Raw genomic sequence first — 224,909 nt, 5'->3', positions numbered from 1 at the left:
AAACATTTGTTGCTGTCGCTTCGCTTTCGCACAGTTAAAACATTTGTTGCTGTCGCTTCGCTTTCGCACAGTTAAAACATTTGTTGCTGTCGCTTTGCTTTCGCACAGAGCAGAGCTTCTTGGGGGCGTCCGATGAGCCGCTTCACTCGCGATGCTCGCTCCAGGGTCTCGGGCCAATAGGATGTTGGTCACGAAGGCGTTATCACAGGACGTGATGCATTTAGCCTTCGTTCCTCTATCGCTAATCCCCAAGGAGTCGCCCAGTCGTAACGAAGATCAACCACTTCACATGTCATGTATCTTATTGGTGTCATTCTACTTTATTTTAAGAAATTACCCTATCTCAAGTACAGCATTAACAAAGATTTCCTTGACCCTTCAGACTGTAAATAAACTCGGAAAAATATTGAATCTGTAGCCAGTCTTTTTTATGACGCAATAGTTTTTCAACAAATGAAAGGGTGGTATGAATTTTTTCATACCACCCTTTTTTATAATCAATTATGCCTCGGCATAATTGCGTCCGGAATCAGCTTTGTGCCTGCACAAAGAATTAAAGCTCGCCTGCTTTTAACTTTCCATGCCAGTCTTTTAAGAATGGAATGTCTCCTTCTTGAATAGCACCTGATTCATTTGCTGCTTCAATTAAATAATCGAAATTTGTTAGCGATACATATTGAATGCCTGCCTCTTCAAATGCTTGTTCAGCACGTGGAAGATTGTATGTGTAGACACATACAACGCCTAGTACTTCACAGCCTGCTGTGCGTAAGGCTTCTACAGCTGTAATCGATGAGCCGCCTGTAGAAACGATATCTTCTACTACTACTACTTTTTGACCTGCTGCGTATTTTCCTTCGATTTGGTTACCACGGCCATGCTCTTTTGCTTTAGAGCGTACATAAACCATCGGTAAATCTAAAATATCACTTACCCAAGCGGCATGTGGAATACCTGCTGTTGCTGTACCTGCTACGATTTCTGTTGGTCCAAAGTTTTCTTTAATAAGAGATGCTAGACCGTTTGCTAATTGCTTACGAATTACAGGGTCAGAAATTGTAAGGCGTGTATCACAGTAGATGGGGGATTTAATGCCTGATGCCCATGTGAATAGTTCTGTTGGATTTAATTCGACTGCGCCTACTTTTAACATAGCGTGTGCGATTTCATTTTGTAATGTCATGTTTATGCCTCCCATAATTCACTTACGATTTTATATGCTGCTACTGGATCTTGTGCACCTGTAACGGCACGTCCAACGACGATTAACGAAGAACCGTCACGTTTTGCGCCGTCTGGTGTTGCGATGCGCTTTTGGTCGTGTGCGTCGCCACCTGCTAATCGGATACCAGGTGTTACACGTAAGAAATCTTCACCGCACACTTCAGCAATCGCTTTTGCTTCATGTACAGAGCAGACAACACCATTTAAACCAGCTTGTTTTGTTAAGCTTGCGTAATGTAATACAGATTCCTGTAGAGATAAAGCAATTTTTTGCTCTGCTTGCATTTGCTCTTCTGTTGTAGAAGTCAGCTGTGTTACGGCAATTAACGCCGCACGTTCACGCCCCGCAGTAGTACCGGCTTCTAGCCCTTCAAGTGCTGCCTCCATCATCGGACGCCCGCCTGCCGCGTGAACGTTGACTAAATCTACACCTAATTTTGCTAGACCTTTCATAGCAGAGCCAACTGTATTAGGAATATCGTGTAGCTTTAAATCAAGGAAAATATCATGACCTAGATCTTTTACCTTTCGAACAATATCTGGACCTTCCTGCATATATAATTCCATACCAATTTTCACGAAAAGAGGCTCATTAAAATGCTTTAGAAAGTTGACTACTTCTGTTTCTCCAGGGAAATCTAGTGCAAGTATTGGTTTTGTATTCATGAGCGGTGGCTCCTTCCAATAATTTCTGAAATATGCTCTACTCCTAATTGATCGAGCTTTGCTGGTAGTTCATCAATTATAGTTGGACAAACGAAGTGATCCACAAAGTTTGCTGTTCCTACAGCAACTGCAGATGCGCCGGCCGACATAAAGTCTATAACATCCTGCGCTTCTGACACGCCACCCATTCCGATTATCGGAATATTGACAGCCTTATACACCTCATAGACCATACGAATCGCCACTGGCTTTACGGCAGGGCCTGATAAACCGCCTGTACCATTGGCAATCACTGGCTTACCTGTACGCTCGTCTAAACGCATACCGATTAGTGTATTAATCATTGTAATGCCATCTGCACCACCCGCTTCAACAGCTTGTGCAATTTCTACGATATTCGTTACGTTAGGAGACAATTTCACGTATACAGGCACTTCAGAAACAGCTTTGACAGCTGCCACTAGTTCACGTGCAGTTGCAGGGTCTGTACCAAATTGAATACCACCACATTTAACGTTCGGGCAAGAAATGTTAAGCTCCAATGCTTTCACATTTGGTGCAGCAGAAATGCGTTGCGCTACTTCTACGTAGTCAGCTGTCTCTGTACCAGCAACATTTGCAATAATAGGCACATCATACGCTTCTAGAAACTTTAATTCTTCGTTCATTACTTTTTCGATTCCGGGATTTTGTAGACCGATGGCATTCAACATCCCTGCCGCTGTTTCTGCGACACGTGGAGTTGGATTGCCAAGACGTGTTTCCACAGTCGTAGCTTTAATCATAATAGCGCCAAGCTTTGATAAATCATAAAGCTGTGCATATTCACGTCCAAAGCCAAAGCAGCCGGAAGCTGGCATTATTGGATTTTTTAAATCTAAACCTGGTAATTGAATGTTTAAACGACTCATAATGCCACCGTACCTTTCGTGAAAACTGGACCGTCAGAGCATACTTTGACATAGTCTTTTGCTACCTGATCTGTTGTTTTACATACACATGCAAAACAAGCACCGATACCGCAGCCCATTCGCTCTTCAAATGATAAATAACCTTCTTTTTCTGGATAGAAACCTTCAAGTGCTTTTAACATCGGTAGAGGACCGCAAGAATAAAAGACATCGAACTCCGGTGCTCGAGACTCTAAAACATTTGTTACAAAGCCTTTAGTTCCTTTAGAGCCGTCAACCGTTACATAATGCGTTTCTCCAAGGGCACTGAATTCTTCCTCGTAGAAGCATACATCTTCCGTTTGAAAGCCAAGGACATGAATTGTTTTTACACCACGTGCATTCAATTGCTTGGAAAGCTCGTGTAATGGAGGTACTCCGATTCCTCCACCAACTAGTAGGGCTGTGCCTCCCCCTTTTACTGCTTCTACCGGGAACCCATTACCGATTGGACCAAGGACATTGACAAGTTGCCCTTCACGATTTGTCGCTAACACTTTTGTTCCGCGACCTTCCGCGCGATAAATCATTGTAAATTCGTTGTTGTCTTTATCTATGTTTGCAATACTAATTGGTCGACGTAAAAGCGGCTCCATTGAATCTGACACCTTTACATGGACAAACTGGCCAGGTGTCATATCCTGAACCAGTTCTCCACGAAGTGTCAATTCGAAAATGTTTGTCGCGATTTGCTTTTGAGAGACGACCGTCATTTTCTCTTGACGAATCATATTAATGTACTACCTCCGCTTTTGGCATTTGTTCTGCTGTGAATGTCATTGATTCAATAACACGGACCATCGCTTCTGCTGTGTCCAATGAAGTTAAGCAAGGTACACCGTTTTCTACAGACTCACGGCGAATTCGGAAGCCATCACGTGCCGGTTGCTTCCCTTTCGTTAATGTGTTAACAACAAGCTGTGCCTCACCGTTTTGAATTAAATCGATTAATGTTTCACCTTTTGCACCGATTTTGCCAACTACATCTGTGCGTACACCAGCCACTTCGAACGCTTGGGCTGTACCTTCAGTAGCGACAATACGATAGCCTACTGTTGAGAAGCGTTTTGCAAGTTCAATTGCTTCCTCTTTATCTTTATCGGACACAGTGAATAATACTGTGCCTTCTGTACGAATTTCCATACCTGCTGCAACTAAGCCTTTGTAAAGTGCTTTTTCTAATGTTGCATCTTTACCCATTACTTCACCTGTTGATTTCATTTCAGGTCCTAGTGTAATGTCAACACGACGTAATTTAGCGAAGGAGAATACTGGTACTTTAACGAAGACACCTTTTTGCTCTGGCGCTAAGCCTGTTGGATAGCCTTGTTCTACGATTGATTTGCCAAGAATCGCTTTCGTTGCAATATTCGCCATCGGAATGTTTGTGATTTTACTTAAGAACGGTACTGTACGTGATGAACGTGGGTTAACCTCGATCACGTATACTTCGCCCTGTGAAATAACATATTGAATGTTCATTAATCCTACGATGCCAAGACCTTTTGCAAGGCGAGTTGTATAATCCACAAGCGTATCTTTTTGCGCTTGTGTTAATTTTTGTGGAGGGTATACAGAGATAGAGTCACCAGAGTGAACCCCAGCACGTTCGATATGCTCCATAATACCTGGAATTAATACATTTTCACCGTCACAAATGGCATCTACTTCAATTTCTTGACCAGTTAAGTAGCGGTCTACTAATACTGGATGATCCGGAGATGCTTCTACTGCATTTTCCATGTAGTGTTTTAATTCCTCTTGGTTGTAGACAATTTCCATCGCACGACCACCTAGTACGTATGAAGGACGAACTAGCACAGGGAAGCCTAAACGTTCACTAATAGCAAGTGCTTCTTCCGTAGATACAGCTGTTTGACCTAGTGGTTGTGGAATGTCCAAGTCGCGTAATGCTTGCTCGAATTTGTCTCGGTTTTCTGCACGGTCGATATCTTCAAGTGTTGTACCTAGGATTTTTATGCCATTTGCCACTAATTTATCAGCAAGATTAATAGCTGTTTGACCACCGAATTGTACAACTACACCGATTGGTTGCTCAAGATCGATAATATGCATAACATCTTCGATTGTTAATGGCTCAAAGTATAACTTATCTGAAATCGAGAAGTCAGTTGATACTGTCTCTGGATTTGAGTTAATAATAATCGCTTCGTAACCTGCTTCTTGAATTGCCCATACTGAGTGTACTGTTGCGTAGTCGAACTCTACCCCTTGACCAATACGGATTGGACCAGAACCAAGTACAACAACTGACGGCTTGTCTGATTTAATCGATTCGTTTTCTTCTTCATATGTGCCATAGAAGTATGGTGTTTCAGATTCAAACTCCGCTGCACATGTATCAACCATTTTATATACTGGGATAATGCCATTTTCTTTACGATATGCATATACTTCTTCCGGTGTTGTTTCCCAAAGCTCAGCAACTTTTTTATCTGCAAATCCTAGACGTTTTGCTGTACGTAATACATCTTTATCGTTTTTATTGTCAGCAAGTGTTTGCTCCATATCTACGATGTTTTTGAATTTATTTAAGAAGAATAAGTCAATGGCAGACCATTCATGGATTTGCTCAATTGTTACACCACGACGAAGTGCTTCACCGATGAAGAATAGACGCTCGTCACCTGCTTTGCGAATACGTTTTTCAATCCAAGAATCCGTGTTTTCTTCTGCATGTTTCAGCTCTAAGTGAACTTGACCTGTTTCAAGAGAGCGCACTGCTTTTAGCATAGCTTCTTCAAATGTACGACCAAGTGCCATTACTTCACCAGTCGCTTTCATTTGTGTACCAAGATTACGCTTTGCTGATTCGAATTTATCGAACGGCCAGCGTGGAATTTTCGCCACGATGTAGTCTAGAGCTGGCTCGAAACAAGCATACGTTGAACCTGTTACAGGGTTTTTGATTTCATCTAATGTTAAACCAACTGCGATTTTTGCTGCTAGCTTAGCAATTGGATAGCCTGTTGCTTTTGACGCTAATGCTGATGAACGTGATACACGAGGGTTTACTTCGATCACATAGTAATTAAAGCTATATGGATCAAGTGCTAATTGTACGTTACAACCACCTTCAATTTTTAGTGCACGGATAATATCTAAAGAGATATTACGTAGCATTTGGTTTTCACGATCTGAAAGTGTTTGTGTAGGTGCTACTACAATTGAGTCACCTGTATGAATTCCAACTGGGTCAACGTTTTCCATGTTACATACAACGATGGCGTTGTCAGCAGCATCACGCATTACTTCATATTCGATCTCTTTATAACCAGCAATCGATTTTTCTAGTAAACATTGTGTTACTGGGGAATATTTTAGACCAGATGTAACGATTTCTTCTAGATCTTGGTCGTTGTAGCAAATACCGCCGCCTGTACCACCAAGCGTGAAGGCAGGACGAACAATTACTGGGTAGCCAATTCTCGCTACAAAGTTTTTCGCTTCGTCTAAGTTATGGATAATATCTGATTCAGGTACTGGAGCACCTAGCTCATACATTAAATTACGGAATAGATCACGGTCTTCCGCTTTATGGATCGCCTCTAATTTTGTACCAAGAATTTCAATATTAAGCTCATCTAGAATTCCTGATTTATCTAATTCAATAGCCATGTTTAAACCAGTTTGACCACCAAGTGTTGGTAGGATAGCATCTGGGCGCTCTTTACGTAAAATACGTGATACAAACTCCAGTGTAATTGGCTCAATATATACTTTGTCGGCAATTTCTGTATCTGTCATAATTGTCGCAGGGTTTGAGTTTATTAAAATAACGCGGTAACCTTCTTCTTTTAAAGAAAGACAAGCTTGTGTTCCTGCGTAGTCAAATTCTGCTGCTTGTCCGATCACGATTGGACCTGATCCGATTACTAAAATAGTTTTAATATCTGTACGTTTAGGCATGTTGTTTCCCCTTCCCTGCTTCTACTTCCATCATTTCGATAAATTCATCAAATAAGTGATTTGAATCCTCTGGACCTGGTGATGCTTCTGGGTGATATTGCACTGTAAAGACTGGATATTTCTTGTGTCGTACACCTTCACAAGTACCATCGTTTAATGCGATATGTGTTAATTCTAAATCTGTATCTTTTAACGAATCGATGTCGATTGCATAGCCATGATTTTGAGATGTTAAATCAGTACGGCCAGTGCGTAAATCTTTTACTGGGTGGTTACCACCACGGTGACCGAATGGTAATTTAAAGCTTCGTGCACCACATGCTAGCGAGAAGATTTGGTGACCTAAGCAAATACCGAACATTGGCACTTTTCCAATTAAATTGCGTACTGTCTCTATACCCTCTTGCACATCTTCAGGGTTACCTGGGCCATTCGAAAGCATGATACCATCTGGATGCCAAGCTAAAATTTCTGCTGCTGAAGTATTGTAAGGGACAACTAGCACATCACAATCACGTTTATTTAGCTCACGAAGAATACCATGTTTCATACCAAAGTCTATTAATACTACGCGTTTGCCACGACCTGGTGATGGGTAGGCCGCTTTCGGTGATACTTCATGTACATGGTTTGTAATCGCTGGTGTTGCCTGTAACTTCGTTACGATTTCATCCACATTCACTTCTTCATCAGCCGCTGTTAAAATAGCCTTTACTGAACCTTTACTGCGAATAATGCGTGTTAATTTTCGTGTATCGATTCCTTCAATCCCTGGGATATCCTTGGATGTTAAGTACTCATCTACTGTTAAGTCACAGCGGAAGTTTGAAGGTGTTTTTGCTAATTCACGGACTACAAATCCACGAATAGCTGGTGAGATTGATTCAAAATCATCACGGTTAATACCGTAATTACCGATTAAAGGGTAAGTTAACGTTACAATTTGTCCGTAGAATGAAGGATCTGAAATTGTTTCCTGATAACCTGTCATCCCTGTTGTGAATACAACCTCACCTTGTGAAGCGCGCTCACTACCGAACGCTGTACCTGTAAATACTGTGCCATCTTCTAAAATAAGTAAACGTTTTTTCATTACTCTACCTCCTGGTATACGATATTGCCTTCAAAAATTGTAAGGATCGGCCATCCTTTTGCAGTCCAACCATTGAATGGTGTATTGCGTCCTTTTGATACAAAGCCTTCTGCATCAATTGTTTGCTCTTTATTTAAATCTATTAAAATCATATCTGCTGAAGCTCCAACTTCTAATGTGCCGTATGGTAGATCAAAAATTTGAGCTGCCTTTACAGACATCCAGTCTATCAACTGTTTTAACGTCCATTTTCCTGTTTCTACAAACTGCGTGTAAAGCAGTGGAAATGCTGTTTCAAAGCCTACAATGCCAAATGGTGCACCAACCATACCACAGCATTTTTCTTCTACTGTGTGTGGAGCATGGTCTGTAGCGATACAATCGATCGTGCCGTCTAACAGCGCCGCGTGAAGTGAGTCTTTATCATCTATTCCACGTAATGGAGGATTCATTTTCCAGTTTGCATCATCTGCTGGAATATCCATTTCTTCAAGTAATAAATGGTGTGGGCAAACTTCTGCTGTGACACGAATTCCTGCTGCTTTCGCATCTCGTACTGCACGTACAGATTCCTTCGTTGATACGTGACATACGTGGTAGCGTGCTCCAGCTGCTTCTGCCAGTAGAACATCTCGTGCAATTTGAACGGATTCACAAATCGATGGAATTCCTGGTAAACCAAGCTCTTTATTACGTTTCCCTTCATGCATTACGCCGTCGTAAATTAATGAGTTATCTTCACAGTGTGCGACAACAACCACATCGTGCTGTGCTGCATCCTTCATTTGCTCATACATTGTTGATGCTAGCTGGATCCCAACACCATCATCTGAAAATGCGACAGCTCCATGTGCTTTTAATTCTTCAATATTTGTACGAACCTCACCTGAGATGTCCCTTGTTAATGAGCCGTATGGAAGTACTCGAATAGCTGCACTTTCTTTAATAAGGCCGTTAATTAGTTGCATGTTTTCTACTGAATCTGGTACTGGTTTTGTATTTGGCATCGCGCAAATTGTTGTGAAACCTCCTTTTGCTGCTGATGCTGAACCTGTAGCAATTGTTTCTTTATGTTCAAAGCCCGGCTCACGTAAATGTGTGTGAACATCGACAAAGCCTGGTGCAACAACTAAACCATTTCCTTCGATTACTTCTGCGCCTGCTACAGTTACATTTTGACCTATTTCAGTAATTTTGCCGTCTACCATAGCGATATTTACTGTTTGTAGCTCACCTTGTTCATTTACCATTTGTACATTTTGAAGAACTTTTGTCATGTTACTCTCTCCCCTTTAAAATTGTTTCTACAATAGCCATTCGTGTATAAACACCATTTCGAACTTGCTCGAAAATTCTAGAACGCTCGCATTCTACTAGCTCTGAAGCAATTTCTACATCACGATTGACCGGTGCTGGATGCATGATAATTGCCTTTTCTTTCATTTGTTTCTCACGTTCAACTGTTAAACCGTACTCTTCATGATAGCCCTCTTTTGAGAAGCTTTTATTTACTTTATGACGTTCATGCTGCACACGAAGTAACATAATCACATCGCTTATTTCGATTAAATCATCCCAAGAATGATGCGCTTCGAAACTACCTTGCCACTCTTCTGGACAAAGGAAATGAACATTTGCCCCTAATCGTTGTAACGCTAACGCATTCGATTTCGCTACACGGCTATGGCATATATCTCCAGCGATTGTCACATTTAACCCTTCAAAAGAACCAAACTCTTTTTTGATTGTATAAAGATCTAATAGTGATTGAGACGGATGCTGACCAGTGCCGTCACCTCCGTTAATAATTGACACATCGATGCCTTCAAGTAGTTCATTGTAATACGTATCTTCCTTCGCGCGAATGACTACTGCGTCTATACCAATCATTTCTAACGTCTTTACTGTATCGTACAGTGTCTCTCCTTTAGAGACGCTCGAAAAGCTGCCATCAAAAGGGATAACTGTACAGCCGACTTTTCGTTCCGCCATTTCAAAACTCGTTTTCGTACGTGTACTCGGCTCAAAAAATAAGTTTGCTACGTTGTATTCTCGAGATAATGATGATGTCTCACCATTTTCAAAAGCTTGCGCACGATCTAGAATGTGGTTAATTTCTTCTATTGTTAAATGCTCCATCGATAATAAGTTCTTCATTGTAACCTCCGTAGGGTGTGTCTCATGAACGTTTATGTATAACGTTCTGTAAAATAAAAGCCTCGTTGATGTTATCAACGAGGCATAAGGAGGCGCGACAAACTACAGCAGGATACACTCCTACATTTAGACTGTCTACAACTTCCCTTTTTTTGCCTCTCTGGACAATTCATTAAAAGGTACTTTTATGAATTTTCATTTTGATTGTGCGGTATTGGTATGTCCGCTTCTTTTTTACCTGGTAGGATGACATTTAAAAGAACACCGATAATCGCTGCTAATGCCATACCTTCGATACTTAGTGATTCTGAAACAACGAACTTCGCACCACCGATACCGATGACTAAAATAACTGAGGCGATGACCAAGTTACGACTATTACCAAAGTCGATATGGTTATCCACTAACATTCGTAATCCACTTGCTGCAATTATACCGAAGAGTAAGATGGAAACCCCACCAAGTACAGCTGTTGGAATTGTTGCAATAACTGCCATTGCTTTCCCGAAGAATGACAGTAAAATGGCTACGACTGCTGCACCTGCAATGACATACACACTGTAAACTCGAGTGATTGCAAGGACACCGATATTTTCACCGTAAGTTGTTTTCGGCGGACCGCCGATTAGTGCACTAATAAATGTACCAAGTCCGTCCCCTAATAACGAACGATGTAAGCCTGGCTCTTTAATATAATCCCGATTGACCACTTTACCTAATACTAACTGGTGACCAATATGCTCGGAAATCGTTACGATAACGATTGGCACCATCGTTAGGAGCAGCGTTGTTGTGATTTCAAACTCATAGTGAACACCTGGAATTAAGAAGTCAGGTAGTGCAAAGAAATCAGCTTTCGCAATTGGTGAGTAATCAACTATGCCGATTATCATTGAGTAAACATATCCTACGATTAAGCCAATTAAGATTGGCATTGTGCTTAAAATGCCTTTAAAGGCAATCGTGAAAATAATGGCTGTAAATAAAGTCACTAGCGCTGCTGAGAAGTGTAAAAAGTTATATTCACCATCTACATTCATCGCCATATTGACCGCTGTCCCTGATAGTCCAAGACCAATTACCATAATGACAGGGCCTACCACAATCGGAGGTAAAATTTTCATAATCCACTTATAGCCGCTTTTCCAGATGATAAGGGATACGATGCCATATGTAATCCCTACTGCCATAGCACCAATCATTGCATGACCTGGATTTACACTAGAACCATCTTTATTTAAACCACCTGCCACTAGTAAAATCGGCGCAATAAAGGCAAATGATGATCCTAAATAAGCAGGTACTTGAAATTTCGTAATCAATAGGAAGAACAATGTAGCAATCCCACTTGTTAAAAGGGCAATCGCTGGACTAAGACCAACCAACTGAGGAACTAAGATCGTTGACCCAAACATGGCGAACATGTGCTGGAAACTTAATGTCACTAGTTGGACTGGGGTCGGTTTATCTTTAACATCTAATACTGCATTTGACATAATGTTTCCTCACTTTAAGTTAGTCTTCTTTATAAATAATGACGCAATCTTCTCCGTCTACTTCTTGTAAATTTACGACTATACGTTCAGCTCCAGATGTCGGAACATTTTTACCAACATAATCAGCTCTTATTGGTAGCTCTCTATGTCCTCTGTCGATCAGGACTGCAAGTTGAATTTGGCCTGGTCGCCCTAGATCCATCACTGCATCTAGCGCTGCGCGTACTGTTCGTCCCGTATAGAGTACATCATCGACTAAAATAATTTTTTGATTGACGATCACATAATCGATATCGACTTGCTCAACATGTGCCTGTTCATTATCATGCTTTGTCGTTAAATCATCTCGATAGAGAGTGATGTCAAGCTCCCCCGTACGAATTGGTTTGCCTTCAATTTTTTCAATTCGTTCTGCTAGGCGTCTTGCAAGAAAGGCACCTCGCGTTTTAATTCCGACTAAAATACATTCGTCGATCCCTTTATTGCGTTCAATAATTTCGTGTGCAATGCGTGTTAACGCTCTTGCCATAGATGGTCCATCTAATAACTCATTTTGTGCCATGTAAGTTTCCTCCTCTCTTCTATCTATTATTGGGTCATGTGTCCATAAAAAAACCTCTCGAGGCGAATAGCCTGAGAGGGTTATATACGTGTTTAAATAGCATGTTGAAAAAATTTGCAGCACAAATTTTTCGCAACACTTTCACATGTACCTTCTCAGCCTCTCTGGACTGCCATTAAAGGTGAATATTTAGTTAAGTTGTTTCATTCACTTTCGTTAGTATAGACCTTCTTTATCTATACGTCAATCCTTATTTCTTAAATCTAGCAATAATTGCTCATAATCAGCAGGAATTTGCGCTTCAAACTGCAAATATTCACCTGATGTAGGGTGTTCAAAGCCTAAAACTCCCGCGTGTAATACTTGTCCACCAAAGTCGATTGTCTTCTTTGGTCCATATTTTGGGTCACCAACAAGTGGGAATCCAATATAATTCATATGGACACGAATTTGGTGCGTGCGTCCTGTTTCTAAACGGCACTCTACTAGCGTATAGTCGCCAAAGCGGTCGATAACTTGGAAATGGGTTACTGCATGCTTACCTTTGTCAACAACAGCTTGTTTTTGACGATCTTTTTGGTCTCGACCAATAGGTGCATCAATTGTTCCTTTATCATGTGCAATATGCCCGTGAACGAGCGCAGTATATTTACGTGTCACTGTTTTATTGACTAACTGATTCACTAACGATTCATGAGCTGCATCATTTTTAGCCACCATCAATAATCCTGATGTATCTTTATCAATACGATGCACAATTCCCGGACGCATAATGCCATTGATACCCGATAAATCCTTACAATGATACATTAAACCATTAACGAGTGTACCCATCATATGTCCAGGCGCTGGATGAACAACCATGCCCTTTGGTTTATTTACAACAAGGACATCCGCATCCTCATAAACAATATCAAGATCTAAGTTTTCAGCAATGACATCTAACGGCTCTGCTTCAGGTACATCGATTTCTACAATATCCCCTACTTTTACCTTATACTTCGCCTTTACAGTCTCTCCATTTACTTTAATAATACCATCAGTAATCCAATTACCAATTTGTGTACGCGACCACTCTGATTGCACACTCGAAAGCGCCTTATCAATGCGCTCTCCCTTTTGTTGTTCTTCCATTGTATATGATACTTGCGTCATTATTTCACCTGTTTCTTTCCTTTTTTATCTTCCATAATTATGCCAATCATTAATATTACTACCGCCATTGTTAAAGCTGCATCCGCAATATTGAAGATCGGGAAATCATAATTAATTACTGGAATTAATACACTTACAAAATCGACCACTTCACCTCTAAATATACGGTCAATAAAATTCCCTATAGCTCCGCCTAATAAAAGCATTAAACCAACTTGAAAAATAGGTTTCCCTTTAGCCTCTTTATGATAAAAGTATAGAACGGCACAAATAACACCTATCGTGATAATGCTAAATAACCACATTTGGCCTTCTAACATTCCCCATGCTGCTCCTCTATTTCGATGAGACAATATCCCAAACCACGGATCCCATACTGAAATTCGTTCGCCAAACTCCATATTTTTCACAATTAGCCACTTTGTCCATTGATCTAAAAGAATCACGAATGCGGCCAATCCATAATATTTATACACAGACACTCCTCCGTTCGCTCAACATCTAACCTATTCTACCATAACAGCCCATCTCAGAATAACTAATATAGCATGAAAATATGGATCATCACCATATTGGAGGATTGATTTTTGCTTCGATTTGGGTGTGCTTTCCGTAGTTTCGACTGTTCTTTCCGTCGCTCTAGCTGTTTTATCCGTCGCTCTAGCTGTTTTATCCGTCGCTTCGGCTTTTCTTTCCGTCATTTCGGCTTTTCCTTCCATCACTCTGACTGCTCTATCCGCCGGCCGCTCTTTTTCCCGCCGTCAACTTCCCTTCAGTAAAAAAAGCTATTGCCATCACTTCATAAGTAATGGCAATAGCTTATCAATTTTTATTCAATATTATACCGTTTTAAGCTGTTTCAGACTCTTTTGAATGCACACGCTTCATGAAATCATTAACATCAGCCGGTACTTTTCGATCTAATAATGACACAATAATAACGGATAAGAATCCTACAGGCACTGTGATAATGCCTGGGATTTTAAATTGTAAGAAGCTTGGTAATGTTCCTGGAAGAAAAATCATCCACATCGATACACCAAGACCAATGAGTAAACCCGCAATTGCTCCTTTTTCTGTCATTCCTCTCCACCAAATACCTAAAATAAATATTGGTGTAAATGTACTCGCCGCAACAGTAAAAGCAAGTGCCACTAAATGGCCAATGGATGCATCCTTAACTAATAAACCCAATGCTCCATATAAAATACCTAATAAAACGATGGCTACTTTCCCCGCAACTACTCGTTGTTTTTCTGTAATATCCTTTTTCATAACGCTTGCATATAAATCGTGGGCTAATGCACCTGAGCTTGTAATAAATAACCCTGATAAATTTGAGAATATGGCCGCAAACGCACCTGCTATGACTAGTCCAAGCAGCCACTTACCTCCTAGCGCAAGTGCTGTTGTAGGAATCACCATATTGTTCCCACCAAGCACTAGATCACGCATGACTTCCTCACTTGCTGTACCCGAGATAAAAATAGAACGACCTACAACACCTAAATATACTGCTAATAAGAAAAACGTACTAGCAATCCCAATAGCCATCAATGCTGATTTACGAGCCGCCTTCGCACTTGGATTCGTATAAAATCTAAGTAGAATATGTGGCAGACCAATTGTACCTAGCGCTAAACCAATTGTCATACTGATAGTTTGCCAAAATGTTGGGAAGTAGAAACCTGTTCCCGTCCAAGCGGCACCATCAAAATTGACATTATTTCCATCTAAAGCATATGGTGATGTTCCTGTAATAGGACCGCTGAATGAATTAATAGCAGCTAAAATCTTATCGTAATGCAAACCACTGTAAATTGCTGCAATCAACATAACAACAAACGCTCCAAGGCGAATCCAAAGCTCTAAAGCTTGGTTGATTGTTGTTCCTTTCATACCGCCTATTCCTACATAGAAAACCATTACAATACATGTAAAGATAATGCCGAATTCATATGAAGTCCCGAAAAACATACTTAAAATTTGTGCCGCCCCTAATAATTGGGGCGCTGCATAAAAACCAGAAATCGCCAAAACCACAGCTACCGCTACTAGCCGAGCTCGTCTACTATGAAAACGATAAGCTAAAAAATCGGCAACGGTAAATGCTCCAAATCGTCTTAACGGGCCTGCCACAAAAATAGCTAGCAACGTCAATCCAATGGAGAAGCAAAATGCATAGTAAGCACCGTCATACCCTAATTGGAAAGTCAAACCGGCTATCCCGAGAAATGTAGCAGCGCTTAAATAGTCTCCCCCAATTGCCGAACCGTTTGTAAACCACCCAAAACTTCGTCCCCCAACAAAGAAATCGGATGCCGTTGCATTTCTTTTCGTTAAGTACGTAATGTATACAATTGTCCCCATTAAAGCAATAGTCATTAACATCTTCGGTTCTAATAGAGCTTTCATCATTCTACATATCCCCCTTAGCTAAAACTACTTATTGAGTATTTCGTATTTCTTAAGGCGCTTCTCGTACAACGTTGTATGCACATATGCAATAATAAAAGCCATTACCATCATCACGACGGTTGTCACAAACCACGTTACTGTCATACCGCCCAAAATTTTCTTGAAAGCGAGCTCTGGAGCGAACCAGTTCATTACCGGAATACTAAAAATTAAAATGAAATAAAATACCGTTAAGCTAAATCCTGTAGTAAACTCATCTTTCATAATTTTGTTAGTAGTTGCATCTAGTGGTGGAAGATCCTTTACATCGATAGTTCCAGCTTCCACGTATTCATAATCATGACTCCCTACTTCTGCCATATTTCAGCTCTCCCTTCCTGTTTCAGCGAATAATTGTCTGAAATTTCAAATTATTATTCACTACAATTATTCTATTCTATTTAATCTATAAAATAGTTACAAAATATTGCTGTATTAGTACAAAAAAATGCTATTTTAAGTTAAAATATTTTTATTATTCCCCATTTATAATAGAAGGGTGATGTTAGCATTTTAAATATTGTTTGGTACATTGAAAATTCACATGAACAACAACAAATGAGCTACTGGCTAGAGGAATTCCTACCTAATACTTTTATTAATTGCGAAGAACCTAAAACAGAGATTTCCGCTATCATTGTCTATGAAATTAACCGTTTATTTGACTGGGTAAAGATAAACCGGTTAAAAAGAAATTATCCTAATAGTATAATCGTCCCTATTGTTGCAGAACACCTTACCTACTCAACTGGTATAGCCATTGAGCTTAACTTGACTGCACTTCTCATTAAACCGTTACAGAAAGCAAAATTTCTACGAATTGTTAAAAAGCTTTATACGGCCTATCAAGCAAAACAAGCAAGTACTCTTACAATGCTTGAGTTATCACAGCAAATTTCGCAAGACCATACTTCGCCATTCCGAGAAGCTTTTTTAAAACGACTTATACGTGGAGAGGTTGAAAGTGAGCAGGAAATAATCCAGTCTTCCTCTTTTTTATCGAGGCATTGTATCCCAAATATCGTGTTTTTAATCCAGGGTTATATAGATGTGAATGAAGATCGACCTTACCCTCATGATGCAAGCAGTGTGATCACCAATGTGTTCCACCAAAACTTTGCTAATAAAGTACCTATATCTTTTTTACATTTTGAACGTTATTTACTATTGCTTATGCGCATTCCTAATGAATACACATCATTTAAACATTGGTCGGAGGGGGTAGCTTGTTTACTTGAGGTTATTGAAACGTTAAAAAAAGATTATTGCATCCATCTTTTTATGGGGATTGGTGGCGTTTTTCAGGACGCCATGCACGTCAAGGAATCCTATAGCCAAGCTCGAAAGGCTCGAAGGAAACCTCCTGTTCAAAGCGTTCATGTACGATTTTATGAGGATTTAACAAAGCAAGAACAGCTCCAAAAAGCTATCCAATATATCGAGGAGCACTATGATGAACAACTTGCAATCAGTGACGTTGCCAAATATAGCAATTTTAGCGCTACTCATTTTAGCAGATTGTTTAAAAAAGAGATTGGCCGTAATTTTGTTGATTATGTAGCTTTTACACGTATCATAAAGTCACTACCGTATTTGCGAAAATACGATTACACCATTGAAAAGATCTCCTTCCTCTGTGGCTTCAACACACCTAATTATTTCAGCCTTACGTTTAAGAAATATGTCGGTATATCCCCAACTGACTACCGCAATACACAAGAAATATTATTTAAATAGTGCTTCAAACTTCTAAGAAATCACTCCATGACAAAAAAGAATCTGCTAGACCTCAGGTGATAAAATAAAAAACGCAAGCCCCCCATCATCAAGGAGACTTGCGTTATTAATTACATAGAATGCAGATTCTTATTTTTAAATTAAGCGTAATACGTTTCTACAACTTCTGCACAACGCGCGCACACTGTTGAATGTGCTTCATTCGAACCGACTGTTTCAGAAATTGACCAGCAACGCTCACATTTTTCACCTGTTGCTTTTTCTACAACGATCGAAGCATGTTCTAAAGCTAATGCATCTGCTGGTGCAGCTTCTATTGATGCTACTTCAAAGGCAGAAACGATTGAAAGCTGTGCAAAATTAATGCTTGCATCATTTAATAATGCTGCCACATCTTCTTTCGCATAAACTGTCACTTTCGCTTCAAGTGATTTACCGATTGTTTTTGCATTACGAGCTTCCTCTAATGCTTTTAAAACATCATCACGAACATCAATAATTTTTACCCATTTTTCGCGTAGACTTCCGAAGTTTTCATGTTCTTCTACCTCTGGGAAGTCTGTTAATTGTACAGATACCGCTTCTACAACACCTTGAGCATGTAAGTAAGACCACATTTCGTCACTTGTGTGAGGGATAATAGGTGACATTACTTTTACTAATGTCATTAATGTGTCATAAATAACCGTTTGCATTGCACGGCGGTCTTTGTTGTCATGACCTTCGATGTACACAACATCTTTTGCAATATCTAAATAGAATGAAGATAATTCTACAGCAACAAAGTTATTCACTGCATGATACACAGCCGCGAAATCATAGCGATCATATGCAGCACGAACAGTTTTTAAAACATCTTGTAAACGCATATAAACGTATTGATCCATTTCACGAAGGTCTGCATATGCTACACGATCTTTCGTCGCATCAAAATCAGCTACATTTCCGTGTAAGAAACGGAATGTGTTACGAATTTTTCGATAAACCTCAGAAACTTGCTTCAACATATCCATTGAGATACGAACGTCTGCTGTATAATCTACAGATGCAACCCATAAACGAAGAATATCTGCCCCGTATTGGTCCATCACTTTTTTCGGGATAATAACATTCCCTAAAGACTTACTCATCTTACGACCTTCACCATCTAGTACGAAACCATGTGTTAATAGTCCCTTATATGGTGCATAGCCATTAATAGCTACAGAAGTAATTAATGATGAGTTAAACCATCCACGGTGTTGGTCAGAACCTTCTAAATATAGATCAGCTGGATACTTCATACCACGTTCTACTAGCACACCTTGGTGAGAAGAACCTGAGTCAAACCAAACGTCCATAATATCGTTTTCTTTTGTAAATTCACCGTTCGGGCTACCAGAGTGTGTGAAGCCTTCAGGTAATAATTCTTTAGCTGTTTTTTGGAACCAAATATTTGACCCATGTTCACGGAATAAAGCTGAGATATGAGCAATTGTTTCTGGTGTAATAATTGGTTCTCCATTTTCAGCATAGAAAATTGGAATTGGCACGCCCCATGCACGCTGACGTGAAATTACCCAATCTCCACGGTCACGAATCATATTATAAAGACGAGTTTCACCCCAAGCAGGTGTAAATGCTGTTGATTTTACAGCCCCTAGTAACTCATCACGGAATGCATCAATCGACGCAAACCATTGTGGTGTAGCACGATAAATAACTGGTTTTTTCGTACGCCAGTCATGTGGATATGAGTGTGTAAAGAAGTTAAGTTTTTCTAAAGCGCCTACTTCTTTTAATTTTTCAGTGACTAATTTGTTAGCATCATTATAGAATACACCTTCAAAACCAGGTGCTTCATCTGTATAGCAGCCGCTATTATCAACTGGGCTAAGAATTGGTAGACCATATTGTTTACTAATATGATAGTCATCTTCACCGTGCCCTGGTGCTGTATGAACACAGCCAGTACCCGCTTCAGCAGTTACGTGCTCTCCAACCATTACAAGAGATTCACGGTCATAGAATGGATGCTGTGCAACAACTCTGTCTAACGCTTCACCTTTAATTTCTTGAACAACTTCATATGCTTCCCATTCAAGTTCGTTAGCAACTTTTTCTAATAATTCTTTTGCAATGATGAATTTTTTATCTGCAACTGCCACAACAACATAAATAAATTCAGGGTTTACAGAAATCCCTAAGTTCGCAGGAATTGTCCAAGGCGTTGTTGTCCAAATAATCATTTTAGCATCTGCTGGAACTACACCTTTAGCATCTTTAAGCGCAAAGCTTACATAAATAGAAGGCGATTTAACATCTTGATATTCAATCTCTGCTTCTGCCAGTGCAGATTCAGATGATGGAGACCAGTAAACTGGTTTTAAACCTTTATAAATATAGCCCTTTTCAGCCATTTTACCGAATACTTCGATTTGACGTGCTTCAAATTCAGGCTTTAATGTAATATATGGATTTTCCCAATCACCACGAACACCTAAACGGCGGAATTGTGTACGTTGGTTGTCAATTTGCTCGTAAGCATACTCTTCACATAATTTACGGAATTCAGCAACAGACATTTCTTTACGTTTTACACCTTTGTTCGTAAGTGCTTGCTCAATTGGTAAACCATGAGTATCCCAACCTGGAATATAGTTTACATGGTAACCATTCATAGAGCGATGACGCGTAATCATATCTTTCAGCACTTTATTTAAAGCGTGACCGATATGGATATCACCATTTGCATACGGAGGTCCATCGTGTAACACATATTCAGGACGTCCTTCTGTACGCTCCATCTGCAATTTATTAATGTCCATTTCGTCCCATTTTTCTTGCATCTTCGGTTCATTTGCCGGTAAGTTTCCACGCATTGGGAAATCTGTTTTTGGCATTAATAAAGTATCTTTGTATTCAACCATTGTTCAATTCCTCCTTTATGTTTACAAACAAAAACAAATGCACATAGGCGCTCAATCACATACGACAGTTATTAGGCTTATTATTATAACGTGTGGTTGATTTCCGTTCCGACTGGGCAGCTACATAGATACATTTCGGGAAATGCCCTCAAGTTCTAGTTATCGGCAAAATCAACACGTTTTAACAATGGATGTATAAGTTCAAACATAGGATTTAGCCATTTCATACTAATAGAAATGAAGCCAACCGTCATTTGAACATAAAAAAGCCTCTCAATCCCTGAAAGGGACGAGAAGCTTATACTCGCGGTACCACCCTAATTGTAGCAAAAAATTTCACTACCACTTAAAGCACATTAACGTCGTGCACTACGAAATAACTTACTACATTCAGTTATTTAGCTCCGAAGTGATGTTCATTGTTATTTGCTTGTTTGGGCTCACACTATCCCCAAATCGCTTAACTACGCCTAACAAATACTGTCTTCGTCTTTGCCTGTTTGCATATGTGTTCAAAATAATTACTATTACCATAGTATATGAAAATCATACATTCACGTCAAGTTTCACTTATTGCTTCCCAATGTCTACAATTAAATAGATTAAACTTGATCGGCTTCTTGTGCTTCTTCGACAGATGTTTGAATTTCAGTAAGGTCAATATCATATTGTAGCAAATGATCCCAGTCATCTGCATTTAGTAAATCAAGCTGTGCCTCTACAAGCATTTTAAAACGATTACGGAATACTTTTGATTGCTTTTTCAGCTCATCAATTTCAATTGTTACTTTACGAGCCTTCGTTAAAGCCTCATTGATAATACGATCGGCATTTTTTTCTGCTTCTTTTACAATGAGTTTAGCTTCTTTTTGAGAATTTCTTCGTACTTCGTCAGCTGCCTCTTGCGCAACAACAATTGACTTTTGTAACGTTTCCTCTAAAGAATTAAAATGTCTCGCTTGTTCTAAGGAAATTTCCAGTTGTCTGTCTACTTCCTTCTTTTCCCGTAACAAAATCTCATAGTCTTTAATAATTTGATCTAAAAATTCATTTACTTCATCTTCAGCATAACCTCTGAAGGATTTAGTAAACTCCTTATTATGTATATCAATAGGTGATAACGGCATACGATCCTTCTCTCCTTTACATGTACATTCATACTTTCTATTATACAATTGTTCCAACAACTTAGCAGTAAAAATTAATGAAATTTACTTGATTTTCAGCTTTTTTGGGTCAATCGACCGATTTGTAATCGAATTTTATCTTTTTTTGTACGGCCTTCCGTCATCATAATTTTTATTCGACCGCTTCCACGTACAGATAAAATATCTCCTTCTTGTAATTCAAAGGCAACTGTATCCCGTTCAGCCCAATTGACACGAACCTTTTTACCTGTAATTAATGCTTGTGCCTTCTGGCGAGAAGTTTTTAAAATCGTTGAAATAATAACATCTAAACGCATTGAGGAAACAGTATGAGATTCTTCTAACCACTCTTCCTCGTTTTGTAGCAGCGTCTCTGTCTCTTTAATCGATTCTACATGTACCTTTACTTTGCCGATGCCTGTTAAATGTAAGCGTACATATTCCGCTACCTCATTCGCTACTACAAATTGTACTAGCTGTTCATTCACTCGAATATCACCGAATTTGCCACGATTCAGTCCTAAAGATAATAAAGCTCCAAGAACATCAGGATGTCGTAGTTGGACAAATTTCACAGGATATTGAATCGTAAATACGGTAAGCTGAAAATCTTCTTCCACAGGCTCATAATAAGTAGGATAAATCAACATGCGTTGTCTTTCTGCATTATCAAAGAGCCCAGCATTAGCTGTTTTCAATGTGTCATATTGTCCAATAATCGATGTAACAATAAAACGTTGACGAGGATCTAGAAAATCAGTAAGCTTTGGAGCGTATCGATCCTCTACCTCATGTTGCCAGCTCACAACCTGTTCAATAAATGGCTGTTCATCTTTTCTAAAATGCTGTATTAAATGCTCCATATAACCTCACCTCTATTATCACTCTTATACTTGTACAATTTCATTGGTATTTTAAGGATTTTATAAAATGCTCATAATCATAACGTGAGGTTGATTTTCGTTCCAGCTGGGCGCTTTGTTGTTGCTGTCGCTACGCTTTCGCACAGATAAAACATTTGCTGCCGCTTCGCTTTCGCACAGAGCAAAGCTTCCTGGGGGCGTTCGATGATCCCCAAGGAGTCGCCCAGTCGAAACGAAGATCAACTTATATACATAGATACGTTTCAACAAACGTTATCCAGGCTTTTGATATTTCATAAAAATATGTACTTGATTGCACATTATACGCTAGTAGGACGCTTTCTGCAGGGATAGTTCATACCTCGATCCCTACTTATTCTTATGCATTCTAGGAATCACCACTAAATATGCAACTATTTTTGTTAAATGTAGTATTCCCCATAAATAAAAAATCCCCACCGTTCGTGAGGATTTTTTTTAAATAAACATTTCGTAAATTTTTAAAATAACAATAAACAGCCCTTTTTGAATATAGTTAAGGAGAAATATTGCTACGATAGGTGAAATATCAATCATGCCGATTGGCGGAATAAACTTTCTGAAAATTCCAAGATAAGGTTCACATAATTTTGTTAAAATACGTCCAACAGATGTGTTTTGAACAGCAGGCACCCAGGACATTAACACATATGCGACTAGCATTAGTGAATATACATAAAATGCTATAGACACATACTTCAAGATTAAATAAAATGTCATATAAACTACAATCCTCGCTATTAATTATCGTCTAAAATAAAATTCGAAATTTCGCCAGATACTTCTACATTTTCAGGTGTGCATAGGAAAATGTCTTTGCCGATTCTTTGAATATCACCGCCGAGTGCATACACTGTGCCACTTAAAAAATCAATAATCCGTACACCTTGTTCTCGCTCAATTCGTTGTAAATTGACGATCGTTGCACGCCTATTTTTTAAATGTTCTGCAATGTCCTGCGCTTCTGCATAAACTCTAGGTTCAACTAATACAACTTTTGAACCTTTAGAATTCATTGCTGACTGCAAACTGACAATATTGTTTGTAGATGTGGTACTTTGCGGAAAAATTTCCTGAACCGGTGCCTTACGCTCCTTCATAACTTTTTTAGGCTTCACCGATTGGATCTGTTGCTGTTGTTGTTGTACGGGTTGTTGCTGTTGAATAGGAGCTTGAGTGATTTCTTCTTCTATTTCTTCCTCAAGATAAAAGAAATTTTTAATTTTATTTTTCATGCTCATCCTGTTCCCCTCTTTCATTTCCAACAAGAGCCGTTCCAACTCGTACAAAAGTAGCCCCTTCTTCTACCGCAATTTCAAAGTCATTAGACATGCCCATTGATAACTCGGTACAAGGTGCATGTGCGAATCCTTGCTCGGCTATTTGCTGTTGACATTGTTTTAATTGCTTAAAAACAGAGCGAATAATTGTATCCTCAGCTGTATTCGGTGCCATTGTCATTAAACCAACGACTTGAACTTTCGTAAAACTTTTTAATGATTCAATAAAAGGTAGGACTTCTTCAATCGATAAACCATGTTTTGACTCTTCGCCCGATACATTAACTTGTACAAAGCATTTAACAGGTTTGTCTGCTCTTTTTTCAATTTCTTGCGCTAAACTCAAACGATCTAGTGAATGTAAATAATCAAAACTGTTAATGACCTGTTTGACCTTACGTGTTTGTAAAGAACCAATATAATGCCAATGTACATCGGCTTGAATAGCTTCAGTTTTACGATTTAAGCCTTCAGGACGGTTCTCTCCTAAATGAATAAGGCCTGCATCAATTGCTTCTTGTGTTCTTTCTACAGAAACTTCTTTTGTCACTGCAATAATTTGAACTTTCTCTGCTTCACGATTTGCACGTTTTTTTGCTGCTTGTATAAGATCATTAATTTTCTTCAAATTTGTTAAGATTTTTGTCAATGTTTTTCCCAACTTTACAACAATAGTTTCTTATATTGTAACAAGCAATGCTTGAATTATCAATGAATAGCCTGACCTATGTGAAAGTACATTTTACCCTGGCAATGCTTTAAAATGCTTAGATTTTTAATATGCATAATAATTTTGTCTTTTAGGATATCGCTTTTACTAAAATGACATCCTTTCCAACTACAAGTACATCTTTCATATACACTTTCCTAACCGATTCTTCCCCGCGAAAAAGGCCTAAATATTTTCGGGGCTCTGCAATCATAAAAGCCGTTACATAGCCTGTTTCTTTGGATACCTCTGCATCTACCACAAATCCTAAAAAGCGTCCGTTCCCTGCTTCAATTACTTCTTTTTGCTGTAACATCGAGAAACGCATTTTATCCCTCCTAAATCAATTACTCTCAACATCGTTTTTATCTCAACAAACTATGTTTTCTCTTTATATTTATGTGTTTATTGTTGTTTAAATGAAAATGAAATGATTAAGTGAATGTTGTAAAACTGTCATAGTTAAATTAATTTGGCTCTTTGACAAAACGATATCTCAACTTTTTAATTTTATCGAAACACTTTCAAAGATTATCGCCCAACTTTTACTTTTTATCGATTAACTTTCACGTTTTATCACCCTACTTTTACTTTTTATCGACATCCACCTAATATGACATTTTAATTTCATTGTGACATAAATTAAAATGCGCACCGAGATTCGGGTGCGCATTGTGTTTTTACTTATAATCTTTCTGCATTGTTTCAATAGCATTTTTTTCTAGACGTGAAATTTGCGCTTGAGAAATCCCCAATTCTTTTGCAATTTCAGTTTGTGTCTCACCGTAATAAAAACGCTTTGCAACAATCATTTGTTGACGATCATCTAACTTTTGTAAACTTTCCTTTACCGACACGTAGGCAACCCATTGATCTTCTGATACATCATCATCACGTAATTGATCCATCATATAAACAGCGTCTCCGCCGTCTGAATAAATAGGCTCCTGTAAGGAAACTGGGTCTTGAATGGCATCTAAAGCAAATAAAACATCTTCCTTTTTCATGTCAATCATTTCAGCAATTTCTTCAATCGTTGGTTCTCGTAAATTATCGGTTATCCATTGCTCTTTTGCCTGCATCGCCTTATATGCAATATCTCTTAGAGATCGAGAAACGCGCAATGCATGATGATCACGCAGATGGCGACGAATTTCACCTATGATCATTGGCACAGCATATGTTGAAAATCGTACATTATGCTTCAAATCAAAATGATCAATGGCTTTCATGAGGCCAATACAGCCTACCTGAAATAAATCATCTGCCTGTTCACCCCTATAGGCAAATCTACCGACAATACTGAGCACTAACCTTAAATTGCACATTACAAGCTCTTCCCTAATCTCAGTTTCTCCAGCTTGTAAACGAATAAATAGTTCCTTCATTTCCTCGTGCTTTAAAATTGGCAAAGTCGATGTATCTAAGCCGCAAAGATCTACTTTAGTTCGCATATATTCGATTCCTCCGGATGTTATTCTCTGACTAAACCGTTACATCAGTTTGTCCGAGAGAAACGAGAATATGCACAAAAGCTATGACCAATTTTAGGTAGGGTAAATTTCCCTCTCTAAGATATTGGCTGATTCAGATTTTCACGTAAATCTTGAATAATTTTCTTCTCTAATCGGGAAATATATGATTGCGAAATACCTAAATGATCAGCAACTTCTTTTTGAGTCATTTCAATTTTTCCATTGAGGCCGAAACGACATTCCATAATATATCTTTCACGCGCGCCTAGTAAATTGATCGCATGAAACATATGTTGACGCTCAATTTTCTTCTCTACATTGTCTAAAATAATATGCTCTTCCGTTCCTAAAATATCAGACAATAACAATTCATTTCCATCAGCATCTGAGTTTAATGGTTCATCTAATGAAACTTCACCCTTCATGCGACTTGTTTTACGTAAATGCATCAAAATTTCATTTTCAATACAACGTGATGCGTATGTGGCAAGCTTAATATTTTTATCAGTATTGAACGTTTCAATCGCCTTAATTAAACCGATCGAGCCAATACTTATTAAATCCTCAATCGGTGTTCCCGTATTATCAAAACGTCTAGCAATATAAACAACAAGACGCAAATTACGTTCAATTAGTGTATCTCTAGCTCTTAAATCACCATTCATAAAGGATGCAATGACTGTAACTTCTTCTTCTCGACTTAATGGCACTGGCAATGAATCATTTCCCCCTATATAGTACGTTTCACGACTCCGAAACTTACTCCAAAATTTTTTCAAGCTAGCAAGTAGCCTAAGAAGCAATAGTTCTCCCCCTCTATGAGTTATTTGAAAGCGCTGAAAAATGTAAAATTGCTGCTGTGCTGTGCGGAAAATTTTTAGCCTTTCTTGTTAATACGATATATTCATTCGTTTTCACTTGTGAGTGCTCCCCTTTTATATGCCACTCATCAAAGCGGAAACCTAGTACAACTGACTGCTGTTGCACTGTATTAACATGAATAAATCGAATATAACGCTGATAATCTTCTGAAAACATGGATACATTATACGGATCAGTTTCTTGCCATTCTATTAATGATTTGCAAAATGCTGCAGGTAAATGTGAGCGTAATGCTGCATAAGAGACAAAGTGAACAGGTTTTCCTGATAGTGGCTCAATTGCTTGATTCCCTGTATCTACAAATGCAGAAAGCGGTATCGTGATATCAAAAATTTTTAAATTCGTATCAAACACAAACTGACCACTTAACCGCTCAAGCTTTACAAATCCCCATTGCTTATAAAAAGCAACAAGGTTACCAACTGCTAATAGTAGGCAAATAATTATAAAATGGACAGCAGAAAGATTTTTTAAATACGGTTGTAACGCTGTTAATAATCCACCAATAATGATTGTTGCTGTTAAAACAATCGGTCCTTGCTTTTGAAAACTTCGAATCTTAAAGCGAAAAGCTATGCCGATTAGTAAGATAAAGCTCAGTATCGTCATTAACAGCATTTGACCACCTATTACAGCTACAAAACTACTACAAATAGAACTCATTAATAATCTCGTGTTCTTTACAAAAACCCCTGTTACTCTCGCTGTAAACGTAAGTATCGCTAGATTAAAAAGTGTATTAATGAGCACCAGCCATTCTCCATACATAACAGCCGCCTCCTACTTACAAAGTTAGCATGTTACACCCACAAATATTGTCAAACAATCGCATCATTTCATAAAAATGTTTTGACAAAATACATCCTTTCCCTACACATTTGAACATAATTAATTTTTATGTCACTGAAAATATCAAGGGAATTTTTATAATGTAGTAACACTTTAAATGAGGATGATTTCTGTTCCAGGCTACTCGTTTTCCTAGAGGGTGAGCATCAATCCGCTTCGTTAACACTTCGCTTTTGCACTAGAAACATTTGTTACTTTAGTTTTTTTATCACTTATCACACTTTAAATTAGAGTGATATACAAATAGACACATTCTATGTAAAATGGTTGATTGGAGTGGAGACTGGGCGACTCCTCTGGGATCAGCAATAGAGGAACGAAGGCTAAAAACCATCACATCCTGTGATAACGCCTTCGTGACCAACGTCGTGCTGCTGTCGCTACGTTGCACTCACGCTTTCGCGCAAAAGACATCTGTTGGCCCGAGACCCTGCAGCGAAGCGGATGTTTTCTGTGCGAAAGCGTAGCGACAGCAACAACAAATATTTTCTGTAGCGAAAGCAAAGCGGCAGCTACAAATGTTTTATCTGCGCGAAAGCGTAGCGTCAGCGGCAAAGCGTCCAGTCGGAATGGAAATCACCCCTTCGTTTTGCAGAAGCGCCAAAATTAATAGTTTTTCAACAACACAAAAAAGCTCGTATTTCACATAATGTAAAATACGAGCTTTTTAAAGTTCGGATGCTGACTTATCCGCGATTTTTACGATTGCGTAAAAATGCCGGTACTTCAAGCGTGTCATCCTGTACATAATTTTGTTGATTTTGACGTGGTTGTTCTTGATGCACATGCACTTCTTGACGTTGCTCACGAATCGGAGCTTGCTGTTGTTGTGTAGCTTGTCTGTTTGCATTTAACGTCGGTCGTGGAGTATTACGCTGTTGCTGTAAAGCTTCCTCTGAGAAACCAGTTGCAATTACTGTCACAATAATTTCATCTTTTAGATTTTCGTTAATAACCGAACCGAAAATCATATTTACTTCTTCATCTGATGCTGATGCTACAATATCAGCAGCCTCTTGTACTTCAAATAGGCTAAGATTTGAGCCACCAGTAATGTTCATAAGGACACCTTTAGCGCCATCAATTGATGATTCAAGTAATGGACTTGAAATAGCTTTCTTAGCCGCTTCTGCAGCACGGTTTTCACCTGTAGCAATACCAATACCCATTAACGCTGAACCTTTGTTAGACATAATAGTTTTTACGTCTGCAAAGTCTAAGTTAATAAGACCTGGCGTTGCAATTAAATCTGAAATACCTTGTACACCTTGTCGTAAAACATTATCTGCTTCACGGAATGCTTCTAGCATTGGTGTAGATTTATCAACAATTTGTAATAACTTGTCGTTCGGAATAACGATTAAAGTATCAACAGACTCTTTCATGCCACCGATACCACCGATAGCTTGTGTTTGTCGTTTGCGACCTTCAAACGTAAATGGACGCGTTACAACACCGACTGTAAGAGCTCCTAAATCGCGAGCAATTTGTGCGATTACTGGCGCGGCACCAGTACCAGTTCCTCCGCCCATTCCAGCTGTAACGAATACCATATCAGCACCACGAAGAACTTCCTCTAATTGTTCACGGCTCTCTTCTGCTGCTTTTTTCCCTACTTCAGGATTAGCACCTGCACCTAATCCACGTGTAAGTTTTGTACCAATTTGTAGCTTTATTTCTGCCTTCGATAAATTTAAGGCCTGTGCATCTGTGTTTACTGCGATAAAGTCAACACCTTGTACACCATGTTCTATCATTCGATTGACAGCGTTGTTACCGCCGCCACCAACACCAATGACTTTTATTACTGCAAGTTGATCAACACTTGTATCAAATTCTAACATTTCTTTTTCCTCCCACGGTAACTCGACTCTGTATCATTCATTACGCATTCAAGATCAATTATGCCTCGGTATAATTGCGTCCGGAATCGGCTTTGTGCTTAGGCCTGCTGAGGGCCGACACGATGTCGGTCATTTCGGTAATGCCACAGGACGTGGCGTTTTTACCGATGCAGGTCAGTTAGCCGTTATCGCATGGATGCGATGTTTTAGGCTAACATCCTATGTAGAACTCCTTTCCGATTCCGTGACATCCGCCGTAGGCTTTAACTTCTTTCAGCGGGTGTTTGGACACCTGCTGAAAGAAGTTAATCAAAAAACTTATCAAATAATTTTTTTGCTCTTCCGATTACGCTTCCTTTTGGCTCTGAAGGTGTAGCATATTCTTGCTTCTTAGATGTGGCTGCAGGAGATCCTACAACTGCATATTCAATAGGTTGCGTATTAGCACTTTTTCCATAAAAATCATCTTCTAAATAGGCGTAACGAATAAGTCCAACTGCCGTCGAAAATGAAGGCTCTCTAACGCCAATATAATCAGGTGTATATATTCTAACACGAGTTTGCAGAATTTGACGTGCCAGTTGAGCAATACCGTCAAGCTTTGCAACGCCTCCAGTCAAAACAACACCACCTGGTAAATCTCTAACACCTAGACGGGCTAACTCGTCAATGACTAATTCAAATAATTCTTCCAAACGAGCGCCAATTATTTCCGAAATATAGCGCTGGCTGTACTGATCTGTTGAATCTGTCCCTACAACCGGTACTTCGAATAGTTCTTCATCAGATGCATCATCATAATAGGCATGTCCAAATTGATGTTTAATTTGCTCTGCCTGTTCCGTTGGTGTTTTTAAGACGATTGAAATATCTTTTGTAATATGATCGCCACCAATTGGAATGACACCTGTATGTGTTAATAATCCCTCTTCAAATACTGCGATAGTAGTTGAACCGCCTCCTAGATCAACAAACGCGGTTCCTTGGTTTTTTTCATCCTCCGATAATGCAAAAAAACCTGCTGCTAATGGTTGCAAATATATTTCTCGAATGCTTAGACCTGCACGTTCTACACAACGTAGAACATTGTGTAAAAGTGTTTTTGAAGTAGTAATCATTGTGGCATCCATTTCTAAACGGATACCAATCATGCCTCGTGGATCTTTAATCTCATCTAAATTATCCACAATAAACTGTCTTGGAATAATATTCACTAATTCACGTTCAGGAGGTATTGACATGACTTGTGCAGATTCTACTACTCTATCTAAATCATCATCTGTAATTTCTCTATTTTCACTATTTACAGCGACTACACCTTTAACCAGCTGTAACATCGTCTGGTTAGCTGGAACACCTAAAACGACTTCATTAATTTGATATCCTGTCATTCGTTCAGCTTGATCTATTGCTTTTCGAATTGATTGAACTGTTGCATCAATATCAACAATCGCACCTTTTCGAACTCCATTCGATTTTACATTTCCGACCCCAATTACATGTAACTGACCATCGCTCATTTCACCTATTAATACCTTGATAGAGGATGATCCTATATCAAGAGAAATATATAAATCTTGCTGATTCAATTCGCTGCACCTCCTCGAAAAAATGCTCTTATTCTCATTCTATTGTAAATTCGGCATAATGTCTAAGCAAATCGAGCATTTAGCTCAACTTTTCTCTCATTCTATGGAATTTTTGTTCCTTTTGTGACGTTTCTCATCTATCTTGGTTAGTAAAATACGCCTAATAATTGCTATATTCTGGAACAAACGTACTCCGAAAGCGAAAATGGCCGCTAAATATAAATCTATTCCTAAATACACACCTAAAAAGGCTAATCCCGCTGCCAGAATTATATTAAAAAAGAATCCTGATACAAATACTTTATCGTCATATACTTGCTGTAATTGAGCACGAATACCGCCAAATAATGTATCTAAGGCTGCTAAAACAGCTATTGACAGATAATTTTCATAAATAGAGGGTATTTGCATATTTGTTAACAAGCCAAGGGCAAGTCCAAATATCAAACCTAAAAATGGTAGCCACATATATTATTCTCCTTTTTTCACCTCTGTTAAATAATCATTTGTCAATGGCTGATCAAATGCTGGGATTATTAAATGCTCTGTTGGTTCCTCTATTATTAAGTTAAAGTTGTCCAAATAAAAGGAATCAATAAATGTGGAAGCCTGTAATGAATTGTACATTTTTTGTGCTTCCTTAAATGAGCTTGTCCCAACATAAATTTCAAAAGGTGGTGCGGACAGTGGTACACTGTTCACTGTTGTCTTTCCATTTATGTCTCGAATGGCTGTAGTCTGGACAACTCGATTTCCATCTATCGAGACACTCGCTGCATTGTTTTTAAACAGAGCATTTAGTAATTGGGTTAGTAAATCAGGCGAAATTTCTTTGATTTCATACCCCATTTCTACTAATTCGGGCGCTGGTTCAACACGAAGTACAACTCCGGGCCCTGTCACTTCCGTTAACCCGGCCTGTTGCTTTAAACGATCCAGCGTTTGATATAATGCCGACTGTAAATTTGCTTTCTCAGATTGCTCATAGCGACCCACTACTTCATTAAGTGAACGAATTTCTGCTAATAATGTGGAATGCCTTTGCTTTTCTTCTGCTAATTCCTCTCTTATGGCCCAAATATCTCGTGTATCTCGCTCAGCTGGTTGCTTTATGGTATTGTATTGTACCGCTATCATCAAACCGATAATAAATAGCACGATCGTTATTCGGGTATACATATTTTTTTTCAAAATAGCCCCTCCTAGACGTATCGTAACCCCTAACAGATTTACGCCTTAGATCTTAAATTAGAAAAATCGTTTAACTTTCTACTTTTGCTTTTGGCATCGTTAGCTTTTGCTCTTCTTCAAATGATACAACAATATTGTCATTTAATAATTGATCCACAACGCCACCTTTTAAGTTTAAGGAAGCTTTGAATGTTGCTGAATCTCCTACAGCCTCGATGACGAATGGAGCTGGATGTTGCTTGCCATCAATCGTAATGACTGGTCCATTACAGCGTATATAAGAATTCGCCAAAACACGTTGACCATTAATAGCAATTGCTTGAGCGCCCGAAATTTTAAGCTCATTGAGCAATTTAAAAATATGGCTTTCATGCACGATATAATCATTAGGATTAGCAGATTTTGGATCGTAATCACCATCTTGAAGAGTTATACGTATCCCTTTTCCTTCTGAATTTAAATCGCCTAACAACAAACGTAAATCCTCTGCTTCTTCAACAAGCTTTGTATAATCCTTTTTGCTAGCGACGAATGATTTTTCATACTTACGAATTTTTTCCTGCAAAGCATTCGCTTCTTCTGATAATTCTTTATTGCGCTCTTGCTGTGCAATTAACTCCTCACGATATGAATCCTCTTGCTCCAAAAGCTTTGGATTGGTCGAACCTGCATCTCGATTATCTTTTGCCTGGTTGTAGGAATAGCCAATGATAAACCCCATAGTCACACAAACAATAAGCAACTGAAATTGTTTTCTTGAAAAGAAATTTTCTTTGCTATTCTTTTTCTTGTTCATCTTTTTCCACTTCCTGGTCGGCCGCATCGGTATCTATATCAATAGCTGTTTGGTTGTACTCATTATTGAAAGGACGATAATACGAGCCTACCTCTAAATCGATAACTCCCTTCTCCAAATTTGAAATTTGTGCCACAAGTGAAGGGTAATGATTTAGCTTTTCTGCTAATGTTTGAATAACAGCTCGAACTTCATAGCCATCGTTCATATAGAGCTTGACTGCATTAGGGTTTGAGTTATTGCTGTTAGTATTGACTTGAGAAATGAGAGTTAATACTTCTGGATTTAATTGTGCTAACTGCTTTACAAGTTTCTTAATTGTCTTTTCGCCAGATATGCCGATAAATACAGGTGCATCAATCGGGATTTCATCTCCAGCTTGATCAAAGCGCTTGCCATTTTCAAGTAATGGATAATAAGTACCGTCACCAGCTAAGTACGCAACCTTTTTCCATTCTTTAATTTCTATTGCCACGCCTTGAGGCCAATTACGTTTAACATGTGCTTCTTTCACCCATTTATCCTTTAGTAATAATTTCTCTACCTCTTCTTCTTTAAATCCCCACATTGACTTCCCAGTTGCAAGAGTACTTGACTTCAAATAATATTGTTCTTCTACTAATCGAGCGCCATTGACTGTAATTTTGTTGATTTTACTGTAAGGAGATTGAAAATAAAGGAGTACTGCTAACACGATAAAGAAAAGTAATATTAGCACTATAAATTTCCGATTTGTACGCTTTTTTCGTCGCTTTTTTAGCGTAGGTATGCGATCTTCTATGTCAATTACTTTCTCCAAAAAGTACTCCTCCTTTATATTTATTTCGCTAATTGATAAATAATACCTATTATTAGCCACATTGTTACTAAAGATGTTCCTCCATAGCTGATAAAAGGTAATGTGACACCTGTTACAGGCACTAAACCAATCACTACTGCTATATTTAGAAATGCTTGTACGGCTAACATTGTTACAAGTCCAATGATCGCGTAATAAGATGTTCTTGTTTTAGCCCGCACTGCAAATTTATAGCCTGCATAAATCGTCAGTACGAAAAGTGCTATAATAACAAGTCCACCAAATAATCCGACCTCTTCAAGGATTATTGCGTAAATAAAGTCATTTTGTGGTTCGGGTAAATATAAAAACTTTTGCCTACTTTGTCCAAAGCCATGCCCGAAAATCCCAGCCGGACCTATAGCCATTAACGACTGCACAGCCTGAAACCCACTTCCTAAAGGATCGACCCACGGATCAATAAATGCCTCAATTCGCTTTAGTCGGTATGGCGCCGTGACAATCAAGCCTACTAATCCAGCAATCCCAGCAATCATAAACATTGCATAAAGCTTTAAAGGATACCCTGCCACAAAAAACAATAAAAACACAGAAACAACGAGAATAAAAACTGAACCAAAATCGGGCTGTAGCATAATAAGTACAACGGGCAATAATAAGATCAATCCATGCCGCCAATTAATAATCGACTTACCCGTTTTATGCTGCGCTAAAATATGGCTCATGTATACAATGACGGTAATTTTCGCTAGTTCAGCTGGCTGAATTGTTAGAGGACCTACGCCAATCCAGCTTTGAGAGCCATTTCGTACAAGTCCAATTCCCGGTATAAGTACAAGGACTAGTAAAACTAACGAAAATATATAGGCCATTTTCCAAAAGGACTGCTCTTTCAAAATATTTAATCGAACAGTGATTAAAAACACTACAATAGCTACGGCAAAGTATAGACTTTGCTTCATATAAAACGGCATTTTTCCACTATAATGAACGGCACTCCAATAGGTACCTGCAGAATAGACGAAAATAATGCCGATTATTGAAAGCATCAATGTTGTGACGAGCAATAAATAGCTTTCTTTCCCTCTCAGTAATGCCATCCTTCCAAGTCAAGTATATTCTAAAATAGTTACAGGCTCATTACAGCTTCATTACAGCATCAATAAAAACATCGCCTCTTATTTCAAAGCTGTCATATTGATCCCAGCTTGCGCAAGCCGGAGATAGTAAAATAACATCGCCTTCTGCCGACATCGGCGCAGCATAGTGTACTGCATCCTCAACATTTTGGGCAATGACAGTTTGCTGTACACCACATGATTTGGCAAATTCTACAAAACGTAATCCTGTTTCTCCAAAGGCAACAACACCTTTTACATGGCTCATACATGGACGCAATTCTTCAAACGAATGTCCTCGATCTAATCCACCTGCAAGTAAAATAACAGGTGCTCGGAATGCATCTAAAGCACTTTTTGTAGCTAAGCAATTTGTTGCCTTGGAATCGTTGTAAATTTTGCGTCCGTTCCATTCACACACAAATTGAGTACGGTGACGAACGCCCCCAAACTTCGCTAGCACTTCTTCCATTTTAGCTTTGTCACAGCCGACTAAAATACAAGCTGCGACAGCTGCTAAAATGTTTTCTAAGTTATGCTTACCAGGCAAAGCGATATTCGCTCGATCTAAATACGGCTCACCTTGCCAATAAATTGTTGTGTCATCCGCACTAATTCCTGCATCCGTGCATCCCTTAGAACTAAATGGTACCTTTTGAGCTTTTGATTTTGTTGCATAGCCAACAACAACTGGCTGATCAGCATTATAAATAAAATAATCGCTTTCATCTTGATTACGTGTAACACCAAATTTTGCCTCAGCATAGTCATCAAATGTCCCATGATAATCAAGATGTGCATCATAAAGATTTGTTAATATAGCAATCTTCGGCTTAAACGTTTTAGTCCCCATTAATTGGAAGGATGATAACTCTGTCACAATTACATTATCCTTTTGTGCTTCTCTTGCAACACCACATGCAACTGTTCCTATATTCCCTGCAATTAACGGTTTTAAACTACCGTTATTCAGCATGTCGAAAATTAACGTTGTCGTAGTTGTTTTACCGTTTGACCCTGTAATCCCGACAAATGGCGCTTCACTAATTAAATAAGCAAGCTCAATTTCTGTCCAAACAGGGATTTCACGGCTTATTGCATCTGCTACTATTTTATTGCTATAAGGAATTCCTGGATTTTTCACAACTATTTCAAAGCCTTCATCTAGTAAATCTTCTGGATGACGCCCACAAATAACTGTAATCCCCTTTTGCAATAGACCTTGCGCATCTGGGCTTTCGTCAAATGGTTTTGAATCATTCACCGTCACAAAGGCGCCAAGCTCATGTAAAATCTCAGCTGCAGCCACACCACTTTTAGCTAGACCTAAAACAAGGACTTTTTTATGTTGTAAATCTGTAAAATTTCTCATAAGAACGCCTCCGATAAAACTCCAATCAATGCTACTGCTAAAGCTGTTGACCAAAAGACAAGTACTACCTTCCATTCTGACCAACCTGATAATTCAAAATGATGATGAATAGGACTCATTTTAAAAATACGTTTTTTACGAAGTTTGAAGCTGCCTACCTGTAAAATAACGGATAATGTTTCAATAACAAACACTAATCCAATTAATAACAGTAAGAATTCTGCTTTTTCTAAAACAGAGACCATAGCTAATGCTCCACCTAATGCTAGAGAACCTGTATCTCCCATAAATACTTTTGCAGGATTCGCATTAAAAAGTAAAAAACCTAATAATGCACCTGTTACTGCGAATGAAAATAAGGCGATATCAGCTTGCTCTTGGAACAGAGCAATAACACCAAATGCTGCAAAGGCAATGGATGCAGTACCTGCTACAAGGCCATCTATGCCATCTGTTAGATTCACTGCATTTGAGAAGCCAACTAACCAGAAAATTAAAAAGGCTACATAGAAAATACCAAGATCGATCGTCCAATCTGTAAATGGTATTGCAATTGATGTATCAAACGATCCATGTAGTAAGAAATAGGCCAAGACTGCAATGACAATTTGACCAATAAGCTTTTGAAGTGATGTTAGTCCTAAATTACGTTTAAAAACAACCTTTAAGCTATCATCTAACAAGCCGATTAACCCAAACCCTACTAATACTAGTAGCAGTACGATGGTTTGTGTTGTAAATAAATCTAAATAGCTACCTACTCCAACAGTAGTGAGGATAATGGCAATTAAGAAAATAATGCCTCCCATTGTTGGAGTACCAGCTTTCTTCATATGGGATTTTGGCCCCTCTTCACGAATACTTTGACCGAACTTTAATCGGCGAAGAAGTGGAATAATAATTGGTGCCAGGATAACTGTTACTATAAAAGCAAGAGCTAAAATGGTAAGCGTTGTTGCGAGTTTCATTGAAAAATCTCCTTTAAATCTTGTTTCACTTTCTTCTTGAAGAAAAAAGCACAAACTTTCATGTATTTATTACTACCCTTCATAATAATAGTGGTTCTTTCCCATTTTTTAAAGGTAAAGTTAATTAGTTTTCTAAATAAAGATGAATGGTGCCATCTTGTTTGATAACACTATCCACTTCAGGCAGCTGATTGCCAATTTTAGTCCCTTCCCCATGCCATACAATGCGGAATGGATAATGTTGCTTGGCAATATCGTCCTTCGTTTGACCAATAAAACTTGGTACCTTCACAGTGATTGGGTCACCCCATCGATAATCTTTTTCGAGCTGTTCCTTCGATTTTTCAATGCCAACAAAAGGTGCAATATCTTCAATAATTTGACCAACGATTGGAGCTGCTATCACACCGCCAAACTGTGTTCCCTTTTTCGGGTTATCTACTGCTACATAAACGACAATTTCCGGATTATCCGCAGGTGCGAAGCCAATAAACGATACGATGTATTCGCCGTCTTTATAACGGCCATTCTCTACCTTTTGTGCCGTACCTGTTTTACCACCGATTCGTAATCCATCTCGGTAAGCTTGCCGTCCTGAGCCCTTTGCGACAACAGATTCTAATGCACCTCGAACCTTTGCAGACGTCTCCTCACGAATAACTTGTTTTTTAACTTCTGGTTTAGTCTCTTTTATAACGTCCCCAGTATTAGGGTTAAAAATCTTTTTCACAACATATGGCGTATACAGCTTGCCCCCATTTATTGCTGCGGCTACTGCTTGCACTTGTTGAATTGGTGTAACGGCGACCCCTTGGCCAAATGAAGTTGTAGCCTGCTCAACAGGTCCAAAAGCGTCCTTGGAAAATAAAATCCCTGAAGACTCACCAGCAATGTTAGAACCTGTTTTTGTACCAAAACCAAAATCTTTAACATATTGTAGTAGTTTTTCATTACCTATTCGCTGACCTAATTCAATAAAGCCTGGGTTACAAGAATTTTCTACCACTTCAAGGAAGGTTTCAGATCCATGACCTTCTCGCTTCCAACAACGCAATCGTGCTCCTGCAACCATTGAATAGCCTGGATCATAAAAAGTATCCTTCTCTAAATCCACTACATTTTCTTCTAAAGCAGCACTAAGAGTTATAATTTTGAACGTTGACCCCGGCTCATATGTCATCCAAACAGGTAAATTTCGATTGTAGATTGCTGGCTCTACCGTTTGATATTCTGCTGGATTGAAAGTAGGGTATGAGGCTAATGCTAAAATTTCGCCATTGTTTGGATTCATGGCAATGGCCATTGCTTGGTCAGCATCATAACGCTTCATCGCCTGTGATAATTCACGTTCAACGACCTGTTGTACATCTACATCTATCGTTAGCTCGACCGTTGCGCCATCTTCACCAGCCTTCCAGGCACTCTTTACATTCGGTAAATTATTCCCTTTCGCGTCTGTAAAGATTCGTATAGCCGAAGAATTAGCCTGTAACAGCTTATCGTATTCATATTCAATTCCCGCTAAACCTTGTGCATCATAGCCTGTGAAACCTAAAAAACGAGATAATAGGGTACCGTATGGATAATCCCTTGAATAATCGACACCACTATATAATCCTTCAATCTGCATAGCTTGTAACTCCACTGCTTTTTCATAAGGAATATTTTTTCCTTCAGGTGCCAGCTTTACTAAGTACACTTTCTTCTTCATTTTTTCCAAAAGCTTTTGTTCATCTACACCTAAAACTTGTGCAATTTTTGCCGCTGCACCTTCAATATCCTTACTTTGAGAAGGCATGAAATATAAAGTTGGTGCAAGCTTATTTGTGACAATATTTTTCCCCTTACGGTCAGTAATATGCCCTCGCTCATTGGCAAAAGGAATTTCACGGTCCCAATTCTCTTCGGCTTTCTTTGTCAGTTCTTTTTGATCTAATACTTGCAAGAAGAAAAGCCTAATAATAATCGCAGCGACTACAAACATAAACAATACATATAAAACACGCAAACGCTTTTTGGAATGGATAGAAATCCACTTCATTCGACATCACACCTTGTTTTTTACAACGTATGAAATAAAGTGGGCTTCTATTCAGTCTTTATTCCGTTTCACCCTCAGTTGGGGCCTCTACATCTTTGATAAAGCTTTCAGCTGGCGTTTTCAGCTTCACGACAATCGGTGAACGATCTGAAATTACAGTACCTGCCGAAATGCTCTGACTAGCTACAAAGCCCTCCCCAACGACTTCAAGTTCTAACTCTGCCAATGCCTTAAAAGCAAGTACATTACGCAACGACCAGTTAGTGAAGTCCGGAAGTACTACATCGCCTGCTGTCTTTAAAAACACAAAATTACCTTTCACAAGTTTCTGTGGACCTTTAGGATATTGGTCAATAATTTTACCGCCACCACCAACAATAATTGGCTGCAGACCATCATTCTGAAGCTCTACTTGTATAGCTTCAGCACTTTGACCTGTGTAATCTTGTATCTTAGTATCATCAACTTGCTTTACATCTTCCGGGTTAACATTTAAATACTTTAAACTATTTAACATAACAGGATTAAATACTTTCGAAACTGGTATAGAACCAGCTTCACCTTTTAACTTTGGCCTTTTTATGGAGACATACATAATGAGCTGAGGGTCATCTACAGGAGCCATCCCTAAGAAAGAATATAGAAATTCATTTGATCCCCATGAATACCTACCATTTCCTAAAGGAATTTGGGCAGTACCTGTTTTCCCTGCAACTTCATATTCATCAAGAACAAAATCCGTCGCCGAACCTTTCTCAGCTGTTAACGTAGAGGCAAGGATTTCTTTTACTTGTTTCGCTGTGTCGGCTGAAACTGGTTTTCCCTTTACAACCGGCTCATGCTTTTTAATCGTTTTTCCTGTCGAAGGGTCAACAATACGATCAATCACATACGGTTGCATCATTTTCCCGTCATTCGCAATCGCTGTCAATGCTTGAATTAATTGAATCGGCGTTACCGTAGAACCTTGACCGAACGTTGTTGTCACTCGTTCCACTGGGTAATTCGATAAAAGTTTTCCTGATGCTTCATTCGGTAAATCAATACCTGTTTTTTTACCAAAACCAAATCGATCTAAATATTCAAAAAATTCTTCCTCACCAATTAGCTTTAATAAGTGTGCCATTGCAGTATTGGATGAACGTTGGAAGCCTTGTAAATAAGTAATATACCCCCAACCAACTTTATTGTAGTCTTTAATTACACGATCATGGACTCTGTATTGACCTGATGGATAGTAAGCATTTGGATCCCAAGCCCCTGTATCAATAGCAGAAGCGAGTGTGAACGTTTTCATCGTCGAGCCTGGTTCTATAGTCTCTTCAATAGCCTCGTTCAGCCACTTCATATTATCGCCTTCACGTGTATCAGGATTAAACGTAGGTCGCTGTGACATCGCTAAGATTTCCCCGGTTTTTGGACGCGCAATAATAGCTGTCATCGCTTCAGGGTTATATTCCTTTTCAACCTCTGTCATCTTTTCCTCTAAAAAGCTTTGAATTGTTTTATCAAGTGTTAAATAAATGTCATCACCATTTTCGGCAGGCGTCACCATTTTTTCGCTATTCGGTAATAAATAACTGAAAGCATCTGTCTCATATTCTACCTTACCGTCTTTTCCAGTTAGTTCTTTGTTGTAGGTAAGCTCCAAACCCATTTTCCCTTTTGTTGTAAGCGTACCATCCTTATTTTCCTCTTTTAGTGCGAAACCAATTAAGTGTGAGGCAAAGATACCATTTGGATAATAACGTTTTAAATCATTTACAAATAAAATCCCTGGTAAATTTTCTTCTTTAATTTTACTCATCGTCTCATGACTTAATCCACGTCCCGCACCGCCAAATTCAACTTGATAAGGCTTTTCGCCATCATCTTTTACTCTAGTAAGCTGTTGATAGATTTTTTTTTCGTCCATAGGGATATATTCTGCTAATATTTTTGCAGTTTTATCTGGATCTACTACATGTCGAGGTTTTTTTGAATTCGTCGTGGCCTCTTTATTGACAATTGCGATTAGTCGATAACTAAGTGTATCCTCCGCAATAATTTGTCCTTTTGCATCAAAAATTTTTCCCCGATTTGCTGTTATTACACTTTCTTTGCTATATTTTGCAGCTGCCTTTGCCGCAAGCTCTTGACCTTTCACTTCACCTGTCGCTTGTAACGTCACCATTCTCGTGAACAATAGAAAAAAGAGCCCTCCATAAAAAATAAATAATAGAAAGGCTCCCCATTGGAATCGAAATCTCTTTTTTTTCATTCTCCCGGCACTACCTTTACATTTTTCTCATTTTGAGTTAAACCGAGTTCTTTAGCTTTGTTCCATATGTTGTCGAATGTAGACAGCTCACTTACATGAACTGTCAAGTCAACATTCTGTTTAGTAATCTCTTCTGCTTCAGTTTCGATTTTTTGAATGTCCATGCTGGTTGTCTGAATGGCTGCTTGCTTATTTAACACTAGTACTGACATTACAGCGATAATGCTAACTAAAGCAATTAGCATTGTTTTTTCAAACTTCTGGTTCGATTTTTTACGACGTTTGATAGTGGGTTGTGGGCTAGGGGGTGTTATTGGTTGTTGCACTTGCTGTTGCTGGTGCTGCCTTACACGAACTGCTGCCATTTACTCACTCCCTTTGTCGTTAATTTTCTCTACCACTCTAAGCTTTGCTGAGCGGGCGCGATTGTTTACAGCTAGTTCTTCATCAGAAGGAACGATCGGCTTTCTCGAGATAAGCTTTAAAGTTGGCTTCATGTTATCAGGAATTACTGGTAAATTCGGTGGTAATTCCGGTAATGATGACGCTTCCTTAAAAATAGTCTTGCATAGGCGGTCCTCCAATGAATGGAACGTAATGACACTAATGCGTCCACCTACGTTTATCATATCAATCGCATCGACTAATGAATCCTCTGCTGCGCCTAGCTCATCGTTAACAGCAATTCGTATTGCCTGGAATATGCGCTTCGCTGGATGTCCACCTTTACGGCGTGCCGCTGCTGGAATACCCTCTTTAATAAGTTCTACAAGTTGGCCAGTTGATTCAATCGGTGCTGCCTTACGTGCCTCTTCGATTTTACGAGCAACTTGTTTTGAAAATTTCTCTTCCCCATAACGGAAAAATATACGTACTAAATCTTCATATGCCCATTCATTTACGACGTGAAATGCTGTAAGGGATGCCGTTTGATCCATGCGCATATCTAAAGGTGCATCGTGGTGATAACTAAAGCCTCGTTCTGGTGTATCAAGCTGTGGCGAAGATACGCCTAAATCATATAAAACACCATCAACTTGCTCAATACCAATCGCCAATAGCTCTTCTTTTAAATAGCGGAAATTCGAATGAACAAATGTCACACGTTCAATATATGGCGCCAATCGAATTTTTGCATTGTTAATAGCTGTCATATCTTGATCAAAGCAAATTAAACGACCTTTTTCAGATAATTGTTGTACTAAATATTCACTGTGTCCTGCTCCACCTAACGTACAGTCCACATACACACCATCAGGATCGATGTTCAACCCATCAACTGTTTCTCTTAATAACACGGTTGTATGATCGAACATACCACTCGCTCCCTTCAGGCCTTAACTTCATCTAGCTGACACTTAAGTGTCTAAAAAAGTTAAAAATCAAAGCCAATCATATTTTCTGCAATTTCATTAAAGGATTGCTCCGACTCACTAAAGTAAGTCTCCCAAGCATCTTTCGCCCATACTTCAATCCGATTCGAAACTCCTAACACGACACATTCTTTCACAAGATGTGCATGCTGCATTAGAGTTGAAGGAATGTTAATGCGCCCCTGCTTGTCTATCTCTACTTCCGTTGCTCCAGAAAAGAAAAACCTTGCAAATGCACGTGTATCTTTTTTGGTCATCGGTAAGCCCTTTAATTTTTCTTCGAGTTTTCGCCATTCATCCATAGGATAGCCAAATAAACAATTATCAAGTCCGCGTGTTACAACAAACGTTTCACCTAAGGCTTCACGAAATTTTGCGGGCACGATTAATCGTCCTTTTGCATCAACAGAGTGTTGATATTCTCCCATGAACATGCTATTCACCCCACTTTATTAAATAATGTACCACATCCCCCCACTTTCCTCCACTTTTTTTAAAAAAAACTTGACATTTTAACAATTAATGTGTGATTAGGCCTTTAACAAATTATTGAAACTATGCTAAATGACTCAAAAAAAGAGCTACCCTTAGTAGGATAGCTCTCTATTTACTATTTATATCGACATTATCCATCAAATTCACATTGTATCAAATTGTTAATTAGGTATATAGATACAAATATTGGATTATAAATAAATTATATAGTGGTGATTGCCAACGCTATAATTTTGTTTCAACATTTCAGTAATTAACATAGGTCCAAACTCATTAAAATATTGATACGGACTATAAGTTCTTTCCTGGAATCCCTCATTTGGATACAGCTCATTTTGTAACGTCATAAATTTTCGGATCGTCGTTTCATGCTTGTTAAGAACAGTTTGTTCAACCTTTTGCTGTAAATACTCAAATTGCTTTAGGTGATTCTCTTTATTTTTCTCAAGTATTTTATCTAATAATAGCTGTTGTTCTTCTAAATAAAGTTGAAGTGCATCATATTTTTCTAAAAGGTCTCGTTGCATCGTTTGAATTTGACGCTTCGCTTCAGTGTCCTGTACGTCAGCAATATACTGCTCTTTAAGTTGCAATACTTTACCATCCCAAACTTCAGCAACAGTTAAACGATATTCACGTAAAAGTTGTTCTACGTGACGTGTAACAAGTGTAATATGAAGGCGTGGAGCAAAAATCGGCATTTGTAAGCCTAATACAGAAAATGCATCCTTCAATGTCGCCCAGTAGGCAAGCTCCCCTGGTCCACCAACAAATGCTAGCACAGGCAATGTCATTTCCTGCATTAACGGACGCGTCACAACGTTATTACTTAACTGCTCAGGGTGTTCTTCAGCAATTTTTAAAACTTCTTCACGAGATAGTTTGATATTTGCAGCTAGATTGACAAAATGCTGATTTTTTCTTTCTAAAAGAAGACGCTCTTCATCTTCTACATAAAATAAATTGGCCGCTTCGTTTGTTGCCAAAATAGGCTGGCCATAACCTGCACGTTCAAGCTCCGCTTCCCTCTCCGTTACCACTCTAGCAATTTCTTCATTTTTATGAATGATACGGGTAAAATTCCCACTCTCATATTGACGGAATTTAAAGTCCGCTGCATCTATCATCAATAAACCTTCATCTTTAAACAAGTGGTTCATAAGTTGCGCAAAGAAGTCCGTAAACGTTTCACTCTTATTTAGAGTATCTACTAATTGTTTAATAAGCATTTCAGTGAATTCTGTTTCACCCATATCCTTCACAATAGTATTTATTAATTGTGTCATGGATTCTTTGTTTATTCTTGTTTCAGAAGCCATTGTTTTACGTCTTGAGCGTTCACTGTATGCACGTTTTTTAATATCTACACCATGCACTGTATACGTATGGTTAATTTCCTCTAAATCATGATCTTCTCCAGCTATCCAAAAAACAGGAACAACTGGTCGCTGTAGCTTTACACTTTGCTCTTTCGCTAATGCTATAACCGAAATCGCCTTATGCACCGAGTAAAGAGGGCCTGTTAAGATACCTGCTTGTTGCCCACCAACAACCGTAACAGCTCCTTGCTCTAGTTGTTGCAAATGTTCATTCGCTTTCTTCGAAATACCAAGAGGCTCCATAAATTGACGTATGATGGTTGTTAATTCTTTTTGATCATACGCCTGCTGATCTAGATATTGCGCACGTTTCTCAAAAGATTTATCGTTATATTCGTATTCAAAAAACTCATGGATGGCAGTATTCGGTGACCAATAATCTGCTAGCAAACGATTTTTTATGGGTACTTGGATTGACTCCAGTTTCATTTAACACAAACTCCTCTACCTAAATCATCTTCTTACTCTTTAATAAGCAAAATAAAATAAACTCCCAGAAAAAAGTTAAGGTACAATTTTCAACAAACCTCAAACGTTTAAGTACTTTGGAATTTCACTTCATTTTTGCACATCTAGAGTTATTACTTAAAAAAACAATTTATAATGCTATTATTTTAACGCTTATGGCTTCAACATGAAAAGAAAATGCTTAGACTGCCTGTAAATATTCTATAACAGATCGTATAACACCTACTAAACAAATAACAATATACGCCGTACTTAGTACTAAAAATTGAAAGCGCCAAATTTTCCTAAGTAGCGGTTTTACTTCAATTTCCTTTTTTGTTCGCCAATCAATATATGTAAAAATTATTGCCATCACTACCGTCAATGTAACTAATAGTGCGCTAACATCGACATTCCACAGCACACTAATTGCTAGCGGTACTGAAAAATACAAACACAATGTTGTCACGTCCGATGCTACTCCAAAAGCATGAGTGCCTCGAATTTTAACCTTTCGACCAAATAAATAGACAATCATAAAAAGGAGGAATGGACAAAAAATAATGACACTTATCATAATATGTAAAAAATCTTTCAACGTCTTTCACCGCTCTCCTCTATCGCAAGTACTTGGTGATATAAAGTACGTAAAGTTGGCAAATCGTGACCATTCGCTAGAGCTTTTTCTAGTATTACTCCTGCAATCGTGTCAATTTCGCTTTTCCTTCCTTGCACCCGATCCGCTAGCATAGAGGATGTATTACTTGCTGTTTGTTCACATAAGTCTATCACCTTGAAAAAAGGTATAGTTTGTTCTATGCCTTCAAAAGCTCCCGTAAATTCTCGATAAAGAGTTTGCATTAATAGAAACGCTTGCTTATTCGTAACTAACTCTCCATTCTTCAGTTGCAGTATAGCCGTTAATGGATTAATTAAGCAGTTGAATACAGCTTTCTCAAATAACATTTGTTCCGCATTAGCAACTAGTTCAACTGGATATAAGGAATTTCTTAGCTGTAACAAATCGGCAAACGCATTACTATCCCCTCGCTCTATTGCAATTTTACAAGCACCTACACCTCTATGTTGCACAGTTGTCTGATTGATCAATTGAGCACCAAATGTTACAGAACAAAAAGCAATATTCTTTTGCGGCAAACGTAGTGCCTCGTTAAAGTGCGCCAATCCATTTTGCATAAACAACAACGGTACCGTACTCGGTAATGCAGATAATTGTTTGTATAGCTCTTGTAATTGACCGTATTTAACAGCAATTACAATTAAATCTTGTCGCGGTAGTTCCTCTAATTTCGTAGTTGAAGCAACTTTTTGTACAGTTTTCGTTCCATCAACATTCACTCGTGTTAAATACTTTGCATGAAGTTCATCTACCTGTTCCTGCCTTCTCGCAACCAACGTTACAGATATACCAGACTCAGCTATAAAACTTGCCGTTAATTGCCCTACTGCCCCGGCACCAATAATCGTTACACCCACAATACATCACACCTCCTACATTTACAACGAACGATCAAACATAAGAGAACGCCCTCTCTCAGCATAATTGCGTCCGAAATCGACTTTGCGCTCAGGCCTACTTGAGAGCCAACACGATATCGGTCATTTAGGTAATGCCACAGGATGTGGCGTTTTTACCGATGCAGGTCAGTCAGCCGTTTCGCATGGATGCGATACTAACATCCCCTAATAACTCCATTTCGATTCCGTGACATCCACCGATGCTTCACCTTATTTCAGCGAATGTTTGGCAGACACTACCATCCATCATTATACAATCCATTTTACCCCACTCTACAGAAGGAGGTGCCTTAGAATGATTCCTAAGGCACCTCCCATGCAGGTTCTTTTATTATACAAGATTGGCTAAGTGTTTACGACAATATATAAAGCGAAACTTTAATCAGCGGGTTTTTCCCACTAATCATTAGCCTTCACCAATCGGACTTTTACAGGCAGTTACTCTCACACCTAACTTCATAACTTTCGTTACATTTCAAGGTGTGTGATTTGTACCTGGCGCTTCGCATTCGGTACAGATAAATTATTACCTATAAATTCACTTAGCGCAGCATTATGTTTTAATCTAACTTATATTCTTTCTAAGTAACTTACTCTACCGCACTTGTAACCCTCATCTGCTTCCTTATTTTAATCTTTCATTAAAGAATATCCTTGCTGTAACCATTTCACTAGTTTTTCATGATCATTTTGTAATTCACGGTGTCTTATTTCGAGACTTTGATAGGCCTCTGTTAATTCATCGAAACTTGTTAATGCCAATTTCAAATGACTTCGCATAGATTGTTGCGGCTGATTTCGCACAGCTAGTAGCGACTGACTATATTGACTACGTAATGTTTTATTCCAACGGAAACCACATGCCTGTTTTGTACGACCTAGTTCATTAGCAGCCATTTCAAAAGCCTCTAGCTGTGTTTTGCCATTTTGCACATTATGCAACACGATTTCTGCTAATCTTTCATCGTCTTCCTTTGTCCATTGATCTTTTCTTTTTTTCAATTCCATAATCTATCACCCTCGCATTTTTTACTACTATATGCATGGGCGAGCAAAATAGAATCATCGAAATAAAAAAGACAATGATTATGTTTTATTATAATCACTGCCGTTATACATTATTTATTGTTTTTCTTTGCTAGGAAATTAGCAACTGCCTCGTGGTGAGCTTCGCTTTCCCACAATTTCGCACATGTACGAACTTCCTCCATAACACGTTCATACATATTACGCTCACGCCACTTTCGAAGCTCAATTTCTTTATAAGCCTTATGAACAGAAGGGTGAATTTTACGCATATGTTCGATAAAATCATTCAACGCCTCTTCTTTCGAACCCTCGAAAACGCGCATTGCCCAACCAATTTCATATAGTAATTCTGCTGGATAAGGCTTCGCATCGACTAGCATCTTCATTGCACGGTCATGGCGTAATCCACGTTCGAATAAGTATGTACCGCCTCCCCAGCCGCTCGTAATTGCTAATGTCCCCTGTATAAAACCACATTTCGCATGACTTGCCACTAGACGAAAATCGCAAGCTGTTGCAATCTCACAACCTCCACCAACCGCTGTTCCATTAATTAACGCAATCGTCGGCACAGGCAAAGTCGCAAGGTCGTATAATATTTTGCCCATCTTACTCAACATCCCGAACGCCTCATCCTCCGTTTCAAGCGAATGAAATTCAGATAAATCGCCCCCTGAGCAAAATGATTTATCTCCCGCACCCGTCACGACTAAAAAACGGACATCATCATGATGTCGAATATATGTAATAACTTCTTGAAGCCCATCCATAACCTCATCATTAACCGCATTCCTTTTTTCTTCCCGATTAATCGTAAACGTCATAATACCATCTTTGTTATCAATTATATATGCCATACCATTTCCCCCTTTGTCCCGATGGATAAATTGTATCATACAATTATTATAGTACTATATATCTTTTCATTATTGCCGAAAGATTCCGTCTTTTCTAGTCAACAAAAAGGCTAGTAAAGAGCCATGGTCTCTTTACTAGCCTTTGACGTGAGCAAACACTGAATTATTTGCTTACTACTTCTTTACCTTTGTATTGTCCGCAAGCTTTGCAAACACGGTGTGATAATTTTGCTTCACCACAGTTTGGGCAAGCTACCATACCAGGTACAGATAGTTTGAAATGCGTACGACGCTTTCTTTTTGCAGTTTTAGAAGTTCTTCTAAATGGTACAGCCATTGATGGCACCTCCTTACAGATCGTCTATTCGTCTGTTTGATCAAAATACTTAGCTAAATCAGCCAGTCTTGGATCCACTTTTTTTTCGTCAGCTTTTTTGTGTAGCTGAACGTCTTCATCTGTTGCGTAAGACCAGTTTTTACCACTATGCACTTGCCCTTCGGTATTCTCCTTGAACACTTGCATAGGTACTTCAAGAAGCACTAACTCCTCAAGAACCGGCTTCATGTCGATTACTTCACCAACTATGTAGTGAATATCTCCGCCATCTTCCCCACGATTTTCTTCGTCAACCCAGCTGAAAATTTCAACTGTATCAACTTCGATAGGAAACTCAACATCTTCCCACGTGCGTGCACATGGAAGTGTTAACGTCGCTGTCACTGTTAGCTGACATGTCATTTGCGATGCACCGAAAGTACATAGCCCTTTTACATGAACGGGCGAAATTGCTCGAATATCCTGGTTTCGCTCCATCACCTCGTCCAACTGGACATAGGCATCGATTGGCATCCCGTTTTGGCGGTATTTAGATAATTGATGAATTGACCATTTCATTCGTTTAATCACCTCGAGACAACACTGTTGATTATATAATGTGTAAAAATAGATGTCAAGATAATTTCTTGTCACCACAATAAAACCCACCTATAATTATATATTATTAAATGTGTATTTGCTCCAAACCGTTCTTTATAAGCAAAAATGCTCCTTAGAACGAGAAGCAAATGATATAGATAAAGGGGGCTTACATTTGCAAGCAGTTGGAATAGTTGTTGAATACAATCCTTTTCACAATGGACATGCCTATCATTTGGAACAGGCGAAGAAAGTAGCACAGGCGGATATTGTCATCGCTGTCATGAGCGGGGATTTTTTGCAACGTGGTGAACCAGCCATGGTCGATAAATGGACACGCACAAAAATGGCTCTCGCAGGTGGTGTCGATATTGTCATTGAACTACCTTACGTATATAGTACCGCACCTGCAACTGATTTCGCAAAAGGAGCCATTTCCTTACTTTCTGGAATTGGTTGCGATTCTTTTGCTTTCGGAAGCGAAGATGGCTCCATACAACCCTTTATGAATACGTTTCAGCTCATTAATAATCACCGCACTGAATATAACGCTCTTATTAAAGAAAGCCTTAAAACGGGTGCAAGCTATCCTAAAAGTCTACATTACGCCTATGAACAGCTTTCTCAAAAGTTCCCTGCTGCATACATTGATTTAGGTCAACCGAACAATATACTCGGTTTTCACTACATTGAGGCTGCCAAAACTTTAGGTAGTAACATTAAACCTTTAACGATCCCTCGCATCGTTGCAGGTTATCATGACGCTATACAAGAAGGTGCATCCATTGCTAGCGCCACAGGAATACGCAAGGCACTAGCAACAACAAGCGCTCTACAAAATGTGCAAGAGTTTCTACCTAAAGCATCATTCGTTCATTTAGCGGATTGGCAAGAAAAATATGGTGAATTTGCAAGTTGGGAAACTTTTTGGCCATTATTACAGTTTACACTTATTCGGCACACACCTAGTGAACTGACGCGCTATGCCGAGGTAACAGAAGGCATTGAGAATGCACTTATTAAAGCAGCGAAAACGAGTCATTCTTTCGGTAGCTTTATGGAGAAAATTAAATCTAAACGCTATACTTGGACACGACTTCAACGTATGCTCACGCATATTTATACTGGATTTACAAAGGAACAATTGCAAAGCTTTGATGCGCCTTCTAGTATACGTTTACTTGGTATGAGTAAGCAGGGACAAGCGTATTTGGGCATGCATAAAAAAGACATACCTTTACCATTAATCAGTCGTGTTGCAGCTATAGATGATGCTATGCTCGCTGTAGATATCCATGCAGCAGAGGTATACAATTTAAGTATAGAGCAAAGATCAAAAGGGGAAAGTTTACCTAAAGATTATCAAACACCACCCATTCGTTTTTAAGTAATACGAGATCACAATAAAAAGATGCCAGAAATTCCTCTAGCATCTTTTTATGTTGTTAAAAAAATTGTTCAGGAATGTCGCACCGCTTTAAATGAGGGTGATTTCCATTCCTGGCTACTCGCTTTGGTGAAGAGCCATAAATAAATATTTTCTGTACGAAAGTAAAATATTTTATCTACGTGCAGCGGTTTACTTTTATTTACAAAGATTTTCAACACAATAAAAAGATGCCAGAGATTCTTCTAGCACCTTTTTTGTTTCTTATTTCGGCTGTAACTGTTTTAAATATTCGATTGCATCATCCACAGTTTTAACCGGAACTATTTTCATTTTTGTTTTTATTTCTTTTGCTACCTTTACTGCTGTTGCATAATTAGATTCTAGTTCAGGATATTTGGCTTTCATTTCTGGAGTAATTTCATCATCTGGCGCGAAAAAGATATCCATACCATCACGATCAGCAGCAATGACTTTATAGTCTATCCCACCAATTCTTCCAACAGTGCCGTCAACCAGCATCTCCCCTGTCCCAGCTATAGCATAGCCCTTCGTTAAATCTTCTTCGAGAAGTTGGTCTAAAATTTCTAAAGTAAACATTAGTCCAGCAGAAGGACCTCCAATATCCTCAGTTTTCATAGACACATTTGGATTTGTTTCAATAGATTTACTTTCAGCATAAGTAATACCTAAACCAGCCCTTGTTTCTTCTGATCTAGGGATTTCCTTTAATGTTATCGTTACCTCTTGTTCTTTTTTATTACGTATAAATTGAATTGTCACTTTCCCTCCAAGCTGCTTCGGCTTTAAAAGATCTACAAGCATTTGTTGATTTCTAATTTTTTGTCCATCAACTTCAATAATCTCATCACCAGCTTTTAATAAATTTTCCGAAGCACCGCCCTCAAGGACATTTAATACAAAAACACCGTTAAAAAGAATTTTTGTTTGAAGGCCAGCTCTTTGAAAAGCTACATATTTTGCATTAAATTGAGAATCAGTCATTAATTTAAGCTGTCGAACATTATATTCTTCTTCATCCTCTAACGGATTTCGAACTTGGGTAATATCCATTAATTTTTGGTATTTTTGAGTTTTTGCCCAAAGATACGAAAAAGGCGTAGCTTGCTGCATAGCCACCGTCATTAAACTCATGGAACCTTTATCATTCGTGTGGCTATTTTCAACGTTAACAAATTCACTGACATCATAAGCACTTCCAGGCTTCATAATATAAGCGTCTAATCGGTATAACATTAAAAAACAAATCACGACTAATAACATTGCATAAATACTAATTTTTTTCTTCATAAGAAAAAACCTCCTAGGACGCTTGCAAAACCTTACGTTCATTTTTTTGCCTTTTTTACATATATTGATTTTAGCATTTGCCTATGTGAATGACAAAAAGTTGAAACGAGATGATAACATGTACGCGACAATTCAAATAGCGATTTGCATAGTTCTTATTCTATTACTCTTGTTATTCCCACAAACAGCTCATACAGGTACTGATTTAGGTTTAAACCTTTTTATGGATGCTCTATTCCCGTATTTATTACCTTATCTTATTTTAACGCAATGGCTTCTCCGTTTAACGGCTCCTATGCGCACAAAAACAAAAAGAGCTTCTTTATACGTACAAGCCTACATTATTAGTGCACTTGGAGGATATCCGTCTGGAGCAACAACCATTGTTTACTTAAAAAACAGTGGGCAATTACACGCTAAAGAAGCAAATTTTTTATTAGCCGTATGTCATGCACCAAGCCCTCTTTTTGTGCTAGGCTTTGTAAGCCTTGATTTACTACACAGTAATACGTTCGGATGGTTGTTTTTATGTTTACTACATAGTTTTAATATTTGCTGCTTACTAACTGGTTACTTTTTATTTCGTAAAACAGATCCTCCTAGCATCTCAATACACAATACAGCTTTGAATACAGCACCATTCTCTGAAAGCATAAAAGAAACAGCCCCGACAATACTATTAGTTGGAACGACGATAATTTTTTTCACTACCATCCAGACGATTGTCCAACAAGGCTTAGATTCACTGCTACCTAAACTTCCCTATGCAGCGGAGCTTTCCATAGCCGCAATTCTTGAAGTTACAAACGGTCTTAAAATGACCGTCTCAGCTTTTCCAAATCTTTCGTATTTGCCATTACTTGTTGTTATGTTGTTGACCATGCAAAGTATAAGCATTCACTTACAAATTTTCGTCATTGCAAAATCAGCCAAGCTGTCTGTTCGACCCTATATAAAATTCCGCCTACTTAGCATAATCATTGTACCTACTATTTATGCTCTTTTTTTCTTAAAATAAATAATCATCTGCATGGTTCAACATTATACGTAGGAAACAAATTGCTCCTCAAACTAAAATAAGGATGTCTTAAAAATAAGACATCCTCTTTGTTTCTTTTATTTATTAAAACCATACTTTTCTTTCAAAGCTTCTACAACACAAGCAGGAACAAGCTCGGTTACATCACTACCGTATTTCGCAACCTCTTTGACAATGCTTGAGCTCAAGAATGAATATTGATTTTTTGTCATGATGAAAAACGTTTCAATGTTTTTATCAAGAAAACGGTTCATCGAAGTAATTTGCATTTCGTATTCAAAATCCGAAACAGCTCGTAAACCACGGACAATCGCTTTTGCTTTTTTTTCCTTGGCATAGTCTATTAATAGTCCAGATGAACTTTCAATACGTACATTAGGCAATGTTTTAGTCACTTCAGCCATTAATGCCATACGCTCTTCTACTGAAAATAATGGCTGCTTGGATGAATTATTTAATACAGCAACATAAACTGTGTCAAATACATCTGCCGCTCGTTTAATAATATCTAAGTGACCATATGTCACCGGATCAAAACTCCCAGGAACTACAGCAATTTTCTCTGACAATCTATTCCCCTCTTTCTTTTGCATAACGATCCATTTCACCTTGGCTGCATGACGTGGCCACTCTTGCGTTTTCACAGGATGAAGTTCTTAGCCCGAGTTCCTCTATTCAGCAGGTATTGGGATACCCTACGAATGAAGATAAACGGATATAATCGTTCCGCCATATATTTCTTGTCTTTTTAATACAAAATCACCAAACCTCTGTGGTAATTCTACTTCTTTTGCATGCTCACATAAAATTACGCCATCAGGTTGGATTTTATCATTGTCGACAAGAATCTGCACTAAGTCATAATATTCTTTGTGGTGATATGGAGGGTCTAAAAATGCTAATTTAAACGAAATATCACGTTTTAATAGCGCTTTCACAGCACGCTTCGCATCTATACGAAATAGCTCAGAACAATCCTCGTAACGACATTTCTTTATATTTTCCTGTAGCACTTGGAACGCCTTTGCATCCTTTTCAATAAAAACGGCGTGCTCAACTCCTCTACTTAAAGATTCGATCCCTAAGCCACCGCTCCCTGCAAATAAATCAAGCGCTATACCTCCATCAAAGAATGGACCAATAATATTAAAGATGGATTCCTTAACTTTATCAGTTGTAGGTCTCGTCGTGTTCCCTACAATCGCCTTTAACGGCATTCCTTTACGTTCTCCTGCTACAACTCTCATAGGCAAATCACCGTACTTTCTTATTCCATATAACAATTTCACCTTGGCGTAATTGTTATTACTTATTGTTGCTGTCGCTTTGCTTTCGCACAGTCAAAATATTGTTGCTGTCGCTTCGCTTTCGCACAGTCAAAACATTGTTGCTGTCGCTTCGCTTTCGATTCAGCGAGTGTTTGGCACCCACTTTAAAGAAGTTAAAAGTATTTTTGCAGCGAAAGACGAACCTCCGCTGCAAAAATTTATTCTTCCTCTTGTGTTAACATCTTAATATTAATACGACCATCACTTTTTTGTAATTCTACTAAAAATAATCGCTGTAGCCAAGCTTCTTCAACATAATAATGATTGGCAATTTGTATAATTGGTTCTGAAATTGTAGAATATCTACGTTGATTAAATACATAAAATCCAGGCTCTTTCGGAAATCGGAAGGTGCGATTATCACTATTGATATAATATCCATTTTTCCCTTCACCAACCGTATATCCTAGATACGGTAACAATGTATCAGCAGTATACAATACTTGTCCTTCAGAAAGAATCACATGAACATCTTTTCTCAAAACATCATTCACGTAAACATTTCGATCATCCTCAAATAAAAGAGGATATGTCCCGTTTACTTGGGCTGCATTCAACTTAAAATAAGACGTTTTTGCATTTAATACCTTTGATAAAAGATCGTCCATTAATGCAGGAGAAATCGGTTCTTCCCCAAGCTTATCCAAAGATTCTTGCCATGCTGACTCTTGATCTGCTGTCATATATTCTTTTAACGTCTTCACAATTTTCTTTGCTTTATCGGAACCAATCGTATCCTTCACTAAATAGGATGCCACAACTTCTGGCAACCATGTTGGTGAATCTTTAAACTTATATTGTGACTTTATTTGTGACAGTATAACTTCCTGTGCAACTGCTTGTTCAGTTAGCTCAGGCATAAATAAAAGTCGGTCATCATGAACTTTCACCGGATTTTTTTCTTGAATAATAGCAATGTGTTGATCATTCAAAAACTTAATGTTTTCCAGTGACTTCAAGAGATCCTTCGAAATAGTTCCTCGTGCATAAATAGATAACACAGAATTTTGCTCTTGTGCTTTTAAATTACCTGTTTGCCAATAAATATCACGAACTGTACCATCTCCACTAAACATTGTATAGTTAACAAGTGATAGCTTTTGCTGACCTACTAAAGGCAATCCCGTGATCCACTGACCAACAATTTTACTATCGGTTGAAATATGTACTACGGAATAAGATGCTTCACCATTCGTTAATGTGGCAAAAGCATTTTGGATGAGCATTTTATCTTTTAAGCCACCCTCAATCGGAATTATGTATGAAACAGATTGTGATTTAGTCTCTCCTTTTTTAAAATAAGAGACTTCTTCTGATAAACGCTCACAGCTTTTTTCGTTATCGATAAAGCAACTAGGGTTCACTGCATTTTCCGGCCACTTTATTTTCACATTTTGGTTTGGTAAGTTTTTAAAATGTTGACGAATATCCAAGCTATTTTCTCGATAGACAATTTCTATCTCCTGTGAATAACGGAATTCGCCATTGCCTGCTTCTAAATCAGATGAATAGGCATGGTACTGAAAAAATAATGTTCCGGTAATGATTAGTGCTAGAATGGAAAAAAAACTCATTGCAAATTTCATGTGCTTGACCTCCCGCAGCATGATACTATGTGTATTGGAAAGGATGTGCAATTTTTATGCCACAACAATTTATAGAATTAGGTGAAGGCTATGGTGATGTTTATGAGCTACTTGAAATAGTAAAAACCAATCAAGATCGCTTCCACCAAGCTTTTATACTAACATCCACTAAAGAACAAAAAAAGTTTGCTTCTTTAGCAATCGCTTTAAAACCAGTCGGTGAAAGTAAATTCATGCCGATTTATATTTGTCGAGAAGGCATCCCTTATAATGAAGAGCAGCCTTCACAGCGACAAAAAATGTTTGAAGAAAGTATTAAACGACTAGATAGAAAAGCGGTTGTTGTAGAAATAAAGCACTCTTCTATATTTTCGGAATCAAAACTATTTTATCAATACTTAATCGGAATAATGAGACTTCATCACTATATACCGGCTTTAACATAGTATTATAGACCCGCTTTATAGTCATATTCTTTCGCTTTATCTGGTTTCGCATTTTCAAATTCAGTTTTAACAAATGGACGATAAGACTTTACAACGTCTTTCACAAATGGAAGGCGTTGTAGTTTTGTTGACATTGATTCAATTTCCTCTCGCTCGCAATAAAGAACTACATATTTTTGCCTCCGAGAAATATAAAGAACATGACCATATTTTCGAAGAGACTTCGCATGTTTTAATTGATGGACGTAAACGATTAGTCCTTGGCGTTCGTTCATAGTATTCCCCTCATTTCTTACATAAAAGAATACCATAGACCGGAAAATGATAGCAACAGAGTTTAGCTGACAGAACGCTTGATTTTCCGTTATAATGGAAAAGCATACAACGTTGACTAAGATTTTTACATTCACTTATGCAAGTTAATAGAGCACTAGTTTAAGTTATAATTTTTTGTTTGCTCACTGAAAATTTAAAAGTGAAATTGTCAGTACTATTTATATTAATTTAATTGTTAAGGAGGACGAATATGGGTAAGAAAACAAAGATTGCGCTTGCAATCGCAGCGGCAAGTGCAGCGGCTTGGGCAGGTAGTAAAGCTATTTCTAAACCTCAACAACGAGAAGGTAAACAAGCATTACAATTTGATCACCCAATTATTCTCGCACATCGTGGCGGTGCTCATTTAGCACCTGAGCATACAATACCTGCTTTTGAAAAAGCCATGCAGTTAGGTGTTCAGGGCTTTGAAATAGATATTCGCTTAACTAAAGATGAGGAAATTATCGTTTTCCATGATGATACTGTTGATCGTACGACAGATGGCTATGGACTTGTTGCAGACATGACTTTAGCAGAAATAAATGCATTAAACCACGGTTATCAATTTGAAGATTTGGATGGGGAATTTCCTTATCGAGATGAAAAAATAGACGTTGTAACTTTACGCGAACTTCTAGAATCTTATCCAAACGTGTTAGTAAATATTGATATTAAAGATGCGCCAGATACGTATGAAGGAAGTTTAATGCCATCTAAACTATGGCGTTTAATTGAAGAGCTTGGTGCTGAGAATCGAGTAGTTGTTACAAGCTTCTACGGCGAACAGATCGATCGCTTTAATTTATATGCTCAAAATCAAGTAGCACTAGGTGCAGGCGAATCAGATGTTCGTAAAGCATTCGCTTCTTTCTCAAGCCAGTTCGGACATTTATATCATCCAAAGGTAGATGTATTCCAAATACCACCTAAATCAGGAGTAATTAACTTAGATTCTCCGAAGTTTATCCAGTTTTTAAGCAATTTAAATATCCCTGTTCATTATTGGACGATCAATGACGCTCCAACAATGAATAAATTAATTCACAATGGTGCAAAAGGTATTGTTACAGATCGACCTGATATTGCTGTGGAATTACTACAAAAATAAGAACCATGGAATGGAGCTTAAGTTCCATTAGGTTAACACATTGATGGGTAAGGGCTACTTGTTATAGCCCTTACCTTTTAATATTTTCTTCTTATAAAATTAGCAGGTACCGGGGATAAATTTAATTGTCTCGCCCACACAGAAAGCTGCCCTATATGATGAATTTCATGTGCAATAGTATGGTGTAAAATATCATTTTTTGTATAAGTATTTGTATCCCAAGAAACCTTTACGATTTCATCGCTTAAATTTTCATTATGCTTCAAAAATTCAATAATTTCTTCTTGTAATTCAATTGAGAGATTTTTTACTTTTTCAAGCGTTCTATATTCATCAAAATCGAATATTATGTCTCTTTCTCCCATAATGCCGCGAATCCAGCTATATTCAACTTCAATAATATGAAATAGTGTATATAGAATACTACCTACTCCACCACTTCGCTTTTTCAATAATTCCTCTATACTTAGCTGATTACACCACTCGAACCATTCGTCTCTTACTTGCCAGTTATACTGAAAAAACTTGATCATGTGACCCTACACCCCTTAGATTTTTTAGTAAGTTTTAGCAAAGATCAATAAACAGTCGAACTGATGAAAACCCCACTGTTTAAAGTTCTATCATTACCATAACGTGTGGTTAATCTCCGTTCCGACTGGGCGCTTTGTTGCTGTCGCTTCGCTTTCGCACAGATAAAACATTTGTTGTTGCTGTCGCCTCGCTTTCGCACAGAAAACATTCGTTGTTGCTGTCGTTTCGCTTTCGCGCAGAGCAGAGCTTCCTGGGGGCGTCCGATGAGCCGCTTGGGCCAACAGATGTTTTTTGCGCGAAAGCGTAGTGCTAGCGTAGCGGCAGCAGCAGGATGTTGGTCACGAAGGCGTTATCACAGGATGTGATGCTTTTAGCCTTTGTTCCTCTATTGCTAATCCCCGAGGAGCCGCCCAGTCGTAACGGAGATCAACTTATCCCCCCTCAAAAGTAAGAGTTTTTACGGAATGAGGATGAATGGCATACGTTTTAACAAATGTCCCCCACTACTTTTGGTCATGACTTTTTAAATTTCACTTCATTGTAAATGATGTAATACCGCATCCGTTACATCACGTAATGTTGCTTTTCCTCCCAAATCACCTGTTTTAACACCTTGCGCTAATGTTGCTTCCATCGCATTCAGCACTTTTGTACCAACCTCATGATAGCCTAAGAAATCAAGCATCATTTTTCCTGTCCAAATTTGTCCAAGCGGATTTGCGATTCCTAGTCCTGCAATATCAGGAGCTGAGCCATGAACTGGTTCAAACATGGATGGATATTGTCGTTCTATATTTAAATTTGCAGCTGGCGCAATTCCGATGCTGCCCATAATTGCACCACCTAAGTCGGTTAAAATATCCCCAAATAAATTCGATGCAACAATTACATCAAAGTTTTCTGGCTTCATCACTAAAAAAGCAGCTAAAGCATCAATATGATTAGATACTTGGCCTATGTCCTCATAATCTTTACCTACTTCTGCAAATACTTCATCCCAAAAAGGCATACTATACGTAATTCCGTTAGATTTTGTGGCACTTGTAACATGCTGGCGTCGAGTTTTCGCCATTTCAAATGCATATCGCATTGCCCGCTCTGTTCCCTTCCTCGTGAAAATAGCATTTTGGATAGCAACTTCATCTTGTCCACTATGTATTCTGCCACCACTCTCAGCATACTCTCCTTCTGAGTTTTCACGTACAACTACAAAATCAAAGCCATTTGGGTTACGTAAAGGTGAAGGCAAACCTTGAAGTAGCTTTGCCGGACGCACATTAATAGATTGTTTCATCTCACGGCGGATTTTAATAAGTAGTCCCCATAATGAAATGTGATCTGGTACTAAATCGGGCATACCTACGGCACCTAAAAAGATTTGATCATAACCTTTTAAAATTTCAATACCATTATCAGGCATCATTTTACCTGTCTCTAAATAATAATCACACCCCCATGGGAATGTTGTCCATTCAAACTGAAAGCTGCCATCTAGTTGAGCAGCTTTATTAAGCACTTCTATCGCCGCAGGTACAACCTCTTTACCAATCCCATCTCCTGGTATAACGGCAATTCGATAAGTCTTCATCCATTTATCCTCCTTTACTTTCTCTATCACCTATTCAATTACTATACAATTTTTATTTTTATTCAGCAATTTCATCCTGATGTATGTTGCTGTCGCTACAACATAATATAGTAATAAAAAAACTATATACAAACTCAATCGAGTTTTGTATATAGTCTATTAAAAAGCATTACCTTGTGTTAAGCAGAGCATGAGCATGAACCGCCTGAGCCACATCCTCCACCACATGAAGAACCTGATGCAAAGAACGGATTACTTACAGGAACTTTTACCGCTTCAGAAACAGTTTTTCCTATAAGTAAGCTTATTTGGTCAAGCAAATCTTGAAAATCGTTCTCAGCAAGTTTCAATGCCGAAACCTTTTCATTTAAATCGAGTGCGCGCTTTTGCTGACGAATCGATTTCATAATTGTATGATAATCCGGATGATATTTTCCGAAACGTTGTACATCTTCGTACTGCTCTTTCATGCGATTGAAAGCGTAAATAGCTTCCACTATTTGGACGTCGCTATACACATCATCATAAGCTTGTTGCAGCGCTTTCGCAGGCTCAGAGGAAAGAATCATCTCACAAAGCGCATCGGCCTCATCCAAAATGATTGCCCAGTCAGAGGTCATCATCATTTTTAATTCCCCCAATCTCTTTTCCATCATAACAGATTTTATGGTAATTTTACATTATTGATATTTTTAAATGGAGGAGTTTTTAAATTGGTACCATCATCTAAAGAACAAATAGAACAATTACTTGCAGAGATTTTACAACATAGCACGCCTGAAGATGAGGAAGTCTTACTACATTTATTGTCTGGACTTCGCGATAAACAACAAGGTATTCATCGACGTTATATTAATGCTGCCTTACATATGGTAGGCAAATTTGAATCCGAAGTTAGTGAAGTTCGTATTCCCATTACACCTGTTATCCATAATACTATTAAGGTACCACACGGTGGGATTATTGCAACAATTGCAGATGCAGCAATGGGCGGACTTGCTTCGCGTTCAGTGCCAGAAGGCTTTAATGTTGTCACAACAAATATGAATATCTCTTATATTGCTACAACAACGAACAAGGAACTAATCGCTCGTGGGCGTTTCGTCCATAAAGGGCGCCAGACACTTGTGATGGAATGCGATATCGAGGATGAGACTGGACGAAGACTTGCTATTGCGACTGGATCTTTCTTTGTTATTCAACGCCGTCCTTAGACATAAGATTTAAAAAGTAATCTCGAATACATTGTTGATCGGAAAAAGGGAATTTTTGATTTTTTATTTGTTGGGTTTGTTCATGCCCTTTTCCGGCAACAAGTACAATATCGCCTTTTTCTGCCTTTGCTAGCGCTTGATGAATAGCAACTTTTCGATCTAAATAGATTTCATAATATTGCTGCTCAGTAAAACCAGCAATAATACTTTCATTAATTAAAATAGGGTCCTCATCACGTGGATTATCCGTTGTTAAAAAAATGACATCCGCATACTTACTAGCTACCGCTCCCATCGCAAAACGTTTCGCCTTATCTCGATTCCCCCCACAGCTAAATACAAGGTAAAGGTTTTTAGAACGATCCAAAGTTTGCAAAACAGCCTGTAATGCCTCGGCCGTATGAGCATAATCTACATACACGTCAACCCCAAATGGATTGTCTATTTTCTCAAGCCTTCCTTCTGGTAGCCTTAACAACCACATATGCTCCGCTAGATCTTCAATTGAAAAACCTAGCCGCCATAAAGTCATTAACGCAGCTACAGCATTTTGCACATGATATTTTCCGTTAAAAGGAATTTCCACGATATGTTCGCTCGAGGACGTTTGTAAACAAAGCACCGTTTTTCCAATTGATTCACTAACAATTTGGATATGTAAATCATTATGATTATCAAACCCGAATGAGCAGGATTTTTTCTTATCATAAATACCAACGGAACGGCAAAAATTATCATCCCCATTTAGCACAAGCTTTTTTGACAAATCTGCCAACCTTTTTTTCGCCCGCTTATACGCTTCAAGTCCTCCATGATCTTCTAAATGGTCCTCCGTTAAATTTAAAAAAACACCACAATCGATATCACAATGATCAAGCCTATGTTGCTGTAACCCCATTGACGAAGCTTCTAAAACAACATGTGTAACACCATTTCGTACACATTGCTTTAAAATCGGATGCAACTCTTTTGCCTGTAATGTAGTTAATTGCTCATGCACTGTTTGTTGTTTCTGTTCATTGATGAAAAATCCTACAGTTCCAATAACCGCGACGTTTTTATGTAGAGCTCTTAGCAATTGGCTCACAAAATGACTCACTGTTGTTTTACCATTCGTACCCGTAACCGCAATGACTGTTAATGCTTCCGCTGGAAAGGCTGAAAGCTTTGCACTCGCATACGATAAAAATAAGGATGTATTCGGAACCCAAACAAAAGGAATACTTTGATCAGTAATAGGTATTGAAATACTTTCCTCTGATACTATAGCGGCAGCTCCCCGAGCTAATGCTTCTTTTACAAAACGACTTCCCGATGTTTTCTTACCTTTACGTACAATGAAAATATCCCCAGGTTTTACTGCCTGAGCATAATCCTCAACGCCTGTAATATTTGTACGAATAGATCCTCCAGTTACACTACACGGCCAGTCTTTTAATAGCTCAGCTAATTGCAAGCTTCATTCCCCCTTTCGGTTCTCTAGCATATGACGGCGTATATAATGGTGTGACGAAAATTGTAGTTGGTTATTGTGCTTCTCTTTTTCGTCTAACTGAAAAGACTGAAGATACACTTGATTTTGCCAAGTGTATTTTCAGTCTTTGATTTCTATATATTCCAGCATTTTAGATGTACCGAAAGCGGAACAAGATTCACTTCCCGTAAACGCTTGATTATTGAAAACTACTAATCAGTGAGGTGAAGAAAAACTCCACAGGTTAAGTTTCTCTTCAAGGTGATGATTCATCAATATTTTCTACTGGTTCCTCAGAGTCTTTATTCTCACTATCCAGCTCCTGTGAAGAAGATTCTAACAATATTTGCGTATAATAGTTTAAAAAGACTCCAGATCCCACTGTAGTATATAAATCATTTAAAATGATTTTTCGGTGCTCAGATGAATTAAGCCAGCCATGCATTGCTTCGATAGCATCAAAATAATCAGTCGCAAGATTTTCATTTGCCTCACTATATTCGATACCCTGTGTTTCTAATCTCTTTTTTAAATCTCCATTTGTTGGTGATTCATGACCAACGAAATTTTGAACCTTCATATCTTCACTATGCATATTTGCAACTTCTTCTATTGATTCATCAATATTTAATGGAGATAAATCATGTTGAACTCTTGCTACATTTATTAAATCGTCAAGTTGCGCAGCACTTGCTTCATTAATTTCCTTCTGTAAAAAGGAAGAAGGTGGTGTTGGTATAACTAGCTCGCCTTGATAAGTCATTTCATAAGGTTGATGAAGAACAAGAGTTTTACTATTAGTAAAGCGTATGCCTTGTAGCTCACTCGTTTCTCTATCGAGATAGAGTTGTGCAAACAGCCCATCGAATTTTACAAGCAACCGTGTCTGCATATCTTCTTCACTCATCGAGAAAGAGAAAATATTTTTACCAACATTCGCGGTTACTTCGTAATCAATGATAGTCATTCGGTATATATCATCACGCTTCTGACCAACCTTAAAAGGAGAAGCATCTAAATCTTCACCAGCTAGATAAACTTGTGTCACCACATTATTTTCAACGCCTACCATAAAAAATTTGGAAGGACTTGCATTGTAGATCCACCAATCATAGCCAAAGGACGATGGTTCCTTTCGCACTGGTTCACCATATTTATCTGAAACTGCCTTTATTTCTTTCCCGATTAATGTCGACATCCCGCTTTCCGGACGTGGCATTGCCCCCATTTCAGGTTGCGTTAACTCGGTTTTGGGAATGATATTTGAATTGGCATTCGGGCCTTTTAGCGGCTCGTTTTCACGTGGTGTATTAAAAAACATAAAGCCAATCAACGCAATTGCAGCACATGCCATAAAAATGCGAAATAAAGCTTTCATACATGACTCCTTCTTATCACGATTATTCTAAAACTATTATATCAATTGTAGTTGTGTTGACACAATGTTGTCATTGCAACAATGTCGAATATGCTCTATTATAAAAATGAGCGTATACTTTGTACGAGAACCTAAAGGAGGATTAGAGATGTATTTTGAAAATACTAACCTTGAAAATTTAACAGCTGATCAAGAACTTATTGTAAGCGTCATGAAAAAAAACGGTTTAGAATGTGATGGCGGCTGGGACTACGAACGTATGACATTTGATAAGCGTTTCGATACTCGTGAGGGACGTTATTACCTACGTGTATTCTCATATGCTAAATCAGGTGATGTTGGTGCACACGATGCAATCTTAACATTAATGAAACCAGTACTTGGTAAGTACTACTATCCACACGGTGTTGAGTATGGTGATGATGAAGTTTATCCAGCTCATCTTGTAAAAAAATGTGAAGAAATCTTAAAAAAGGTTAAATTAGACTTACAAGCTTTTGAAATTCGTGCGTAATTTTAGATAGTTATTTCACGGTGCATATATGTCGATTAAACATCGAAATCATTTTATTTTTTATCAGGTAACAGTAACGGCAATAGCATGCAGTGCAATAGCTAAACTGAAAAGACTGGTGGTCCAGTCTTTTTTATTTTGAGTAAAAAATTTTTTTCTTCTCATACTAACTATATCTTTTACATGATGTAGGTGAGATAAATGTTACAATTTTTAAAAAGCCCTTTTTTTCGCCATCCGATAATCGTTATAGCGGCTGGAATTGCAATTCTCTGGTTTATATCCCTGTCATTACCTATACTGCTTGCCTACGTAACTGCATTATTATTGGAACCTGTCATCATACGAATTAGTAAACGGTTCCGAAAAAAACGAAAAATAGTCGCATCCATTTTTTTTATGATCTTTTCAATTGTGACATTATTATTATGTATTCTCATCATATTTATAAGCTGGAAACAATTTTCAATATTTATCATTGATATTCCAGAGTACCTCAATCAGCTCTCAGCAATATGGATTCAAATGCAATCCAAGCTCTCCAACTACACGCATCGTTTGCCCTTAGATCTTGTTATACAAATTCAACTTATGATAACACAAGTTCTTTCTTCAATTGAGAAATATGCTCTTTCTTTAACAAATGTGAATGTTTGGTCATCTTTACTTACGTATATTACTTCTCGTTTGTTTGATATTTTTGTTTATTGGATTGTGTTATATATGTTTCTTTTAGAACTACCGAATATTAACCGGAAAATATTAGCACCTATTTCGTTTCACTATCAACAAAAAATTCTATTTATTGGACAGCGTGTGAAACTTGCTTTATTTGGTTTTATGAAAGCACAATTTTTTGTTGGTATTTGTATTTTAGCTATATCTTTTGGGACTTTTTATTTTCTTAAAACTCCATTTCCACTCGTTTTATCACTCTTGCTAGTCATTTTAGACTTCGTTCCTTTTTTAGACTCATTCATTTTGCTTCTTCCTTGGGCACTATACAAAGCCTTTACAGGTGATTATATTTTTGCTGTTATGCTAGTCGTATTAACAATCGCACTATTTTTAGTTCGACGTATGATTGAACCTAGAGTGATTGGAAATAAAGTTGGACTCTCCTCACTCACAACCTTTATTGCAATGTATATCGGTTTTGAAATGTTTGGATTTGTTGGTATTTTAATCGGCCCTTTACTCTTTGTTGTTGTCATATCCCTATTTAATCAAACATCCATAAAAAATCTCCCTCCTTCTCAAAAATAAAAAGGAGGGAGATCTTTTTGATCAATTATGCTTCAGCACAATGACACCAGCTGAAAGAAGTTAAAAGCCTAAAATAGCTTTAATGACAGATGTTGTTTCACCTGGCTCAAATAAAATATAAAGTAACAGGTAAACGAGAACTCCGGTAATAGCTACGAAGAACCAAATAATACTTGTAATCGGTCCAATACGACGGTGAAGCTTAAGATTCGTTTTCAAACCAGAGATGATACTAACAATCCCAAATACTGCTCCAGTTGTTGCAAGCGTAATGTGGAAAATTAAGAAGAACGTATAATATGGTTTTAAATCTTCTCCGCCACCAAACGCTGTGTTACCAATAAAGATTGTACGTGAAGCATAAATAATAAAGAAGATAAGTGCTGCGACACCTGCTGCAAGCATTACTTTTTTATGTGCCTCAACTTTTCTTTTTATAATTAAGCCCCAACCAATAGCTACAAGTACAGCACTAATAACAATGAATGATGTACTTATAGTAGGCAAAATTTGCAATTCCATTGACAAAACCCCTTATACTTTAAAATCAATTATGCCCCGGCATAATTACGTCCGGAATCGGCTTTGTGCTTAGGCCTGCATGAGGGCCGACACGATGTCGATCATTTCGGTAATGCCACAGGACGTGGCGTTTTTACCGATGCAGGTCAGTTAGCCGTTATTGCATGGATGCGATGTTTTTAGGCTAACATCCCCTAAGAACTCCTTTCCGATTCCGTGGCATCCGCCGGAGGCTCTAGGCCAACACGATGTTGGTCATTCAGTCGTTGCCACAGGATGTGGCGCTCTTAGACTGAGTTCCTCTATTTCAGCAAGTATCTTTTGTACCGAAAGCGTAGCGACAGGTACAGGTATTTGGACACCTGTTGAAAGAAGTTAAATTTCTTTATTTTACAATTAATGTTGCTGCTGGCTTTCCCATTTCTTTTGATGCTCTTTTAAAGCATCGGCAGTAATTTTATCCGGATCCTTTTGTTCTGCACGATACCAATTAAGGAAAATCGCCCCTAGTAATACCCCAAAAATAATCTCTTGTAAAATCTTCATTAAAACGCCGCCTAGTTGCTGATCAGCAACAGGTGTCATATTTGTAAAGAGCTCTGGCCCTGAAAGAGATAAGCTAGAAAGTGTGGCCACTGGTACACAAAGTTCCATTGCTTTTAGCCATGCTTCACCATTTGTATATGTTTCATACATAGCGTTTGGCGCAAAAATAATTAACGCACACGCAGGTGTAATTAATACCGCATTCGCAATGATATAGGCTAATTTATGCAAAGGCTTCATTTGTGGTTGATTTGGCATCTTTTGAATCAAAGGCCAGTACATTAAGACAGCAGAAACAAATAATACAAATGTATATGTACCATGTAGAGTTTCGTTTAATTTAATGTAGTCTAGCACTGCAGGTAAGTGATAGAAAGAAAATAGACCAATAAACACAAATACTGCAGCGACGGGAAATGTAAATACTTTAAATAAAGATCTAACAACTGGTGCTTCAATCGCAACTTTCCATACCCACCAAGGAATCCCCTTAATTAAGAAAATCGGTACAAGTAACAATAAAATAGCCATTTGCACCATATGCATTGTAAACATAATGTGCGCCATTAAATCTATTGGAGATCCTTTAATAATATATATCGTTACCATCGCCAGTACAAAATAAATAGCCTCTCCTTTTTTCAAAGGCTCACTTACTTTAAAATCCTTGCGCCACTTTGTTGTGACTAGAAAATAGATGACTGTTATAAATACAAGAACCCCTATTAAGTATGGGCTCCATAAAGCTTGGAAACCAAATATACTAAGTGGCATACAAAACGCACTCCTTTAACTTCAGTATCCCTATTATAGAACGCTTACAAACATTCTGCAATGAACGAAAGGTGAACAAATTACTAACCACAATATATTACTCATACAAGCTAGTTCATCTATTGAAAAAATGTTAAAAACTATAAATCATCCTGAAGAATATCTTATTTCTCGTGGCTATCAACATAGCGCAGGGTTGATTTCCGTTCCGACTGGGCGCTTTGCTTTCGCGCAGAGCAGAGCTTCCTGGGGGCGCCCGATGAGCCGCTTCGCTTCTCTGCAGGGTCTCGGGCCAACAGATGTCTTTTGCGCGAAAGCGTGAGTGCAACGTAGCGACAGCAGCACGATGTTGGTCACGAAGGCGTTATCACAGGACGTGATGTTTTTAGCCTTCGTTCCTCTATATCGCTGATCCCCAAGGAGTCGCCCAGTCTCCACTCCAATCAACTTGTATAAAATGAAAACTTTAATTAAAGTATAAATGTCCGCACAGAAATGTACATTTTTATTTGCTTGTCGTCTTTTTATATAAGGTAAGGTGCCTCTGCTCAAAATAATAAAGTGCTTAACCCCATACAAAAGAAATCAAGGTGTACATGTTTAGCATTTTTAAACAACGTTTTAAGCTCATATGAAAGCAGTGTTAGGTTTTTCTATCTACCACTAATTATTACTCTTCATCCATTTAACTTTTTAGCAGAACCCAAAAAGAAAAGCACGTTCCTACAGTAAGTAGAGAACGTGCTTTTTTTGATGATTACCACCAAATGATTGTTAAAAATGCTAAGAAGAATGTAAATGCGATTAAAATACCCATCCACATGAAGAAGCCAATTACACCACCGAAGTGTGTTTTTTTGTCTTCTAAGTGCATGAAAGAGTAAAGTTGAAGAACAACTTGAACTCCAGCAAGCAATAAAATAAGCGGTAATATTAAGTATTTAGAAAAATCAGCTGCAACTACTGCGAATGCGATAAACGTAAAGAAAATCATCATCGCAAAATTAATTACTTGTTTACGCATATGAACGGCATTATGATGACGATCATACTCGTATTGTGCCTGTGACTTAGCAACTATAGGTGTATCGTGTGATGACATATTATCCGATCACTCCCATCAAGTAAACTACTGTAAAGATGAATACCCAAACTACGTCGATAAAGTGCCAGTATAATGCAGCCACGAAGAATTTAGGTGCATTGTATAAGTTAAGACCACGTTTAGCATTACGAAGCATTAACGTAGCAATCCACACAAGACCTAATGTTACGTGGAAACCATGTGTACCAACTAATGAATAAAACGCAGTTGAGAATGCAGATTGGTCAAATGTAAAACCAAGACCTACATAATGATTGAATTCATAAATTTCAAGACCTAAGAATCCAAGACCTAAAAGTAATGTTATACCAAGCCAAGTTTGCATAGCCTTAAAGTTAAAGTTACGCATATGGTAAATGGCATAAACAGACGTTAGTGAAGATGTTAATAATAACATCGTCATAGCGAAAGCTAAAGGTAATTCAAATAAATCTTGTGTTGTGAACTCCATGCCAGCTGGCCCTTTGTTCTTAAGCGCTAGGTAAGTAGCGAATAAACTTGCGAAAAGTACAACTTCACAGGCAAGGAAAATCCAGAAACCAACAACTTTATTTTTCCCTTCCATCGTCGCTTGTTCAGGATGATCTGGCCAAGTATGAGGAGTAAATTTAGTATTGAAATCCATTATTTATTTCCTCCTTTGCCGTAAAGATGTTCTTCAATTTCAAGAATTTCTTCTTTGTGTAAGTGGAAGCCGTGATCGTCCTTAACAGAACGGAAAATCATAGCACCAAATGTAATTGCAAGACCAGCAATTAAAATATAAATTGACCATGGTTTATCTGCATCTGGGTTGTAAAGAGCACCGAATGCCGCGATAAACAAACCCATAGAAATAACAAATGGGATAGCTGAGTTGTTCGGCATATGAATATCACCGATTGGCTCAGCAAATGTAACTTCTTTATTACCTTCTTGCTTTTCAATCCACCAAGGATCTAAACCACGAACAAGAGGTGTTTGACGGAAGTTATAGAATGGGATTGGTTGTGGAATTGACCATTCTAAAGTACGTCCATCGCCCCATGGATCGCGACCTGCTGGTTTGCCTTTGATTGACATTAAGCAGTTGATTACCATTAAGATAACCCCTACACCCATCATTAATGCACCGATTGTAGAGATATAGTTAAACTGATCCCAACCTTGACCTTCCATGTAAGTGAATACGCGACGTGGCATACCCATTAAACCTAAGAAGTGTTGAACGAAGAACGTTAAATGGAATCCGATAAAGAATACCCAGAAAGTAATTTTACCAAGTGTTTCGTTTAACATACGGTTGAAGAAAATTGGCCAGTAGAAGTGCGCTGAACCAAATAACGCTGTTACGATACCACCAACGATTACGTAGTGGAAGTGAGCAACGATAAAGTAAGAATCGTGTAATTGGTAGTCAAGAGGTGCAGATGCTTGCATTACCCCTGTAACACCACCCGCAACGAATGACGGGATGAAACCAAGTGCATAAAGCATTGGTGTTGTAACTTTAATAGATCCGCCCCAAATAGTTAAGATCCAGTTGAATACTTTCATACCTGTCGGAACCGCAATCGCCATTGTTGCAACAGCAAAGATTGCGTTAGCTGTTGGCCCAAGACCAACTGTAAACATGTGGTGAGCCCAAACCATGAACCCTAAGAAACCGATTAAAATTGTTGCGAATACCATTGAAGAGTATCCGAATAAACGTTTACGAGAGAACGCTGGAATAATCTCAGAGAATAAACCGAACGCTGGTAATACTAAGATATAAACTTCTGGGTGTCCGAAGATCCAGAATAGGTGTTCCCAAATAATTGTGTTACCACCCATTAAGTGGTCAAAGAAGTTACCACCGAACATACGGTCAAATAACATCATTAATAAACCAATTGTTAATGGAGGGAATGCGAATAGGATTAATGCACTTGATACTAGAGAAGTCCAAGTGAATAATGGCATACGCATAAATGTCATACCTGGAGCACGCATTGTAATAATCGTAACGATAAAGTTAAGACCTGAAATTAACGTACCTGCACCTGATATTTGTAAACCGAGAACATAGAAGTCAATACCATGTCCAGGAGAATATAAAGATAATGATGCATAAGATGTCCAGCCCGCATCAGGAGCGCCACCCATAAAGAATGATAGGTGAAGGAATACTGCACCTAGGAAGAATAACCAGAACCCTAAAGAGTTAAGGAACGGGAATGCTACGTCACGCGCACCAATTTGTAATGGTACAAGCATGTTCATAAATGCGAATAGTAATGGAGTCGCAGCTAGGAATAACATCGTTGTTCCGTGCATTGTTAATAATTCATTGAAAAAACCAGCTGATACGAAGTCGTTATTTGGTTTCATTAATTGAATACGCATTAATAACGCTTCAAAACCAGCGATAGCAAAGAACAGTGTACCGGCTAATAAATACATTACTGCTAACTTTTTATGGTCAACAGTTGTAATGTAGTCCCAGACAGTTGCTCCAAAGCCCTTTTTCTGTGTGTATGAGCTCACAACTTTTACCTCCCTCAAGTTTGTTACATAAAACTAAAATTATTTCTCAACAGATAAGCCCATGATATACGTTGCAAGAGCTTGAATTTCTTCGTCAGTTAAGTCGCCATAAATTGGCGCAGTGCCGTCTGGATTCATCATTAAGTTACCTGGTTTGAATTTCCCAGGATCTTGAATCCAATCTTTTAAGTTTTCTTCAGTATGTTCTAAGAAACCAGCAACACGGTTACGGTCACCAAAAGTAGCTAAGTTAGGACCTGGTGTGCCTGCACCACTTGTACCTGATATAGCATGACAACCCATACAGCTCTGAGCAAATGTTGCTTCCCCTAAATCTGTTGAAGCTTTGTCAGCCTTTTTACCATCTGTTGCTTTCATTGAAGCTACCCATGTATCGAATGCATCTGGGCTTAATGCTTTAACTTTGAAGTCCATTAATGCATGTGAAGGACCACATAACTCAGCACATTTACCATAGAATACGCCGTCTTTAAGGTCTTTTGATTCTTTATCGAATTCTAGATAGAACTTGTTCAAGTTATCTACGTTCGTATCCATTTTACCGCCTATAGCAGGAATCCAGAATGAGTGCTTAACATCGGCAGCTTTTAAGTTAAAGTAAACTTTTTGACCTGTTGGTACTACTAATTCTTGTGCCGTTACAATACCTTGGTTAGGGTATTCAAACTCCCACCAATATAATTTTGCAGTTACATTTACTGTAAGTGCTGTTTTGTCACCGTTTTCATCTACTTCGTCCATCGCAGCAACATCTGCAAATTTGTAAGTAGCCGTAACAACTGGTACAGCTAAGATTAATAATAAAATAATTGGAATAACTGTCCAAATCACTTCAAGAGTGTGACTTCCTTCTACTTGCTTAGGAATAACATTTTCGCCAACTTTTGCACGGCGGAATTTTAAGAATGCAAGTAAATAGACAACGGATACTACTACTACAACTAACGTCATAATTCCAGTAGCTAGCATTAATAGATTAAATTGTTCTTTACCTACTTGACCAGATGGTTTCAGTGCAGAAATATAATCTTCACCACAACCAGAAAGGAAAACCATCATCACTGCTAGTAGTGAAAAAAGACGCCACTTTTTAAGCCCTTTCATCATAGCTTAATTAAACCCCTCTTTCTTTGTTGTATTTTCATGTGTACCTAGGACATCAGTTCTGTCTATATGAATTCTTTAAGAAAAGAAAGAATTCCTACATTTAGCTAAACAACGCAAAAATTATGATGGATACAAATAGTATGGTCATATGATTCAAAGAATAGATAAACATTTTATTTGCCCATTTCATATCATCTTTTGTCGTAAAGCCTTTAAAAGCTAGAATCAACCAGCCCAAGTTCAATGCAGTCGCAAGAATTAAGAAGCCAATCCCAAGCTCCGGTAAAAGGAAAGGTAACGGTAATAATAAAAGAATCCAGAATAACATTGAGTACTTAGTTCGTTTAAATCCCTTTACTACTGGTAGCATTGGTATATTAGCTGCACGATATTCCTCAGTACGTTTCATAGCAAGTGCATAAAAATGCGGTGGTTGCCATGCAAACATGATCAGGAATAAGGCAAGTGCTCCAGCACCTAATGTAGGCTCAACAGCTGCAAACCCAATAACTGGTGGGATTGCCCCCGAAATACTTCCTACAACCGTGTTACTAACATGCTTCCTCTTTGACCACATTGAGTACAGAACAACATAAGCAAATATTCCTACAAGTCCCCACATGCCGGCCGCAAACGATGCCGCAAATAACAAAATTTCACCTACAATTAAAAATGAGAGGGCAATGGTCAGTACAAAATTCGGCTTAAATCTACCCGTTACTGTCGGTCTTGCCTTCGTTCTTTTCATGATTGGGTCAATATCCTGATCAATAAAGTTATTCATTGCGCCCGAGCCACCTATAATCAATGCTGCACCCAGCATGGTGAACAATATGACATCAAGCTCTTGCAAGAAGTGTCTACTAGTAAATTGAAATGCCAGCCACATCCCTGTAAACGTTGTGACAAGATTCGAGTTAACAATTCCAATTTTTATCAGTGCTAAGAAATCTTTCACAACAGATGTTGATGCTGGTCCACCATTTCTAGTAGCCGTCAGTGCACGACCGTTTGACATGATACCTCTCCTTTCATTTTTGTAAGCATATTCCGCTACCAATTACTATAGCGAAATTTGCGATTGATTTCTAGACATTAAGTGAAATTTAGATGAAGTTGTAAAAATTAGCTTTGTCTAGAAATATAATAAAAACAACATATCTATAGTAAATCATTTTCCAAAATGAATTGTGAAGGTTAGAGTACGAAATTATGAACAATTTGTGAAATGGAATCGACATCTAATACTCCCTACTCTTTACAAGTTGTTTTTTACCTGTATTTTCGATATCATCTATTAGCAGAAACATTACTTTCATGTAATGTTCATAGATAAAGTAGGTGACTCATTTTATGCAACACAACAAGTATATGAAATGGTTTGCTGTTGCCGCTACAGTTGGAATGCTTCTTATTTTATTAGGTGGAGCACTCGTTACCAAAACAGATAGTGGCTTAGGCTGTGGTCGAAATTGGCCTGATTGTAATGGTTCTCTTATTCCAAAAGAAATAACACCAGAAGTCTTAATTGAATTTTCTCATCGTCTTGTAACTGGAGTTGTATCTATTTCAATTCTTGCGTTAACAGTTTGGACATGGCGTAAACTCGGTCATATTCGAGAAGTAAAATTATTAGGTTTCTTAGCGATGTTTTTCTTAATCGCACAAGCTCTTATTGGAGCAGCTCAAGTGTTGTGGGGACAAGGCGATTTCATATTAGCCCTCCACTTTGGGATTTCTCTTATTTCCTTTGCTGCTGTGCTCCTTCTTTCTATGATTGTATTTGAAGTCGATCGGAAATTTGATGCCGATAACGTATTTATTGGTAAAAAGTTACGTTGGCATACAATTGCTGTCACAATTTATTCTTATTTAGTCGTTTATACAGGGGCGCTTGTTCGCCATACAGATTCTAGCTTAATATGCCCTGACTGGCCATTTTGCTATAATGAAACACCATTCGCACCTTTTAATAATATGTACGAATGGGTGCAAATGGGACATCGCCTAGCAGTTCTTATCTTTTTCATTTGGATTGCATACATAACTTGGCACGTTGTAAAAGAATATAAAAATCAACGCGTTATTTACTATGGCTGGATTATTGCTTTTACTATAGTAATTTTACAAATGATCGCAGGTATGTTAGTAGTCCTAACTAAATTGAATTTAACAGTCGCATTACTTCATTCATTATTCATTTCAATTCTATTTGGTCTACTTTGTTACATGATAATGCTAGTTGCACGTAGCAATTATAATGAAAAAAGCAAATAATAGTAGAAAAAGATTCGCTACATTTTTAAGTAGTGAATCTTTTTTATTTCGGCAAACACTTCTACCATTTATGTCTATAAAAATCAACAAGTTTATTATTACAATATAGCAAAATTAGTTGTTGCCTCGGTGTGCTTTCGCTACAAAAATATTTTCTGAATGAAGATAAAAAAGGCTCATAAGCAAAAAGCTTAAAAATATATGCTCTATATATTAGTTGATTGGAGTGAAGGATGGCGACTCCTTGAGGATTAGCGCGATATAGAGGAACGAAGGCTAAAGGCATCACGTCCTGTGATAACGCCTTCGTGACCAACATCCTGCCGCTACGCTAGCACTACGCTTTCACGCAAAAAACATCTGTTGGCCCAAGCGGCTCATCGGACGCCCCCAGGAAGCTCTGCTCTGTGCGAAAGCGAAGCGGCAGCAACAAATGTTTTAACTGTGCGAAAGCGAAGCGACAGCAACAACAAATGTTTTAACTGTGCGAAAGCGAAGCGACAGCAACAACAAATGTTTTAACTGTGCGAAAGCGAAGCGACAGCAACAACAAATGTTTTAACTGTGCGAAAGCGAAGCGACAGCAACAAAGCGCCCAGCCGTAACGGAAATCAACCACACATTATGGTGATGAGCCATAAAAAAAGGTTATTAGTATGCTGTAAAAGCCCTCTAATAACCTTCTTTATTATCAATTATTCAATTTCAATTAACAAATCACCTGTTGAAATAGCATCGCCCGCATGAGCGTATACTTCTTTCACGATACCGTCTTTCGCCGCTTGGACGGTTGTTTCCATTTTCATCGCTTCGGTAATTAATAAGTGATCCCCACGTTTTACATGGCTTCCTTTCGATACGACTACTTTTAAGACCGTTCCAGGCATCGTTGCGCCAATTTGATTTGGATTGTTTGGGTCTGCTTTTAATGCCAGACTGCCATCTACTTCGACAGTCATATCTTGAATCACTAATTCACGAGATTGACCGTTTAGCTCAAAATATATAACACGCGTACCATCGTGCTGCGGTTCACCAATAGAAACAAGTTTAATGATTAGTGTTTTTCCTTTTTCGATCTCGACTTCGATTTCTTCGCCTAGTTTTAACCCGTAAAGGAATGTTGGCGTATCTAATACCGAAATATTGCCGAAGGAATTCACTGTTTTTGCATACTCTTCAAACACTTTAGGATACAAAGCAAACGCTAGCACATCCTGCTTTGTCACAGGACGATTTAATTTTCCCTCTAGTATCGCCTCTAATTGCTCAAAATTCACAGGCTCTAGTAGTTCGCCAGGGCGTACCGTAATTGCTTCACGATCCTTTAACACAACCTTTTGAAGTGCCTCTGGGAAGCCACCATGTGGTTGTCCTAAATAGCCTTGGAAGAATTCAATCACAGAATCTGGGAAATCGATTGTTTGCCCTCTTGTCAGGACAGAGTTTTCATCTAAATCATTTTGCACCATAAATAACGCCATATCACCGACTACTTTCGAAGATGGGGTTACTTTGACAATATCGCCAAATAGAAGGTTTACGCGGGAATACATACGCTTCACTTCTTCCCATCGATCTCCAAGGCCAACTGCTTTGGCTTGCTGTTGCAAGTTACTGTACTGACCACCTGGCATTTCATGGACATAAATTTCTGAATGCGGGCTAATCATGCCGCTTTCAAAATCCTTATAGTATTTACGCACATCTTCCCAGTAGTACGATAACTTTTCAAGCGCATCGATATCGGCACGAACCTCGCGCTTACCGCCTTTCATTGCATAATACAAGGAGTTTGCACTTGGCTGTGATGTTAAACCTGCCATTGAACCGAGCGCCGTATCAATGATATCTACCCCTGCTTCGATCGCCTTGGCATATAAATAAATACCATTGCCACTTGTATCATGCGTATGCAGATGGATTGGCAGACTTGTCGTCTCTTTCAACTCTGAAATTAAACGATAAGCTGCTTCTGGCTTCAATAATCCAGCCATATCTTTTATCGCTAAAATATGGGCACCTGCTGCCTCTAGCTCTTTTGCCATTTCCTTGTAGTATTGAACTGAATATTTCGCTCTTGATTCATCAAAAATATCTCCTGTGTAACAAATCGCAGCTTCAGCAATTTTACCTGATTGACGTGCTGCATCAATGGCTACTTCCATTCCTTTAATCCAGTTCAAGCTATCGAAAATACGGAATACGTCAATGCCTGATGCCGCTGATTCAGCGATAAACTCACGAATTAAATTGTCTGGGTAATTTGTGTAGCCAACTGCATTCGCACCACGCAATAACATTTGGAATAGTACATTCGGTACTTGTTCTCGTAGCTTAGCAAGACGCTCCCATGGGTCTTCTTTTAAGAAACGGTACGCCACATCAAACGTCGCGCCCCCCCACATTTCTAGTGAGAAGAAATTATGCATCATGCGCGCTGTTGCATCTGCAACTTCGAACATATCCTGTGAACGCACACGTGTTGCAAGAAGTGATTGGTGTGCATCTCGGAAAGTTGTATCCGTTAATAGCACATCCTCTTGCTCCAAAATCCATTTCACAAGCCCATCTGCTCCTTGGGCATCTAAAATTTGCTTTGTCCCTGCCGGAGGAACGATTAATTTATCGACTTTTGGGATGCTCGGCTGCACAAAAATTGGTTTCGACTTCTTCTCTACACCAGGGAAGCCATTTAGTGTCACATTGCCAATATAGCTTAAGAGCTTTGTCCCACGGTCTTTGCGCTCAGGGAAATTAAATAATTCAGGTGTTGAATCGATAAAGCTTGTATCAAATGCACCCGTTAAAAATTTATCGTGCGTTACAACATTATTTAAAAATGGAATATTCGTTTTCACCCCACGAATACGGAACTCTTTTAAGTTTCGGTCCATTTTTGCTGCCGCTTCTTTAAACGTCATCCCTGTCGTTGAAATTTTAACTAGTAGCGAATCATAGTACGGCGTTACAACAGCTCCTTGGAAGCCATTGCCGGCATCCAATCGAACGCCAAAACCACCGCTTGAACGGTACACCATAAGCTTCCCTGTATCAGGCATAAAATCATTAGCTGGGTCTTCCGTTGTGACACGCGCTTGAATCGCATAGCCGATCATTGGAATATCTGCCTGTTGTGGAATATGAATTTCCTCACTATGGAGACCGTACCCTGCTGCCACTTTAATTTGGGCGTGCACAATATCAACACCCGTAATCATTTCAGTAATCGTATGCTCTACTTGAATACGAGGGTTGACCTCGATGAAATAAAACTCATCGCCTGCAACTAAAAATTCTACTGTCCCTGCATTTATGTATGAGACATTTTTCATTAATTGAACCGCAGCATCGCAAATTCGGCTTCTTAAATCCTCCGAAATTGAATTAGATGGTGCGATTTCTACAACCTTTTGATGTCGACGTTGAATCGAGCAATCACGTTCATATAAATGAATGATATTGCCCTGTTGATCGCCAATAATTTGGACTTCAATATGCTTTGGCTTAATAATCGCCTTTTCTACATACACCTCATCAGAGCCAAATGCTGCTTTCGCCTCTGATTTTGCACGTTCATAGGAGGACGCTAGCTCCTCTTTTGTATGAACAAGGCGCATCCCTCGACCACCGCCGCCTAGTGCTGCCTTAATCATAATTGGATAATCATATGCGCTAGCAAAAGCTTCTACCTCCGCTAAATTAGCTACTGGACCATCTGTACCTGGAATAACAGGAATACCTGCAGCAATTGCTTGTTCACGCGCCTTCACCTTATCCCCAAACATATCTAAATGCTGAGAAGTAGGTCCAATGAAAACAATCCCCTCTTCTTCACATCGACGTGCAAATTCTACGTTTTCTGATAAAAAGCCATAACCTGGATGAATCGCATCAACATTAGCATCTTTCGCGATCGTAATAATGCCCTCAATATCTAAATAAGCATCAATTGGTTTCTTGCCAGCTCCTACTAAATAGGCTTCATCTGCTTTAAAACGATGGAATGCCCCACTGTCCTCCCGCGAATAAATGGCTACAGTTTGGATATTCAACTCCGTACATGCACGGAAAATACGAATTGCAATTTCTCCTCGATTGGCTACGAGAATTTTGTTGATTGATTCCATTGATATCCCCCTTTATGATTGTGTCTTTCTCCTTTCTACCTTTTCAAACATAGAAATATTGATTAATATTCCCATCGCTAAAGATAGAATAATTATAGATGTCCCGCCATAGCTAATAAAAGGTAGCGTGACACCGGTTAACGGGATTAACCCAGTTACACCCCCAAGATTGATAAACGTTTGCCAGCCAATCCAGCTCGCAATACCAGCCGTAATCATACGTGCTAGTGGATCTTTCGTGCGCAACGCAATCGAAAACCCTTTATATACAATAAACCCTAAACCACCTAAAACGATAAGAACTCCCCAAATTCCTAGTTCCTCCATAATAATTGCCATAATAAAATCGGTTTGTGGTTCAGGTAAATACCCCAATTTTTGAATTGATTGACCGAGACCTCTTCCTTCTAAACCGCCTCCGCCAATGGCATAATAACTATTGACAACTTGGTGACCACTACCAGTCTCATACTCAAACGGGTTAATGAATGATTTAAGACGTCCTAAACGGTTTGTCGTTAACATATTTCCTTTAAACAGCATTAGTATACCAAAAATGACTCCTCCAAACGCGCCCAACACTCCAAAAAACTTCCAAAATGTTTTAAATGGGATACCACTCGCTGCTACAACACTAACCGCAATTCCACATAGAATAATACTTGCTCCCAAGTCGGTTTCAAATGCTACACCCGCAACAACAAGAATCCAGAGGAATATAGGATAAAATATTTCATTTGGTTGTAGCTTTTCAAGCGTATACTTCTGTCCTTTCCGATAAAAAGCTGCAGCAAAATATAAAATTATAAATAGCTTCGCATATTCAGAAGGTTGAAAATTACCAAAACCCGGAACATGTATCCAACTTTTAGAACCTATCCCTGCCGTATCACCGTTACCAGCAACTTTTACCCAAGTAAATAGAACAACTAACACAGCCGTCAGTAACAACATTACATTTTTATTCGCATAATGTTTATACGGGAAAAATGCTGCTACTAATAAACCAAAAAAAGCTACAATTAAATTGATTACTTGCTTGTGATAATAGAAATCTGGAGCTTCTCCTTTTTGTGCAATCGCCACCATCATACTGGAGCTATAAATCATTACTAAACCAAATAAGCTTAATAATAGAACAGTAAAAAACAACGGGTAATCAAAATTTTGTGCATAACGTTTTAAATATTGTTTCATCGGAAAACCTCATTCTAGAAAAAAAACTCAAATCGCAAATGCGTTTGAGTTTTTTCTTTTTATTTGTCTGTATACGCGTCATGTAGTACAGAAAGTTCTTTCTCGAGTGAATCGAGAATTTCTTTGCCTTTTTCGCGTTCAATGAGTCCAAGCTTAACAGCAAATTCAATTTCACGTGAAAGGCCGAACATTTGTGTATCTAATACTTCTTCATATAGAGGGCATTGTGGCATTGTTAAATGATCCATTTGTACTCGAATGAGGCGAGCAATTTTATCTGCATCAGCAACTAAAAGCTCCAAAGCCTTCTCTTGAAAAGAAGTTTGTGATTTAGTATCCATGAGGACGCCCCCATTATCTGATATTTCTTCGATTCTATCTTAATAAAGTTTATCTTTTAGTCGTTAAAAATGCAAGTGTATACATTGGAAAATAGAGAAATCGAATTATATTTCTTTATTATCTCTAGTCATTAGCGTTATACTATTTCATGGATATACAAGATTTAAGGAGGATTTCTATAATGGAAACAATAATTCCTATTAAGGGCGCAGTTACATTCCAATTAACATTAGATCCCACTGTTTGGATTTTCGATGATCGTAAATTAGATTTAAAAACGTATTTCGACACAAAAGAAGTTGAAGAAGATTCGGATATTAAATATATGCGTGAGGTAGGTGCTCACTGGTCACGTGAGATTATGGAAGGAGCTACTTTCCCACCAACATTGAAATCAGAACGAAAATTCGACCGCAAAGGGATGGAAACAGGCACTTTCGGAATCGAATTAAGTCACTTCTTAAAAAATGCTGATATTAAACCTGAAGCAACAACAATCGTCATTGAATGTGAAGATAACAAAGAATATCCATTTACAATCGAAGAAGCTTATACATTAATTTTAAAATATAGCCAAGATGGTAAGCCATTAATGGAAGATGGTCCTGTTCATGTGCTATTTAGAGACGGTTCAAATGTAGACAACCCTATCAAAAATGTATTAGCTATTCGTGCTGAGTAGGAGGGAATGCAATGCGCGTAAAGTGCGTTATTTGCGATACTATTAACAATTTAGATGATAATTTACCGTTAGCAAAAAAATTACGCAATCGACCAATTCATACGTATATGTGTGAAACATGTCATGACCGTATTGAAGATAATACCGTCGCACGCATTGAAACAGGAAATTTCCGTTTTTATCGTACTTCACCACAGATGGATAAAGAATTTTAACTGATCAGCCGAAGGAGGTGACCCATTATTTGCGTCACCTCCTTTATCATATTGAAAAAAAGGTGATTTCCGTTTCAGGCTACTCACCAAGATTTATCGGAACAAAATCTCATTTTATCGGAACAATTTTAACTTTTATCGGAATATTATCTCGTTTTATCGGAACAATTTCTGTTTTTATCGGAATATTATCAACACGAAGGAGGCGACTCATTATTTGAGACACCTCCTTTAACATTTAACCATTATTTTTTATAATCGCCTTCTCAATCAATTCGACAACCTGATACATAATCGTCGCAAAAAAGGCGATGATGAGAAGTGACATAAGCACAAGATTAAAATTAAACACCTGAAAACCATAAATAATTAAATAACCAAGCCCTTTTGAGGCAACTAAAAATTCACCAACTATGACACCTACCCAAGAAAGTCCTACATTTACTTTCAAAGTAGAAATAATCGTTGGGAAGGAAGCAGGTAAAATAACTTCTTTAAATATTTGCCATCTGGTTGCCCCAAAAGTTTGTAATACTTTGCTGTAGTTAGGATCAACCCCTTTAAAAGCCGTATAAACCACGATGGTTGTAATAATGATTGAAATCAAAGCGCCCATCGCTATAATAGAAAAATAACCAGGACCAAGGGCGACTATTAAAATGGGTCCTAAAGCAACTTTCGGCATAGCGTTTAAAATAACTAAATATGGATCTAGTACCTTTGACAGCATCGATGACCACCACAATACTGTTGCTATTAATGTACCCAGTAGTGTTCCAGCAATAAAGCCAATAATCGTTTCCATTAAAGTAACGCCAACGTGAAGTGTTAACGTACCATCGCCCACTTTTTCTACCAATGTTTGCCACACGCGCGTTGGAGAACTAAAAATTAAACGGTCAACCCACCCAACTCTTGATAGAAGCTCCCACCCACCGAAAAATACGAGTAAGATAATAAGCTGATATAATCGAACATAGCGCTTTTCTTTTTTTAACATTTGCTGATACTGTTTAAACATTGTATTATCCAAGACTCTCCAGCTCCTTCCAAATAATTTGGAATATGTCTGAATACGCTGGATGCTGTCGAACATCAAAAGGTGACAGCTCTTGTAACTCTGAAGGTATTTCAAATACTTTATGCACTGTACCCGGATTGGCAGAAAACAGAAATACCCGTTCACTCATCGCAATTGCTTCACCAATATCATGTGTCACAAGAATTGCAGTTTTTTGATAGGCCTTTAACGTTTCAACAACCAAATCCTCCAGTTTTAATTTAGACTGATAATCAAGTGCCGAAAATGGTTCATCTAGCAATAAAATTTTAGGGTCCACTGCTAAAGTTCTTGCAAGTGCTACACGTTGACGCATGCCACCAGATAACTCTCTCGGATAGTTGTTCCCTACATGCGGCAAACCAATTTCTTGCAAAAGTGCATTTGCAGTTACTTTATGAGTTTTATTACTTCGTTCCATGATTTTCAACCCAATAGTGACATTTTCTTCAATGGTCTTCCAAGGAAATAAATAATCTTGCTGGAGCATGTAGCCAATGAGAGACTGATTGTGTGTTGAAATTTCCTCACCATCAATGTATACCTTGCCCTCTGTAGACGAAAATAAGCCCGCAATAATTGATAATAACGTTGTTTTCCCACATCCGCTCGGTCCTATAAAAGAAACAAACTCACCCTCACGAATATCTAAATTGATATCACGTAAAACTTCTTTTGCCTGCGTTTTCGAAAAATAGCTATGGTGAATATTTTTTACTTTTAAAAATTCCATATTACTCAGCTGCCTTTTTAGCAAAGGTTGTATTTACAAGCTTTTCATAATCCACTTTTTGAGGAAGTTCACCCGCTTCTCCCATGATCGTTTGCAAGTTATCCCATTCCCCTTTATCCAAAATAGGATCTGTAGCATAGGAACCCTGTGATTTATAACGCTCTACCACTGTTTCGATTAATTCAATATCTACATTTTCAAAGTATGGCTGAATAATTTTCGCTATTTCTGCTGCACTCGATTTTTGCACAAAATCCTGTGCTCGCTTCAAGGCATTTGTGAAACCTTGAACTGTCTTCGCTTTGTCCTTTAAATAGCTGCTTTTCGCCATAAACGATGTATACGGCAATTGCCCAGATTCAGTACCAAACGAAGCGACAATATAGCCTTTACCTTCTTTCTCAAACATACTTGCTGTCGGCTCAAATAGTTGTACATAGTCCCCTGTTCCAGAAGCAAAGGCTAATGTTAACAAAAAACACTACTAAAAACGATAACTAACCGAAGTAATTTGCATTATTTGAGGAAAATACGTAATCACTTATAAACTTAACAAAAATGATTTGCTAATCAGTATGTTATAAATGTATTGAATTCGATTAGACTTTCTTCCTATTTAATAAAATGACTATTGATTTGTATTTTAATCAACAGCCCTAAATTTCGTTTTTACAGAAAAGTTTGAATGATTTCTCCCTATGTTGCTCCATAATCGCGCCCGTTTGTGGTATATACTTTTTGAGAAAAATTTCACCCATTTAATCTCACCATTTTTAATATCATAATTTAACTTTACAGTAAATTCGTGTTTCTTATAGAAATGTTCTAGTCTATTAATGTGATCCCAATCTCTGAAGACAATTTTAGATATGTGTAAAATTTTGTATCACAATCTCTTTCTGCAGATATTTCATTAAGAATGAACCATATCCATTATTCTTCTCACTGCCTTGAATATCTCCAATATGAACATATTTAAATTTTTTTCCAGACTTATAATGAAAATCTGAATAAACACTTGATAATATCCCAAAATTCCAATCTGGTCTAAACTTTTCTAGTTTGTTAAACATAATATACAATGATGATCCAGTATCCAGCTTATATAGTAAAATCCATTCATCTTTAATCTTTTCTAAACCAATTACCTTGCAACTCTTACCTCTAAAATAATCAATAAATTCTTTTAATACCAAAAAGTGTCCTTTAAGTTATCAACTTTCTCTTTAAGATTATCAATACTGTTAATATAATACTCATCTATTTTCTTTCTTCTAGTAAACATTCTCCACTAGCTTTCGTATTTTTCACAATATACTCACTAGTGGTATTAGATTATGAGTACTATCCTTATTAAAAGGTTTCTCCACAATCTGGCCCGATTGTGGCATAAGAAAAAATCCTGCATATCAACACAGGATTTTAATCAAAATCACAGAAGTACATTTGTTCCATAAAACCAAAATAATTATAAATCTAGATACTCTAATTAAACTTCCCTTCAAAATAATCGGACAACCATATATTCAGTTCAATTTCTATTTCATTTTTCCCTAAATAAACCTTATTAATTATTCTTGAGAGCATTGCTTTTTTTAGATCATCGTCTGCTTCATTAAATTTTCGCTCCCAATCTTCTAATTCATTTGCCAAGTAATTCACATCAGAATAGTTCTCTCTTTCTTTTTCTAATTCTGCTTTCAAAGAATTTAATTGTGATGACTTTTCTTCTATTTGCTTTTCAACTGCGTTAATCGCTCCTGATAACTGCTCAGCAGTAAAAGAACTTTCTCCGATTAAAGTTTTCCCAATTTCAAGGTTTAATTTTTCATGTTGCTTTGTTAAAGCTAAATACTCTTTTTCTAAGTTATGAACATTCCGTTCCTTTAGCTTTAGCAAATCCACTTTCATACTTTTGCTTGTATCAAGGAAAGAACTCATTTCAAATTGTGATAAGATAACTTTTATCTTATCAATAATTAGAGTATCGAATTTCTTTCCGCCCCAGATATTTTGTTGATGGTCACAATGTAATTTCCCTTTATTTAAAGGACATTTATATCGGTAAATTGTATTTTTATAATATCCCTCTTTATTGTTATATTTTGTTTTTCTATATAGATAATTAGGGGTTAATTTTGAACTACAATATTTGCAATATGCTAAACCAGAGAATAGTAATTTTCCTGTTCTCGGTATATTTGATTTGTCTTGTTCGGTAATTTTGCTATTCCTATTATTTCTTATTTGCTCAGCCTGACTAAATAACTCATCTGAAATAATTCTTAATTTTTCGTTATATGGTTGCGTACCACCAACAGCATTTTTATATCGCTTTAATCCAATGTAAATTGAATTTGATAATATTTTCTGTATAGTACTCACCGTAAAAACTTTACCTTCTCTATTTCGATATCCATTTTCATTTAAATAATCAACAATTTTTCGATAACCCATATGTTTGTTTACATATAACGTATATATCAACTTAATCATTTCAGATTCAGATTCATCTGGCACTAGTTCTTTAACTCGACGTTCTCTATTTTTCCAATGCTGCTCATCTGTTTCAACTATTTTGTAGCCAATCGGAGCAGAACCACCTTGAAAATAGCCTTGTTCACTTAGCTGCTTCTTTGCTTCCTTTACCCTAATTGAAGTCTTTTGACTTTCTCCATCCGATTGCCAAAAGCTTATATAGTTTAGAAGCTTATCAATATGAGACTCAATTTTTCTTTGGCCCTCTTTTACAGACCAAACCTCAATACCGTTCTGAATTAAAAAATTTACCATTACTGGTGTTTCATCTTCTCTACGACCTAAACGATCGAACATGAAAACCAATAAAACGTCAAATTCTTTATTTAATGCGCCTTCTTTTAGTATTGCCATTTCATCTCGTTCATTTACCGTTTTTCTCCAACCAGATACTCCTTTTTCATATAACTCATTTGTTATTATCCAATTTGGTTTATTTTTTACGAATTGATGACAAGAATTTTTTTGCATCGGTATATCATCATCTGTACTGACTTGTTGTTTCTTCGATACTCGAAAAAGACACCAAACTCGTTTCATTTTTACACACCCGTTTCTTTCGCCTTAATAAGAGATATTTATAATATCTCTAAAAAAAACGTTTTTAATGCATTTTTTGCTTCTTTTCTTTTTTCTTTATCTTTAGTAAATTTTAGATGTATTTTTACTTCGTTACCTGAAATATCCTTTAGGAAATCAAATTTATCGTCTGGTTTGTGTAAATACTTTACGCCACCTATGTTAATTTCACCCAACGTTTGGTGCTGACTTACTTCCTTCATAATAAATCACTCCGATGTTATGGGTTGTTAAAGTGTATTCGCTTTGAATTGATAATATTAGTTACTTATTATCAAAATCTTCTTATAACAACACCTAATTCCACACCTTTTTAGTTCTCTTTAAAAAGAAAAACCCCACAGAGAGATCTACACATTTGTGTAAACCTTCCATGGGGTTATCCCTTTGCGTTTATTCATTTTTTATACCTTTATATTTTAAGTCATTTAAGGAAATGTATTTTCTCAGGTTTAAATTTTCGGTTTTTTGACCATAAATAAATTTAAGGGTTCGGTTTTTTAACCATCGAGGAATTCCAAGATGGTTGAGAAACCGAATGATTATGCTCTAAACCGCTTGATATTAAGCGATTTAAGGAAAGCAGTTTTTGTAAGAATGTAATTACTACATTTCCTTTCGGTTTCCTAAGTAGCACCTGATAATGACTTTTTGATTCGTAATGCCCTGAATAAAAAGGATTTGTTAAGATTTTAATTATCTTGTCTGGATCTTTTAATCCTTTTCTTTTAATCATTAAATAATCAAGGAACTGTTCTTCATTTGTAACCTTACTGAAATCCGTGACTAATGATTCAATCAAACATTTCTGATCCTCATTAACAATGTAACGTGGTTTACTTGTCTCATAAGTAATTCGTTTATATCCAAAAATATTTGATGGATATTGCTTTCTCGCATCCGCAGTACGTATACTGATATTCTGGCCTTCCATCTGTGCAAACATCCCGTAAAAAGCTTCCAAAGCTAACTTTTTCTTAAATGGTGGCTCATTACTAGCTGTATAAATGACTTCGACATCATATTCAATAAAAATTTTTGTTATATCGACGAATTCGTAAAAATTTCTTGCCAACCTATCCCGTTTATAAGCAACTATTGTTTTAACTTTACCTTCTTTAATTAAACGAATTAGTTGCATTAAACTTGGTCTTTGAGCCATTTTTAATTTCGTAGCTGAAACATCGTGATCATCTAGTCTAATAATAAAATTTTCTTCTCCACTATATCCCATTGACTCAAGATACCGATTTGCAGCCGCTTCTTGTAATTCAAGATTTTGAGCAGCGGAACTCACTCGGCTATAAACAATAATCAAATTTTTTTCCTTCATGTAATAATCCTTTCGTAAATTTATTTTCTACTAATCAGTAAAGCTCGGAGTCTATAATCATTTTTGGCAACATGATCAAGAAGTCTTTTTTCAATAAATCTTCTAAACCATAATTCAGATTCGGATGATAATTCTTCAGAGTAACTTACTTTTACAACACGATATTGGTCGTTTATATAGTTCCCTCCAGTCTTATTTTTATAATCAATCTTGACTGGAAAGGAATTTTTTATACTTTATTTCTCATTCTTAATATTAATAGAATTTATTTCTTCAAAATGAAGTGATAATTGAACATCTTTTATTTCTTTCAATTTGTAGTTCAATCTTGGTTTAATAATGGTGCTTTTTTCATAACCTTTGATTTTTAACTTCTTCATTATTTTGTTCATGTTTTTGTTCCTGAAGGTGGATGAACAATTTGATAGTTGTTTTTGATATACCTAAGACTTCACAATGTACAAGACATTGCTGATACCAATTGGGGATATTGTGATAATGTTTGTCCTCCACTAAGAGGTACCTCCTTTCTAGTAAAGATAGGTGTTTATATAAATTAGTTGCTATTGACCTCAAGCGTTAATCATAATACTCAAAATCCTTAAAATAGCAATAGTTCAAAAGTACCTTTTTTACACGAACCTAGTTAAACATTTATTGTATAATTTAATGGGATATATTTACTTTTCGGATTTTAATTAACCAGGAGTGTTTAAAAATCTAAAATATAAGGAGCATGCATAAATTGAAGAGAAATCTACTACATAGTGAAGAAAAAAATGAATTTGAATATGAGTAATCTAAAAAAGGTTTCAATCCTCAATGGGGGAAGTATTCACAGAAATTAGGTACACAGCCGATATCTTATGACATTGAAATTGGAGGAAGCGTGTATATCAAGAAAAAAATCTACTGAACAAAAAAAGATGATAAAGATTGTTTATTTTGATGAAATACAAAATGACTAATGGTAAAGAAATGAAGTTGTATTTTATCGGCTTTGTATTGGACCATTCTAGGCAAAAATATATGATTTGGCAACATCGCCCTTTTACTACGAAAGATACAATTCATTGTCATGAAAAAGCGTTTCAAATATTATGATGGTATTACGGAAGAGATTGTATATGATCAGGATAATTTAATCGCTGTTAGTGAAAATGCCGGAGACCTTATATTAACAAAGGAATTTCATCAGTATGTAAAGGAACGTAGATTCAACATCTATCTCTATCGTAAAGCAGACCCTGAGTCTAAAGGAAAAATTGAAAATGTCGTAAAGTACGTAAAAAATAACTTTGCGAAAAATCATGTCTATTCATCGCATGAGGATTGGAACGAAAAAGCTTGGAAATGGCTCGAACGGACAGGCAATTATAAAATACATAACACGACAAAAAAGAGACCTTTCGAAGTGTTTCTCCTCGAAAAGCAACACTTAAGAAAAGTCTCATCACCGCTTTCTATTATAGAAAGCAACCATACTGAAATTATAACAAGGAATGTGAACAAGGACAATACGGTTCGATATGCGTCCAATCGATACTCTATTCCTTTAGGTAATTATACGAAATATCCAGAAGTAAATCTATTGCTCCATGGGCAAATACTAAAGATTTTAGCGCCGTATACAGGAGAAATTCTTGCGGAGCATTCGATTAGCTTAGAAAAAGGAAAGCTAATTAAAAATGTAAATCATGGACGCGATCGCTCTACATCGCTCGATCAATTACAACGAAATGTGCTCATTTTATTTCCTTATGAAGGCGCAGAGCAATATATTCAAGATGTTTGTCATACATACGGTCGTTATCGACGTGACCGGCTGTTACTTTTTAAAAAAGTCGCAACAGAAAGTCCAGAATGGATTTCTAGAGCAGTAGAAAAATGTATTCAAGAAAAATTGTATAGTGCTAATGAATTTCGTGATGTTGTCGCTTATTTTAAGCGTACGAAAACAGAACCCGGAATTGAAGCAGCTGTAGAGGTAGAACCTAAAACAGCCTGTAACAATAGCAGTACAAACAAGGGACTTACAAGAGTACATTCACCGTATGGGAGGCAAATAAATGAGTAAAAGTGTAGTAGATATTCAAAAAGCATTTAAACAATTACGATTAGTTGAAACAGCGGAGGGGCTTCCAGAGCTTCTTCGCGAAGCAGAACAAGTACCTTGGACTTATTTAGAGTTTTTAGAGGAGCTCACTACGTTAGAGTTAAGAAGACGTGAAGAAAAGAGTATTGAAAAACGCTTACATAGGCATGTTTTCCATATCATAAACCGTTGCATATGTTTCAGTTAGATGAGCAGACAGCGATTACAGTGGGTCAAATGAAGCAATTACAAGAATTTCAGTGGTTAGAGCAGAGCTATAACTTAATTCTCTTAGGACCACCTGGAGCCGGTAAAACTTTATTGGCAGTAGGCTTAGGTATTGAAGCAATTCAGAAAGGATTTCAAGTCTATTTCGTAACAATGGGAGAACTAATCCAGTTATTAAAAACAGAAGAATTTACGCATCGTTCGCAAATTCAGTTAAAATGTTTGCGGGCTTCGGATTTGGGCATTATAGATGATGTCATGTACATGGCTTTAAATCAACGTTAGGCGACGTTATTCTTTCAATTGATACATAAGATATACGAGCAAAGCTTGCTCATTTCAACATCAAACCGAGTCCTGAAGAATAGACGGAATTAGTAGGAAATCAAGGAATGATGACAGCGATTTTAGATCGACTGTTACACTGAGTAGAAGTTATTCATATGAACAATGAAAATCATCGATTAAAGCATCAGCAAAAGATATTTAACGAGTAAAAAGTGTTCATCGTTAATGGGCAAAAAATGTTCAATTTTGGTTGACGGTTACATTGGCTCAAACGTATTCACTTGTTTCAGAGATGTTGGAAAAGGCTTTAGGGAAGTTACCAGCGGAACATCAGCTACTGATGCATTCAGATCAAGGCTGGCATTTTCAGATGAAACAATATCGCCATGCCCTAAAAGAAAGAGGTATTGTACAAAGTATGTCACGCAACGGAAATTGTCACGATAATTCGGTGATGGAGAATTTTTTGGGGATTATGAAGTCTGAATTCCTTTAAAGAATTCGAAAGTGTCGAGCAGTTTAAAGAGGAACTAGAAAAATATATGAATTATTACAACACGAAACGTATCAAGGCAAAATTAATACTGAGTCCGGTACAATACCGAACTCAGTTTACCAAGCTGCCTAAAAGAAATAACCGTGTCTAACTTTTTGGGGTCACTTCAAAAAAGTGGGTGATTTCATTTTCCTCAGAATATTTCTTTATATTTAAATGACTTTGGAAGTTTTTCATCTCCATACGTTAATAAAAAAGCATAAACCCATCTTTCAATACCAAATGCATTGCATCCAGAAAAAGCAAGATTATCTAAAAGTTTTATGTTATATTTCGATGTAAAGAATTTTTCATGAATATTAAATGAAGCTACCGAAAAATCTTCCCCTTTTAATTCATAGATTAATTCATATTTAATTTCATTGTCTAACTGGTATTTTTTTTTGTTGTCTGAATTAAAAAATGGATCAGATGCTGTTTCAATCCTTCCTCTTAAACCAAGCAAGTTAAATAAATTCCAAACTCTATCCATTATACATTTTCTGGTTTCCTCTACTTCAAAAAAAGTACCGAAAGTCACAATTTCTGACATCGTAAAATAAGTTAGTCTATACTCTGAAATCAACTTTTTTTCTTCATTTCTGAGACACTTACCTAATGTTCCAACTAGTTTTTTGGATTTTAAATTAATATTTTCCAAATTTTTATAAGTATGGAAACAGGCAGCAGGCAAAACGGAATATTCAATAGTTTCTGAATGAGATGTATTTTTTATTTCCGTATAGTTATCAGGAAATTGTTGATTATACTTTATTTTTCTCAACTCTTTACTCCCTATAACATAAGGAATCTCAAGCAATTCTGCATTATAACATTTTTTAAGTTCCTCAAAAATATCTTTAAATTCATTATAAACATTTAAAGCATGACCTTTTAAGTAAACAACTCCATCTTCACTAAGATTGTACCCATAAAGTGAAACATCTCTTTTCACCATTTTATTAAAATCATTTTTATCAATCATCTTAATTTTTTGACTAGATATTATAGTATTCTCAACAATTGCGTCAACTTCACTGTCATTTAATGTCGGACTTGTAATCCATAAATTAAATCTTTCATCTATTTGAGCAACCATACCTTGCTTTTCTATTTCATTCTTAATTTTATCAGCAGTTTTTTTATCAATTGGATAGTTTATTGGGAATTTCTTATTCATCAGGCACATCTCCTTATCAAAAATTCAACTTTATGATATCTGGAATTTCAGGACTCTCTGCACATATACAAGCAATATAATTTCTTTCTGGGTAGAAAATATGTAAATAATTAGATTTATACATATAGACTTGCTCATTAATCTTAATAAATTCAGTCTCAAATAGATTTTCAGTTAATAATCCTTTTCCTACCTTCTTGCCATAGCTTTCTTTCAACACCCAGTTTAAGAAAAAATTAATTATTGGATTTTCTGAAAATTGTTGAGTGTTAAATTTATTTATTAAAGAATCTTCTTTTATTAGCTCAACATCTACTCCTACGTTTGTATCACATATTGAAACCATGATAATATTTCCAGAATGGCTTATATTAAAATTCTTCTCTTTTTTATTACCAATAATAATATAAGGCTTTTTCTTTCCATCCCTAATTAATTCTATTGATGAGTTCTTTCTATTATAAAGGTTTTTAACTATATAGGTTCCTAATAATGCTCTATTACGATCCTCAATTCTTTTATATTTATTTATGTATAAGCATTCTAATTTGCTCATATCGTCAATTAAATATTTGAATTTTTCAGATCTAAGTTCCTGGTCAGATAAATATAAATAATATATATTTTTCATTTTATTTATTCCTTTTTATAAAAATTCAATTCATAGACACTACTTTCTGGATATAAATTAATATATTCACCGTTAATCCACTTTTTAAAGTGATCACGGTAGTTTTTGGATAGTGGATGTGAAGACTGCCCTCCCGGGATAGATATTAGTCCTACCTTCTCACCTGGTATGGAAATAAAACGAACAGATGCTCCAAATCCTGGCCATGAAACATTAACAGTATTTTGACAACCTTCTAGTTCCCTAACTGGCATGTTAAAAACAGACCAGAATTCTTGATAATAAAAGCTTAAAATATTAAAAATAAAAGTTTTATTAGTCTTTCCCCATCTTAACGCCTTTTTACCATTCCACTTAAAATTACTTCTAAGTTGTTCATATGCTTCTTTACAAGTATCTATAATAAAGTCATCGAAGTCTTCTTTTTCTGTATAAATAAGTTCACAATTTTTCTCACTAAGTATTGCTCTTAGTGGGGTTTCAATGTTGTTCCATGCAAAAAGGAAATCTGGCTGAATTTCTTTAGCTTCACTTACCAGTGGCTCGATTACCTTTTTAACTAAATTTTCGTGAAATACAACGAGCATTGAAAAATATTGACTATTCTTTTGAACATTATTGTCCCACTTATCAAGCATGTGTAATATTTTTTTAGAGAAATCATCATTTTTCTTTGTCATACTTTCAAAAATTAAATCTCTATAATAAAAATAAAATTCACCATACGTATCATTTTGAATATTTTCCATGCTTTCACATTTTAGATTAGCCGATAATGGTTGCTCATTCCTTAGTAAGTTAGTAATTCGGTAAAAACGGTAACCATTAAAATAATTATTTCCTAATATATTCTTACTTTCACTTCCTATAATTCGATTATTTGCGGAAACTACATAATTTACAGTCGGATTAATAATTTCTGGTTTTTCTGAATCATGCAAATATACATTTCTTGATTTATATTCATCCCAATTGACCATTCCCAACAAATCTTTGTTAGTATTTTTCAGTATTTTCCCACATACAGTCCATCCAATATTTCCTTTATCGTCCCCTATTATTACATTCATTGGGGGACCCCCAAACTCTTTCATAACTTGAATACCTTCATCTACATCTTTAACTAGCATCATTTTATATATGGAAAAATTAATTGCTTTATAGTCTAATAAACTACCGAATTGTAATACATTTTTATCTAAAACTTTGTTGGCATTTACATTTCCGTATATTGTCTTTTTTATATTAATTTCAATAGTTTCACTATTTTTAACTTTAATAAGCTGTTTTTCATATTCAAATGGTTTCCACCCGTCTTCAGTCAGATAGCTATCTTCATTTTCATTAGACTCTAATTTTAAATATTCCATATTATCTCCGCAAAATCTGGTAAAACCCCAACTAAGATGATCAGACGAGCCGGCAATTATAGCTGGTAAGCCAGGCAAAATAATTCCACTCCCGCCTCCTTCAGGTAATTTTAAGTGAGCGCGATACCAAGTAATTGGAACTGAGAGAGGTAAATGCATGTCATTTGCAATTTTTGAAATATATTTCCCTTGCTTTGTTTTGTACCTTTTCCCCCAAGCGTTCGAACCAATAGGTAATATAAATTCCGGCATTGATTCTTTTATAGAAGGCTTATTTTTTAACCGTTTAATTAATGAAATAATTTGTTCTTTTGGAATCCCGTTAAATGCTCTATTAGCATTATTTAAATATTTATTATTAAAGCAATCGTCATCTTGAAGTAGAAAGTCAACAATATCCTTAGGAAGTATATTATTCATAACTTCTACCATTTTTTTGTCTTCTGGATCTAGCGTTAATTTTTTGAAAAAACCCAAAAAAACCGCTATGCTGTCAATAATCGTCCATCTTTCGGGGGTATAATCAAGTAATATAAACTCAAAACTATTTTTAATACTAACAGTTTCTAAATAATTATTAACACCATCGGTATAACTTTTTAACAGACTTAATTCCTCTTTATTAAGATGTTCAACTACTTTTGTTGCAATTTTTTTTAAATCTAATAATCTCATTTCTTTATCTTTGTCTATGAAGACTTTTCCTAAGATCTCTGCCAGTTCCCCATAACTTTCACGCCGTTGATAATCCATTTGAAATAAACGATCCCTCGCAGTTAAATAACCCAGAACAAAGGAACTATCCTCTAAACTTTCAGCTTTTATAGTAGGAACTCCATAAGAATCAAATTGGACATGAACATTTTCGAATAATCCATCTATTTCCATATTTTTAGTATTCTTTTTTGGCAAAGTTTTAATTAAAGTATATAAAACAAACAACACTTTTTTCTTCTGTAAAAAATAAATCAGAAGACTAAATTCAATAATAAGAGTTATAAAAAACAAGTTTGCAGATATTTTAAATATAATAGAGTTAGATATTAGTATAAGCAGCACTATTAGATACTTCATAATAAAAGACACCTCAATTTAGTTTAAATTCACTATATCTTCAGCAATTTCATTAAGAGTCAAATTAATATTGGTGCTGAATTTCGACAATAGTAATTCATACATTCGGATTAACTCATAAATATAGTTTTCGTCAAAATATTTCATTTGATAATCTAGACGAAATATAATTTTATTCTGATTATAATCAATATTCATCATTAATTTCATACCATTCGGAGAAATATAAGTGTTATTAAAAATTTTCTCATTTTCACTTTGAACTTCGAATTTAAAATCTTTAAACAAGAATCTTTTTTGATATGAAAAGTAAACATTACTATTATTAGGATTTTCTTTATAATTCCTTTCAGTAGCCCACTTGAATTTAATATCCGTCTGTTTAATTTGCTTTCCAATATCGTCAATTAAATCTCTTAATTTTGTATTTTCATCTAGCACAACGTTTACAGTACTCACACTAGAAATATTGCCCATTGTTCCTATTTCTACTGAACTATTTCTATTCAGTATTGGGAGAGATACTTGAAAGTTGTTAGTTTTAGTTTTTAAGGCTAAAAGCAAAGCAAATTGGCTAAATAAAATCTGGAAAAGCGTAGTACCTTTCATTTCTGGAGTATTTTGTAAAATCTTTAATTCCTCGATATTTAGTTCTCTAATTAATATTTTCCTCTGGAATTGATTGATGTGTTCTTTAATATTTTGAGGAAACTTTATTGGTTGACTCACCAAAGCAGCACTTGTAAGGGGAAGATTTTTCAAGGACTTGATTACATAGCTCTTATATTTAGGTGGGTCAATATCTATTTGAGGCAGTTCCGCATTTAAATACGCTTTATAAAACATAAATATTTCTTTTTCTAGCATTTGCAATGAATATCCATCAATAATAAGATGGTGAGCAACAATATTTAAGTAATACTCACTTTTATTTACACAAATTAAGTGAAAACGTATAAAAAATGCATTTGATTCTAAATTAAAAGGTTGATGTAAATCTGATTCTACCTGTTTTTTTAATTCTGTCATATCCTTCACTTCGGTGATTCTTAGAGGTAAATATTTAAATTCATTAATTATTTGGGTTCTTGATTTAAAATTAAATGATGCTCTTAATGCATCATGGCGTTTCAACACATTATTAATACTTTTTTCAAGAAACTCTGATTCTATTATCCCTTTTATCCCTAAAACATCAAAAAGGTGATTAAAATGCATTTTAGGCACCATATCTTCAAAATCCATAAGCGCTTCTTGAGTAGGAAGAAGAGGGATATTTTTAGAGTTTAAATTATCTTCGTCATTCTCTTGGTAATTTAAACTACTCTTATTGGACTTAATTAAATTTAATAAATTTCTTGGGGTAGTGTTTTCAAGAAAATCCCCTAAAGATATTTCAGTATCAAAGTGAGAATTTATATAATGTATTAATTCTACTGCTAACATTGAATCTCCACCGATTTCATAAAAATCAGTGTCAGGAGTAAGTTTTAAATCCTTTTGGTTTAAAATTCTACATATTATTTCATAAATATTGATATAGTTATCCATTTTTAATCTTCTCCCTATAACTGACGTATTAATTTAATTATATTAGCCATTAAATTTTGAACTTCTTCTTCTTCGTAATAATTTTTATAATTTATATTTAAAGAGAACTCATTTTTACTAAAGTGATAATAAATAGCCATCTCTTCATCTAAATCATTTGAATTGATTTTAAAATATTCACATTCTAAATCTCCTAGGCAAAATCTATGGGGTGGAGTATTATCTTCAAAAACTAAAATTTTGTATCCTTTACTATTTGAAGAATCTCTACTGGCTTTTATGATTTGTTCGTAGGGGACACTTTGATTTTTTAAAGCTTTTGTTATATTAGGCTTATTTTTTATAATGAATTCTTCAATTGAAGTCTTTTGATTTGAAAATAAAGTTCTTATTATTATTGTATTAATGAAGCACCCGATTACATCATTAGAAGGTCCTCCCTCTCTTCTGGATACAGGTGTCCCGATACTTAATTCATGTAGGTGAGGGCTTTTCAGATAAAATGCATATTGGATAACACTAACCATAAATTGAAAAAGAGTTAATTTATTTTTTTGACAAAAATTTAATATGGTTTCCCTTTCTCTTATAGTAAAAAAATATGTTTCAACTGAACTTCCAAGTGGAGTTTCATTACTATGTTTTAAAGGGAGTTTTAAATTCTGTTGATCTTTTAAATAATTGTTCCAAAAAATTAATTTCTGAGTAAATAACTCACTTTTAAATTTCTGCTGTTCGTTAAACGCATATTCATAATACTGGTATTTCAAATGAGGTAATTGCTTAATATCAATGTTTAAAGTATTCTGCTCGTAAAAGTGTTTCAGCTCATTAAAAAAAACTTGAAAAGACCAACCATCGGAAATGTAGTGATGGAGTGATAAAAGAAGTATATGAGAATTTTCACCTTTCTTAATAAGCAATATATTAGCTAAGGGGCTATCTTCAAATTTAAGATTACTCCTGAAATCATTAATAACATTATTTAAATTATCATCCTTTGATAGGTCTACTGTATTTATAATGAATTTTTTATATGGTTTAATTATTTGCTCGGGTCTTCCTTTAACTGTCTTTACTGAGGTCCTTAGCATGTCTTGTCTTTTAAAAATAATATTAATACTTTGATTTAGAGCATTAAAATCTAAAATTCCGTTTAACTTAACCAAGCAAGTATTAAAATTCAAATTTTTCTTATTATTATTGAGCAAGTTAATAAACCAAAATCTCTTTTGTGAAGGTGAAATAAATTTTTTCTTCTCTTCTACTAATAACTTTTTTACTAGTTCTTCTCGTTGGTTCATTTAAAACACCTCAATCTGGATTATAAAATTATTAATTAACTTAGCCAATATAGAGAAATTTTATTTAATATCTCCATTTCATCATTATCTAATTCCCATACGGCTAACTGTTTATAACTATTTATATGCTCACTTTTTTTTGTTCCAACAATAGGAACAATTCCTTTTTGCATAATCCATTTTAGTGCGACTTGTTCAATTGATTTAACATTATGTTTTTTCCTTATGTTTTCCATTAAATCAAGTAGTGGTTCAACTTGCGTGATATGCTTCAAGGAAATATTCTTTCGACTTTTTTCTAGTGGACGACTATTTCTATAACCACTTAGCAATCCCCTTGCTAAAGGGCTATAGGCATATAATTTTATTCCATTAATATTTGCTGCTTCTCTCATTCCTTCTGCATCAGCATGGGGATTGACTAAATTGAATTGAATTTGATTGGAATAAAGTTCCAATCCGTGATCTTTAAGTTTCTCATGTGCTCTCAACATTTCTTCTGTATTACAATTAGAGATACCGATATGTTCGATTAAACCTTCTTCTTTTAAACACACACACTTTTCCACCCAATTCTCAATAGGGAATGGTGGTAATGGACGATGTATTTGTAATAAAAAAATTTTATTCAATCCTAAATCAAATATGTGCCTTTTAACAACCGATTCAAATATCTTTGGATTATATCTCCATGGATAAGGCATGATCTTGCTTGCTATTTTAACTTCGTTTTGAACATTATGTCTTTCTATTAATTCTCCTAAAATACGCTTTCCATCTCTATAACCAATTGCAGTATCAAAAGATAGAAATCCTTGTTGAATTGCCTTTAGAAACATTTCATCTAAATTTTCTTTATTGAAATTTATTCCATAATTCCACTTCTTGTTCCCCCATGCCCATGTGCCAATCATAATTTCAGAATTCATTATTTACCTCTTGTTTCAATTCATTCAATATTTCTAATGAGTCTAACACTTTATTATTTGGCATTCCAAAATCTATCAAACTAGCTATTTCTGTTACTCCAATTCCTCTAAGTTCTTCAAGTAGTGGTAAACATTTTTCTTTTGATCCTAAAAGAGTTCGATCATTAAAATATCGCTCAAAAGCAAAAATTGCCAAAGAATCCTCATCATGATCAGAAAATCCAAGTGTGTCTACTTTAATTTCTTTTCCCAATAACTCATGTCTATATTGTTCCATGTGTACCTTTAAATATTTGATAAACGAATCTCTAATTTCAGTTTTCACAACTTCGTTACTTCTTCCTAAATAGGTGTGAATCATAACGGTAATTTCTTTATTATCATCATGTCCATATTCTAAAAGCTTACTTTTATATGCCTTAATGTTATTAGCTAATTCTTCTATTGTTTGTTGCCCTAAAAGAGCGGTAAGTACATTTTTCCCAAGCTCACCTGCCCTTTCCCAAGTCTTAATATTATTTGAACTTGTAATCCAAATCGGAAGTTCTTTTTGTATAGGTTCTGGATAGATTTTTAAATTTTCCGTTGTATTATTTACCCCCGTTATTTTCAGTCTATTTCCAGACCACAAACCTTCAAGAGTTTCTAAGCGTTCAAATAATACCTCTCTTCTATTTACATATGTAGAGGGGCTATAGACAAAATCACTTGGGTGCCAACCTGGTGCCACACCCAATCCGATTCTTCCATTTGAAATATTATCAACCATTGACCAACTTTCAGCAGTTTCAAGTGGATTGTGAATAGGCAATACGGTGCTTCCCGTTCTTATATTAATGTTATCTGTTATTGCTGCAATAGAAGCAGCAATAACAGCAGGGTTTGGATATAAACCTCCAAATTTATCAAAATGTCTTTCTGGTGTCCAAATCGAACTAAAACCATTTTGATCAGCATATTTAACACTTTCAAATAATAAATCATAGCTCTCTTGTTTACTTTTTATTCCTACAGCTGAAAAAGAGAAAAGACCAAATTTCAGAGTCTTAGTTTTTTTATTTTTCAAATTATTTTCAAGATACTTTTCGTATAATTTTTGACGTTCTTCACTCAATTTAATAACTTCATTATCTATTTGTGATTTCATCATTCTACCTCAATTCCTGTAAAATTTTATTAACTTCTTCATCTGATAATGAGTTTATTCTCTCAAGAACTTCCGATTTCATTTTTTCTTCTGGATCATCCTCAGATATTTCTTCTAAAGAATTTAATTCTTGGTAAACTAAATCAGAGATATATTCTACTGATGCATCTTCCAACATATCGTCGATAGAAATAGAGACAGAAAATTTCTCTCGAATTGAAGAAACAATCTGAGTAGCCATTAGAGAATGCCCCCCCAAGTCAAACAAATCATCTTTTACATTTATCTCCTCAAAACCTGTGGCTTTTTTCCATATAGAAAGCAACTCTTCTTTAATTTGCTCTCTGTCATAATATTTGTTTTCTTTAGGAGAATCCTCTCGGTCTTTTTTTTCTTCTTTCTTTTCTACTTCTACGGAAGAAGGTAAAGGAATTTCAACATGCTTTTGTTTCACCCCAGCTTTTTCATCAATCCAATAAACAGTTTTACTGAAAGGATAAGTTGGTGCAGGAATTCTCATTACCTGTTGGTTTTTCCAAAACTCTTTCCAATTTATATCAATGTTATTGCTCCATAAGCAACCCAATGTTGTTAAAAATGTTGAATAATCAAGTATTGCATTTCCATTTAATATACTTAGAACATTTTTAAAATTATACTGTTTTAATGCTGTTTCTATAAGCTCATCATGACCTATTATTACAATAAAATCTTCCTCATTAATATCTTCTTTTAGGCTACTTAAAGCACTATTATATTTAGTTTGAATTTCATTCGTAGAATAAGAGGTATACCCTATTTCATTAATTAAAGGAATTGCTTCATCTTTTTCACAATAAACCTTTTGATTTTCAGTAATATAATTATTAATTTCTAAATCATTAAGAGTCGAATAGTTAAATAATTTTTCACATTTAATATTTACTTTTGATAATTCTCTTTCAATATCATTAATGCTATTAATATCTCCCTTTAAAATATGAAGAGAATCCGAATAAGAGGTTAGAATTTTTACCGAGTCATCTATATATTCAGATATTAATTCGAGTGTTGAATTAACTTTTAATACAATTTTATTAGGATCTTGTTCAATAAAGTTTGATCTTAATTTAATTAATTCAACTGCTTTCTTAAATTCAATTCTACCTGATACAGTGCCAGCGACATATTCACCTATACCAAAACCTAATACAGATTTAGGTAGTATATTTAGATTAATTAAAAATTCGGCTAAACTAAACTCGATTAAAAATAAACATAATTCAGAATTCTTGTTATCATTAATTTTTTGTTTTACTTGCAGACTTGTATCTTCGAATTTTATAACATCGTTTAGTAAATCTAATTCAATAATTTCGTTTATTTTATTATTATTATTTTCTAAAATATTTTTAAAATGTGAGTTATTTTGATACAACTTTTTAGCCATATCAATATACTGGGAACCATTCCCACCAAAAATAAAAGTCAATTCCGAATTTTTATTTGTATTTTGTTTCTCAATCTTATTAGTAGATAATTGTTGAATCAAGTTATTGTAATCACTAAAAACGCAAGTAAATCTTTTATCAAATTGATTACGACCAACTTGTAAAGTATAAGTTAAATCAGTCAAAGGAGTATCTGGTTTGTCAATCAAGAATTGCAACAGATTCTTTTTATATCGATTTAATGCTTCTTCATTTTTGGAAGATAGAATTAAAAGATTATTTTCCTTTGTTAGTGATTCAATAGGTTGGGCAGGAGCCTCTTCTAAAATCATAAAAGCATCATTTCCTCCCATTCCTATGGAATTAATTGCAGCTCTTCTTGGCTGGTCATTTTCAATTTCCCAGTCAAGTATTTCTTTATTAATATAAAAAGGGCTTTCTTCTAAATTAATCTTTTCGTTTGGACTCTCGAAATTGGAATTTGCCGGTATTTTTTTATTTTTTAAAGCCATTACAATTTTAATAAGTCCAGCAACCCCTGCTGCTGCATCAAGATGCCCAATATTTGTTTTTACAGAACCTAAAGAACAATAGTTCTTTTCATTGGAAGATTTATTAAATCCATTAGTTAGTGCTGAAAACTCTATAGGATCGCCTAGTTGTGTTGCTGTTCCATGAGCTTCAACATATTGAATGCTTTCTGGACTAATTCCTGTCAACGAGAATGTATCATTAATAACTCTAGCCTGTCCTTGTATACTAGGAGCACTAAAACCAGGTTTATCAGATCCATCATTTCCAACATTTGATCCTTTAATTACTGCATGAATAGTATCATTATCTTTAATAGCATCTTCAAGTCTTTTTAATACAACTACTCCAGTACCGCTTCCAACTACACTACCGTTTGCTCTTTTATCAAATGCATAACAGTGACCATTCTTTGAAGAAGTACCCCCAGGTGTATATTTATAACCTTTTTCTAATGGCATACGAATAGAGGATCCTCCGGCCAATGCCATATCACAATCACCAATTAATAGGTGCTGACATGCTAAATGAATAGCAAATAATGAACTAGAACAAGCAGTTTGAACAACTATACTTGGGCCTTTAAAATTCAATTTATAAGAAACTCGAGAAGTTAAGTAATCTTTATCGTTTCCAATCATCACTTGTTGTTCACCCAAGAAATTTAATAAATCTCGTTCTTTTATTAAATTTTGTAGGATATAGGTATTCATTGTACTGCCACCAAAAACTCCAATTCTATTAATAGTATTAGATTCAGTTGAATACCCGGCGTTTTCAAATGCTCCCCATGCAACTTCTAAAAATTTTCGCTGTTGTGGATCCATAATTTCTGCTTCCCTAGGCGTATATCCGAAAAATTCAGCATCAAATTCTTTTGCACCTTCTAGCATCGTTCCCGCTTTAACATAATTAGGATCTTTTAAGGATTTTTCATTAACTCCTTGACTGATTAAATATTCATCCGAAAATTCTCTAATACTCTCTTTTTTATTAGAAATATTTTCCCAATATTGCGCTACATCAATTGCATCTGGAAAAATACCAGCTAAACCTATAATTGCGATATCATTATTACTCATAATTGTTTCCTCCGCTCTCTAATTTCTTGCATAATATTATGCTTATCTTTTAAGCTTTTATCTTTAATAATTGGTCGCTCTCCATTTTCAAGAAAATTGCGAAATTTTAGTATACTAAAATACTCAAAAATATCCATTATTTTAAATTTACGATTAAATTCTTGCTCTAATACTTCTAATAATTTATATGCATTCAACGAATGTCCACCAACTTCAAAAAAATTAGTGTCTATGGATTCCACTTTTCCTTCTCCAATTATCGCCTCCCAACATTGTAGAATACGCTTTTCTGTCTTATTTTTAGTTATAGAAGAAGAAATTAATAATATTTTTTCTTCTTCCGAATAACTCTGTAATTTCTTTTTATCTGTTTTACCGTTTATATTTTTTGGAATTTCCGGAATTTGTACTAAAAATCCGGGAATCATATAACTAGGTAATTGATTATTTAATTCTTTAAATATTACATTTCTTACCGAATGGATCTCTTTCTCTAAAACTAAATAGGCCACCAATTTATGTTCATAAATAACTACACTTTGTTTCACAAAAGAAAGTTGATTTAATATACTCTCAATTTCTTTCAGTTCCACTCTATATCCCCTGATTTTAACCTGCTCATCTTTCCTTCCTATAAATACTAGTTCTCTTTTTTCATTATAAATAGCTAAATCTCCAGTTCTATAGTAAACTGATTTATTCCCCTCAAAGTTAAGCGTTATAAAACTTTTTCTAGTTAAATCAGGTTCGTTTATATATCCATTAGTGACACCGGGTCCCCCAATATATATTTCTCCTTCTACTCCTTCAGGTAATAAGTTTAAATTTTCATCTAACAAAATAACGTTGTTATTACCCGATGGCGTACCAATTGGCACGGGAGCTTTAATATCATTTCTATTAACTGTTTTCCAATCAACTTTGTACATTAAAGCGTTAATACTAGTTTCAGATGGTCCATATCCATTAAATATTGATACATCATCTCTTAAAAATTTTTTAGCTTTCTGTACTAAGGAATAATCAAGAGCTTCACCACCCAAACAAATTAAACGAAGTGATGGTAAATTTACTTCCTGATTTAAAAGTTCTCGAAACATTGTTGGAGTTGTATATAGCATATTTACATTTTCCAAATTAATTTTAGAAACAGCATTGAAAGGATTATATTTTTCCTCATTTGTACTTAGTATTAATTTCCCTCCGTTTAATAAGACATTAAATAACTCTTTTAACCCAAAATCAAAGTTTAAAGATAGATGTTGAAAACTAATAGTCTTATCAGATAGTTCAAAAAATTTATCTAACCATTTAAATAGGTGCATTAAGTTATAGTTACTAACTCGAATTCCCTTTGGACTACCAGTGCTACCAGAAGTATAGACTGCATAGACAAAATTATCTTGGGTATCCTCAACGTCTCTTATGGTAGTATCTAACAGCTCTGTTTTCTCTAATCCAATTGGTATTATTGTTTTATCTATACTTTGTGTAATCATTTCATTGTCTTTATCTATTAAAACTATATTTTTAATTAGACTAATATCTACAAATTTTTTTAGGAATTTTTCTTCTGTAAGGATTGTATCGATCTCACAATCCTTAATAATTTTGATAATATTCCTATTACTATATTCTATATTTAAAGGAACTATAATATCTCCTGACAAAATAATCCCACACAAACATTCTAAAAAATGTAGCTTATTCTCTACAAAAACACCAATATGCTTTTGATTTCCTTCCAAAACATTTCCCTCCTCTCTTATAGTTTTTTCAATATTGATGCTAATTTTTTTGCCCTTTCATATAAGAATTCATATGATATTTCTTTTGTATTAAAACTAGCAGCTATATTGTTGGCGTTTTTTTCGAATTGATTAATTAGCTCTTTTTTAATAGTAGTATTACTTTCAAAACTATCCTTCTTTAAAAGAATCTCTGAGTTATCTTCCAATAAACTAAAGTTAGATATACTTTTTTCTTCATTATGAATTAATTTATTAAACAATATCAAAAAGTGATTAATAAATTTTTTTATTTTATCAGTCTCATATAAACAATTATTATATTTTAGCCAAATAAAATAGTGATCTGTATCTTGTTCAATTAGAAAATCAATATTGTAGATTGATTCCTTTTCCAATTCTTCTCTTCTTATTAACTTAAGTTGAGTATTTCCTATTTCAAATGTATTATTTAAATTCAATCGATTTAAATTTTTTAATTTCGGTAAATCTCTGTAAGTAAATAAGATGTTTGTCTCAAAAGCTTTATTATTGTTAATTAAATAGTTATTATATGCACTGCCTTGATTAGCACTGAATTCACTAATCATTCTTAAATATTCATTATTTACTCCAGCAATAATATCTAAAAAATTCATTTCATTTTTTAATTCAAAATTTATAGGGATAGTTTTTACAAAATTGCCTTGGCTTCTATAACTTTTTGGGCTAACTCTTCCATGATAAGGAATAGCTAAACTGATGTCTTTTTGGTGAGTATAACGATTTAAAAGAATAATAAATACACTTAAAAAAACAATATTCTCTGATACATTATTTTGAAGGCAAAAATTTTTGATTCGTTTACTCATATTGGAATCAAGAATATTTTTCTCCAACATAAAGTTAAAAGTATTTTCATTATTATTACGTTCAATGTCTAATTTTAAAGGCTTTATCTTATTAAAATAATTCCTGAAGAATTTTTCTTTATCGGAATCAATATGATCAATACCTTTACTTTCATTTACATAAAATTCATCTATACCAAAATCTAAACTTTCTTCTTTTCGTTCATAGATTTCTTTTATTTCGCTATATAATAGAGACAATGACCAAAAATCTGTGATTATATGATGTATTCTAAATAATAAATAATTATTTTTATCAGTCTTGATATAAATAACCTTTAGTAAAGGTGGTTTATTTAAATCAATGCGAGTATTAACTTCTTTTTTTAGGAATTTTTCAAATTCTATTTCATTATTAACATTTACGTCTACAATTTGAAAATTTATTTTTTCTTTTATATATCCATGTATATTAGATTGTCCGCTATGATAGCCTGATCTTAACATAGGGTGTCTCATTATTAATCTATTAATTGCATCTTCAAGAGCTAATTTGTTTAAATTCTTTACAATAAATAATGAATTTAATGAGTAATAAGAGTTCTTTTTAACTTCACTTTGAAACCATATACTTTCTAAATTCTTTGCTAACCTAAATTTCTCTGGAACTTTATAAAAATTAGAATTTTCTCCTTTCAGGTCAAGTAAATCATTCAGAGTAATATTTAAGATTTTTGTAGAATCTAGTTCTTTGGACCAGTTCATATAAATATATTCTGCCAATTGTGCAAGTTTAATTGAATTAAGGCCGTAAGACACTAAAGGTTCTGATAAATCTATTTTTTCAATAGGATAATCCAACAGTTCCGAAACAAAATCATTCAGATTTTGTTTAATATTATGAGATGCGTGAATAATGCCCTCGTATAAATAGTTAATTTTGTCTTCCTCAAACAACTGTTTAATAGCTTTTCTTTTTATTTTTCCACTTGAAGTTTTTAATAATGAATTTTTCCTTACTAATAAAATTTTATTTATATCTATTCCGTATTTATTATTAATGGTTTCTCTAATTTTATTAGTAAATTCATCGAAATTTTCTTTGTCTTTCTTTAAAACCTCTTGAATGAAAACTACTTTTTCTTCTCCATGAGAAGTAATAGAAAAACAAACATTTCTATAATTCTTCAACTCTGTTATAGTTTGAGTAACTTGTTTTTCTATGTCTTCTGGATAATAATTAACCCCATGAAGAATAATCATATCCTTTTTTCTACCAGTGATATATAACTGTTTTTTGTAAAAAAAGCCCATATCCCCCGTTTTGAAAAATCCATCAATCCACATATCTTTATCTTTATAATTAATATAACCATTAAATACATTGTTACCTTTAATAACAATTTCACCTAATTCAAGTTCTTCCAAAAAGTCATTATTAGGATTAATTATCTTGGTTTCTATTTTTGGTATCCCTGCTGAAACAAATTTTGTATTTTGGATTGTGTTGGAGCTAGATATCTTTAGTGATTCATTTTTTAAAGACGAGGTTAACACATTAATAATATTCGGGTTTTCCTTTGGTTCTATCCCACTAATGAATAGAGTTGCTTCTGCCATACCATAGCATGGCATCCAAGAATTATAAGTAAATCCCGTCTCTTTAAACTTCTCATTAAACTCTTTAATAACCAAATCATCAATTGGTTCTGAGCCATTTATCGCTATTTTCCAAGAAGATAAATTTACATTTTTTAAATCCTCTTGACTGATCTTTTCGATACACCATTTATAACCAAAGTTAGGAGACGCACTAATTACTCCCTTATATGTACTTATTGCATTTAACCATCTTATAGGCTTTCTGAGGAAATGAGATGGGGTCATTACAACACATTTTTCACCACAATACATAGCAAAAAATAAACTTCCCATTAATCCCATATCATGATGGATCGGTAGCCAAGTTACAATCGTTCCAATATTACCCTTAAGATGTTCTTCTAAATTAATATTATTAAAGTTAATGTTTTCGTTGCTAATTATTACCCCCTTAGGTCGGGAAGTGGAGCCTGAAGTATATTGGATTACAGCAGTAGTTGAACTATCTTCATTTATAAATAAATCACTAGTATTTTCTATTTTCAAATCATTAAAAACGATGATTTCTTTTTCGAATTCCATACTAATCTGTTGTGAATCAGAATGAGAATTGACAACTATTAAACTAATTTCCGTGTCTTGTAAAATAGAGTTTATTTTCTCGTTAAAAGTTATTTCACCTGGGGTATTGCAAGGTATTACAATCATTTCGGCTATTAAAATTCCATAAATTAATTCTATTGTTTCTATACTTGAAGGCATAGCTATTAATATTTTATCGCCCTTTTTGTATTTAGTTTGTAAATATCTAGCTATATCTTTAGCTTTAGTATAAAGTTCTGAATATGTAATAATATTTTCTTTACTCTCTCCATCTTCTAAAAAAATATATGCAACATGATCTGCCTGAGTTTCAGCTCTTTTTTTTAAAATTTGAACTAATTTCAAACCATTCTCCTCCTATGTAAAGAATATGCCAACTAAATTAACAGTTGGCATATTGATACAATTTACTTCTCATTTTGCTCAGCAAAAGCTTTTTTTAATTCTTTTACTGTATCTTCTGATAATAACCCAACGATCGGAGAAATCATTTGTCTCACCTCCTTTCAAAAGACTCTTTTAATTTACATTTCTTTCAATAGACATTTCATCAGGTATTTTATTTATTTCAGTATTTTCTGAACTTAAAGTTTTCATTATAAAAAGACATGCAAGTGTAGCAGCAACAATAGGTAAGAATAATGTAATTTCAAACCACTCTTTAGCAAAATAACCTGCAATAAGTGATCCCACAGGCATTCCTAAACCTATAGCCGTACCGTTAATAGCAAAAGCACGACCATACCATATAGGATCAGTAACCCGTTGTCTAAGAGAATTTAAACTTACATCTACTAACCCTTGAGTTCCTCCAATAAACATAAGGCTCAATATTAATAGATATATATTTGCAGAGAAAGCTAAAAGTAGAAAACCAATTAAACTAATTCCCATACCAGTTAATAGATATCTTTTTTCTTTCCCTTTTGTATTTACTTTTCCAAAAAAATAATTGGAAAGAAGAGCTGCCACTCCCTCTATTGCCCAAAGTAATCCTATATAGAACTCATTTCCATCTAAATGGTTATACACAATTAAGGGTAGTAAAATTGTTAAACTTCCAAAAGTTATTACATAAATAGGAACATTTAAAGATAGAGACTTTAATGTTTTATTATGTTTAAACACATAAGTAATACCTTGTAATGTTTCATCAAAGATTGTTTTGATGTTCGAAGCTGTATCTTTACTTGAATTAGTGCTTGGTATATCTTTCTTAACAAAAATAATTGCAAAGAAATAAAACATTGCAACAATACCCATGGCCACTTCTGGTAATAAAGAAGCAAAAAGAGTTCCGACTAAAAGTTGTCCAAAAACTACAGACACTTCTTGATTGACCCCATCTAAACCATTCGCTTTATCCCAATACTTTTCTGGAATTAAAATTGGAAAAAGAGTAGCTACAGCAGTTAAAGCAACTGGTCTAGTTAGACCTGTGAATATTATCAATCCAATAAAGAGAAATTTAGGCAAAACATCAAAGTTGTTAAGGATAGGAATCAATAAAATTCCTATTCCTGTCAAAAATAGTGATAGTTTAATAATGAAAGATTTATTATATCTGTCAATAATTGTTCCAGTAAAAGGACCCATTAATATACTAAAAATACCACTGAAAAACACAGCTGTCCCAGCTAAAGCGGAGGAACCAAATACCTTTAGAGTAAATACAACTATTGCTGTACTAAACATCCAAGCTCCTGCCCTCAGCAAAAAGTTAATTATAAATAAGCTAGAAATACCTTTAACTTTAAATACATCCATATATGTTGTTTTCACTAGTAACACTCTCCAATAAGTTTAGCTGCCAATCGTAAATTTTCTTTTGTATCAAGTAAGGAAATTCTCACATATCTTTCTCCTTGAGAACCAAATCCACCACCCGGAAATACACCTATTTTCTTCTCATATAGTAAGTGTCTAAAAAATTGATACGAGTCAGTAAAATTCTTGGGAATCTCAATCCAACAATAAAAAGTTGATTTAGGGGCAAGAACCTCTTTGTTGCAAAAATTATCTAGAAAAATATTCCTTCTCTCTTCATAACATTTTGCAATTTTCTTTTTGTATTCTTCTCCCTCTTGAATCCCTATTATTGCAGCTTCTTGAATAGCGCCATATACACCTGTATAAAAGTTACACAATATTTTTTCAATACCAGAAATAATTTCTTTATTTCCTACTACAGCGGCAATTCTCATTCCAGCCATGTTATAGGATTTAGAAAAAGTATAGAGTTCAACCCCCACATTTTTACTACTGTTATAACTAAGAAAACTACGTGGAGTTATTTCATCAAAACCTATTTCTCCATAAGCAAAATCATGTAATATATAAAAATTATTTTTTAGGGCAAGACTAATAATTTCCTCAAAGACATAATCATTTGCAACTGCTCCAGTTGGATTGTTTGGATAGTTTAAATAAATCATTCTGGCTGACTCATAAATTTCAATTGGCAAATCAGAATAGCGCGGTAGGAAGAAATTTTCTTTCTTTAAAGGAAGAAAATCAATACTAACTTTTAAAGAATTAAGAACAGGTAATATATCGGGATAGTACGGATCCGGAATTATAACCCTATCGTGGTAATTTAAAATCGTAGTCGCAATCATCGAAAGAGCCGTTTTCCCTCCAGGAACAATTACAACTTCATCCATATCTAAATGAACATTAAACTTACTCTTATATAAATTAATTAATTCAAGTTTTAAGGCCTCACTTCCGGTAAAAGAAGGATATCCAGAATAAACTCCGGATTCAATAGTTCGGCTCATATGGTTTGTAATAAATGATGGAGTTTTCATATCAGGATTACCTTGTCCTAAATTAATACAGTTCTCTATATTATTAATTTCTTTCATAATCTTGGATATGTAATGTTCAGGTAATTCTTCAACAAATTTAGACAGCATTCTTTGCCCTCCTCTCTTTTTGAAAATGTATTCTTTATTAAGTAACAGTAATTTAAATTATTTTTATGTATCTTTCTAACTTAATTAGATTTTTTTATTACACAAAGCCCCAAAATTTCGGTCAACTTTTAGAAAATTTATCCTTTTTTAAAAATTACCAATATTTTAATTATTTGTCAATTATTTTTTAACTAGATTTTTTATTACATAAAACCCTAAAATTTTAGTCAACTTTTTAGAAAATTTATCTTTTTAAAAATTACCAATATTTTAATTATTTGTCAATTATTCTTTAACTATATTTTTTTATTACACAAAACCTTAAAATTTCGGTCAACTTTTTAGAAAATTTATCCTTTTTTAAAAATTACCAATATTTTAATTATTTGTCAATTATTTTTTAAGTGATTTTTGACTTTTTCAGATTCCTTAATACCCCTTTATTTTACATGTAATAATTTAGGAAAATTTACGTTTTTTAATAAATATCAATATTCTGATTATTTGTCAATGGTAGATTTAAGTTTTCGAATATTCAAATATATCATTGACTTTTACTTTATATAAGTATTATTGTTAATATAAATATACAAATTTTGTAATTATTTTTATTAATTGAGGGGAGGACTCTATATGCTACTCGATTGCACTCTTAGAGATGGTGGTTATTATACTGACTGGGAATTTTCAGAAGAATTGGTAGATGATTATCTTAATACTATTTCTAGTTTACCGCTTATAAATTATATAGAAATTGGTTATCTCAGAAATTTACCTGATAAGGATTATGGGGACTTTTATTATTTACCATTAGAAACCATTCGTAAAATACGGAATAATTTAAATAAAAGCAAAAAAATAGCAGTTATGATTAATGCTAAAGAATATAAAAATATTAATCATATAAATGACTTATTATATAGCTGTAAAAATTATGTCGATTTAATACGGATTGCAGTATCGCCACAAAATATAAATCATGGAATAGAATTAGCAAGAAAAATTAAAGATATTGGATTTGAAGTTGCTTTGAATATAATGTACTTGTCACAAATAACCCTTTACGAATTAGAAAATATAATTTGTGAAGTAGCTAATGATTCTGCTAACGTTGATTTTATTTATTTAGTCGATTCATTTGGCTCCTGTTATCCTGATGAAGTTACTGAAAAAATCAATAAGGTTAAAAGTTATTGCAATATACCAATAGGTTTTCATGGTCATGATAATCTATCTTTGGCCTTTAGTAATTCAATTTCAGCTTGTAAAAGCGGAGCAGATATTATTGATTCTACTATTACTGGAATTGGACGTGGAGCTGGAAATCTTGCAACTGAACTTTATTGTACTTATGAGATACATAAAAGAGATTTAGCATATGACTTCTCAAAAATTGAAGATCTTGTAGAAAAATTTATAGAGTTAAAAAAAATTTATGACTGGGGAACCTCATTACCTTATATTATTTCTGGTTTAAACAATATCCCTCAATCAAAAATCATGGACCTATCTCATAAAGAATATAAAATTAATGATTTATTAAGTTATTTACAAAACAAAGTATCTGATTGATCTTAAGGATAATTTTTAAGACTTATTATAAAACGACGTATATTTGCCATAGTAAATAATTATCCAATACCTATATATCTATTGATAACAAAACTTAGTACTGCTGATATTAAATCAGCAGTTTTTTTTATGCCTGCTTTAACAGAAAAACCCCATACATTTTGAACAGAATTAATCAAAATGCATGAGATAAGGTTTTCGTGTTTTAAAAATGTTTCTTATAAAGGGCGTACTACACCTTGTGAAAGGCCCTCGTCCAAGATACTTGTTCTGCTTCGCGAAGAAGCTCTGGAAGCCCCTCCGCTGTTTCAACTAATCGTAATTGTTTAAATGCTTTTTGAATATCTACTACACTTTTACTCATTTATTTGCCTCCCATACGGTGAATGTACTCTTGTAAGTCCCTTGTTTGTACTGCTATTGTTACAGGCTGTTTTAGGTTCTACCTCTACAGCTGCTTCAATTCCGGGTTCTGTTTTCGTACGCTTAAAATAAGCGACAACGTCCGAAATTCATTAGCACTATACAATTTTTCTTGAATACATTTTTCTACTGCTCTAGAAATCCATTCTGGACTTTCTGTTGCGATTTTTTTGAAAAGTAACAGCTGGTCACGTCGATAGCGACCGTATGTATAACAAACATCTTGAATATATTGCTCTGCGCCTTCATATGGAAATAAAATGAGCAATGGCTGGTCATCCACTGCTTCATATTCTCGTGGCTCATCTATCTTTTCAATTTGATAAAGTTCGCGCATTTTATTTACATATCGCCGAACAGTACTTTCTCCGACTTTAATGTTAGAAAAATTCTCTAGCAGCCAATCGTAGATTTGGGCACCACTTAAGCTTGGATATTCACGTAACCAATTAATCAATCCTGATAAGAATCTAACTTCTTTTTCCGTCCTGTATGACTAAACCCATCCATAGCTTTGTCAAATGACATATCTAAATATTTGTACACAGTATTGCGTGAAATTTTAAGTCTGGGCAATTCTAAATTTCCGTTCACGTAATTGATGTATTTCAATATATAACATAAGCTTTGCCTCCATTAGTACACCCTCCTATAAACTGATATTTCCAGTTCACAAAAACCTATTAATGTGGTGAAAAAGTGATTAAATGGAAACCGATGCTCTCTTAAATGAGGAATACAGATGGTTCTTCCAAAGTAAATTTCTTTTTTTCGTCATCCTGTTTGACATTAAATCCTCTACCATATGTTGTGATGCGTTATGAAATAGGTTCTACTCAATTCTGTAACATCGCCACTCAATATATAGTAGTGTTTTTTGCACCCTTAAGCAAACGCTGTAGAAATATTTGCAAAATCAATGTTTTGAATGAGTTTTAAATCATAGGTAGGGTCAATGCCATGCTTTTTCAGTACGAACTCACCAGCCATCTGTGGCATTCCACCTTTACGCTGCCCTAAAAATGTAGATCCCTTCAATTGATCCCATGAAAAATTATCCATCTTTTCGCGTGCAACTAAAAATGTACCATCTGTTTGTGTTAACTGCGCAAAGTTTTGAATCGGGTCATTAGAGCCTTGGAGCGTTACATATATAGAAGTTTCCGATCCAACTAAGGCGATATCAATCCCATCAGATAGTAACGCCGTCATTGTCTTATCGCCACCCGCAATTGTTTGTAGCTCAACGGAAAGCCCTTCATCCTTGAAGAAGCCTTTTTCAAGTGCTACATACTGCGGCGCATAGAAAATTGAGCGCGTCACTTCTCCAACTTTGACTTTTTCTAGCTCCGTTTTATTACACGCTGTTAAAGAAAGGAGTAATAAAGCAATAACACTAAATAGTAAACTTTTTTTAAGCCAACGCATTCCATTTCCTCCTTAATTGATGAAATAAGCCTATCGACATTAACTTATTCACACTAGAAGATTTCGGTGCCAATCAATTTAGGTTTGAGAGACACAATCGATAGAAATTGGGTTCCGTAGCCAAACGTTTATATGTAGATGGCTTAAAACGATAAAATAAAACAGCCTTAGCAAATTAATGCTAAGGCTGTTTTATTACTTAAAAACTCAATACAAGTTTCACGGTATAGGAGCCAAGCTACTCTCATTGATTGGCAGCTTGTTGCTCTTCTCTTTTTTCACGCCACATACGTGTTTTATATACAATTAAAATTAACGCCGCTACGATGAGACCCTCAATCATAGGTAGGAATAACGCGAAAAATGTCAACATAATACATCCCAGGAATAGGAACGCATAAATGACAATATTTTGAGATAGCTTTAACTTCTTTGCAAAGCCTAATTTATAGACAATTGCAGAAAGTACAAATACAAGAAGAAATACAACGAAGCCTGCAATGTCATAGCTCGGTAAATTTTCATATAAAAATCTTGTTATACCTGCCATTCTCTCATAAACCTTTGTTGTTTCCTCTGAATTTGTTGATGCAGCAACTTGAATAACATTTAGTTCACCCAATAAAGCGGACTTTATATCCAAGACTCCTCTTCCTTTCATGTCAGCGGAAAATTATTGTTCTGCGTTACGTAATTTTTTCGCTGCTTTCTCACGTTCGTTTTTATCTAGAATTTGTTTACGAAGGCGAATAGATTCTGGTGTGATTTCTAAGTACTCGTCATCACCTAAGTATTCAAGCGCTTCTTCTAGTGATAAAATACGTGGCTTTTTAATAACATTCGTTTGGTCTTTGTTTGCTGAACGGATGTTTGTTTTTTGTTTCATTTTTGTGATGTTTACAGTGATATCAGCGTCACGAGTATTTTCTCCAACGATCATACCTTCGTAAATATCTGTACCTGGCTCCAAGAACAGTGTACCACGGTCTTCAATTTGCATCATACCATAAGTTGTTGATTTACCAGTTTCCATTGAAACTAGTACACCTTGGTGACGGCCACCAATTTTTCCTGGTACTAATGGTTGATAGCAATCGAACGTATGGTTGATAATACCGAAACCTTTTGTCATCGACATGAATTCAGTTGTATAACCGATTAATCCACGAGCTGGTACTAAGAACGTTAAACGAACTTGACCACTGCCGTTGTTCACCATATCAAGCATTTCACCTTTACGTGTACCAATTGATTCGATAATTGAACCAACATTTTCTTCAGGCACATCGATTTGAACGCGTTCGAAAGGTTCACATTTCACGCCGTCGATTTCACGCACGATTACTTGTGGTTTTGACACTTGTAATTCGAAGCCTTCACGACGCATGTTTTCGATAAGGATAGATAAGTGAAGCTCCCCACGACCTGAAACTGTCCAAGCATCTGGAGAATCAGTATCTTCAACACGTAAAGATACGTCTGTTTGTAATTGAGCACGTAAACGCTCTTCTACTTTACGAGAAGTAACCCATTTCCCTTCACGACCTGCGAATGGAGAATTGTTTACTAAGAAAGTCATTTGTAAAGTTGGCTCATCAATACGTAATGGCGTTAGCGCGTCTGGATGCTCAACAGGGCAAACTGTTTCACCAACGTTGATGTCTTCCATACCTGAAACGGCGATTAAGTCACCAGCTTTTGCTGTCTCAACTTCTTCACGTTTTAAGCCGAAGAAACCAAAGATTTTCGTTACACGGAAGTTTTTCACTGTTCCGTCTAACTTCATAAGAGATACTTGTTGACCTACAGAAATTGTTCCGCGGAATACGCGACCAATACCGATACGTCCAACGAAGTCATTATAGTCAAGTAAAGCTACTTGGAATTGTAATGGCTCTTCTGAATTATCAATTGGTGCTGGGATAGCTTCGATAATTTTCTCAAATAGACATTTCATATCCGCTTCTTGCTTAGATGGATCAGCATCTAAAGAAGCTGTACCATTTACACCTGAAGCATAGACAACAGGGAATTCTAATTGATCTTCATCTGCACCTAGTTCAATGAATAATTCAAGTACTTCATCTACTACTTCTAGTGGACGAGCTGAATCTTTGTCTACTTTATTAACAACAACGATTGGTGTTAAACGTTGTTCTAATGCTTTTTTCAACACAAAACGTGTTTGTGGCATACAACCCTCATACGCATCGACAACTAGTACAACGCCATCTACCATTTTTAAAATACGTTCTACCTCACCACCGAAGTCAGCGTGTCCAGGCGTATCAAGGATGTTGATACGAGTTCCTTCATAGTTTACTGCTGTATTTTTAGCTAAAATCGTAATACCACGTTCGCGTTCAATATCGTTAGAGTCCATTGCACGTTCTTCAACACGTTCGTTTGAACGGAATGTACCTGATTGTTTTAGTAATTGGTCGACTAAAGTAGTTTTACCATGGTCAACGTGTGCGATAATTGCGATATTGCGAAGATCTTGACGTAAGTTTGTCATTATTCCACTCCATATTCTTTTTTCGAATGTTTAACTGTGATATTATAGCACAAGAAGGATAGAAATGTCCTTATTAGAATTTTCCTCATTCTAAAAAATATATTTGATTTACAAATTTTTAATATAGGAGGCTCGGCTATGAATCGTGCAAAATTCGTAATGGCCATTTACGCATTAGCTGCTGTTTTAGCAATGTGTTCTATCGGGTATTCAGTAGCAATTAGCAGTGTATTAGGTATAATAGCAGGCATTGTGGCTACTTGTGTCATTTTCATGACAGCCTTTAAAATGAAACGTAAACTACGTGAGCAAGGTTTACTATAATAAATGTTGATTGCTTAAGTAAGAAGGAGCCTGTCTAAAAAATAGACGGCTCCTTTTTTATTCATAAGGCACAATATAATTTTCTAATAGCTCTTTGTGTATAGAAGGATTGGCAATGATAAAAGTATCCTGATGTAAAAAGTCAAAGCCCTCTCCATGTAAATTAGTGGTGATGGCACCAACTTCCTTAGCGATAATAGTCCCCCCAGCAATATCCCATGGTGATAGTCGCATCGATACATAAGCATCTAATTTACCACTGACAACAAACGCTATTTCCATTGCCGCTGAACCATATGACCGCGTACCACGTACTTTCCGAACCATTTCAATGACTTTTTCATGGTGAATATGTCGATTGGGTGCTACCCAATGAGCGTTTATACCAATGACCGATTCCTCCATTTTGACTGACTGCAACTTACGTAATGGAGAGTCATTGTACCATGCCCCTTGACCTGCAATAGCATAAAATAAATCTTCACGCATGACATCGAATATGTAACCTAGCTTGCCTACCCCATTAACAAAAATACCGATAGAAATCATAAAATGACGATGTTGTTTCACAAAATTCATCGTGCCATCGATCGGATCAATAATCCATACGACACCTTCTAACGACTCTACTTTCTCTCCCATTCCCTCTTCCCCTAAAATTTTGTGGGTTGGATCGAAACTTCGTATTTTTTCGATAAAAAATAATTCTGTTTCACGGTCAATATTTGTAACAAGGTCATTGGCACCTGATTTTGTCTCAATAATTAGATTGTACGAAAAGGCCTCCCGAATACGTCTCCCCGCTTCAACTATAATACTTTTCGCAAACTGATCAATTTGTTGTAAATCCATAAAAACCCACCCTTCGATTATAAGAAAAGGCCTCACACATTTTTTAACTTTCTCACTACTTAAGGCTTGATTTCTCATGACGTTTTGTTAATACGTAGCACCTAGTACTTCTTTGAAATTAAAACTTCCTATTATGATATACTGTCTATTTTACCCTTTATAGCAATAAAAATCACCTGCTGTCGGAATATTCAGCAAGTGATTTTTCAAATCGGTATAAAATTTTGACTACGCATAGACGTGCAAGCTCTCAAGTTCAAGCTGAATTTCAGCCAGACGTTTTTTACTTTTTTCAATTTCAAACTCATTTTTTTCATTCATTGCCGAAAAGAGTGAGGCTAATTCATAATCTAATTCTAATTGTAAAATGTGTTCATATTGCTTTTCAATGTCGACTTTACGTATAATTTTTACGATAGGTTTCATAAAAATCACTTCCTTTTTTTATTTTTTCACAATAACAACTTCGAGAAAGTTCTTGTTATAAGATTTTTTCCCATTTTCGTAATAAAATAAACCTTATAAATCGAAAGGAGTAAATAAAAAATGACGAAAATAAAATGGACGAATAAAGACTTCAATGTTTTTCAAATAGACGGATTAGAACAGAGAATGGATGCCTTAAATGAATGTGTAAGACCAAAATTCCAAACTCTTGGAGAGGATTTCTCTTCCTTCTTTTCGAGTCATCTTGGAGAGGAATTTTATCCTCATGTTGCGAAGCATGCACGTAGAACAGTAAATCCTCCGAATGATAGCTGGGTTGCCTTCGCTCCGTACAAAAGAGGTTATAAATCATTACCTCACTTTCAGATTGGTCTTTGGAGCACACATTTATTCATCGTCTTAGCTATTATTTATGAAGCTCCACAAAAAAATGTGATGGCAGAACGTTTAATCGCCAACAGAGCAATGCTGCAGCAACTTCCTGATGACTTCATTGTCTCTGGGGATCATATGTCACCAGCAGCAATCTCCATGCAAGATGCAAAGGAAGACAAGCTAGATGCATTACTTATTCGTTTACGCGATGTAAAAAAAGGTGAGTTTTTAGTAGGTCGACATATTCCAAAAGATCAAGCGGTCAAGCTGTCAGCTAGTGAACTTCATCAATTAGCAGAAGATACCTTTAACCGTTTACTCCCTATTTATACCATCATTGTTGGAAAATAAAGTTTGAAGGATTGTGCTTTAAGATTTATGGCATAATAACTAAAAAACAATGTTCCATGATAAATATTTATATATTGTGGAAAATTTACGTCATTATCCCTAGCAAATAAAAATTTGTTTGAGGAATACTTTTATGGATTTGAGTTGAGAAAGTTATTATTTTTTCTCTATTTTTCAAGAAATTTAAAAAAGTTTGATTTTGTTTAAGTAGTATATGAAACACGCTTATTTTTACCACTGGGATGGTGTAAAGGGATCGGATAAAAACAAGAACTGAAATTGTTCCGATAAACTATGATGAGTAGCCTGAAACGAAAATCACCCTCTTTTAAAAGCAAATTTTAAAAATTTCACATTATAAAAGCGCAAGAAATCAACGTTTTTAAAATTGATTTCTCGCGCTTTTTAAGGTTTTGACCAGTTTTATTTATCTACGCTGCTTCGGGGCAACTTTAATAATTGTGCCATCCGTTGCGTCTTTTGTTTGTTTCACAACAGGATAACTGACATAGCCACTCGCTTCTTCAAATTCACGGAAAATTGTTTTTTCCTCGGCCTGTGAAGGAACAATTTCTTTAAAACGACGATATTTCGCCATCATCACTTCACGCTTAATTCCTTTTTCATAAGCTTGTTCAATTCCTTCAAAAAATTGGACAACATCAACAATTTCCTCAGTTGACCAATCCGTCGAAAACGGATAAGAGTATTCCATTGGACATAACCACCTTTATGTTATTGACCCGATACAAAAAACATATACATTTCTTAAAAAATGTAGACATCTCTACAGTGACACAACTTATATCTTTTGACTTTCGCTTTTGTGTCTTCCTTATTCTCCGAGCCTAGTTTCGCCTAAGCTACTGCCAATTAGTATGGCTCTCCAAAGGCGATTACAATACGAGATGGCTTGGTTTTCACAATCTCATTAGAACACTGATGTAAATGATTTGTTCGTATGTCGTTAAGCCCATTTTACCCGGATACTCTCTGCTTCTGCAACCATTCGAGTGATCAGCTCCTCGACAGTTGGAATATCATGGATCATTCCTGTAACTTGTCCAGCCCAGCCAATGCCTTCTTCTTTTTCACCCTCATAAATAAAACGTTTATTTGCTTTCCCGCTAATATAATCTTTTAATGCCTCATACGTAGGTGTAGTGCGCTCAATTTCTAAAATCTTTTCCGTAAATTCACTGCGTAACGCTCTTGCTGGTGCACCTATAGAGCGTTTTATAACAGTCGTATCTGCCTCGGTGCTTGCGAGTAATGCTTCTTTATATGCCTCAGAGGCATCAACACATTCCTTTGTCGCAATAAAACGTGTACCCATTTCAATTCCCTCTGCTCCCAGTGCATGAGCTGCTATCCAGCCACGGCCATCACCAATACCACCAGAGGCAATAACAGGTATTTTCACACTATCTACAACTTGTGGCACGAGCACCATTGTCCCTATATCATCGCGTCCAAGATGACCTCCACCCTCTTGTCCAACAACCATAACAGCATCTGCGCCTAGTTCTTCCGCCTTTTGAGCTTGTCTACGTGCAGCAACAAGAACTAATTTTTTAATATCCGTTCCTTCCAAAATATCAAAAATTGGTGCAGGATTCCCGCCAGTCATTGTAACAACGGGTACTTTTTCTTCCACCGCAACGCGCACCATTTCCTCATAACCAGTGCCATACATACCAATTGCAAAATTTACGCCAAACGGTTTATCCGTTAATGTTCGTACTTTATGAATCTCTGCGCGCAATAAGTCAGGATCCCGTAAACTCATCGCTGTTATTTGCCCTAGCCCCCCAGCATTCGACACCGCTGCTGCTAAATCAGCATAGGCTAAATAGGCTAATCCCCCTTGTATTATTGGATATTTAATATTTAAAAGCTCCGTCACACGCGTATTCCAATTCATAGTACCTCCCCTTTCCTACGATAACTAATTTCTCTAAATTATCAAAAAAACCTTTATTTTTTATTTTTTTCTGTAAAGTCTATTTTTTCGTGCAATTAGGTGCTATAATTCTTTTGTTTTGTTAGATATTAAAAAGTGAGGTGGTACCTGCGTTGTCACAACTAGAGACTCCATTGTTCGACGTATTATTAAAACATCGGAACAGACACCCAATTCAATTCCATATTCCAGGCCATAAGAAAGGTCAAGGTATGGATCCTGCGTTTCGGGAATTCGTCGGCGACAACGTTTTATCAATCGATTTAATTAATATTGCTCCACTAGACGATTTACATTCACCAAAGGGCGCCATTAAAGAAGCGCAAGCACTTGCTGCACAAGCCTTTGGTGCTGATCATACATTCTTTTCCGTTCAAGGTACTAGTGGCGCCATTATGGCGATGATTCTGACCGTCGTCGGTCCAGGTGATAAAATTCTAGTACCACGGAATGTTCATAAATCCATTATGTCGGCGATTGTTTTCGCTGGAGCAATCCCGATTTTTATTCATCCTGAAGTAGATAGTGAATACGGTATTTCTCATGGAATATCGCCTGAAGCTGTTGAAAAAGCTTTAAATGCTTATCCAGATACAAAAGCAGTACTTGTAATTAATCCAACGTACTTCGGCTTCTCCGCAGACTTAAAGCGTATTGTAGAAATAGTCCATACACGTAATATTCCGGTAATTGTCGATGAAGCACATGGTGTACACATTAAATTTCATGATGACCTCCCTTACTCCGCAATGGAAGCCGGGGCTGATATGGCTGCAACAAGCGTACACAAACTTGGTGGCTCTATGACTCAAACGTCTATTTTAAATGTTCGTGAAGGTCTTGTTTCTGCCAAACGTGTACAAGCTGTTCTGTCGATGCTAACAACGACATCGACATCTTACCCATTACTTGCTTCTCTTGACACAGCACGACGTCAGCTGGCAATCCATGGTTATGATTTAATTGGTGATGCACTTCGCTTGGCAAAGGATGCGCGTAAACGCATTAACCAAATTCCACATATAAAATGTGCTGGTAAAGAAAAATTAAATTCATCAGCAACTTATGATATGGACCCTTTAAAGCTACTAATAAGTGTTAAAGATTTAGGCATCTCTGGTCATCAAGCTGAAGAATGGCTTCGTCACAACGCAAATATTGAAGTAGAATTATCGGACCTATACAATATTTTATGTTTAGTGACACTAGGTGATACGAAAAAGGAAATTAATCTCCTCATCAATGCTCTTAGTCGTATGTCAAAAGCATTCAATTCAGAAGCTACTATTACTGAGGCAATGGTTAATGTACCGGATATTCCTGCACTTGCCATGTCACCACGCGATGCATTTTATGCAGATACTGAAGTTGTTCCTCTTGAAGAGGCAGATAATTGTATTTGTGCAGAATTCGTTATGGTATATCCCCCAGGTATTCCGATTTTTATTCCCGGGGAAATAATTACACAAGAGAATATTCGTTATATACAAATGAATATTGAAGCTGGTTTACCTGTACAAGGACCAGAAGATACAACATTAAAAACGATTCGCGTCATAAAAGAACGCAAACCTATTATTTAATAGCAAAGCTACCTCTTTCTGAGGTAGCTTTTTGTTTCGAATCAATACTGATAATAGAACCAAGAAGAGAGCATAGCGAATACAGGGAAAATAAGCCACCAATACTTCCATAAAAAATCACCAACAGTTTTATGATCGGATTGATTTGAATCAGAAACTACAGGTGTTTGATATTTTTCTTCACCTGTAATAAGTTGGTCTAAAGAAATTTCATATAAATCACTTAACCTTCTCAAATTATCAATATCCGGATAACCTTTTCCTAACTCCCATTTTGAAACGGATTGCCTTGAAATATTTAAAAAGCCTGCGACATCATCCTGTGTATACTTATGTTGTTCTCTCAATTCTTTTAAACGGTTTTCTAAATTCATTGAATTTCACCTCCAATTTATTGGATTTGAACAAATATTACTGGATTAATACACTTTATTCTAGAAGTTGTTATTTGCTAATTCGCAACGCATAGTTGCTCTCATGAACGAAGCAAAAAATTCGATTGTAGCGCTTGCTTCGCTTACAATATATATAATCAATTATGCCTCGGCATAATTGCGTCCAGAATCGGCTTTGTGCTTAGGCCTGCACGAGGGCCGACACGATGTCGGTCATTTCGGTAATGCCACAGGACGTGGCGTTTTTACCGATGCAGGTCAGTTAGCCGTTATCGCATGGATGCGATGATTTTAGGCTAACATCCCCTAAGAACTCCTTTCCGATTCCTTGACATCCGCTGAAAGAACTTAATGGGAGTGATAGGATTGAACACATGGGATCAACGATTTAACACAATCGAATACGTTTATGGTGAGCAACCAAATGCTTTTATAGAAGACTATGTTCACTACTTAGAAGATTATACAAACGTGGCTGCATACGCAGAAGGTGAAGGTCGCAATGCAGTATTTTTAGCTTTACAAGGCCATACAGTAACTGCCTTTGATTATGCTGAAAGCGGTCTTGAAAAAACAAATCAGCTTGCAGAAAAGCATAATGTTGCTGTTCATACAAAGCTTACTGACCTACTTGAAGATGAACTACCAATCGAAACGTTTGATGCTGCTATTATGGTGTTTGGACATTTTCCGGCTGAGCACCAACAAGAAGTGTTTAAGAAGATTGTCGATTCCGTAAAGTCTGGCGGTCGTATTATGATGGAACTTTATTCAATTTATCAACTACCCTACGCCTCAGGTGGCCCAAGACAGCTTGATTTTTTATATGATCCATTAGATATTCTAAAATGGTGTCAGCCTTATAAAATCATTCATTTTTTCACAGGTGAACAAGTGCGAAATGAAGGTAAGCTCCACACAGGCCTTGCTCATACCATTCAGTTTATTATCGAAAAAAGTTAAAAAAAGCTATATACAGATTCTGTATATAGCTTTTTCACAAGAATAAATAAACAAATAATGGACATAAAAATGCGCCAATAATTGCAGTTAAGGCCATAGATAATGAGCCTACTGATAATTCTTGTTCTCCGTATTCTCTTAATTTAACAAGACCAACACCGTGTGAAGCGCTACCTACCGCAACACCTCTACTAACGGCGGAGTCAATTTTGCCGTATTTAATGACTAATGGTCCTATAATAGCGCCTACAAACCCTGCCAGCATGACAAGCACAGCTGTTAAAGGTGGTATGCCTCCAATTGTCTCACTCACCTGCATACCTACAGGTGTCGTTAACGATTTAGGTAATGCTGTCAGCAACCAGCTTTTATTAACACCAATCCATTTCAGCATAATAAATATTGTCACTAAACCTGTAATCATGGCAATAAATATACCTGACAAAATTGCATATTTATATTTCATAATAATCTTACGCTGGTTATATAAAGGATAAGCAAGTGCTACAACTGCTGGACCTAGCATTTTTTGTAGCCATTCACCACCCTCCATATATGTAGAGTATGGAATATTAAAGATTACTAACATAATTGCACTGACGATAGTTGTCGTCACTAGCGGAATCATTAAAGGATGAGGGAAACGTTGATAAAGTTTTGTAAATAATACGAATAACACAACGGTACTAACGACAACAATAATTTCAATCAACCGTTAATTCCCCCTCTCCTTCTTCTACAATGGCTTCTGTTTCTTTTTTAGTCAGCTCTTTTTTCTCAACAATTTGACTAAGTAATCCCGTCACATAAATAGAGATTAGCGTACTTGCAATAACGGCTAGCATAATCAATAGACCAGTTGTTGAAACAAGTTCAGGGTAGTCAATCACTCCTACTGTTGCAGGAATGAAAAACAAGGTTAATACGCCAATTAAAAAACCTGCTCCATCTTGAATGTATTCTACTTTAATTATTTTTAAATGGAGTGAAAGTGCTAATAATAGTAATCCAATTACACTTCCGGGAAGAGGTACCTGTAGTAAAGTAACAATACCGACGCCCATGTAATAAAAGATATTGAGTATCCCAATCTGGACAATAATTCGAACAACTCTCTTTAACATCGCAACAAAATTTTCGTTCAACATTTCGCCACATTCCCCCCATTACGTCCATTCTACAACTGCAGGAATTTTCTGTCTATTATAATTTTAGAAAAACAATAGAAAAAAACCTACAATAGAAACAATATTTCAACAAAACATACTATTTAGGTACACGTATCTTTCTACTATTTCTAAATACAAAAATAATTAAATGCTCCTCAACTCTATCAACCTTTGAATCCCTTTTATAGTTTTTGAACAACCATAGATTATAGAACATATTAGCTGTTATTATAGATTTACTATTTCGAATTTTCTAAATTCCTATAAAAGGAGATGAATATCTATTATAAAACCATTAAAATTACAAACACGCTTTGCCTACTATAGTAGTTTTTTCATTCTAATCATTGTAGTCTTTGCTGGCTTATTATTTTATTTAACAATTTCCGATGCACTGCAAACACAACTTGGAAAAAGAGCACTTTATTTAGCAGAAACAACTGCTGATCGTGGTGATGTTTTAGCTGCGTTTAAAACAGATAATCCAACTGAAGCACTTCAAAAAATCAGCATCACTATTATGAACACAACAGAAGCTGCTTATGTAGTTATTGGCGATAAAAATGGGATTCGTTATTCCCATCCGATTACTGAACGAATTGGCAAACCCATGGTTGGTGACGACAATGACCGTGCATTATTAGATGGAGAATCCTATATTTCGATTGCAAATGGCTCTATGGGTGAGTCAATTCGAGGTAAAGCACCTGTGTTAGATACGGATGGAACGGTTCTCGGTGTCGTTTCAATTGGCTACTTAACAAGTGAATTAGACCATCTATATTTGCAATATCTCGACAACATTTTTTATATTATGATGATTGCCTTAATAATTGGTATTCTCTGTTCCGTTTTTTTATCTCGTAGCATCAAAAAACAAATTTTTAATCTCGAACCAAATGAAATCGCCAATCTTTTCACAGAGAAAAATGCATTGATTGAATCTGTACGAGAAGCAATTATTACTGTTAATCATAAAGGTGAAATTACAACTCTGAACAATGCCGCAGCTAAAATTCTGCATTTATCTGACAAAGATTCCGTAATTGGCGAAAATATTAAATATTATGTTCCAAATACTCACCTTCTTGAAGTACTTACTTATGGAAAAAAACAACACGATAAACCAATGATTATTAATGGAAATGAAGTAATTGTGAACCGCGTGCCCATAAAGATGAAAGGTAAAATTGTTGGCGCTGTTGCTAGTTTTCGTTTGCAGTCTGAAATTGACCAGCTAGCGATCGAATTATCTCAAGTGAAGCAGTATACCGAAGCCTTACGTTCACAAACACATGAGTTTAACAATATTCTCTATACAATATCTGGGCTAATTCAATTGAATGCCTCAGATGAAGCTTTATCTATTATTCATAAAGAGGTACAAGGACAATCCTCATTAACTCAGTTCATTACAAATCGTGTCAAAGATCCATTTTTAAATGGACTTATTATTGGATTTTTCAATCGAGCCCGGGAATTAAAAGTCAAACTTATTTTCGATGAAGACAGTTATATAGAAACATTGCCTGAAAACATCGAAAAAAGTCTCATCATTTCCATCATGGGTAATTTGTTGACAAATGCTTTTGAAGAGGTTGAGAAAAACAAAGATCGGCCACCAATTGTTAGACTTTTTGTTTTTGACAATGGCGAAGAAATTGTAATAGAGGTTGAAGATTCAGGGAACGGCATAGCACAAGAAAAGCTAGAAATACTCTTCTTAGAAAATATTTCGACAAAAGATACAAAATTTAGAGGATACGGTTTACGTAAAGTTATCTCAAGTGTTCATGAATTAAACGGCACACTAGCTCTTGGAGAAGGAGATTTAAGCGGGGCTTTATTCATTGTATCTATTAACAAAGGGGGCAATTTAGAAGATGCAAAGTATTGAAGTATTGATTATAGAGGATGATGTACGTGTGGCGGACGTGCATCGGCGTTTTTTAGAAAAAATTGAAGGATTTCATGTCATTGCCTGTGCAAATACCGGTGAGGAGGCACTAGACTGGCTCATGTCTTTTTCTCCGCAACTTATTCTATTAGATGTTTTTTTACCTGATATTCTTGGTGTTGATTTGATTGATAAAATCCAAGAGCTTCGACCATTTACTAACATTATTTTGATTACAGCCGCAACAGAGGCGCATATTGTGCATGACGCTTATCGAAAAAATGTGACGGACTATATTTTAAAACCCTTTACTTTCGAGCAATTGAAGGAAAGTATCGAAAAATACCGCTTGAAACATGTTATTTTACAAAATGATGAAAAATTCACACAAGAAAAAATTGAACAGCTCTGGCCAAAAGCACCTTCCAATGAAAAAGTAAAATTATCATTATTGCCAAAGGGGATCGATCCAACAACAATGAATTATGTAATCAGTTATTTAAATACAATCGAAGATGGTACCACTGCAGAAGTACTAGGAAAAAATATCGGGGTTAGCCGTTCTACAGCTCGGCGTTATTTAGAATTTCTCGTTACGCAAAGACAGGCACATACTGAACTTATTTATGGTACCGTCGGTCGACCAGAGCGTAGATACTTCATCACTCAATAAAGCGAAACTTTTAGCAGGGGTTTTTCTTCATCCCTACTAATTATTAGTTTTCACCAATCGGGCTTTCACGCACAGTCAATCGCCCACCAAACTTCTTCTTTCGGTACAGATAATTTACTAATTGTTAATGCAGAATAAACTTTATGATCAAAATGAAATAAATTATCATTATTATCACAACATTGTTATTGTCAGAATATACGGTAAATTTATGGTAGCGCTCGCAATTCCAGCGCTACCATATTTCTTTTACAAGGGGGATTTCTTATGTGGAAAACATGGATGAAATTTGCAACAGCTGCACTTTTATTAGCTACTTTAGCAGGCTGTACTTCTTCAGATTCTTCAAGCGATGAGGGCACAGAAGAAAAGAAAGTAAGCAATTATCCAAAAAACAATATTACGATTGTTGCTCCTTCTGGCGCTGGAGGTGGCTGGGATCTAACAGCACGTGCAATTTCTAAAACGATGAATGATACGAAACTTATTGAAAAACCAATTCAAGTCGAAAACAAACCTGGTGGCGGAGGCGCAGTATTTATGGCTACTTTTGCAACTAAAGAATCTAATAATGACTACATGCTAATGGTAAAATCACCACCTATTTTGATTAATCATGAAAAAGCTGAAGGAAACAGTAAATTTGGTTACAAGGATACAACGCCAATAGCACAGTTAACGCGTGACTATGGTGCAATTGTTGTTAAAAAGGATTCGCCTTACAAAACCCTAAATGACATGTTAAATGCTTTAAAAACTAATCCACAAAATGTAACACTTGCAGGAGGATCTTCACCTGGTTCCATGGATCATTTGATAGGTATTATTCCGGCATTTAAATCAGGAATCGATTTAAAAACAGTTAAATACGTTTCTTATGATGGTGGTGGTGAAGCTGTTGCCGCGCTTTTAGGAGGTAATGCCGATGTAATTGCCACAGATGCCTCGACAATTGCAACTTATGTAAAATCAGGTGATGTCCGCGTACTAGCAGTCAGTTCTTCAGATCGTTTAGAAGGTGAACTAGCCGATGTACCAACATTTAAAGAAGCAGGTATTGATGAAGAGTTTACAATTTGGCGCGGTATTTTTGGTCCGAAAAATATGTCAAAAGATGCTTTTGCATACTGGTCCGAAAAATTACAAGCAATGGTAGAAACGGATGAGTGGAAATCTGAAGTAGCGCGTAATGGCTGGCAAAGTGAGTACCGCAATGCTGAAGAATTCACAAAGTATTTAGATCAACAAAATAAAATAATCGTTGAACTTTTAACAGCCTTAGGTATGCAAAAATAAAGAAAAGCGACTTTAATAGTCGCTTTTCTCAAGGGGAGGATAAAACGTTTGAGCCAAACTTTCGATAAAATTTCGAGTATTGCATTTTTCATCATTGGTATTTTATTTATCACAGAAGCAACACAAATTTCTGATAGTGCATATGGATCCACAGTTGGACCCAAATCATTTCCTTTGGGATTAGGTATAGTTCTAATTTTACTAAGTTTACGGCTCTTCTACGAGACATGGAAACAAGCTGCGAAGTCAAAAATAGTGAGAAACACAAAAACATCATCACAAACAACACCCATTGAACTAAAGAAGTTTCTAATACTATTTATTAGTGCGATTGCCTATGTATTTTTTCTTGAAATAGTAGGTTACGTTATTACAACATTTATCTTTTTATTAATCGGTTTCCAAACGATGGAACGAGGAAAAATATTAGCTTCTATTAGTATTTCAGTCGCTTTTTCAGTTGGCATTTATTATGTATTTTCAGTTATTTTAGGAGGATCTTTGCCTAGTTTCCCAACTTTTTAATGTAAAGGAGTGAAAACATGACAACATTGCAATTTCTAGCAGATGGCTTTGCAGTTGCCTTTCAATGGCAAAATTTATTATTTGCGTTCGTCGGTGTTATTATCGGAACTGCGGTTGGAGTACTTCCTGGAATAGGTCCAATGAGTGGAGTTGCTTTACTCATTCCAGTTACTGCAACACTTACTTCAGGGCTACCAACTGAAGCTGCCGCTGCAAGTTCCATTATTTTACTTGCAGGCGTATATTACGGAGCTATGTACGGCGGCTCAACTACTTCTATCTTATTGAATACACCCGGAGAATCTTCTTCTGTTGTTACAACACTAGATGGTTATCAAATGGCTAAACAAGGTCGTGCCGGTAGTGCTCTTGCTATTGCGGCGATTGGCTCATTTTGCGCAGGCATTATAGCATTGCTTGGCCTTGTACTATTAGCAAAGCCTTTATCAAGTATCGCATTAAAATTCGGCCCTGCTGAATATTTTTCTTTAATGCTATTAGGTCTTGCCGCAGTTAGTGGACTAGCTGGGCGCTCGATTACAAAAGCTTTAATCATGACGGTGCTTGGTTTAATGATTGGTACAATCGGGATTGATGCTGTATCTGGAATCGAACGTTTTACATTTGGTCAACCAACACTGTTCTCTGGGATTGAATTTTTGACAATTGCAGTTGGTTTATTTGCCTTAGGTGAAGTATTCAAAACAATACTTGAAAAAGACAACGATGACGGTCAAATTGCGAAGATTAATCGCGTTTTCCCAACAAAGCAAGATTTTAAAGATAGTATGGTACCCATTGCACGTGGCTCATTTTTAGGATTTTTCATTGGTGTCTTACCAGGGGCTGGAGCAACTCTTGCTTCTTTCTTTTCTTATATTACCGAGAAAAAATTCAGTAAAACACCAGAGCAATTCGGTAAAGGTCATATTGCTGGTGTAGCTGGACCTGAATCAGCGAACAACGCAGCTTCGGGTGGCGCAATGATTCCATTATTAACATTAGGTATCCCTGGTTCTGGAACTACCGCTATTTTAATGGGGGCACTCATTATGTATAATATTCAGCCTGGTCCCTTACTTTTCGACGAGCATCCTGAAGTGGCTTGGGGTTTAATCGCGAGTATGTTTATCGGTAACTTAATGTTATTAATTTTGAATATGCCACTTGTTCGTGTTTTTGCAAAGGTCATTGAAACTCCAAAGAAATATTTATTACCTATAATAATAGCTATATCATTCTTTGGCGTTTATGCTGTTCAATATACGACGTTCGATTTATATTTATTACTTGCCTGTGGTATACTCGGATATCTTTTCGCCAAAAACGACTATCCTGTAGCACCGCTAGTACTAGCCCTAGTTTTAGGCCCTATGATCGAGAACAATATGCGTCGCGCTTTAACTATTTCAAATGGTGATTTCTCAATTTTTGTAAGTAAGCCATTATCATTAGTATTTCTAATTGTTGCAGTGTCTTGGTTACTCATACCGATCTTTATGAAAATGCGTGGTAAAAATGTCATTATTAATGAAGAAGAATAAAAAAGAGTGGAGAGAACCTATTCTCTTCACTCTTTTATGTATCTATAATGCGTGTCCAGAACCGCCATCAATGTTTACAGAAGTGCCAGACACATAACTAGCTGCATCAGATACTAAAAAAGTAATGACATTTGCCGCTTCTTGAGTATCCCCTACACGACCAAGTGGAATTGCTTGACCTACTTTACGAGAATACTCATCCCACGATAGCTCGGGTTCTGCCTCTTTCCATGTCTTCTCTATTTGATCACTACGAATAAGCCCAATACAAACAGAGTTCACACGTATATTATCTTTTCCTAAGTCTTTGCTCATAGCTTTCGTTAATGCCAGACCTGCCGCACGACTTACAGTACTAGGGAGTGAGCTTGCCGGTGGTGTTTTAGCCATTACCGCAGTTACATTAACTATTGCACCGCCACCAACCTTACGCAAATGAGGTGCAGCATATTTTGAACAATTGACAGCACCAAACACCTTTAAATCTACATCAGCCTGCCATAGCTCACTACTAACCGATTCAAATGGATTTGCTGAAGCTGTACCTGCATTATTAATCAGAATATCAAGGCGACCAAAATGCTCTACTGCTCGTTCTATTAAGTACTTACAATCTTTTTCTTTTGTAATATCAGTTGGTACAATTAAAACGTCCTCGCCTGTTTCATTTTTAATACAGCCAGCAGCCACTTGAAGCTGTTTTTCACCACGAGCACAAAGTACAACCTTCGCTCCCTCTTTCACAAGCTGCATCGCTGTATAATAGCCAATTCCCTTACTTGAGCCTGTAATAACTGCTACTTTCCCCTTTAAGCCTAGTTCCATTTTTATCACCCCAGTATTTTGTTCAACTTCCCTTGTTTCAAAGACATCGTTATCATTTCCGGACATCTAGCAGTCAATTACTAGATTTATTTGACACAAAGTCTATCCGGTATGTAATACGTTCCCAACCGAACTATATTTTTAGAATATTCATTCGATATAATTACTTTATCAAAATTACATGTAATATACAAAAAAACGGCTACAAAGCAAATGCTTTATAGCCGTTTTCATAAACTTTATTATTTTTTTGCTACAATATGGATTGGATTGCCAAGTAATACCTCAGCAGCTTCCATTGTAATTTCACCTAATGTTGGGTGAGCATGGATTGTTAACGCGATATCTTCAGCAGTCATACCGCCTTCAATAGCTAAGCCCATTTCAGCGATCATATCTGATGCACCAGCACCTACGATTTGAGCACCGATTAATAAGCCATCTTCTTTACGCGCAACTAGCTTCACGAAACCTTCTGTTTGGTTTAATGCAAGTGCACGACCATTTGCTGCGAATGGGAATTTCGCTGCAGTGTATTCGATGCCTTCAGCTTTCGCTTCATCTTCGTTATAACCAACTGTTGCCATTTCTGGATCTGTGAAGCATACAGCAGGAATAGCTAAATAATCAACGATTGATTTTTCACCAGCGATTGCTTCAGCAGCAACTTTACCTTCGTAAGATGCTTTATGAGCAAGCTGAGGACCAGCTACAATATCACCAATTGCATAGATGTTTGGAATATTTGTACGGCATTGTTTGTCAACATTGATAAGACCACGTTCACCGAATTCAACACCGATTTCAGCAAGGCCCATTTCATCTGTATTTGGACGACGACCTACAGTTACTAATACGTAGTCAGCTTCAACTTTTTTCTCTTCTCCGCCAACTTCATATGTTACTACTACGCCGTTTTCTGTTTCTTCAACGCCTTTTGCAGATGCGTTTACTTCCATTTCAACGCCTTTCTTTTTAAGGCCTTTTTTCACGATTTGTGTCATTTGTTTTTCGAAGCCAGCTAAGATATCTTTTCCGCCTTCGATAATTGTTACTTGTGAGCCAAGGTTAGCATATGCTGAACCTAACTCTGTACCAATATAGCCTCCACCGATAACGACTAATTTACCTGGTACTTCTTGTAAAGAAAGTGCGCCAGTAGAATTTAGTACGCGATCAGAGAATTTAAATGTTGGAATTTCAACTGGGCGAGAACCCGTTGCGATAATTACATTGTTAAATGTGTAAGTTTGAGCAGATTCACCATTGATGATACGCACTGAATGAGCGTCAACGAAATAAGCTTCACCTTGTACAATTTCAACTTTATTACCTTTAAGTAAGCCTTCAACACCGCCAGTTAATTTTTTAACAACGCTGTCTTTAAATGCTTGTGCTTTTGAGAAGTCTAATTTCACATCAGAAGCGATGATACCCATGTCATCTGAATGTTTAGCATGCTCAAAACGGTGACCTACTGAAATTAATGCTTTTGATGGGATACAACCTACGTTTAAGCACACACCACCAAGTACATTTTTTTCAACGATTGTTACTTTTTGGCCAGTTTGAGCTGCACGAATTGCTGCTACATATCCTCCAGGACCTGAACCAATGACAAGAGTATCTGTTTCGATTGGAAAATCTCCTACTACCATTTTTGTTACGCCTCCATTAATAATAATTCTGGTTCACTTAACAAACGCTTTAAGTGATTTAAAGCATTTTGCGCAGTGGCTCCATCAATCATACGATGATCAAAGCTCAATGATAATGCTAACACAGGTGCGGCTACAATTTCACCATTTTTTATTACAGGTTTTTCTGAAATTCGACCAATACCTAGTATCGCTACTTCAGGATGATTAATTACCGGAGTAAACCATTGTCCTCCTGCAGAGCCGATATTCGTAATCGACATCGAAGCGCCCTTCATTTCATGTGGTGCAAGCTTGCTTTCACGCGCTTTAGTCGCTAATTCATTAATTTCATTTGATACTGCAAAAACAGATTTACGATCCGCGTGCTTAATAACTGGTACTAGCAAGCCTTTTTCTGTATCTGCTGCAATACCAATATTGTAATAATGCTTCTGAATAATTTCTTGTGTTGCATCATCTAATGAGCGGTTAAATTCTGGGAATTCGCGTAAAGTTGAAATTAGCGCTTTAACTACATATGGTAAGTACGTTAATTTAACACCTTTTTCAGCAGCGATATCTTTGAATTTTTTGCGATGTGCTACTAGAGCTGTTACATCGACTTCATCCATTAGTGTAACATGTGGAGCCGTTTGTTTCGAGTGAACCATCGCTTTTGCAATCGCTTTTCGAATGCCCGACATTTTCTCACGTGTTTCAGGGAAATCACCTTCAAGGACTACTGGTGCTACTTGTGTAGTTGTTTCTTGCTGCACAGCTTCTTCATTAGCCACTGGTGCTGCTGCTTCAGCCTCTACATCGCCTCCACCTTTTAGGAAATTCTCAATATCTTGTTTTAAAATACGACCATTTTTGCCTGTACCATTAACTTCACGAATATTCACATCATTGTCTCGTGCAAATTTACGTACTGATGGCATTGCAATGATACGCTTATTATCTTCAGCTACCACAACAGTTTCAGTCTTTTCAGTAGCTTTCTCTGGAGCCTGCTCAACTTCAACAGGTGCCTTTGCTACTTCCTTACCATACTCAGCAGTCGCCTGAACTTGAGCCTCTGTTTTCGCTTCAGCATGGTCATCACCTTTTAGCTTTAAATCTTCATAGCCAGGTGCATCAAGGCGGATTAAGACATCACCAACAACTGCTACTGTGCCTTCTCCTACTAAAACTTCTTCTACTGTCCCTTCAACTGGAGACGGAATCTCTACTACTGCTTTATCATTTTGTACTTCACAAAGAATATCGTCTTCTTTTACTGTATCTCCAGCTTTAACGAACCACTTAACAATTTCGCCTTCGTGAATACCCTCGCCAATATCCGGTAATCTAAATTCAAATGCCATGTGTACCCATCCTTTCTATTTGCTGTCTTTCAAGTTTAGAAGTTACATTAGAATGTTAAAACTTTTTTAGCTGTTTCCATTACATCTTTATAGTTCGGTAACCAAACACCTTCAGCTTGTGGGAATGGGTACACAGTATCTGGTGCAGCTACACGAAGTACAGGTGCTTCTAAACTTAAAATCGCGCGCTCTGTAATTTCAGCCACTACGTTTGCAGCAATACCTGCTTGTTTTTGAGCCTCTTGTACAACGATTGCACGACCTGTTTTTTCAACAGACGCAATAATTGTCTCAATATCAATTGGTTGGATTGTACGTAAATCAATTACTTCTACAGAGTGACCTTCTTTTTCTAGTTCCTCTGCTGCCTTTAAGCTTTCGTGAACCATTAAACCGTAGGCAATAATTGTTAAATCTTTACCTTCACGTTTTACATCCGCTTTACCTAGTGGAATTTCGTATGCTTCCTCAGGTACCTCTTCACGGAATGAACGATATAATTTTAAATGCTCTAAGAAAATGACTGGGTTATCATTTCGAATAGATGAAATAAGTAAACCTTTAGCATCGTATGGTGTTGATGGCACAACAACTGTTAAACCTGGCTGTGCTGTCATTAAGCTTTCTAAGCTATCAGAGTGCATTTCAGGTGTATGCACACCTCCACCAAACGGAGAACGGATTGTTACTGGTGCATTATAGACACCACCGCTACGGTAGCTCATACGTGCTAATTGACCACTGATTGAGTCCATTACTTCATATACAAAGCCGAAGAACTGGATTTCAGGAACCGGACGGAAACCTTGTAGAGAAAGACCGACCGCTAAGCCACCAATACCTGATTCTGCTAACGGTGTATCGAATACACGGTCAACACCAAATTCTTTTTGTAGGCCTTCAGTTGCGCGGAATACCCCACCGTTGACACCTACATCTTCTCCGAATACAAGAACGTTTTCATCATTCTTTAATTCTGTGCGAAGTGCATCTGTAATTGCTTGAATCATCGTCATTTGTGCCATAGGTTATTTCGACTCCTTCTCTTTGTAGATTTCATACTGTTCTTTTAAATTAGATGGCATTTCGCCTTTATACATGTTTTCCATTAACTCTGTTACTTTTTGTTTTGGAGCAGCATCGGCTTTTTTGATTGCTTCTTTAATTTCTTCTTTTGCACGCTCAATAACAGCCTCTTCTTTTTGCTCATCCCACAGACCTTTTGCCTCAAGGTATTTACGGAAGCGTACAAGAGGGTCTTTTTGTGCCCATTCATTATCTGTATCTGATGTACGGTAACGCGTTGGGTCATCCCCTGCCATTGTATGAGGACCATAGCGATAGCACATTGTTTCAATTAAAGTTGGACCTTCGCCATTTACTGCGCGCTCACGTGCATCACGTGTTGCTACGTAAACTGCTAGCGCATCCATTCCATCTACTAAAATACTTGGTAAGCCTGCTGCTACACCTTTTTGAGCGATTGTTTTTGCAGCTGTTTGTAATTCGCGAGGTGTTGAAATGGCGAATTGGTTATTTTGTACAATGAAGATTGCTGGTGATTTAAATGCACCTGCAAAGTTAATGCCTTCATAGAAATCCCCTTGTGATGAACCACCATCACCTGTATAAGTTACTGCCACTGCCTTTTTACCACGTTTTTGAATACCAAGAGCTACACCTGCTGCTTGAATATATTGTGCACCGATAATAATTTGAGGTGCTAATACGTTTACGCCCTCAGGAACTTGGTTCCCCGCAAAATGACCGCGTGAGAATAAAAACGCTTTATCTAAAGGTAAACCATGCCATACGATTTGTGGTACATCACGGTAACCCGGTAAAATCCAATCTTCTTTTTCTAATGCAAAGTGTGACGCAAGTTGTGAAGCTTCTTGCCCAGCAGTTGGTGCATAGAAGCCTAAGCGACCTTGACGGTTAAGAGAGATAGATCGTTGGTCTAAAATACGTGTATAAACCATACGCGTCATTAACTCAACTAGTTCCTCATCAGATAGCTTTGGGTCTGCCTCTTCATTTATAATTTCGCCTTCTTCATTCAAAATTTGAAACATTTCAAACTTATCTTCGATTTCAGTTAGCGTTTGTTTAGCATCAAAAATATTATTGTTTTTCTTGCTCATTTGTCACATCTCCCTTTCAGCTGTATTAAAATAAATCACCGTTTCAACTAGTACAACTTATTCTTTGCACTCAGTATACTGAATAAAATACTGTCGGTCAATCATATATTACGCGTACAAACAAAGATTTTTTCTAACATAACAATTAAACAACTCTGTTCCATACTGTACCATTAATTAATTTTTTCTGTATTATAACACCATATTAAAGGTACTCAATTATTACGTTCTCCTACATGATTACCAATAGTAGAATGCCCAGTTTCAGACAATCTAATAGCTATTGAAAAATTTTTTAAGTATATTCAAATAAGGTTTTTTTCATGTGATTGTTTAAAGACGTGATGTATACTTATAAGTAAGACACTACAAAGTCGAAAGGAAGATTCATATATGATTTTAATGGATGATATTATTCGCGAAGGTCATCCGACTTTACGCACAAAAGCCGAGGAGGTAAATTTCCCTTTAACCGATGAAGTAAAACAACTCGCAGAAGACATGCTTCAATATTTAATATACAGCCAAGATCCCGAAATGGCAGATAAATATAACCTACGTAGCGGCATTGGACTAGCTGCCAATCAAGTAAATAGCCTCCATCGAATGTTTGCCCTTCATTTAACAGACGAGAATGGCGAACAATTAAGTTTTGTAGCAATCAACCCAAAAATCGTTAGTCACTCAGTAGAAAACACGTACCTTGCAACAGGCGAGGGCTGTCTTTCTGTAGATCGCAATGTTCCAGGCTATGTACCGCGTCATGCTCGTGTTACAGTTAAATTTAAAACCGTTGACGGTGAAGAGAAAAAAATGCGCCTTAAAGGAATGCCTGCTATAGCCTTCCAACACGAATTAGACCACCTTAACGGCGTTATGTTTTACGACCGCATCAATGAAAAAAATCCATTTGCGGAAATTCCAGATTCTACACCATATGAGCGCGATTAGGCGCACGAAAAAGAAAGCAAACCCCTGCAGTTTTTTTAAACTGCGGGGTTTACTTTTTCTTGCCTCGCTATGATATTCATCTGACACTTTAACTTCGGGATTAGTCTAGCATCCACCTGAGGCATTAAACCGTTACGATTCCTCGTTCTAAACGTTCATTAATTTTTTCCAATAATGCAGGGAGCTCTTTCATCGTTCGAATCGTATAATGCGCACCTGTTTCTTTAAATATTATTGCTGTTTTTTCAACAGCAAATTGCTGCTCTTCCTCAGATAAAGCCCAATACTCTTCTTCAGATAACCCCATTTCAGAGCTGCCAATAATAACACCAACAGCCCATACACCTGCATTTAGAGCTTCTTGAATATCTGAAGTTGTATCACCAATCTTCACCACTTGCTTCGTTGACTTAATCCCTAATGCCTCCATATTTTTAAAAATCATATATGGGTAAGGGCGTCCTTTATCTCCTAATTGAGTAGGTGTTACTAAAAAATCAGGTTCATATCCTTTAGCCGCTGCATGCGGAGTCACTACCTCCATCATCAAGTCTGTATATCCCGTTGTGGAACCGATACGAATACCCTCTTCTTTTAATTGTTGTATCGTTTCTATCACATACTGAATCGGATCCGTGTAAGTCGCTAAAGATTCCATTAACTTTGATTCAAACTGCATATATAAAGCGTAGACATCCTCTTGCGTAAAATCTCGTCCATACTTTTCGTTCCATGCCTCACGAATTCTTGGCATTTCAAGCATTGTACGAATATGATCTATTTTCAACATGCCCATCGGTTTACGTGCTTCCTCTAGCGTAACCTTGATTCCCACATCTTCAAAAACTGTAAGAAAAACATTCACAGGAGCAAAGCAACCAAAATCAACAGTTGTACCTGCCCAATCTAAAATAATCGCTTCAATCTTCATTTTTTTATCACCACCATATAATTTTCGATAACCTTACACAATGTCTTCATATCATCTTCATGAATATCTCCAATATTGCCAATTCGGAATGTATCCACATCTGTTAGTTTCCCCGGATAAATGACAAATCCTGCTTTTTTCATCGCACTATAGAAATGATCGAAGGAGAACCCTTCATAAGGGAATAAAAATGTCGTAATAATAGGTGATTGTAACCCCTCTGAAATATAAGCGTTAAAACCAAGTGCTTGCAATTGAGTACGAAGTATACGATTATTATTCGCATATCGTTCGTAACGAGTACGTATCCCTCCTTCTTCCACAAGTTCCTCTAATGCCTTCGCAAAAGCTGCTACTACATGTGTAGGGGATGTAAAACGCCATTTTCCATCGAGTTTCATCACTTCCCACTGATTATATAAATCTAATGCAACACTTCTAGCTTGCCCTTTACACTTTTCTAATTCATCAATCTTTGCGATAACAAACCCAAATCCAGGTACCCCTTGGATACATTTATTAGCACTGCTAATTAAATAATCAATCCCTAATGCTTTTAAATCCATTGGTACGCCACCGAAGCTACTCATCGCATCAACGATAAACGTTTTATCCAACCCTTTGACAACGCCTCCTATTTCATGAATAGGATTTAAAATGCCCGTTGTCGTCTCACAATGTACAATAGCCACATGTGTTATTGTTAAATCACTTTCCAACAGCGCTTTCACTTCGAGTGGTGACGGCTGTTCATTATAAGGAACACTATAGACCGCGTGCTGTAGTTTAAGCACTTTTGCCATTTCAACAATGCGTTCACCGTAAGCACCATTTGTGATAATAAGTACTTTATCTTCCTCTCCAACAGCAGTTGTTAACACAGATTCTACAACAAAACTACCACTTCCCTGCATAAGAACCGTTGTATAATCCGTTTCTGTCACTTGTGCTAACTCTAAAAGCTGCTTACGTATTGTTTGTGTGACACTTTTATAATCGTCATCCCATGTGCAACGATCTTTTAACATCTCTTGTTTTACTGCTGCAGTTGTCGTTAAAGGACCTGGCGTTAACAATTTATAGTTGTTCATAAAATTGATATCTCCTTATTTTTGCGCTTCTTTAAAGAAAGCTTGATGTTTTTCCAATAGGTCTACCGTTAATGTCGTGTCCCATTTCTTTAAATGTTTAGGCACATACTCTTCATTTACTTGCTCACCTTCATAAAGAGCTACAGGATATTGCTTCAATAAATCAGGGCGGGCCTCCGTTGCGATTACTTTGGCTATTTCATGCGCTAACGCTTCATCCCCCTCTTTATCTACTACAGCCACTGATTCTGTTAATGTAAAGTTACCTTCTATTGGATCGATATAATCAATCGGTATCCCTTCTTTTTTAGCATCAATAGCTTGAATCCGTAGACCAAACCCTACAGCTACCTCGCCCGTTTTTACTTTTTTAATAGGCCCAGAGCCCGAGCTTTCGATATGCGGTCCAGCATTTTTGATTAAATCAGCTAATAGTTCTTTACCCTCTTTTTCTCCATACTCATTAATAATGGCCTGCACTAACAACCAACCTGTTGACGAGTCTAGAATATTAGGAAATGACAATAAATCTTTATAGGCAGGGTTTGTTAAATCCTTTATAGATGTTGGAACTGGCAAACCTTTTTGTTTTAATAAATCCGTATTAATAAAAATCGAGCCGATATTCCCTAAAATCGGTAATGCAAATGTAGAACCATCATCTAAAGGCTTTAAATCAGAAGATACATCTACAAACATAGATTTAGATTTTTGCGCACTTTCTATAAAATAAGAAGCTGTTGTTACGACATCTGCCTCAATGTCTTTCCCCTCCGCCATTATTTTCCCGCCCAGTTCAGACGTTCCGAATGATTGTATTAAATATTTACCTTTATACCCCTTGTTATCTAATGTTGCTTCCATGACATCAATTGCTTCATCATCCGCATTTGAATAAATAATAACTTGATCGTTCGAACCCGCTTCCACTCCTCCACATGCAGCCAAAACAATTGCTGAGCTAACTGTACCTAACATCATTACTGTTGATTTTTTCATCTTTATGCTCCTTTGTTTTTTCTTTAGGTGTTGCTATATAGTCACAACCTAATTTCACAATGAGGTTTGTACATAAAATAAAAATCGATAGAACAAAAATGTCTGTATACTTCGCGAAATGTTGAAGTTCTTTTATACGTGTCGATACAAGCATCGTTTTCGTGCTAACAAGGAAAATTACCCCGCTAACAGTCACCATAGCGTTTAAAAAATAATAGCTAAACATTTGATAAATCGTAGGTCTAATATTCGGTAAAATAACGCGAATAACCGTTTTCAACCATGAATCTTTTAATAGCTCTGCTGTCACTTCCCATGTCGGATCCATTTTTTGCAATGAATTTTTCGCCATTAAATATGGTGTTGTAAAGAAGTGAACGACATTACACGCAATAATGATGAGGAATGTCCCTTTTAAGGAACTCCCATTAAAGAAAAACAAGTAAGACAGACCAAGTACCATGCCCGGCACAGTATTCGTAACCATTGAAGCAAAATCTATGCTTTTCCTTCCTTTAAGCGGTGTTCGTACATTTAATAGAGCGGACACAAACGCTACAGCCACACCTAAAACAGCTGTCAAAACAGCCACTATTAGCGAGTTCATATAAACTTGCTTCAAGCCCTGTTCAGCTAGTACGTTTTTCACATGCTCAAATGTAAAGCTGAAATCATATGGATATCCTTTCGTAAAAGGTATTATAAATATTGTTGAAAACATGATTAATACCGCACCTACACAAACAAACGAGAAAACAGTAAACATTACATCACGGAAACGATGGACAACGAGGTCACTTTTAGAAACCTCCTTATAATTAAAATTAAATCGTTCCAAAATTGTTAACATAACGACACCAAGCACTGCAGGTACTAACATTAAAATCGAAATCACTGCACCTCTCTCGAAATGTACAATGGAACCAAGCATCGCTTGATATAGCTCAGTAGCAATAACTTTGTAGCTACCACCAACTGACGCAGGTATCCCGAAATCTGTAAAACTTAACACAAACGATAGTATGAATGCCCCACCAATCGTCCCTAGCATCGGACGAAATACTGTATGATAAAATCTTCGGTATGGACGATCATGCATCAGCATGGAAACTAGCAGAAATCTTTTATCAATATATTGCATAGAATTTTGCATTAATATAAAAGCAACAGGCAATGTATACAGCACATAACCAATTAATAAACCGTTAAATCCATAAACCGTAAACAAGGGCTGACCAAGTATCTTCGTAATAATCCCTTGATTGCCAAAGGTATAAATCAGTACAAAGCCATATGTTATGGTTGGTAATAGCATCGGTAATGTAATACCCACTTGAACAAGCTTTTTCGTAAATCGATGCATCGTTGTAAAATGAACAGCATAGGCCAATAAAAAAGCCAAAATTGTCGTGATCAAAGCTGCTATTAAAGAGACTTGAAAACTATTGAAAAACGCATCACGAATCTCCACATTTTGCAATGTTTCCACATAGTTTTGAATGGTGACGGCCTTCCCCTTTTTTAAAGATTGCCAAAACATATACAGTAACGGAACAATTAAAAAGAATACAAAAAAGAAAATAATCGGAAGAAAAATCAATTTCATTATTTTATTTGTTTTAAGCATACGATTCTCCAAATAGCTGATAAATGTTATGACGTTTTATATGAAGTTGTCTTAATATAAAATCTTCAACAAATTGGTTTTCTGGTGTATTTACTATTTCTTGCGGCGTTCCAAATTGCGAAACAGTTCCCTCATTAATAATTAGCACTTTATCTGATAGTGTGAGAGCTTCCTCTGGATCGTGCGTGACAATGATTGTCGTTAAATTAAATTGGCGAGCAATGGATTGAATACGTTCCTTAATCGATTCCTTTATCACACCATCAAGCGCACTTAACGGTTCATCCAACAATAATATTTTAGGCTGCATCACAAGCGTTCTAGCTATAGAGACACGCTGTTTTTGCCCGCCTGATAACTCATGAATCTTTTTATGTAAATGTGGGGTCAGTTCTAAAAAGTCTATATATTCCTGCACCTCTTTTTTTGACATTCCTTCTTTTTTATTTTTCAAACCATAGACGATATTGTCATAAGCATTTAAATGCGGGAACAACGCAAAGTCCTGAAAAACAATATTAAACCCTCGATCTTGCATAGATTGTTTCGATATATCTTGTCCGTTGTAAAAAAGCTGTCCATTCGTTTGTTGAGTAAGACCTAGAATAATATTGAGTAAAGTTGTTTTCCCACAACCACTCGGTCCTAGTAACGAAACTATTTCACCCGATTGAATGTTTAAATTTATATTCATTAAAACTTTTTTATTTTTATAGTTTTTCGAGATATTTTTTAGTTCTAACAAATTGGTCACCTCTCTTTAGTTCTGAACCTTAGTATAGGGACAATTTGTAAAAGGAATTACAGATTTGTGTAAATGTTGAGTAAATTCTGACCAACTTTTGACAAGGTTGCGTTCATTTCGATTATTATTTAGTAGAGGTGATGAAATGTATACAATAGAAAGGCAACAGCATATTTTGCAATTTGTTCGGAAACATAAAGTAGTAAAATTAGTAACATTAACAAAAGAGTTTAACGTTTCAATGGAAACAATCCGTCGTGATATTCAACAGCTTGTGCTAGATAGGAAGATGGAGAAGTTTTATGGCGGTGTTAAATATATTGAACCTGTTGAGGGGTTGATGGATAACCGACTTCATGAACAGCTACCAGAAAAGATCGCGATCGCAAAAGCTTGCGCTTCTTTAGTACAAGATGGGGAGTGTATTTTTTTAGATAGTGGAACGACCACATATCAAATGACACCTTTTTTATTAGAAAAAGAAAAATTAACCGTTATTACAAACTCACTTCCTGTAGCCTTTGATTTAATCGGCTCCAATATCGAAGTGATCATTATCGGCGGTAAAGTTCGGCATTCAGAAAAATCTGTAACGTCTAATGATTTCCTCTTCCGCTTCGATCATCTAAATATTAATAAAGCTTTTATTTGTGCTAGTGGGGTGTCGATTGAAAAAGGAATTTCAGATTTCAATTTAGAGGAGGCTATTACCCGAAAACAAATTATCAATATTTCCCAAACTGTGTATGTAGCAGCTGACTCTTCAAAATTTGACAAAGATGTCGCTATTCAAGTTTGTCCAGCAGATGCCGTAAATATGATTATTACAGATTGTGGACTCTCTAAAAAAACAATCAATCATTTCACGGATAAAGGTGTACAGTTAAAAATAGTAAGAACAAACATAGAAACTGAATCAGAGTCTTCTAATTAATAAGAGTAGATAAAAATGGTTAATCAACACGCTTGTGAAATTCACTAAAAAAAGCAACTAGCTGCAGTCAATCCTCCAACTAGTTGCTTCTCTTTCATTTCTTTAGATAATATTTAATTGGCGCATGATTTTAGCAAGGCCATCCTCATCTACATGCTCCGCAATATGGGTAGCAATAGCCTTTACTCTCTCATGTCCATTCCCCATCGCCACACCTGTCCCAACAGCCTGTAGCATTTCTATATCATTCATACCATCTCCAAAAGCAATGGCATCATTTTGTGTCAGCCCCATTTTTTCAAGAACCTTTTCAATACCAACAGCCTTCGAGCCTCCATTTGGTAAAATATCACAAGAATAGCGATGCCAGCGTACAAACTGCACATTAGGAAATGCTTCACGATATAAATGTTCATCTTTTTCTTCCATAAAAATAAGTGTTTGATATACATCGTTCTGCATATAATAAGTTGAGTCTAAATTTGGATACTGGTATTTTAAAGTATTTAAGCTTTCTGCCACCATAGCGTTATTTTCAACAGATGCAATCATTTGCTTGTCATCTAAAAATACTACAGGTTCGTTCCGTGCTTCGCCAAAGGCAATGATTTCGGCTAGCTCGTCTTTCTCAACACCATTTGTATAGACAACCTCACCACGATAAACAACATATTGCCCATTAAATGTCACATACGTATTAATATCCAACTCTTCTAGTAAGGTTTGAATCATAAAAGGCGCACGGCCAGTTGCAATCGCTAGCTCATAGCCATTTCGACGAGCCTCAAAAAGCGCTTCTTTCGCAGAAGCAGGTAATATTTTCTCACTATTATAAAGCGTACCATCTACATCAAAAAATAATATTTTCTTCATCTTATAGTCCCCTTCATTATGTATTATTCTGCAAAGGCCAACGACTTTACAGAGGTATGATTTTCCATTATAATGATCCTAAGGAGTGATGTGCCATGCTGAAGAAACTCAAACGCAAATTGTTGAAGCAACTTCGCGGCGTACTCGGAAAAAAATCAATTGCCTAACATTTGCCCTTCATTATTTGAAGGGCTTTTCTTTATTTTAGAGTAACTGCGTGATAATATAAAGGAAATGCATTTATTTGGCTATGTGCAACCACTGGCTCATTGCTTTATTCAATTGCAACTTGTTGTAATTACGTCTGGATTAAAACACTGAGATACAAGAACTTCAAACGCCTAATTTCGCCATTAGTATACTAGAAATTCGTTGTTTTTTCTTGTAGTACGTGCGTGGTATTAGTCAAAGCTGCAAAAAATTGTACGCAATAAAAGGAGAGCAAACTATGATTTACAAAGTTTATTACCAAGAAAAAGCAAATGAAATTCCAGTTCGCGAAAATACTAAAAGTCTATACCTTGAAGCTGCTTCAGACCGCGAAGTACGTGAAAAGCTAAAAGACCGAAACTACAACATCGAGTTCATTCAACTGCTTGAAGGTAACTATTTAGCTTACGAACAAGCAAGTCCGAACTTCGTCTTAGAGGAAATTTAACAAACATGAAGTTTGTTAAAAATGACCAAGCAGCTGTTTTCGCGCTCGGCGGACTGGGCGAAATCGGCAAAAACACTTACGGCGTTCAATTTCAAGATGAAATCATTTTAATTGATGCCGGCATTAAATTCCCAGAAGACGACTTACTCGGTATTGACTATGTTATTCCGGACTATACGTATTTAGTACGCAACGTCGACAAGATTAAAGGATTATTCATTACCCATGGACATGAAGACCATATCGGTGGTATTCCCTACTTATTACGTCAAGTAAATGTCCCTGTCTACGGTGGTAAGCTTGCACTTGGCTTACTTCGCAATAAGTTAGACGAACATGGCTTACTACGTACAACAAAGCTTATCGAAATCAAAGAAGAGGATGTTATTAAGTTCAGAAAAACATCTGTTAGCTTCTTTAGAACAACACATAGTATTCCAGATGCTTACGGGATTGTTGTAAAAACACCACCCGGTAACATCGTGCATACAGGTGACTTTAAATTTGATTTTACACCCGTAGGCGAGCCAGCCAACTTAACAAAAATGGCTGAAATCGGACGTGACGGAGTACTATGCTTACTTTCAGATAGTACAAATGCAGAAAAGCCGAACTTCACTATGTCAGAGCGTACAGTTGGAAAAAGTATCGACGAAATTTTCCGCAAGGTTGATAGTCGTATCATTTTTGCAACTTTCGCATCCAATATTCACCGTTTACAGCAAGCAACAGATGCTGCTATAAAATACGGAAGAAAAATTGCTGTCTTCGGACGTTCGATGGACAATGCCATTACAATCGGTCGTGAACTAGGCTATATTAATGCACCAAAGGATACATTTATTGATGCCCAAAGCATTAATCGTCTCCCTGCCAATGAAGTAATGATATTATGTACAGGCTCTCAAGGTGAACCGATGGCGGCCCTTTCTCGTATCGCAAATGGCACACATCGTCAAATCCAAATTCAGCCTGGTGACACAGTTATCTTCTCTTCTTCGCCAGTACCAGGAAATACGGTAAGTGTAAATAAGATTATCAACTTACTTTTCCGTGCAGGTGCAGAAGTTATTCATGGTGCACTTAATAATATCCATACGTCTGGTCACGGTTCTCAAGAAGAACAAAAATTGATGCTACGCTTAATGAAGCCTAAATTCTTTATGCCAATTCACGGTGAATTCCGTATGTTGAAAATGCATACTCATCTAGCAGAAGATTGTGATGTTCCACTTGAAAATTCATTCGTTATGGAGAATGGTGACGTGCTAGCATTAAGTGCCAATGAAGCACATGTTGCAGGTCGTATCCCTTCAGGAGACGTTTATATTGATGGCAATGGTATTGGAGATATCGGCAATATCGTCTTACGTGATCGACGCATTCTTTCTGAAGAAGGTTTAGTGATCGTTGTTGTAAGTGTGGATATGGAAAATCAAAAAATGGTTTCTGGCCCAGACATTATTTCACGAGGCTTTGTTTATATGCGTGAGTCAGGTACGATGATTAATGAAGCACAAAAAATGCTAAATCGTCACCTGAATGAGTCAATTCAAAGCAAGACTCCTCAATGGACTGAGCTGAAAAATGAAATTACTGACGTATTAGGACCATATTTATTTGAAAAAACAAAACGTCGACCTATGATTTTACCGATTATTATGGAGGTTTAACCTCATTACAAAAAACTACGCAAATTTGCGTAGTTTTTTTATTTTCATTTTTCTGAAACCTCTTTGCTATTTGTTTCGTATATAGTAATAACAACTCAATTTTACTCCCTAGACTATTACATAAGAGCCACTAAAACTTCTATTTTTCGTACGACCTCTCTTTAATGTCAATAAAATAGGATTGTTCACCCTTGAGAGTGAGCAATCCTGTTCCATGCCTAAATATTAAAGTATTTAGCTATTACATAAGCAACCCATCTATGGTCTGGCTGCAAGCGTAGATTTTCAATCAATCCTTTTAAAATCGGTTTACTATAGGTTGTATTTTCGATTTGAACTTTTAATAATTCAAGAGACTCGCGTTCTATAGACTCTTCTAAGCCATCTAAATGTTGTCCAATTAATTCTAGTAAAGATTCCTGTGAAACTTCTTCATTACAAGGTTTCGCTGTTAATTGAACGAGCTCTTCGGTTATAAATGGAATCGTCGTATGCCGTGCAATAATTTCCGTCTTTTCAGCTAGAGATCTAGCCAATTGATCTAAATCGAGTGGTATATCGGAAAAAATAAAAAGTTCTGAATAACTTTTCATAAACCCTTTAATACAATACATGACATCATATTTTGTCTCGTGGAGTTCATCTTGATATAGCTGTTCCAGCATATAGATAATCGACTTAGACATTTCGACATCATAGGCAATAATTTTCTGAAACAACTCTTTTTTTGAAAGAAGTACTTTCTCATTAAAAAACACACGGGCAGGTGCAGCATGGTTTTTAAATGCTTGAAAAATACTTTTATAAAACTCAACTAATTTGATATCTTTACTAAGGGAACTTTTGACTACTTGGTCAACATCTGTAACAAACCGTTGTAGATAGTTCTCTACCATGGAAATTATAAGCTCGTCTTTTGTTTTGAAAGATAAATAAAATGCACCTTTTGAAATTCCACATCGCTCTGTAATTTGCTGTACAGATGTAGCTTCAAAGCCTTGTTCCGAGAAAAGCTCCAACGCTTTCTCCATAATAAGTTGCTTTTTTAACATACTTTTAATTCTCTCCTAATGTATATCGTTGACAAATGACCGATTAGTCATTAGTATAAATAACTGAATCAAGTTAGTCAATAAAGGGTAGGTGTAAAGGTGAAAGGTTTAGTTAATTTCGTATTGAAAAACAAATTGGCAGTGTGGTTATTAACAATTATCATCACTGTCTCTGGTATTTATTCAGGTACAAAAATGAAAATGGAATCCATACCTGATATTTCTATACCATATTTAATCGTAATGGGTGTTTATCCAGGCGCAACACCTGAACAGGTTATGAATGAGCTTTCCATGCCATTTGAAAAGTCAATAGAAAGCTTAGAAGATGTAAAGGCTGTTTACTCAAACTCCTCTTCAAACGTAGCACAAGTTCAAGTTGAATACGACTACGGAATTGATATGGATGAGAAAAAACGCCAATTAGAGTCCGCTCTAGAATCTATCAAATTACCTGAAGGTGTCCAAAAGCCTACAGTTATGGCAATTAGCATGAATATGATGCCTGTTGTCGCTTTATCAGTTAGTAGCTCTAAGGAAGATATTGTTGAATTAACGTCAACAGTTGAAGACATTTTACTTCCTAAAATCGAAAAAATTGATGGCGTTGCTTCAGCAACTATCAACGGCCAGCACATTAATGAAATATCATTTAAATATGATCAAGCGAAAATGGCTGCTCTCGGCTTAACAGAGGATTCTGTCAAGCAAATGATTCAAGCAAGTGATATGTCACTATCACTTGGTTTATACCAATTTACTGTTGGCGAACAGGCCGTATCAGTAGACGGTAAAGTACAATCTATCGATCAGTTAAAAGACTTATTGATCCCAGTCACACCTTCAGCTACAAATCCTTCACCATTCGTTCGCTTAGGCGATATTGCAACGATTGAAGTCGAAGGTAAAGTACAATCTGTATCACGTACAAATGGCGAAGATGCGATTGCGATTCAAATCGTTAAAGCTCAAGATGCAAATACGGTAAAAGTCGTAAATGCAGTGAAAGATTTAATGAAAGACGAAGAAAAATCATTAGACGGCTTAAAAGTGGATATCTCACTTGACCAAGGTAAACCAATTGAAGATTCAGTCTTCACAATGATTGAAAAAGCAGTATTCGGTGGTGCCATTGCCGTATTAATTATTTTACTATTTTTACGTGATTTCAAATCAACAATTATTTCGATTATTTCTATCCCAGTTTCAGTATTCATGGCATTACTACTCTTAAACTGGATGGATATCACATTAAACATTATGACTCTCGGTGCGATTACCGTAGCAATTGGTCGTGTCATCGATGACTCCATTGTAGTTGTTGAAAATATTTATCGACGTATCCATTTAAAAGAAGAAAAACTAACAGGTCGTGTTCTTATTCGTGAAGCGACAATTGAAATGTTCAAACCAATCCTTTCTTCTACATTAGTAACTGTGGCAGTATTCGCCCCACTAATGTTTGTAGGCGGTATGGTTGGTGAATTATTCATGCCGTTTGCGTTAACAATGTCATTTGCGCTAGGTGCTTCATTAATAGTGGCTATTACCATAGTCCCTGCTTTATCTCACTTCCTATTCCGTAAAAAAATATACGGTGAGAAAAAAGAAAGTCAACATAAAGAAGTTGGTAAACTAGCTCTTTGGTATAAAGGTGTATTAGAGAAAACATTAAACCATAAAATCATTACATCAGTTATTGCGATCGTATTGCTTGTTGGTTCTCTTGCTTTAACACCACTTATTGGCTTCAGCTTCATGGGCTCACAAGAAGAAAAGGTTATGTACTTAACGTATACTCCTGCTACAGGCGAGCTAATGAAAGATACAGAAGCAAACGTTGCAAAAGTAGAAAAAGAATTAATGAAACGCAAAGACGTAGATATTTTGCAAGTTTCTATCAATGACCCTAAACATGTTGATCCTTCGGCAATGATGATGGGTGGCGGCGCTGGTGGTGCCTTAATGTACCTCATCTTCGATCCAGATATGGAGAACTTCCCTGAAGCACGCGAAGAAGTAGAAGACTATGTAACGAACATTGGTCAATCAGGAGAATGGAAATCTCAAAACTTCTCATCAATGTCGGGATCTTCAAATGAAGTAAGTTACACATTATATAGTGAAAATCTAGATAAGCTTCGTAAAGCCGTGAAACAAGTGGAAGGCGCATTAAAAGAAGTTGATGGATTAGAAGAAATCAAGTCTGATAATGAAGATCCATTTGTTGAGCATACCTTAAAAGTAGATCAAAAGAATGTTCTACAATACGGTTTAACTACTGCTCAAATTGTAATGGCTTTAAATGAAAATACATCGCCTGAAGTTTTAACTAAAGTTCAGTATGATGGTGAAGATATCGATGTTATTGTACAACGCGAAGAAAAAGCTGCAGCTAAATCAATTGATGATGTATTAGCTACTAAAATCCAAACAGCTTTAGGCACAACAATGACAATCGGTGAGTTAGTAACAAAAGAAGAAGGCACTACGTTAAACACATTATCTCGCTCAAAAGGTGAGTATTTCGCAAAAGTTTCTGGCACGATTAAAGGTGACGATATTTCAAAAGCAACTTCAGCTGCTGATAAAGAAATTGATAAATTAGATTTACCTAAAGGTGTAACGACTGGCGTTGCAGGTGTGGCTGCAGATATGCAAGAAACATTCACACAACTTGGCATTGCTATGTTAGCTGCAATCGCGATTGTTTACTTCATTCTAGTAGTTACATTCGGTGAAGGTTTAGCACCATTCGCTATTCTGTTCTCACTACCATTCGCAGTAATCGGTGCATTTGTCGGCTTGTACGTCACAAATCAAACTATTTCTGTTTCTGTTATGATGGGACTATTAATGCTAATAGGTATCGTTGTAACAAACGCCATTGTATTAGTAGACCGCATTATCCATATGGAACGTGACGGACTTGCTATGCGCGAGGCTATTTTAGAGGCAGGGGCAACTCGTTTACGTCCAATCCTAATGACTGCTATCGCAACAATCGGTGCGATGATTCCAATGGCAATCGGTAATGGTGGCAGTGGTCTAATTTCAAAAGACCTGGCGATTACCGTAATTGGTGGTTTACTATCTTCAACATTATTAACATTAGTAGTTGTACCAATCGTGTATGAAATGCTATCTAAAATGTTAAAGAAAAACCGAAAAGACACTGAAGAAAATTAATAAATAAATGTAAAATGGGCTCTCCTTAAAGGGGGGCCTTTTTTCTATATTTTGATGAAACAGCATGATGTTGGTCACGGGGGCGTTATCACAGGATGTGATGCTTTTAGCCGTCGTTCCTCTATTGCTGATCCCCAAGGAGTCGCCCCAGCCTTCACACCAATCAACTTTTCTACATGATATACGTTTTAACAAAATGTCATCCCCTCTCAATCTCAAATAAAAAGCTTAACAGGAATTTACAAATCTTGTTATAATTAAATCCACTAAAATGCTTTTAAGGGGGGAGTTTTGTGAGCGATAACATTTTTATACAAGCACCAACAGTTTTAAAAACAGCAAGATTAATATTAAGACCTATTTCATTAAATGATTTAGAGGCAATGTTTAATTACACGTCCTGCGAAAACGTTGCACGCTATGTTACATGGGATCCTCATAAGAGTTTAGACGAAACAAAAGTGTTTGTTGAATTAGTTTTAAATGGGTATAAACAAGGTAATCATCTATTATGGGGTATTGAATTTGAGCAGAAATTAATTGGCACTATCGACTTTGTTTCTGTTAATGACCAACATAAATGGACGGAAATTGGATACGTTATTTCTGAAGATTATTGGAATAAAGGGATTACGACCGAAGCAGTAAAAAAATTAATAGACTATGGATTTAACGAATTAAAAATGGTTCGAATACAAGCACGCTGTTTTGAGGACAATATCGGTTCCCAAAAAGTAATGGAAAAATCGGGTATGCTTTTCGAAGGTATTTTACGAAAAAGTATGTTTGTTAAAGGACTTCACCAAAATATTAAAATGTATGCTATTACAGATGATGACTATATTAAATCATAAATTGGATTAGGCCCTGCAAAAATCAGCAGGGCTTATTTAAATTACAACCATTCCTCAATACAATAGACTTTTTTGGCCGTTGCATCTAATCTTACTCTTTTTCCAATTGCAATTGGATGCATCGGATGCGTATGACATATATCGAATTCTGCTAAAATCGGGATATCAATGTTATCTAACTGTTCAAGCAGGACTTCATACGGTTTACGTCCAGTCCCCAAGTCATCATAACACTCATGCTTACCTAAAATAATGCCACTTATTTTTTCAAATACACCATGCAATTTCAACATCGCAAAATTTTTCTCAACGATAGCTGTATTTTTTGCACAATCTTCAACTAATAAAATATCTCCGTCTTTAATATTTGGAAAATAAGCCGTACCAATAAATCCATACATCGCATTTACATTGCCACCAATTAACCTACCTTCAGCAACTCCCTCTCGAACCGTCACCCACTCATTCTTATTTAACTTTTTTTCCACCGTTTTTTCTAGCCAATTGACAGGTTCATCTGACCAATAAGATGGCATCGGAATTTCGTAAGGTAATGATTGTGACTTAAAGAAGTAGTTCTCAAAGAATCGATATGTATCATTAACTAATGGCTCAAACTCACCAAATGAAGGAGCTAAAGCTGGACCATAGAAAGTTGTAATTCCTGTTTTTGCGTAAAGTGCAAGTAAAACTGCCGTTGCATCAGAATAACCAACAACGATTTTCGGATTGCTTTGAAACGCCTCATAGTCGATATATGGCAGCATACTATTCGAATTTGTACCACCGATTGTCGACATTATGATGTGGACGTTTGGATTTCGTAGTAATTCATTTAATTCTTCGGCACGCTCTTTTGGAGTTCCAGCGCGATAACTATCAGATTTACCAGTTAGACTTCCTTCAATTAAGTTTATATTTCTTTGTTCAAGAAAAGCTTTCCCTCGCTTATATCGAGAAAGTGAACTGACGGATGCTGGCGATGATGGAGAAAAAACACCAATATTGATACCGCTTCTGATGCTTATAGGATTCATATAGGAACTCGAACTCCTCCTTTTTTTTTACAATATTTTTGACATGTAATATTCATCCATATATTCCCCATCAACATATAAAGAATGTCTTTTAGTCCCCTCAATTTCAAACCCCATTTTTTTATATAAAGCAATGCCTGCCGTGTTATTTGCCATTACAGTTAGTTCCAGGCGGTGCATACCCTTTTCTTTTGCCCAATCGTCGAGGTGACTAAATAATGCAGTACCTATTTTTCGTCCTCTATAATCACTATGGATACCTACGACTATATAGGCTCGATGCGAAACTCTAGATGGCGTTTGATTACCTTGAACAATTAAATAACCAACTATAGCCTTTTCAATTTCAGCAATAAATAAAGCTGAATGGCTGTTATTGTTCATATTCTCTATAAACTTAGTAAACTGTTCAGTCTCTAACTTTCGTTCACCTGGCTTGAACAACATAAAATTAGATTCTTCCGCATTTTTTATGACAGCTATGACCTGCTCAGTATCTTCTCGTATAGCCTCTCTTATTAACATCTTGATTTAGCTCCTTTTTTATCAATTATGCCTCGGTATAATTGCGTCCGGAATCGGCTTTGTGTTTAGGCCTGCACGATGCAGGTCAGTTAGCCGTTATCGCATGGATGCGATGATCTTAGGCTAACATCCTCTAAGAACTTCTTTCCGATTCCGCGACATCCGCCGGAGGCTTTAGGCCAACGTGATGTTGGTCACTCAGTCATTGCCACAGGACGTGGCGTTCTTAGACTGAGTTCATCTATTTCAGCGGATGGTGGGACATCTGCTGAAAAGTGACTTAAAACCGCATTCATCTTCTGTACCTGTCGCTATATTAAACATTTGCTGAAAGAAGTTAAAATTGAGTGAATTGTATCATCAAGTTTTCCGTGTTCATTTGAATTTCACCACCGATAGGAAACGTAAAAATTGGCTGTGTATGTCCAAAATCAACATCATAGATAACTGGGATTCTTTTTAACTTGGGATGCTTATCTAAAATAAAATGTAACTGCTCCTCTGTCATATTAGAAGCTCTTTGGAAACGCCCTATCGCAATACCTTTAATATTGCTAGTAGCTTGCAATAATGAGGTGAAATCACGAGCAAATATTTCTGGATTAACTATTTCATCATCCTCTACAAATAAAATACTGTTCGATAAATCTGGCATATACAGTGTCCCTTGAAGTAAATTTAACGTACATAAATTCCCACCAAATAATTGTCCACTTACTTCACCGTCAGAATACACCTTCCAGCTAGCTGCTTCAAAATGACGATTATGCTGATCTAAATACCACGCATCATCACTCCAAACGCTTGACGCTTTGATCGTATATGATGTATTAGTCATTAAACATTTTTGGAAATAGGATAGCTGATAGTCTTGTGCCTCTTCCATTTGAAAGCTAGAAAAATGAGGCCCAGAATACGTAACAAATTCACATTTTTTTGTAATTGCTGTTGCTAAAGCTGTGATATCACTGAAACCACAAAGGATTTTCGGGTTATTTGCTATCATGTCGTAGTCCAAATAAGGTAATACTTCATTACAGTTAAAACCACCAATAACTGTTAATATGGCTTTTACACCCTCATCACGAAAGGCATCATGAATGTCTGCAACTCGATGCTCGATTGATGATGAATGTTGTAGATCACATTCAAAAATATATCGACCAAAAGATACACGAAAGCCTAACTCTTCAAGCTTTTTCTTTGTTTGTTCAGCGCCTTCTGCTGTGATGATTGCCGCACTACGACTAGGTGCAATAACACGTATCTCATCACCTACTGTTAACTTATTCGGAATACGCAAACTGCTCCCTCCTCTAATATGTTTCAAATTTTCATTAGTAATCTCTCATCTTTTTTATAACTTTGGACAAACTTGAATAAATTAACGCAAGATTGCCTTTCTAATCCGTTCAGCTACCTCACTAGGATTTGTAAGGGGCAAAAAATGATAGCTATCAGGAATAATCTCAACTAGTGCATTTGGTTGTCTTCCCTGAAATCTATTTAACTTCTTGTGTAATAAACTATCTGGATGGTCATCAGCCAACAGTAATAACACCGACAATGGAACTTCATTTTCTATACAGTAATTATTTATTTCAATTGCTTTTGACAAATCATTTAAAGCTTTTACATTGCTGTGATGGTAAAAGATATTATTTTTTTCAACGAAATTATGAAAGAAATAATTATACAAATATTCTTTATTTTCAGCGGATAAGTTTATCATATTACTTACCTCTTCAGTAATAGCTTCCTGTAAATCTTCTAATCGTTCGATGATAGGTAATTGTATTTCCGCTTCATCATCAAGTTGATATTCTCCTATAAAATAATATCCACCGTCTAACAATATTAATGATTGAACCGAATCTGGATAGTTTGTATAAAACTTTTGAATAATCCATGCACCTATTGAATTCCCAAGAAAATGAGCTTTAGTAATGTTTAAATGCTCCATAATTTCCTTTATCGTATTGATAAACGTTTGAAATGAAAAATCACTGTCTAGTCGACCATTATGCCCCGGTAAATCGATTGCTACAATATAAGCTTCTGGAAGGGCGCTGGCTAATGCTGCAAACATTTCTTTACGTTCACCAAGCGCAGGTATCGCAATTATTACTTCTTCATTTTGAAATGCATTGTATTGAATATATTTTTTCATGATCCTCCACCTTGCCATCATAACGTTCGTTTTTTTCGAAAAATTCAGGTAATTATATAACTAAAATTTTCTTTATTATTACAAAGCGTTAATGGAAAATCAATGGCTAATAACCAAAATGTGGATGATGATTGTTAAAACACGTTCCGAATCGGCGACACTTTGGGGATCAGCAATAGAGGAACGAAGGCTAAAAGCATCACGTCCTGTCATAACGTCTTTACAGGATGAGAAGTTCTTAGCCTAGTTCCTCTATTTCAGCGGGTGTTTGAACACTCGCTGATAGAAGTTAAATATAATATCGATGGATAGGACGTCCAACACTTCCGTATTGTATATCTACCTTTAATAAATTTTGTTTTTCTAAAAAGTCTAAATAACGTCGAGCCGTTACGCGCGCTGTTCCAATATATGTAGACACTTCCTCCGCTGAGACTGCTTCGTTACTTTCTTGAATATAGGCAAGCACTTTGCCTAATGTCGCCCGGTTAAAACCCTTTGGTAGTTCTTCTATTACAATTGTCTCAGTGATGGGGGGAACAGCTATTTGTTCAGGGATACGTTGCTGCATTAGATGATCCACATCATGCTGTGTTAGATCTTCCATACCGCTTATTTTCTTTTTATATGTTTGATAATTCTTTAAAGTTTGTTCAATTCGTTCAAACGTAAAAGGTTTCATAATATAATCATAGACGCCTAAATGTAAAATTCGCTGCACAGTAGGCATATCATTTGCAGCAGTTACAGCAATAACATCAACGGGAAGATGTTCTTCACGAATTTTCCCTAGCGTAATAATGCCATCTTGCTCGGGCATAAAAATATCCATAAAGACTAGGTCGGGATTTAATTGTTTAATCCTCTCAATCCCTTCTATCCCATTACTAGCATAGCCTATTAACGAGAATCCTTTGATTTGCTCTATAAATTGCCTATTCACTTCTCGTACCATCGGATCGTCCTCAATTAATAACACGTTCATTACATCCATCTACTCTTCTCCTAACTCCAATAAGATTAAGAAACTTGTCCCTTTCATAAATTCACTCACTACTTCAATATCACCATTACCTTTTTTTACAATTTCATGTATTAAATGCAAGCCAATACCGCGATTCTCGCTTGCCTTTGTAGAAAATCCATTTTCAAACATACGAGCTTGCACCTCTTCAGACATCCCAATTCCATTATCAGAAACAGCAATTGCTAAAACACCGTCATGCTCATCTACAGAAATCGCTACATATTTATCATCTTTTGAAAGTACATTTAGCGCTTCAAAGGCATTTTCAATTAAATTTCCTAATAAGACAACAAAATCGTGGTGATCTAATAAAGGTGGAAAGCGTTTAAAATGACTTTTTCGATCGATTTCTACTTGTATGCCTAATTCCTTGCCATAGCTAACTTTACTTAGCAATAATCCTGAAATATTTTCATTATGAAAGCGTTCATTTAAAAACTTCGTTAAAGAGGCCTCATTTTCGGTAGTAGCTGTAACGTATTCAAGTGCTTGCTTTGTATGTCCCAATTGCAGAAGACCTGCAATCGTATGTAGCTTATTTTTATGCTCATGTGTTTGTACACGGAGTGCTTGAACAAAAGCTTTAACACCCGTCACCTCTTCCGCAAGCTTTTTCACCGCAGTTAAATCTTTAAACATAGCAACTGCTCCGACTAACTCACCATTTACTATAATCGGGACACGATTACTCAAAATACTATGATGATTAATATAGAGCTCTTGATTGTATACAGGATTTGCTGTTTCAACAATTTCAGGCAATCGTGTGTCTGGCAAAACATCATAAATATTTTCCCCAATACAATCCTCTATCTTTCTAGTAACGCCTAATATATCAGCTGCTTTTTCATTAAAAATTGTAATATTCATTTCTTTATCCACCGCTATAATGCCTTCATGCATAGCATTGAATGTTTCTGTTCGTTCCACATACATCTTCGCAATCTCATGAGGTTCAAGCCCAAACATTTGCTTTTTAATATGTCGGCCAAGCGTATAAGCCCCCCAAATGCTAAAAACAAGCGATATCAGAATCGTAATAAATATTTCATGCTCATAATTTTGCAGCATTTCTATAAAAGTAGGCAGTGAATACCCTACAATGACAATGCCCACTTGTTCTTTTTTCTCATCAATGATTGGGACAAACGCTCGAATCATTACCCCGGCTTCCCCTTGCGCCTTCGATACATAATAATGCTCACTAAAGGCAGCATTTAAATCCTGTGATTCACTACGCTTCCCTATTTCTTTACTGACTGGGTGAGATAGTTTAATACGATCCTTATTCATCACAACAATATACTCCGCTTTATTAACAACACGAATTCCATCAACAATTTTATTAACATGTTTCGCAGCTTCTTTCATATTGTCATTTTTCAAATGTGTACTAATTTCTGGCACATTTGATACAGTCCGTGCAACGAGCATAGCACGCTGACCAAACTCCTTTTCTTGCTCCGTTAACAGGTTACCAAGTACAAAAATGCCACCAAGTAAAAAGGAGAAAGCGATGATTAAAAATGTCACTAACAATATTTTGCCGTTTACAGGCATTTTCATCATTTGAAATCTTCCCCTTTCCAAATCTGCATTTGCACTATAAAAGTCTTAAGTCAATCTCACTTCTTCAAATGATATGCTTTTAAGATTATCTTCAAAAAAATCTTTTGACAACACTTTAGTTGACATAAGTAGGAGAAAGTCATGAACTTAATGAACAATATTACGGAAAATTGGTATAAAACAAAATTTTCTATCACTAATTATTATTGTATTATAACAAAGATAAATCAGCCACACAGTATCATAACAGGTCGAGCCATTGAAAACACTACGTTTCATTGAAAATATGGATGAATGTACTTAATGAACGATATGTTTCTTATTTTCTAAATCTCTTTTTTTCAAAAGGATTCGTTATGATAATTCTAGTGAAAACGATATCAAAGAGAAAATTCAGAAACGAGGTAGCATAAAATGAAATTACTGAAAAATTTGACTGTTCAGGTTATAGCTGCAATCATTTTGGGGGTTATTGTCGGAGCCGTCTTCCCTGAGTTTGGTGCAAGCCTTAAAATCCTGGCAGACTTATTCATTAAGTTAATTAAAATGTTAATCGCCCCTATTATCTTCTTAACAGTTGTAATCGGAATCGGTAGTATGGGAGATATGAAAAAGGTCGGAAAAATCGGAGGAAAGGCGTTACTGTATTTTGAAATTGTCTCTACCATTGCCTTAGCAATTGGGATTGCTGTTGCACTAATCGTAAGCCCAGGTACTGGATTAGATACATCAGGTGCTTCCGAAGCTGATATCTCAAAATTTACAACTGCTGCTGCTGAAAGTGAGCAAGGTTTAGGTGCTTTCATCTCTAGCATCATTCCTGAAAACGTTGTAGGTGCTCTTGCAACAGGGCAATTACTTCCTGTGTTATTCTCTGCAATATTATTCGGTTTAGCTGCTGCTTCTATTGGCGCACCTGCAAAACCGGTCATTACATTTTTTGAACAAGTGGCAGAAATTTTCTTCAAAATCGTAAGTATGGTGATGAAAATTTCTCCAATCGGTGCCTTTGGTGCAATGGCCTATACGATTGGTAATTTTGGTTTGAAATCTTTAAGCAACTTAGGTCTATTAATGGCTGCCGTCTATATTACTATGTTCTTATTCGTAGTCTTTGTTTTAGGAGCGATTGCAAAATTCTTCGGCTTTAATATTTTTAAATTTATCGCTTATATTAAAGAAGAAATTTTCTTAGTAATTGGTACTTCATCATCTGAATCTGCCTTGCCATCTATGATGCGTAAATTGGAGAACTTTGGTTGCTCTAAGCAAGTTGTTGGATTAGTAGTACCAACTGGTTATTCCTTCAATCTTGATGGAACTTCCATCTACCTTTCGATGGCTGCATTATTTATTGCACAGGCATACGGAATGGACTTAACGTGGATTCAAATCATTACACTACTTGGGATTTTAATGATTACATCTAAAGGTGCTGCCGGTGTAACAGGTTCTGGTTTTATTACATTAGCAGCGACACTTGCTGCTTTCCCAATGATTCCAGTCGAAGGGATCGCGCTACTAATTGGTGTTGACCGATTCATGTCTGAAGCACGCGCCGTAACAAATTTAATTGGTAACGGTGTAGCTTGTGTAGTCGTATCGAAATCTGAAAAAGAGTTTGATGTAGAGATGCAAGAACGTGCACTTCAAGGAAAAACTACTATTGTGTCTTAGAAACAAATACGCAAAGTTAGTCTATAGTTTATAAAAAAGGGTAGTGATGACAGCGTGCTGCTGTTTCACTACCCCCTTTATTTAACATATTGTTCAAGCAAGCGTTGCGTATTTGTTGATTGCTCAAGTGCTTTTTTCTCATTTACCCAATAGATCAAATATTGCTGATCACCAACATTAAAAACCATCTGCTGTAATTCCTCATTTAGCTCAGAGCTAATCGCGACTTTTAAAATATCCACCTCATATAAAGACTTCCCTTTTATTTCGTAGACAATATGATAGAGTGGTTTTTCCTCAAATATAGCTCGTTCTTTTTTGCTTAATTTCTTTACATGGCTTAGAGGATAGTTTTCAATATAGGCTGTTGCATCTTGACCCGTTGCTTTAATTACAGATTGCTCTCCTTTAAATAGCTCGACTGCATCAATTTCTGCTGCATGATCTAAAATGTGAGAAATAGCCTCTTCCTCATTTTTTTCGCGAGACTGCAATGTAAAAGCGCCAATCAGAATAATTGCAGCAAATATAACTAGTTTCCATCTTCGTTTATTCATGTTCATTACCCATTCAATGCTTTTTTCACAAAGCGGTTAATATCTACATCAGCCCCAATGACAAGCATAATATCTCCTAGCAAAATTTTATCACTCGCCTGTGGAGATACGATAATATCTGCACCACGCTTAAGACCTACAATATTAATCCCGTACTTTGCACGAATATCTAAATCCATAATAGAATAACCTGCAATCGCATCATTGGCCTTTAGCTCCATAATGGAATGTTCATCCGAAAGCTCTAGATAATCAAGCACTGTATTAGACAGCATATTATTAGCAATACGGATTCCCATATCACGCTCAGGATGCACGACAAAATCTGCACCAATTTTTCGCAGAACTTTTTCATGATAATCATTCTGAGCCTTTACAGTAATCTGCTGAACACCGATTTCTTTTAAAATAATCGTCGTCAAAATACTAGCCTGAATATCTTCACCAATTGCTACAATCACATGCTCAAAATTACGAATACCTAATGAATTTAATACCGATTCATCCGTCGAATCTGCGATAACCGCCTGTGTGGCAATGGAAGCGAATTCGTCCACCCGCTCTGAGGAATGATCAATCGCCATAACTTGTGCCCCTTGACTCATTAGCTCGCGGACTATGCTACCTCCAAAACGTCCAAGTCCAATGACAGCAAACTCTTTTTTCATCATTTTAAATCCCTCCGAAAACTACTATACCCATATTGTAACGCATTCTCTGCTATATGTATCGCCAAAACAAGAGACTATTCGTCATAGAAAGACAACCCTTGAGCATTTTTAGTGATCCTTCTGCTCAGGATCACTAACATTTTATTTTACATAAAAAAAGACGAGGAATAAAACATCCTCGCCTGTTACTGCTATTATGCGTTACGCATTTCATCTAAAACACGATTCACACGTTTTTCTAGCATTTTCATACCGCTACCACCAGCTTGCATGTGACGAAGCTGACCATCTTTATCGAACACAAAATAAGCAGGTACGTATTGATTTTCAAATGCATCTGTTAGCTTTAACTCGCTATCCACAAAGATTGGTTGAACAATGTCATGCTCTGCCGCTACCGATTTAATTGTTTCTAAATTTGTATCTTCCTCAGAACGTGGCATATGCACGGCAATAACGTTTAACTCATCTTTGTATTGGTCACGGAAATTGTTCACATCCGGCATCGCCTCTTTACATAAATGACAACTAACTGACCAGAAGTGGATTAACGTTGGTTTTTCGCCTACTAAATCCGCTTTTGTTACTTCTCCATTTAACCAAGTCGTTGCGCCTGCAAGTTCAGGCATTTGTTCACGAAGTTTCATAAAACATTCTCCTTTTTCTATATCAAGTTTAAAAAAATCCCCACAAACTTACTGTGGGGACTCTTTATTTGTTAAAGGATCAATTTCATCAGACCTTGAATTTAGTTCAAAGCCCGACAAACCTCTATTTAATCAATTATGCCTCGGCATAATTGCGTCCGGAATCGGCTTTGTGCTACACAAAGCATTCCTTTCCGATTCCGTGACATCCGCCGGAGGCTTTAACTTCTTTCAGTAACTGAAAGAAGTTAATTATAGAGTTGCTTGACCTGGGCGCCAGTTTGCTGGGCAAAGACCACCAGTTTGTAAAGCTTGAAGAACACGTAAAGTTTCGTCTACATCACGGCCGATGTTGTTATCGAATACTGTTTGGTATTTTAATTCGCCTTCTGGGTTGATGATGTATAAGCCGCGTAGTGCGATACCTTCTTCTTCAATTAATACACCATATTCTTTTGAAACTTGGTGATTTGTATCTGCTGCTAATGGGTATTTTAACTCACCAAGACCATTTTTAGTGCGGTCAGTGTTAATCCAAGCTAAGTGAGTGTGGATTGTATCAGTAGAAACACCGATTACTTCTGCATCTAAGTCTTCGAACTCATCGTAACGATCACTCATTGCTGTGATTTCTGTTGGACATACGAAAGTGAAGTCCATTGGATAGAAGAAAAGTACTGTCCATTTGTCTTGTGCTTTAATGTCTTCTAAAGATACTTTGCCAAATGATTTATCTGCAAGTACCGCTTCCATTGTAAAGTCAGGTGCTTGTTTACCTACCATGCGTTCTGCCATTATAAATCCCTCCGATTATATATGTAGTGTATATATTCCATTCGCACCAGCGAACTCGTCTTCTACGATAGCAGAGTAATCGTAGTTTTTCAAACAAGTAAACTTCACAAAAGTGCACACATTTAATTATCTGACAAATTTTCGTCAAATCCCCAAATGGAATAGCTGCTACAGCCTATTTATTAGCTACTTTTAACGATTTTATTCTAGTTTAAACAATTTTTTTCTACACAACATTTATGTATAATTTCTAAAAATTTCATCTACTTTTTTTTCATTAAAAACGATTGCAAATTCTTTTTTATTATGTATAATTGTAATGGTTTTAGTAAACTAAAAGTTTCGTTAAAGTAAACTTCATATTTCAAAAGTTTATGATTGCTAAACTTCTTCTAGGAGGGAAAAGATGCAAATAGGAGCAAAAATCAAAGCGCTTCGTTTAAAAAAAGGTCTTACCCAAGAGGAACTTGGAGAACGTACAGATTTAAGTAAAGGGTATATTTCACAATTAGAACGTGATCTAAATTCACCTTCCATTGAAACATTATTTTCACTATTAGAAGTTTTAGGGTCTACACCTAAGGAATTTTTCGATGATGGAGCACCTGAACAAAAGGTTGTATATACAGAGGAAGATCAATCCACTTATACAGATGAAGAAAAAAAATATGAAATTCAGTGGTTGATTCCTACATCAAATGAAAAAGAAATGGAACCCATTTTCTTAACACTTGCTGCTGATGGTGAATTTAAGCAGTTTGAACCCTCCCTTTCAGAAACATTTATTTATGTTGTCGAAGGGCGTATTCGTCTCGTTTTAGGAGATGAACAATACATAGCGAGTGAAGGTAATGCTCTCTATTTTGAAGCGACGGATCATCATCAAATTTTTAATGCACATGCTGATGAAACAAAAATTTTACTTGTCGCAACGGATTCATATTTATAGCTTAAGGAGGCGCATCTATGACAACGAATTCGATTATCCGCTTTGAAAACGTTTCAAAGTCTTATAATGACGGCACGGTCGTCTTAAAAAACATTAACCTGGAGTTAGAAAAGGGAAAATTCTATACGCTACTAGGTCCGTCCGGTTGTGGTAAAACAACTATTTTACGTATGATCGCTGGATTCACAGAGCCGACAACAGGAAATATCTATTTTCATGATAAAAAAATCAACTCAGTACCAGCTAATGAACGCCAAGTAAATACAGTTTTTCAGGATTATGCGTTATTTCCTCATTTAAACGTCTTTGAAAACGTCGCATTTGGGCTTCGTATAAAAAAGCTTCCTGAAAGTGAAATTAAAAACCGTGTTACAGAAGCATTAAAATTCGTAAACTTAGCAGGCTATGGTAATCGTGAAATTTCTGAAATGTCTGGTGGTCAACGTCAACGTGTGGCCATTGCTCGTGCGATTGTGAACGATCCTGAAGTAATTTTACTTGATGAGCCTCTGTCAGCGTTAGATTTAAAGCTACGTACAGAAATGCAGTATGAGTTACGTGAGTTACAACAACGACTTGGGAAAACATTTGTATTTGTCACACACGATCAAGAAGAAGCACTTGCCATGAGTGATGAAATCTTTGTTTTAAGCGAAGGTGAAATTCAACAATCTGGTACACCAGTAGATATTTATGATGAGCCAATTAACCGCTTCGTTGCTGATTTTATTGGTGAATCAAATATTGTTCCTGGCGTAATGATTGAAGATTTCAAAGTAGAATTTGCTAGTAAAGTTTTTGAATGTGTTGACCAAGGTATGAAGCCAAACGAAAAAATTGATATTGTCATTCGCCCAGAGGATCTAGAAATGACAACAATCGATAAAGGAAAACTTGTCGTTAAAGTCGATACTCAATTGTTCCGCGGGGTACATTATGAATTATCTACGTACGACAAAGATGGCAATGAATGGCTTGTGCATTCATTGAAAAAAGCTGAGGTAGGGACAGAAATTGGTTTAGACTTTGACCCAGAAGCAATTCATGTAATGCGCTTAAATGAAACAGAAGAAGAATTCGATAAACGTTTAGAGGCGTATGGGGACGACGAAGATGCAAACTAAGACTTCAAAATCAGCCTTATTTCCTTATGTTTTATGGATTGCACTTTTCGTTATCGCACCGATTGCACTCGTTGTTTACTATTCCCTACTAGATATACATGGCAATTTCACACTCGATAACTATAAAGCATTCTTTACTTCTGTCTATTTAAAAATGACATTAAGTTCATTCTGGTATGCGTTTTTAATTACGTTCTTTACATTACTTGTTTCGTATCCAACAGCCTATTTTTTAACGAAGACGAAACATAAACAACTTTGGCTTTTACTAATAATTATTCCTTCTTGGATTAATCTTTTGTTAAAAACATATGCCTTTATTGGAATTTTCGGCTTATACGGTCCATTAAATGCATTTATCGAAGTATTTGGTTTTGATCCGAAGCAAATGCTATTTACTGACATTAGCTTTGTGTTCGTATCCGTTTATATTTTTATTCCATTTATGATTTTACCGATTTTCAACTCATTGGATCGTTTAAATCCGGCTCTTGTTTATGCCGCACGTGATTTAGGGGCATCGGCCTTTACTACGTTCCGTCGCGTTATTTTGCCGTTAACAATGGACGGTGTTAAATCAGGTATTCAAGTTGTATTTATTCCTGCATTATCACTCTTCATGATCACTCGTTTAATTGCAGGAAACCGTGTTATTACACTTGGTACAGCTATTGAACAACAATTCCTTGTCACTCAAAACTGGGGAATGGGTTCAACAATTGCTGTTTTCTTAATTTTATTTATGGTCATTATTATGTTAATTACGGGACAGAAAAAGGATAAAGGAGGTCGCGTACGATGAAAAAACTATCTGCTTCAGCAAGAGTATATTTAGCGATTGTTTTTATCGTTTTGTATGCACCTATCTTCTATTTAATTTTCTATTCGTTCAATAGTGGTGGAACGATGAATAGTTTTGAGTCCTTTACGTTAGAACATTATAAAGCTGTTTTTGAGGATTCACGTCTACTCGTCATTCTAATAAATACAGTCATCGTGGCTTTACTCTCTGCATTGATTTCTACAATCATCGGAACACTAGGAGCTATTGGTATTGTTACTGTTAAAGATTCAAAAATGCGCAATACACTACTTTCTTTAAACAATGTGTTAATTGTTAGCCCGGATGTCATTATTGGTGCAAGCTTTTTAATTTTATTCACAATGATTGGTATTAAATTAGGCTTTGCTTCTGTGTTATTAGCACATGTAGCGTTCAGTGTTCCAATCGTTGTTCTGATGGTTTTACCGAAACTATTAGAAATGAATAAATCATTAATCGACGCTGCATTAGATTTAGGAGCAACGAAAAAAGATGTTATGATGCGTGTTATTTTACCGTATATTCAACCTGGTATTTTTGCGGGGTTCTTCCTTGCCTTAACGTATTCTCTAGATGACTTTGCGGTAACATTTTTCGTAACAGGTAACGGTTTCAGTACATTATCTGTTGAAATTTATTCGATGGCACGTGCCGGTATTTCCTTAACGGTTAATGCTATTTCTGGTTTAGTATTCTTTGTAACGGTTATAGTCGTAGTCGGCTATTACTTCATCACAAGCCGCGCTAGTAAAAGAACGGGGGGAACTCAATGAAGCAATTAATTCAAGCAACAATCGCAATACTTGTTGTTTCCGCCCTTTTATTCTATGCTGCTGACGCCCTAAGTGCGGGTGGTGGGAAAAGTGGTAAAGATACGTTAACAATCTTTAACTGGGGAGAATATATTGACCCTGATTTGCTGAAACAATTTGAAAAAGAAACAGGGATTCACGTTATTTATGAGACGTTTGATTCAAATGAAGCAATGATGACAAAAATTCAACAAGGTGGTACAGCTTACGATATTGCAGTACCTTCTGAATATATGATTGAAAAAATGAAGGAAGAAAACTTACTTGTTCCTTTAGATAAAACGAAAATCCCTAATTTTAAAAATATCGATCCTTATTTTTTAGATTTACCATTTGATGACGACAATAAATATTCTGTTCCATATTTCTGGGGAACAGTCGGCGTTGTCTATAATCCAAAGCTCGTTGGAAACCTTGACTTCTCATCTTGGGAGGACTTATGGGATCCTTCATTAAAGCGTAAAGTCTTTTTAGTAGACGGTGCACGTGAAGTGATTGGTATGGGCTTAAACAGCCTTGGCTACTCTCTAAACTCTTTAAATAACGAGGAGCTACGTGAAGCTACTGATAAGCTAATCACCATGGCGCCAAATGTAAAAGCTATTATCGGGGATGAAATTACACCGCTGATGGTTAATAATGAAGCGAGCGTGGCACTCACTTGGTCTGGTCAAGCAGCTGACATGTTGTCAGAAAATGAAGATTTAGACTTTGCTGTACCGACGGAAGGCTCAAACTTATGGTTTGACAATATGGTCATCCCAAAAACGTCAAAAAATATAGATGGTGCACATGCCTTCATTAATTTCATGCTAAAAGCTAAATCAGGTGCTAAAAACGCTGATTATGTAGGCTACTCTACTCCTAATATTGCAGCGATGAAGTTAATGGATAAGGAAGTTGTATCTGATAAGCGATTCTATCCTTCTGAAGAACAACGTAAAACATTAGAAGTTTATAAAAACTTAGGCCCTGATTATTTAGGTAAATACAATGAGCTGTTTTTAGAATTTAAAATGAGTATTCGATAAGCTCAAAACTAATAAACTTAAAAAGCGCAAGAAATCAATTTTAGAAAAGTTGATTTCTTGCGTTTTTTTGATGTTATATTTTTTAATCTTACTGTCAGGTGTGGGATTCTAATTATTAAAACAAATACTGCACAAGTTTCACCATAGAAGTCTACCATTAGCTAAACGAAAAAAGAGGCTAGGATACATAGCCTTATTACTATAAATTAGAGTGATATGTAAGAAAGATACATTCTTTTGAAGTCGTTGATTGGAGTGGAGACAGGGCGACTCCTTGGGGATTAGCGTCACAGATGAGACTCTGCAGCGTAGCGAAGTGGCTCATCGGACGCCCCCAGGAAGCTCTGCTCTGTGCGAAAGCAAAGCGACAGCAACAACAAAGCGCCCAGTCGGAACGGAAATCAACCCCTCGTTTTGCCGGAAGGTCATCTGAATTCTTATTTCAGACTTATAGTCAATAGTAAACGTACAAGCCTTATGGTAGACTGTAATATATTTGAATAAAGAAAGGGGTATTCGATGACCCAGCAGAAGTCTAATAAGGCGGCTTTGTTTATTTTAATGTTTAATATGTTTATCGCAATGGGGAGTATTGGAATTATTATTCCTGTCATGCCTGAGTATTTAAAACTATTTGGTGCTGCAGGACAAGTACTTGGCATGTTGATTGCAACGTTCGCCTTAGCACAATTCGTATTTTCTCCAATTGCTGGGAATCTTTCAGATCAATACGGTCGAAAAAATCTCATTATCTTCGGTCTTATCGTAACAGGACTTGCACAAATTGGTTTCGGGCTTTCTACAGATGTGTGGATGCTCTTCTTGGCACGCTTTTTAGGTGGCCTTGGTTCTGCATTTGTGGCACCTCCTATTATGGCTTTTGTGGCAGACGTCACAACGTATGAGGAACGAGGAAAAGGTATGGGTATGCTAGGAGCAGCAATGTCCTTTGGCTTTATGATTGGTCCAGGTATCGGTGGATTCCTTTCAAAAGTTAGTTTGCATTTCCCATTTTATACAGCTGGATGTGCAGCTATTTTAGCAGCGATTTTATCGTTCTTTTTATTGCCTGGTGCAAAACCAAACACAGCACAAAAAGCGCAGAGGCAGGATAATCTTGCAAAGCAAATGGCGCGTTCAGTCCGAATGCCTTATTTTGTCATGCTTATTATCATGCTAGTATTCTCATTCGGGATTGCTAACTTCCAAACAACATTATCATTATTTGTGACAGATAAGTTTAATTACACACCTACTGATATCGCCATTATATTAGTTGTGGGAGGCGCTTTTGGTGTTGTTGTTCAAATGTTTGTGATTACACCACTGTTTAATCGCTTCGGCGAAATGAAAGTAGTGTTAGTCAATTTATTTATTGCATCCGTGTCAATATTCTTAATACTATTCGTATCTGGCTTTGCTCTTATTTTAGTGGTAGCGACAATCTTCTCTACAGCTACGACATTGATTCGTCCAGCAGTCAACACGTTGATTTCCAAGCTTGCTGAAAATGAACAGGGCTTTGCAGCTGGTCTGAACAATGCGTATATGAGTCTTGGTAATATGATTGGTCCAGCTTTAGCAGGTATTTTATTCGATTGGAATATGAACAGTCCTTATATTTTCGGGGCTATTATTTTAATGGCATGCTTCTTCCTTGCCCTTATTTGGACAATGAAAAAAGCCCCTCACCTTATGCATCCTGATACAAAATAGTCTGAAAAGTGATTGACTATTTTTACTAGCATGACCGCAACGATTAGATAACTCGTTGGACAATAGGAAAATTTTATTCACTTGCTGTATAGAGAAAGATTATTCATAAGAAGTTACCAACATAAAACTTGAGAAGTTGCAGACTGACAGTCATAATGTGCAACTATAGATAACACAAAACACCCGGTATTTAGCGCCTCGTGCGAAATACCGGGTGTTCATGCTTTATTCAAAAAAGAGCAGATGATATTTTCATTTCTGACCCTATTCTTTCTGTAACTTTTGAACGGTCTCCTTTGCGTCAACGGCAATGTCCGTTATGATGCCATCCACACCTAACGTATAGAGGTGTTCAACGCTCTTCACATCATTCACGGTCCAAACATAAATCGGCTTGCCAATTATTTTCGCTGAACTAATCAATCGTGGACGGGCGAAAGACTCTTCAACAACGAAGAAATCCGCGTCGAACTGATTAAGCGAAGCGAATGTAGCGAATATGACATACCCGACTGTTAAATCTGGTGCGGCCTTCTTCACTTTCTTTACGAGCTCATAGTCTAAGCTCTGGAGAATAATCTGTTGTTCTGCCTTATGTCTACGAATCGTATCCACTAAGATAGGGACAAAATTCTTTTCATGTCCATGTGTTTTGAGTTCCACATTAAGCTTGATTTTACCTTTCGTACGCTCCAACACCTCATCAAGAGATGGGACATTGTCTTGGAACTTGCCTACGCGCAGCGAAATTTGTTGAAGTTCGGCAAGGGAAAGATCAAAAACATTCACATTTTTGCCGGACAATCGTCTCAAATTCTCATCATGGATGACCGCAAGCTTGCCATCTTTCGTCTGCAGAATATCGAGCTCGATATAATCAGCACCTGTGCGAATGGCGCCTTCGAAGGCACCCATTGTATTCTCTATGCCTGAAGTGGTGTCGCCCCGATGAGCCATAATGATGAACTTTTCATTGGTTTCTCCCCAATCAGTCAACAGGGCAGTTGCTCCCCAGCCTATAACAATAAGAATGAACAGTCCGAATGTAGTCAGCATTGAACGATAACGTCGCATGAGCGAACGCTGCATATCGCGTCCTTTCCAGACAGTAGCATCGACTCCATCGGTATCAATGTTCACATGGTCATGGCCTTGATAGCGTACATAGAGCAAGGTGATGATGGTAATGAACATTGGAGTCATAATTAGTGTTGCGATATACAAACCAAGGCTTAGCATGACGCCAATGGTAGTCATTAATCTGGACTCACCATCCCCACTAGGAAGGAGAAGCACGATTAGGATGATTAAACAGATAAGTAGAATAAACAGAAACAGGAAGATTACTACCCATTCAAACACAGCTCTAACTAATGACCACTTACTACGCCAGAACAATCGCTTGCTCTCGCGAACAGCGTTCCAGAATCGATACTTGCCTTCCAATACCATAATCGGCAGAGCATAGATACAGATTAAGTTCAATGCCAAGATGAGCAGTCCGACGATAACAAGAGCGATAGTTCCGAAGGTTGTCTTCATCAGCTCGCCCGTAATAAAGTTTGGAACTGTCATATTAGGTAAAAGTGTTCCGCCGATGTTGGCATCAAGTAGCGGGAACAGGAGCAATAAATAGAGAGCAAGTCCGAAAACCCCGATGCGCCATAAGCCTGGTAAGCTAGAGATTGCCTTGAACAATACAGGGCGGATTCGTGGGCGCTTCTCCTGAATCCCGTAGTACGCAATATAGAAGAGAACCGTGAACTCTGTGTAAATGAGCATTATCGCAATTGGCACCATTACTAGTACACTAAGTAAGCCATATTTGCTGAACAAGAAGCGCAGAAGGTCATGATTGGCGGCTGCTTCGAAGCCCCCTACAGCCAGTAATTTGTTGAAAATTATGGATAACAACGGGATAAATACACTTATCGTTAGCAGTTTGTATATCAATTCAAATAAAAGAAAAGGACGGTACGCATACTTCCACACCTTTAAAATATCCCTCGTCATTTGAAATGGCATGAGTCTTAAACGATTCGTATTGGTTTGTTTGGTATTCATGGTTTTGGTTTTCCTTTAGTTAGTTTCGCGGTATATATTCCATTATATACCTACACATTTCCTCCAACAAGACTGCATAGTGGAGTGTAATAAGCTGAAAAATATTTTTGACCATGCACACGGAATGGAGAGAATCAATACATAAAAAGGCGGCAAATTATTGATCGCGCTTCAACTTTAGTTCTTCACTTGAAGGATTCCTCCCTATTTCTTTAGCGACGACACTTGTAGACCATCCATTGAGTATGTAGGAGTTCTAGCTCTGTTCTTTCGAGTGTGCTAAAATGTTAGTAACTATGATTGATTCCTCCTGTTAAACTCCTTGTATATCGAGGGAAACAGGCTGTCTTGACTACGTTATTATTAGAAAAATTAAGAGTTAAAATCATTACCACTAGGGGAGTCTTTTAAAGGCTGAGACGTATATTGTCATATACGGACCCTTTGAACCTGATCTAGTTCACACTAGCGGAGGGAAGTGGCGACACTTGCTTTTTACTATTTTAAATGCAAGGCCGCTTCCTAATGCTTATAGGGAGCGGCTTTTTTCTGGTTTATTAGCAATTCAATAAATACAAAATAGGAGTGGAAATTATGTCAATTCGAAAATTAACAATCATGGCCTTATTAGTAGCAATTGCCGTAGCAGGTTCTACCTTCGTTTCAATACCGACAGGAATTGCGCGTGCCTACCCTGTACAGCATGCCATTAATGTTATTGGCGCGATTATTCTTGGACCAGTGCCTACTGTTATGATCGCCTTTATCACAGCTATTATTCGTATTTTAACAGGTACAGGCTCATTATTAGCTATACCTGGCAGTGTCATTGGTGCTTTATGCGCCGCCCTTGCCTATAAATACAGCGACAAACAATGGCTCGCAGGTGTCGGTGAAATGTTTGGGACAGGTATTATTGCCTCACTCATTGCAGTGCCCTACGCACATTTATTAATGGGGACTTCTGTAGCTGCTTTATTTTTCATGCCAGCCTTTTTAACTTCAAGTACTATTGGTGCTGTATTAGGCATTGTCGTTGCTAGCAATTTGCGCAAGACAGTATTTGTAACTAACCTTAATACTCTTCTTAAATAAAGATTTAGGCAAATTTAAAAACGTTATTTTCTTAAGGGGAATTAAGAAAGTAACGTTTTTTGTCCAACCAAATTCACCCATACTTCAACGGTAATCCCATTTCATGAGCAATTAATAAAAAGTCCTTTTTGCTTATTTCAAAATGACCAAATCTGAATTTATAGCCATATTTCGATTTATCTTCTACAAATTCTAAAAAATCTAAGACTCTTTTTATTGGTACAGCTTTTGCATCTTTATAAAAGTCTATATCTCTTCGGAAAGGAATAAAATTTTCCGCCATTTGTAACTCGTATATTCGGTCGTCCTTTATCCTTCCAATTGCGGTAAATGCTCTTACAGGTTCATTACCATCTAGACTTTTTTTAGGAGAATAATAAATGATCCAATCTCCTTTTTGCATTCGTTTCAAAGGTCTTTCTTTGCCATGACATAACTGGCCGAACCCTCCCTTAACCCCTTTTTGTACATGATTAAGAGATACTACGCCAATCCAGTATTTCGTGTCTCTTTCAGGCGTAGGAAGAGGATTTTTATTAGGATATACTGACATAGCTTCCTTCTCCTTTTATTTCGGGATCATTGTAAATGATTTAATTTTTTCATTTTCAAGAATCAACTTTTCTTCCAAAATCACTGGGTTTGGCAAACCATCCCAAGTAGTCGAAATGATAGCTCTAGCTTCTATATCATCGCCTTCAATATTGTGGATCGTTAATTTAAAGCCTGTCGGCATAGATGACATGTAAAAGTTCTGTATTTCTTTTTTTCCTTTAAAAGTTTGACCTTTAAAATTTTTCAATTCCCCATGATTTGCATACATGTCAGATAAGTCGTGCCCCTCTACTTGCGCTCTTCTTAAATACTCCTTCATAACCTCTACTGCCTTCATATCTCAATCACCCTTTCCTTTTTTATTTATAAGGTTTTAATCCCTATGAACGATTTTCATATACTTTTTTCATAATGTTTTTTAATTGCTCTTTTTCTTCCCATGAGAGTACGTTTAAAACTTCATTCTCAGAAATCGTAAGGGTCTTCATTAATTTTTCTGCCAAATTTTCACCCTGTTCGGTAAGGCATATTAAATTTTCCCTTCTATTTTCTGGATTTTTTTCTCTATAAACATACTTTCTTTCTTCTAGACCATCGATAAAAAAGCGGACACTATTTTTATCTAACTTTAAAATCTGCCCTATTTGAATTTGGCTAAGTTTTTGGTCTTTTACAGCCATCATGATCCCGACTTCTCTAGATTTCATGTGAAATTTTTCGCTAATATATTGCTCGAGATTTTCCTCTAAAGCCTCCGCTAATTTAAAACTTAGAAAACCAAATGAATTCATTATATTGGTCATTTTTGAACCTCCAAATCGATAGTGCTTTTTAATGATAGTAATATTTTATTACTATCATCCATCATTACATTTATACACTTTATTTACAAGATAAATCAGCGGTTAGTGGATGTCGATAAAAATTATAAGTTGGGTGCTAAACCGCTAAAGTTTATCGATAAAATTCAAATGTTGGGCGATAAATTGCTAAAGTTTATCGACAAAGTGTAAATGTTGGGCGATAATCCCTGACAGCATAAGTCAAACGACAAAAAAACGATGGCTCATTGCTGTAAAGCGATGCACCATCGTTTTCTATGTTAATGTCGTTTTTTCATGCCCTTTAATAGCTGGGCAACATTTGTGTCCTCTGCCTGTATAGGTTTTTCCTCTATACGCTGTTCTTTTTCCTTCGGTCTTGTTAGGAAGCCCCAACCAAAGCGGCGAATAGTAATATCAATGAAGAATAGTAGCATCCCTGCTAATAAAAGCCATGTCGCGATATTTTGGCGTTCCGCTCCTTTTTTAGTAAATTCACGGAATACTTCGCTCGGTTCTTTCAAAACAGAGCCGCCTGTTTGCTTTGTTAGTTCTTTGACTAGCTTATCGTTCACCGGACGTAATTCATATTCAGCACTATAAGGTACACTTAAGCCAGCCTGGTAAATAGCTTGTTCTTCATCGGCAATACGGAAGAAGATGAGTCCTGGTTCTGCTTGTACGACTGCTCGAACTTGTGATGCTGAAATTGTCTCAAGCTGTGTTTCAAATTCTTCACCCGCTTCATTGACAGCAACAATATCTAAAAATGCCGCTTCATTTGTTGGGTCAGTAATGACAAATGAGCCGTCTGATTCTAAACGTACATCGTAGGCAACATCGTTATAACTTGGTAGCATTTTTGAAATAAGCGTTTGCCAAAATGCACCCCAATTTTGCCATCTTGCCCAGTCTCCCGTCCATTTTCCTGTCGAATCAGACGTAAAGGCATAAGTTTTGCCAAGGCCATATTGCCATTCTGCAAGTACGGGATCTTCCTTCTCACTTTCTGCGATAACAGTGGCCCCCTGCTTTGCTGTCGTACCTATATAAGCATTCATTTTAGGTACCCCATTTGTAAATAGCGTATTCCAGCCAGATGCATTAAATATCGTTGGGTAAAATGGGTTATCTTCAATATATGTGCGTGAAATCATAGCAGTTTCACGAGATAAAATAGAGGGAATCGCCTGCTCATCAACAACATCGTAAAAACGCCCACTCCCCATCTCACTGAGTGCTTCAAGTAAGTTAGCATCTGCATCTTGACCAATTGCAACTGTTGATAGTGTCGTGCCATTTTCTTTTCCTTGTGCAATTAGGTCTTCATAGTTACCCGACTGTGACTGTCCATCTGTTAATAAAATAATATGCTTACGCTGCAGCTTTAAATTTGCTAGATTTTCATAGGCTTTAGCAAGTGAACCATATATTTCAGTACCCCCGCCTGGCGTTACAGATAAAATCGTATCTACAGCTTCTTCCTTATTGCCAACTGGCCCAGTCTCAATAATTTCCCAAGGTCGGTCATCAAAGGCAATAAACCCAAGCGTATCCTCATCTCGTAGCATTTCAACGGAACGAGCGGCAGCCTCCTTAGCAAGCTCTAGCTTTGCTCCAGACATACTTCCAGAACGGTCAAGTACGATTGCTAGCCCTAATGATGGTAATTGCTCCTTACCTTTAATCTCCATTTCAACAGGTAGTAAAGTTTCAATTGGTGTTTTAAAATAACCGCCTAAGCCAAAGCTATTTTCGCCACCGACCATTGTAAAACCGACACCAAAATTTTTCACCGCTTGCTCAATGACAGTCATTTTTGCCTCGCCTACTAAATGGCCTGGCACATTATCAAAAATGATTGCATTGTATTGTAAATAACTAGAAAGCTCATTTGGTAAACTTTTAGCATCTACCACATCATAGGAAATGGGTTGATTGCCAAGTGCTGCTGCGATTGGTGATGGTGTTTCATAGCCATTAACAATTAGTAAATGTGGTTCACTTTGCACCATCGTGACGCTCGTTAATTTATTATTTTCTAAAATCGCATCTTGATCGACCTGCACGAGTGCTTCATATTTTACAAGCCCTTCAGCCGTTGCTGTATGTTTATACGTAAAAATATTTGAACCTTCTGCAAGCTCCACTGTCTCACGATGGATGAGCTGATCATTTTCGTATAATAAGAGCTCACCTCGTTCTGCTACAGTTGCATTTATTTCAGTGACTAGCTGCTGCTGTTCACCTGCATAAGCAACTTGTGGTGTTACAAAGCTTTTCAGAGATACATCCTTAGCAACAGGTTTGTTAAATGTCACTACATCAACACTACTATTCGATCCTTTAAACTTTGATGCAAATTCTAAGGCATTTCCTTTTGTTTCATTGCCATCCGTTAAGAGCACAAGCCTCGTTGCTTTTTTCGGATCTACAATACCTGAAGCGAGCTGTAGACTCTGTTCGATATTTGTTTGATCTGTTGCTTTTATAGTTGTAAACTTCGGTACTTCCTTTAAAGAGTTCGATAACATAGCTTCCGTTTGTAATGTCGATGAAAACGAATAAATTCCGGCAAGTTGTTCATCTTTTTTCGACTGTAAACTTTCCGCTATAAAATTGACCATCTCATCATCTGTACCATTCATTGAAGCAGAACGGTCAACTAAAAATAATACTTGTTCTTCTTTTACGGGCAATAAAATATAGGGACCAGCTAGTGCAAAAACTAAGCAGCATATTGCTACTATACGGATACCTAGAACGACGATATGACTTTTTTTAAGTCGCTGACGCTCACGCCAATAGGTCCATCCAAAATACACGAGTAACGGAAGTAAAAGCAACAATGTTAATGGCATATCAATTCGTAAATCCACGACGTCGTTGCACCTCCCACTCTACAACAAGTAATACTAAGATTATAAGAATCAGCCAAGGTATGAACGAGGTTTTCGATATTTCCTTCTTCCCATTGTCCTGAAGCTCTCCAAGCGTATAGCTTGTTCCTTTTTCAATCACACGCTCCTGCGCTTGAAGCTGTACAATAAAGCGCTTTTCTTCATCATTTGAGCGCGCTGTATAAATTCCCGGCTTCATTGGAGCTGTTAATAATCCATTCGTAACGGACGATAAGAACTCATCATCTTGCGAATATACACTCCAATCACCTTGCGCTAAAGCAACTGCTCGTTGTTCATTTGGTGTAAAAATACCGAGCGAACCAATCGATTCTGAAAGCTGCTGTTCAGCACTCCATAAAAATAATGGGAATGAAGGATGTAGCGGCCAATCTGTATCAGCAATATCCGCTAATACAACAATATCTCCTTCTGGTGAACGCTGGATAAATGGCTGTTCTCCAATCGATGCAATTGTTTTATAGCCATCGAACCCAGGATATATAGCACTGACATAAATGTCTTTTAGTTCACTAAATGCAAACAATGCATGACTTGTTGTCCCTATTTCCCCAGTAGCTTCAACCTTCTCTACGTCATCCCGTCCAAATAATACAATTGGCTTGTCTATCTTTTCGAGAAGCGCCGTCTGATTTGTCACAATAGTGGCATCCTTATTGTCGGCTACTTGTGAAGATGGAACAATTTTTACGCTACTATTAATCGTTTGAAAACCTTTTTGAATAAGTTGATGCATACTTTGATCAACAACTACTTTTGAAGTCGCTGTTTGTAACAATACAGTTTGTGAATTATCAACTGCGTAATCGTCCTTAGCATCTATGCTGGCCGTCATAGTATCTTCTAACGGTAAGTCTTTAAATGTTTTTGTTACAGCTTCTTTTGGAGGCAATAAGATACTTTCTGAAACTAACTCCTTACCTTTAACATTTTCTATCGAAAGAGTCACATGTTGTTCTTGGTCCGTATCATTTTGTAACTGTACAAGCGACACTGCAGATTGACCATCTGTAGTAGCAGCAAAACGGGTAATTGCGATATTTGTTAAATCCTTCGCAGCTCCTTTTATAATCCACTTCACCGTATCTTTTTCCATCGGTAATTGCTTTTTATCGAGCGAATCTGTAAAGACATAAATAGATGTTGGTGTATTACTGACAAAAGCCTGTGCCACATCAAGAGCTTTATTCATTTGAGCTGTTTCATAGGTTACCTGTAGTTCTTGAATAGCTTTTTCAATATCTTTTGTATTTGTTTCTTGCTGTAATAGAGCTTTTGGCGTATTACCTGTTGTAATGAGTGTCATGGGTCTTCCATCAAGCTCCTTAACCAATGACAGCATTTCTTTTTTCTGTGTGTCAAATGTTGACTGCCCTTTCCCCGCTAACATTGTTGCAGACGTGTCTACAATGAAAATTGTCTGCGCGCCAACAATTGTTGACTTTTTAACGTAAGGATTCATTAATGCCAGTACAAGTAAAAGAAGTGCTAGCAGTTGTAAATAAAGCAGTGCATTTTTTTGAAGATGTTTTAAGTATGGTGATACACGTGTTTCTTGCATAATTTCTGACCAAAAAAGTGTGGAGGATACGGTTTGATCGGTATATTTTTTTCGAAAGAAATAATATAGAAGGACAATGACCGGGATGATGGCCGTCCAGCTAAAAATTATTTGACTAAAGCCCAATACGGCTCACCTCACCTAATCCAATGTGCTTTTAATAATTGTTGAAAGATCGCATGTTGTAATCCATCTTCTACTTTAAGCTGTAATTGTCGAACACCGAAACGCCGACAAATTGCCTCAAATTCCTCTTCATGTAATAAACGTCTTGCCAAATATGTGTCTAGAACTTTAGAAGACATCGTAACATTTACATCTCTGCCTGTTTCACGGTCGAGTAAGCGCACATCACCTTTATATTCTGGTGATAGTTCTTCTTGCGTAACTATTTGCAAAATACGCACATCCCCCGCAAAACGTGGTAGCCTTTTTAAAAGTTGCTCCCATTCCTTGATTGGCTCCAGTCCGTCCGTCACAATAAATAGTACTGTACTATCCTTAGGCAATGCTTTTAATGCTCCCTCTGCGAAGCTATTTGTATAAGTTGCTTGCTCTATGTCTGTGACTACCTGTAAAAAGGCACGACGATACATGGCACCTTTACGACGAAATGGTGGCTTCACCTCATCCTGTACAAAAGAAAATGATAAGCGATCATCGCGACCGAGCACCATTAGACCAAGTGAGGCGACAATTTGTCGGGCAAACGTCCATTTTGCTTGATCGCCCATAGATTTAGTTGTATCTAGTAAAATGTGAACACGCATCTCTTGTTCATCTAAAAAACGTTTAATGAAGTATTTATCCGTTCTCGCAAAGACATTCCAATCTACCTGACGCACATCATCTCCTAAATGATATTCACGAAAATCGGAAAAATCGAGCGATGCCCCGAAGCGTTGCGAACGGTGCGAGCCCTTGTGTTGCCCACGTAATTTGGAGGCCGTCGCTACTTGGAAGCGGCTGATTTTCGCTAGCCAGTCCTCGGGCAATAATAGTTTTTGTGTCACCTATTAACACCTTGCTGCACTTTTTCTAAAATGACATCAATCACATCGTCTGCTGTTTTACCTGAAGCCTCCCCTTCATAATTCAACAGCATACGATGGCGTAACACCGGCTTCGCCACAGATTTAATATCTGCTACAGAAACGTGGAAACGTCCGTTCATAAGCGCCCTTGCCTTCGCTAATTTAATTAAACTTTGTAAACCTCGAGGGCCGCTACCATACATCGCATATTGCTTGACCTCATCAATGGCATCTACTCTCTCAGGATGTGTAGCCACAACAAGGTCCGTCGCAAATTCGAGCATTTCATCAGCAACAAGTACTTCCTTCACCATTTGCTGCGCTTCAATAAGAGCTTCCGTATTCATGATCTTTTGTAAACCAATTTCCGTAGCGCCTGTTGTCCGCTTCATAATTTCCATTAGCTCACTTTTCTCAGGGTACGGCACAAGAATTTTACATAGGAAACGGTCCATTTGCGCCTCTGGTAAAGGGTAAGTTCCTTCCATCTCAATCGGGTTTTGTGTTGCTAAAACGAAGAATGGTCGTGCCATTTTCTTCGTATCTCCCAAAATTGTTACCGTTTTTTCACCCATTGCTTCAAGCAATGCACTTTGTGTTTTTGGTGTTGCTCGGTTAATCTCATCCGCTAATACCATTTGGCTAAAAATCGGACCTTGCTGGAACGTAAATTGCTGCTTACCATCAGATGTGCGCTCAATCATACTTGTCCCTGTAATATCCGCTGGCATTAAGTCTGGTGTAAATTGAATTCGCGAAAATGATAAATCTAGCACTTCAGAAATTGTACGGATTAACATGGTTTTCCCTAAACCCGGTAGGCCCTCTAATAATGCATGCCCATCAGCAAGCACTGCGTATAATGTATAATCAATTGCTTCCTCTTGCCCGACGATAAAGCGATGAATTTCTTCCTTTACTTGTAGTAATTGCTTACTCATTTCAACATATTGTTGCTCTGTAAATGCCATTTCTTTTCCTCCTACTGAGACTCAATTGACGTGAAATAAGATTGCACGACTTTTTGTAAATCCTTCGGTAATTGTAAACGCTCTGAGCTTTCTAAATAGCTATCTTTATAGGAGCCTATAACTTCCTCATATGGACGGATCGAACCTTTAGTAATGGGACCATTTCCTTGTTGCTCTGAAACATGTGATCCTTCGCCTAATGCCCCACTATCAACCGATGTCTGACTAGAGCCACCAACTCGTTTCGGTGTCGTTAATAAATCGCGACCACCCTGCCCTGTGCCTATACCGCTACCACCTGCTGAACCAGAACCATTGCCCTGACCTTGACCTTGACCTTGGCCTTGACCTTGGCCGTTCCCTTGACCTTGACCTTTTCCTTGTTGATTGCTTTGACTCGATCCTTGTCCCTGACCTTGGCCACTAGCCTGTTGCGAACCGTTTTGTGAATTCCCCTGTTGCCCTGTTTGACCTTGTTGATTACTTGGCTGTGAATTCGCTGAAGACTGTTGATTTTGATTTGAATTAGCATTGTTTTGCTGATTGTTATTGCCAGTATTGGCACTCGCAATAGCATTTTGTAAGGAATTACTTGCAGGCTTCCCAAGCTTGCTCATAGCTGTCTGAGTAGCATTGGCATTTTGCGTCAGCTCCTGCTGCATTTGGGCAAGCTCTTTCAATTGCTCCACTTCTTCCTTCGATAAGCCTTGCTCGTCAGAAGCGCCATCCTTACTAGCCGTTTGCTTATCTTTTAATTGTTGTTCCTTTAAAGCAAGTTCCTTTTGCTTTTTCACGACTTCACGTAATGCTTCTTCAGCTGTCTCTGCCTCTTTTAACGTATTTTGCAATTCTTTTAATTGCTCTTTCACTTCTTTTGTTTCTGCTTTTTTCTCTAATTTAGCAACTTCCTTCTTAACGTCCTCAATGACAGCTTTTTCTTTTTCCACTTCAATTGCTTCAATTTGTGTAGCTGCAGGGAACATATAAAGAATTGCTAGTACAGCAGCTGTTCCAAACAACCCAATCAACGCTTTTGGACGGAACAAGTTTTTCTTTCGAGCCTTAAAGTCAGCAAACGCCTTTTCAACGTTTTCTACTGCTTTCGTTCGTAAAGATTGAACGAGTGGGTCCTTATCATCCTCGAATGATAAGGCTGTCACTAGCTCATTGTGAGAAAAATAATCATCCAGTGTATGCAATGCTGCCTTTTCCTTTACACGCTTCCACCACATAAATAGTACAGTTGCTAGTATGACAACGATAAAGGTAGTAAGAGCTGTTTGGCGATAATACGGCCAAACAAAGAGTCTTGAAACGAGGAAGAGGGAAGCACTCGAAAGCAATGCAAAAAACAAGCCGTACTGTGCAATTGGAATGCTTCGTTCTACCGTTAAACTCGTCTTAGCACGTTGAATATATTTTCGTAATTGCTTACGATGCTCCATAAGATTCCCTCCTTATCGGTTGCTTTTCATATTGGCGCGTAATTTTTTAATCGCAATGGTTAAACAAAAAACAATAATCAATAAATAGACTATTAAATAACTAATCCATACAGGTAATTCCACTCCCGAAACCTGTGCTAATGCATCGCCCATAGATGACGAAGTAAGTGTAAGCATTAATGCACCTGGGTTAATAGAAGCCCAAAAGTAAGCCATATAAGAAGTCGTAGTACCTAAGGCTGTATTCCCCATTTGATGGAAGGCCACTGTTAAAAAGAAGAAAAACGCTGTAATGCCACCTAAAAAGATGATCGAACCATACGTAGAAATCATCGCAACAATTGTTCGCTTTGTAATCGTTGAAAACATAACACCAATACTACCAATTGCTACGACTGTTAATAAATAAAATAAAAATATCGAGATTAATTGAGATGGCGATACGCCACCAAATAAAAATACTAAACTATATAATGGTAATCCTGCGATCAGCATCAATACTAAAAATGCTACCGAGGATAATAATTTTCCAACGATGATTTGAGTAGAGCTTTGTGTCGTTGTTAGTAAAATATTTAATGTTTGCTTTTCCCTTTCGCTACTTATTGCACCGGCCGTTAAGCTTGGTGTAATGAAAAGAACAAGAGCCATTTGTAGTATTGTTAATACCGCAAACATCATAAAGCTTGTTTCTGGTTTGAAGAAACCTTTGCCTGTAAAACCAGTTGTTATAAGCAAAAACCCTGCGATAAAAATACAAATAACCGCTAAATAAAACATTAACCCTGAAAAGCTTTTAAAAGAACGGAAGCGCAACTTCAATTCTTTTACGAATACCGGATTATAAAATCGTTCCATCATTGATTGTCCGCTCCCTTCGTAATAGCCATAAAGACATCCTCTAAATCTTTTTCCTCTTCGCTTAACGCATATATAGGTAAATTCGCAAGTATAGCTTTTTTCAACAATGCTACCTGATCTGCATCTGTTCCACGGTAGTTAAAGGCTATCTCTAAGCGATTCTCTATTACATCTATAGAGGAGATTAGTGGATCCTCCTCCAAAAATGCACGTACCTCGTTTAAACAATCCATTACTTTAACTACGATACGCTTCTCCCCCTGTAGCTGTGCTTGAATGGAAGCTACATTGCCATGCGCGATAAGCTTACCATTATCGATCACGCCGATTTCATCGCACATTTCTGCAAGCTCAGGCAAAATATGTGAGGAGATTAAAATCGTTTTTCCCATAGATTTTAAATTCCGTAAAATATCACGCATTTCTACTCGTGCACGTGGATCCAAACCTGATGCAGGTTCATCTAAAATTAATACTTTAGGATCGTGGATAAGAGCACGTGCTAAACATAAACGCTGCTTCATCCCTCGTGATAGCAAATCAACATAGTCATACCGTTTATTTGTTAAATTTACTAGCTCTAGCAGCTGTGGAATTAGTACTTTTCGTTCAGCTGCCCCAATGCCGTAGCTGGCACCGTAAAAGTCTAAGTATTCGTCTACTTTTAGTTGATCGTAGACGCCAAAGAAATCTGGCATATAACCAATTAGTTTTCGTACTTCCTTTGGTTCCTTAATAACGCTCTTTCCATTAATAAAAGCATCACCCGAAGTTGGAGACAGCAACGTTGCTAAAATCGAAAATGTAGTCGATTTACCTGCCCCGTTGGCACCTACAAAACCAAAGACAACCCCTTCCTCCAAAGATAGATTCAAATGATCTAGTGCCGTAAAGGAGCCATATCTTTTCGTTAAATCACGAATTTCAATCATTATTTCGCCACTCCCTTCAGCTCTACATCTGGTAATTTCGTTTGCTCACCCGTTTGATCTGGTCCGAATTTAACCTCAATCAACAATTCACCATTATTATTGAAGTATTTTTTTATGTTATCTGTGAACACCTGTTTCGTATCTACCAACGGCTCATAAGTTTTCGTCTCGTTATTCCAAATCGATAGCTGCATACGATTACTATCCTTATTCGAAATCGTCAATTCGTTTAATGTTTGAACTGAATTCATAAAATGATCTGGCATCGCGATGGATACTTCATATGAACCATTTGACAAATACCAACTATTTAACTGCTCATCAATTTTGTCATAATTCGAATTAGGAGATAGTGGGCTTACTGAGTACGTAAAGTTATTACGCTTCATTGTAAATGGACCCGATAGCTCTATTTTGCCATCAAATGGCTGAACCAAATAAGTAAGCGGAGACATATCCGCACCTGTTTCCAACTCAACCCCAGCTATAGCTTGATCGGCCCATGCTGTAATGACAGGCTTTTTCTCTTTTTCTACAAGCGGTAATGCCATAGTTTTCATTGACTCGATACGAGCAGGATTCACTTCTTCCTTCTTCGTTGGATAATTACTGTAATTGTAATTAGTAAAATCAGATGGTTTTTGAAGAACTGTTGCTTTTAGCTCCTTATCAACTTTAAGAGTACCGTTCGCTGCAATGTCGCCAAGTTTAACTTCTTTAATGCCAGAGATTAACGTAACGTCCTTTAAGGCAAACGGGAAATTATTCTTAATAGTCCCAGTCAGCTTTTCATTATTTAACGTAATATCGATATCCATTTTGCCAATATTTTGTGCCGCCGTTTTCCCTGCAAACGACTGAATAGACCAATAACTTAAATCACGTAGTGTCAGTGTTGAACCATTAGCATTTTCCTTAATATAGGATATTTCATGTAAATCCTCTATTGTCCCTGCGAAATCATTAGAATTTCGCAGCGCGAATGCACTTGAATTCTTATCTGTATTCACAACAAAATCACCACTACGATTTGTTAAAATGGACTCTACGTAGTAACCATTTAAACTACTATCTTCATTTACTTTATAAAATGCAGATTGTTGAATTTGCGGCTGCCCAATTCGATCTTTTGCACCAACAATAAATAAAGCAATAGATAACACAATGGATATCGCGGGAATGATCCACCATGCATGCTCACGTTTGTCTATTTTCTTTAAAATGAAATATAAAATAGGTCCGATTATTAAAATATATAAAATGATAACAATGAGCATATAGCTAACAGATACTTCAAACGAAGGGAATAATTCATTCATATAACGCAAGTCATTTGAAATTTGCTCCAGCGACGACTGTCCATGAACCATTTGTTGTGACATCTTTTGAATATTTATCAATTTCGCCACTAATGATGGATAACCATCCATAGACGCAAGTGGTTGGTCCCCTAAAGAAAACGTTGTTTGAATAATTTCTCCACTGCCCACATTTTTCTTAGACGCTAAAATCTTATTGTTTTCTGCTAATACAGGAATACTTCCTTGATTTTCAGTGGCTTCATAAATAGAAATAGGCTGTGTAAAAGCCCCTCCGCCTGATAATTTCGATAGGCTATCTGCAGAAACGGATGTCATTTGTTGTGATAAAGTTAGTGGTAAATAATCCTTAAAAATAGCTGCTGTTGCATTTACTTGATCAGTAGCACCTATTAATAATGTTCCACCATTCTGTACCCATTTTAGTAAAGACTCTTGTTGCTTTTGGGATAAATCAGCACTTGCAATTTCATCGATGACGATAACATTCGCCATTGCAAACCCTTCTGTATCCTCTGGCAATGTGTAATCCTTCATTTGCTTTAAATTGAACACTTCAACATTATTTTGAGAAGCAAATTGAGAAAGGCGCAAAAATGCTGATAAGCGATCACTATTATCCGTTAATGTATAAATAAAAACGGCTGAAGGATCTAAAAGATTACTTTGTAGCTGCTTTGTTCCTTTATAGGCAACCTTTTTTCCCTTTTCTATGCCCCCTTCAAAAAATGCAAACACATCTGAATTCGAGTAATTATAGTTATCGATACCATCTAGATATATATCAAATGTTTTTTCTTCTCCTGCCGCTATATCTATTGGAAGCACTTTCGCTGTTGTAGCTTGATAGGTGCCAGAAGCATTGATGACCATATCTCCAGAAAAATCTGCACCTATATTTTTTACTGTTACTTGAAGCGGCACAACTGATTGGTATTTAGCCTTACCTGCAATCCCTACTTTAGCCTGTACCTCTAACCTAGCAGTTGCAGTAGCACTTGCCTGCTCCACAGGAAGAATAAGGCTAATAACAAACATGAATAGTAGTATGAATACCGTAATATTCGTTTTCTTCAAAAACTCAGCCCCTTTTATGTAAATTGATGGTTAAATAATTATACGTTTTTTATTGCACTTTGTTTCATTTCTTATGACATCTTCATGAATATTCATAAACTCTTAAGAATTAGTTAATTATCAAAACGTGGGGTTGATTTCCGTTCCGACTGGGCGCTTTGTTGTTGCTGACGCTTCTCTTTCGCACAGTTAAAACATTTGCCGCTGACGCTTCGCTTTCGCGCAGAGCAGAGCTTCCTGGGGGCGTCCGATGAGCCGCTTCACTCGCAAAGCTCGCTCCAGGGTCTCGGGCCAACAGATGTCTTTTGCGCTAAAGCGTGAGTGCAACGTAGCGACCAGCAGCGGGTTTTGGTTTTGTTTGTGCGAAAGCGCAGCGACAGCAACAGCACGATGTTGGTCACGAAGGCGTTATCACAGGACGTGATGCTTTTAGCCTTCGTTCCTCTATATCGCTGATCCCCGAGGAGTCGTCCAGCCTCCACTCCAATCAACTTATACATGGCATATGTTTTTAACAAATCGAAACCTAACGTGATAGGCTCAAGAAATTTTTTATAGAGTGAAGCTTTAATCAGTAGGATTTTTTATGGACGTTAATACCAATAAAAAAAGCAGCCCCTAGTGAAAATAATCACTTGGGACTGCCTTGATAGTATTCTTATTTCGTATAATCAAACAAACATCGTGCATGGTCTTGCACTACCTCTACAAACGCCTCTACTTGTCGTAACTCAAATGAAGATTCATAGCCAATTAACCAAGTATCACGCGTTATACCAAATTCTTTTTCATTATTAGTTAATGCAATTTTATTAATACCATCATTGTCATTTAACGTTATTGAAGGTAAGATAGCGTAACCGATACCATTCAATGCCATTTGCTTACAAATTTCAATCTGATCAACTAAAATTTGTTTTCGTGGATTTGAAGCGAAATGCTGACGCCACCATTGTTGAATTTCCTGATAGTAATTGGAATCACTTTTAAATTGAATAAAAGGTCGATCTGTCGTCAACACATCTTCTATCGTTTTTAACTCTTTATCGACTAAATAAAGGGTGTCACGGAAAAGATGAATCTTTTCCCCTTTCCAATCAACCTGCCCACGCACAATCCCTACATGAGCCTCACCCTCATAAAGTGCTTTTACAATTTCAGAGCTCCAGCCGGTCATAAGAGAAATTTTTGCATCAGGATATTTCGATACAAAATCCTTTAATATTATCGGAAGCCAGTTTTGTCCGACGATCGATGCACAAGCAATTTTCAATGTCCCGTTTACTTTCGTCGTTAATGACTGGATTGTTTCATAAATCTCTTCTTTTTTGCTGAGCATTTCTGTTGCATAGGCAATAATAAGCTCTCCAGCAGGTGTCGCCGTAAGTCCTTTTTGCGAACGAATAAATAATTGCGTGCCCCAGTCTTTTTCAATAGTTTGAAGCCTTTGAGAAAGCGCAGGTTGCGATAAAAATAAACGTTCTGCTGCTTTACGCATATTACGTTCCTCTGCTAGTACTTTTAAAATTTCAGCCTCCGTTGCCATCAATCAGTAAACCTCCGTTACAAGCAAAGAGGGCCTCATGATTTTCATCTGAGTCCCCTCTTAAACTACTACTCTTTTTGATAAATATATTTTTTCAATTGCTTTAGAATAACTCGTCTCGTTAAAATTCCGGCAAATGTTCCATCTTCGTCCACAACACATAAAAAGGCGTGGTTAATTACTAAGTCTAGAGCCCGCTGAAAAGTATCCGTCAATTTCAATACAGCGATATCTTTATCCATTATCGTATCCACTTTAATATCAGGTAGCTTTTCATATTCAATATGTTCTAGTCCAAGAATAGATTCAGTAATCATTTTCATACTTAGTAAACCTTGAAGTCGATATTTCAAATCTAAAACAGGTATCGAAGAATACCCTGTACGTGTCAGTACTAGGAGTGCATGTTCCGCACTATTTCCACTTTGTACATGCGCAACCTTTTCAGATGAAATAATAAAATCACTAATTGGCATTGCTAATAAGTCTTTGCTGTTAGTTGAAATCATGAACTTCTTCTCCTTTTCTGTCCCCGCTTTGCAGAACAGGATGCTTCCCTTTTATCATATCATAACTTTTCCTTATATGACCACGACAAGGCCGAGAAGAGTTTTTTATTAGCAACGAATATTTTAGCAATTTGAAACGAAACTAAGTATCGAAAGTGCATATATAAAGAAGGTTTCACCCGAGAGAAATGGAAATATCTTCATCCAGCTATATTTAAAAATATGAGCTGAATGAAGAAAAAAATCTTTTTAATAACCGTACTTACTCCAATAATAAAAAATCATTATCCCTAAAAAGAGTAAAAAAATGATATATACCCAGACAATCGGGTTGAGCATCGTCGAATAATCTTCAACGGTTTCTGAAATCGGCGTATCATTTTCCGATTTCCGCTGAGACGTCATTTTGGCAATCTTCAGCGTTGACACAAGCGAAATAGCAGAGATAATCGTAATGGCAATAAGAGCCGGTATTAACCACATACCCATCGGCAAAACTCCTTTCTTTGCCCTTAGTATGCGTCAATCCAGCTCTCCATTATGCAAAAATATTTATTTTAGAATGGATACTGATTGAGCCATTGCCCACCATCAAGTGTCACACATTCCCCATTCATATATCTTGCTTTATCAGACATCATAAATGTTGCTAAATCAGCAATTTCTTCAGGCGTACCTGTACGACCTAACGGAACAGAGTCCAATGTACGAGCCGCTGCAGCCTCTGACTCCCAAAGCTTATCTGCACCACCTGTACGCTCAATTGGACCTGGAGCAATTGCATTTACTCGAATGCCATATTGTTTCCCCCATTCAACAGCTAACGTTCGAGTCAATGACAATACACCTGCTTTCGCTGCTGCCGAATGAACAACACCAGCACCTGCATTCCATGCGTAAGTTGCAACCATATTAAGAATAGAACCTTTAATATTATTTTGGATCCAATACTTACCGACCGTAGAAGAACAAAAGAATGTCCCATTTAAAACGATATCAACAACAGCCTTCCAACCATTAGGAGATAAATCCTCTGCACGCACAATAAAATTACCAGCTGCATTATTCACAAGCCCATCAACCTGTCCAAACTTTTCAACAGCAAATGCTAGCATCGCCTCCGCATGCTCAGGCACGCGAACATCCATTTGAAATGTTTCAATCGTTTTTCCCGCCTCTAAAATAAAAGCTTTCGCCTCTGCTAGCCGCTCCTCATTACGACCTGTAATGACAACATTTGCCCCTTCAGCAACGAATTGCTTCGCCATATAAAGCCCCATTCCACTAGATCCACCAGTAATAATAATTGTTTTCCCCTGCAACATACAATTTCCCCCTTTGTAAAAATGAATGATGATTCACTTAAATATTACTATATTTTCTTGAATATGTCATATTAATTCTACAAACCTATGGAGAGGATGCAAGATTGAAAGGTTCTTCTAGCTGGGATTCTTATGTTGCAGGGTATTCGCGGGTATTTTATTGTTGCGCGCGGGTATTCTCTTCTCTTCCGCGAGTATTTCACTGCTAAGCGCGGGTATTCTCTCCTCTTCCGCAAGTATTTCACCTACGTGCGGGTATTCTCTTCTCTTCCGCGGGTATTTCACCGCTAAGCGCGGGTATTCTCTCCTCTTCCGCGAGTATTTCACCGCTAAGCGCGGGTATTCTCTCCTCTTCCGCAAGTATTTCACCTACGCGCGGGTATTCTCTTCTCTTCCGCGGGTATTTCACCGCTAAGCGCGGGTATTCTCTCCTCTTCCGCGGGTATTTCACCGCTAAGCGCGGGTATTCTCTTCCCTTCCGCGGGTATTTCACCGCCTCGCGCGGGTATTCTCTCCTCTTCCGCGGGTATTTCACCTACGCGCGGGTATTCTCTTCTCTTCCGCGAGTATTTCACCTCTAAGCGCGGGTATTTGCTCTTCTTCCGCGGGTATCTCACTGTCCCGCGCGAGTATTACCCCCCACTAACCTTGATTACTCGCTCTAGTAGCTTCCTTTATAACACATCCATTAACGGATTAGAATATTTTTCCTAATCAATAAAAAAATAGAGTTACAAATTACATATGAATTTGTAACTCTATTTTAGACAGTCTCATTTCGAATTCCTAAAACTCATAATGGTAAGCAATTTTATAAAGCTCCATTAACTCTTCTTGGGTTGGAACTTTAGGGTTATTTCCGGGGCTACCGCTGGCAATTGCATCAGTTGCCATTTTCGGAATAGCATCGTAAAACGCTTTTTCATCAATTCCCCATTGTTTTAAATTACCTATATCCATCTTCTTGCACATTTCCTTAATAGAAACAATAGCTAAATCGGCAAGCTCTTCTTGAGATAACAGTTCATTATCTTTATTGAAAAACTTACCGAGATCCGCTAGCCGATCGACACAAGCATCCTTTGAAAATTCTAATACTGCCGGGAGAAGCATGGCATTTGAAATTCCATGTGGTACATGGAATAGCGCTCCTATTGGACGAGACATGCCATGTACTAAAGCGACAGAAGCATTTGAGAATGAAAGACCTGCTTGCATTGAGCCTAGTGACATCGCTTCCCGCGCATCAATATTGTTACCTTGCTCATAAACTTTTAAAATATTATTAACAATTAGCTCCATAGCTGATAATGCAAGGGCATTCGAGTACGGATGTGCTAAACGAGATAAATAACTTTCAATGGCATGACTTAACGCATCGATACCAGTCGCCGCAGTGATAGATGGTGGAGATGTAACCGTTAAAATCGGGTCAACAATAGCTATGTTTGGCATAAATGCGGGCTGCTTAATCATCATTTTTACTTCATTATTCGTATTAGTAATGACGGTTGCATCTGTTGCTTCTGAGCCAGTTCCCGCTGTTGTCGGTATTGCGATATGTGGAATCGGTGCTTGCTCTGCAATTTTTGCCATCTTCATATAATCGCCAATATAACCACCATTCGTTGCGACTACTGCGATAGCTTTCCCTGTATCGATACAGCTCCCGCCACCGACGGAAATAATAAGATCACAACCCTCAGACTGTAAAATATGAAGCCCCTCCGCTACATACGTATCCACTGGTTCCGTTGTTACGCCTAAATAAGAAAACGTTTCCAATCCATTGTCTCTTAAGAATGTGCTACATTGATTAACAAAGCCTAAGCGTTCCATGATCGGATCACTAATGATAAGAGCCTTAGTCCCTAATTTTTTTGCATATACGCCTACTTCTTCAAAAGAATCTCGTCCATAAACGATTGTTCCTGGTGAATGAACTGTATAGATTGTTTTTGTTTGAATCATATTTATCCCTCCTAAGCTATTGTGCTGTATAACCGCCATCCAAAAGTATTGCTTGACCTGTTATACCCTTTGCCATATCACTAGCTAAGTAAAGCGCAAGTCCTGTAACTTCCGATACATCTAGTAAGCGTTTTTGAGGGATGAGTGGATATAGCACCTGCTCAAGCACTTCTTCTACTTGAATTCCCCTTGTCTTTGCCAAATCCGTAAACTGATTACGCACTAACTCTGTATCGACATACCCTGGACAAATAGCATTCACGGTTATCCCCTTAGTTGCAACCTCTAGTGCAGCCACTTTCGTTAAACCGACAAGCCCATGTTTTGCGGCATTGTATCCAGCTTTACCTGCAAACCCAATAACGCCATTAATAGATGCCATATTAATAATGCGTCCATACTTATTTTTCTTCATATGTGGTAAGACATATTTCATCGCTATAAAAGGCGCAACAAGCATCACTTTTTGCATGGATTCGAAGATTTCTGTCGCGAAATCCTCTATAAGAGAAACATGCTGAAACCCTGCGTTGTTGATTAAAACATCTATTGTCTTAAAATTTTTAACAGTAAAGTCAATCGCATCACATATTGCCTGTTCATTTGTAACATCGCATGTGTATGCAGTTAATTGCGGATTATGCTTAATTGCCTCTGCTAAAAGCTGTTCATTTATATCTGTTATCACTACATTCGCTCCCTGCTCAGCAAACGCTAATGCCATGGATAACCCGATACCACGAGCTGCTCCAGTAATAAAAACTGTTTTTCCTTTCATGCAATCCCTCCTGAGAATAAAGGATCTTACCTAGGATTTGAGCCATTTAAAAAGAGCTGTAAACGAATACAGCTCTTCATTTGTATTAGTCGTTATTACTTGGGAATGCAAACGTAGATGCTGTCGATGCCTGACCTGTCATCCAACGTTCTGATATTGTTTTTGTTTTTGTGAAGAAGCGTGCTTGATCTGGACCAAACATATGGCCTTCTCCAAAGCGAGAACCTTTAAATCCAGCAAAGTTATGGTAACCAACTGGAATAGGAATTGGTACATTCACGCCCACCATACCAACATCGATTTCTGTTGTAAATTTACGGGCTGCTAAACCATCATTCGTAAAGATTGTGACCCCATTTCCAAGTTCATGCTTATTAATAAGTTGGATGGCTTCGTCCAAGGAATCAACACGTACAACATTTCGAGCTGGACCAAATATTTCTTGATCATAAATTTCCATGCCTGGTTTTACGTTGTCTAGCAAAGTTGGTCCTACAAAGAATCCTTTTGACTCTTTGACAATATCAAGTTCGCGACCATCACAAATAACTGTTGCACCTTCAGACTCACCTCGTTCGATAGCCGCAATAATCGCTTCTTTCGATTGCTGTGAAATGACAGGCCCAAAATCTGTCTCTGGATCTGTATATGAACCTACCTTCAAATTAGCGATTTTCTCCTTTAAGATTTCAACAAGACGATCTGCTGTATCCTTTCCAACAGGCATAATCGTAGAAATGGCCATACAACGCTGAGAGGCTGCTCCATAAGCTGCCCCGATAAATGCATTTGCTACCTGGTCAAGATCTGCATCAGGCATCACAACCATATTGTTTTTCCCTCCACCAAGTGCGGTAACACGTTTACCGTATTTCGAGCCTGTTTCATAAATATATTTGGCAACTGGTGTCGATCCTACAAATGAAATTGCTTGCACAATCGGGTTTTCTAAAAGCTCATTCACTGCATCTTTATCTCCATTTACTACCGTCCAAATACCATCTGGTAACCCAGCTTTTTTCCAAAGCTCACTCACATACAAGGCAGTCATAGGAACACGCTCGGAAGCTTTTAAAATAACTGCATTGCCGACAGCAATTGCCATACTTGTTTGCGCTAAAGGCACCATAATTGGGAAGTTAAATGGCGAAATAGCCGCTACTACACCTAATGGATATTTTGCAGAGTAGGCATTAATCTGACCACCGACATTGACAGAATACTCCCCCTTCATTAAATGAGGTGCACTAATAGCTAAGTCAACGGACTCCAAACCACGTGTAATTTCACCTTTCGCATCCTCAATTGTTTTGCCGCTCTCTGTACAAATAATTTGTAAAAGCTCCTCCATATTTTCAGTAATAAGATTACGGAACTTTAATACAACTTCAGCACGTTTAGCTACTGACGTATCTCTCCATTGAGGGAGTGCTGCCTGTGCCTTATCAATTGCCTCCCTAGTTTCTTCTACAGTTGCAAGTGGCACCTTGGCAATCACCTCACCCGTCGTAGGATTGTATACAGAACCAAAGCGACTACTTTTTCCTTCCACAAGCTCTCCACCAATGAAATGCGTTAATGTTTTAACCTCATGTGCTGTTGTCATATTTATTGTCCCCCTTTAAATTTGTTTAATTTTTAATCTTAAAAAGCTACAGGCCCATTCTTCCTTAAAAACCAAATGTGCACTAGCCAACTCCAATCTTTTATCGTAACATTAATACGATAAAATCCAAATGACCGTAGTCATTGACCTTAGTCAATTAAATCATAATCAAAATAATTCCATATCGTCAATAAAAATTTTTTATATTTTCAGATTTTTATAAAAACATCTTGATTCGGAGGAATATGAGAACATGAATCCACTAACGAGCCGTCAAAAAAAGGCATTAGAAACACGTGAAAAATTACTTAAAACATCTTTAGATTTATTTAATAAACATGGATTTGAGCATGTATCGATTGAACAAATTACGAAAGCATGCCATGTATCAAAAGGAACATTTTACACTTATTTTCCATCTAAATACGATGTTATTTTAGAAAAATTTAAGGAACTAGATCGTTTTTATAGCACTGTAGAAAAAAAGATCGACTCTTCTTTACCAGCAAGTGAAAAAATTTTAACGCTTTATCAAGAGCAAATGAAGTATTTAACGAACGTTGTGGGCAAGGATTTATTGCGTACAGTCTATACTGCAGCGATGACAAGTCAAGTGGAACAAGATCATTATTTAATTAGTCCACAAAGAAAGATATTCCAAATAATTAATACTTATTTAGAGGATGGCATTCGGCTCGGAGAATTTCGTCAAGATTTGCAGGTTACTCAAGTGCAGGCTATTATTCAGCGTTGTATGCGTGCAAATGTCTATGATTGGTTAATTCATAATGAAGACTTCAATTTATCAGTGGAAATGGCGCAATTTACAGCTATTGTGCTTGAAGGATTAAAAGCAGAAAATAAATAACTATTAGAGGTTGCATAGGTGGAAAGTGCATGAGCATGAATCGCTCGGAGAAATGACCGGGTATGTACTCACTTCCCAAAGCTCTACAACAAAGTAGCACTTCATCATGAATAATTGGATGAAGTGCTACTTTGTTTGTTGGCTTTAGCTAACAAAATATTTATTAACAATGGTTTCTACTGGTAATGGCTTGTTATATAAATAGCCTTGTCCTTTTTGGCATTGGTGGCGTTTTAGAAAATCGACCTGTGATAGTTCCTCGATTCCTTCTGCTACGACCTCCAACCCTAAATTATGGGACATTGAAATAATGGCTTTAATAATGGCCTCATTTTTATCATCTTTAGTAATATCCGCTATAAACGATTGGTCAATTTTTATAATATCTATCGGGTAACGTTTTAAATAGCTTAAAGATGAATACCCCGTTCCAAAATCATCAACGGAAACATAAACACCTAGCTGCTTCAATTCGGTTAAAATTGAAAATGTTTCATGGACATTCGTCATGGAGCTTTCGGTAATTTCCACCTCTAATAATTCAGGTGGCACATTATATTTTTTCAAGGCCGCTTTAATTTTCCGAGCAAAGTTTTCTTTTCTAAATTGTTTTGGCGAAATATTGATAGCAATTCGTACTGGTCGATAGCCATTCATCTGCCACTCTTTTTGATAGCGACACACCTCGTCAATAATCCAATCCCCGATTTCAATGATTAAGCCTGATGCCTCTGCAATGGGTATAAACTGTGCAGGAGACACAAAGCCAAATTTCCGGTTATTCCATCGTAATAATGCCTCAAAGCTATTAATACTGTTATTCGCTAAATCCATTTGTGGCTGTAAATGAATACTTAGTTCGTTAAATTCGATAGCACGACGTAAATGCGCCTCCATTAGTGCTTCATTTGGAAAAATAGTTGTCGTATCTTCACGATAGTAACGGTAGTGTGAACGACCATGCTCTTTTACAGAAAATAATGCTTTATCTGCTTTACGTATAAGTGTTTCTAAATCTTTGCCATCCGCTGGACTAAGGGAGATACCAATCGACACGCTAATAAAATATTCCTGCCCGTCAATCATGAATGGCTGTTTTAATGCATCTAAAATAGCGTTAGACGTCTGTTCAATTTTGTCGACTGTTGCATCTTTTAGAACAAAAATAAATTCATCGCTATTATAACGATAAAACGAGCATTTGGAGTGACAGAGCTCACGAAGTCTTTGGCTAAACATTCGTATAAGTTCATCACCCTTACTTTCGCCAAGGGATTCATTAAATTTTTTAAAACGATCAATATCCATCAAAATAATAGCTGCTTGCTTATTTTGCTTTTTATCATTTAAATGTTGAAGCCACTGTTCCTTTAAAGCCTTACGATTCCAAATACCCGTTAATTCGTCCATTAACGCTAGGTAATAAAAGGCCTGATGATCATTCATAAATGAGGTTGCGTCTTTCACAAATAAATGTACACCTATAATTTCACCATTAAAGTATGTTGGATGCGTTCGTAAATAAAATGGTTCTTTACTTAACAGTCGTTGTTTAAACAAGCATTCTGGCATACCAAATGCTGAGCCCTCAATAGTTTTTGCAAATAGTAATTTAAATTCGTCGATATACTTGCTCTCTAATAATGAAAAAATATTTTGTCCGATCAAGCTTTGTTGTTCTTTTAACAACTGAGAAGTGGCAGCAACGTTTTGATGAATAATGCGACCTTGTAAATCAGTTGTTAACACCGGACATACGTGCTGTTCCACAAATTGCAAATAAGGTTCTACTTCATTTTGCAGCTCACGTAGAATAACTGCTACAACTGAATTTTCTAAGTGCTGTACACGAACAGCAAATGTTTTTACTTTGTGTTCCGTACATATTTCTAGCCTTTGCTCTAGATTCAATTGTTGTTGTACTATATTCGATAATTGTAGCCAGCATTGCTCCGTAAAAAATTGTTCAGCGTTGGTAGCTTTCACATCTTGTAGCTTCAAAAATGACGGTAGTTTATCGTTAAAATTAACGACCTCAAACGCTTTTGTACCCACTTTTCTCAAACATACGACCGCATCAAATGGATTAAGTTGTATGATTTGATGATAGTCTGCAAATTGCGCTACATTCTCTTTATATTTTTTCATTATATCCCTCACTAAGTAGCGTGTTTGCTTATTCTTCGTCTAGCGTAGGTTTTAGTGCATCCTTTAGGAAAATTTCCTGACTATTAATTGGATCTTCACCACGATCAAATTCTTTATAATGATACTTTCCATTGGAGTCTTGAATACGAGCTTTTGCTGTATCCTCAAGTTGTGTATTCATAATGTTAATAATACGAGCTTTGGCTTCACTTGCATATACTGGGAATAAAATTTCCACACGTTTAATCATATTACGAGTCATCATATCCGCCGAAGACAAATATACTTTATTTTCCCCATTATGATGGAACCAATAAATACGCGAGTGCTCAAGGAAACGACCTACAATGCTCGTTACTGTTATGTTTTCACTAATTCCAGGGATGCCTGGTCTAATGCAACAAATACCACGAATGATCAACTCTACTTTCACACCTGCAATGGATGCCTCATATAACTTCATCATTAAGTCTTTGTCCGTTAGTGAATTCATTTTAGCTCGAATAAAACCATTACCATGCTTCTTATGACAGGCAATTTCCTCATCCATTAAGCGGATAAATTCATCTCGAATATCAAACGGGGCTACAACTAAATGATTAAAAGTTGGTTTCTCTGTATAACCACTTAAATAGTTAAAGAAGTTAGTGGCATCAATGCCAAATTCCTTATCTGTCGTTATGATACCCATATCTGTGTAAATTTTTGCAGTTGCATCATTATAATTTCCTGTACCAAGATGAACAAAACGCTCAATTTTCCCATTCCGACGACTTACAACAAGCGTTATTTTCGAATGTGTCTTTAAGTTATTCATGCCGTAAATAACAAGGCAGCCAGCTTGCTCAAGTTGCTTTGCCCAAAGCACATTATTTTCTTCATCAAAACGTGCTTTTAATTCAACTAAAACTGTTACCTGTTTACCATTTTCTGCTGCAAGCTTTAAGGCTTGTATAATGGGTGAATTACCACTTACACGATATAAAGTTTGTTTGATCGCTAAAACGTTCGGATTAACGGCCGCTTCTGCAATAAAATCTACAATTGGCGCAAATGATTCAAATGGATGATGGAAGAAAATATCTTGTTGCAGCGCTTTTTCAAAAATATTTTCATCCGATTGCAAATCTAATGGTGGCTGTGGGATAAAGCTTTCATATTCTAAATGTTCTCGACCAACAGATATACCTTTTACAAAAGAGAACATAAATGTTAAATCTAGCGGCCCATCTATATGGAAAACATCCGTTTCTTCAATTTCGAATTCATCTAGTAAGTATGTTAGAACTTCCTCACTCATCTCGCCCTCACGAACTTCGAGACGACTACCTACACCCCATTTACGTTTTTTCAGCTCTTTTTCGATTTCTACAAGTAAATCTCTTGCGCCTTCTTCATGAATCGTTAAATCCGCATTACGTGTTAAACGGAAAGCCTGCGCTGATTTAACACTGTAACCATAAAAGAGCTTTTCTATATGCGCTACAATCACGTCTTCTAATAAGACAATAACCGTCTCTCCATCTGCTGATGGCACTTTAATATATCGATCTAAAACAGATGGGACTTGTACAATAGCTACCTTTTCATGATTCTCTATGTCCGCTTCATCTTGCTCCAATAAAACAAGTAAATTTAATGTTTTACCAAGCAAAGTTGGGAAAGGACGGTACGCATCTACAGCTACGGGTGTTAAAACAGGGAAGATTGTTTCTGCAAACATTTCATTGACAAATGCTTTCTGTGTACTATTTAAGTCTCTCATGTCTGCGATATGTACATTATGTTGTGGTAATAAATCATAAATTAAGTGTCTGTAAACTTCAGTTTGTCGGCGCACTAAGGCTTGCGTTCGTTCTGCAATTTTCGCTAATTGCTCTTTTGGTGTTAAGCCTGACTTATTTTCAGGCTTATGGAAACCTGCACGCACTTGATCCTGTAAACCTGCAACACGCACCATGAAAAATTCATCTAAATTCGAACTAAAAATTGCTAAAAACTTCAATCGTTCTAGCAGAGGATTATCGATATCCTCTGCTTCCTCTAAAACTCGTTCATTAAAGGCGAGCCAGCTTAATTCACGGTTATTATAGTATTGCGGTTTAGCGATTTCCTCTAGTAATCGACCTTGTATTTCTGTTGATTCCTTCTCATTTAACTGATTATTCGTAATTTCAGTTGTCATAATTGTTCAACCCTACTTCCACAAAGTTTATTTTTATCGGTATCTTTAGTGCGCGTTCTAGATGTTTTTTTTGTCGGTTTGCTTGGTATTTTTCAGCGGCCGCATTGTTTTTCACATAAATGCTAAGCTGTACATAATCCTCTTTTGTTTGCATCTTTATAGTTTTAACTATTGTTCGTTTAGACACATTTAACGCATAGATAAATTTCAAAAAAGCACCAAAGTCTCGTATTTTACGATACTCCTCACGACTCATCCATTCTGTAAACGGAGCAGCGAATCGCTGATAATAATCTTTATTTTTATACGAAGCTAAAAGTGCTAATTTTACACGTTCCTTATGACTTAACCCCTCGATAGATTGGTTGGCAATTAAATAAAAAGTATGCTGACTAGCCGAACTTAACTCAATATACTCCCCAATATTAAACACCCTCGCCGCTTTCGACAATAAGTGCAAATCTTTAGGATGATGTTGTAAATAACCAAAGTGGCAACATTCACGGTACAATTGATCTGTTAAATGCATCAAATAGTCCGCTTCTCCTTCGGAACGACCATACCGACGAGCAAATCTTTTAGCGTTTCCCTCAAACACATTGTACTTATCAAATGCACTTTTATCCGTTTGTAAAATACGCTGTATAATGAGCCCTTCTCGCAAACCTTTTTTTGTTATCTTGAACAATTTACTGCCGACAACTTCCATTAATACATTGAAAACCTCTAATGCAGGAACGATAATATCCGCACGATCTGTCGAAAGCCCATCTAACTGTTTTAAATCATGAAAGCTTAAATTATTTAAAAATACACTAAGCTCATCTAAATTGCCCTGCGTCATTTCGTAGCCATGTACACTTGCGATTGGATATGCATGTTTTTGTTGATGAATTTGGGCAATATTTCGAGCACTACCGCCAATAGCAATAATCGGTAAACCGATATTCTGAATCCATGAAAGTGATTTGAACTGTTCCTTCACAAATGCAATAAGTTCCTTTTTTTCACTACCATTCATAATCTCGCCCTTTACGAAACGTTGCTTTAAAGAAACTGTACCAAACGCAAAACTATGAGATTTCTGTAGTTCTTTATTTTCAAATAGCGTTATTTCTGTACTACCGCCACCAATATCAATCGTTACAGCAGACTTTGTGCCTATAGAATGCGCCACTGCAACAAAGCCATAATATGCCTCTTCTTCTTCAGTTAAAAGCTCTATTTGAATGCCTGTCTGTTTTTTCATTAAGGTCAGTATTTCTTCTCTATTGGTTGCCTGACGGATTGCAGCTGTTGCAGCAGCTTTAACATCAGTCACTTCATAATCATCAAGTATTGCTTTATAAGTCAATAATGTTTCTGTTAATACTTGTATACCTTCTTCAGACATTTCACCAGAGGGCTGTAAATATATACGTAGACGTGCAACCGTTTTAATATTTCCAATCTCACGAAGTCCCTCATCTTTATCATATCGATACAACACTAAGCGAACGGTGTTTGAGCCAATATCGATAATAGCGGTTTTTAATTCATTCAAATAATCACTTCCTTAGCGCATGCATAGTATTAATGGATCTACATTAAATATTGAGGTGAACATATCTATGAACATTGTATAGACACCTCAACAAATAGAACTTTATTATTTTGTTCCTAGCCTCATGTATCTATACAAAAAAAGCCGGAGCCTATAAGAGGCATCCGACTTTCTTGCATTATTAATATTCTTTCAGGATACCCATTATTAATATTGTGAAGTACCTTTTCCAACTTTTAAAAAACATAATAAAATTTTATTTTATATGATAAGTTGGTCGATTCGTAAAATAAGCTCCGTAATTTCTGGCTTACTAATTTGATCCTCTGCACCTACTTGGTCACCTTTATGACGAAGATCATCCGTAATTAAGCTTGAGAAAATAATGACAGGAAGCTTTTGGAGATCTGGATGCTCCTTTATTTTACGCGTTAAATGATGCCCATCCATTTGTGGCATTTCAATGTCCGTCACAACTAATTGAATATGCTCGGCTACATCACTACCACTTTTAACGATAGCTTGGAGGTATTCATAAGCATCATGGCCGTTTTCAAAGAATTCAACATTCTCATAACCTGCTTCATTCATAGTATCGAATAAAAGCTTACGTAGTAATGGTGAATCTTCTGCAATTAAAATTCGTTTTTCAGAACGCTCACGTTTACCAAGCTTTTTAACGGCATCTACACTAATACCAGAGTCTGGATTTATGTCTACCATAATTCTCTCGAAATCAAGCAATAAAATCATTTGCTCGTTTTGCTTAATAACACCGATAACTTGTGATGTTCCTCCCTGATACATATCAGATGGCTTCTCGATTTGATTCCATGAGATTCGGTGAATCTGTGTTACATTATCTACATGAAATACTACACGCTGTTTATTAAACTCAGCTACAATATATTTTTGCTGAGAACTACGCTCTTGACTTTGAATACCTAATACTCGGAGCATATCAACTACTGGTAATACCTCACCTCGTAATTGAATAATCCCCTCTACATGCGGGTGCGCGTGTGGAATAAATGTTACTGGAATCGGTTGAATAATTTCCTTTACTTTAATAACGTTAATACCAAATTTATTATTAGCTACTTCAAATTCAACAATTTCTAGCTCATTTGTGCCACTTTCTAATAATATACCTTTATGTTCCAAAGCAACCCCGCTCCTTTCTATCCAACTTCTATTTATAATTCAATTGTATCATAGGCGATACATTTCTCCTACTTGCTTTTTCCATTTTTATCACTAACATGGCTCGACATCCATAACACGGGTGAACTACCATACAGAAAACGAAAAGCCAAATGGCTCATCAAACGCCCTCAGGAAAGCGTTCAGCCGAATATACATGAAATGCGTATATGTCTTATCTAATATCATCTCCAACTTTTGAGCCATTGACTTTTAAATGTATCAATAGGCCAATTATCGTCATTACAATTAATGTCGATAACGCAACACGACTTGCTAGCGTTCCATATTCTTTCATCCATAACGTAACGGTTCCGTAGACTGCTGGCCCGATAATGGAGGATACTTTACCCGAAAATGCAAATAAGCCAAAAAACTGACCCCGTTTTTCTTCTGGAGACAATTCAATAATATATGTTCTAGATGTTACCCACATGGATCCTAGCGATACGCCAAACATACTACCTGCAAGCCAGAACATCCATTGCTCAGTCGCAAAAACAGCAAATGCTAAAGCAACTATCATTAATATTGCCACCATGGTTATCGCACGTTTGGCTCCGATTGCTTTTGTAATATAACCAAATGCAAAAGAGCCAATAATAGTTGACACCGTAGACACTAAATAAAGTACGATAAATTGACCTGAAGTAAAGCCTACGATTGTTGTTGCATATACAGCCATCATTGCAATAGTTGTTGCAATTGCATCATTTAAAAAGAAGTAAGCAATCATAAAGGTGAAAATAGCTTTATATTGCTTCATGTCCTTAAAGGTTTGAACAACTTCCTTATACCCATCTAAAAATTTAATAGGCTTTCGTTGAGACGCTGGTATTGGTGTATCTTTATTAATAAAAAATAATGGCAAAGAAAATAATAAATATAAAATGGCAGTCGGAATAAATGCTCGATGGAAACCACTGTTTCCTACGTACAAATAAACAAGTAGTCCCAAGATTGTACCAAGATACCCAATCGCTACCCCATAGCCAGAAATAAGGGGCATTTCCTCTTTTGTCCCTAAATCTCCCATCATGGAATCATAAAATACTAGACTGGAATTAAAGAAAAATTTTGCGATGATAAAACTAGCTACAACTAAAAACAAACTAAGAGGCACACCTGAAAAATTTGTTGGCGTCTGTAAATTCGCAAAAATCCCCATCATAAAAGTAAAGAAGATAGAAATAGATGCAAACCATACTATAAATCTCTTTTTATAGCCTGTTTGATCAATCCATACTCCAAAAAGTGGCGAAAAAACAACGAGGAACAGGCTAGCAATCGCATTCGCATAAGAAATAAACGTGCTTGCCACTTGCTGCATTACCTCATTCGTCCCTAAAACCTCATCCATATAAAACGGGAAAAATATCGTATTAATATTTGAAGAAAATATTGTATTCGCAAAATCATAAAATGCCCACGACAAAATTGGCAATGATAAATAAAGTACTAACTGACTCCGATGCTGAACGTCTACTGTTGAATTCCGCTTCATAAAACCCTCCTCCCATTCTCTATATTATTAAATAAATTCCCTCATGTAATAAAAAATACCTTTTATTTAATGAAAATTAACACTATTTACAATATACATGCATTTTTATTTAACTAACACTCTAAAATGAACGAATCTCCACCTTTGCTGCGAGCTACTCATAATAAAAAAGATATCCAAGCTCTCCACGCTTGGATATCAATATGTTTTTTGAAAACTATTTTGTTAATTAAGTTTTGAGTAAAGTATGATTCTTCCGCAAAGCGTGGGATTGATTTCCGTTCCAACTGGGCGCTTTTCTGGGGGCTTCCGATGAGCCGCTTGGGGCAACAGGATGTTGGTCACGAAGGCGTTATCACAGGACGTGATGCTTTTAGCCTTCGTTCCTCTATCGCTGATCCCCGAGGAGTCGCCCAGTCGTAACGAAGATCAATCACTTCACATAACATGTATCATCTTGTATGAAAGCTAATTAATAAAACTAAAAAAACTTCAGCAATGTATTTTATGTGCGAAGCGACAGTAGCAACAACAAGATGGAGGAACGGTAGTTAGCATCATTTTCCTTGACCATTGTTCAACTCTAAAAAAATATCCAAGCCCCCTCGCTTGGATATCCTTCTTACAATTCTTCTATATTCACCCACATAGAAGACCATTGTTCAATTGCTTTAAGGACCGGTGCAAGTGCATGTCCTTTTTCTGTTAGCTTGTATTCAATCACTACTGGTGTTGATGGAATAACTGTGCGCTCCACAATGTTCTCAATCTCTAACTCTTTTAATCTTTCCGTTAACACACGACTGCTAATACCCACATTATTTTTTATCGTTGAGTATCGTTGAGGACCTTCCAATAACTGATAAATAAGCAGGGTGTTCCAGCTATGATTTAATATTTTTAGTGCTTTTTCAAATCGTGGACAAATTTTTTTTTGATCCAATTTTCCTGCCTCCAATGTGTTTTGTTCTTATATAAGAGTATATCATTTTTTCGAAAATCATTTTCAAAAATAAAATTTAGTTACTTGACAAAAGTTGTTTTTAAAAATAAACTAAGTTACGAAATGTAAGCTAAAAAACAAAAGGAGTTTATTTAACTATGCAAAATATCGGTTCAACTATTTTACGTGTGGTGCTTGGCATTATTTTTGCAACTCACGGTTTCCAAAAGTTTCAGGGAGGTATCGGCTTCACAGCTGATTATTTTGATGCCATTGGTATTCCAGGCTTCATGGCTTATATTGTTGCCATTATAGAACTAGTCGGTGGTGTAGCCATTATTTTAGGCTTAGGTACAAGACTTATCGGTGCTTTATTGACAATAACAATGATCGTTGCTATTTTCACAGCGAAGCTTAGCGTTGGCTTTATCGGAGAAAACGGCTTAGCCGGATATGAATTTGATTTAGCTTTAGCGGCAATGGCCTTATACTTTGCACTTGCAGGGGCATCTAGTTTTTCTTTAGACGCAAAACTTTTTGATAAAGAGTAATGCTGCCGTAGTTAACTATTTTCTCAAGTGTATTGATTAGACATTTTTATCCACTTGAATTCTACGGGCAGAACCAACAAGCATGCTATTTTCAGTATTGTTAATGAGCTGCTTTATATAAGAAAACCCGAAGTGCTCATCCTTTCAAAAGATGATACTTCGGGCTTTCTAAAATTATGATTCTTCGTTTTGTTAATCTTTAATGATAGGCCTTTAAAAGTGCCTGAGTACCGTTTTCACCGTAGCCCTCTTCTATTAGCCTTTCATACATATCATAAGCGAGTGTTAGACCTGGCAATGTAATCCCCATTTTTTTAGATTCATCTAATGCTATTTTCATATCCTTTACAAAATGCTTAATATAAAAGCCTGGTGCGTAATCTCCTTTGATCATGCGAGGGGCTAAATTACTTAACGACCAAGAGCCTGCTGCACCAGAAGAAATGGATTGCAATACTGTCGGTAAATCAAGTCCCGCCTTTAAACCGTAAGCCAGTGACTCACACACACCAATCATTCCAGATGCAATAACAATCTGATTACACATTTTAGCATGCTGCCCTGCACCAGCTTCTCCTTGATAAACAATATTTTCACCGAAATGTTTCATAATTGGTAAAACCTTATTGAATGTAGCTTGGCTACCTCCAACCATAATTGATAATGTCCCATTTTGAGCGCCAATATCTCCTCCAGAAACAGGTGCATCCAGCGCTTCTACTCCAACTTTTTGAGCATGTTCGAAAATTTTCTTTGCTAATGTTGGCTCGGAAGTGGTCATATCAATAACGATATTGCCAGATTCGGCTGTTTGAAATAATCCATTATCTCCAAAATAAACTTCCTCTACGTCCGCAGGATATCCAACCATCGTAAAAGCAATTTCCTTATGTTTAAATGCTTCTGCTGGTGTACTTGCCCAAGTTGCACCTAACGCCAAGAGTGGCTCCGCTTTCTCCTTTGAGCGTGTAAAAACTGTAACCTCATGACCATTTTTTAATAAATGTTTAATAATACTAGCACCCATTACGCCTGTGCCGACAAATGCAATACCTTCTTTTCCCATATGTACATACTCCTTTGTGATCAAGGCAATGATTGATTTTTTTTAATTGATCAATCATTAGCACTTATTCTTATCTATAAGTGTAGTTTAATAAGTGCGATAATTCAAACTTCTCTTATTAACTTGTACTAAAAACTTTAAGCGCTGCATATATACGAGTAAATCAATTTCCTTAACGTAATGAAGACAAAAAAAAGAGAGCAGTTGATGGGGTATCACTGCTCTAAAGGGGAAATGAGAATGTTGCTGTGTTCAAAATAAGTATTCCCCACCAAATGCTTTTTAAACATATTATTTAAAAAGTTTATACTCTGAATACTGGAACATTCTTTCAATCTTCTTGACGCTCTTCTTCTTCAAATGTTGTCTGTCTATAATAAGTATTCATTAACTGATCTAATCTGCGACTCAGTTGAATGGTTTTCGCATTTTGTAACCCGTTCTCTACACCTGAGCGAATCATCATCTCACGAGTTTGTTCCATTTGTTTCAAGAGTAGATTGACCATTCATATAACCCTCCACACACAAATAATCATACCATTATTATACATTTATATTTCATTTCTTACAGCATTAACTTACGACAATGTTCGACAAATCAGCTTCTTGGAATTTCTTGATAAGTATAAATTACGCGTCCATTTTGTTTGGCCTCACCTCTATAATGTTTAAATAAAGGATGTTTTACTAGTACTTCTCGGAACTCATAAAATTGTTCCTTATCTATTTCTATACTTTTCAATTCCCCGTTTTGTAATTGTTTAAGCATATTTTCGTATTTTTCCATTTTTTCCATTCCTCTCTTTTTTAGCATTCTGTGTAATTAATTATGAATTATTCAAAAAAGGCTTTACGTTTTCCATTTTTTCATGCAAACTGTATATTATTAGTCGATGAAGGAGCTGACTGTCTGTGAAAATAGCTGAAGTTGGAAATATTATCGAGTTTAAAGACGGCTTACAAGGTATAGTCGAAAAAGTAAATGAAAATTCGGTGATCGTTGATTTAACATACATGGAGAATTTCGATTCCCTTGAAATTGAAGAAAAGACGGTCGTCAATCATAAACGTTACAAAATTTTATATACAAATGAAGCTTAATAGTCTGAATAGTCCCTATTTGTCTTTATAGATGATAAGGGACTTTTTTTTTGATAAAATTAAAAGCATGGAGGTCGAATAATGCTTACAAATTCGAAACAAACAATAATATTGCTCCTTTCTTTATTATTCGTTTATGGCATGCTTGCTTTTACCTTTGCTAACCAAGCTGTATTTTGGCACCTATATGCATTTACTTTACTTGTATGTATTGCCATTGCCATTTTAACTGGAAAAATTGAGGATCAGTTACCGACATGGAAATTTTTACTTTTCGGTATTGGATACGGTACAATAACATACGGTATTATACGCTTTGGCTATTGGCTAGCACCACATATTAATGGTTCATTGGTACAATCAGTACAAAAGTTTTTAGCAAATTATGGACCACAGACTATTTGGCACTATATACTACTTGTATTCATTGTTGCTATTGGTGAAGAGCTCTTTTGGCGTGGCTATGTTCAACAACAGCTGAAACGCTTTATGAAACCTACTTTAGCAGTCATTGTAACAGCGATTCTAAGTGCAATCTCTATTGCAATAAGCGGCTTTATGCTTGGTATGGTTGCTGCACTTGTAACCGGCATTATTTGGGGCTTGTTATATGAATGGCGTAAGAGTATGCCACTGGTTATTGTATCCCATGTAGTCTTTGTACTACTCTTATTTTTAGTGTTACCTTTAACATAATAGCATTAAAATTTGGAAACATTTTCTCTTTACCAACGTTTGATAATAAAAGGAGGGCTTTTCATGCAAAAAAAATTAATTTCTCTACCTGCATTATTACTAACAGCCATTTTAGTCGTAGGATGTAATACATCTGATAAAACAGAGGATTCTGATGTTCAAAAAAATGAGCCATCAAATACTGAACAACAGCAAAAACCATCAGCTGAGGATAAAACTGTAAATGGCTCAGAAGAAACGCCTACAAATGAAACAGATAAAGATACTACAGACAAAACTGACACTACAGATAGTGCAAATACACCAAAACAAGAAGTTAACTATATACAAAAAGGCAAAGAAAAAACTGAAACAGCAAGCGAATCGAAAAGTGCTGATCAAGGCTATAAAATGCAACAACTACCTGGATTCACACTTTCTCAAGAAGAACCTGGTAAAGACATGTTAATTTCTAATGAAAATGCTGAAGTATTCATGCGTATCGAAGATGTTTCACAATCAAGCTATGATGAAGTAAAAAAATCTATGCAAGATTATATGAATGCTGTTGGTGAACCATCAGCTTTGTCTTCTGAGGATCTAGCTCCATTTAAGGGTGTTAAAAACATTGAAGGTTATGTTGTAAATTTTGTTGATGACAAAGAAAAAGTAATCGGCGTTGTTTTTGAAAAAGACGGTTTAATTATTAAATTAACTATTCACGATAACGAAGAACTAGATTTAACTGATGCTATGTTTAAAATGGCTGCAACTATTTCTAAAAAATAATGATTCAAAAAAGACTGTAGACAAACTTGTTTGCTCTACAGTCTTTTTGTTATTTTTAATACGGTTTATACCTTAGCTTGAGGCTCATTTCCCTTCCGATTGGTCGGATTGTGCCATGGACGGCTAGGAGCGTTTACAAGGGCGTTTACGCAGGACAGGATACTTTTGTCGCTCACTTCATCCCTTCTCCATAACCTATAATCTCCAAGGGGTATAGAATCAAATTTAAGATTCACTGCGTTCTCTCCCTAAAAGTTATGAGCCTTTTGTTCAACACAAAAAGTTGCCTCAAATTCATTGAGACAACCCTTTTTAATAAGACAAATCCTTAATAGACAGTCCTAATTTTTTTAATAAAGTGATAGCTTGATCTTTTTCCTCAATAGATAGCACACTCATCAATTCATGTAAATGCTGCTCATGCTTTGGAAATAGTTCCGCCATAAATGCTTCACCTTTGTCCGTAATTTCTGCATACGTAACACGGCGATCTGACGGACATGAAACACGTAATAAATATCCTCTTTTTTCAAGTTTGTCAATGACATACGTAATAGACCCACTAGCAAGCAAAATTTTATTGCCAATTTGCTGTAATGGCTGTCTTCCTTTATGATAAAGAAGCTCTAAGACAGCAAATTCAGTAGGATTTAGTCCATTCTCTTGAAAAAATTGTTGGGTTGTCTCATTGATTGCTTTATGTGCACGTGATAATACGATATATAATTTTAATGATTGCTTTATATCTTCTGACGTCATATCCTTTTCCTTTCAATTCGCTTTTATACATGCCATTATAGCGATATTAGAAAAGCATTGTCAAAAGCATTATTTGATTTTAAGCCTCATATGTCGTTTACGGTACACATTGACTCTTTTTATGTTACTAAATAAGCAGAATCTTTCGTGGACACATCCATTGTATCCACCTGATTAAATGAGTAAATGGGGAATTGTAAGTGGAAGCATGTCCCCTTTTGTAATTCACTACTCACACCTATTACACCTTCATGCTCTTCAATCACCTTTTTCACAAAAGCAAGGCCTAGTCCTGTCCCTGCTGATTTCGTCGTGTAAAAAGGCTGGAATAAGTTTTGAAGGGTAGAACTGTCCATACCGACACCTTCGTCTTTAATCTGTAATTCAGCAATTGCACAGTCAGCAGTCATTTCTACTGTGATCGTTCCACCATTATTCATGGATTCCATCGCATTTTTAATAAGATTCATGAATACTTGCTTTAAGCGATTCTCATTGCCACCAATGTATACTTGTGTAGAAGGAGAAATGTATTGAATCATAATATTTTTCATAAGCGCATCTGGAAGCATAAACTCAATCACTTGCTTCACAATGTTATTTAGCTCTAATAATTCTACTTTCATGCTTGTTGGCTTGGACAATACTAAAAGCTCGGATAAGATTTGTTCCATCCGTTGAAGCTCACTATCGATGACAGATAAATACATACTGGACTCTTCATCAGCATTTAACTTTAATAATTCGGTAAAGCCCTTTAAAGAAGTTAATGGATTACGGATTTCATGGGCGATACTTGCGGCCATTTGACCGACAACATTTAAAGCTTGCTGATGTTCAACTTTATGTTGAAGTTGTTTCTTTTCTGTTTCATCATTAATGACTGTGACAATAATATTGTTGTATTCATCATATATACTTGAAATTTCATAATAGCAAGGGGTAATAACTTGCGTTTCATCAACTACATGAATATTTGCATGCTTTTCACCCATCAATTTAGAAAGGTATGAAGTAATTTGGCCTTTCTTAAGTGTAAACGTATCAAAGATGTGCTGGTGTGCCTTATGAAGAAGCTGTGATTTTTCTATTTTTAAATACATCTCAGCATACTTATTTAGCCCAAGAATAATCCCACTAGCGTCACTTATAATAACAGCGTACGGTAAGTGATCATAAGCATGGAAAGATTGTGATCTCTCTTGCTCTTGGCTAACATATAATTCATGAGCTATGTCATTATTTAATGTTGAAATTTGCGCAACGATTTCTTCTGTGTTCGGATCATAAAAACATTTGAAAGACATCATTTCAAACTCATTACTAGCTGTTTGAATATTAAAGATTTCTTCTGATCTCAAATCACTTTGTAATTGTTTAACGAATTTTGCCCAATTTAAATTAGAGGACTCGTCCATTGTTAAATAACCTATATACGATGAATTGAGGTTAAACAGTTTAATTGCAGCCTCATTCATGTTTAAAATTTTACCTACTTTATTAAGAATAAGTGTTGGTGACGAAGTACTTGTCATAAGATTTCCAAAACATTGATTAATATCATTTTGCTTCAACTTTCTCACCGAACCTTTCAATAGAGTAAAAAACCCCTTATTCGAATTTTGAGCCTTTACTATACTTTATGACTGCACGATTCTATTATTACAAAATTTAGTAAATTTAAGTATTTAAAATTATTTCACGAACTGTTCACAAAATAAATAGGCAAAAAGGATTATATTGTTTGACAGCTACTTGACTGTTACAATTAGAAATTGAAAGGAAGATTATTTCATGAATACTATTTTAACTACTTTAAATGCAAAGTATATTCACACAAATTTAGCACTACGTTATTTAAAAGGTGCTGCTTTACCAGAATTTAATCCGATCATTGCAGAATATACAATTAAAGATCCTGCTTTTAATATTGTATCAGATTTATTCCAAAAAAACCCTGATATTGTAGGATTCAGCTGCTATATTTGGAATATTGAAGAAACTATTCACGTCATCAAAATGTTAAAAACTGTCTGCCCAAATGTTAAAATTTTGCTCGGCGGACCTGAAGTTTCTTACGATTCCCACCATTGGTTACGTAAAATTGAAGAGGTTGATTTCATTATTATGGGTGAAGGAGAAACTTCCTTTAAACAATTACTACGCCATTTGCATGGAGAAATTGCATTGGAGGATGTTCCAGGGATTTGCTACTTAGAAGATGGTAAAGTACGAATTCACGCACAAGCATCAAAAATTGATTTACGTGAATTGCCAAGTCCATTTCGTTTCGAGGAGGACCTCCCTCATCTAAGCAAACGAATCCAATATATTGAAACAAGTCGCGGCTGTCCATTTAGCTGTCAATTTTGTTTATCTTCTATTGAAGTAGGGGTTCGTTATTTTAACCGAGAAAAAATAAAAGAAGATATTCGATTCTTGATGGACAACGGTGCACGTACTATTAAATTTGTTGACCGTACATTTAATATAAGTCGCAGCTATGCAATGGAAATGTTCCAGTTTTTAATCGATGAACATAAGCCAGGGGTTGTGTTCCAATTTGAAATTACCGCTGATATTATGCGTCCTGAGGTTATCCAGTTTTTAAATGATAACGCACCAAAAGGTCTTTTCCGTTTTGAAATCGGTGTTCAATCAACGAACGATTTAACAAATACTCTCGTGAAGCGCCGTCAAAACTTTGAAAAACTAACACGTACAGTGACGATGGTCAAAGAAGGTGGAAAGATTGATCAGCATTTAGATTTAATCGCTGGTTTACCAGAGGAGGATTATGCAAGCTTCCGACAAACCTTTAATGACGTTTTCGCAATGCGCCCAGAAGAATTACAGCTTGGATTCCTTAAGCTTCTGCGTGGTACAGGCCTTCGTCTAGAGGCTGAAAAATATGGCTATACGTATGTGGACCAATCACCTTACGAGATTTTCTCTAATAATGTCTTAACATTTGATGATATCGTGCGCATTAAACATGCAGAGGACGTGCTTGAGAAATACTGGAACGATCACCGTTTGGATCATACGATTGAATATTTAGTAACTGAAGTGTTTGAAACACCATTTGATTTCTTCCAAAACTTCGGTACTTATTGGGAAACTAAAGGTTGGTCACGTATCGGACATCAGCTTGAGGATTTATTCCTTCGTTTATTAATGTTTTTAGAAACTGTTGAAGGTGCTGATTTAACTATCATTCAAAGCCTAATGCAACTAGATTATTTAATGGCTCAACAGTTCCAGCCGCGTAAATTATGGTGGAAGGAGCGTCCTACTGAGGAGCAACAAAAAGCACTTTATACGGCATTACGTGAAAACCCTGCCATCGCAGGTGAGCCATTTGCCAACTTCAATCTATCCGAAAAAGAGTTGTTTAAACATACGCTTATTATTCCGCATCACATTGATTACCAAAATTTTTCAAAAGGCAAAATTGTACAAAAAAATGGCTATCTTTTAACTTACTTCCGTCACGGTCAAGCACCATACTTTGCAACAATCGACTCTTTATAATAAGAAACGCTAGTCCATTAATTAAATTTAGGACTAGCGTTTTTTCATACATTAAAAACTCTTAAATCTTTCAGGAACCTTTAAATGCAATCCATATAATTACATTTCCATTAAATATATAGCAATCAGAAATCGTAGCTTTATTACACTTAACAGATGTTCTTTGATGTATTACTATTATCCTAAAAAAGTTTAGTTCGAAAATATCAATGCATCGATACCTATTAATTGGAAAAATTACCTATTAAATAGTCATAATAACCAGGAAAAAACAATTTAAAATTTTTCGACAATTGTGTGTCGAAGGCAGTTTCTTGTCAATTACGCAATCTAAATCCCTCTTTATGAATAGATTTTCTACTAAGATACCCTTTAAAATCCTCGTTCAATAAACTTATTGGCAACCGGAAAATAGTATGGAAATAAAAAAAAGAGCTAAATTAGTAACGGGTCCTGTTTTCGAGTACAAAACTAAAAAAACACTATAAAAAGTGTATCAAATCGAAATGATTTGGATGTCCTTTTTTTATTGATACAAAGCGGCTTTTTAACAATTTTCATACGAATTGGTATATCAAATCGCATTAATAAAGTTACATTATAGAAAGTTCTATAACGATGGAAATACATAATCTGGCAAGGAATTATATTCAACCGACGGAGCAGGTTTGTTCAATAAGCAGTTATGGATTCTGCAGAATTTAAATGGTAAAATTAATCAAAATTGGAACCACCATTCATTTCGTTCGTCCTTATAGTAATTGTAGAAATTAAGGAGGGAGGTAAACAATGTTCAGTAAAAAAGGGATATTATCAACATTATTTTCAGTAGTAGGACTTATTTGTGTAGCATGTTTTTATTACTTTCAACTTAATACTGCTTGGCTATTCTTTCTTGGGACTATTATGTTCGTCATAGGAATAATATTTAGTGTTCAGAGCTTTAAAAAAAGAGAAAAAGGATTTTGGAAGTATTCCCCTATGATTGTTTTTGGGATTTATGTCATTGGTGTTTCATTGTCAATCGTACTACTTGTGTTTATGGGCGAAACTTGAACTACTCCCACTTATAGAAGTGAGAGTTTTCTGTCGGAAAATGATAAAAGGTTATATTATTTTTAAAATTTCCCTCTTAAACTCCCAGGAAAGAACTTAATCATCTTTCATTTTCTGTGGTGAAGTACTTATTTTTGCGATTCATGGAGGGCTAACGGGGTGCTTTTCTTGAAGATCATTGAGTCGCATAGGCAGCTCTTCTTTCTTTGTTGAAATAACGACGCAGGATAGTTAAGTAAGAATGATATGTGAATCTACTGGTGAATAAAGTATTTTATTTACACAAAGAGAAAGGAGGATTAAAAATGAAATCAATTGTTATAGGTAATGTTATATTTACTGGTTTTGTTGCATTATTTATTTCTTGGTTTTTTGCAGAAGGAGCGTTAGGTGAATCTGATACTTTGACGCCAGAATTCTTTTTAGTCATACCGGTATGGGCTCTTGGTGCACTGTTGATGTGGAGATTCGTTTCCAAAGACAAATTAGAAAATACTTCCTATTTTAAAATTATATTGAGCAATTCTCTGCTTTGGTTAACTATCCCTTTAGGTTTAATGTTTGCGTTTGAATTTATATAAGAATATTAGAAGAAAGATAAAGAATAAAGCTGTTTTCTTATTGAACTAATGGGGCGCTTTAGTTAAATTTTGATTCACAAAATATCAGACACAGTTGTACAAAAAAGGTACTGCGAATTCGCAGTACCTTTTAATATTAATATGCTAATTAATTGTCTTTTTAACCTGCGATTTTGCTTTTTGTACTTCAAAACAGAACCCGTTACTAAATTAGCTCTTTTTTTATTTCAATCTTAGTTGTAGGGGCTATTCAAGTATTGATTGAATCCCATAAAAGTCATTCATATCAATGATCTAGTATTTACCCGATAATTACTCGTTCCTTAGGATAGTGATAACTTGATTTTTTGCCTCTACCACCACCACCAAGAGTGTAAAGGAAGGAGATTAAACCGACACGACCAACAAACATTAAAATCATAATGATAATTTTACCAAATACCGATAAATCCGAGGTAATCCCTAAAGACATCCCACACGTTCCGAACGCTGATGTAATTTCAAAAATTATTTGAATCAGTGATGCGTGTGGCTCAGTAATAAGTAAAATAATTGTTGCAACTAAAACCATAAAGAATGCCAATAAAATAACAACAAACGAGCGGAATACATCGATTAAATGTATTTCACGTCCGAATACTTGAATATCCTCTCTTCCTCGTGAGAAGGTAATTAGGAATAGAATGGCCATGGCAAACGTTGTTGTACGTATCCCTCCACCAACTGAACTTGGCGAAGAACCAATAAACATTAAAAAGCTCATAAAAATATCTGTCGCTTCACTAAAGGTTGTAACATCGTACGTCGTCAGTCCAGCTGATCGTGTTGAAACAGAATGGAACATTGCAGAAAACAGCGCTTCATGCCAAGACATTCCCTTAAAGGAATGGAATGATTCAAGCAATAAAATTACGAGAGCCCCTACCACAAATAAAATTGCATATGTGGAGGTCGTTATTTTTGTAAATAAACTAAAGCGGAAATTTGCATGGCGATGAAGTAAAAAAGATTTCACTTCAATTAATACTGGGAAGCCTATCGCGCCTAGCACGATTAATAACATCGTTATTATTTGTACAAAGTAATCGTTATGAAACGGTAATAAACTCATGCCTGTAATATCAAAACCACCATTTGTAGTAGCAGAAACGGAGGCAAAAACACCATGAATCAACGCTTCTTCGAAAGTATCGAAATAGTTTGTAAAGTGCAACGTTAAAATAAACGCACCCATCACTTCAATACCGATTAAGATTTTCAATATTTCGCGAATTAATTGGACAACCCCTGACAAATTGTATTGATTATGGTCAATCATAATCAACTGACGCTCACGCATACCTATTTTTTTCCCAACTAGTAACCACACAAAGGTACCAAGTGACATAATGCCAATTGCGCCAAGTTGTAAAATGACAAGTACCATCACGAGGCCAAATGTTGTGTAGCTTTCAGATATATCGAATGTTGTTAAACCCGTTACACTAACTGCACTTACAGCCGTAAACAAACTATCTAATAATGAAACGTGTACACCTTCTTGATGAACGCCTGGTAGCCGTAGTAACAGGAAGGAAATCGCTATAGCTATAAAATAATAAGAGACAAGCACCTGAAAAGGTGTAACAAGTCTATTTTTTGATCTTTTCCAGGGCACGTTGAAAACCCCTTCCTAATATGATGCCAAACTCGATAGATATTAGTATAGGAAAAATACTTAAAAAAAGAAAGAGGAATAGCTACGACTATCCCTCTAAATGATATTAAGCTTTATTTTTAAAACGAACTCCTACTAAATAACCTACTAATGCGATGCCCAATAGTACGATCCAGAAAGTTAACTCCCACACAGTTGAATGTGGAAATTCTGCAGGTAAAATACCCACCTTCTCATGCGACAAAGTCAGCACAACAAGCTTTACACCTACCCAACCTACAATTAAAAACGCAGCTGTTTCAAGTGAAGGATAGTCATTTAATATTTTCACAAACCATTGTGCCGCAAATCGCATCATGATCACTCCGATAAACCCACCAAGTAACATGACAATAAATTGTCCACCATTGATGCCACCAATATCAAAGCTTCCTACCTTCGGTAAAGTAACCGCAATGGCAACTGCAGCAAGCATAGAATCAATAGCAAATGCAATATCCGCTGCCTCTACCTTAAGCACTGTCATCCAAAAACCAGAGCCCTTTTTTCTCGTTTCTTCACTAGATTCTTCTTCTGAGTCTTTTTTATGGCGCAAATCATATATATTTTTGGCGGACATGAATAATAAATAAGCTGCTCCCAATGCTTGAATTTGCCAATAATTCACTAATACTGTAATGACAAAAAGCGCTGAGAATCGGAAAATTAATGCACCGAATAATCCATAAAACAGTGCCTTTTTTTGTTGCTCATGTGGTAAATGCTTCACCATCACAGCCATTACTACTGCATTATCTGCTGCTAATAACCCTTCTAATACTACAAGTACAATAAGTACCCAACCGTATTCTAATACAATTGATTCCATTCATGTGCCCCCTCTAAAGCTCTGTATACCCAAATTAGTTATTACTATACGAGTACAAAAGAAAAGACCTCTGCCCTATTAAAAGGCAAAGGTCTCGCTAAGCAAATAAATATCTGACAATTCATCAGTACCTCTCTTTTACTAGTGGAATGAATACCGCAAGCATAGAGTTAATCGCTTATCACACCCGATGGTAAAAACCATGTCATGACGAATGTAATCCAGATACATCGCTCGTATCTGTTAGCTACTCCCCTTTGACAAAACGTCGAAGGTTCTTCTTCTGTAAAACTCATTATAGCACTATCATATATGAGTGGCAAAATTATTCTACCCTACTATAGGCTCTGATTTCCGCTACGGACTACTCGCTTTCCTGCGGGCGAGCGTTGAGCCGCTTCCTCCGCTTCGCTCCGTGCAGGGTCTCGTCTGTCTCGCTTTTCCGCGAGAGTCGAGTAGCCCTACGCTACAATCAGTTAAAATGGGTATTCATTAGCAAAATATAAACCAAAAATGCTTTTATCAGTCAATAATAAATCTATAGCCGATTGCATCAACTCTCAATTAGCAAACCACTACTTGAAGTCACTTTATTTGAATTTGATAGCTTTTATCTTCTTTATGCGCTAAATAAAATTCAATCATTCTAGGCATAGTTTGTATAAAGTCGGGGCATGTAATATTACCTTTTTTCAAAATAGTCATTGCTTCCGACGTATCGAATTTAGCATCCCAAGTTAAATAATCTAAAGTTTCTTGCTCAACACCTAGATTTTTTCGAAGAAGTGGGACTTGTAAAGATAGTCTTGCTAGTGTTAGCGGTAATCGTCCCTTAGGATAACGGTTCGTTAATAACTTTACCATCGTCCGATACACTTCCTGCATCGGATGTGGATTTGGGTCCGTTAGATGTAAAGTTTTACCTTCAGCACATCTTTCATCAACTAGATAAGTCGAAGCTTTTATAATGTAATCCACTGGCACTACATTTATTGTTGATTTCGATTGACCAATGTACGGAATAAAAGGTAGGCATTTTAATTTATCCACCATATTTAAAAAGAAATAAGGTCCATCGAATTTAATCGTTTCTCCTGTTTCTGAATGTCCACGTACGATACCAGGTCGAATAATTGTCAGTGGTATTTCTGATTTCAAATCTTCTACTCGATGCTCAGCTTCATACTTTGTTTCCTCATAATAGTTTTTAAATGCAGGCGGGCGAATTAATTCAGTTTCTCGCAAAACACCTTCACGTATTCCTGCGACATACGCTGTACTGAAATACATATAGCGACTTAAGTTCGGAAGTGTGCGAACAAAGTCATTGACCATAGTCGTACCATGTACATTTACCTTCCATGCAATATCGCGAGGCACGGCTAAATCATAAATGGCAGCTAGATGCCAGAGCACCTTTATTTGAGGTACAATTTCCTGTACAGCTTGGTTTTCTAGACCGAGATTCGGTAATGTAATATCTCCCTCTACAATACGAATAGAACAGTTAGGAAACTCCGCTAAAATATGTTCTCTTTCTAAATTTGCTTTTATTAACTCCCCAGCTAAAACAATAGCGATGACTTCTTGTGATTGATTTTTTAGAAATAACTCTCGTATTAATTGACTTGAAATAAAACCCGGAAAGCCTGTAAAAAAATGAACCCCCATCTCTCATCCCCCCTGAACTTACCGCATCTTCCTTGTTGTCTTATCCATTAAACTGTACACGATTGGTACAATATATAATGTCAATAAAGTGGATGTCACTAGCCCTCCGATTACGACAATTCCCATCGGTTTATTCATCTCTGTTCCTTCACCGATGCCAAGAGCAAGTGGTAGCAATCCTAAAATCGTTGTTAGTGCAGTCATTAAAATTGGTCGAAGTCGATCTTGTGTAGCAAGTACAATCGCATCATACGTTGCCAGTCCTCTAGCTTTTTGTTGATTAATGTAATCTACAAGAACAATCCCGTTATTCACGACAATTCCAACTAATATTAAGATGCCTATAACAGATGTCACACCAATTAGCGTGTTCGTAGCAAACATAGCAATAGCAACACCAATAATCATTAAAGGTACTGTGAACATGATAACGAATGGATATTTAAAAGATTCAAACTGTGCGGCCATCACGATATATACAAGTACGACCGCTAACGCAACTGCTAAAAGCATATCATTAATCGCACTATCATAAAGCTCACGATCTCCACTAAAGACAATTTGAGCTTCAGTAGGCAAATCCGCTTTTTCCAATGCTTTGTCCACTTTAGCCGAGATGCCACCTAGCGATTCCTTCGTTTTATATTCAACAAAAAATGCAACAGCAGCAGCCTGATCAGAACGTCTTATCGATACTGGCCCTTCTTGTACAGAAACAGTTGCAATGTCCTCTAGTTTTACAAATAAACCTGCAGGTGAACGTAGCTGCATCGATTTTAATGACTCGATACTATCATTAAACACTTGTCCAAAGCCTGTATAAACAGGCAATACAGCACCATCCTCTGCCATTAATTGCGTAGTTAGCTGACCCTTTGTCATTTGATTGACCGTCTGAGCAATTTGTGCAGGCACAAATCCGTAGTCCTTCGCCTTTTCACGGTCTACTTCGACTTGAATTTCTTTTACAGTGATATCTAAATCCGTAGATACCTTTGTGATAGCATTCACCTTTGATAGCTCCTGCTGCACTTTATCAACAGAGCTATGAAGTCTTCGCTCATCAGAATCTGTTAACCTAAACGTTAATGTATTTGGTGACGAACCTGTTGTCGTTGAGACATTGAAGTTGATTTCAACTTGCTCCCCTAGCTTTGCATGCAAATCTTTTTCAACCTCTTCTACAAATTCAAAAATCGAACGATCCCTATCTGCTAAAGGGACAAGCTTTACATATAGCTCAGCTTGGTTGGCACTTGTTTGTCCCCGAGCTTGCGCTTGCTGTGTACCACCGATTAAGCTAACATATACGTCAACATCTTTCTCCTGTTTCAAACGATCTTCAATTTTCGCAACCACTTTTTCTGTTTCTGATACGGCTATCCCTTTTTCAAGATTTACACTTATGGATGCAAATCCTTCATCGGTTGGCGGTAAAAACTCTGTGCCAATTTTCATAAGTCCAAACAAGGCAAATCCAAAACAGACAACTGTTGAGATTAGTACAAGCATACGGTGACGCAATACCCAAATAATTGATGTTTTGTAGCTCTTGTAAAAGGATGATTCATTTCGTTTTTCATAAACATTGATTGATTTCATTTTTAAAAGACGACTTGCAAGCATTGGGACAACCGTTAACGCAACGACTAAAGAAGCGATTAAGCTAAAAGAAATAGTTAAAGCAAATTCTGTGAAAATTTGCCCTATTAATCCTTTAATAAACATTACAGGAATGAATACAGCAATTGTTGTGAGTGTGGACGCAGTAATCGCAAGCGCCACTTCCTTTGTCCCATCCTTAGCTGCTTCGATAGGGTCCTTGCCAAGTCCTAAATGTCGTTCAATGTTTTCTATAACAACGATAGCATTATCAACAAGCATACCAATGCCAAGTGCTAACGCCCCTAATGTCATAATATTGAGTGAGAAATTGGCGAAAAACATTAAAACAAATGTAACAATAACCGAGTACGGAATCGCAATTCCAATAATAATAGGGCTTTTCACACTTCGTAGAAAGACAAATAGCACGAACATTGCGAATAATCCACCTAGAAGTAAAGAAGTTCCGATATTGCTTATCGCTAAATCTACGTAATTCCCTTGGTCCACTAGCACATCTGTAACGATTCCTTCATATTGCTTCTTCGTTAATAATTCATTTAAAGCCTTTTTAAAAGCTTTGGATACTTCTGCCGTATTAGCGCCTGATTCCTGTAATACAGACATTAATACTGCAGGATGCTCATTTGCACGTGTCGTAGTTATAGATTTTTGCTCCGTGCGTTCAACAGTTGCTACTTCTCCAACTGTTAATGGTTTACCATCTAGTGGATTTACCGAAATGATTAAATCTGCAATGCTTTCAGGTGAATTTAATGTGCTTAAAATACGAGTTGTTAACATCTTTCCATCTGCTGTTAATACGGGTTCACCAGGAAGGGAAACATTGTTCGATTGAATAATTTGAATAACATCTGCTTGCGTTAATCCTTTTTCAACTAACTTCGATTCATCTAAAGTTATTTGAACTTCTTCGACTAGCTTACCGGAAATATTTACACTCGCGACACCAGCAGTTCGACGAAGTTCCTTTTCCAAGGCTTCTGCCAGTAAACGCACATCTACATGGTCATTTTCCGCCCGTAGTGAAAGTTGGATAATAGGAAACTGAGATGGATCAAATTTTAAAAAGCTAGGTTTCTCAGCATCATTCGGTAAAGGGGTCATGTCGATGCGTTGTAAAATATCGAGCTGAGCATCTTCAATATTGGTTGACCAATCAAATTCGAGAACAATTAAATTGGATCCTTCTTGAGAGGTAGACTGTAGTTTTTTAATCCCTGGTAAGGTGGCAAGCGTTGTCTCCAATGGCTTCGTTATTTTTTCATTAACCTCGGTCGGACTTGCACCAGGATAAGAGGTAACAACGATGCCAATTGGTGGACGTAACTCAGGAATAAGCGTAATAGGTATTTTTAATAATGAAACGCCACCCAAAATAATGACTAATATCATTGTAACTATTGTAAAAACAGGCCTTTTAATAGAAAAATTACTAATATTCACTTTATAAGCTCCTTTTCCATCTCTTCCCTTCTATAATACCCGAAAAGGTGAATATTTTATAAATTGGGCACCACCATAACGTGTGGTTGATTTCCGTTCCGACTGGGCGCTTTGTAGCTGCCGCTTCGCTTTCGCTACAGAAAACATTTGTTGTTGCTGTCGCTTCGCTTTCGCACAGAGCAAAGCTTCCTGGGGGCGTCCGATGAGCCGCTTCGCTGCGCTCCAGGGTCTCGGGCCAACAGATGTCTTTTGCGCGAAAGCGTGAGTGCAACGTAGCGGCAGCAGAGGGTTTTGGTTTTGTTTGTGCGAAAGCGCAGCGACAGCAACAGCACGATGTTGGTCACGAAGGCGTTATCACAGGACGTGATGCTTTTAGCCTTCGTTCCTCTATATCGCTAATCCCCAAGGAGTCGCCCAGTCGTAACGAAGATCAACATAGCAACCGCTTAAAACAAACGCTACCCCAACTTTTAGTAATGTGCCTATTTATAAATTCTTTCCGGAAGCTGTTCATCAGGTTTAAATTTCCTAATACTGTATATATTCTACATAAAGCTTTAATTTTCCTTGTAAAAAAACACGAATCGCAACATGTCGATTCGTGTTAGTTTGTTCACTTTTGAAATGCCTAAAAATGATAAAAGCTCTACGCTATTGTTGATTGGAGTTGAAGGCTACTCGACTCCCGTGGGAAAGCGAGTAGACTGAAACGGAAATCAACCTGACAATTCTTTTTATTATAAAAGGCTATACAGTTTAATGTTTTCGTTTTTATCTGCAAACCAACGCATAGCAAATTCATTTTCAAATAAGAAAACAAGATTATCAAAACGGTCTTTTACAAGCATTGAACGACCTGAAGACATTGATTCTTTAACATCCTCTTCGTTTTCAATCCATCTTGCAATTTTCGAACCAATTGGCTCCATTCTCACTTCAACATTATATTCATTTTTCATACGATGCTCAAAAACCTCAAATTGTAATTGACCAACTGCTCCAAGAATAACTTCTTCTGTATGCAATGTTTTATAATATTGAATGGCGCCTTCTTGCACTAATTGTAAAATCCCTTTATGGAATTGCTTAGACTTCATTACATTTTTCGCAGTTACACGAACAAATAGCTCTGGAGTGAACTGTGGTAGTTTTTCAAATTGGAATGTCTTTTTACCACCTACGACTGTGTCGCCAATCTGATAAGTACCTGTGTCATATAAACCGATAATATCACCAGCTACTGCTTCATCTACTGTTTCACGGTCATCCGCAAGGAATTGTGTTGATTGTGTCACTTTGAATGATTTACCTGTACGAGATAAAGTCATGTTCATGCCACGTTCAAATTTACCCGATACGATACGCACAAAGGCAATACGGTCACGGTGTGCAGGGTTCATATTCGCTTGAATTTTGAAAATGAAGCCTGAAAACTCCTCATGCTCAACTGGATCAATAAATAGTTCATTCTCAGTAATACGAGGCTGTGGTGTCGGTGCAAATTGTAAATATGTTTCAAGGAATGTTTGTACACCGAAATTTGTTAAAGCAGACCCAAAGAAAACAGGTGTTAATTCACCACGACGAATTTTTTCTTCTGAGTACTCATTACCCGCTTCATCAAGCAACATAATGTCGTCCATTGCTTGTGAATAATAAGAAGTCACCTTCATCGGATGCTCAACTGCAAGTTCCCCATTTTCATCAATTGGCAAGAAACGCTCTACTTCATCAGAACGGAATTGCTCGATACGTTTATTATAACGATCATAAATACCTAAAAACTCTTTACCCATACCGATCGGCCAGTTCATCGGGTAAGCGTTAATGCCCAATACCTCCTCAAGCTCTTCAATCAGCTCAAGTGGCTCCTTCCCTTGACGGTCAAGTTTATTAATAAACGTAAAAATTGGAATACCACGCATTTTACAAACTTTGAACAGCTTTAAAGTTTGTGCTTCAATACCTTTGGCAGCATCTACGACCATGACAGCACTATCCACCGCCATTAGTGTACGATACGTATCCTCCGAGAAATCTTGGTGACCTGGAGTATCCAAAATATTGACACGTGATCCATTATAATCAAATTGCATAACTGAAGAAGTTACAGAAATCCCACGTTGCTTTTCAATCTCCATCCAGTCAGATGTTGCAAACTTACCTGTTTTCTTCCCTTTTACCGTACCGGCATCACGAATTGCACCACCAAATAGTAAAAGCTTTTCTGTAATCGTCGTTTTCCCAGCATCAGGGTGACTGATAATGGCAAAAGTTCGACGTGATAATATATCTTTTTCTAAATTTGAATTCATCTCGTCATTCTCCTTTTTTCATACTTACTAATAATAAAAGAAGACTTGCCTTTCTTACAACCTTTTTACATGAATTCCCCAAAGAATACTTAGCTAGTTCCAATGTAGATAGTCCCTCAAACACTCCGATGATAATCATTTTCTTTCAATACATTCACCTTCATGTTAACCCAAAAAGAAAACCCCTTGACTAAAAGGGGTTTTAAAGTATGGTGAACTTATCGCATGACTACATGCATTCATTCACACTATCGTACACTCTAACATCCTAATTGGAGATCATATATTATACAAATTTTAATTGGCCAGCTTCTATTGCAATATCCGCATCACTATGTGGATATTTAGTATTCTCAATAATTTGATAATCTTCATGTCCTTTACCAGCAAAAATAATGATATCTCCTGGTTCAGCAACCTCAATTGCATGGCGCACAGCTTCAGCACGGTCTCCTATACATGCATAATTTTCATGTAACATCCCTTTGGCAAGATCACCTGTAATACTATCGTACTCTTCATAGCGCGGGTCATCTGTCGTTAATATAACGTAATCAGCGGCTGATGCTTTTTCTGCCATTGTTGGACGTTTCGATTTATCACGATTGCCGCCTGT

General features: G+C 36.7%; 200 protein-coding genes, 4 pseudogenes, 1 riboswitch and 1 other annotated feature (1 of these 206 cut by a window edge). Of the genes and pseudogenes, 47 read left to right on the top strand and 157 right to left on the bottom strand.

Annotated features, from left to right (window positions below; genetic code table 11):
• Positions 1-553: 553 nt before the first annotated feature.
• The 15 genes from pyrE to ACQKN4_RS02715 form a co-directional block, all read right to left on the bottom strand.
• Entirely contained in the window at positions 554-1,183 is a 630-nt protein-coding gene (pyrE, locus tag ACQKN4_RS02785) for an orotate phosphoribosyltransferase (protein WP_427482126.1), read from the bottom strand.
• Positions 1,184-1,185: 2 nt separating this feature from the next.
• Positions 1,186-1,890: an orotidine-5'-phosphate decarboxylase gene (gene pyrF, locus ACQKN4_RS02780; protein ID WP_079559796.1), complete on the bottom strand. Its 705-nt coding sequence runs from the start codon at positions 1,888-1,890 to the stop codon at positions 1,186-1,188.
• Entirely contained in the window at positions 1,887-2,801 is a 915-nt protein-coding gene (locus ACQKN4_RS02775; protein WP_427482123.1) for a dihydroorotate dehydrogenase, read from the bottom strand. The genes pyrF and ACQKN4_RS02775 overlap by 4 nt, the downstream gene beginning before the upstream one ends.
• On the bottom strand, positions 2,798-3,571 hold the full coding sequence (locus ACQKN4_RS02770) for a dihydroorotate dehydrogenase electron transfer subunit (protein WP_427482121.1): 774 nt from the start codon (positions 3,569-3,571) through the stop codon (positions 2,798-2,800). The genes ACQKN4_RS02775 and ACQKN4_RS02770 overlap by 4 nt, the downstream gene beginning before the upstream one ends.
• 1 nt (position 3,572) lies before the next feature.
• On the bottom strand, positions 3,573-6,770 hold the full coding sequence (carB, locus tag ACQKN4_RS02765; protein WP_079559793.1) for a carbamoyl-phosphate synthase large subunit: 3,198 nt from the start codon (positions 6,768-6,770) through the stop codon (positions 3,573-3,575).
• Positions 6,763-7,863, bottom strand: coding sequence for a carbamoyl phosphate synthase small subunit (locus tag ACQKN4_RS02760; protein ID WP_079559792.1), 1,101 nt, complete (start codon positions 7,861-7,863; stop codon positions 6,763-6,765). Before ACQKN4_RS02760 ends, carB begins: the two co-directional genes overlap by 8 nt.
• Positions 7,863-9,140 (bottom strand): dihydroorotase, encoded by a 1,278-nt coding sequence (locus ACQKN4_RS02755; protein ID WP_427482119.1) that lies wholly within the window; start codon positions 9,138-9,140, stop codon positions 7,863-7,865. The genes ACQKN4_RS02760 and ACQKN4_RS02755 overlap by 1 nt, the downstream gene beginning before the upstream one ends.
• Before the next feature lies 1 nt (position 9,141).
• Positions 9,142-10,020 (bottom strand): aspartate carbamoyltransferase catalytic subunit, encoded by an 879-nt coding sequence (locus ACQKN4_RS02750; RefSeq protein ID WP_079559790.1) that lies wholly within the window; start codon positions 10,018-10,020, stop codon positions 9,142-9,144.
• A 185-nt stretch (positions 10,021-10,205) separates the two neighbouring features.
• Complete coding sequence (locus ACQKN4_RS02745) at positions 10,206-11,516, bottom strand: solute carrier family 23 protein (protein ID WP_079559789.1); 1,311 nt, start codon at positions 11,514-11,516, stop codon at positions 10,206-10,208.
• A 19-nt stretch (positions 11,517-11,535) separates the two neighbouring features.
• A complete protein-coding gene (gene pyrR, locus ACQKN4_RS02740) occupies positions 11,536-12,105 on the bottom strand; it encodes a bifunctional pyr operon transcriptional regulator/uracil phosphoribosyltransferase PyrR (RefSeq protein WP_427482149.1) in 570 nt (189 codons plus the stop codon).
• A gap of 216 nt (positions 12,106-12,321) precedes the next feature.
• Positions 12,322-13,233, bottom strand: a complete 912-nt coding sequence (locus ACQKN4_RS02735; RefSeq protein ID WP_427482116.1) for an RluA family pseudouridine synthase — start codon at positions 13,231-13,233, stop codon at positions 12,322-12,324.
• On the bottom strand, positions 13,233-13,709 hold the full coding sequence (lspA, locus tag ACQKN4_RS02730) for a signal peptidase II (protein WP_079559786.1): 477 nt from the start codon (positions 13,707-13,709) through the stop codon (positions 13,233-13,235). Before lspA ends, ACQKN4_RS02735 begins: the two co-directional genes overlap by 1 nt.
• A gap of 30 nt (positions 13,710-13,739) precedes the next feature.
• Entirely contained in the window at positions 13,740-13,934 is a 195-nt protein-coding gene (locus ACQKN4_RS02725) for a hypothetical protein (RefSeq protein ID WP_427482114.1), read from the bottom strand.
• A gap of 148 nt (positions 13,935-14,082) precedes the next feature.
• On the bottom strand, positions 14,083-15,651 hold the full coding sequence (locus ACQKN4_RS02720) for a cation acetate symporter (protein WP_079559785.1): 1,569 nt from the start codon (positions 15,649-15,651) through the stop codon (positions 14,083-14,085).
• A 24-nt stretch (positions 15,652-15,675) separates the two neighbouring features.
• A complete protein-coding gene (locus ACQKN4_RS02715; protein ID WP_197141788.1) occupies positions 15,676-16,011 on the bottom strand; it encodes a hypothetical protein in 336 nt (111 codons plus the stop codon).
• Between the two features lie 237 nt (positions 16,012-16,248).
• On the opposite strand from ACQKN4_RS02715, the gene ACQKN4_RS02710 reads away from it, so the two are divergent.
• On the top strand, positions 16,249-17,427 hold the full coding sequence (locus tag ACQKN4_RS02710; protein WP_427482111.1) for an AraC family transcriptional regulator: 1,179 nt from the start codon (positions 16,249-16,251) through the stop codon (positions 17,425-17,427).
• Positions 17,428-17,567: 140 nt separating this feature from the next.
• Here the strand turns inward: ACQKN4_RS02710 and ileS are convergent, their stop codons facing one another.
• The 31 genes from ileS to ACQKN4_RS02555 all read right to left on the bottom strand — a co-directional run bounded on the left by ileS (position 17,568) and on the right by ACQKN4_RS02555 (position 49,573).
• Complete coding sequence (gene ileS / locus ACQKN4_RS02705) at positions 17,568-20,336, bottom strand: isoleucine--tRNA ligase (protein WP_427482109.1); 2,769 nt, start codon at positions 20,334-20,336, stop codon at positions 17,568-17,570.
• Between the two features lie 282 nt (positions 20,337-20,618).
• Positions 20,619-20,838: a binding site (T-box leader), on the bottom strand.
• Positions 20,839-20,938: 100 nt separating this feature from the next.
• Positions 20,939-21,463 carry a DivIVA domain-containing protein gene (locus ACQKN4_RS02700; protein ID WP_053483381.1) on the bottom strand — a complete coding sequence of 175 codons (525 nt, stop codon included), beginning with the start codon at positions 21,461-21,463 and terminating at the stop codon, positions 20,939-20,941.
• Between the two features lie 95 nt (positions 21,464-21,558).
• The gene (locus tag ACQKN4_RS02695) at positions 21,559-22,347 is read right to left on the bottom strand and encodes an RNA-binding protein (protein WP_427482107.1); all 789 of its coding nucleotides are present in this window, start codon (positions 22,345-22,347) and stop codon (positions 21,559-21,561) included.
• 477 nt (positions 22,348-22,824) lie between these two features.
• The gene (locus ACQKN4_RS02690) at positions 22,825-23,106 is read right to left on the bottom strand and encodes a YggT family protein (protein ID WP_079559781.1); all 282 of its coding nucleotides are present in this window, start codon (positions 23,104-23,106) and stop codon (positions 22,825-22,827) included.
• Positions 23,107-23,126: 20 nt separating this feature from the next.
• The gene (locus ACQKN4_RS02685) at positions 23,127-23,627 is read right to left on the bottom strand and encodes a cell division protein SepF (protein WP_427482105.1); all 501 of its coding nucleotides are present in this window, start codon (positions 23,625-23,627) and stop codon (positions 23,127-23,129) included.
• Complete coding sequence (locus ACQKN4_RS02680; RefSeq protein ID WP_240518168.1) at positions 23,611-24,315, bottom strand: YggS family pyridoxal phosphate-dependent enzyme; 705 nt, start codon at positions 24,313-24,315, stop codon at positions 23,611-23,613. The genes ACQKN4_RS02685 and ACQKN4_RS02680 overlap by 17 nt, the downstream gene beginning before the upstream one ends.
• 151 nt (positions 24,316-24,466) lie before the next feature.
• A complete protein-coding gene (locus tag ACQKN4_RS02675) occupies positions 24,467-24,703 on the bottom strand; it encodes a PRC-barrel domain-containing protein (protein ID WP_079559778.1) in 237 nt (78 codons plus the stop codon).
• Positions 24,704-25,055: 352 nt separating this feature from the next.
• Positions 25,056-25,829 (bottom strand): RNA polymerase sporulation sigma factor SigG, encoded by a 774-nt coding sequence (sigG, locus tag ACQKN4_RS02670; RefSeq protein WP_049668350.1) that lies wholly within the window; start codon positions 25,827-25,829, stop codon positions 25,056-25,058.
• 116 nt (positions 25,830-25,945) lie between these two features.
• Entirely contained in the window at positions 25,946-26,653 is a 708-nt protein-coding gene (gene sigE / locus ACQKN4_RS02665) for an RNA polymerase sporulation sigma factor SigE (RefSeq protein ID WP_049668349.1), read from the bottom strand.
• Positions 26,654-26,666: 13 nt separating this feature from the next.
• Complete coding sequence (locus tag ACQKN4_RS02660; RefSeq protein WP_079559777.1) at positions 26,667-27,500, bottom strand: sigma-E processing peptidase SpoIIGA; 834 nt, start codon at positions 27,498-27,500, stop codon at positions 26,667-26,669.
• 767 nt (positions 27,501-28,267) lie between these two features.
• The gene (gene ftsZ / locus ACQKN4_RS02655) at positions 28,268-29,425 is read right to left on the bottom strand and encodes a cell division protein FtsZ (RefSeq protein ID WP_079559776.1); all 1,158 of its coding nucleotides are present in this window, start codon (positions 29,423-29,425) and stop codon (positions 28,268-28,270) included.
• A 305-nt stretch (positions 29,426-29,730) separates the two neighbouring features.
• A complete protein-coding gene (gene ftsA / locus ACQKN4_RS02650; protein ID WP_079559775.1) occupies positions 29,731-31,014 on the bottom strand; it encodes a cell division protein FtsA in 1,284 nt (427 codons plus the stop codon).
• A gap of 96 nt (positions 31,015-31,110) precedes the next feature.
• On the bottom strand, positions 31,111-31,482 hold the full coding sequence (locus ACQKN4_RS02645) for a small basic family protein (protein ID WP_079559774.1): 372 nt from the start codon (positions 31,480-31,482) through the stop codon (positions 31,111-31,113).
• A gap of 3 nt (positions 31,483-31,485) precedes the next feature.
• The gene (locus ACQKN4_RS02640) at positions 31,486-32,205 is read right to left on the bottom strand and encodes a DUF881 domain-containing protein (RefSeq protein ID WP_079559773.1); all 720 of its coding nucleotides are present in this window, start codon (positions 32,203-32,205) and stop codon (positions 31,486-31,488) included.
• 70 nt (positions 32,206-32,275) lie between these two features.
• Positions 32,276-33,001 carry a DUF881 domain-containing protein gene (locus ACQKN4_RS02635; RefSeq protein ID WP_079559772.1) on the bottom strand — a complete coding sequence of 242 codons (726 nt, stop codon included), beginning with the start codon at positions 32,999-33,001 and terminating at the stop codon, positions 32,276-32,278.
• The gene (locus tag ACQKN4_RS02630; protein WP_079559771.1) at positions 32,982-33,800 is read right to left on the bottom strand and encodes a cell division protein FtsQ/DivIB; all 819 of its coding nucleotides are present in this window, start codon (positions 33,798-33,800) and stop codon (positions 32,982-32,984) included. The genes ACQKN4_RS02635 and ACQKN4_RS02630 overlap by 20 nt, the downstream gene beginning before the upstream one ends.
• 20 nt (positions 33,801-33,820) lie before the next feature.
• Entirely contained in the window at positions 33,821-34,900 is a 1,080-nt protein-coding gene (gene ftsW, locus ACQKN4_RS02625; protein ID WP_079559770.1) for a putative lipid II flippase FtsW, read from the bottom strand.
• A gap of 40 nt (positions 34,901-34,940) precedes the next feature.
• Complete coding sequence (gene murD / locus ACQKN4_RS02620) at positions 34,941-36,290, bottom strand: UDP-N-acetylmuramoyl-L-alanine--D-glutamate ligase (RefSeq protein WP_079559769.1); 1,350 nt, start codon at positions 36,288-36,290, stop codon at positions 34,941-34,943.
• The gene (gene mraY, locus ACQKN4_RS02615) at positions 36,287-37,258 is read right to left on the bottom strand and encodes a phospho-N-acetylmuramoyl-pentapeptide-transferase (protein WP_079559768.1); all 972 of its coding nucleotides are present in this window, start codon (positions 37,256-37,258) and stop codon (positions 36,287-36,289) included. Before mraY ends, murD begins: the two co-directional genes overlap by 4 nt.
• A 124-nt stretch (positions 37,259-37,382) precedes the next feature.
• Complete coding sequence (locus ACQKN4_RS02610) at positions 37,383-39,299, bottom strand: stage V sporulation protein D (RefSeq protein ID WP_079559767.1); 1,917 nt, start codon at positions 39,297-39,299, stop codon at positions 37,383-37,385.
• Between the two features lie 58 nt (positions 39,300-39,357).
• Positions 39,358-41,559, bottom strand: coding sequence for a penicillin-binding transpeptidase domain-containing protein (locus ACQKN4_RS02605; RefSeq protein WP_079559766.1), 2,202 nt, complete (start codon positions 41,557-41,559; stop codon positions 39,358-39,360).
• The gene (ftsL2, locus tag ACQKN4_RS02600; protein ID WP_079559765.1) at positions 41,556-41,924 is read right to left on the bottom strand and encodes a cell division protein FtsL; all 369 of its coding nucleotides are present in this window, start codon (positions 41,922-41,924) and stop codon (positions 41,556-41,558) included. The genes ACQKN4_RS02605 and ftsL2 overlap by 4 nt, the downstream gene beginning before the upstream one ends.
• A complete protein-coding gene (gene rsmH / locus ACQKN4_RS02595) occupies positions 41,925-42,875 on the bottom strand; it encodes a 16S rRNA (cytosine(1402)-N(4))-methyltransferase RsmH (RefSeq protein WP_079559764.1) in 951 nt (316 codons plus the stop codon). It abuts the gene before it with no gap.
• 59 nt (positions 42,876-42,934) lie between these two features.
• Positions 42,935-43,366 carry a division/cell wall cluster transcriptional repressor MraZ gene (gene mraZ / locus ACQKN4_RS02590; protein WP_079559763.1) on the bottom strand — a complete coding sequence of 144 codons (432 nt, stop codon included), beginning with the start codon at positions 43,364-43,366 and terminating at the stop codon, positions 42,935-42,937.
• A gap of 252 nt (positions 43,367-43,618) precedes the next feature.
• Complete coding sequence (bshC, locus tag ACQKN4_RS02585; protein WP_427482097.1) at positions 43,619-45,235, bottom strand: bacillithiol biosynthesis cysteine-adding enzyme BshC; 1,617 nt, start codon at positions 45,233-45,235, stop codon at positions 43,619-43,621.
• A gap of 220 nt (positions 45,236-45,455) precedes the next feature.
• Positions 45,456-45,851: a DUF3397 domain-containing protein gene (locus tag ACQKN4_RS02580; protein WP_079559761.1), complete on the bottom strand. Its 396-nt coding sequence runs from the start codon at positions 45,849-45,851 to the stop codon at positions 45,456-45,458.
• Positions 45,848-46,750 carry a ketopantoate reductase family protein gene (locus ACQKN4_RS02575; protein WP_079559760.1) on the bottom strand — a complete coding sequence of 301 codons (903 nt, stop codon included), beginning with the start codon at positions 46,748-46,750 and terminating at the stop codon, positions 45,848-45,850. Before ACQKN4_RS02575 ends, ACQKN4_RS02580 begins: the two co-directional genes overlap by 4 nt.
• A 672-nt stretch (positions 46,751-47,422) precedes the next feature.
• Complete coding sequence (locus tag ACQKN4_RS02570) at positions 47,423-47,800, bottom strand: transcriptional regulator (RefSeq protein ID WP_079559759.1); 378 nt, start codon at positions 47,798-47,800, stop codon at positions 47,423-47,425.
• A 110-nt stretch (positions 47,801-47,910) separates the two neighbouring features.
• Positions 47,911-48,678 (bottom strand): enoyl-CoA hydratase/isomerase family protein, encoded by a 768-nt coding sequence (locus ACQKN4_RS02565; protein ID WP_079559758.1) that lies wholly within the window; start codon positions 48,676-48,678, stop codon positions 47,911-47,913.
• A gap of 163 nt (positions 48,679-48,841) precedes the next feature.
• Complete coding sequence (gene rpmF / locus ACQKN4_RS02560; RefSeq protein WP_010858320.1) at positions 48,842-49,015, bottom strand: 50S ribosomal protein L32; 174 nt, start codon at positions 49,013-49,015, stop codon at positions 48,842-48,844.
• Positions 49,016-49,039: 24 nt separating this feature from the next.
• A complete protein-coding gene (locus ACQKN4_RS02555; RefSeq protein ID WP_079559757.1) occupies positions 49,040-49,573 on the bottom strand; it encodes a YceD family protein in 534 nt (177 codons plus the stop codon).
• Between the two features lie 196 nt (positions 49,574-49,769).
• Here ACQKN4_RS02555 and ACQKN4_RS02550 point away from each other — a divergent pair, with 196 nt between their 5' ends.
• On the top strand, positions 49,770-50,981 hold the full coding sequence (locus ACQKN4_RS02550; protein ID WP_079559756.1) for a nucleotidyltransferase: 1,212 nt from the start codon (positions 49,770-49,772) through the stop codon (positions 50,979-50,981).
• Positions 50,982-51,245: 264 nt separating this feature from the next.
• Here the strand turns inward: ACQKN4_RS02550 and ACQKN4_RS02545 are convergent, their stop codons facing one another.
• Positions 51,246-52,292, bottom strand: a complete 1,047-nt coding sequence (locus ACQKN4_RS02545; protein ID WP_427482093.1) for a SepM family pheromone-processing serine protease — start codon at positions 52,290-52,292, stop codon at positions 51,246-51,248.
• Positions 52,293-52,356: 64 nt separating this feature from the next.
• Here ACQKN4_RS02545 and ACQKN4_RS02540 point away from each other — a divergent pair, with 64 nt between their 5' ends.
• A complete protein-coding gene (locus ACQKN4_RS02540; RefSeq protein ID WP_427482091.1) occupies positions 52,357-53,310 on the top strand; it encodes a hypothetical protein in 954 nt (317 codons plus the stop codon).
• A 98-nt stretch (positions 53,311-53,408) separates the two neighbouring features.
• Here the strand turns inward: ACQKN4_RS02540 and coaD are convergent, their stop codons facing one another.
• The 3 genes from coaD to ACQKN4_RS02525 all read right to left on the bottom strand — a co-directional run bounded on the left by coaD (position 53,409) and on the right by ACQKN4_RS02525 (position 56,245).
• The gene (coaD, locus tag ACQKN4_RS02535) at positions 53,409-53,924 is read right to left on the bottom strand and encodes a pantetheine-phosphate adenylyltransferase (RefSeq protein ID WP_170938874.1); all 516 of its coding nucleotides are present in this window, start codon (positions 53,922-53,924) and stop codon (positions 53,409-53,411) included.
• A 102-nt stretch (positions 53,925-54,026) separates the two neighbouring features.
• A complete protein-coding gene (gene rsmD, locus ACQKN4_RS02530) occupies positions 54,027-54,578 on the bottom strand; it encodes a 16S rRNA (guanine(966)-N(2))-methyltransferase RsmD (protein WP_079559753.1) in 552 nt (183 codons plus the stop codon).
• Positions 54,579-54,817: 239 nt separating this feature from the next.
• The gene (locus ACQKN4_RS02525; protein WP_079559752.1) at positions 54,818-56,245 is read right to left on the bottom strand and encodes an RNA polymerase II; all 1,428 of its coding nucleotides are present in this window, start codon (positions 56,243-56,245) and stop codon (positions 54,818-54,820) included.
• Between the two features lie 56 nt (positions 56,246-56,301).
• On the opposite strand from ACQKN4_RS02525, the gene ACQKN4_RS02520 reads away from it, so the two are divergent.
• Positions 56,302-56,691, top strand: a complete 390-nt coding sequence (locus tag ACQKN4_RS02520; RefSeq protein ID WP_079559751.1) for a DUF7147 family protein — start codon at positions 56,302-56,304, stop codon at positions 56,689-56,691.
• Between the two features lie 2 nt (positions 56,692-56,693).
• Here the strand turns inward: ACQKN4_RS02520 and ACQKN4_RS02515 are convergent, their stop codons facing one another.
• Positions 56,694-56,966, bottom strand: coding sequence for a YlbG family protein (locus tag ACQKN4_RS02515; RefSeq protein ID WP_079559750.1), 273 nt, complete (start codon positions 56,964-56,966; stop codon positions 56,694-56,696).
• A gap of 251 nt (positions 56,967-57,217) precedes the next feature.
• On the opposite strand from ACQKN4_RS02515, the gene ACQKN4_RS02510 reads away from it, so the two are divergent.
• Complete coding sequence (locus ACQKN4_RS02510) at positions 57,218-58,117, top strand: glycerophosphodiester phosphodiesterase (protein ID WP_079559749.1); 900 nt, start codon at positions 57,218-57,220, stop codon at positions 58,115-58,117.
• 77 nt (positions 58,118-58,194) lie between these two features.
• Here the strand turns inward: ACQKN4_RS02510 and ACQKN4_RS02505 are convergent, their stop codons facing one another.
• The 3 genes from ACQKN4_RS02505 to ACQKN4_RS02495 all read right to left on the bottom strand — a co-directional run bounded on the left by ACQKN4_RS02505 (position 58,195) and on the right by ACQKN4_RS02495 (position 60,865).
• Positions 58,195-58,650, bottom strand: coding sequence for a DinB family protein (locus ACQKN4_RS02505; protein ID WP_079559748.1), 456 nt, complete (start codon positions 58,648-58,650; stop codon positions 58,195-58,197).
• 536 nt (positions 58,651-59,186) lie between these two features.
• A complete protein-coding gene (locus ACQKN4_RS02500) occupies positions 59,187-60,239 on the bottom strand; it encodes a tartrate dehydrogenase (protein WP_427482087.1) in 1,053 nt (350 codons plus the stop codon).
• A gap of 179 nt (positions 60,240-60,418) precedes the next feature.
• Positions 60,419-60,865 carry a YlbF family regulator gene (locus tag ACQKN4_RS02495; RefSeq protein WP_079559746.1) on the bottom strand — a complete coding sequence of 149 codons (447 nt, stop codon included), beginning with the start codon at positions 60,863-60,865 and terminating at the stop codon, positions 60,419-60,421.
• 87 nt (positions 60,866-60,952) lie between these two features.
• On the opposite strand from ACQKN4_RS02495, the gene ACQKN4_RS02490 reads away from it, so the two are divergent.
• Positions 60,953-61,453: a PaaI family thioesterase gene (locus ACQKN4_RS02490; protein ID WP_079559745.1), complete on the top strand. Its 501-nt coding sequence runs from the start codon at positions 60,953-60,955 to the stop codon at positions 61,451-61,453.
• Here ACQKN4_RS02490 and ACQKN4_RS02485 read toward each other — a convergent pair.
• Together ACQKN4_RS02485 and ACQKN4_RS02480 are read right to left on the bottom strand one after the other, a co-directional pair.
• Positions 61,434-62,909 carry a UDP-N-acetylmuramoyl-L-alanyl-D-glutamate--2,6-diaminopimelate ligase gene (locus ACQKN4_RS02485; RefSeq protein ID WP_427482086.1) on the bottom strand — a complete coding sequence of 492 codons (1,476 nt, stop codon included), beginning with the start codon at positions 62,907-62,909 and terminating at the stop codon, positions 61,434-61,436. The two genes, ACQKN4_RS02490 and ACQKN4_RS02485, sit on opposite strands and share 20 nt — an antisense overlap.
• Before the next feature lie 274 nt (positions 62,910-63,183).
• Positions 63,184-64,305 carry a CAP domain-containing protein gene (locus ACQKN4_RS02480; RefSeq protein WP_079559743.1) on the bottom strand — a complete coding sequence of 374 codons (1,122 nt, stop codon included), beginning with the start codon at positions 64,303-64,305 and terminating at the stop codon, positions 63,184-63,186.
• Positions 64,306-64,453: 148 nt separating this feature from the next.
• On the opposite strand from ACQKN4_RS02480, the gene ACQKN4_RS02475 reads away from it, so the two are divergent.
• Positions 64,454-64,819 (top strand): YugN family protein, encoded by a 366-nt coding sequence (locus ACQKN4_RS02475; RefSeq protein ID WP_079559742.1) that lies wholly within the window; start codon positions 64,454-64,456, stop codon positions 64,817-64,819.
• A 201-nt stretch (positions 64,820-65,020) separates the two neighbouring features.
• Positions 65,021-66,085 carry a sporulation integral membrane protein YtvI gene (gene ytvI, locus ACQKN4_RS02470; protein WP_427482083.1) on the top strand — a complete coding sequence of 355 codons (1,065 nt, stop codon included), beginning with the start codon at positions 65,021-65,023 and terminating at the stop codon, positions 66,083-66,085.
• Between the two features lie 60 nt (positions 66,086-66,145).
• On the opposite strand, the gene ACQKN4_RS02465 is transcribed toward ytvI, so the two are convergent.
• The 7 genes from ACQKN4_RS02465 to cyoE form a co-directional block, all read right to left on the bottom strand.
• Positions 66,146-66,607: a DUF420 domain-containing protein gene (locus tag ACQKN4_RS02465; protein WP_079559740.1), complete on the bottom strand. Its 462-nt coding sequence runs from the start codon at positions 66,605-66,607 to the stop codon at positions 66,146-66,148.
• A gap of 396 nt (positions 66,608-67,003) precedes the next feature.
• Complete coding sequence (gene ctaG / locus ACQKN4_RS02460) at positions 67,004-67,927, bottom strand: cytochrome c oxidase assembly factor CtaG (RefSeq protein ID WP_079559739.1); 924 nt, start codon at positions 67,925-67,927, stop codon at positions 67,004-67,006.
• A gap of 757 nt (positions 67,928-68,684) precedes the next feature.
• Positions 68,685-69,029 carry a cytochrome C oxidase subunit IV family protein gene (locus ACQKN4_RS02455; protein WP_079559738.1) on the bottom strand — a complete coding sequence of 115 codons (345 nt, stop codon included), beginning with the start codon at positions 69,027-69,029 and terminating at the stop codon, positions 68,685-68,687.
• Between the two features lies 1 nt (position 69,030).
• The gene (locus ACQKN4_RS02450) at positions 69,031-69,657 is read right to left on the bottom strand and encodes a cytochrome c oxidase subunit 3 (protein WP_079559737.1); all 627 of its coding nucleotides are present in this window, start codon (positions 69,655-69,657) and stop codon (positions 69,031-69,033) included.
• A complete protein-coding gene (gene ctaD, locus ACQKN4_RS02445) occupies positions 69,657-71,540 on the bottom strand; it encodes a cytochrome c oxidase subunit I (RefSeq protein ID WP_079559736.1) in 1,884 nt (627 codons plus the stop codon). The genes ACQKN4_RS02450 and ctaD overlap by 1 nt, the downstream gene beginning before the upstream one ends.
• 39 nt (positions 71,541-71,579) lie before the next feature.
• Positions 71,580-72,668 (bottom strand): cytochrome c oxidase subunit II, encoded by a 1,089-nt coding sequence (coxB, locus tag ACQKN4_RS02440; RefSeq protein ID WP_427482079.1) that lies wholly within the window; start codon positions 72,666-72,668, stop codon positions 71,580-71,582.
• A 100-nt stretch (positions 72,669-72,768) separates the two neighbouring features.
• Positions 72,769-73,686: a heme o synthase gene (cyoE, locus tag ACQKN4_RS02435; RefSeq protein ID WP_079559734.1), complete on the bottom strand. Its 918-nt coding sequence runs from the start codon at positions 73,684-73,686 to the stop codon at positions 72,769-72,771.
• Between the two features lie 335 nt (positions 73,687-74,021).
• Between cyoE and ACQKN4_RS02430 the strand changes: the two genes are divergently transcribed.
• Positions 74,022-74,945: a COX15/CtaA family protein gene (locus ACQKN4_RS02430; RefSeq protein WP_079559733.1), complete on the top strand. Its 924-nt coding sequence runs from the start codon at positions 74,022-74,024 to the stop codon at positions 74,943-74,945.
• A 695-nt stretch (positions 74,946-75,640) separates the two neighbouring features.
• Here ACQKN4_RS02430 and pyc read toward each other — a convergent pair.
• From pyc to ACQKN4_RS02415, 3 genes are read right to left on the bottom strand one after another with little or no spacing between them, the layout of a single operon-like run.
• Positions 75,641-79,075, bottom strand: a complete 3,435-nt coding sequence (pyc, locus tag ACQKN4_RS02425) for a pyruvate carboxylase (protein WP_427482076.1) — start codon at positions 79,073-79,075, stop codon at positions 75,641-75,643.
• Between the two features lie 12 nt (positions 79,076-79,087).
• Positions 79,088-80,272 carry an FtsW/RodA/SpoVE family cell cycle protein gene (locus tag ACQKN4_RS02420; protein WP_079559731.1) on the bottom strand — a complete coding sequence of 395 codons (1,185 nt, stop codon included), beginning with the start codon at positions 80,270-80,272 and terminating at the stop codon, positions 79,088-79,090.
• 59 nt (positions 80,273-80,331) lie between these two features.
• A complete protein-coding gene (locus ACQKN4_RS02415; RefSeq protein WP_079559730.1) occupies positions 80,332-80,613 on the bottom strand; it encodes a YlaN family protein in 282 nt (93 codons plus the stop codon).
• 182 nt (positions 80,614-80,795) lie between these two features.
• Between ACQKN4_RS02415 and ACQKN4_RS02410 the strand changes: the two genes are divergently transcribed.
• Together ACQKN4_RS02410 and ACQKN4_RS02405 are read left to right on the top strand one after the other, a co-directional pair.
• Complete coding sequence (locus ACQKN4_RS02410; protein WP_079559729.1) at positions 80,796-81,296, top strand: hypothetical protein; 501 nt, start codon at positions 80,796-80,798, stop codon at positions 81,294-81,296.
• An 11-nt stretch (positions 81,297-81,307) separates the two neighbouring features.
• Positions 81,308-81,511: a YlaI family protein gene (locus tag ACQKN4_RS02405; RefSeq protein WP_079559728.1), complete on the top strand. Its 204-nt coding sequence runs from the start codon at positions 81,308-81,310 to the stop codon at positions 81,509-81,511.
• A 238-nt stretch (positions 81,512-81,749) separates the two neighbouring features.
• On the opposite strand, the gene ACQKN4_RS02400 is transcribed toward ACQKN4_RS02405, so the two are convergent.
• The 8 genes and pseudogenes from ACQKN4_RS02400 to ACQKN4_RS02365 all read right to left on the bottom strand — a co-directional run bounded on the left by ACQKN4_RS02400 (position 81,750) and on the right by ACQKN4_RS02365 (position 88,146).
• On the bottom strand, positions 81,750-82,544 hold the full coding sequence (locus ACQKN4_RS02400; RefSeq protein WP_427482073.1) for an ABC transporter permease: 795 nt from the start codon (positions 82,542-82,544) through the stop codon (positions 81,750-81,752).
• Complete coding sequence (locus ACQKN4_RS02395; protein ID WP_079559726.1) at positions 82,537-83,304, bottom strand: ABC transporter ATP-binding protein; 768 nt, start codon at positions 83,302-83,304, stop codon at positions 82,537-82,539. Before ACQKN4_RS02395 ends, ACQKN4_RS02400 begins: the two co-directional genes overlap by 8 nt.
• 1 nt (position 83,305) lies before the next feature.
• Positions 83,306-83,767, bottom strand: a pseudogene (locus ACQKN4_RS02390) (ABC transporter substrate-binding protein); the annotation flags it as partial.
• Positions 83,768-84,167: 400 nt separating this feature from the next.
• A complete protein-coding gene (locus ACQKN4_RS02385) occupies positions 84,168-84,500 on the bottom strand; it encodes a hypothetical protein (protein WP_427482071.1) in 333 nt (110 codons plus the stop codon).
• Between the two features lie 289 nt (positions 84,501-84,789).
• Positions 84,790-86,382: a recombinase family protein gene (locus ACQKN4_RS02380; protein ID WP_427482069.1), complete on the bottom strand. Its 1,593-nt coding sequence runs from the start codon at positions 86,380-86,382 to the stop codon at positions 84,790-84,792.
• Between the two features lie 38 nt (positions 86,383-86,420).
• Entirely contained in the window at positions 86,421-86,624 is a 204-nt protein-coding gene (locus tag ACQKN4_RS02375) for a hypothetical protein (RefSeq protein ID WP_427482067.1), read from the bottom strand.
• Positions 86,625-86,905: 281 nt separating this feature from the next.
• Positions 86,906-87,754, bottom strand: a complete 849-nt coding sequence (locus tag ACQKN4_RS02370) for a recombinase family protein (protein WP_427482064.1) — start codon at positions 87,752-87,754, stop codon at positions 86,906-86,908.
• Positions 87,755-87,990: 236 nt separating this feature from the next.
• Complete coding sequence (locus ACQKN4_RS02365) at positions 87,991-88,146, bottom strand: hypothetical protein (protein ID WP_427482062.1); 156 nt, start codon at positions 88,144-88,146, stop codon at positions 87,991-87,993.
• Positions 88,147-88,832: 686 nt separating this feature from the next.
• Here ACQKN4_RS02365 and ACQKN4_RS02360 point away from each other — a divergent pair.
• The 3 genes and pseudogenes from ACQKN4_RS02360 to ACQKN4_RS02350 all read left to right on the top strand — a co-directional run.
• Complete coding sequence (locus ACQKN4_RS02360) at positions 88,833-89,831, top strand: hypothetical protein (RefSeq protein WP_427482060.1); 999 nt, start codon at positions 88,833-88,835, stop codon at positions 89,829-89,831.
• A pseudogene (gene istB, locus ACQKN4_RS02355) lies at positions 89,824-90,574 on the top strand (IS21-like element helper ATPase IstB). The gene ACQKN4_RS02360 and the pseudogene istB overlap by 8 nt, the downstream one beginning before the upstream one ends.
• Positions 90,575-90,633: 59 nt before the next feature.
• Positions 90,634-91,012, top strand: a pseudogene (locus tag ACQKN4_RS02350) (transposase); the annotation flags it as partial.
• A gap of 42 nt (positions 91,013-91,054) precedes the next feature.
• On the opposite strand, the gene ACQKN4_RS02345 reads toward ACQKN4_RS02350, so the two are convergent.
• From ACQKN4_RS02345 to ACQKN4_RS02290, 12 genes are all read right to left on the bottom strand, one after another.
• Positions 91,055-92,080, bottom strand: coding sequence for a hypothetical protein (locus ACQKN4_RS02345; RefSeq protein WP_427482058.1), 1,026 nt, complete (start codon positions 92,078-92,080; stop codon positions 91,055-91,057).
• 16 nt (positions 92,081-92,096) lie between these two features.
• On the bottom strand, positions 92,097-92,711 hold the full coding sequence (locus ACQKN4_RS02340; protein ID WP_427482056.1) for a 4'-phosphopantetheinyl transferase family protein: 615 nt from the start codon (positions 92,709-92,711) through the stop codon (positions 92,097-92,099).
• A gap of 5 nt (positions 92,712-92,716) precedes the next feature.
• Positions 92,717-94,993 carry a penicillin acylase family protein gene (locus tag ACQKN4_RS02335; protein ID WP_427482054.1) on the bottom strand — a complete coding sequence of 759 codons (2,277 nt, stop codon included), beginning with the start codon at positions 94,991-94,993 and terminating at the stop codon, positions 92,717-92,719.
• A gap of 180 nt (positions 94,994-95,173) precedes the next feature.
• A complete protein-coding gene (locus ACQKN4_RS02330) occupies positions 95,174-96,706 on the bottom strand; it encodes a condensation domain-containing protein (protein WP_427482052.1) in 1,533 nt (510 codons plus the stop codon).
• 14 nt (positions 96,707-96,720) lie between these two features.
• Positions 96,721-98,010 (bottom strand): condensation domain-containing protein, encoded by a 1,290-nt coding sequence (locus tag ACQKN4_RS02325; protein ID WP_427482050.1) that lies wholly within the window; start codon positions 98,008-98,010, stop codon positions 96,721-96,723.
• Between the two features lie 35 nt (positions 98,011-98,045).
• Positions 98,046-98,939, bottom strand: coding sequence for an aldo/keto reductase (locus ACQKN4_RS02320; RefSeq protein WP_427482048.1), 894 nt, complete (start codon positions 98,937-98,939; stop codon positions 98,046-98,048).
• Positions 98,929-100,089 (bottom strand): MupA/Atu3671 family FMN-dependent luciferase-like monooxygenase, encoded by a 1,161-nt coding sequence (locus ACQKN4_RS02315; protein WP_427482046.1) that lies wholly within the window; start codon positions 100,087-100,089, stop codon positions 98,929-98,931. Before ACQKN4_RS02315 ends, ACQKN4_RS02320 begins: the two co-directional genes overlap by 11 nt.
• A gap of 1 nt (position 100,090) precedes the next feature.
• Complete coding sequence (locus ACQKN4_RS02310; protein ID WP_427482044.1) at positions 100,091-103,129, bottom strand: beta-ketoacyl synthase N-terminal-like domain-containing protein; 3,039 nt, start codon at positions 103,127-103,129, stop codon at positions 100,091-100,093.
• Positions 103,126-104,877, bottom strand: coding sequence for an AMP-binding protein (locus ACQKN4_RS02305; RefSeq protein WP_427482042.1), 1,752 nt, complete (start codon positions 104,875-104,877; stop codon positions 103,126-103,128). The genes ACQKN4_RS02310 and ACQKN4_RS02305 overlap by 4 nt, the downstream gene beginning before the upstream one ends.
• A gap of 17 nt (positions 104,878-104,894) precedes the next feature.
• Positions 104,895-108,257 (bottom strand): AMP-binding protein, encoded by a 3,363-nt coding sequence (locus ACQKN4_RS02300; protein WP_427482040.1) that lies wholly within the window; start codon positions 108,255-108,257, stop codon positions 104,895-104,897.
• A 174-nt stretch (positions 108,258-108,431) separates the two neighbouring features.
• A complete protein-coding gene (locus tag ACQKN4_RS02295) occupies positions 108,432-109,694 on the bottom strand; it encodes an MFS transporter (RefSeq protein ID WP_427482038.1) in 1,263 nt (420 codons plus the stop codon).
• The gene (locus ACQKN4_RS02290) at positions 109,694-110,830 is read right to left on the bottom strand and encodes an aminotransferase class I/II-fold pyridoxal phosphate-dependent enzyme (RefSeq protein ID WP_427482036.1); all 1,137 of its coding nucleotides are present in this window, start codon (positions 110,828-110,830) and stop codon (positions 109,694-109,696) included. Before ACQKN4_RS02290 ends, ACQKN4_RS02295 begins: the two co-directional genes overlap by 1 nt.
• Before the next feature lie 633 nt (positions 110,831-111,463).
• On the opposite strand from ACQKN4_RS02290, the gene ACQKN4_RS02285 reads away from it, so the two are divergent.
• Positions 111,464-112,402, top strand: a complete 939-nt coding sequence (locus tag ACQKN4_RS02285; protein WP_427482034.1) for a hypothetical protein — start codon at positions 111,464-111,466, stop codon at positions 112,400-112,402.
• A gap of 232 nt (positions 112,403-112,634) precedes the next feature.
• Here ACQKN4_RS02285 and ACQKN4_RS02280 read toward each other — a convergent pair whose 3' ends face one another.
• The 5 genes and pseudogenes from ACQKN4_RS02280 to typA all read right to left on the bottom strand — a co-directional run bounded on the left by ACQKN4_RS02280 (position 112,635) and on the right by typA (position 116,771).
• Positions 112,635-112,766, bottom strand: a complete 132-nt coding sequence (locus tag ACQKN4_RS02280; RefSeq protein WP_427482032.1) for a hypothetical protein — start codon at positions 112,764-112,766, stop codon at positions 112,635-112,637.
• Positions 112,767-112,850: 84 nt separating this feature from the next.
• Positions 112,851-113,282 (bottom strand): hypothetical protein, encoded by a 432-nt coding sequence (locus tag ACQKN4_RS02275; protein WP_427482030.1) that lies wholly within the window; start codon positions 113,280-113,282, stop codon positions 112,851-112,853.
• Between the two features lie 431 nt (positions 113,283-113,713).
• A pseudogene (locus ACQKN4_RS02270) lies at positions 113,714-114,253 on the bottom strand (ABC transporter substrate-binding protein); the annotation flags it as partial.
• Positions 114,254-114,497: 244 nt separating this feature from the next.
• Positions 114,498-114,896, bottom strand: coding sequence for a YlaH-like family protein (locus ACQKN4_RS02265; RefSeq protein ID WP_079559724.1), 399 nt, complete (start codon positions 114,894-114,896; stop codon positions 114,498-114,500).
• Positions 114,897-114,926: 30 nt separating this feature from the next.
• A complete protein-coding gene (typA, locus tag ACQKN4_RS02260) occupies positions 114,927-116,771 on the bottom strand; it encodes a translational GTPase TypA (protein ID WP_079559723.1) in 1,845 nt (614 codons plus the stop codon).
• Positions 116,772-116,909: 138 nt separating this feature from the next.
• Between typA and ACQKN4_RS02255 the strand changes: the two genes are divergently transcribed.
• A complete protein-coding gene (locus ACQKN4_RS02255; RefSeq protein WP_079559722.1) occupies positions 116,910-117,095 on the top strand; it encodes a DUF5325 family protein in 186 nt (61 codons plus the stop codon).
• A gap of 57 nt (positions 117,096-117,152) precedes the next feature.
• Here ACQKN4_RS02255 and ACQKN4_RS02250 read toward each other — a convergent pair whose 3' ends face one another.
• Positions 117,153-117,947 carry an inositol monophosphatase family protein gene (locus ACQKN4_RS02250; protein ID WP_079559721.1) on the bottom strand — a complete coding sequence of 265 codons (795 nt, stop codon included), beginning with the start codon at positions 117,945-117,947 and terminating at the stop codon, positions 117,153-117,155.
• 228 nt (positions 117,948-118,175) lie between these two features.
• Complete coding sequence (locus ACQKN4_RS02245; protein WP_079559720.1) at positions 118,176-118,373, bottom strand: hypothetical protein; 198 nt, start codon at positions 118,371-118,373, stop codon at positions 118,176-118,178.
• Positions 118,374-118,493: 120 nt separating this feature from the next.
• On the opposite strand from ACQKN4_RS02245, the gene ACQKN4_RS02240 reads away from it, so the two are divergent.
• Positions 118,494-119,120, top strand: coding sequence for a YktB family protein (locus tag ACQKN4_RS02240; RefSeq protein ID WP_427482027.1), 627 nt, complete (start codon positions 118,494-118,496; stop codon positions 119,118-119,120).
• 427 nt (positions 119,121-119,547) lie between these two features.
• On the opposite strand, the gene ACQKN4_RS02235 is transcribed toward ACQKN4_RS02240, so the two are convergent.
• Positions 119,548-119,835: a UPF0223 family protein gene (locus ACQKN4_RS02235; protein ID WP_079559718.1), complete on the bottom strand. Its 288-nt coding sequence runs from the start codon at positions 119,833-119,835 to the stop codon at positions 119,548-119,550.
• A gap of 252 nt (positions 119,836-120,087) precedes the next feature.
• A complete protein-coding gene (locus ACQKN4_RS02230; protein ID WP_427482025.1) occupies positions 120,088-121,044 on the bottom strand; it encodes an NAD(P)H-dependent flavin oxidoreductase in 957 nt (318 codons plus the stop codon).
• Positions 121,045-121,196: 152 nt separating this feature from the next.
• On the opposite strand from ACQKN4_RS02230, the gene ACQKN4_RS02225 reads away from it, so the two are divergent.
• On the top strand, positions 121,197-122,666 hold the full coding sequence (locus ACQKN4_RS02225; protein WP_079559716.1) for an aminotransferase class I/II-fold pyridoxal phosphate-dependent enzyme: 1,470 nt from the start codon (positions 121,197-121,199) through the stop codon (positions 122,664-122,666).
• Positions 122,667-122,707: 41 nt separating this feature from the next.
• Here ACQKN4_RS02225 and ACQKN4_RS02220 read toward each other — a convergent pair whose 3' ends face one another.
• Entirely contained in the window at positions 122,708-123,040 is a 333-nt protein-coding gene (locus tag ACQKN4_RS02220; RefSeq protein ID WP_079559715.1) for a helix-turn-helix transcriptional regulator, read from the bottom strand.
• Between the two features lie 387 nt (positions 123,041-123,427).
• Here ACQKN4_RS02220 and ACQKN4_RS02215 point away from each other — a divergent pair, with 387 nt between their 5' ends.
• Positions 123,428-124,024 (top strand): class I SAM-dependent methyltransferase, encoded by a 597-nt coding sequence (locus ACQKN4_RS02215; RefSeq protein WP_427482023.1) that lies wholly within the window; start codon positions 123,428-123,430, stop codon positions 124,022-124,024.
• Between the two features lie 34 nt (positions 124,025-124,058).
• Here ACQKN4_RS02215 and ACQKN4_RS02210 read toward each other — a convergent pair whose 3' ends face one another.
• Positions 124,059-124,736, bottom strand: a complete 678-nt coding sequence (locus ACQKN4_RS02210) for an LrgB family protein (protein ID WP_079559713.1) — start codon at positions 124,734-124,736, stop codon at positions 124,059-124,061.
• Entirely contained in the window at positions 124,729-125,172 is a 444-nt protein-coding gene (locus tag ACQKN4_RS02205) for a CidA/LrgA family protein (RefSeq protein WP_079559712.1), read from the bottom strand. Before ACQKN4_RS02205 ends, ACQKN4_RS02210 begins: the two co-directional genes overlap by 8 nt.
• A 298-nt stretch (positions 125,173-125,470) precedes the next feature.
• Between ACQKN4_RS02205 and ACQKN4_RS02200 the strand changes: the two genes are divergently transcribed.
• The 5 genes from ACQKN4_RS02200 (at position 125,471) to ACQKN4_RS02180 (ending at position 131,128) form a co-directional block, all read left to right on the top strand.
• Positions 125,471-127,090, top strand: coding sequence for a sensor histidine kinase (locus tag ACQKN4_RS02200; RefSeq protein ID WP_346426979.1), 1,620 nt, complete (start codon positions 125,471-125,473; stop codon positions 127,088-127,090).
• The gene (locus ACQKN4_RS02195) at positions 127,077-127,763 is read left to right on the top strand and encodes a response regulator (protein ID WP_427482020.1); all 687 of its coding nucleotides are present in this window, start codon (positions 127,077-127,079) and stop codon (positions 127,761-127,763) included. The genes ACQKN4_RS02200 and ACQKN4_RS02195 overlap by 14 nt, the downstream gene beginning before the upstream one ends.
• A gap of 267 nt (positions 127,764-128,030) precedes the next feature.
• The gene (locus tag ACQKN4_RS02190; RefSeq protein WP_079559709.1) at positions 128,031-129,059 is read left to right on the top strand and encodes a tripartite tricarboxylate transporter substrate binding protein; all 1,029 of its coding nucleotides are present in this window, start codon (positions 128,031-128,033) and stop codon (positions 129,057-129,059) included.
• Positions 129,060-129,107: 48 nt separating this feature from the next.
• Complete coding sequence (locus ACQKN4_RS02185) at positions 129,108-129,584, top strand: tripartite tricarboxylate transporter TctB family protein (RefSeq protein WP_079559708.1); 477 nt, start codon at positions 129,108-129,110, stop codon at positions 129,582-129,584.
• Between the two features lie 17 nt (positions 129,585-129,601).
• Complete coding sequence (locus ACQKN4_RS02180) at positions 129,602-131,128, top strand: tripartite tricarboxylate transporter permease (RefSeq protein WP_079559707.1); 1,527 nt, start codon at positions 129,602-129,604, stop codon at positions 131,126-131,128.
• Between the two features lie 42 nt (positions 131,129-131,170).
• Here the strand turns inward: ACQKN4_RS02180 and ACQKN4_RS02175 are convergent, their stop codons facing one another.
• The 5 genes from ACQKN4_RS02175 to pdhA form a co-directional block, all read right to left on the bottom strand.
• The gene (locus ACQKN4_RS02175; protein ID WP_079559706.1) at positions 131,171-131,953 is read right to left on the bottom strand and encodes an SDR family NAD(P)-dependent oxidoreductase; all 783 of its coding nucleotides are present in this window, start codon (positions 131,951-131,953) and stop codon (positions 131,171-131,173) included.
• Between the two features lie 242 nt (positions 131,954-132,195).
• Positions 132,196-133,611, bottom strand: a complete 1,416-nt coding sequence (gene lpdA / locus ACQKN4_RS02170; RefSeq protein ID WP_053483451.1) for a dihydrolipoyl dehydrogenase — start codon at positions 133,609-133,611, stop codon at positions 132,196-132,198.
• 5 nt (positions 133,612-133,616) lie between these two features.
• The gene (locus ACQKN4_RS02165; RefSeq protein ID WP_427482017.1) at positions 133,617-134,960 is read right to left on the bottom strand and encodes a dihydrolipoamide acetyltransferase family protein; all 1,344 of its coding nucleotides are present in this window, start codon (positions 134,958-134,960) and stop codon (positions 133,617-133,619) included.
• A gap of 47 nt (positions 134,961-135,007) precedes the next feature.
• Positions 135,008-135,985, bottom strand: coding sequence for an alpha-ketoacid dehydrogenase subunit beta (locus tag ACQKN4_RS02160; RefSeq protein ID WP_079559704.1), 978 nt, complete (start codon positions 135,983-135,985; stop codon positions 135,008-135,010).
• Between the two features lie 3 nt (positions 135,986-135,988).
• Entirely contained in the window at positions 135,989-137,104 is a 1,116-nt protein-coding gene (pdhA, locus tag ACQKN4_RS02155; RefSeq protein ID WP_079559703.1) for a pyruvate dehydrogenase (acetyl-transferring) E1 component subunit alpha, read from the bottom strand.
• 393 nt (positions 137,105-137,497) lie between these two features.
• On the opposite strand from pdhA, the gene def reads away from it, so the two are divergent.
• Positions 137,498-138,055, top strand: coding sequence for a peptide deformylase (gene def / locus ACQKN4_RS02150; RefSeq protein ID WP_427482014.1), 558 nt, complete (start codon positions 137,498-137,500; stop codon positions 138,053-138,055).
• A 124-nt stretch (positions 138,056-138,179) separates the two neighbouring features.
• Here def and phnX read toward each other — a convergent pair whose 3' ends face one another.
• The 5 genes from phnX to ACQKN4_RS02125 are packed head-to-tail and all read right to left on the bottom strand — an operon-like array spanning position 138,180 to position 143,448.
• Positions 138,180-138,986, bottom strand: a complete 807-nt coding sequence (gene phnX, locus ACQKN4_RS02145; protein WP_079559701.1) for a phosphonoacetaldehyde hydrolase — start codon at positions 138,984-138,986, stop codon at positions 138,180-138,182.
• The gene (phnW, locus tag ACQKN4_RS02140) at positions 138,983-140,077 is read right to left on the bottom strand and encodes a 2-aminoethylphosphonate--pyruvate transaminase (protein WP_427482012.1); all 1,095 of its coding nucleotides are present in this window, start codon (positions 140,075-140,077) and stop codon (positions 138,983-138,985) included. Before phnW ends, phnX begins: the two co-directional genes overlap by 4 nt.
• Before the next feature lie 15 nt (positions 140,078-140,092).
• Positions 140,093-141,076, bottom strand: coding sequence for an extracellular solute-binding protein (locus ACQKN4_RS02135; protein WP_427482010.1), 984 nt, complete (start codon positions 141,074-141,076; stop codon positions 140,093-140,095).
• Positions 141,039-142,703 (bottom strand): ABC transporter permease subunit, encoded by a 1,665-nt coding sequence (locus ACQKN4_RS02130; protein ID WP_427482008.1) that lies wholly within the window; start codon positions 142,701-142,703, stop codon positions 141,039-141,041. Before ACQKN4_RS02130 ends, ACQKN4_RS02135 begins: the two co-directional genes overlap by 38 nt.
• Positions 142,696-143,448 carry an ABC transporter ATP-binding protein gene (locus ACQKN4_RS02125; protein ID WP_197141672.1) on the bottom strand — a complete coding sequence of 251 codons (753 nt, stop codon included), beginning with the start codon at positions 143,446-143,448 and terminating at the stop codon, positions 142,696-142,698. Before ACQKN4_RS02125 ends, ACQKN4_RS02130 begins: the two co-directional genes overlap by 8 nt.
• A 145-nt stretch (positions 143,449-143,593) precedes the next feature.
• Here ACQKN4_RS02125 and ACQKN4_RS02120 point away from each other — a divergent pair, with 145 nt between their 5' ends.
• Positions 143,594-144,382, top strand: coding sequence for a DeoR/GlpR family DNA-binding transcription regulator (locus ACQKN4_RS02120; protein WP_079559696.1), 789 nt, complete (start codon positions 143,594-143,596; stop codon positions 144,380-144,382).
• Between the two features lie 102 nt (positions 144,383-144,484).
• Here the strand turns inward: ACQKN4_RS02120 and ACQKN4_RS02115 are convergent, their stop codons facing one another.
• A complete protein-coding gene (locus tag ACQKN4_RS02115) occupies positions 144,485-145,255 on the bottom strand; it encodes a Cof-type HAD-IIB family hydrolase (RefSeq protein ID WP_427482005.1) in 771 nt (256 codons plus the stop codon).
• Positions 145,256-145,703: 448 nt separating this feature from the next.
• Here ACQKN4_RS02115 and ACQKN4_RS02110 point away from each other — a divergent pair, with 448 nt between their 5' ends.
• Together ACQKN4_RS02110 and rnjA are read left to right on the top strand one after the other, a co-directional pair.
• Positions 145,704-145,913, top strand: a complete 210-nt coding sequence (locus ACQKN4_RS02110) for a DNA-dependent RNA polymerase subunit epsilon (protein WP_079559694.1) — start codon at positions 145,704-145,706, stop codon at positions 145,911-145,913.
• A gap of 5 nt (positions 145,914-145,918) precedes the next feature.
• Positions 145,919-147,586, top strand: a complete 1,668-nt coding sequence (gene rnjA, locus ACQKN4_RS02105; RefSeq protein ID WP_079559693.1) for a ribonuclease J1 — start codon at positions 145,919-145,921, stop codon at positions 147,584-147,586.
• 218 nt (positions 147,587-147,804) lie between these two features.
• Here the strand turns inward: rnjA and ACQKN4_RS02100 are convergent, their stop codons facing one another.
• Positions 147,805-148,638, bottom strand: coding sequence for a TetR/AcrR family transcriptional regulator (locus tag ACQKN4_RS02100; RefSeq protein ID WP_079559692.1), 834 nt, complete (start codon positions 148,636-148,638; stop codon positions 147,805-147,807).
• Positions 148,639-148,737: 99 nt separating this feature from the next.
• Here ACQKN4_RS02100 and ACQKN4_RS02095 point away from each other — a divergent pair, with 99 nt between their 5' ends.
• Positions 148,738-151,827: an efflux RND transporter permease subunit gene (locus ACQKN4_RS02095; RefSeq protein WP_427482002.1), complete on the top strand. Its 3,090-nt coding sequence runs from the start codon at positions 148,738-148,740 to the stop codon at positions 151,825-151,827.
• 293 nt (positions 151,828-152,120) lie between these two features.
• Positions 152,121-152,681, top strand: a complete 561-nt coding sequence (locus tag ACQKN4_RS02090; RefSeq protein ID WP_240518166.1) for a GNAT family N-acetyltransferase — start codon at positions 152,121-152,123, stop codon at positions 152,679-152,681.
• Positions 152,682-152,722: 41 nt separating this feature from the next.
• Here the strand turns inward: ACQKN4_RS02090 and ACQKN4_RS02085 are convergent, their stop codons facing one another.
• From ACQKN4_RS02085 to ACQKN4_RS02070, 4 genes are all read right to left on the bottom strand, one after another.
• On the bottom strand, positions 152,723-153,718 hold the full coding sequence (locus tag ACQKN4_RS02085) for a S66 family peptidase (RefSeq protein WP_079559690.1): 996 nt from the start codon (positions 153,716-153,718) through the stop codon (positions 152,723-152,725).
• Between the two features lie 27 nt (positions 153,719-153,745).
• A complete protein-coding gene (locus tag ACQKN4_RS02080; RefSeq protein ID WP_427481999.1) occupies positions 153,746-154,243 on the bottom strand; it encodes an N-acetyltransferase family protein in 498 nt (165 codons plus the stop codon).
• A gap of 337 nt (positions 154,244-154,580) precedes the next feature.
• On the bottom strand, positions 154,581-155,546 hold the full coding sequence (locus ACQKN4_RS02075) for a S66 family peptidase (protein WP_427481997.1): 966 nt from the start codon (positions 155,544-155,546) through the stop codon (positions 154,581-154,583).
• 81 nt (positions 155,547-155,627) lie between these two features.
• The gene (locus tag ACQKN4_RS02070) at positions 155,628-156,413 is read right to left on the bottom strand and encodes an alpha/beta fold hydrolase (protein WP_427481995.1); all 786 of its coding nucleotides are present in this window, start codon (positions 156,411-156,413) and stop codon (positions 155,628-155,630) included.
• Between the two features lie 124 nt (positions 156,414-156,537).
• Here ACQKN4_RS02070 and ACQKN4_RS02065 point away from each other — a divergent pair, with 124 nt between their 5' ends.
• Positions 156,538-156,660 carry a hypothetical protein gene (locus tag ACQKN4_RS02065; RefSeq protein ID WP_427481993.1) on the top strand — a complete coding sequence of 41 codons (123 nt, stop codon included), beginning with the start codon at positions 156,538-156,540 and terminating at the stop codon, positions 156,658-156,660.
• A 42-nt stretch (positions 156,661-156,702) separates the two neighbouring features.
• Here ACQKN4_RS02065 and ACQKN4_RS02060 read toward each other — a convergent pair whose 3' ends face one another.
• Together ACQKN4_RS02060 and ACQKN4_RS02055 are read right to left on the bottom strand one after the other, a co-directional pair.
• Positions 156,703-157,407 (bottom strand): response regulator, encoded by a 705-nt coding sequence (locus ACQKN4_RS02060; RefSeq protein WP_427481991.1) that lies wholly within the window; start codon positions 157,405-157,407, stop codon positions 156,703-156,705.
• Positions 157,408-159,009, bottom strand: coding sequence for an ATP-binding protein (locus ACQKN4_RS02055; protein ID WP_079559685.1), 1,602 nt, complete (start codon positions 159,007-159,009; stop codon positions 157,408-157,410). It lies immediately after the preceding gene.
• A gap of 414 nt (positions 159,010-159,423) precedes the next feature.
• Here ACQKN4_RS02055 and ACQKN4_RS02050 point away from each other — a divergent pair, with 414 nt between their 5' ends.
• Complete coding sequence (locus ACQKN4_RS02050) at positions 159,424-160,686, top strand: dicarboxylate/amino acid:cation symporter (RefSeq protein WP_079559684.1); 1,263 nt, start codon at positions 159,424-159,426, stop codon at positions 160,684-160,686.
• Between the two features lie 77 nt (positions 160,687-160,763).
• Here ACQKN4_RS02050 and ACQKN4_RS02045 read toward each other — a convergent pair whose 3' ends face one another.
• The 4 genes from ACQKN4_RS02045 to ACQKN4_RS02030 form a co-directional block, all read right to left on the bottom strand.
• Positions 160,764-161,243, bottom strand: a complete 480-nt coding sequence (locus ACQKN4_RS02045) for a hypothetical protein (protein WP_427481988.1) — start codon at positions 161,241-161,243, stop codon at positions 160,764-160,766.
• A gap of 5 nt (positions 161,244-161,248) precedes the next feature.
• On the bottom strand, positions 161,249-161,911 hold the full coding sequence (locus tag ACQKN4_RS02040) for a potassium channel family protein (protein ID WP_079559812.1): 663 nt from the start codon (positions 161,909-161,911) through the stop codon (positions 161,249-161,251).
• 197 nt (positions 161,912-162,108) lie between these two features.
• The gene (locus ACQKN4_RS02035) at positions 162,109-162,561 is read right to left on the bottom strand and encodes a TlpA family protein disulfide reductase (protein WP_049668264.1); all 453 of its coding nucleotides are present in this window, start codon (positions 162,559-162,561) and stop codon (positions 162,109-162,111) included.
• Between the two features lie 252 nt (positions 162,562-162,813).
• Positions 162,814-163,356, bottom strand: a complete 543-nt coding sequence (locus ACQKN4_RS02030) for a peroxiredoxin (protein WP_079559678.1) — start codon at positions 163,354-163,356, stop codon at positions 162,814-162,816.
• Positions 163,357-163,762: 406 nt separating this feature from the next.
• Here ACQKN4_RS02030 and ACQKN4_RS02025 point away from each other — a divergent pair, with 406 nt between their 5' ends.
• From ACQKN4_RS02025 to ACQKN4_RS02000, 6 genes are all read left to right on the top strand, one after another.
• Complete coding sequence (locus ACQKN4_RS02025) at positions 163,763-164,305, top strand: helix-turn-helix domain-containing protein (RefSeq protein WP_079559677.1); 543 nt, start codon at positions 163,763-163,765, stop codon at positions 164,303-164,305.
• Positions 164,306-164,322: 17 nt separating this feature from the next.
• The gene (locus ACQKN4_RS02020; protein WP_079559676.1) at positions 164,323-165,429 is read left to right on the top strand and encodes an ABC transporter ATP-binding protein; all 1,107 of its coding nucleotides are present in this window, start codon (positions 164,323-164,325) and stop codon (positions 165,427-165,429) included.
• Positions 165,419-166,231 carry an ABC transporter permease gene (locus ACQKN4_RS02015; RefSeq protein WP_079559675.1) on the top strand — a complete coding sequence of 271 codons (813 nt, stop codon included), beginning with the start codon at positions 165,419-165,421 and terminating at the stop codon, positions 166,229-166,231. The genes ACQKN4_RS02020 and ACQKN4_RS02015 overlap by 11 nt, the downstream gene beginning before the upstream one ends.
• A complete protein-coding gene (locus ACQKN4_RS02010) occupies positions 166,228-167,025 on the top strand; it encodes an ABC transporter permease (RefSeq protein WP_079559674.1) in 798 nt (265 codons plus the stop codon). Before ACQKN4_RS02015 ends, ACQKN4_RS02010 begins: the two co-directional genes overlap by 4 nt.
• On the top strand, positions 167,022-168,095 hold the full coding sequence (locus tag ACQKN4_RS02005) for an ABC transporter substrate-binding protein (protein ID WP_427481984.1): 1,074 nt from the start codon (positions 167,022-167,024) through the stop codon (positions 168,093-168,095). The genes ACQKN4_RS02010 and ACQKN4_RS02005 overlap by 4 nt, the downstream gene beginning before the upstream one ends.
• 519 nt (positions 168,096-168,614) lie before the next feature.
• Entirely contained in the window at positions 168,615-169,811 is a 1,197-nt protein-coding gene (locus tag ACQKN4_RS02000) for an MFS transporter (RefSeq protein ID WP_079559672.1), read from the top strand.
• Between the two features lie 264 nt (positions 169,812-170,075).
• Here the strand turns inward: ACQKN4_RS02000 and ACQKN4_RS01995 are convergent, their stop codons facing one another.
• A complete protein-coding gene (locus ACQKN4_RS01995; RefSeq protein WP_427481983.1) occupies positions 170,076-171,875 on the bottom strand; it encodes a glycerophosphoryl diester phosphodiesterase membrane domain-containing protein in 1,800 nt (599 codons plus the stop codon).
• Positions 171,876-172,261: 386 nt separating this feature from the next.
• Positions 172,262-172,369: riboswitch (TPP riboswitch) on the top strand.
• 100 nt (positions 172,370-172,469) lie between these two features.
• On the opposite strand from ACQKN4_RS01995, the gene thiW reads away from it, so the two are divergent.
• Positions 172,470-172,970: an energy coupling factor transporter S component ThiW gene (gene thiW, locus ACQKN4_RS01990; RefSeq protein WP_079559670.1), complete on the top strand. Its 501-nt coding sequence runs from the start codon at positions 172,470-172,472 to the stop codon at positions 172,968-172,970.
• Between the two features lie 73 nt (positions 172,971-173,043).
• Here the strand turns inward: thiW and ACQKN4_RS01985 are convergent, their stop codons facing one another.
• The 19 genes from ACQKN4_RS01985 to ACQKN4_RS01895 form a co-directional block, all read right to left on the bottom strand.
• Positions 173,044-173,523, bottom strand: coding sequence for an EVE domain-containing protein (locus ACQKN4_RS01985; RefSeq protein WP_079559669.1), 480 nt, complete (start codon positions 173,521-173,523; stop codon positions 173,044-173,046).
• A 15-nt stretch (positions 173,524-173,538) separates the two neighbouring features.
• A complete protein-coding gene (locus tag ACQKN4_RS01980) occupies positions 173,539-173,862 on the bottom strand; it encodes a ketosteroid isomerase family protein (protein ID WP_427481980.1) in 324 nt (107 codons plus the stop codon).
• A gap of 43 nt (positions 173,863-173,905) precedes the next feature.
• Entirely contained in the window at positions 173,906-174,328 is a 423-nt protein-coding gene (locus tag ACQKN4_RS01975) for a MarR family winged helix-turn-helix transcriptional regulator (protein ID WP_079559667.1), read from the bottom strand.
• Between the two features lie 299 nt (positions 174,329-174,627).
• Positions 174,628-177,225, bottom strand: a complete 2,598-nt coding sequence (locus tag ACQKN4_RS01970) for a VWA domain-containing protein (protein ID WP_427481977.1) — start codon at positions 177,223-177,225, stop codon at positions 174,628-174,630.
• On the bottom strand, positions 177,209-178,954 hold the full coding sequence (locus ACQKN4_RS01965) for a vWA domain-containing protein (protein WP_427481975.1): 1,746 nt from the start codon (positions 178,952-178,954) through the stop codon (positions 177,209-177,211). The genes ACQKN4_RS01970 and ACQKN4_RS01965 overlap by 17 nt, the downstream gene beginning before the upstream one ends.
• An 11-nt stretch (positions 178,955-178,965) precedes the next feature.
• Positions 178,966-179,841, bottom strand: coding sequence for a DUF58 domain-containing protein (locus ACQKN4_RS01960; RefSeq protein ID WP_079559664.1), 876 nt, complete (start codon positions 179,839-179,841; stop codon positions 178,966-178,968).
• Positions 179,838-180,833: an AAA family ATPase gene (locus ACQKN4_RS01955; RefSeq protein WP_079559663.1), complete on the bottom strand. Its 996-nt coding sequence runs from the start codon at positions 180,831-180,833 to the stop codon at positions 179,838-179,840. The genes ACQKN4_RS01960 and ACQKN4_RS01955 overlap by 4 nt, the downstream gene beginning before the upstream one ends.
• An 11-nt stretch (positions 180,834-180,844) precedes the next feature.
• On the bottom strand, positions 180,845-182,278 hold the full coding sequence (locus tag ACQKN4_RS01950; protein ID WP_427481972.1) for a hypothetical protein: 1,434 nt from the start codon (positions 182,276-182,278) through the stop codon (positions 180,845-180,847).
• A gap of 12 nt (positions 182,279-182,290) precedes the next feature.
• Positions 182,291-183,139, bottom strand: coding sequence for an ABC transporter permease (locus ACQKN4_RS01945; RefSeq protein ID WP_427481970.1), 849 nt, complete (start codon positions 183,137-183,139; stop codon positions 182,291-182,293).
• Positions 183,136-184,071 carry an ATP-binding cassette domain-containing protein gene (locus ACQKN4_RS01940; protein ID WP_427481968.1) on the bottom strand — a complete coding sequence of 312 codons (936 nt, stop codon included), beginning with the start codon at positions 184,069-184,071 and terminating at the stop codon, positions 183,136-183,138. Before ACQKN4_RS01940 ends, ACQKN4_RS01945 begins: the two co-directional genes overlap by 4 nt.
• Positions 184,071-186,467 (bottom strand): DUF7408 domain-containing protein, encoded by a 2,397-nt coding sequence (locus ACQKN4_RS01935; protein WP_427481966.1) that lies wholly within the window; start codon positions 186,465-186,467, stop codon positions 184,071-184,073. The genes ACQKN4_RS01940 and ACQKN4_RS01935 overlap by 1 nt, the downstream gene beginning before the upstream one ends.
• Positions 186,468-187,125: 658 nt before the next feature.
• Positions 187,126-188,013, bottom strand: a complete 888-nt coding sequence (locus ACQKN4_RS01930; RefSeq protein WP_079559657.1) for a LysR family transcriptional regulator — start codon at positions 188,011-188,013, stop codon at positions 187,126-187,128.
• Positions 188,014-188,081: 68 nt separating this feature from the next.
• Positions 188,082-188,522: a cyclic-di-AMP-binding protein CbpB gene (cbpB, locus tag ACQKN4_RS01925; RefSeq protein ID WP_079559656.1), complete on the bottom strand. Its 441-nt coding sequence runs from the start codon at positions 188,520-188,522 to the stop codon at positions 188,082-188,084.
• 249 nt (positions 188,523-188,771) lie between these two features.
• Positions 188,772-189,011, bottom strand: a complete 240-nt coding sequence (locus ACQKN4_RS01920; RefSeq protein ID WP_079559655.1) for a short-chain dehydrogenase — start codon at positions 189,009-189,011, stop codon at positions 188,772-188,774.
• Between the two features lie 68 nt (positions 189,012-189,079).
• Positions 189,080-189,847 carry a 2,4-dienoyl-CoA reductase gene (gene fadH, locus ACQKN4_RS01915; protein ID WP_079559654.1) on the bottom strand — a complete coding sequence of 256 codons (768 nt, stop codon included), beginning with the start codon at positions 189,845-189,847 and terminating at the stop codon, positions 189,080-189,082.
• Between the two features lie 241 nt (positions 189,848-190,088).
• On the bottom strand, positions 190,089-190,382 hold the full coding sequence (locus ACQKN4_RS01910) for a hypothetical protein (RefSeq protein ID WP_427481963.1): 294 nt from the start codon (positions 190,380-190,382) through the stop codon (positions 190,089-190,091).
• A gap of 251 nt (positions 190,383-190,633) precedes the next feature.
• Positions 190,634-191,818, bottom strand: a complete 1,185-nt coding sequence (locus ACQKN4_RS01905) for an iron-containing alcohol dehydrogenase (protein ID WP_427481961.1) — start codon at positions 191,816-191,818, stop codon at positions 190,634-190,636.
• 16 nt (positions 191,819-191,834) lie between these two features.
• Entirely contained in the window at positions 191,835-192,596 is a 762-nt protein-coding gene (locus ACQKN4_RS01900; RefSeq protein ID WP_079559652.1) for a 3-hydroxybutyrate dehydrogenase, read from the bottom strand.
• Positions 192,597-192,681: 85 nt separating this feature from the next.
• Positions 192,682-194,202, bottom strand: coding sequence for a CoA-acylating methylmalonate-semialdehyde dehydrogenase (locus ACQKN4_RS01895; RefSeq protein ID WP_427481958.1), 1,521 nt, complete (start codon positions 194,200-194,202; stop codon positions 192,682-192,684).
• A gap of 253 nt (positions 194,203-194,455) precedes the next feature.
• Between ACQKN4_RS01895 and ACQKN4_RS01890 the strand changes: the two genes are divergently transcribed.
• On the top strand, positions 194,456-195,070 hold the full coding sequence (locus ACQKN4_RS01890; RefSeq protein WP_427481956.1) for a TetR/AcrR family transcriptional regulator: 615 nt from the start codon (positions 194,456-194,458) through the stop codon (positions 195,068-195,070).
• Between the two features lie 144 nt (positions 195,071-195,214).
• Here the strand turns inward: ACQKN4_RS01890 and ACQKN4_RS01885 are convergent, their stop codons facing one another.
• From ACQKN4_RS01885 to ACQKN4_RS01860, 6 genes are all read right to left on the bottom strand, one after another.
• Entirely contained in the window at positions 195,215-197,218 is a 2,004-nt protein-coding gene (locus ACQKN4_RS01885; RefSeq protein ID WP_427481954.1) for an EAL domain-containing protein, read from the bottom strand.
• A gap of 28 nt (positions 197,219-197,246) precedes the next feature.
• A complete protein-coding gene (locus ACQKN4_RS01880; protein ID WP_427481952.1) occupies positions 197,247-199,403 on the bottom strand; it encodes an RNA degradosome polyphosphate kinase in 2,157 nt (718 codons plus the stop codon).
• Positions 199,393-200,946: a Ppx/GppA family phosphatase gene (locus tag ACQKN4_RS01875; protein ID WP_427481950.1), complete on the bottom strand. Its 1,554-nt coding sequence runs from the start codon at positions 200,944-200,946 to the stop codon at positions 199,393-199,395. Before ACQKN4_RS01875 ends, ACQKN4_RS01880 begins: the two co-directional genes overlap by 11 nt.
• Before the next feature lie 261 nt (positions 200,947-201,207).
• Positions 201,208-202,110, bottom strand: a complete 903-nt coding sequence (locus ACQKN4_RS01870; RefSeq protein ID WP_079559646.1) for a chemotaxis protein — start codon at positions 202,108-202,110, stop codon at positions 201,208-201,210.
• A 214-nt stretch (positions 202,111-202,324) separates the two neighbouring features.
• A complete protein-coding gene (locus ACQKN4_RS01865; protein WP_427481948.1) occupies positions 202,325-203,653 on the bottom strand; it encodes an MFS transporter in 1,329 nt (442 codons plus the stop codon).
• Positions 203,654-204,275: 622 nt separating this feature from the next.
• A complete protein-coding gene (locus tag ACQKN4_RS01860; protein ID WP_427481946.1) occupies positions 204,276-204,596 on the bottom strand; it encodes a winged helix-turn-helix transcriptional regulator in 321 nt (106 codons plus the stop codon).
• 158 nt (positions 204,597-204,754) lie between these two features.
• On the opposite strand from ACQKN4_RS01860, the gene ACQKN4_RS01855 reads away from it, so the two are divergent.
• Entirely contained in the window at positions 204,755-205,147 is a 393-nt protein-coding gene (locus ACQKN4_RS01855) for a DoxX family protein (protein ID WP_079559643.1), read from the top strand.
• Between the two features lie 199 nt (positions 205,148-205,346).
• Here ACQKN4_RS01855 and ACQKN4_RS01850 read toward each other — a convergent pair whose 3' ends face one another.
• The 3 genes from ACQKN4_RS01850 to ACQKN4_RS01840 all read right to left on the bottom strand — a co-directional run bounded on the left by ACQKN4_RS01850 (position 205,347) and on the right by ACQKN4_RS01840 (position 207,002).
• The gene (locus tag ACQKN4_RS01850; RefSeq protein ID WP_079559642.1) at positions 205,347-206,213 is read right to left on the bottom strand and encodes an NAD(P)-dependent oxidoreductase; all 867 of its coding nucleotides are present in this window, start codon (positions 206,211-206,213) and stop codon (positions 205,347-205,349) included.
• Between the two features lie 331 nt (positions 206,214-206,544).
• Entirely contained in the window at positions 206,545-206,721 is a 177-nt protein-coding gene (locus tag ACQKN4_RS01845; protein WP_079559641.1) for an aspartyl-phosphate phosphatase Spo0E family protein, read from the bottom strand.
• Between the two features lie 92 nt (positions 206,722-206,813).
• Positions 206,814-207,002, bottom strand: a complete 189-nt coding sequence (locus ACQKN4_RS01840) for a hypothetical protein (protein ID WP_079559640.1) — start codon at positions 207,000-207,002, stop codon at positions 206,814-206,816.
• Positions 207,003-207,127: 125 nt separating this feature from the next.
• On the opposite strand from ACQKN4_RS01840, the gene ACQKN4_RS01835 reads away from it, so the two are divergent.
• The 3 genes from ACQKN4_RS01835 (at position 207,128) to ACQKN4_RS01825 (ending at position 208,780) form a co-directional block, all read left to right on the top strand.
• Positions 207,128-207,316: a YkvS family protein gene (locus tag ACQKN4_RS01835; protein ID WP_053483503.1), complete on the top strand. Its 189-nt coding sequence runs from the start codon at positions 207,128-207,130 to the stop codon at positions 207,314-207,316.
• A gap of 81 nt (positions 207,317-207,397) precedes the next feature.
• Positions 207,398-208,012 (top strand): CPBP family intramembrane glutamic endopeptidase, encoded by a 615-nt coding sequence (locus ACQKN4_RS01830; RefSeq protein ID WP_427481943.1) that lies wholly within the window; start codon positions 207,398-207,400, stop codon positions 208,010-208,012.
• A 63-nt stretch (positions 208,013-208,075) separates the two neighbouring features.
• Positions 208,076-208,780 (top strand): hypothetical protein, encoded by a 705-nt coding sequence (locus tag ACQKN4_RS01825; protein WP_079559638.1) that lies wholly within the window; start codon positions 208,076-208,078, stop codon positions 208,778-208,780.
• 312 nt (positions 208,781-209,092) lie between these two features.
• Here the strand turns inward: ACQKN4_RS01825 and ACQKN4_RS01820 are convergent, their stop codons facing one another.
• Positions 209,093-209,539 carry a MarR family winged helix-turn-helix transcriptional regulator gene (locus ACQKN4_RS01820; RefSeq protein ID WP_079559637.1) on the bottom strand — a complete coding sequence of 149 codons (447 nt, stop codon included), beginning with the start codon at positions 209,537-209,539 and terminating at the stop codon, positions 209,093-209,095.
• A gap of 119 nt (positions 209,540-209,658) precedes the next feature.
• Positions 209,659-211,074: a PAS domain-containing sensor histidine kinase gene (locus ACQKN4_RS01815; protein ID WP_427481940.1), complete on the bottom strand. Its 1,416-nt coding sequence runs from the start codon at positions 211,072-211,074 to the stop codon at positions 209,659-209,661.
• 259 nt (positions 211,075-211,333) lie between these two features.
• Here ACQKN4_RS01815 and ACQKN4_RS01810 point away from each other — a divergent pair, with 259 nt between their 5' ends.
• From ACQKN4_RS01810 to ACQKN4_RS01800, 3 genes are all read left to right on the top strand, one after another.
• A complete protein-coding gene (locus ACQKN4_RS01810) occupies positions 211,334-213,073 on the top strand; it encodes a B12-binding domain-containing radical SAM protein (protein WP_079559635.1) in 1,740 nt (579 codons plus the stop codon).
• Positions 213,074-213,862: 789 nt separating this feature from the next.
• Positions 213,863-214,129 (top strand): hypothetical protein, encoded by a 267-nt coding sequence (locus ACQKN4_RS01805; protein ID WP_079559634.1) that lies wholly within the window; start codon positions 213,863-213,865, stop codon positions 214,127-214,129.
• A 305-nt stretch (positions 214,130-214,434) separates the two neighbouring features.
• Positions 214,435-214,710 (top strand): hypothetical protein, encoded by a 276-nt coding sequence (locus ACQKN4_RS01800; protein WP_427481937.1) that lies wholly within the window; start codon positions 214,435-214,437, stop codon positions 214,708-214,710.
• Between the two features lie 301 nt (positions 214,711-215,011).
• Here ACQKN4_RS01800 and ACQKN4_RS01795 read toward each other — a convergent pair whose 3' ends face one another.
• The 6 genes from ACQKN4_RS01795 to ACQKN4_RS01770 all read right to left on the bottom strand — a co-directional run.
• Complete coding sequence (locus tag ACQKN4_RS01795) at positions 215,012-216,367, bottom strand: TrkH family potassium uptake protein (RefSeq protein ID WP_427481935.1); 1,356 nt, start codon at positions 216,365-216,367, stop codon at positions 215,012-215,014.
• 106 nt (positions 216,368-216,473) lie between these two features.
• Complete coding sequence (locus ACQKN4_RS01790; RefSeq protein WP_427481933.1) at positions 216,474-217,235, bottom strand: TerC family protein; 762 nt, start codon at positions 217,233-217,235, stop codon at positions 216,474-216,476.
• 585 nt (positions 217,236-217,820) lie between these two features.
• Positions 217,821-218,906: an SDR family oxidoreductase gene (locus tag ACQKN4_RS01785; RefSeq protein ID WP_427481931.1), complete on the bottom strand. Its 1,086-nt coding sequence runs from the start codon at positions 218,904-218,906 to the stop codon at positions 217,821-217,823.
• 18 nt (positions 218,907-218,924) lie between these two features.
• Complete coding sequence (locus ACQKN4_RS01780) at positions 218,925-221,978, bottom strand: efflux RND transporter permease subunit (protein WP_427481929.1); 3,054 nt, start codon at positions 221,976-221,978, stop codon at positions 218,925-218,927.
• Between the two features lie 737 nt (positions 221,979-222,715).
• Entirely contained in the window at positions 222,716-224,293 is a 1,578-nt protein-coding gene (locus ACQKN4_RS01775; protein WP_079559628.1) for a peptide chain release factor 3, read from the bottom strand.
• A 286-nt stretch (positions 224,294-224,579) separates the two neighbouring features.
• Positions 224,580-224,909 carry the 3' end of a UDP-N-acetylmuramoyl-L-alanyl-D-glutamate--2,6-diaminopimelate ligase gene (locus tag ACQKN4_RS01770; protein WP_079559627.1) on the bottom strand. Its footprint extends 1,137 nt past the window's final position, so only the last 330 of its 1,467 coding nucleotides appear in the window; its start codon lies beyond the right edge, outside the window; it ends in the stop codon at positions 224,580-224,582.

The organism is Lysinibacillus sp. NPDC093692, assembly GCF_050280125.1.
In the GTDB taxonomy this organism is placed as follows: Bacteria; Bacillota; Bacilli; order Bacillales_A; family Planococcaceae; genus Lysinibacillus.
The sequence above is the reverse complement of the archived record's forward strand: the minus strand, read 5'-3'. Positions and strand labels throughout refer to the sequence as shown.

What these genes read in the sequence shown, in the direction of transcription:
- pyrE (WP_427482126.1), bottom strand. Translation starts at nt 1,183, where the DNA reads ATGACATTACAAAATGAAATCGCACACGCTATGTTAAAAGTAGGCGCA.
- pyrF (WP_079559796.1), bottom strand. Translation starts at nt 1,890, where the DNA reads ATGAATACAAAACCAATACTTGCACTAGATTTCCCTGGAGAAACAGAA.
- ACQKN4_RS02775 (WP_427482123.1), bottom strand. Translation starts at nt 2,801, where the DNA reads ATGAGTCGTTTAAACATTCAATTACCAGGTTTAGATTTAAAAAATCCA.
- ACQKN4_RS02770 (WP_427482121.1), bottom strand. Translation starts at nt 3,571, where the DNA reads ATGATTCGTCAAGAGAAAATGACGGTCGTCTCTCAAAAGCAAATCGCG.
- carB (WP_079559793.1), bottom strand. Translation starts at nt 6,770, where the DNA reads ATGCCTAAACGTACAGATATTAAAACTATTTTAGTAATCGGATCAGGT.
- ACQKN4_RS02760 (WP_079559792.1), bottom strand. Translation starts at nt 7,863, where the DNA reads ATGAAAAAACGTTTACTTATTTTAGAAGATGGCACAGTATTTACAGGT.
- ACQKN4_RS02755 (WP_427482119.1), bottom strand. Translation starts at nt 9,140, where the DNA reads ATGACAAAAGTTCTTCAAAATGTACAAATGGTAAATGAACAAGGTGAG.
- ACQKN4_RS02750 (WP_079559790.1), bottom strand. Translation starts at nt 10,020, where the DNA reads ATGAAGAACTTATTATCGATGGAGCATTTAACAATAGAAGAAATTAAC.
- ACQKN4_RS02745 (WP_079559789.1), bottom strand. Translation starts at nt 11,516, where the DNA reads ATGTCAAATGCAGTATTAGATGTTAAAGATAAACCGACCCCAGTCCAA.
- ACQKN4_RS02735 (WP_427482116.1), bottom strand. Translation starts at nt 13,233, where the DNA reads ATGACGCAAGTATCATATACAATGGAAGAACAACAAAAGGGAGAGCGC.
- ACQKN4_RS02725 (WP_427482114.1), bottom strand. Translation starts at nt 13,934, where the DNA reads ATGACGGAAAGAAAAGCCGAAGCGACGGATAAAACAGCTAGAGCGACG.
- ACQKN4_RS02720 (WP_079559785.1), bottom strand. Translation starts at nt 15,651, where the DNA reads ATGATGAAAGCTCTATTAGAACCGAAGATGTTAATGACTATTGCTTTA.
- ACQKN4_RS02715 (WP_197141788.1), bottom strand. Translation starts at nt 16,011, where the DNA reads ATGGCAGAAGTAGGGAGTCATGATTATGAATACGTGGAAGCTGGAACT.
- ACQKN4_RS02710 (WP_427482111.1), top strand. Translation starts at nt 16,249, where the DNA reads ATGAGCTACTGGCTAGAGGAATTCCTACCTAATACTTTTATTAATTGC.
- ileS (WP_427482109.1), bottom strand. Translation starts at nt 20,336, where the DNA reads ATGGTTGAATACAAAGATACTTTATTAATGCCAAAAACAGATTTCCCA.
- ACQKN4_RS02700 (WP_053483381.1), bottom strand. Translation starts at nt 21,463, where the DNA reads ATGCCGTTATCACCTATTGATATACATAATAAGGAGTTTACTAAATCC.
- ACQKN4_RS02695 (WP_427482107.1), bottom strand. Translation starts at nt 22,347, where the DNA reads ATGGAGCATTTAATACAGCATTTTAGAAAAGATGAACAGCCATTTATT.
- ACQKN4_RS02690 (WP_079559781.1), bottom strand. Translation starts at nt 23,106, where the DNA reads ATGACATTTTATTTAATCTTGAAGTATGTGTCTATAGCATTTTATGTA.
- ACQKN4_RS02685 (WP_427482105.1), bottom strand. Translation starts at nt 23,627, where the DNA reads ATGAGCATGAAAAATAAAATTAAAAATTTCTTTTATCTTGAGGAAGAA.
- ACQKN4_RS02675 (WP_079559778.1), bottom strand. Translation starts at nt 24,703, where the DNA reads ATGCGTTTCTCGATGTTACAGCAAAAAGAAGTAATTGAAGCAGGGAAC.
- sigG (WP_049668350.1), bottom strand. Translation starts at nt 25,829, where the DNA reads ATGCGAACTAAAGTAGATCTTTGCGGCTTAGATACATCGACTTTGCCA.
- ACQKN4_RS02660 (WP_079559777.1), bottom strand. Translation starts at nt 27,500, where the DNA reads ATGTATGGAGAATGGCTGGTGCTCATTAATACACTTTTTAATCTAGCG.
- ftsZ (WP_079559776.1), bottom strand. Translation starts at nt 29,425, where the DNA reads ATGTTAGAATTTGATACAAGTGTTGATCAACTTGCAGTAATAAAAGTC.
- ACQKN4_RS02645 (WP_079559774.1), bottom strand. Translation starts at nt 31,482, where the DNA reads ATGTGGCTACCATTTTTAGGTTTGATATTTGGACTTGCCCTTGGCTTG.
- ACQKN4_RS02635 (WP_079559772.1), bottom strand. Translation starts at nt 33,001, where the DNA reads ATGAACAAGAAAAAGAATAGCAAAGAAAATTTCTTTTCAAGAAAACAA.
- ftsW (WP_079559770.1), bottom strand. Translation starts at nt 34,900, where the DNA reads ATGGCATTACTGAGAGGGAAAGAAAGCTATTTATTGCTCGTCACAACA.
- murD (WP_079559769.1), bottom strand. Translation starts at nt 36,290, where the DNA reads ATGAGAAATTTTACAGATTTACAACATAAAAAAGTCCTTGTTTTAGGT.
- mraY (WP_079559768.1), bottom strand. Translation starts at nt 37,258, where the DNA reads ATGAAACTCGCAACAACGCTTACCATTTTAGCTCTTGCTTTTATAGTA.
- ACQKN4_RS02610 (WP_079559767.1), bottom strand. Translation starts at nt 39,299, where the DNA reads ATGAAGTGGATTTCTATCCATTCCAAAAAGCGTTTGCGTGTTTTATAT.
- ACQKN4_RS02605 (WP_079559766.1), bottom strand. Translation starts at nt 41,559, where the DNA reads ATGAAAAAAAAGAGATTTCGATTCCAATGGGGAGCCTTTCTATTATTT.
- ftsL2 (WP_079559765.1), bottom strand. Translation starts at nt 41,924, where the DNA reads ATGGCAGCAGTTCGTGTAAGGCAGCACCAGCAACAGCAAGTGCAACAA.
- rsmH (WP_079559764.1), bottom strand. Translation starts at nt 42,875, where the DNA reads ATGTTCGATCATACAACCGTGTTATTAAGAGAAACAGTTGATGGGTTG.
- mraZ (WP_079559763.1), bottom strand. Translation starts at nt 43,366, where the DNA reads ATGTTCATGGGAGAATATCAACACTCTGTTGATGCAAAAGGACGATTA.
- bshC (WP_427482097.1), bottom strand. Translation starts at nt 45,235, where the DNA reads ATGAAACTGGAGTCAATCCAAGTACCCATAAAAAATCGTTTGCTAGCA.
- ACQKN4_RS02570 (WP_079559759.1), bottom strand. Translation starts at nt 47,800, where the DNA reads ATGGAATTGAAAAAAAGAAAAGATCAATGGACAAAGGAAGACGATGAA.
- ACQKN4_RS02565 (WP_079559758.1), bottom strand. Translation starts at nt 48,678, where the DNA reads ATGGCATATATAATTGATAACAAAGATGGTATTATGACGTTTACGATT.
- rpmF (WP_010858320.1), bottom strand. Translation starts at nt 49,015, where the DNA reads ATGGCTGTACCATTTAGAAGAACTTCTAAAACTGCAAAAAGAAAGCGT.
- ACQKN4_RS02555 (WP_079559757.1), bottom strand. Translation starts at nt 49,573, where the DNA reads ATGAAATGGTCAATTCATCAATTATCTAAATACCGCCAAAACGGGATG.
- ACQKN4_RS02545 (WP_427482093.1), bottom strand. Translation starts at nt 52,292, where the DNA reads ATGAAGAAAAAAATTAGTATTTATGCAATGTTATTAGTCGTGATTTGT.
- coaD (WP_170938874.1), bottom strand. Translation starts at nt 53,924, where the DNA reads ATGCAAAAGAAAGAGGGGAATAGATTGTCAGAGAAAATTGCTGTAGTT.
- rsmD (WP_079559753.1), bottom strand. Translation starts at nt 54,578, where the DNA reads ATGAGAGTTGTAGCAGGAGAACGTAAAGGAATGCCGTTAAAGGCGATT.
- ACQKN4_RS02525 (WP_079559752.1), bottom strand. Translation starts at nt 56,245, where the DNA reads ATGAAATTTGCAATGAGTTTTTTTTCCATTCTAGCACTAATCATTACC.
- ACQKN4_RS02520 (WP_079559751.1), top strand. Translation starts at nt 56,302, where the DNA reads ATGCCACAACAATTTATAGAATTAGGTGAAGGCTATGGTGATGTTTAT.
- ACQKN4_RS02515 (WP_079559750.1), bottom strand. Translation starts at nt 56,966, where the DNA reads ATGAACGAACGCCAAGGACTAATCGTTTACGTCCATCAATTAAAACAT.
- ACQKN4_RS02510 (WP_079559749.1), top strand. Translation starts at nt 57,218, where the DNA reads ATGGGTAAGAAAACAAAGATTGCGCTTGCAATCGCAGCGGCAAGTGCA.
- ACQKN4_RS02505 (WP_079559748.1), bottom strand. Translation starts at nt 58,650, where the DNA reads ATGATCAAGTTTTTTCAGTATAACTGGCAAGTAAGAGACGAATGGTTC.
- ACQKN4_RS02500 (WP_427482087.1), bottom strand. Translation starts at nt 60,239, where the DNA reads ATGAAGACTTATCGAATTGCCGTTATACCAGGAGATGGGATTGGTAAA.
- ACQKN4_RS02495 (WP_079559746.1), bottom strand. Translation starts at nt 60,865, where the DNA reads ATGATGATGACCTCTGACTGGGCAATCATTTTGGATGAGGCCGATGCG.
- ACQKN4_RS02480 (WP_079559743.1), bottom strand. Translation starts at nt 64,305, where the DNA reads ATGAAAGCTTTATTTCGCATTTTTATGGCATGTGCTGCAATTGCGTTG.
- ACQKN4_RS02475 (WP_079559742.1), top strand. Translation starts at nt 64,454, where the DNA reads ATGTATTTTGAAAATACTAACCTTGAAAATTTAACAGCTGATCAAGAA.
- ytvI (WP_427482083.1), top strand. Translation starts at nt 65,021, where the DNA reads ATGTTACAATTTTTAAAAAGCCCTTTTTTTCGCCATCCGATAATCGTT.
- ACQKN4_RS02465 (WP_079559740.1), bottom strand. Translation starts at nt 66,607, where the DNA reads ATGGAATTGCAAATTTTGCCTACTATAAGTACATCATTCATTGTTATT.
- ctaG (WP_079559739.1), bottom strand. Translation starts at nt 67,927, where the DNA reads ATGCCACTTAGTATATTTGGTTTCCAAGCTTTATGGAGCCCATACTTA.
- ACQKN4_RS02455 (WP_079559738.1), bottom strand. Translation starts at nt 69,029, where the DNA reads ATGTCATCACACGATACACCTATAGTTGCTAAGTCACAGGCACAATAC.
- ACQKN4_RS02450 (WP_079559737.1), bottom strand. Translation starts at nt 69,657, where the DNA reads ATGGATTTCAATACTAAATTTACTCCTCATACTTGGCCAGATCATCCT.
- coxB (WP_427482079.1), bottom strand. Translation starts at nt 72,668, where the DNA reads ATGATGAAAGGGCTTAAAAAGTGGCGTCTTTTTTCACTACTAGCAGTG.
- cyoE (WP_079559734.1), bottom strand. Translation starts at nt 73,686, where the DNA reads ATGTCAAACGGTCGTGCACTGACGGCTACTAGAAATGGTGGACCAGCA.
- ACQKN4_RS02430 (WP_079559733.1), top strand. Translation starts at nt 74,022, where the DNA reads ATGCAACACAACAAGTATATGAAATGGTTTGCTGTTGCCGCTACAGTT.
- pyc (WP_427482076.1), bottom strand. Translation starts at nt 79,075, where the DNA reads ATGGAATCAATCAACAAAATTCTCGTAGCCAATCGAGGAGAAATTGCA.
- ACQKN4_RS02420 (WP_079559731.1), bottom strand. Translation starts at nt 80,272, where the DNA reads ATGAAACAATATTTAAAACGTTATGCACAAAATTTTGATTACCCGTTG.
- ACQKN4_RS02415 (WP_079559730.1), bottom strand. Translation starts at nt 80,613, where the DNA reads ATGGATACTAAATCACAAACTTCTTTTCAAGAGAAGGCTTTGGAGCTT.
- ACQKN4_RS02410 (WP_079559729.1), top strand. Translation starts at nt 80,796, where the DNA reads ATGGAAACAATAATTCCTATTAAGGGCGCAGTTACATTCCAATTAACA.
- ACQKN4_RS02405 (WP_079559728.1), top strand. Translation starts at nt 81,308, where the DNA reads ATGCGCGTAAAGTGCGTTATTTGCGATACTATTAACAATTTAGATGAT.
- ACQKN4_RS02395 (WP_079559726.1), bottom strand. Translation starts at nt 83,304, where the DNA reads ATGGAATTTTTAAAAGTAAAAAATATTCACCATAGCTATTTTTCGAAA.
- ACQKN4_RS02380 (WP_427482069.1), bottom strand. Translation starts at nt 86,382, where the DNA reads ATGAAACGAGTTTGGTGTCTTTTTCGAGTATCGAAGAAACAACAAGTC.
- ACQKN4_RS02375 (WP_427482067.1), bottom strand. Translation starts at nt 86,624, where the DNA reads ATGAAGGAAGTAAGTCAGCACCAAACGTTGGGTGAAATTAACATAGGT.
- ACQKN4_RS02370 (WP_427482064.1), bottom strand. Translation starts at nt 87,754, where the DNA reads ATGAAGGAAAAAAATTTGATTATTGTTTATAGCCGAGTGAGTTCCGCT.
- ACQKN4_RS02365 (WP_427482062.1), bottom strand. Translation starts at nt 88,146, where the DNA reads ATGAACAAAATAATGAAGAAGTTAAAAATCAAAGGTTATGAAAAAAGC.
- ACQKN4_RS02360 (WP_427482060.1), top strand. Translation starts at nt 88,833, where the DNA reads ATGAAAAAGCGTTTCAAATATTATGATGGTATTACGGAAGAGATTGTA.
- ACQKN4_RS02345 (WP_427482058.1), bottom strand. Translation starts at nt 92,080, where the DNA reads ATGAATAAGAAATTCCCAATAAACTATCCAATTGATAAAAAAACTGCT.
- ACQKN4_RS02340 (WP_427482056.1), bottom strand. Translation starts at nt 92,711, where the DNA reads ATGAAAAATATATATTATTTATATTTATCTGACCAGGAACTTAGATCT.
- ACQKN4_RS02330 (WP_427482052.1), bottom strand. Translation starts at nt 96,706, where the DNA reads ATGGATAACTATATCAATATTTATGAAATAATATGTAGAATTTTAAAC.
- ACQKN4_RS02325 (WP_427482050.1), bottom strand. Translation starts at nt 98,010, where the DNA reads ATGAACCAACGAGAAGAACTAGTAAAAAAGTTATTAGTAGAAGAGAAG.
- ACQKN4_RS02320 (WP_427482048.1), bottom strand. Translation starts at nt 98,939, where the DNA reads ATGAATTCTGAAATTATGATTGGCACATGGGCATGGGGGAACAAGAAG.
- ACQKN4_RS02315 (WP_427482046.1), bottom strand. Translation starts at nt 100,089, where the DNA reads ATGATGAAATCACAAATAGATAATGAAGTTATTAAATTGAGTGAAGAA.
- ACQKN4_RS02310 (WP_427482044.1), bottom strand. Translation starts at nt 103,129, where the DNA reads ATGAGTAATAATGATATCGCAATTATAGGTTTAGCTGGTATTTTTCCA.
- ACQKN4_RS02290 (WP_427482036.1), bottom strand. Translation starts at nt 110,830, where the DNA reads ATGCTGTCTAAATTTGTTGAAGAATTACCTGAACATTACATATCCAAG.
- ACQKN4_RS02285 (WP_427482034.1), top strand. Translation starts at nt 111,464, where the DNA reads ATGCTACTCGATTGCACTCTTAGAGATGGTGGTTATTATACTGACTGG.
- ACQKN4_RS02280 (WP_427482032.1), bottom strand. Translation starts at nt 112,766, where the DNA reads ATGAGTAAAAGTGTAGTAGATATTCAAAAAGCATTTAAACAATTACGA.
- typA (WP_079559723.1), bottom strand. Translation starts at nt 116,771, where the DNA reads ATGACAAACTTACGTCAAGATCTTCGCAATATCGCAATTATCGCACAC.
- ACQKN4_RS02255 (WP_079559722.1), top strand. Translation starts at nt 116,910, where the DNA reads ATGAATCGTGCAAAATTCGTAATGGCCATTTACGCATTAGCTGCTGTT.
- ACQKN4_RS02250 (WP_079559721.1), bottom strand. Translation starts at nt 117,947, where the DNA reads ATGGATTTACAACAAATTGATCAGTTTGCGAAAAGTATTATAGTTGAA.
- ACQKN4_RS02245 (WP_079559720.1), bottom strand. Translation starts at nt 118,373, where the DNA reads ATGAAACCTATCGTAAAAATTATACGTAAAGTCGACATTGAAAAGCAA.
- ACQKN4_RS02240 (WP_427482027.1), top strand. Translation starts at nt 118,494, where the DNA reads ATGACGAAAATAAAATGGACGAATAAAGACTTCAATGTTTTTCAAATA.
- ACQKN4_RS02235 (WP_079559718.1), bottom strand. Translation starts at nt 119,835, where the DNA reads ATGGAATACTCTTATCCGTTTTCGACGGATTGGTCAACTGAGGAAATT.
- ACQKN4_RS02230 (WP_427482025.1), bottom strand. Translation starts at nt 121,044, where the DNA reads ATGAATTGGAATACGCGTGTGACGGAGCTTTTAAATATTAAATATCCA.
- ACQKN4_RS02220 (WP_079559715.1), bottom strand. Translation starts at nt 123,040, where the DNA reads ATGAATTTAGAAAACCGTTTAAAAGAATTGAGAGAACAACATAAGTAT.
- ACQKN4_RS02205 (WP_079559712.1), bottom strand. Translation starts at nt 125,172, where the DNA reads ATGTTGAACGAAAATTTTGTTGCGATGTTAAAGAGAGTTGTTCGAATT.
- ACQKN4_RS02195 (WP_427482020.1), top strand. Translation starts at nt 127,077, where the DNA reads ATGCAAAGTATTGAAGTATTGATTATAGAGGATGATGTACGTGTGGCG.
- ACQKN4_RS02190 (WP_079559709.1), top strand. Translation starts at nt 128,031, where the DNA reads ATGTGGAAAACATGGATGAAATTTGCAACAGCTGCACTTTTATTAGCT.
- ACQKN4_RS02180 (WP_079559707.1), top strand. Translation starts at nt 129,602, where the DNA reads ATGACAACATTGCAATTTCTAGCAGATGGCTTTGCAGTTGCCTTTCAA.
- ACQKN4_RS02175 (WP_079559706.1), bottom strand. Translation starts at nt 131,953, where the DNA reads ATGGAACTAGGCTTAAAGGGGAAAGTAGCAGTTATTACAGGCTCAAGT.
- lpdA (WP_053483451.1), bottom strand. Translation starts at nt 133,611, where the DNA reads ATGGTAGTAGGAGATTTTCCAATCGAAACAGATACTCTTGTCATTGGT.
- ACQKN4_RS02165 (WP_427482017.1), bottom strand. Translation starts at nt 134,960, where the DNA reads ATGGCATTTGAATTTAGATTACCGGATATTGGCGAGGGTATTCACGAA.
- ACQKN4_RS02160 (WP_079559704.1), bottom strand. Translation starts at nt 135,985, where the DNA reads ATGGCACAAATGACGATGATTCAAGCAATTACAGATGCACTTCGCACA.
- pdhA (WP_079559703.1), bottom strand. Translation starts at nt 137,104, where the DNA reads ATGAGCAAGAAAAACAATAATATTTTTGATGCTAAACAAACGCTAACT.
- def (WP_427482014.1), top strand. Translation starts at nt 137,498, where the DNA reads ATGATTTTAATGGATGATATTATTCGCGAAGGTCATCCGACTTTACGC.
- phnX (WP_079559701.1), bottom strand. Translation starts at nt 138,986, where the DNA reads ATGAAGATTGAAGCGATTATTTTAGATTGGGCAGGTACAACTGTTGAT.
- phnW (WP_427482012.1), bottom strand. Translation starts at nt 140,077, where the DNA reads ATGAACAACTATAAATTGTTAACGCCAGGTCCTTTAACGACAACTGCA.
- ACQKN4_RS02135 (WP_427482010.1), bottom strand. Translation starts at nt 141,076, where the DNA reads ATGAAAAAATCAACAGTAATGATGTTAGGTACAGTTAGCTCAGCAATT.
- ACQKN4_RS02130 (WP_427482008.1), bottom strand. Translation starts at nt 142,703, where the DNA reads ATGCTTAAAACAAATAAAATAATGAAATTGATTTTTCTTCCGATTATT.
- ACQKN4_RS02120 (WP_079559696.1), top strand. Translation starts at nt 143,594, where the DNA reads ATGTATACAATAGAAAGGCAACAGCATATTTTGCAATTTGTTCGGAAA.
- ACQKN4_RS02115 (WP_427482005.1), bottom strand. Translation starts at nt 145,255, where the DNA reads ATGAAGAAAATATTATTTTTTGATGTAGATGGTACGCTTTATAATAGT.
- ACQKN4_RS02110 (WP_079559694.1), top strand. Translation starts at nt 145,704, where the DNA reads ATGATTTACAAAGTTTATTACCAAGAAAAAGCAAATGAAATTCCAGTT.
- rnjA (WP_079559693.1), top strand. Translation starts at nt 145,919, where the DNA reads ATGAAGTTTGTTAAAAATGACCAAGCAGCTGTTTTCGCGCTCGGCGGA.
- ACQKN4_RS02100 (WP_079559692.1), bottom strand. Translation starts at nt 148,638, where the DNA reads ATGTTAAAAAAGCAACTTATTATGGAGAAAGCGTTGGAGCTTTTCTCG.
- ACQKN4_RS02085 (WP_079559690.1), bottom strand. Translation starts at nt 153,718, where the DNA reads ATGAATCCTATAAGCATCAGAAGCGGTATCAATATTGGTGTTTTTTCT.
- ACQKN4_RS02080 (WP_427481999.1), bottom strand. Translation starts at nt 154,243, where the DNA reads ATGTTAATAAGAGAGGCTATACGAGAAGATACTGAGCAGGTCATAGCT.
- ACQKN4_RS02070 (WP_427481995.1), bottom strand. Translation starts at nt 156,413, where the DNA reads ATGAAAAAATATATTCAATACAATGCATTTCAAAATGAAGAAGTAATA.
- ACQKN4_RS02065 (WP_427481993.1), top strand. Translation starts at nt 156,538, where the DNA reads ATGATGATTGTTAAAACACGTTCCGAATCGGCGACACTTTGGGGATCA.
- ACQKN4_RS02060 (WP_427481991.1), bottom strand. Translation starts at nt 157,407, where the DNA reads ATGGATGTAATGAACGTGTTATTAATTGAGGACGATCCGATGGTACGA.
- ACQKN4_RS02055 (WP_079559685.1), bottom strand. Translation starts at nt 159,009, where the DNA reads ATGATGAAAATGCCTGTAAACGGCAAAATATTGTTAGTGACATTTTTA.
- ACQKN4_RS02050 (WP_079559684.1), top strand. Translation starts at nt 159,424, where the DNA reads ATGAAATTACTGAAAAATTTGACTGTTCAGGTTATAGCTGCAATCATT.
- ACQKN4_RS02045 (WP_427481988.1), bottom strand. Translation starts at nt 161,243, where the DNA reads ATGAATAAACGAAGATGGAAACTAGTTATATTTGCTGCAATTATTCTG.
- ACQKN4_RS02040 (WP_079559812.1), bottom strand. Translation starts at nt 161,911, where the DNA reads ATGAAAAAAGAGTTTGCTGTCATTGGACTTGGACGTTTTGGAGGTAGC.
- ACQKN4_RS02035 (WP_049668264.1), bottom strand. Translation starts at nt 162,561, where the DNA reads ATGAAACTTCGTGAACAAATGCCTGAACTTGCAGGCGCAACGACTTGG.
- ACQKN4_RS02030 (WP_079559678.1), bottom strand. Translation starts at nt 163,356, where the DNA reads ATGGCAGAACGCATGGTAGGTAAACAAGCACCTGACTTTACAATGGAA.
- ACQKN4_RS02025 (WP_079559677.1), top strand. Translation starts at nt 163,763, where the DNA reads ATGCAAATAGGAGCAAAAATCAAAGCGCTTCGTTTAAAAAAAGGTCTT.
- ACQKN4_RS02020 (WP_079559676.1), top strand. Translation starts at nt 164,323, where the DNA reads ATGACAACGAATTCGATTATCCGCTTTGAAAACGTTTCAAAGTCTTAT.
- ACQKN4_RS02015 (WP_079559675.1), top strand. Translation starts at nt 165,419, where the DNA reads ATGCAAACTAAGACTTCAAAATCAGCCTTATTTCCTTATGTTTTATGG.
- ACQKN4_RS02010 (WP_079559674.1), top strand. Translation starts at nt 166,228, where the DNA reads ATGAAAAAACTATCTGCTTCAGCAAGAGTATATTTAGCGATTGTTTTT.
- ACQKN4_RS02005 (WP_427481984.1), top strand. Translation starts at nt 167,022, where the DNA reads ATGAAGCAATTAATTCAAGCAACAATCGCAATACTTGTTGTTTCCGCC.
- ACQKN4_RS02000 (WP_079559672.1), top strand. Translation starts at nt 168,615, where the DNA reads ATGACCCAGCAGAAGTCTAATAAGGCGGCTTTGTTTATTTTAATGTTT.
- ACQKN4_RS01995 (WP_427481983.1), bottom strand. Translation starts at nt 171,875, where the DNA reads ATGAATACCAAACAAACCAATACGAATCGTTTAAGACTCATGCCATTT.
- thiW (WP_079559670.1), top strand. Translation starts at nt 172,470, where the DNA reads ATGTCAATTCGAAAATTAACAATCATGGCCTTATTAGTAGCAATTGCC.
- ACQKN4_RS01985 (WP_079559669.1), bottom strand. Translation starts at nt 173,523, where the DNA reads ATGTCAGTATATCCTAATAAAAATCCTCTTCCTACGCCTGAAAGAGAC.
- ACQKN4_RS01980 (WP_427481980.1), bottom strand. Translation starts at nt 173,862, where the DNA reads ATGAAGGCAGTAGAGGTTATGAAGGAGTATTTAAGAAGAGCGCAAGTA.
- ACQKN4_RS01975 (WP_079559667.1), bottom strand. Translation starts at nt 174,328, where the DNA reads ATGACCAATATAATGAATTCATTTGGTTTTCTAAGTTTTAAATTAGCG.
- ACQKN4_RS01955 (WP_079559663.1), bottom strand. Translation starts at nt 180,833, where the DNA reads ATGGCATTTACAGAGCAACAATATGTTGAAATGAGTAAGCAATTACTA.
- ACQKN4_RS01950 (WP_427481972.1), bottom strand. Translation starts at nt 182,278, where the DNA reads ATGGAGCATCGTAAGCAATTACGAAAATATATTCAACGTGCTAAGACG.
- ACQKN4_RS01945 (WP_427481970.1), bottom strand. Translation starts at nt 183,139, where the DNA reads ATGATGGAACGATTTTATAATCCGGTATTCGTAAAAGAATTGAAGTTG.
- ACQKN4_RS01940 (WP_427481968.1), bottom strand. Translation starts at nt 184,071, where the DNA reads ATGATTGAAATTCGTGATTTAACGAAAAGATATGGCTCCTTTACGGCA.
- ACQKN4_RS01930 (WP_079559657.1), bottom strand. Translation starts at nt 188,013, where the DNA reads ATGGCAACGGAGGCTGAAATTTTAAAAGTACTAGCAGAGGAACGTAAT.
- cbpB (WP_079559656.1), bottom strand. Translation starts at nt 188,522, where the DNA reads ATGATTTCAACTAACAGCAAAGACTTATTAGCAATGCCAATTAGTGAT.
- ACQKN4_RS01920 (WP_079559655.1), bottom strand. Translation starts at nt 189,011, where the DNA reads ATGGGTATGTGGTTAATACCGGCTCTTATTGCCATTACGATTATCTCT.
- fadH (WP_079559654.1), bottom strand. Translation starts at nt 189,847, where the DNA reads ATGTTGCAGGGGAAAACAATTATTATTACTGGTGGATCTAGTGGAATG.
- ACQKN4_RS01905 (WP_427481961.1), bottom strand. Translation starts at nt 191,818, where the DNA reads ATGATTCAAACAAAAACAATCTATACAGTTCATTCACCAGGAACAATC.
- ACQKN4_RS01900 (WP_079559652.1), bottom strand. Translation starts at nt 192,596, where the DNA reads ATGAAAGGAAAAACAGTTTTTATTACTGGAGCAGCTCGTGGTATCGGG.
- ACQKN4_RS01895 (WP_427481958.1), bottom strand. Translation starts at nt 194,202, where the DNA reads ATGACAACAGCACATGAGGTTAAAACATTAACGCATTTCATTGGTGGA.
- ACQKN4_RS01890 (WP_427481956.1), top strand. Translation starts at nt 194,456, where the DNA reads ATGAATCCACTAACGAGCCGTCAAAAAAAGGCATTAGAAACACGTGAA.
- ACQKN4_RS01885 (WP_427481954.1), bottom strand. Translation starts at nt 197,218, where the DNA reads ATGAAAAAATATAAAGAGAATGTAGCGCAATTTGCAGACTATCATCAA.
- ACQKN4_RS01880 (WP_427481952.1), bottom strand. Translation starts at nt 199,403, where the DNA reads ATGACAACTGAAATTACGAATAATCAGTTAAATGAGAAGGAATCAACA.
- ACQKN4_RS01865 (WP_427481948.1), bottom strand. Translation starts at nt 203,653, where the DNA reads ATGAAGCGGAATTCAACAGTAGACGTTCAGCATCGGAGTCAGTTAGTA.
- ACQKN4_RS01855 (WP_079559643.1), top strand. Translation starts at nt 204,755, where the DNA reads ATGCAAAATATCGGTTCAACTATTTTACGTGTGGTGCTTGGCATTATT.
- ACQKN4_RS01850 (WP_079559642.1), bottom strand. Translation starts at nt 206,213, where the DNA reads ATGGGAAAAGAAGGTATTGCATTTGTCGGCACAGGCGTAATGGGTGCT.
- ACQKN4_RS01845 (WP_079559641.1), bottom strand. Translation starts at nt 206,721, where the DNA reads ATGGTCAATCTACTCTTGAAACAAATGGAACAAACTCGTGAGATGATG.
- ACQKN4_RS01840 (WP_079559640.1), bottom strand. Translation starts at nt 207,002, where the DNA reads ATGGAAAAATACGAAAATATGCTTAAACAATTACAAAACGGGGAATTG.
- ACQKN4_RS01830 (WP_427481943.1), top strand. Translation starts at nt 207,398, where the DNA reads ATGCTTACAAATTCGAAACAAACAATAATATTGCTCCTTTCTTTATTA.
- ACQKN4_RS01825 (WP_079559638.1), top strand. Translation starts at nt 208,076, where the DNA reads ATGCAAAAAAAATTAATTTCTCTACCTGCATTATTACTAACAGCCATT.
- ACQKN4_RS01820 (WP_079559637.1), bottom strand. Translation starts at nt 209,539, where the DNA reads ATGACGTCAGAAGATATAAAGCAATCATTAAAATTATATATCGTATTA.
- ACQKN4_RS01815 (WP_427481940.1), bottom strand. Translation starts at nt 211,074, where the DNA reads ATGACAAGTACTTCGTCACCAACACTTATTCTTAATAAAGTAGGTAAA.
- ACQKN4_RS01810 (WP_079559635.1), top strand. Translation starts at nt 211,334, where the DNA reads ATGAATACTATTTTAACTACTTTAAATGCAAAGTATATTCACACAAAT.
- ACQKN4_RS01805 (WP_079559634.1), top strand. Translation starts at nt 213,863, where the DNA reads ATGTTCAGTAAAAAAGGGATATTATCAACATTATTTTCAGTAGTAGGA.
- ACQKN4_RS01800 (WP_427481937.1), top strand. Translation starts at nt 214,435, where the DNA reads ATGAAATCAATTGTTATAGGTAATGTTATATTTACTGGTTTTGTTGCA.
- ACQKN4_RS01790 (WP_427481933.1), bottom strand. Translation starts at nt 217,235, where the DNA reads ATGGAATCAATTGTATTAGAATACGGTTGGGTACTTATTGTACTTGTA.
- ACQKN4_RS01785 (WP_427481931.1), bottom strand. Translation starts at nt 218,906, where the DNA reads ATGGGGGTTCATTTTTTTACAGGCTTTCCGGGTTTTATTTCAAGTCAA.
- ACQKN4_RS01775 (WP_079559628.1), bottom strand. Translation starts at nt 224,293, where the DNA reads ATGAATTCAAATTTAGAAAAAGATATATTATCACGTCGAACTTTTGCC.